This window comes from Paracoccus sanguinis (assembly GCF_900106665.1).
Taxonomy (GTDB): domain Bacteria; phylum Pseudomonadota; class Alphaproteobacteria; order Rhodobacterales; family Rhodobacteraceae; genus Paracoccus; species Paracoccus panacisoli.
The window spans coordinates 56,347-285,485 of record NZ_FNNA01000003.1; the positions used below are offsets into that span (position 1 = coordinate 56,347).

General features: G+C 72.2%; 190 protein-coding genes, 3 tRNA genes, 1 other RNA gene, 1 pseudogene and 1 riboswitch (2 of these 196 only partly in view). Of the genes and pseudogenes, 107 read left to right on the plus strand and 88 right to left on the minus strand.

What is annotated here, in order from left to right; genetic code table 11:
- Together BLW17_RS11540 and mepK are read right to left on the minus strand one after the other, a co-directional pair.
- On the minus strand, positions 1–708 hold the start of the coding sequence (locus BLW17_RS11540; protein WP_036733566.1) for a mannose-1-phosphate guanylyltransferase/mannose-6-phosphate isomerase. Its footprint begins 723 nt before the window's first position; 708 of the gene's 1,431 nt are visible here — the first part of the coding sequence; its start codon is at positions 706–708; the stop codon falls past the left edge of the window.
- 332 nt (positions 709–1,040) lie between these two features.
- Positions 1,041–1,598, minus strand: a complete 558-nt coding sequence (gene mepK / locus BLW17_RS11545) for a peptidoglycan L,D-endopeptidase MepK (protein ID WP_036733569.1) — start codon at positions 1,596–1,598, stop codon at positions 1,041–1,043.
- A 392-nt stretch (positions 1,599–1,990) separates the two neighbouring features.
- On the opposite strand from mepK, the gene BLW17_RS11550 reads away from it, so the two are divergent.
- From BLW17_RS11550 to purU, 6 genes are all read left to right on the plus strand, one after another.
- Entirely contained in the window at positions 1,991–3,556 is a 1,566-nt protein-coding gene (locus tag BLW17_RS11550; RefSeq protein WP_052176380.1) for a L,D-transpeptidase family protein, read from the plus strand.
- A gap of 32 nt (positions 3,557–3,588) precedes the next feature.
- On the plus strand, positions 3,589–4,689 hold the full coding sequence (lpxD, locus tag BLW17_RS11555; RefSeq protein WP_036733572.1) for a UDP-3-O-(3-hydroxymyristoyl)glucosamine N-acyltransferase: 1,101 nt from the start codon (positions 3,589–3,591) through the stop codon (positions 4,687–4,689).
- A gap of 12 nt (positions 4,690–4,701) precedes the next feature.
- Entirely contained in the window at positions 4,702–4,968 is a 267-nt protein-coding gene (locus tag BLW17_RS11560) for an acyl carrier protein (protein ID WP_036703809.1), read from the plus strand.
- A complete protein-coding gene (locus BLW17_RS11565) occupies positions 4,965–6,311 on the plus strand; it encodes a beta-ketoacyl-[acyl-carrier-protein] synthase family protein (RefSeq protein WP_081969130.1) in 1,347 nt (448 codons plus the stop codon). Before BLW17_RS11560 ends, BLW17_RS11565 begins: the two co-directional genes overlap by 4 nt.
- A gap of 271 nt (positions 6,312–6,582) precedes the next feature.
- Entirely contained in the window at positions 6,583–6,906 is a 324-nt protein-coding gene (locus BLW17_RS11570; RefSeq protein WP_036707208.1) for a 2Fe-2S iron-sulfur cluster-binding protein, read from the plus strand.
- A gap of 4 nt (positions 6,907–6,910) precedes the next feature.
- Positions 6,911–7,810: a formyltetrahydrofolate deformylase gene (gene purU, locus BLW17_RS11575; RefSeq protein WP_036733574.1), complete on the plus strand. Its 900-nt coding sequence runs from the start codon at positions 6,911–6,913 to the stop codon at positions 7,808–7,810.
- A gap of 54 nt (positions 7,811–7,864) precedes the next feature.
- Here purU and BLW17_RS11580 read toward each other — a convergent pair whose 3' ends face one another.
- The 5 genes from BLW17_RS11580 to BLW17_RS11600 all read right to left on the minus strand — a co-directional run bounded on the left by BLW17_RS11580 (position 7,865) and on the right by BLW17_RS11600 (position 13,960).
- Positions 7,865–8,458 carry a TetR-like C-terminal domain-containing protein gene (locus BLW17_RS11580; protein ID WP_036733577.1) on the minus strand — a complete coding sequence of 198 codons (594 nt, stop codon included), beginning with the start codon at positions 8,456–8,458 and terminating at the stop codon, positions 7,865–7,867.
- 186 nt (positions 8,459–8,644) lie between these two features.
- Positions 8,645–10,462, minus strand: coding sequence for a translational GTPase TypA (gene typA, locus BLW17_RS11585; protein WP_036733580.1), 1,818 nt, complete (start codon positions 10,460–10,462; stop codon positions 8,645–8,647).
- A 171-nt stretch (positions 10,463–10,633) separates the two neighbouring features.
- Positions 10,634–11,683, minus strand: coding sequence for a hypothetical protein (locus BLW17_RS11590; RefSeq protein WP_052176381.1), 1,050 nt, complete (start codon positions 11,681–11,683; stop codon positions 10,634–10,636).
- A 900-nt stretch (positions 11,684–12,583) separates the two neighbouring features.
- Positions 12,584–13,348 carry a hydroxypyruvate isomerase family protein gene (locus BLW17_RS11595; RefSeq protein WP_036733582.1) on the minus strand — a complete coding sequence of 255 codons (765 nt, stop codon included), beginning with the start codon at positions 13,346–13,348 and terminating at the stop codon, positions 12,584–12,586.
- Positions 13,349–13,960 carry a DUF1285 domain-containing protein gene (locus BLW17_RS11600; protein WP_081969131.1) on the minus strand — a complete coding sequence of 204 codons (612 nt, stop codon included), beginning with the start codon at positions 13,958–13,960 and terminating at the stop codon, positions 13,349–13,351.
- A 63-nt stretch (positions 13,961–14,023) separates the two neighbouring features.
- Between BLW17_RS11600 and BLW17_RS11605 the strand changes: the two genes are divergently transcribed.
- The 6 genes from BLW17_RS11605 (at position 14,024) to BLW17_RS11630 (ending at position 23,226) form a co-directional block, all read left to right on the plus strand.
- The gene (locus tag BLW17_RS11605) at positions 14,024–15,025 is read left to right on the plus strand and encodes an AAA family ATPase (RefSeq protein WP_036708504.1); all 1,002 of its coding nucleotides are present in this window, start codon (positions 14,024–14,026) and stop codon (positions 15,023–15,025) included.
- Positions 15,025–15,924 (plus strand): DUF58 domain-containing protein, encoded by a 900-nt coding sequence (locus tag BLW17_RS11610; RefSeq protein ID WP_036733585.1) that lies wholly within the window; start codon positions 15,025–15,027, stop codon positions 15,922–15,924. The genes BLW17_RS11605 and BLW17_RS11610 overlap by 1 nt, the downstream gene beginning before the upstream one ends.
- A complete protein-coding gene (locus tag BLW17_RS11615) occupies positions 15,921–18,146 on the plus strand; it encodes a BatA domain-containing protein (protein WP_074826672.1) in 2,226 nt (741 codons plus the stop codon). The genes BLW17_RS11610 and BLW17_RS11615 overlap by 4 nt, the downstream gene beginning before the upstream one ends.
- A gap of 269 nt (positions 18,147–18,415) precedes the next feature.
- Positions 18,416–19,441: a DUF4159 domain-containing protein gene (locus BLW17_RS11620; RefSeq protein ID WP_074826674.1), complete on the plus strand. Its 1,026-nt coding sequence runs from the start codon at positions 18,416–18,418 to the stop codon at positions 19,439–19,441.
- On the plus strand, positions 19,438–21,588 hold the full coding sequence (locus BLW17_RS11625; protein WP_036731322.1) for a membrane protein: 2,151 nt from the start codon (positions 19,438–19,440) through the stop codon (positions 21,586–21,588). Before BLW17_RS11620 ends, BLW17_RS11625 begins: the two co-directional genes overlap by 4 nt.
- A 135-nt stretch (positions 21,589–21,723) precedes the next feature.
- A complete protein-coding gene (locus tag BLW17_RS11630; protein ID WP_052176192.1) occupies positions 21,724–23,226 on the plus strand; it encodes a D-alanyl-D-alanine carboxypeptidase in 1,503 nt (500 codons plus the stop codon).
- 164 nt (positions 23,227–23,390) lie between these two features.
- On the opposite strand, the gene BLW17_RS11635 is transcribed toward BLW17_RS11630, so the two are convergent.
- Entirely contained in the window at positions 23,391–23,813 is a 423-nt protein-coding gene (locus tag BLW17_RS11635) for a tellurite resistance TerB family protein (protein ID WP_036701964.1), read from the minus strand.
- A 90-nt stretch (positions 23,814–23,903) separates the two neighbouring features.
- Here BLW17_RS11635 and BLW17_RS11640 point away from each other — a divergent pair, with 90 nt between their 5' ends.
- Positions 23,904–25,487: a lysine--tRNA ligase gene (locus tag BLW17_RS11640; protein WP_036731319.1), complete on the plus strand. Its 1,584-nt coding sequence runs from the start codon at positions 23,904–23,906 to the stop codon at positions 25,485–25,487.
- A 164-nt stretch (positions 25,488–25,651) separates the two neighbouring features.
- On the plus strand, positions 25,652–27,943 hold the full coding sequence (locus tag BLW17_RS11645) for a glycosyl hydrolase family 28-related protein (RefSeq protein WP_036731317.1): 2,292 nt from the start codon (positions 25,652–25,654) through the stop codon (positions 27,941–27,943).
- Between the two features lie 58 nt (positions 27,944–28,001).
- Here BLW17_RS11645 and BLW17_RS11650 read toward each other — a convergent pair whose 3' ends face one another.
- The gene (locus BLW17_RS11650) at positions 28,002–28,511 is read right to left on the minus strand and encodes a HugZ family pyridoxamine 5'-phosphate oxidase (protein WP_036731314.1); all 510 of its coding nucleotides are present in this window, start codon (positions 28,509–28,511) and stop codon (positions 28,002–28,004) included.
- A gap of 198 nt (positions 28,512–28,709) precedes the next feature.
- On the opposite strand from BLW17_RS11650, the gene acs reads away from it, so the two are divergent.
- From acs to BLW17_RS18830, 8 genes are all read left to right on the plus strand, one after another.
- Positions 28,710–30,662 carry an acetate--CoA ligase gene (acs, locus tag BLW17_RS11655; RefSeq protein WP_052176190.1) on the plus strand — a complete coding sequence of 651 codons (1,953 nt, stop codon included), beginning with the start codon at positions 28,710–28,712 and terminating at the stop codon, positions 30,660–30,662.
- Positions 30,663–31,033: 371 nt separating this feature from the next.
- Positions 31,034–31,342, plus strand: coding sequence for a DUF485 domain-containing protein (locus BLW17_RS11660; RefSeq protein WP_036701957.1), 309 nt, complete (start codon positions 31,034–31,036; stop codon positions 31,340–31,342).
- A gap of 8 nt (positions 31,343–31,350) precedes the next feature.
- Positions 31,351–33,090, plus strand: coding sequence for a cation acetate symporter (locus BLW17_RS11665; protein ID WP_036701976.1), 1,740 nt, complete (start codon positions 31,351–31,353; stop codon positions 33,088–33,090).
- A 68-nt stretch (positions 33,091–33,158) separates the two neighbouring features.
- Positions 33,159–34,643 (plus strand): DUF294 nucleotidyltransferase-like domain-containing protein, encoded by a 1,485-nt coding sequence (locus BLW17_RS11670; RefSeq protein ID WP_231572717.1) that lies wholly within the window; start codon positions 33,159–33,161, stop codon positions 34,641–34,643.
- The gene (locus BLW17_RS11675) at positions 34,640–35,008 is read left to right on the plus strand and encodes a hypothetical protein (RefSeq protein WP_036731312.1); all 369 of its coding nucleotides are present in this window, start codon (positions 34,640–34,642) and stop codon (positions 35,006–35,008) included. Before BLW17_RS11670 ends, BLW17_RS11675 begins: the two co-directional genes overlap by 4 nt.
- Complete coding sequence (locus tag BLW17_RS11680) at positions 35,005–37,707, plus strand: ATP-binding protein (RefSeq protein ID WP_036731308.1); 2,703 nt, start codon at positions 35,005–35,007, stop codon at positions 37,705–37,707. Before BLW17_RS11675 ends, BLW17_RS11680 begins: the two co-directional genes overlap by 4 nt.
- Positions 37,704–38,069: a response regulator transcription factor gene (locus BLW17_RS11685; protein ID WP_036701953.1), complete on the plus strand. Its 366-nt coding sequence runs from the start codon at positions 37,704–37,706 to the stop codon at positions 38,067–38,069. Before BLW17_RS11680 ends, BLW17_RS11685 begins: the two co-directional genes overlap by 4 nt.
- Complete coding sequence (locus tag BLW17_RS18830; protein ID WP_036731307.1) at positions 38,066–40,267, plus strand: 3'-5' exonuclease; 2,202 nt, start codon at positions 38,066–38,068, stop codon at positions 40,265–40,267. Before BLW17_RS11685 ends, BLW17_RS18830 begins: the two co-directional genes overlap by 4 nt.
- A 3-nt stretch (positions 40,268–40,270) precedes the next feature.
- On the opposite strand, the gene BLW17_RS18645 is transcribed toward BLW17_RS18830, so the two are convergent.
- From BLW17_RS18645 to BLW17_RS11720, 6 genes are all read right to left on the minus strand, one after another.
- The gene (locus tag BLW17_RS18645) at positions 40,271–40,855 is read right to left on the minus strand and encodes a hypothetical protein (RefSeq protein ID WP_052176189.1); all 585 of its coding nucleotides are present in this window, start codon (positions 40,853–40,855) and stop codon (positions 40,271–40,273) included.
- A gap of 43 nt (positions 40,856–40,898) precedes the next feature.
- Complete coding sequence (locus tag BLW17_RS11700; RefSeq protein WP_081969057.1) at positions 40,899–41,687, minus strand: TerB family tellurite resistance protein; 789 nt, start codon at positions 41,685–41,687, stop codon at positions 40,899–40,901.
- A 71-nt stretch (positions 41,688–41,758) separates the two neighbouring features.
- Positions 41,759–42,862 carry a non-hydrolyzing UDP-N-acetylglucosamine 2-epimerase gene (gene wecB, locus BLW17_RS11705; RefSeq protein ID WP_036731305.1) on the minus strand — a complete coding sequence of 368 codons (1,104 nt, stop codon included), beginning with the start codon at positions 42,860–42,862 and terminating at the stop codon, positions 41,759–41,761.
- Entirely contained in the window at positions 42,859–43,740 is an 882-nt protein-coding gene (locus BLW17_RS11710) for a sulfotransferase family 2 domain-containing protein (RefSeq protein ID WP_036731302.1), read from the minus strand. The genes wecB and BLW17_RS11710 overlap by 4 nt, the downstream gene beginning before the upstream one ends.
- A gap of 3 nt (positions 43,741–43,743) precedes the next feature.
- Complete coding sequence (locus BLW17_RS11715; RefSeq protein WP_052176187.1) at positions 43,744–47,280, minus strand: glycosyltransferase; 3,537 nt, start codon at positions 47,278–47,280, stop codon at positions 43,744–43,746.
- A 213-nt stretch (positions 47,281–47,493) separates the two neighbouring features.
- Positions 47,494–48,870: an aminotransferase gene (locus tag BLW17_RS11720; RefSeq protein ID WP_036731300.1), complete on the minus strand. Its 1,377-nt coding sequence runs from the start codon at positions 48,868–48,870 to the stop codon at positions 47,494–47,496.
- A gap of 254 nt (positions 48,871–49,124) precedes the next feature.
- On the opposite strand from BLW17_RS11720, the gene miaB reads away from it, so the two are divergent.
- On the plus strand, positions 49,125–50,432 hold the full coding sequence (gene miaB / locus BLW17_RS11725) for a tRNA (N6-isopentenyl adenosine(37)-C2)-methylthiotransferase MiaB (RefSeq protein ID WP_036731298.1): 1,308 nt from the start codon (positions 49,125–49,127) through the stop codon (positions 50,430–50,432).
- On the opposite strand, the gene BLW17_RS18345 is transcribed toward miaB, so the two are convergent.
- A complete protein-coding gene (locus BLW17_RS18345; protein WP_156116107.1) occupies positions 50,429–50,584 on the minus strand; it encodes a hypothetical protein in 156 nt (51 codons plus the stop codon). The two genes, miaB and BLW17_RS18345, sit on opposite strands and share 4 nt — an antisense overlap.
- A gap of 244 nt (positions 50,585–50,828) precedes the next feature.
- A complete protein-coding gene (gene proS / locus BLW17_RS11730; protein WP_036731296.1) occupies positions 50,829–52,187 on the minus strand; it encodes a proline--tRNA ligase in 1,359 nt (452 codons plus the stop codon).
- Between the two features lie 190 nt (positions 52,188–52,377).
- On the opposite strand from proS, the gene BLW17_RS11735 reads away from it, so the two are divergent.
- The 5 genes from BLW17_RS11735 to BLW17_RS11760 all read left to right on the plus strand — a co-directional run bounded on the left by BLW17_RS11735 (position 52,378) and on the right by BLW17_RS11760 (position 59,989).
- A complete protein-coding gene (locus tag BLW17_RS11735; protein ID WP_074826681.1) occupies positions 52,378–53,958 on the plus strand; it encodes an AI-2E family transporter in 1,581 nt (526 codons plus the stop codon).
- 3 nt (positions 53,959–53,961) lie between these two features.
- Positions 53,962–54,648 (plus strand): P-loop NTPase family protein, encoded by a 687-nt coding sequence (locus BLW17_RS11740; RefSeq protein WP_036731293.1) that lies wholly within the window; start codon positions 53,962–53,964, stop codon positions 54,646–54,648.
- A gap of 170 nt (positions 54,649–54,818) precedes the next feature.
- Complete coding sequence (locus tag BLW17_RS11745; RefSeq protein ID WP_081969056.1) at positions 54,819–57,110, plus strand: RNA degradosome polyphosphate kinase; 2,292 nt, start codon at positions 54,819–54,821, stop codon at positions 57,108–57,110.
- A gap of 41 nt (positions 57,111–57,151) precedes the next feature.
- Entirely contained in the window at positions 57,152–58,678 is a 1,527-nt protein-coding gene (locus BLW17_RS11750; protein ID WP_036731290.1) for a Ppx/GppA family phosphatase, read from the plus strand.
- A 75-nt stretch (positions 58,679–58,753) separates the two neighbouring features.
- Positions 58,754–59,989, plus strand: coding sequence for a calcium-binding protein (locus tag BLW17_RS11760; protein ID WP_036731288.1), 1,236 nt, complete (start codon positions 58,754–58,756; stop codon positions 59,987–59,989).
- A gap of 174 nt (positions 59,990–60,163) precedes the next feature.
- On the opposite strand, the gene groL is transcribed toward BLW17_RS11760, so the two are convergent.
- Positions 60,164–61,810, minus strand: coding sequence for a chaperonin GroEL (gene groL, locus BLW17_RS11765; protein ID WP_036731286.1), 1,647 nt, complete (start codon positions 61,808–61,810; stop codon positions 60,164–60,166).
- Positions 61,811–61,855: 45 nt separating this feature from the next.
- The gene (locus BLW17_RS11770; RefSeq protein WP_036702044.1) at positions 61,856–62,143 is read right to left on the minus strand and encodes a co-chaperone GroES; all 288 of its coding nucleotides are present in this window, start codon (positions 62,141–62,143) and stop codon (positions 61,856–61,858) included.
- A gap of 236 nt (positions 62,144–62,379) precedes the next feature.
- Here BLW17_RS11770 and BLW17_RS11775 point away from each other — a divergent pair, with 236 nt between their 5' ends.
- The 10 genes from BLW17_RS11775 (at position 62,380) to BLW17_RS11820 (ending at position 70,138) form a co-directional block, all read left to right on the plus strand.
- Positions 62,380–63,477, plus strand: a complete 1,098-nt coding sequence (locus tag BLW17_RS11775; protein WP_231572716.1) for a TraB/GumN family protein — start codon at positions 62,380–62,382, stop codon at positions 63,475–63,477.
- Positions 63,474–63,815: a DUF4440 domain-containing protein gene (locus tag BLW17_RS11780; protein WP_036731284.1), complete on the plus strand. Its 342-nt coding sequence runs from the start codon at positions 63,474–63,476 to the stop codon at positions 63,813–63,815. Before BLW17_RS11775 ends, BLW17_RS11780 begins: the two co-directional genes overlap by 4 nt.
- 3 nt (positions 63,816–63,818) lie before the next feature.
- The gene (locus tag BLW17_RS11785; RefSeq protein WP_036731281.1) at positions 63,819–64,508 is read left to right on the plus strand and encodes a DUF1345 domain-containing protein; all 690 of its coding nucleotides are present in this window, start codon (positions 63,819–63,821) and stop codon (positions 64,506–64,508) included.
- 169 nt (positions 64,509–64,677) lie between these two features.
- The gene (locus BLW17_RS11790; protein ID WP_036731278.1) at positions 64,678–65,595 is read left to right on the plus strand and encodes a manganese-dependent inorganic pyrophosphatase; all 918 of its coding nucleotides are present in this window, start codon (positions 64,678–64,680) and stop codon (positions 65,593–65,595) included.
- Positions 65,596–65,683: 88 nt separating this feature from the next.
- Entirely contained in the window at positions 65,684–66,544 is an 861-nt protein-coding gene (locus BLW17_RS11795; RefSeq protein ID WP_036731276.1) for a TIGR01459 family HAD-type hydrolase, read from the plus strand.
- Entirely contained in the window at positions 66,541–67,074 is a 534-nt protein-coding gene (locus BLW17_RS11800) for a VOC family protein (protein WP_231572715.1), read from the plus strand. The genes BLW17_RS11795 and BLW17_RS11800 overlap by 4 nt, the downstream gene beginning before the upstream one ends.
- A gap of 142 nt (positions 67,075–67,216) precedes the next feature.
- Positions 67,217–67,675: a MaoC family dehydratase gene (locus BLW17_RS11805; RefSeq protein WP_036702086.1), complete on the plus strand. Its 459-nt coding sequence runs from the start codon at positions 67,217–67,219 to the stop codon at positions 67,673–67,675.
- 53 nt (positions 67,676–67,728) lie between these two features.
- Complete coding sequence (locus tag BLW17_RS11810; protein WP_036709037.1) at positions 67,729–68,670, plus strand: bifunctional riboflavin kinase/FAD synthetase; 942 nt, start codon at positions 67,729–67,731, stop codon at positions 68,668–68,670.
- Entirely contained in the window at positions 68,670–69,110 is a 441-nt protein-coding gene (locus BLW17_RS11815; protein ID WP_036731274.1) for a YcgN family cysteine cluster protein, read from the plus strand. Before BLW17_RS11810 ends, BLW17_RS11815 begins: the two co-directional genes overlap by 1 nt.
- Positions 69,107–70,138: a threonine aldolase family protein gene (locus BLW17_RS11820; protein ID WP_036731272.1), complete on the plus strand. Its 1,032-nt coding sequence runs from the start codon at positions 69,107–69,109 to the stop codon at positions 70,136–70,138. The genes BLW17_RS11815 and BLW17_RS11820 overlap by 4 nt, the downstream gene beginning before the upstream one ends.
- Here BLW17_RS11820 and BLW17_RS11825 read toward each other — a convergent pair.
- From BLW17_RS11825 to BLW17_RS11835, 3 genes are read right to left on the minus strand one after another with little or no spacing between them, the layout of a single operon-like run.
- A complete protein-coding gene (locus BLW17_RS11825) occupies positions 70,135–70,608 on the minus strand; it encodes a CinA family protein (protein WP_036731270.1) in 474 nt (157 codons plus the stop codon). The two genes, BLW17_RS11820 and BLW17_RS11825, sit on opposite strands and share 4 nt — an antisense overlap.
- Positions 70,608–71,096 carry a phosphatidylglycerophosphatase A family protein gene (locus BLW17_RS11830; RefSeq protein ID WP_036731267.1) on the minus strand — a complete coding sequence of 163 codons (489 nt, stop codon included), beginning with the start codon at positions 71,094–71,096 and terminating at the stop codon, positions 70,608–70,610. Before BLW17_RS11830 ends, BLW17_RS11825 begins: the two co-directional genes overlap by 1 nt.
- Complete coding sequence (locus BLW17_RS11835; protein ID WP_052176186.1) at positions 71,096–72,268, minus strand: bifunctional 2-C-methyl-D-erythritol 4-phosphate cytidylyltransferase/2-C-methyl-D-erythritol 2,4-cyclodiphosphate synthase; 1,173 nt, start codon at positions 72,266–72,268, stop codon at positions 71,096–71,098. The genes BLW17_RS11830 and BLW17_RS11835 overlap by 1 nt, the downstream gene beginning before the upstream one ends.
- 138 nt (positions 72,269–72,406) lie before the next feature.
- Between BLW17_RS11835 and rpiA the strand changes: the two genes are divergently transcribed.
- From rpiA to BLW17_RS11860, 5 genes are all read left to right on the plus strand, one after another.
- The gene (gene rpiA, locus BLW17_RS11840; protein ID WP_036702066.1) at positions 72,407–73,135 is read left to right on the plus strand and encodes a ribose-5-phosphate isomerase RpiA; all 729 of its coding nucleotides are present in this window, start codon (positions 72,407–72,409) and stop codon (positions 73,133–73,135) included.
- A complete protein-coding gene (gene gorA / locus BLW17_RS11845) occupies positions 73,132–74,511 on the plus strand; it encodes a glutathione-disulfide reductase (RefSeq protein WP_036731265.1) in 1,380 nt (459 codons plus the stop codon). The genes rpiA and gorA overlap by 4 nt, the downstream gene beginning before the upstream one ends.
- A 128-nt stretch (positions 74,512–74,639) precedes the next feature.
- Positions 74,640–76,010, plus strand: coding sequence for an FtsH protease activity modulator HflK (gene hflK / locus BLW17_RS11850; protein ID WP_081969053.1), 1,371 nt, complete (start codon positions 74,640–74,642; stop codon positions 76,008–76,010).
- A 61-nt stretch (positions 76,011–76,071) separates the two neighbouring features.
- The gene (gene hflC, locus BLW17_RS11855; RefSeq protein ID WP_425287089.1) at positions 76,072–77,253 is read left to right on the plus strand and encodes a protease modulator HflC; all 1,182 of its coding nucleotides are present in this window, start codon (positions 76,072–76,074) and stop codon (positions 77,251–77,253) included.
- Between the two features lie 510 nt (positions 77,254–77,763).
- Complete coding sequence (locus BLW17_RS11860) at positions 77,764–79,161, plus strand: Do family serine endopeptidase (RefSeq protein WP_231572855.1); 1,398 nt, start codon at positions 77,764–77,766, stop codon at positions 79,159–79,161.
- Positions 79,162–79,261: 100 nt separating this feature from the next.
- Here the strand turns inward: BLW17_RS11860 and BLW17_RS17415 are convergent, their stop codons facing one another.
- Positions 79,262–80,182 carry an invasion associated locus B family protein gene (locus tag BLW17_RS17415; RefSeq protein WP_052176663.1) on the minus strand — a complete coding sequence of 307 codons (921 nt, stop codon included), beginning with the start codon at positions 80,180–80,182 and terminating at the stop codon, positions 79,262–79,264.
- 747 nt (positions 80,183–80,929) lie between these two features.
- On the opposite strand from BLW17_RS17415, the gene BLW17_RS11870 reads away from it, so the two are divergent.
- Positions 80,930–82,513: a helicase HerA-like domain-containing protein gene (locus BLW17_RS11870; RefSeq protein ID WP_036736699.1), complete on the plus strand. Its 1,584-nt coding sequence runs from the start codon at positions 80,930–80,932 to the stop codon at positions 82,511–82,513.
- Between the two features lie 22 nt (positions 82,514–82,535).
- Here BLW17_RS11870 and BLW17_RS11875 read toward each other — a convergent pair whose 3' ends face one another.
- A complete protein-coding gene (locus BLW17_RS11875) occupies positions 82,536–82,853 on the minus strand; it encodes a DUF6477 family protein (RefSeq protein ID WP_231565752.1) in 318 nt (105 codons plus the stop codon).
- A gap of 215 nt (positions 82,854–83,068) precedes the next feature.
- On the opposite strand from BLW17_RS11875, the gene BLW17_RS11880 reads away from it, so the two are divergent.
- Positions 83,069–84,241 (plus strand): DUF6456 domain-containing protein, encoded by a 1,173-nt coding sequence (locus BLW17_RS11880; RefSeq protein ID WP_139306003.1) that lies wholly within the window; start codon positions 83,069–83,071, stop codon positions 84,239–84,241.
- A gap of 174 nt (positions 84,242–84,415) precedes the next feature.
- Here BLW17_RS11880 and BLW17_RS11885 read toward each other — a convergent pair whose 3' ends face one another.
- On the minus strand, positions 84,416–84,964 hold the full coding sequence (locus BLW17_RS11885) for a peroxiredoxin (protein ID WP_036704323.1): 549 nt from the start codon (positions 84,962–84,964) through the stop codon (positions 84,416–84,418).
- 162 nt (positions 84,965–85,126) lie between these two features.
- On the opposite strand from BLW17_RS11885, the gene lipA reads away from it, so the two are divergent.
- Together lipA and BLW17_RS11895 are read left to right on the plus strand one after the other, a co-directional pair.
- Positions 85,127–86,119, plus strand: a complete 993-nt coding sequence (gene lipA, locus BLW17_RS11890) for a lipoyl synthase (protein WP_231555390.1) — start codon at positions 85,127–85,129, stop codon at positions 86,117–86,119.
- Between the two features lie 57 nt (positions 86,120–86,176).
- Positions 86,177–86,262, plus strand: a tRNA-Leu gene (locus BLW17_RS11895).
- 78 nt (positions 86,263–86,340) lie between these two features.
- On the opposite strand, the gene preA is transcribed toward BLW17_RS11895, so the two are convergent.
- The 5 genes from preA to BLW17_RS11920 form a co-directional block, all read right to left on the minus strand.
- A complete protein-coding gene (preA, locus tag BLW17_RS11900) occupies positions 86,341–87,639 on the minus strand; it encodes an NAD-dependent dihydropyrimidine dehydrogenase subunit PreA (RefSeq protein ID WP_036704321.1) in 1,299 nt (432 codons plus the stop codon).
- 4 nt (positions 87,640–87,643) lie between these two features.
- Positions 87,644–89,005, minus strand: a complete 1,362-nt coding sequence (locus tag BLW17_RS11905) for an NAD(P)-dependent oxidoreductase (RefSeq protein WP_052176455.1) — start codon at positions 89,003–89,005, stop codon at positions 87,644–87,646.
- A gap of 275 nt (positions 89,006–89,280) precedes the next feature.
- On the minus strand, positions 89,281–90,627 hold the full coding sequence (locus BLW17_RS11910) for an ATP-binding protein (protein ID WP_036734325.1): 1,347 nt from the start codon (positions 90,625–90,627) through the stop codon (positions 89,281–89,283).
- Positions 90,624–91,292: a response regulator transcription factor gene (locus tag BLW17_RS11915; RefSeq protein WP_036711822.1), complete on the minus strand. Its 669-nt coding sequence runs from the start codon at positions 91,290–91,292 to the stop codon at positions 90,624–90,626. Before BLW17_RS11915 ends, BLW17_RS11910 begins: the two co-directional genes overlap by 4 nt.
- Positions 91,292–91,714, minus strand: a complete 423-nt coding sequence (locus BLW17_RS11920; RefSeq protein ID WP_036734323.1) for a PepSY domain-containing protein — start codon at positions 91,712–91,714, stop codon at positions 91,292–91,294. The genes BLW17_RS11915 and BLW17_RS11920 overlap by 1 nt, the downstream gene beginning before the upstream one ends.
- Positions 91,715–91,849: 135 nt before the next feature.
- Between BLW17_RS11920 and BLW17_RS17835 the strand changes: the two genes are divergently transcribed.
- Positions 91,850–92,776, plus strand: coding sequence for a hypothetical protein (locus BLW17_RS17835; RefSeq protein ID WP_052176454.1), 927 nt, complete (start codon positions 91,850–91,852; stop codon positions 92,774–92,776).
- 59 nt (positions 92,777–92,835) lie between these two features.
- On the opposite strand, the gene BLW17_RS11930 is transcribed toward BLW17_RS17835, so the two are convergent.
- Positions 92,836–93,264 (minus strand): protein tyrosine phosphatase family protein, encoded by a 429-nt coding sequence (locus BLW17_RS11930; protein ID WP_036734321.1) that lies wholly within the window; start codon positions 93,262–93,264, stop codon positions 92,836–92,838.
- 177 nt (positions 93,265–93,441) lie between these two features.
- The gene (locus BLW17_RS11935) at positions 93,442–94,311 is read right to left on the minus strand and encodes a 3-hydroxyacyl-CoA dehydrogenase (RefSeq protein ID WP_036734319.1); all 870 of its coding nucleotides are present in this window, start codon (positions 94,309–94,311) and stop codon (positions 93,442–93,444) included.
- 183 nt (positions 94,312–94,494) lie between these two features.
- On the opposite strand from BLW17_RS11935, the gene BLW17_RS11940 reads away from it, so the two are divergent.
- Both BLW17_RS11940 and grxD read left to right on the plus strand, forming a co-directional pair.
- Positions 94,495–94,737 carry a BolA family protein gene (locus BLW17_RS11940; RefSeq protein ID WP_036704664.1) on the plus strand — a complete coding sequence of 81 codons (243 nt, stop codon included), beginning with the start codon at positions 94,495–94,497 and terminating at the stop codon, positions 94,735–94,737.
- Positions 94,738–94,810: 73 nt separating this feature from the next.
- Positions 94,811–95,173: a Grx4 family monothiol glutaredoxin gene (gene grxD / locus BLW17_RS11945; RefSeq protein WP_036704661.1), complete on the plus strand. Its 363-nt coding sequence runs from the start codon at positions 94,811–94,813 to the stop codon at positions 95,171–95,173.
- 70 nt (positions 95,174–95,243) lie between these two features.
- Here the strand turns inward: grxD and BLW17_RS11950 are convergent, their stop codons facing one another.
- Together BLW17_RS11950 and BLW17_RS11955 are read right to left on the minus strand one after the other, a co-directional pair.
- A complete protein-coding gene (locus tag BLW17_RS11950; RefSeq protein WP_036734317.1) occupies positions 95,244–95,972 on the minus strand; it encodes a phage holin family protein in 729 nt (242 codons plus the stop codon).
- 4 nt (positions 95,973–95,976) lie between these two features.
- Positions 95,977–96,429 (minus strand): ElaB/YgaM/YqjD family protein, encoded by a 453-nt coding sequence (locus tag BLW17_RS11955; protein WP_036734316.1) that lies wholly within the window; start codon positions 96,427–96,429, stop codon positions 95,977–95,979.
- A gap of 141 nt (positions 96,430–96,570) precedes the next feature.
- Here BLW17_RS11955 and arsC point away from each other — a divergent pair, with 141 nt between their 5' ends.
- The 4 genes from arsC to BLW17_RS11975 all read left to right on the plus strand — a co-directional run bounded on the left by arsC (position 96,571) and on the right by BLW17_RS11975 (position 100,900).
- Positions 96,571–96,948: an arsenate reductase (glutaredoxin) gene (arsC, locus tag BLW17_RS11960; protein ID WP_036734315.1), complete on the plus strand. Its 378-nt coding sequence runs from the start codon at positions 96,571–96,573 to the stop codon at positions 96,946–96,948.
- A gap of 81 nt (positions 96,949–97,029) precedes the next feature.
- On the plus strand, positions 97,030–97,722 hold the full coding sequence (locus BLW17_RS11965) for a 4'-phosphopantetheinyl transferase family protein (RefSeq protein WP_036734313.1): 693 nt from the start codon (positions 97,030–97,032) through the stop codon (positions 97,720–97,722).
- Positions 97,723–97,856: 134 nt separating this feature from the next.
- On the plus strand, positions 97,857–99,659 hold the full coding sequence (locus BLW17_RS11970) for a Hint domain-containing protein (RefSeq protein ID WP_036734311.1): 1,803 nt from the start codon (positions 97,857–97,859) through the stop codon (positions 99,657–99,659).
- Positions 99,660–99,673: 14 nt separating this feature from the next.
- Positions 99,674–100,900, plus strand: a complete 1,227-nt coding sequence (locus BLW17_RS11975; RefSeq protein WP_036734309.1) for a glycosyltransferase — start codon at positions 99,674–99,676, stop codon at positions 100,898–100,900.
- Here the strand turns inward: BLW17_RS11975 and BLW17_RS11980 are convergent.
- A complete protein-coding gene (locus tag BLW17_RS11980) occupies positions 100,839–101,603 on the minus strand; it encodes a WecB/TagA/CpsF family glycosyltransferase (protein WP_074826689.1) in 765 nt (254 codons plus the stop codon). The genes BLW17_RS11975 and BLW17_RS11980 overlap by 62 nt on opposite strands.
- Before the next feature lie 184 nt (positions 101,604–101,787).
- Between BLW17_RS11980 and BLW17_RS11985 the strand changes: the two genes are divergently transcribed.
- From BLW17_RS11985 to BLW17_RS11995, 3 genes are read left to right on the plus strand one after another with little or no spacing between them, the layout of a single operon-like run.
- Entirely contained in the window at positions 101,788–108,150 is a 6,363-nt protein-coding gene (locus tag BLW17_RS11985; RefSeq protein ID WP_244507330.1) for a type I polyketide synthase, read from the plus strand.
- Entirely contained in the window at positions 108,147–109,124 is a 978-nt protein-coding gene (locus tag BLW17_RS11990) for a glycosyltransferase (RefSeq protein ID WP_036733956.1), read from the plus strand. The genes BLW17_RS11985 and BLW17_RS11990 overlap by 4 nt, the downstream gene beginning before the upstream one ends.
- Positions 109,121–113,737: a MupA/Atu3671 family FMN-dependent luciferase-like monooxygenase gene (locus BLW17_RS11995; protein ID WP_074826694.1), complete on the plus strand. Its 4,617-nt coding sequence runs from the start codon at positions 109,121–109,123 to the stop codon at positions 113,735–113,737. The genes BLW17_RS11990 and BLW17_RS11995 overlap by 4 nt, the downstream gene beginning before the upstream one ends.
- On the opposite strand, the gene BLW17_RS12000 is transcribed toward BLW17_RS11995, so the two are convergent.
- Positions 113,734–114,969, minus strand: a complete 1,236-nt coding sequence (locus BLW17_RS12000) for a glycosyltransferase (protein WP_036733954.1) — start codon at positions 114,967–114,969, stop codon at positions 113,734–113,736. The genes BLW17_RS11995 and BLW17_RS12000 overlap by 4 nt on opposite strands.
- Before the next feature lie 116 nt (positions 114,970–115,085).
- Between BLW17_RS12000 and BLW17_RS12005 the strand changes: the two genes are divergently transcribed.
- Positions 115,086–115,382, plus strand: a complete 297-nt coding sequence (locus BLW17_RS12005; protein ID WP_211656938.1) for a hypothetical protein — start codon at positions 115,086–115,088, stop codon at positions 115,380–115,382.
- Between the two features lie 84 nt (positions 115,383–115,466).
- On the opposite strand, the gene BLW17_RS12010 is transcribed toward BLW17_RS12005, so the two are convergent.
- Positions 115,467–116,144 (minus strand): sugar transferase, encoded by a 678-nt coding sequence (locus BLW17_RS12010; RefSeq protein WP_036733950.1) that lies wholly within the window; start codon positions 116,142–116,144, stop codon positions 115,467–115,469.
- Between the two features lie 258 nt (positions 116,145–116,402).
- On the opposite strand from BLW17_RS12010, the gene BLW17_RS12015 reads away from it, so the two are divergent.
- Complete coding sequence (locus BLW17_RS12015; protein ID WP_244507331.1) at positions 116,403–117,206, plus strand: hypothetical protein; 804 nt, start codon at positions 116,403–116,405, stop codon at positions 117,204–117,206.
- On the opposite strand, the gene BLW17_RS12020 is transcribed toward BLW17_RS12015, so the two are convergent.
- The 4 genes from BLW17_RS12020 to BLW17_RS12035 are packed head-to-tail and all read right to left on the minus strand — an operon-like array spanning position 117,203 to position 121,256.
- The gene (locus tag BLW17_RS12020; protein WP_036733946.1) at positions 117,203–118,039 is read right to left on the minus strand and encodes a glycosyltransferase family 2 protein; all 837 of its coding nucleotides are present in this window, start codon (positions 118,037–118,039) and stop codon (positions 117,203–117,205) included. The two genes, BLW17_RS12015 and BLW17_RS12020, sit on opposite strands and share 4 nt — an antisense overlap.
- Positions 118,036–119,043: a glycosyltransferase family 2 protein gene (locus tag BLW17_RS12025; protein WP_052176412.1), complete on the minus strand. Its 1,008-nt coding sequence runs from the start codon at positions 119,041–119,043 to the stop codon at positions 118,036–118,038. The genes BLW17_RS12020 and BLW17_RS12025 overlap by 4 nt, the downstream gene beginning before the upstream one ends.
- Positions 119,044–119,050: 7 nt before the next feature.
- Positions 119,051–120,523, minus strand: a complete 1,473-nt coding sequence (locus BLW17_RS12030; protein ID WP_036733944.1) for a GumC family protein — start codon at positions 120,521–120,523, stop codon at positions 119,051–119,053.
- A gap of 1 nt (position 120,524) precedes the next feature.
- The gene (locus tag BLW17_RS12035) at positions 120,525–121,256 is read right to left on the minus strand and encodes a P-loop NTPase family protein (protein WP_036733942.1); all 732 of its coding nucleotides are present in this window, start codon (positions 121,254–121,256) and stop codon (positions 120,525–120,527) included.
- Positions 121,257–121,718: 462 nt separating this feature from the next.
- Here BLW17_RS12035 and BLW17_RS12040 point away from each other — a divergent pair, with 462 nt between their 5' ends.
- From BLW17_RS12040 to BLW17_RS12080, 9 genes are read left to right on the plus strand one after another with little or no spacing between them, the layout of a single operon-like run.
- On the plus strand, positions 121,719–123,131 hold the full coding sequence (locus BLW17_RS12040) for a hypothetical protein (protein WP_052176411.1): 1,413 nt from the start codon (positions 121,719–121,721) through the stop codon (positions 123,129–123,131).
- Complete coding sequence (locus tag BLW17_RS12045) at positions 123,128–124,822, plus strand: GMC oxidoreductase (RefSeq protein WP_074826697.1); 1,695 nt, start codon at positions 123,128–123,130, stop codon at positions 124,820–124,822. The genes BLW17_RS12040 and BLW17_RS12045 overlap by 4 nt, the downstream gene beginning before the upstream one ends.
- 2 nt (positions 124,823–124,824) lie before the next feature.
- Positions 124,825–126,189: an oligosaccharide flippase family protein gene (locus BLW17_RS12050; protein WP_036702534.1), complete on the plus strand. Its 1,365-nt coding sequence runs from the start codon at positions 124,825–124,827 to the stop codon at positions 126,187–126,189.
- Positions 126,190–126,240: 51 nt separating this feature from the next.
- On the plus strand, positions 126,241–126,789 hold the full coding sequence (locus BLW17_RS12055; protein ID WP_231572788.1) for a hypothetical protein: 549 nt from the start codon (positions 126,241–126,243) through the stop codon (positions 126,787–126,789).
- Between the two features lie 48 nt (positions 126,790–126,837).
- Positions 126,838–127,887, plus strand: coding sequence for a glycosyltransferase family 61 protein (locus BLW17_RS12060; protein ID WP_052176410.1), 1,050 nt, complete (start codon positions 126,838–126,840; stop codon positions 127,885–127,887).
- Positions 127,884–128,441, plus strand: coding sequence for a serine O-acetyltransferase (locus BLW17_RS12065; RefSeq protein ID WP_052176409.1), 558 nt, complete (start codon positions 127,884–127,886; stop codon positions 128,439–128,441). Before BLW17_RS12060 ends, BLW17_RS12065 begins: the two co-directional genes overlap by 4 nt.
- Complete coding sequence (locus BLW17_RS12070; RefSeq protein WP_074826700.1) at positions 128,438–129,973, plus strand: AMP-binding protein; 1,536 nt, start codon at positions 128,438–128,440, stop codon at positions 129,971–129,973. Before BLW17_RS12065 ends, BLW17_RS12070 begins: the two co-directional genes overlap by 4 nt.
- Positions 129,970–130,209 carry an acyl carrier protein gene (locus tag BLW17_RS12075; RefSeq protein ID WP_036736802.1) on the plus strand — a complete coding sequence of 80 codons (240 nt, stop codon included), beginning with the start codon at positions 129,970–129,972 and terminating at the stop codon, positions 130,207–130,209. The genes BLW17_RS12070 and BLW17_RS12075 overlap by 4 nt, the downstream gene beginning before the upstream one ends.
- Positions 130,196–131,404, plus strand: a complete 1,209-nt coding sequence (locus BLW17_RS12080; RefSeq protein WP_052176666.1) for a type III PLP-dependent enzyme domain-containing protein — start codon at positions 130,196–130,198, stop codon at positions 131,402–131,404. Before BLW17_RS12075 ends, BLW17_RS12080 begins: the two co-directional genes overlap by 14 nt.
- Here the strand turns inward: BLW17_RS12080 and BLW17_RS12085 are convergent.
- The gene (locus BLW17_RS12085) at positions 131,397–132,536 is read right to left on the minus strand and encodes a GDSL-type esterase/lipase family protein (RefSeq protein WP_052176667.1); all 1,140 of its coding nucleotides are present in this window, start codon (positions 132,534–132,536) and stop codon (positions 131,397–131,399) included. The genes BLW17_RS12080 and BLW17_RS12085 overlap by 8 nt on opposite strands.
- 49 nt (positions 132,537–132,585) lie before the next feature.
- Positions 132,586–133,533: an NAD(+) diphosphatase gene (gene nudC / locus BLW17_RS12090; RefSeq protein WP_074826703.1), complete on the minus strand. Its 948-nt coding sequence runs from the start codon at positions 133,531–133,533 to the stop codon at positions 132,586–132,588.
- A gap of 84 nt (positions 133,534–133,617) precedes the next feature.
- On the opposite strand from nudC, the gene BLW17_RS12095 reads away from it, so the two are divergent.
- The 4 genes from BLW17_RS12095 to BLW17_RS12110 are packed head-to-tail and all read left to right on the plus strand — an operon-like array spanning position 133,618 to position 136,925.
- Positions 133,618–135,435 carry a DNA polymerase III subunit gamma/tau gene (locus BLW17_RS12095; protein ID WP_074826706.1) on the plus strand — a complete coding sequence of 606 codons (1,818 nt, stop codon included), beginning with the start codon at positions 133,618–133,620 and terminating at the stop codon, positions 135,433–135,435.
- 4 nt (positions 135,436–135,439) lie between these two features.
- The gene (locus BLW17_RS12100) at positions 135,440–135,802 is read left to right on the plus strand and encodes a YbaB/EbfC family nucleoid-associated protein (RefSeq protein ID WP_231572790.1); all 363 of its coding nucleotides are present in this window, start codon (positions 135,440–135,442) and stop codon (positions 135,800–135,802) included.
- A 17-nt stretch (positions 135,803–135,819) separates the two neighbouring features.
- The gene (recR, locus tag BLW17_RS12105) at positions 135,820–136,419 is read left to right on the plus strand and encodes a recombination mediator RecR (protein ID WP_036734054.1); all 600 of its coding nucleotides are present in this window, start codon (positions 135,820–135,822) and stop codon (positions 136,417–136,419) included.
- The gene (locus BLW17_RS12110; RefSeq protein ID WP_036734052.1) at positions 136,416–136,925 is read left to right on the plus strand and encodes a thioesterase family protein; all 510 of its coding nucleotides are present in this window, start codon (positions 136,416–136,418) and stop codon (positions 136,923–136,925) included. Before recR ends, BLW17_RS12110 begins: the two co-directional genes overlap by 4 nt.
- A 116-nt stretch (positions 136,926–137,041) precedes the next feature.
- Here the strand turns inward: BLW17_RS12110 and BLW17_RS12115 are convergent, their stop codons facing one another.
- From BLW17_RS12115 to BLW17_RS12140, 6 genes are all read right to left on the minus strand, one after another.
- Complete coding sequence (locus BLW17_RS12115; RefSeq protein ID WP_036710158.1) at positions 137,042–137,527, minus strand: Hsp20 family protein; 486 nt, start codon at positions 137,525–137,527, stop codon at positions 137,042–137,044.
- Between the two features lie 156 nt (positions 137,528–137,683).
- Positions 137,684–138,118 carry a VOC family protein gene (locus tag BLW17_RS12120; protein ID WP_036734050.1) on the minus strand — a complete coding sequence of 145 codons (435 nt, stop codon included), beginning with the start codon at positions 138,116–138,118 and terminating at the stop codon, positions 137,684–137,686.
- Entirely contained in the window at positions 138,115–139,422 is a 1,308-nt protein-coding gene (glcF, locus tag BLW17_RS12125) for a glycolate oxidase subunit GlcF (protein ID WP_036734047.1), read from the minus strand. The genes BLW17_RS12120 and glcF overlap by 4 nt, the downstream gene beginning before the upstream one ends.
- The gene (locus tag BLW17_RS12130) at positions 139,422–140,585 is read right to left on the minus strand and encodes an FAD-binding protein (RefSeq protein ID WP_036734058.1); all 1,164 of its coding nucleotides are present in this window, start codon (positions 140,583–140,585) and stop codon (positions 139,422–139,424) included. Before BLW17_RS12130 ends, glcF begins: the two co-directional genes overlap by 1 nt.
- Before the next feature lie 4 nt (positions 140,586–140,589).
- A complete protein-coding gene (locus BLW17_RS12135; RefSeq protein ID WP_036734045.1) occupies positions 140,590–142,038 on the minus strand; it encodes an FAD-linked oxidase C-terminal domain-containing protein in 1,449 nt (482 codons plus the stop codon).
- Between the two features lie 167 nt (positions 142,039–142,205).
- Positions 142,206–142,451 carry an HP1242/YdcH family protein gene (locus BLW17_RS12140; protein WP_036702688.1) on the minus strand — a complete coding sequence of 82 codons (246 nt, stop codon included), beginning with the start codon at positions 142,449–142,451 and terminating at the stop codon, positions 142,206–142,208.
- Between the two features lie 95 nt (positions 142,452–142,546).
- Here BLW17_RS12140 and BLW17_RS12145 point away from each other — a divergent pair, with 95 nt between their 5' ends.
- Positions 142,547–143,263: a DUF599 domain-containing protein gene (locus BLW17_RS12145; protein WP_231555325.1), complete on the plus strand. Its 717-nt coding sequence runs from the start codon at positions 142,547–142,549 to the stop codon at positions 143,261–143,263.
- 3 nt (positions 143,264–143,266) lie between these two features.
- Here the strand turns inward: BLW17_RS12145 and BLW17_RS12150 are convergent, their stop codons facing one another.
- The 6 genes from BLW17_RS12150 to BLW17_RS12175 form a co-directional block, all read right to left on the minus strand.
- Positions 143,267–144,052, minus strand: coding sequence for a crotonase/enoyl-CoA hydratase family protein (locus tag BLW17_RS12150; protein ID WP_036734042.1), 786 nt, complete (start codon positions 144,050–144,052; stop codon positions 143,267–143,269).
- Positions 144,049–144,909: a hydroxymethylglutaryl-CoA lyase gene (locus tag BLW17_RS12155; RefSeq protein ID WP_036734040.1), complete on the minus strand. Its 861-nt coding sequence runs from the start codon at positions 144,907–144,909 to the stop codon at positions 144,049–144,051. Before BLW17_RS12155 ends, BLW17_RS12150 begins: the two co-directional genes overlap by 4 nt.
- A complete protein-coding gene (locus tag BLW17_RS12160) occupies positions 144,902–145,552 on the minus strand; it encodes a glutathione S-transferase family protein (protein ID WP_036734038.1) in 651 nt (216 codons plus the stop codon). The genes BLW17_RS12155 and BLW17_RS12160 overlap by 8 nt, the downstream gene beginning before the upstream one ends.
- A gap of 82 nt (positions 145,553–145,634) precedes the next feature.
- Positions 145,635–147,566 carry an acetyl-CoA carboxylase biotin carboxylase subunit gene (locus BLW17_RS12165; protein WP_036734036.1) on the minus strand — a complete coding sequence of 644 codons (1,932 nt, stop codon included), beginning with the start codon at positions 147,564–147,566 and terminating at the stop codon, positions 145,635–145,637.
- 82 nt (positions 147,567–147,648) lie between these two features.
- The gene (locus BLW17_RS12170) at positions 147,649–147,936 is read right to left on the minus strand and encodes a hypothetical protein (protein WP_036734033.1); all 288 of its coding nucleotides are present in this window, start codon (positions 147,934–147,936) and stop codon (positions 147,649–147,651) included.
- A 6-nt stretch (positions 147,937–147,942) separates the two neighbouring features.
- Positions 147,943–149,547, minus strand: coding sequence for a carboxyl transferase domain-containing protein (locus tag BLW17_RS12175; RefSeq protein ID WP_036734032.1), 1,605 nt, complete (start codon positions 149,545–149,547; stop codon positions 147,943–147,945).
- Between the two features lie 236 nt (positions 149,548–149,783).
- Between BLW17_RS12175 and BLW17_RS12180 the strand changes: the two genes are divergently transcribed.
- The gene (locus BLW17_RS12180; RefSeq protein ID WP_036702674.1) at positions 149,784–150,407 is read left to right on the plus strand and encodes an OmpW/AlkL family protein; all 624 of its coding nucleotides are present in this window, start codon (positions 149,784–149,786) and stop codon (positions 150,405–150,407) included.
- Positions 150,408–150,484: 77 nt separating this feature from the next.
- On the opposite strand, the gene BLW17_RS12185 is transcribed toward BLW17_RS12180, so the two are convergent.
- Genes BLW17_RS12185 through BLW17_RS12195 form a run of 3 tightly spaced genes read right to left on the minus strand, consistent with a single transcriptional unit; the run spans position 150,485 to position 153,807 of the window.
- On the minus strand, positions 150,485–152,044 hold the full coding sequence (locus BLW17_RS12185) for an AMP-binding protein (protein ID WP_036734030.1): 1,560 nt from the start codon (positions 152,042–152,044) through the stop codon (positions 150,485–150,487).
- Positions 152,041–152,592, minus strand: a complete 552-nt coding sequence (locus tag BLW17_RS12190) for a lysozyme inhibitor LprI family protein (protein ID WP_052176428.1) — start codon at positions 152,590–152,592, stop codon at positions 152,041–152,043. Before BLW17_RS12190 ends, BLW17_RS12185 begins: the two co-directional genes overlap by 4 nt.
- A 54-nt stretch (positions 152,593–152,646) precedes the next feature.
- A complete protein-coding gene (locus BLW17_RS12195; RefSeq protein WP_036734028.1) occupies positions 152,647–153,807 on the minus strand; it encodes an isovaleryl-CoA dehydrogenase in 1,161 nt (386 codons plus the stop codon).
- A gap of 411 nt (positions 153,808–154,218) precedes the next feature.
- On the opposite strand from BLW17_RS12195, the gene urtA reads away from it, so the two are divergent.
- The 5 genes from urtA (at position 154,219) to urtE (ending at position 160,936) form a co-directional block, all read left to right on the plus strand.
- Positions 154,219–155,502, plus strand: coding sequence for an urea ABC transporter substrate-binding protein (gene urtA / locus BLW17_RS12200; protein WP_036707392.1), 1,284 nt, complete (start codon positions 154,219–154,221; stop codon positions 155,500–155,502).
- A gap of 534 nt (positions 155,503–156,036) precedes the next feature.
- Positions 156,037–158,244: an urea ABC transporter permease subunit UrtB gene (gene urtB, locus BLW17_RS12205; RefSeq protein WP_244507332.1), complete on the plus strand. Its 2,208-nt coding sequence runs from the start codon at positions 156,037–156,039 to the stop codon at positions 158,242–158,244.
- Between the two features lie 15 nt (positions 158,245–158,259).
- Positions 158,260–159,483 carry an urea ABC transporter permease subunit UrtC gene (gene urtC / locus BLW17_RS12210; protein WP_036712653.1) on the plus strand — a complete coding sequence of 408 codons (1,224 nt, stop codon included), beginning with the start codon at positions 158,260–158,262 and terminating at the stop codon, positions 159,481–159,483.
- A complete protein-coding gene (gene urtD / locus BLW17_RS12215; protein ID WP_036734377.1) occupies positions 159,480–160,220 on the plus strand; it encodes an urea ABC transporter ATP-binding protein UrtD in 741 nt (246 codons plus the stop codon). Before urtC ends, urtD begins: the two co-directional genes overlap by 4 nt.
- 14 nt (positions 160,221–160,234) lie before the next feature.
- On the plus strand, positions 160,235–160,936 hold the full coding sequence (urtE, locus tag BLW17_RS12220; RefSeq protein WP_036734375.1) for an urea ABC transporter ATP-binding subunit UrtE: 702 nt from the start codon (positions 160,235–160,237) through the stop codon (positions 160,934–160,936).
- 830 nt (positions 160,937–161,766) lie between these two features.
- Here urtE and BLW17_RS12225 read toward each other — a convergent pair.
- The 3 genes from BLW17_RS12225 to glmU all read right to left on the minus strand — a co-directional run bounded on the left by BLW17_RS12225 (position 161,767) and on the right by glmU (position 165,703).
- Positions 161,767–162,297, minus strand: a complete 531-nt coding sequence (locus tag BLW17_RS12225; protein WP_052176458.1) for a phosphatase PAP2 family protein — start codon at positions 162,295–162,297, stop codon at positions 161,767–161,769.
- Between the two features lie 170 nt (positions 162,298–162,467).
- Entirely contained in the window at positions 162,468–164,285 is a 1,818-nt protein-coding gene (gene glmS / locus BLW17_RS12230) for a glutamine--fructose-6-phosphate transaminase (isomerizing) (RefSeq protein WP_036734372.1), read from the minus strand.
- A 2-nt stretch (positions 164,286–164,287) separates the two neighbouring features.
- The gene (gene glmU / locus BLW17_RS12235; protein WP_269429086.1) at positions 164,288–165,703 is read right to left on the minus strand and encodes a bifunctional UDP-N-acetylglucosamine diphosphorylase/glucosamine-1-phosphate N-acetyltransferase GlmU; all 1,416 of its coding nucleotides are present in this window, start codon (positions 165,701–165,703) and stop codon (positions 164,288–164,290) included.
- Between the two features lie 96 nt (positions 165,704–165,799).
- Between glmU and BLW17_RS12240 the strand changes: the two genes are divergently transcribed.
- Complete coding sequence (locus tag BLW17_RS12240; protein WP_036734370.1) at positions 165,800–166,492, plus strand: HAD-IA family hydrolase; 693 nt, start codon at positions 165,800–165,802, stop codon at positions 166,490–166,492.
- 3 nt (positions 166,493–166,495) lie between these two features.
- Here BLW17_RS12240 and nagZ read toward each other — a convergent pair whose 3' ends face one another.
- The 4 genes from nagZ to BLW17_RS12260 form a co-directional block, all read right to left on the minus strand.
- A complete protein-coding gene (gene nagZ, locus BLW17_RS12245; protein WP_036734382.1) occupies positions 166,496–167,461 on the minus strand; it encodes a beta-N-acetylhexosaminidase in 966 nt (321 codons plus the stop codon).
- A 77-nt stretch (positions 167,462–167,538) separates the two neighbouring features.
- Positions 167,539–168,735 carry an SPOR domain-containing protein gene (locus tag BLW17_RS12250; protein WP_036734368.1) on the minus strand — a complete coding sequence of 399 codons (1,197 nt, stop codon included), beginning with the start codon at positions 168,733–168,735 and terminating at the stop codon, positions 167,539–167,541.
- 105 nt (positions 168,736–168,840) lie between these two features.
- A complete protein-coding gene (gene argS / locus BLW17_RS12255; RefSeq protein ID WP_036734365.1) occupies positions 168,841–170,586 on the minus strand; it encodes an arginine--tRNA ligase in 1,746 nt (581 codons plus the stop codon).
- A gap of 111 nt (positions 170,587–170,697) precedes the next feature.
- Positions 170,698–172,578, minus strand: coding sequence for a cation:proton antiporter (locus BLW17_RS12260; protein ID WP_081969162.1), 1,881 nt, complete (start codon positions 172,576–172,578; stop codon positions 170,698–170,700).
- A 178-nt stretch (positions 172,579–172,756) separates the two neighbouring features.
- Here BLW17_RS12260 and BLW17_RS18650 point away from each other — a divergent pair.
- The 12 genes and pseudogenes from BLW17_RS18650 to BLW17_RS12325 all read left to right on the plus strand — a co-directional run.
- Positions 172,757–174,424 (plus strand): annotated as a pseudogene (locus tag BLW17_RS18650) (DEAD/DEAH box helicase); the annotation flags it as partial.
- Between the two features lie 742 nt (positions 174,425–175,166).
- The gene (gene lnt, locus BLW17_RS12270; protein WP_083388370.1) at positions 175,167–176,780 is read left to right on the plus strand and encodes an apolipoprotein N-acyltransferase; all 1,614 of its coding nucleotides are present in this window, start codon (positions 175,167–175,169) and stop codon (positions 176,778–176,780) included.
- 32 nt (positions 176,781–176,812) lie between these two features.
- Positions 176,813–176,863: riboswitch (SAM-SAH riboswitch) on the plus strand.
- 3 nt (positions 176,864–176,866) lie between these two features.
- Positions 176,867–178,033: a methionine adenosyltransferase gene (gene metK / locus BLW17_RS12275; RefSeq protein ID WP_036736412.1), complete on the plus strand. Its 1,167-nt coding sequence runs from the start codon at positions 176,867–176,869 to the stop codon at positions 178,031–178,033.
- A gap of 139 nt (positions 178,034–178,172) precedes the next feature.
- Positions 178,173–179,555, plus strand: a complete 1,383-nt coding sequence (gene ehuR / locus BLW17_RS12280; protein ID WP_036703566.1) for a MocR-like ectoine utilization transcription factor EhuR — start codon at positions 178,173–178,175, stop codon at positions 179,553–179,555.
- 90 nt (positions 179,556–179,645) lie between these two features.
- Positions 179,646–180,431 carry an ectoine/hydroxyectoine ABC transporter ATP-binding protein EhuA gene (gene ehuA / locus BLW17_RS12285; protein WP_036703565.1) on the plus strand — a complete coding sequence of 262 codons (786 nt, stop codon included), beginning with the start codon at positions 179,646–179,648 and terminating at the stop codon, positions 180,429–180,431.
- A gap of 28 nt (positions 180,432–180,459) precedes the next feature.
- Positions 180,460–181,299, plus strand: a complete 840-nt coding sequence (gene ehuB, locus BLW17_RS12290) for an ectoine/hydroxyectoine ABC transporter substrate-binding protein EhuB (RefSeq protein ID WP_052176636.1) — start codon at positions 180,460–180,462, stop codon at positions 181,297–181,299.
- A 167-nt stretch (positions 181,300–181,466) separates the two neighbouring features.
- On the plus strand, positions 181,467–182,777 hold the full coding sequence (ehuD, locus tag BLW17_RS18655; RefSeq protein WP_231572829.1) for an ectoine/hydroxyectoine ABC transporter permease subunit EhuD: 1,311 nt from the start codon (positions 181,467–181,469) through the stop codon (positions 182,775–182,777).
- A complete protein-coding gene (locus BLW17_RS12305; protein WP_052176557.1) occupies positions 182,774–183,553 on the plus strand; it encodes an aspartate racemase/maleate isomerase family protein in 780 nt (259 codons plus the stop codon). The genes ehuD and BLW17_RS12305 overlap by 4 nt, the downstream gene beginning before the upstream one ends.
- Positions 183,554–183,577: 24 nt before the next feature.
- The gene (gene doeA / locus BLW17_RS12310) at positions 183,578–184,759 is read left to right on the plus strand and encodes an ectoine hydrolase DoeA (protein ID WP_036735592.1); all 1,182 of its coding nucleotides are present in this window, start codon (positions 183,578–183,580) and stop codon (positions 184,757–184,759) included.
- Positions 184,760–184,763: 4 nt separating this feature from the next.
- Positions 184,764–185,852, plus strand: a complete 1,089-nt coding sequence (doeB, locus tag BLW17_RS12315) for a N(2)-acetyl-L-2,4-diaminobutanoate deacetylase DoeB (RefSeq protein WP_052176558.1) — start codon at positions 184,764–184,766, stop codon at positions 185,850–185,852.
- Positions 185,849–187,306, plus strand: coding sequence for an NAD-dependent succinate-semialdehyde dehydrogenase (locus BLW17_RS12320; RefSeq protein ID WP_036735595.1), 1,458 nt, complete (start codon positions 185,849–185,851; stop codon positions 187,304–187,306). The genes doeB and BLW17_RS12320 overlap by 4 nt, the downstream gene beginning before the upstream one ends.
- Positions 187,307–187,315: 9 nt before the next feature.
- Entirely contained in the window at positions 187,316–188,689 is a 1,374-nt protein-coding gene (locus BLW17_RS12325; RefSeq protein WP_036735598.1) for an aminotransferase, read from the plus strand.
- Between the two features lie 117 nt (positions 188,690–188,806).
- Here the strand turns inward: BLW17_RS12325 and BLW17_RS12330 are convergent, their stop codons facing one another.
- Positions 188,807–191,563, minus strand: coding sequence for a penicillin acylase family protein (locus tag BLW17_RS12330; RefSeq protein ID WP_036735600.1), 2,757 nt, complete (start codon positions 191,561–191,563; stop codon positions 188,807–188,809).
- A gap of 148 nt (positions 191,564–191,711) precedes the next feature.
- Here BLW17_RS12330 and BLW17_RS12335 point away from each other — a divergent pair, with 148 nt between their 5' ends.
- A complete protein-coding gene (locus tag BLW17_RS12335) occupies positions 191,712–192,578 on the plus strand; it encodes an NAD(P)-dependent oxidoreductase (protein ID WP_074826711.1) in 867 nt (288 codons plus the stop codon).
- Positions 192,575–193,021: a cupin domain-containing protein gene (locus tag BLW17_RS12340; RefSeq protein WP_052176688.1), complete on the plus strand. Its 447-nt coding sequence runs from the start codon at positions 192,575–192,577 to the stop codon at positions 193,019–193,021. The genes BLW17_RS12335 and BLW17_RS12340 overlap by 4 nt, the downstream gene beginning before the upstream one ends.
- Positions 193,022–193,036: 15 nt before the next feature.
- Here the strand turns inward: BLW17_RS12340 and BLW17_RS12345 are convergent.
- From BLW17_RS12345 to BLW17_RS12355, 3 genes are all read right to left on the minus strand, one after another.
- Positions 193,037–193,113 (minus strand) — tRNA-Arg (locus BLW17_RS12345).
- 80 nt (positions 193,114–193,193) lie between these two features.
- Complete coding sequence (locus BLW17_RS12350; protein ID WP_231572862.1) at positions 193,194–193,685, minus strand: GNAT family N-acetyltransferase; 492 nt, start codon at positions 193,683–193,685, stop codon at positions 193,194–193,196.
- Positions 193,673–193,984 carry an ETC complex I subunit gene (locus BLW17_RS12355; RefSeq protein WP_036705758.1) on the minus strand — a complete coding sequence of 104 codons (312 nt, stop codon included), beginning with the start codon at positions 193,982–193,984 and terminating at the stop codon, positions 193,673–193,675. Before BLW17_RS12355 ends, BLW17_RS12350 begins: the two co-directional genes overlap by 13 nt.
- Before the next feature lie 155 nt (positions 193,985–194,139).
- Here BLW17_RS12355 and BLW17_RS12360 point away from each other — a divergent pair, with 155 nt between their 5' ends.
- Positions 194,140–194,748 (plus strand): superoxide dismutase family protein, encoded by a 609-nt coding sequence (locus tag BLW17_RS12360; protein ID WP_083388371.1) that lies wholly within the window; start codon positions 194,140–194,142, stop codon positions 194,746–194,748.
- Positions 194,749–194,857: 109 nt separating this feature from the next.
- Entirely contained in the window at positions 194,858–197,050 is a 2,193-nt protein-coding gene (uvrB, locus tag BLW17_RS12365; protein ID WP_052176602.1) for an excinuclease ABC subunit UvrB, read from the plus strand.
- A gap of 18 nt (positions 197,051–197,068) precedes the next feature.
- Here uvrB and BLW17_RS12370 read toward each other — a convergent pair whose 3' ends face one another.
- The 3 genes from BLW17_RS12370 to BLW17_RS12380 form a co-directional block, all read right to left on the minus strand.
- Entirely contained in the window at positions 197,069–197,851 is a 783-nt protein-coding gene (locus BLW17_RS12370; RefSeq protein ID WP_052176603.1) for a methyltransferase domain-containing protein, read from the minus strand.
- A gap of 131 nt (positions 197,852–197,982) precedes the next feature.
- Positions 197,983–198,645, minus strand: a complete 663-nt coding sequence (gene parA, locus BLW17_RS12375; RefSeq protein ID WP_052176604.1) for a ParA family partition ATPase — start codon at positions 198,643–198,645, stop codon at positions 197,983–197,985.
- Positions 198,646–198,775: 130 nt separating this feature from the next.
- On the minus strand, positions 198,776–199,093 hold the full coding sequence (locus BLW17_RS12380; protein WP_036712503.1) for an antibiotic biosynthesis monooxygenase family protein: 318 nt from the start codon (positions 199,091–199,093) through the stop codon (positions 198,776–198,778).
- A gap of 183 nt (positions 199,094–199,276) precedes the next feature.
- Between BLW17_RS12380 and BLW17_RS12385 the strand changes: the two genes are divergently transcribed.
- Positions 199,277–200,326, plus strand: a complete 1,050-nt coding sequence (locus BLW17_RS12385) for a dipeptidase (protein ID WP_036736078.1) — start codon at positions 199,277–199,279, stop codon at positions 200,324–200,326.
- A gap of 222 nt (positions 200,327–200,548) precedes the next feature.
- On the opposite strand, the gene BLW17_RS12390 is transcribed toward BLW17_RS12385, so the two are convergent.
- A tRNA-Thr gene (locus BLW17_RS12390) sits at positions 200,549–200,623 on the minus strand.
- Between the two features lie 43 nt (positions 200,624–200,666).
- Entirely contained in the window at positions 200,667–202,403 is a 1,737-nt protein-coding gene (locus BLW17_RS12395) for an ABC transporter permease (protein WP_083388372.1), read from the minus strand.
- 232 nt (positions 202,404–202,635) lie between these two features.
- Here BLW17_RS12395 and BLW17_RS12400 point away from each other — a divergent pair, with 232 nt between their 5' ends.
- A complete protein-coding gene (locus BLW17_RS12400) occupies positions 202,636–203,508 on the plus strand; it encodes a hypothetical protein (RefSeq protein WP_036735515.1) in 873 nt (290 codons plus the stop codon).
- A 133-nt stretch (positions 203,509–203,641) separates the two neighbouring features.
- Here BLW17_RS12400 and BLW17_RS12405 read toward each other — a convergent pair whose 3' ends face one another.
- The gene (locus tag BLW17_RS12405) at positions 203,642–203,890 is read right to left on the minus strand and encodes a DUF2312 domain-containing protein (RefSeq protein WP_036704162.1); all 249 of its coding nucleotides are present in this window, start codon (positions 203,888–203,890) and stop codon (positions 203,642–203,644) included.
- A 115-nt stretch (positions 203,891–204,005) separates the two neighbouring features.
- On the opposite strand from BLW17_RS12405, the gene BLW17_RS12410 reads away from it, so the two are divergent.
- Genes BLW17_RS12410 through dtd form a run of 4 tightly spaced genes read left to right on the plus strand, consistent with a single transcriptional unit; the run spans position 204,006 to position 205,608 of the window.
- Complete coding sequence (locus tag BLW17_RS12410; RefSeq protein WP_036704164.1) at positions 204,006–204,233, plus strand: hypothetical protein; 228 nt, start codon at positions 204,006–204,008, stop codon at positions 204,231–204,233.
- 24 nt (positions 204,234–204,257) lie between these two features.
- Positions 204,258–204,746 (plus strand): YeeE/YedE family protein, encoded by a 489-nt coding sequence (locus BLW17_RS12415; protein WP_414811505.1) that lies wholly within the window; start codon positions 204,258–204,260, stop codon positions 204,744–204,746.
- Positions 204,743–205,156: a DUF6691 family protein gene (locus tag BLW17_RS12420; RefSeq protein WP_036735511.1), complete on the plus strand. Its 414-nt coding sequence runs from the start codon at positions 204,743–204,745 to the stop codon at positions 205,154–205,156. Before BLW17_RS12415 ends, BLW17_RS12420 begins: the two co-directional genes overlap by 4 nt.
- Positions 205,153–205,608 (plus strand): D-aminoacyl-tRNA deacylase, encoded by a 456-nt coding sequence (gene dtd / locus BLW17_RS12425; protein WP_036735509.1) that lies wholly within the window; start codon positions 205,153–205,155, stop codon positions 205,606–205,608. Before BLW17_RS12420 ends, dtd begins: the two co-directional genes overlap by 4 nt.
- On the opposite strand, the gene ligD is transcribed toward dtd, so the two are convergent.
- From ligD to ileS, 6 genes are all read right to left on the minus strand, one after another.
- Positions 205,605–208,022 carry a DNA ligase D gene (gene ligD / locus BLW17_RS12430; RefSeq protein ID WP_036735507.1) on the minus strand — a complete coding sequence of 806 codons (2,418 nt, stop codon included), beginning with the start codon at positions 208,020–208,022 and terminating at the stop codon, positions 205,605–205,607. The two genes, dtd and ligD, sit on opposite strands and share 4 nt — an antisense overlap.
- 6 nt (positions 208,023–208,028) lie before the next feature.
- A complete protein-coding gene (gene ku / locus BLW17_RS12435) occupies positions 208,029–208,940 on the minus strand; it encodes a non-homologous end joining protein Ku (protein ID WP_052176553.1) in 912 nt (303 codons plus the stop codon).
- Between the two features lie 84 nt (positions 208,941–209,024).
- On the minus strand, positions 209,025–209,387 hold the full coding sequence (locus tag BLW17_RS12440) for a cell division protein ZapA (protein WP_036704172.1): 363 nt from the start codon (positions 209,385–209,387) through the stop codon (positions 209,025–209,027).
- Positions 209,387–210,202 carry a hypothetical protein gene (locus tag BLW17_RS18350; protein ID WP_074826714.1) on the minus strand — a complete coding sequence of 272 codons (816 nt, stop codon included), beginning with the start codon at positions 210,200–210,202 and terminating at the stop codon, positions 209,387–209,389. The genes BLW17_RS12440 and BLW17_RS18350 overlap by 1 nt, the downstream gene beginning before the upstream one ends.
- Positions 210,203–210,292: 90 nt before the next feature.
- Positions 210,293–210,655, minus strand: a complete 363-nt coding sequence (locus BLW17_RS12450; protein WP_036735505.1) for a hypothetical protein — start codon at positions 210,653–210,655, stop codon at positions 210,293–210,295.
- A gap of 3 nt (positions 210,656–210,658) precedes the next feature.
- Entirely contained in the window at positions 210,659–213,625 is a 2,967-nt protein-coding gene (ileS, locus tag BLW17_RS12455; protein WP_036735503.1) for an isoleucine--tRNA ligase, read from the minus strand.
- Positions 213,626–214,234: 609 nt separating this feature from the next.
- Between ileS and BLW17_RS12460 the strand changes: the two genes are divergently transcribed.
- Entirely contained in the window at positions 214,235–215,653 is a 1,419-nt protein-coding gene (locus BLW17_RS12460) for a hypothetical protein (RefSeq protein WP_074826718.1), read from the plus strand.
- Between the two features lie 8 nt (positions 215,654–215,661).
- On the opposite strand, the gene folE2 is transcribed toward BLW17_RS12460, so the two are convergent.
- The gene (gene folE2, locus BLW17_RS12465; protein ID WP_036736878.1) at positions 215,662–216,627 is read right to left on the minus strand and encodes a GTP cyclohydrolase FolE2; all 966 of its coding nucleotides are present in this window, start codon (positions 216,625–216,627) and stop codon (positions 215,662–215,664) included.
- 106 nt (positions 216,628–216,733) lie between these two features.
- Entirely contained in the window at positions 216,734–217,927 is a 1,194-nt protein-coding gene (locus BLW17_RS12470; protein WP_074826721.1) for an aminotransferase class I/II-fold pyridoxal phosphate-dependent enzyme, read from the minus strand.
- A 178-nt stretch (positions 217,928–218,105) separates the two neighbouring features.
- Here BLW17_RS12470 and BLW17_RS12475 point away from each other — a divergent pair, with 178 nt between their 5' ends.
- The 3 genes from BLW17_RS12475 to BLW17_RS12485 all read left to right on the plus strand — a co-directional run bounded on the left by BLW17_RS12475 (position 218,106) and on the right by BLW17_RS12485 (position 222,506).
- The gene (locus BLW17_RS12475; protein ID WP_036736636.1) at positions 218,106–219,113 is read left to right on the plus strand and encodes a TerC family protein; all 1,008 of its coding nucleotides are present in this window, start codon (positions 218,106–218,108) and stop codon (positions 219,111–219,113) included.
- A gap of 44 nt (positions 219,114–219,157) precedes the next feature.
- Positions 219,158–221,596, plus strand: a complete 2,439-nt coding sequence (locus BLW17_RS12480; protein ID WP_036736638.1) for a UvrD-helicase domain-containing protein — start codon at positions 219,158–219,160, stop codon at positions 221,594–221,596.
- Between the two features lie 259 nt (positions 221,597–221,855).
- On the plus strand, positions 221,856–222,506 hold the full coding sequence (locus BLW17_RS12485; RefSeq protein WP_036732939.1) for an inner membrane-spanning protein YciB: 651 nt from the start codon (positions 221,856–221,858) through the stop codon (positions 222,504–222,506).
- Here the strand turns inward: BLW17_RS12485 and BLW17_RS12490 are convergent.
- From BLW17_RS12490 to BLW17_RS17440, 5 genes are all read right to left on the minus strand, one after another.
- Positions 222,455–223,369 carry an alpha/beta fold hydrolase gene (locus BLW17_RS12490; RefSeq protein ID WP_036732941.1) on the minus strand — a complete coding sequence of 305 codons (915 nt, stop codon included), beginning with the start codon at positions 223,367–223,369 and terminating at the stop codon, positions 222,455–222,457. The genes BLW17_RS12485 and BLW17_RS12490 overlap by 52 nt on opposite strands.
- A gap of 246 nt (positions 223,370–223,615) precedes the next feature.
- Positions 223,616–223,783, minus strand: a complete 168-nt coding sequence (gene rpmG, locus BLW17_RS12495) for a 50S ribosomal protein L33 (RefSeq protein ID WP_036700690.1) — start codon at positions 223,781–223,783, stop codon at positions 223,616–223,618.
- A 135-nt stretch (positions 223,784–223,918) separates the two neighbouring features.
- The gene (locus tag BLW17_RS12500; protein ID WP_036700691.1) at positions 223,919–224,350 is read right to left on the minus strand and encodes a PAS domain-containing protein; all 432 of its coding nucleotides are present in this window, start codon (positions 224,348–224,350) and stop codon (positions 223,919–223,921) included.
- A gap of 142 nt (positions 224,351–224,492) precedes the next feature.
- Positions 224,493–224,909, minus strand: an RNA gene (rnpB, locus tag BLW17_RS12505) — RNase P RNA component class A.
- 111 nt (positions 224,910–225,020) lie between these two features.
- Entirely contained in the window at positions 225,021–226,016 is a 996-nt protein-coding gene (locus BLW17_RS17440) for a DUF1223 domain-containing protein (RefSeq protein WP_052176332.1), read from the minus strand.
- 428 nt (positions 226,017–226,444) lie between these two features.
- Here BLW17_RS17440 and acnA point away from each other — a divergent pair, with 428 nt between their 5' ends.
- Positions 226,445–229,139, plus strand: the 5' portion of a protein-coding gene (acnA, locus tag BLW17_RS12515) for an aconitate hydratase AcnA (protein ID WP_036732946.1). It continues 92 nt past the right edge of the window; only the first 2,695 of its 2,787 coding nucleotides appear in the window; it begins with the start codon at positions 226,445–226,447; its stop codon lies off the right edge, out of view.

Consider the following 229,139-nt stretch of genomic DNA (forward strand, 5'->3'; position numbering starts at 1 on the left):
CCGCAGGAACCCGAGGTCGGGCGTAGCCTCCGCCAGCGCCGCCTCGACCGGGGCGACGAACTCGGGGGCATGGGCGCGGAACGCCGCGATCATCGTCCGGGCGGTGAAGAGGAAGATGCCGGCGTTCCACAGGAAGTCGCCGTCGGCGAGCATCGTCGCGGCCGTCGCGGCATCGGGCTTTTCGACGAAGCGGCGCAGCGGCGCGGTGTCGGGGTCGGCGCTCTCGTCGAGCTCCAGCCAGCCGTAGCCGGTCTCGGCGCGGGTCGGCTGGATGCCGAAGGTGACGATCCGTCCCGCCTGTGCCAGCGGCACGGCCCGGTCCACGGCCCGGCCGAAGGCCTCGGCATCGGGGACGACATGATCCGAGGGCGCGACGAGGATCAGCCCGTCGGGGTCCTGAGCCGCCACATGCAGCGCAGCGGCCAGCACCGCGGGGGCGGTGTTCCGCCCCGACGGCTCGATCAGCACCCCCTGCGGCGCGACGCCAATCTCGGCCAGCTGCTCGGTGACGATGAAGCGGAAATCGGCTCCCGTCAGCACCAGCGGCGCGGCATAGCGCGGCCCGGCCAGCCGCAGCGCCGAGGCCTGAAACAGCGACTGCGCGCCGATCAGCGGGGCGAACTGCTTGGGGAACGATTTTCGCGAGACCGGCCACAGCCGGGTGCCCGAGCCGCCGGCCAGAAGGACGGGGACGACGCCGTGGGTCATGCATTTCTCCTTGACCGCGATCTCGCGGTTCGTGTCCGGCGCGGAGCCCCGCGCGGTTGGTCTGACTCTGCCTTGGCACCGAGGGGCATGGCAAGTCGGGGACGCGGGGGGAGCGTTGCCGATTGGGCGGCGGTGAAACTGGGGTGGAGTCGCCCCAGTCAGACGGACTGGCCCGACGAATCGACGTCGCATGGGGGCGTCAGGCTTTGACCGGCCAGCCGATGAACTCCGTGCCAGCGTCCGAGCGCATTCTCCCGAAAATCAAAAAGCCCGCACATCGGCGGGCTTTCCTCTCAACTCACACGGACGCTGTGCCGGACGGCGCGAACCCCTCAGCCGCCCCAGGTGCGCAGCGGGCCGCAGTCCATGTGCACGAAGTTCGAGCGCGAGTACTTGCCGACGCCCCCGGCGCGGCACGAGGTCACGGCCTTGTACATCTCCGCGACCGAGCGCGACTTGAGCCGCATGTCGGCGGCCTTGCCCGACATGTGCAGCGAGTTGCGCGCCACCGCGCCGCTGCGCGAGCGCAGCATGGCGTTGGTCTTGGGCGAGCGGTAGCCCGACAGCATCATATAGGGTTCGTTGGTCTGCAGCAGCCGGTGGCTGGCCGCGGCGATGTCGACGGTGCGCGGGTCGATGCCGATCACCTGCCCGGTGCGCCAGTCGCGCATGAAGATGTTGATCTCGTTCAGGGCGTCGCGGATGTACTTGCCCTCGACCCAGTAGACGGTGTCGATGCTTTCCCCGGTGCGACCCGAATACATCCGGATGCGGCGATAGTCACCGGCGCCGCGGATGATGCCGAAGGCATTTGCCATCACAGGGGCGGCGGCCACGGTCGTGGCTGCGAAGACGCCGAGAATGCCGCGACGCGAGAATTCGAAGGTCATGTTCAGATCCGCCTGTCCTGCGTTCGTTTTCTGTGCCAGCGATTGGCTTGTCCGGTGTACCCCGGAATGATTGACAATATGTCACCAGCGCCCCGGTTGCGGAACTGTGAGTTCCATCGTGCAGCAAGATCGTGCCAATGTCGGCGGAAACTTGCCGATGACTTCGGGGCCGTTGCGCAAAAGCCGCGCCAAACCCGGGTTTCGCAATCGTGACCTGCCCGCTTGACGGGCACGGCGTTACCCTCGGAACCGCCTTCAACCGCCGAAAGAGACCCAGCGTGACCTACCCGCCACTCAACCGCAGCGCGAATCGATCCCCCCGTCGGCACGGCAACCGGGGGGCCGAGTCGCGGCGCCGACTGCGCTGCGGACGGCGGCTCGCCCTCGCGCTGATGCTGGCGCTTCCGAGCGTGGCGGCGGCCCAGGCGCCGGCGCCGCGGCTCGACTTTTCCCCCGACGAGATGGCGCTGGCCCGGGGCGTCGCGCGCGACGCGGGGCTGGCGGCGTGGTACGGCCGCACCGGCCTCGCGCCGGTCTTCACCGTCCCCGAGGCCGCCCCGCGCCGTGCCGCGCTCATCGCCGCGGTCGCCGGTGCCGCGAGCCACGGTCTGCCCGACGTCTATGATGCCCGCGGCCTCGCCGCCCTCGACGGCCAGACCGGTCCGCGGGCCGAGGCCGCCTTTGCCCGCGCCTTCGCCCGCTGGACCCACGACGTGGGCGGCGGCATCCTGACCCCGCGCCGGGTCGAACCCGGCATCCGCCGCGACGTCCCGCGGGTGGCGACCGAGACCCTGCTCGCCCGCTTCGTCGAGGCCCCCGATCCCGCGGCGATGCTCGAGACCGTGCCGCCGCAGTCGCGCGACTACCGGGCGCTGCGGGCCGCACTCGCCGCGGCGGTCGGCCCGACGGTCGGCGCCAACGTGCCGCCCGCGCCCGAAGGCACCTGGCGCGAGGGGATGAACGACCCGGCCATCGTCGCGCTGCGCGCCCGCCTCGCCGCGCTCGGCTTTGACGCGGGCGCCCCCGGCTCGCCCGCCTTCGATGCGCCGCTCGCCGCCCAGATGGCTGCCTATCAGGCCCGCGTCGGCCTCGCCCCCGACGGGGTCGCCGGTCCACGCACCATCGCCCGGATGAACCGCAGCGGCGGGCAGGCGCCGCGCGGCCTCCTCATCGCGCTTGAGCGGATGCGCTGGATGGGCACGCATGACCTCGACGGCCGGATGGTCTGGGTGAACCTTCCCGAGTTCGTGGCCCGGGTGCGCGACGGCGGCGAGACGGTGTTCCAGACCAAGGTGGTGATCGGCAAGTCCGACCCGGCCGACCAGCGCACGCCCGAGTTCTCGGACGAGATGGAGTATGTCGTCGTCAACCCGCGCTGGAACGTGCCGCGCTCGATCACGGTCAAGGAATACCTGCCGCGGCTGCAGAAGAACCCGAACGCCGTCTCGCATCTCGACATCGTGGACAGCCGCGGCCGCGTCGTGCCGCGCGGCAACATCGACTTCGGCCGCTACACGCCCGCCAACTTCCCCTATCGGATGCGGCAGAAGCCGAGCGACGACAATGCCTTGGGCGAGGTGAAGTTCATTTTCCCGAACAGCATGAACATCTATCTGCACGACACGCCCTCGAAGGGGCTGTTCGGCGAATCGCGGCGCGCGTTCTCGCACGGCTGCATCCGGGTGGCCCGGCCGGTGGACCTCGCCCACGAACTGCTCAAGGGCTCGGCCGCCGATCCCGCCGCGCGCTATTCGCGGGCGCGGGCGTCGGGCAACGAGAGCTTCCTCGAGCTGACCCCGCATCTGCCGGTGCATCTGGTCTATTTCACCACCACCGTGGCCGAGGACGGCTCGCCGCGGCAGTTCCCGGACGTGTATGGCCGTGACGCTGCGGTGTGGGCGGCGTTGCAGCGGGCGGGTGCGGCGCCCGGACTGGAAACCGCGGCGCTGACCGATTAGCTCTCGCGGGCGAGGGCGGAACGGAGGCGCCGATGACGATCACCCTGGCCGATCTGGCCCGTGCGCTCGACGCGACGCTGTGGGGCGACGGCAGCCTGCGGGTGACCGGCGCGGCCGAGCCGGCGGAGGCCGGGGCGGCCCGTGACGGCGCCGCCCGCGTCGCGCTGGCGATGAGCCCCGCCTATGCCGCCCATCTCGTCCCCGGCGCCGCCGCGCTCATTGGCGCCGGCATGGACCCCGAGGCCTACGGTCTGGCGGGCGCGGTGATCGTGGCCCGGCCGCGGCTGGCGATGGCGGGGGTGACCCGCGCGCTGGACGCCGGCCCGGGCTTCGCCCCCGGCATCCACCCCAGCGCCGTCATCGACCCCTCCGCCGAGATCGGGGACGACCCCGCCATCGGCCCCTTCGTCTTGATCGGCCCCGGTGTGCGGCTCGGCCCCCGGGCGCGGATCGGCGCCCATGTCAGCATCGGCGCGGGCACGGTGGTCGGCGCCGAGGCGCTGGTCCACGCCGGCGCCCGGCTCGCCCACGGCGTCACTGCCGGGGACCGGCTCATCGTTCAGCCCGGCGCGGTGATCGGCTCGGACGGGTTCTCGTTCGTCACCCCCGAACCCTCGGGGGTCGAGGAGGTGCGCGGCACCCTCGGCCACCGCGGCGAGCTGCGCGACCAGCACTGGGTCCGCATCCACTCGCTCGGCGGGGTCACGCTTGGCGACGACGTCGAGGTCGGTGCCAACGCCACCATCGACCGCGGCACGATCCGTGCGACATCAATCGGTTCCGGGACCAAGCTCGACAACATGGTCCATGTCGGGCACAACGTGCAGGTCGGCCGCGACACGCTGCTCTGCGGGCAGGTCGGGATCGCCGGCTCGGCGCGCATCGGCGACCGGGTGGTGCTCGGCGGCCAGTGCGGGGTCAGCGACAACATCTTCGTCGGCGACGACGTGGTGGCCGGCGGGGCCTCGAAGATCTTCACCAACGTGCCTGCGGGCCGGGTGATCCTCGGGTCGCCGGCGGTGAAGATGGACACCCAGATCGAGATCAACAGGGCGGTGCGCCGGCTGCCGCGGATGGCCGCGCAACTGGCCGAGCTTCAGAAAACCGTTACACGCCTGATGCAGAAGGACTGACCAGAGGTAGCCATGACCCAAGACACCGTCCGCGACCGCATCATCGCCATCATCGCCGAGCAGGCGATGCTCGACCCGTCCGAGATCACCCTCGAGGCGACCCCGGCCGACCTCGGGATCGACAGCCTCGGGCTGGTCGAGTCGATCTTCGCCATCGAAGAGGCGTTCGACATCTCGATCCCCTTCAACGCCAACGAGCCCGAGAAGTCCGAGTTCGACATCTCGAACATGGGCGCGATCATCGCCGCGGTCGAGGCGCTCGTCGCCGCCAAGGCATGAGCGCGCGCAAGGTCAAGCGCGGGGCAGGGGCGAAGGGCGGCGACGGCCCGGCGGCCGCGGCCCCATCCACACCACCCGTCGCGCCCCCGGCCGCGCCTCATGTCGCGCCCGCGGCGGCGCAGGGCAGGGGCGGGCTCAGGCGGGTGGCGATCACCGGCATGGGGACGGTGAACGCGCTCGGCCGCAACGTGCCCGACACGCTGACCGCCATGCGCGAGGCGCGCTGCGGGATCGGCGAGCTCGAGTTCCAGGACGTGGACCGCCTCTCGGTCCGCATCGGCGCGCAGGTCCGCGACTGGGACCCCGAGGCCTATTTCAACCGCCAGCAGATCTCGCTTTACGACAAGTTTACCCAGTTCACCATGATCGCCGCCAAGGAGGCCGTGGCCCAGTCCGGCCTCAGCTTCCACGGTGAGCTCGGGCTCTGCTCGGGCGTGATCCTCGGCACTGCCGGCGGCGGGCTGAACACCTGGGACGAGAACTATCGCATCGTCTACGAAGAGGGGAAGAACCGCGTTCACCCCTTCGTCGTCCCGAAGCTCATGAACAACGCCGCCGCGAGCCATGTCAGCATGGAGTTCGGGCTGCGCGGCCCGGCCTTCACCGTGGCCACCGCCTGCGCGTCCTCGAACCACGCCATGGGCCTTGCCTTCCAGATGGTGCGCTCGGGGGCGGCGCGGGTGATGCTCGCCGGCGGGTCCGAGGCGATGCTCTGCTTCGGCGGCGTCAAGGCGTGGGAGGGGCTGCGCGTCATGTCCCGCGACGCCTGCCGGCCGTTCTCGGCCAACCGCAACGGCATGGTGCAGGGCGAGGGGGCCGGCGTCTTCGTCTTCGAGGACTGGGACCACGCCACCGCCCGCGGCGCCGAGATCTTCGCCGAGGTGGTGGGCTTCGCCATGTCGGCGGACGCGCAGGACATCGTCATGCCCTCGGCCATCGGCGCCGAGCGGGCCATCGCCGGGGCGATGGTGGACGCGGGGCTGAACCCCTCGGACATCGGCTACATCAACGCCCACGGCACCGGCACCGCCGCCAACGACAAGACCGAATGCGCCGCGGTCGCCCATGCCTTCGGCCATCACGCCGACCGGCTGATGCTGTCGTCCACCAAGTCGATGCACGGGCATCTGATCGGCGGCACCGGCGCGGTCGAGCTGCTGGCCTGCGTCATGGCGCTGAGGGACGGGATCATCGCGCCCACCATCGGCTATGAGGAACCCGACCCGGAATGCGCGCTCGACGTGGTGCCGAATGTCGCCCGCGAGGCGCGGGTCGAGGCGGTGCTGTCCAACGCCTTCGCCTTCGGCGGGTTGAACGCGGTGATCGCGCTGCGCCGGGTCTGATCCCCGTCGCCCGCGCTCCCGCCGCTCTCCGCGGTGTCCAGCCGCGCGGGCGGCCAGCCCTGCCGCCGCCGCGCCTGCTGGCGCTGCCTCATGCGCCGGTGTCCCTGCCGCGTCATGTGACCCCTCCGTCCGCTCACCCGGACTCATGCCACGGACCCCTTGCCATCCGGTTAACGCGGCCGATCTTTCCATCCCCCCGCCGATACAATATCCCCTCGCTCGACCAGAACGACCGACCCGGCCCCCGCCGGGCAGACGCAGGACAGGACAGATGGCCCGGATCACCTACATCGAATGGAACGGCACCCGGCACGAGGTCGACGTGCGCCCCGGCATGACCGTGATGGAGGGCGCCCGCGACAACGGCATCCCGGGAATCGAGGCCGATTGCGGCGGCGCCTGCGCCTGCTCGACCTGCCACGTCTACGTCGCGCCCGAGTGGGTGGACCGGCTGCCGCCCAAGGACCCGATGGAGGCCGACATGCTCGACTTCGCCTACCATCCCGACGCCGAGCGCTCGCGCCTGACCTGCCAGCTCAAGGTCACCGAGGCGCTCGACGGGCTGGTCGTGCAGATGCCCGAAAAGCAGATCTGAGCCGATGGCCGACCCCGCCACCAAGGACCTCGTCCTGACCGTCGCCTGCGCCTCGCGCCGCGGCATCGTCGCCGCCGTCGCCGGGTTCCTCGCCGAGCACGGCTGCAACATCACCGACTCGGCGCAGTTCGACGACCTCGCCAACGGCCGCTTCTTCATGCGCGTAAGTTTCCGCAGCGAGACGGGCGCCGCGGCCGACGCACTGCGCGAGGCCTTCGTGCCGGTGGCCGAGGGCTTCGGCATGGACTGGGCGATCCACGACCCCGCCCGGCGGATGCGGGTGCTGCTGATGGTCTCGGGCTTCGGCCACTGCCTGAACGACATCCTCTATCGCTGGCGGATCGGGGCGCTGCCGATCGACATCGTCGGCGTCGTCTCGAACCACCTGACCTACGAGAAGCTGGTGGTGAACCACGACCTGCCGTTCCACCACATCCCCGTCACCAAGGCCCGCAAGGCCGAGGCCGAGGCCCGGCTGATGGAGGTGGTCGAGGAGACCGGCACCGAACTCGTGGTCCTCGCCCGCTACATGCAGGTGCTGTCGGACGCGATCTGCGCGCGGATGTCGGGCCGGATCATCAACATCCACCACTCGTTCCTGCCGAGCTTCAAGGGCGCCAATCCCTACCGGCAGGCCTATGACCGGGGGGTGAAGCTGATCGGGGCGACGGCGCATTACGTCACCGCCGATCTCGACGAAGGCCCGATCATCGAGCAGGACACGGTCCGCGTCACCCACGCCCAGTCGCCCGAAGACTACGTGAGCCTCGGCCGCGACGTCGAGGCGGTGGTGCTGTCGCGCGCGATCCACGCCCACATCAACCATCGGGTGTTCCTGAACGACGCCCGCACGGTGGTGTTCCCGGCCAGCCCGGGGGGCTACGCCTCCGAGCGGATGGGCTGAGGCAAGCCGGCAGTTTATCTGCGGATCAGCCCCTCCGGCGGTGCCGGGTGGGGCTCACGCCGTCGCTCGCGGCGGGCTCATCAGCAGGTCCACCATCTCTTCGACCGCCTGCCGGATCGCGGTGTCGTCGTCCATCCCGGTCGGCTTCCAGATGGCGAAGTGGTCGTCGAGCACGATGTCCGCGAGCCCGAAGACGAACGCCCGGCCCAGCAGCGGCCGCAGGCTGCCGGTGTCGCGGCTGACGCCCAGATGGCGTTCGACCAGCACCCGGAACCCGGCGTCGTAGCCGGCGTAGTTGACCCCCTCGCGGTGAAAGATCTGGTGGCCGACGACACGGTAAAGCTCGGGGTTCGCCCGCGCCCAGTCGACGTAGGACACCCCCAGCGCCACCAGCCCCGCCCGTGCGTCCCCGGGCGGGGCGTCGATCAGCGCCCGCGAGATGTGGTCGGTGAGCCGCAGGATGCCGAAGCTGCCCACCGCATCATGCAGCGCGTCGTCGGTCGGAAAGATGGTCCGGGCAATGGCGATATCGATGCCGGCGCGGCCAGCCGCGTCGTCGAGGCCGGGCATGGTCGGCGTCTCGCCGAGCATGGCGCAGACGACCTCCTGAATCAGACGGTCGGTCAGTGTCTCGCCGGGCTTGGCCATCGCCGCATTCTCCGCTTGTCACGGCGCCACAGTCGCGCCGAACCGGACGGGTGGCAAGACCGTGCGGCGGTCCGGCACGGCCCTCGCCGCGACGTCCCGCCCCGGCATGGCGCCGCGGCCACAGGCTCTTGGGGCAACCGGCAGGCGAAACGCGGGGCGAGACCGCCCCGCGCCGACTCGTCAGCCTTACTCCGCCCGCGCCTGCCGCTTGCGCTCGTGCGGGTCGAGGTAGCGCTTGCGCAGCCGGACGATCTTGGGCGTCACCTCGACCAGCTCGTCGTCGTCGATATAGGCGATCGCCTCTTCCAGCGACATCCGCACCGGAGGCGTCAGCCGCACCGCCTCGTCGGTGCCCGAGGCGCGCACGTTGGTCAGCTTCTTGCCCTTGAGCGGGTTCACCTCGAGGTCGTTGTCGCGCGAGTGCTCGCCGATGATCATCCCCTCGTAGACCTGCTCCTGCGCGCCGATGAACAGCTTGCCGCGCTCTTCGAGGTTCCACAGCGCATAGGCCACCGAGACGCCGTTCTCCATCGAGATCAGCACCCCCTGCCGGCGGCCGGCGATCGGGCCCTTGTAGGGCGCCCAGGCGTGGAAGATGCGGTTCAGCACCCCGTTGCCGCGGGTGTCGGTCATGAACTCGCCCTGATAGCCGATCAGCCCGCGCGAGGGGACGTGGGCCACGATGCGGGTCTTGCCATGCCCGGCGGGGCGCATCTCGACCAAGTCGCCCTTGCGCGCGCCGGTCAGCTTGTCGATCACCGCGCCGGTGTATTCGTCATCGACGTCGATGATGACTTCCTCGATCGGCTCCATCCGCTCGCCGTCCTCGTCGCGGAAGATGACGCGAGGCCGCGAGATCGACAGCTCGAAGCCCTCGCGGCGCATGTTCTCGATCAGCACGCCCATCTGCAGTTCGCCGCGGCCCGAGACCACGAAGGCGTCGCCGCCCGGCGTGTCCTCGACCTTGATGGCGACGTTGGTCTCGGCCTCCTTCATGAGCCGCTCGCGGATCACCCGCGACTGGACCTTGGTGCCGTCGCGGCCGGCCAGCGGGCTGTCGTTGATCCCGAAGGTGACGCTGATGGTCGGCGGGTCGATGGGCTGGGCGGGCAGGGCGGTCTCGACCTCGGGGGCGCAGATCGTGTCGGCGACGGTGGCCTTGGCCATGCCCGCCAGGGTCACAATGTCACCGGCCTCGGCCACGTCGATCGGGGTCTGGGTCAGGCCCCGGAACGCGAGCACCTTCGAGATGCGGAACTGCTCGACCCGCTCACCGTCGCGGCTCAGCGTCTTGACCGTGTCGCCGGCCTTGGCGCGCCCGGCCTCGACCCGGCCGGTCAGCAGCCGGCCGAGGAACGGGTCCGCCCCCAGCGTCACGGCGAGCATCTGGAACGGCTCGGCCTCGCGGGCGATCTGCTTGGGGGGCTCGACATGGCGCAGGATCAGGTCGAAGAGCGCGCTCATGTCCTGCTTCGGACCGTCCATCGTCTCGTCGGCCCAGCCGTTCACGCCCGAGGCGTAGACGTGCGGAAAGTCGAGCTGCTCGTCGCTGGCGCCCAGGTTGGCGAAGAGGTCGAAGACCTCGTTCAGCGTCTGGTCCGGCTCGGCCGCGGGCTTGTCGACCTTGTTCAGCACCACGATCGGCCTGAGGCCGAGCGCCAGCGCCTTCGAGGTCACGAACTTCGTCTGCGGCATCGGCCCCTCGGCCGCGTCCACCAGCAGGCAGACCCCGTCCACCATCGACAGGATGCGCTCGACCTCGCCGCCGAAATCGGCGTGGCCGGGGGTGTCGACGATGTTGATGCGCGTCCCCTTCCACTCGACCGAGGTCGCCTTGGCGAGGATGGTGATGCCGCGCTCGCGCTCGATGTCGTTGGAATCCATCGCCCGCTCGGCGACGGCCTGGTTCTCGCGGAACGACCCGGACTGCTTGAGCAGCTGATCGACCAGCGTGGTCTTGCCGTGATCGACGTGGGCGATGATGGCGATGTTGCGGATGTCCATGCGGCGGGCGGTCCTGATCGGAAAGGTTGCGGCCCCCTAGCGCAGACCGGGCCGGCGCGCCACCCCCGGAGTGGGCGGGGCGTGTCGGCAAATGAGCGCGACCTAAGCCTCATGCGCCATGAAAAAAGGGCCGCATCGGTTGATGCGGCCCTTTCGATCGGTACAGGTGCCTCAGCGGCGACGCAGCGGCTTGTGCGTGAACCCGGCCCAGACGCGGCCCTCGTCACGATGCAGGCCACCCTTCTGGCCACCGACGAACGCGGCGACCGCGGCGACCAGCGCCGACGCGGCCAGCGCGAAGGCCGACAGCACGCCCGCGAGGCGGGCATCCTCGGCGGTCTCGACGGCCTGAACGCGCAGCTCCTCGACCCGGGCCGCGGCGTCGTCACGCAGCTTCTGCGCCTCGGCGCGCAGCTCTTGCGCACGGGCCACGCCCTGGTCGATGCGCGCGCTCACCTCCTGCTGCGACAGCTGGGTGCGGGCGGCGACGGCGCGCTCGAGATAGGCGCGGTCCTCGGGGTTGATCTCGCCGGTGCGGATCACGTCGGCGAAGATCGTGGCGACCTCGCTGCGGATCGCCTCGTTCGAGAACTCGGCCGGGGCCTGCGCCTCGCTGCGCAGCAGCCGGTCGGTGATCCCGCTGAGCGGGTTCGGCAGGTCGATCCCGCCGTTCTGCGCCGCATCGGCCGCGCCCTGCGCCGCCTGGCCTGCGCCCTGAGCCACGCCGCCGACCAGCTGGCCCGCGCCCTGCGCAATACCGCCGGCGACCGAGCCCGCCGCCTCGACGGCCGTGCCCGCCGCCGAACCGGCCGCCTTGACGGTGCCCGAGACGACGTTGCCCAGCACCATCGCCGAGAGCAGCATCCCCAGACCCCAGACGACGAGGCCGTGCATCCCGTCGCGGGTTGCGCTTTCCTCGGCATTGGCGCCATCGACCCGACGCCGCATCCGGCCGGCGACATAACCGCCCGCCATGTACGAGGCGACGATTGTGATGACCATGAAGAGGCCGGTCAGGATCACCGAGCCGAAGCCCAGCCCCTGACCCTCACGGGCCGAGATCGAACCGAGCCCGACGCCCGCGCCGAACGCGGTGAACACCGCGGAAAGCCCCGCCGCGATGACGGCACCCGCGAGGATGCTACCCCAGTCCACGTAGCCGCGGTCCGTCTGCTGCGCGGGCGCCGCGCTGTCGCGGATGCGCGCTTCCGAGCGCTCCATCAGCGCAGACCCAGCATCGACAGGATGAACAGGACGACGACGACCAGGCCGACGATGTAGATGATCGAATTCATGATTGGTTTCCTCTCGTGTCAGGGGCGCAGAGTTTGCCTTGAACGCCTGCCACCAAACCTGTCTCATTCCCGTCCAGTTCCTTGGAGAGGCTGATTTTCTTCGGTGGTTGGGGCCCGGCGGGCGGGACCGGCGCGGGTCAACCGAGGTGAGGCGGGTGGTCTGAGCGGGGTGCGGAATACCGGGGTCAGGGGTGCGATGCGCGATCAACCGCTCGCGGTGGGACGGCGCTTTGCAATCCCGGCACGGTTGTGACGCGGGCAATAGCCGGCCCCTCGCTGCGTTGGCGTATGCCTCGGACCGTGCGGCGAAGGCCGTGCAGGTTCACAGTGCTGCGCTGGCGACTGGCACCTCCAACGCCATATATCCGGGCCGATTAACGGGGGGGTGACAATATCGCCTGCCCGCAAAAGCTTGCGGGTGGGGGCGGGAGGAAGGGCCCGAGTGTGGCTCATCTCGCCGAAGCAACGCCGGACGGCATCCCCCTTGACCGTCCACCGTCTGATTGCGCGGAGATATCCAACCGCGAGCTCAGCGTGCCCGTCCGCTTACGATCGTAACTAAGCCGGCTCACGGCACCTGACGCTCCCCCGACACCGGCGCCGCTCTGGTGGGGCTGGCCCCTTCAAAAGACGCCGCGTCACGCGGGCACGCGCCTGCGTCGGACTTTGCAAAGGAGTTTCCCGGCTCCACTCAAACCCGACAACCAAGCGCCGCCCTCAGCGCCCGCCACCCCCGCCTGAGGCCGCAGTTCCGCCAATCAGCCAGCGCAGAGGCTCGGCTCACACCCACCAACCAAGCACCGCCCTCAGTGCCTTCCCGCCCCAATCACGCCGCCGCACCACCGCGCAGCCATCGAAGCCCGGCCTCGGTCGTGGTCAGCGGCACGTATTCCGCGCTCACCCAGCCGCGATAGCCGGCGGCGTCCACGCGTCGGAAGAACTCGCCATAGTCGATCTCGCCCACCCGCGGCTCGTGCCGGCCCGGGCAGCCGGCGATCTGGATGTGGCGGACGAGCGGCAGATGCGCCTCCCACGCCGCGGTCAGGTCGCCGCTGATCAGATGGGCGTGGTAGGCATCGAAGAGCAGCCCCAGGTTCGGCGCGCCGACCTCGGCGATCACCTCGGCGGCCAGATCGAGGCTCGACAGGAAATACCCGGGCAGGTCGGCGGCGTGGACCGGCTCGATCACGAGGCTCGCGTGCGGGGCGCGGGCGCAGGCCCAGCGCAGGTTCTCGATCAGGCAGCGGCGCGCGGCCGGGCCCTCGGCCTTGCCGGCCATGACGTGCAGGTGGCGCGACCGCAGCGCCTGGGCGAAGCGCAGCGAGCGGTCGAAGTCGCGGCGAAACCGCTCTTCGCTGCCCGGCACGGCGGCGAAACCGCGCGGCCCCCCGGCCCAGTTGGGGGGAGGGGTGTTCAGCAGCACGAACTCCAGCCCCGCGCCGTGGCAGGCCGTCGACAGCTCGCGCGCGGCGAGGTCATAGGGGAACAGCACCTCGGCCCCGTCGAAGCCCGCCGCCTTCGCCGCGGCAAAGCGGTCGAGCATCGGCTGCTCGGTGAACAGGAACGTCAGGTTGGCGGCGAAGCGGGCCATTCACCCCTCCAGCGCGAAGACCGCGCCCTGCGAGCGCAGGACCAGCCGGCCGTCGGCGTCCGGCTCGGCCGCGGCGACCAGCCGGTAGAAGCTCTTGCGGTCGATCAGCGCCTCGAGCCCGCGGCGGACATGGACATAGGGCCGTGGGACGCCGTCGCGATCCTCGACCCGGATCGGGTGCTCGGGTCCGGCCACCACCTCGTCGCCGACGTTGGTGGTGAAGGCGATGCGGTCCGGCCCGATCTCGGCATCGATGGCCAGGAACGGCGCGTCCACCACGCGGATGCCCAGCTTCTCCACCGGGGTGACGAGGAAGAAGCGGTCCCCCTCGCGCTTCAGAACCGACGCGAACAGCCGCACCATCGCCGGGCGCCCGATCGGGCTGCCCTCGTGGATCCACGCCCCGTTGGGCCGGATCTCGAGGTCCATCTCGCCGCAATAGGGCGGGTCCCACAGATGCACCGGCGCCGGCCCGCGCCGGCCCTTCGACGCCGCCGCCACCGCCGCGGCGATCCCGCCGGCCGCTCCGGCCCCGGCCCCGCCCGCAGCACCGGCCGCGACCGCCGCCGCATCCGCCGCCTCTCGCGGCGATTTGTCGCCCGCTTGCGTCATTGCCGGTGGAGCCTCCTGCCGTCCCCTCATATGCTGTCCATAGGACAGTCCGGGGACGAAGTCATGGCCGCAGAAGATAAACTCGTCGCGGATATCGCGGCGCTCTCGGACCGGCTGGCCGAGGCCCGCGCCAGCATCGAGCGCCGCTTCGTCGGCCAGCACGCGGTGGTCGAGCAGGTGCTGGCCGCGATCCTTGCCGGCGGGCATGCGCTGCTGGTGGGCCAGCCGGGCCTCGGCAAGACGATGCTGGTCGATACGCTCTCGACCGTGCTCGGGCTCGACAGCGGCCGCATCCAGTTCACCCCCGACCTCATGCCCGCCGACATCCTCGGGGCCGAGGTGCTCGACATCCTGCCCGACGGCACCCGCGCCTTCCGCTTCATCGAGGGGCCGGTCTTCACCCAGCTTCTCATGGCCGACGAGATCAACCGCGCCAGCCCCCGCACCCAGTCGGCGCTGTTGCAGGCGATGGCCGAGGGCGAGGTCACCATCTCGGGCGCCCACCGCCCGCTCGGCCGGCCCTTCCACGTCCTCGCCACCCAGAACCCGATCGAGCAGGAGGGGACCTATCCGCTGCCCGAGGCGCAGCTCGACCGCTTCCTCGTGCAGGTCGAGATCGGCTACCCCGACCGTGCCACCGAACGGGCGATCCTGCTCGCCACCACCGGCAGCGTGCAGGACCGCCCGCACCGGGTGCTCGACGCCGCGGCGCTGATCGAGGCGCAGGCGCTGGTCCGGGCGATGCCGGTGGGCGAGGCGGTGACGGCCGCGATCCTCGACCTCGTCCGCGCCGCCCGGCCGGGTGAGCCCGACGCCCCCGGCTGGCTCGCGGACACGCTCGTCTGGGGCCCCGGGCCGCGGGCGGCGCAGGCGCTGATGCTGCTGACCCGCGCCCGCGCGGTGCTGCACGGCCGGCTGGCGCCCTCGCTCGACGACGTGGCGGCGATGGCCGCGCCGGTGCTGCGGCACCGCATGGCGCTGTCCTTCGCCGCCCGCGCCCGCGGCGACGGGATCGAGGCGGTGATCGCCCGTCTGGTGGAGCCTGCGCTCGGCGCGGCCGCCTGATGGCGCAGGCGCCCGACCCCCGGCCCGCGGTGGGCCTGCGGCTGGACGCCGAGGCCGCCGCCGCCGCCGTCCCGGCGTTGCTCATCGCCGCCGAGCGGCTGGCCGCCAGCGTCGATCCCGGCGCCCACGGGCTGCGCCGGGCTGGCACGGGCGAGGAGTTCTGGCAGTACCGTCCCGCCGCCCCCGGCGATCCGGCGGGGCTGATCGACTGGCGTCGCTCGGCCCGTTCGGACGCGGCCTTCGTGCGCGAGCGCGAGCGGCAGAGCCCGCAGGCCGCGGCGCTGTGGGTCGCGGGCGACCCGGGCATGGCATGGACCGGCGACCCCGCCCGGCCGCTCAAGCGCGACCGCGCGCGGCTGCTGGCGCTGGCGCTGGCGCTGGTGCTGCTGCGGGGGGGAGAGCGCGTCGCCGTCGGCGCCGACGACGCCCGCGCCGGGCGACTGCGCGCCGAGGCGCTGGCGCGCGACCTGCTGACCGCCGCACCCGACCCGCTGCCGCCCCCCGGCACGCTGCGCCCGCAGCGCCGGGTGGTGCTGCTCGGCGATTTCCTTGGCGATCCCGCGCCGCTGGCGCGGTTCCTCGCCGAGGCCGCCGCCACCGGCTGCCGCGGGGTGCTGATGCAGGTGCTCGACCCCACCGAAGAGAGCTTTCCCTTCGCCGGCGCGCTGCGCTTCCACGCCCCCGGGGCCGGCGCTCCCCGCCACGAAACGCGTCCCGAAACCCGGCACGAGACGCGCAACGCCACCGCCCTGCGCCCGGCCTATCTCGCCCGGCTGGCCGAGCGGCGGGCGCTGCTCGCGCGGCTCGCGGGCGAGGCGGGGTGGCAGTTCGGCACCCACGACACCGCCGCCCCGCCCGCCGCGGCGGTGCTCTGGGTGGCCGAGGCGCTGTCGGCATGATGATGCTCGGACCGCTCGGGTTCGCGGCCCCGTGGCTGCTCGCCGCCGGGCTGGCGCTGCCGGTGCTGTGGTGGATGCTGCGCGCCGTGCCGCCCCGCCCGCGCGAGGTGAGCTTTCCCGGCACCGCGCTGCTGGCGGGGCTCGCCGATCCGGCCCCGGTCGCGCGCCGCACCCCGTGGTGGCTGCTGGCCCTGCGGCTCGCGGCGGTGGCGACGGTGATCCTCGCGCTCGCCGGCCCGGTCTGGCGCCCCGCCGCGCCGGTCGCGGGCGAGGGGCCGCTGCTGATCCTCGTCGATGCCGGCTGGGGCGCAGCCCCCGGGTGGGAGGGCGCCCAGTCCCGCGCCCGCACCGCGCTCGATCAGGCGCAGGCCAAGGGCCGGCCGGTGGCGCTGTGGCTCGCGGACGGGCAGGGCGGGCGCGGGGATGGCCCGGTGTTCGCTCCGGCGGGTGACGCCGCCGCCGCCCTGCGCGCCGCCGCCCCGCAGCCGTGGGCGACGCGCTACCCGGCCGATCCGGCCGCCTTCCTCGCCGCAGCACCCGCGGGGTTCGACACGCTCTGGATCGCCGACGGCGCCGCCCACCCCGGCCAGACCCCGCTGCTGGCGGCGCTGGCTGCCCGCGGCGCGGTCACCGTCGTGCCGCCCGCCCGGCCGCTGCGGGCGCTGGCGACCGACCCCGGCCCCCGCCCGGCCCTGCGCGTCACCGCGACCGCGCCGGGACCGCTGCCGGCGGTGCTCGCCATCGGTCCCGACCCGCAGGGCACGCCGCGCCCGCTCGCCCGCCTCACCCCGCCCGACGCCACGGCCGAGGGTGACGGTTTCGCCGCCACGCTGCCCCTCGACCTGCCGCCGGAACTGCGCAACCGCGTCATCCGCTTCGCGCTCGAGGGCGAGGCCTCCGCCGGGGCGGTGGTGCTGGCCGACGACGCGCTCCGGCGGCGCAAGGTGGCGCTGGTGGGCGACGCCCGCGCGACCGAGGGCCAGGCCCTGCTCGCGCCGCTGCACTACCTGCGCGAGGCGCTGGCCCCAGCGACCGACCTGATCGAGGGCGGGCTCTCCGAGGTGCTGCCCGCTCATCCCGACGTGCTGGTGCTGGTCGACGCGCCGATCGGCGCGCAGGCCGAGGCGCTCTCGGACTGGGTCGCGGGCGGCGGGATGCTGGTCCGCTTCGCGGGGCCGCGGCTGGCCGCGATGCCCGACCTCGCCGCCGAGCCGCTGATGCCGGTGCGGCTGCGTCCCGGCGGTCGGGCGGCCGGCGGGGCGCTGAGCTGGGGCGAGCCGCGCGAGATCGCCCCCTTCGCGGCCGACGGCCTCTTTGCCGGGCTGACGATCCCGGCCGAGGTCCGGGTGCGCGCCCAGCTTCTGCCCGAGCCCGACCCCGAGCTGCCGGGGAAGGTGCTCGCCGCGCTGTCGGACGGCACGCCGCTGGTGACGCGGGCGCGGCTGGGTGAGGGGCAGGTGCTGCTGGTCCACAGCTCGGCCAATGCCGAGTGGAGCAATCTGGCGCTGTCGGGCCTCTTCGTCGGGATGCTCGAACGGCTGGTGCAGTCGGCGCGGGCGGGCGGCGCGGGGGATGCGGGGGAGGGGGGCGACGCCGGGGCGCGGGACGCGGCCGGGTTCGCCGGCACGTCGGGCTCTACGGGCCGCGAGACGGGGCCCGAACCGGGTGCCAAGACAGACGCGGCCCCGTCCACCGCGACAGGCGACGATGCGGACACCGCCGCGCCCCCCGGTCCGCTCTCCGGGCGAGGCGCCGAACCGGGCGCTGAGCCAGGCTCTGACACCACCGCGTCTGGCGACCCCGCAGGCGCGCCCCGGCCGTCCGGCACGGCCGCGCCGACTGCCGCCCCCGCGGCCCCCGGCCGCCGTCCCGAGGCCCCGCACTGGCGCCCCGAGCTGGTGCTCGACGGCTTCGGCCGCCCGCAGCCGCCCGGTCCCGGCGCGGCGCCCGTCGCCGCGGCCGACTTTGCCGCCGGCCCCGCCCCCGGCGCCCCGGCCGGGCTCTATGCCGCGCGCGAGCGCCGCGCCGCGCTCAACGCCGGCGGACCGCTCGCGCCTGTCCGCTGGCCCGGCGCAACGGTCGAATCCGCCGCCACCCGGCCCGGCGAACCGCTGGGCGGCTGGCTGCTCGCCTTGGGTGCGCTGCTGCTCGGCGCCGACGCCCTCGGCAGCGCGGCGCTCGCCGGCACACGCCGCCGTCGTCGGGCAGGGGTGGTGGCATGATGCGGGTGACCTCTTCTGTAGCGCCGCCTTGGGCTGCTGGCGCGGAGACTCAGCGCTCCCGAGGTTCGGGGGCCGCGTCCTTGCCCGCCACCCTGCGGCCAGTGCCGTCCGGTCTCCCGCTGGTTATCGCTGGATGGTGGTCGCCCTCTACCGTTCTGCAGTCGGGTTGGCCGCACTCAGCACCCCCACCAAAGATGGCAGCGCACCCTCGCGCCATCGCCGAGCCTGACCGTGCCTCCCGTTCGCGCCGTGGACCCTTCACGCGGCCGATGTCTTATGCCGTTCTCAAGGCGCTCCTCCTGATACACCGCACCCCCTCCGCGGCATCTGCGCCGTTCCAGCACCCTGCCGCACACCGCACCCCCCGCGCGTCACTCACACCGCGCCTACGCCCCACGGCGCTGCTCCTCCCACTCCTCGCCCTCCTCGCCGCTCCTGCGCTGGCCCAGGACGCCCCACCCCCGGCACCGGGGCCATCCGCCGCGCTCACCCCCGCCGATCCCGACCCCCGCCTCGCCGAGGCCGCGGGCACCGGGGCGCTTGCCTATGTCGTCACCGGCGACCCGCGCGTCGACACCGCGTCCGAGGCGGGGCTCACCGGGCTCTCCCAAGCCCTGACCGAGCGCACCACCGTCGAGCCCGGGCCCCCGGTCGGCGTCGATCTCGACACCGACGACCTGTCGCTGCTGACCTTCCTCTACTGGCCGGTGACCGAGGACCAGCCGCTGCCCGGGCCGCCCGCCTACGCCGCGCTCAACCGCTTTCTGCGCACCGGCGGGATGATCGTCTTCGACACCCGCGACGGCGACCTCGCCGGGACCGGGGCGCCTGACGCGAGCGCCGCGCTCCAGCGGCTGGCCGCGCCGCTCGACATCCCGCCGCTCGCGCCGCTGCCGCCGGACCACGTGCTGACCCGCGCCTTCTACCTGCTCGACAGCTTCCCCGGCCGCTGGACCGCCGCCCCGCTCTGGGTCGAGGCGCCGCAGTCGCCCGAGGCGACCGGCGCGGGCTTCGCGCCCTCGAACGACGGCGTCTCGCCGGTCATCATCGGCGGCAACGCCTATGCCGAGGCCTGGGCCACGACGCCCGAGGGCCTGCCCGCCTACGCCATCGGCGCGGGCTACGACGGCGAGCGGCAGCGCGAGCTGGCGCTGCGCTTCGGCATCAACCTCGTGATGTATGCGCTGAGCGGGAACTACAAATCCGACCAGGTCCACGTCCCCGAACTGCTCGAGCGGCTGGGGCGCGAGGCGCCGCGCGGGTCGGGGGTGATCGGGCCGGAGGCGATCCGGTGACGCGGCTGACCTTCGACCCGGCGCTGCCCTGGGCGGCGGTCGCGGCCCTCGCCGCGCTGGCGCTGGCCGCCGCAGCGCTGGCCTGGGCGCGGGGGTTGCCCGGCTGGCCGTGGCGCGGGCTCGCCGGGCTGGCGCTCGCCGCAGCGCTCGCCGGGCCGGGGGTCGAGACTGGCGTGCGCCGCGCGCTCTCGGACATCGTGCTGATGATCGAGGACCAGAGCGCGAGCCAGTCGCTGCCCGGCCGCCCCGCCCAGACCGCGGCCGCGGCCGAGCGCCTCGCCGCCGCCGTCGCGGCGCTGCCGGGGACCGAGCTGCGCCGCATCCCGCTGGGCGACGACCCGGACGGGACGCGGCTGGGCGCGGCGTTGACCCGGGCGCTCGCGGCCGAGCCGGCGGCGCGGCTGGCCGGGGTGCTGGTCCTGACCGACGGGCTCGCCCACGACCCCGCGGCAATCCCCGCCGCGCTGCCCGACGGCGCGCCCGCCCCGGTCCATGTCCTTTTGACCGGCGCCCCCACCGACTGGGACCGCCGGCTGATGATCGAGGAAGCCCCGGCCTTCGGCCTCATCGGCCAGCCCGTGACCCTGCGCGTCCGGGTCGAGGACCAGGGCACCCCGCCCGATGCCGTGGCCGGGCGCGCGGCGACGCTCGGCGTCTCGATCGACGGCGCACCCGCCGCGCAGGTGGCGATCCCGCCGGGCGTCCCGCTCGAGATCCCGGTCACCCCCGCCCACGCCGGCCAGAACGTCGTGGCGCTGTCGCTCGACGACCCCGGCGGGGCGCCCGCGCAGCTCACCGACCTGAACGACCGCGCCGCCGTCACCATCGCCGGCGTGCGCGACCGGCTGCGGGTGCTGCTCGTCTCGGGCGAGCCGCACCCGGGCGAACGCGCCTGGCGCAACCTGTTGAAATCCGACCCGAACGTGGACCTCGTCCACTTCACCATCCTGCGCCCGCCGGACAAGATGGACGGCGTGCCGGTCGACGAGCTGGCGCTGATCGCCTTTCCGACCGAGGCGCTGTTCCAGGATCGGATCGGGGATTTCGACCTCATCATCCTCGACCGCTACCGGGTCCGCGGCATCCTGCCGCCGGCCTATTTCGACAACATCCGCCGCTATGTGGAAGAGGGCGGGGCGCTGCTCGTCGCCTCCGGCCCCGAGATGGCGGGGGTCGAGAGCCTGCACCTGTCGCCGCTCGCCCCGATCCTGCCCGGCCGGCCCACGGGTCGGCTGATCGAGGTGCCCTTCACCCCCTGGCCCACCCCCGCCGGCCAGCGCCACCCGGTCACCGCGGGCCTGCCGGGGACGCCCGAGGGCGCGGAGGGCGGCGCCACCCACCCGTGGGGCCGCTGGCTGCGGATGGCCGAGGTGATCCCCGACCCGCGGGCCGAGGTGCTGCTGACCGCGCGGCCCTCGGCTGTGACCGGCAGCGTGCTGGAATCCGACTCGCCGCTGCTCATCGTCAACCGCGTCGGCCGCGGGCGGGTGGCGCTGCTCGCCTCGGATCAGGTCTGGCTCTGGGGGCGCGGCTTCGAGGGGGGCGGGCCGCAGGCCGAACTCTTGCGCCGCATCGCCCACTGGTCGCTCAAGGAACCCGAGCTCGAGGAAGAGGCGCTGGACGTCGCCACCGCGCCGGGGATGCGCCTCGTCGTGACGCGCCGCACGATGGGCGACAGCGTCGGGGCGGTGACGATCACCCGGCCCGACGGCGGTAACGAGGCGCTGACCCTCGCCCCCGCCGGGGCCGGGCGGTTCGAGGCGGTTTATCAGGCCCCCGCGCCGGGGCTCTATCGCCTGGCCGAGGGCGCGCTCAGCCGCGTCGCCGCGCTCGGCCCCCCGGCCCCGCGCGAGTTCGAGGAGACGGTGGCCCGCCCCGACGCGCTCGCCCCGCTGGTCGCGGCCAGCGGCGGATCGGTGCAGCGCCTGTCGGACGGGGTGCCCGATCTGCGCGTGGTGCGCCCCGGTCGCCCAGCGCAGGGCGAGGGCGTGGCCCGTCCGTGGATCGGCATCACCCCCCGCGAAGCGGCGGCGGTGGACGGGCTGGCGGTGCGGCCGCTGCTGCCGCCATGGGGCTGGCTCGCGCTGATCGCGGGGCTGGCGCTGGCGGCGTGGCTGGCCGAGGGCGGGGGGCCGCGGCGGCGGTGACGGGCGGCCAACGCGGTGGCGGGCGGCGATATCTGCCAGTGGTCACCCGATCCCCCGCCGGGGCCCACCGGTTTCCCCCTGGGGCGCTTTCGGCTATCCCCGTCCGCACCCGACCCGCAGGCCACGAGGACCGCCATGCCCCACACGTCGATCTCGCGGCGCGCCGTTCTGGCCGCAGGGCTGGTGCCGTTCGTCGCCGGGGGGCTGGGCGGGCCTGCGCTGGCCGAGGCGCTGGTGCCCGTCGCGCGGCGGCCCCGACCCCGGCCCGCGCTTGGGCCCGAGGCGCTGCTGGCGCGGGCGCGGCTGGGTGCGGCGCGGCTCGGCGCGCTGGCGGTCGATCTGGGAACCGGGGCGCAGGTGCTGGCCCATGACCCGCAGCTGGCGCTGCCGCCGGCCTCGACGCTCAAGACCGTGACGGCGCTCTATGCGCTCGACCGGCTGGGCGAGGGGCACCGCTTCGCCACCCGCATCCTGCGGGCGGGCGACACGCTGATCCTCGCGGGCGGCGGCGACCCGGAACTGGACAGCGACGCGCTCGCCACGCTGGCGGCCGACACGGCGCGGGCCGTGGGCGACTGGCGCCCGGCCCGCTTCGCGGTGTGGGAGGGGGCGCTGCCGCGGCTGGCCGAGATCGCGCCGGGGCAGGCGGCGCAGCTCGCCTATAACCCCGCCGTCTCGGGGATCATCCTCAACTTCAACCGCGTCCACCTCGGCTGGCGCTGTGAGAGCGCCTGCACCCTCTCGCTCACCGCCCGCGCCGAGCGCGCGGCGCCCCGCGCCTACGGCATCACCGCCGCGACCCGGCCCGGCGGGGGCGCGTGGCGGGTCGCGGCCGAAGACGGCACCCCGGCCGAGCGGTGGGAGGTGCCGCGCGCGGCACTCGGCGCCTCGGGCAGCCGCTGGCTGCCGGTGCGGCGACCGGGGCTTTACGCGGGCGACGTGTTCCAGACGCTGGCCCGCGCTGCGGGGCTGCCGCTACCCGCGCCCGAGATGCTGGACGCGCTGCCGGCGGATGCGGCCGAGATCGCCCGCCGCGACAGCCGCCCGCTCGCGGCGATCCTGCGCGGGATGCTCGAGTTCTCGACCAACCTCACCGCCGAGGTGGTGGGGCTGGCGGCGAGCGGCGCGCCGGACCTGAGGGCGTCGGCCCGCGCGATGGGCGACTGGGCGATGCGCGCGCTGCCGGATGCGCCGGCGGATGCGGGCGGGGTGGTGTTCGAGGATCACTCGGGCCTCGGCGCTGGCAGCCGGATCAGCCCGGCGGCGCTGGTGGCGCTGCTCGCCCGGCCCGACAGCGCCGCGCGGCTGCGGCCGCTTCTGAACCGCGACCCGCTGGCCGAGGCGCTGGGGCGCGAGGGGGGCGGCGACGGGGCGCCCGGGCGCCCGCTGGTCGAGGCCAAGACCGGGACTCTCAACTTCGTCTCGAACCTCGCCGGCTACGCGCGGGGGCCGGACGGGGCCGAGCGCGCCTTTGCGGTGATGGTCGCGGACCTGCCCCGCCGCGCCGCGACCGAGGGGCAGGAGCTGCCCGAGGGCGTGCTTGGCTGGACCGCGCGCGCCAAGCGGCTGCAACGTGACGTCGTGGCCGCGGCGTGCGCCGGGACCGAGCAGGCGGGGGTGCTGCCGACCGAGATCTGACGCGGGTGTGCGCGGGCGTTCGCATGAACTGTGCATGAACATCGCACGAACGATGCAGGAACGGTGCATCGTCTGTGCATGGATGTTTTTCGTTTGCGGTCAAAGGGTCGCGGGCGGTTCCTCACCCTTTGCCGCACGTTGCGGGCCGCCCTTACGCAACGCCCTCAGAGACGCCGGTGCCGCGCCTTCGCCGCCAGCTCGATCGCCGCGGCGTGGAGCCGGTCGAGCTCGAGCACCTCGCGGATCTCGCCCAGCATCCGCAGCTCGTCCTCGGTCAGCCGCCCGTCCGCCGAGGCCACGTCGCAGGCCAGCACATAGGCGGTCTCGAACAGCCGCCCCGGCAGCGCCGAGCCGATCAGCCCGAACAGCGCGTCAAGCCCGTCCTCTTCCTCGAAAAGCGTGATAACCGTCTGGGAAACCGCGCGAATCCGGTCGATGTCGTAGTCCGCGAAGACCGGGGTGTGGTTCACGATCCGCTCGATCGCCACGAGTTCCGCGGTGCGCAGGTTCTGGTCCGAGGCCGACACCGCCACCATCACCGCAACGAGCGCGTCGCAGGGCGAGAACGAGGGCAGGTCGGTGGTCATGGGCTTTCTCTCGGATGCAAGCGGGGCTGGACAGATTGACGCGGGCCGACCCCGCGGCTACGGCAGGGGCCGATGTGACGGAGACGGACGATGACCACCCTGCGCGATGCGGCGATGAATTCCAAGGCCTGGCCTTTCGAAGAGGCCCGCCGGGTGCTGAAACGCTATGAAAAGCGCGACCCCGAAAAGGGTTACGTGCTGTTCGAGACGGGCTACGGCCCCTCGGGCCTGCCCCATATCGGCACCTTCGGCGAGGTCGCGCGGACCACGATGATCCGCCGCGCCTTCGAGATGATCTCGGACATCCCCACGCGGCTGTTCTGTTTTTCCGACGACATGGACGGGATGCGCAAGGTCCCCGACAACGTCCCGCAGACCGAGATGCTGCGCGAGCATCTGCAGAAGCCGCTGACCTCGGTGCCCGATCCGTTCGGCGAATACCCGAGCTTCGGCGACCACAACAACGCCATGCTGCGCCGGTTTCTCGACACCTTCGGCTTCGCCTACGAGTTCATCAGCGCCACGGATTTCTATAAATCCGGGCAGTTCGACCCGACCCTGCGGCTCGCCGCCGAGCGCTATGACGCGATCATGGAGATCATGCTGGCGTCGCTGCGCGAAGAGCGGCAGCAGACCTATTCCTGCTTCCTGCCGATCCACCCCGAGACGGGGCGCGTGCTCTATGTCCCGATCAAGCACGTCGACGCGGCGCGCGGCGAGATCACCTTCGACGACGAGACCGGGCGCGAGTGGACTTTGCCGGTCACGGGTGGGCAGGTGAAGCTGCAGTGGAAGCCGGATTTCGGCGCCCGCTGGGCGGCGCTCGACGTCGATTTCGAGATGTACGGCAAGGACCACTCGACCAACACGCCGATCTATGACGGCATCTGCGAGGTGCTGGGGGGCCGTGCGCCCGAGCATTTCACCTATGAGCTGTTCCTCGACGACAAGGGCCAGAAGATCAGCAAATCCAAGGGCAACGGGCTGTCGATCGACGAGTGGCTGACCTATGCGGCCACCGAGAGCCTGTCCTACTTCATGTACCAGAAGCCCAAGACCGCGAAGCGGATGCACTTCGACGTCATCCCCAAGGCGGTGGACGAATACCACCAGCAGCTGCGTGCCTATCCGGGGCAGACGCCCGAGCAGCAGCTCGCCAATCCGGTGTGGCACATCCACGGCGGCGAGGTGCCCGCCTCGGACATGGTGGTGCCGTTCGGGATGCTTCTGAACCTCGCCTCGGTGGCGGGGGCCAAGGACAAGGACGGGCTCTGGGGCTTCATCCGCCGCTACGCGCCCGAGGCCTCGCCCGAGACCAACCCGCAGATGGACGAGGCGGCGGGCTTTGCGGTGCGGTATTTCAACGACTTCGTGGCGCCGGCGCGGGTGTTCCGGGCGCCGGATGCGCGCGAGGCGGGGGCGCTGGCCGACCTCGTCCAGCGGCTGGCGGCGTGGGATGCGCCCGCCGACCCGGAGAAGCTGCAGGAGATGGTCTATGCCGTCGGCCGTGACCACGGGTTCGAGCCGATGAAGGACTGGTTCGCGGCGCTCTATCAGGTGCTGCTCGGCGCCGACCAGGGGCCGCGCTTCGGCGGCTTCATCGCCCTCTACGGCGTGGCCGAGACGCAAGCGCTGATCGCGCGGGCGCTGGCGGGCGAGCTGACCGCGGGCTGACTCGCGGGCTTTTCTGAATTGACGGGCGGGGGCCGATTTCGCCCCTGCCGTTGCGCGGGGCGGTGTTGCGGCGGGCGGCGGGTTAACCGCGCGTCAACCGCGGCCCGGCAGGGTCCGGCCTGATCGCGGGGCGCTGTCGTCCTCGCCACGTCAGGAGGACGCCCATGAACATCGCCGTCACCGCCGGACTGCAACTGATGCCGCCGGGCTTCTCGGCCGGGCTCTACAACTGGTCGCGCGCCAATGGCGTGGCCAACGACCCCACCTGGTCGGGGGCGACGAACGCGGCCATCGTGCCGGCGGATCAGGATTTCGGGCCCTGCCTCGAGATCCAGAAGCTCGAGACCGTCACCCGCATCCGCTATATGGGCGAGACGCCGATCATCCCCGGCACGTTCCTGCGCGTCTCGGCGCGGGTGAAGGGCATCGCCGGCAACCTGCCGCAGGTGCGGGTCGCGGGCTGGCCGGGGACGGCGCAGCGGGTGGTCGTCTCTGGCGTCCCGCAATCGAGCGACGCGGTGAGCCTGCCCGGCTACGGGCGGGTGGTCGAGGTCTCGGCCATCATCGCCACGGCGACCCGGCAGGGCGTGGACATGAGCTGGGGGCCGACGGCGACCATCGGCCATCTCGGGCTGGACCTGATCGGGCCGAACGGCGGCGCGGTGCGGATCGAGAACCTGCGGATCGAGGATGTCACCGCCGAGTTCGTGCCGGCGATGATCGACTGGGTGGACGTGCGCGATTATGGCGCGGTGGGCGACGGGGTGGCCGACGACCGCGCGGCCTTCCTGCGCGCTGATGCGGCGGCGGCGGGGGGCCAGGTGCTGGTCCCGGCCGGCACCTACCGCATCAACGGCGACCTGACGATGAACGAGCCGGTGCGCTTCGTCGGCACGCTGCGGATGCCGCGGACGGCGCGGCTGTCGCTCAGGCGCAACTTCGATTTCCCGAGCTATGCCGACGCCTTCGGCGACGAGACCGAGGGCATGAAGAAGGCGCTGCAGGCGCTGCTGGACTATTGCGACCACAACATCCTCGACCTCTGCGGGCGCAAGGTAGACCTGACCGAGCCGCTGGTGATCGGCGACCTCGCCCCCGGCGTCACGGCGTTCTCGAGCCGCCGGGTGGTGGCGAACGGGCAGATCGCCATCGTGCCCGGCCCGGCGTGGAACAGCCGCACGGTGACGGCGGCCGCGACCTATGACCCGAACGACGGCTACAGGCTGAAGAACGTGGGCCAACTCTCGGCGATCGAGGTCGGATCGCGGGTGACCGGTCCCGGCGTCGGGCGCGAGGTCTACGTCACCGCCCGCAACCTGTCGGACGGGACGATCACGCTCTCGAACCCGCTGTTCGGCGGGGCGGGGACGCGCAACTACACCTTCATCCGGCGGCGCTATGCGTTCGATTTCTCGACCATCCCGCAGGTGGACCGCTTCTACTTCATGAACGTCGAGTTCGGGCTCGAGGGCAACGCCAACGGGGTGATGCTGCCGCCCTCGGGGGGGCTCTGGTCGTTCCGCGACTGCTTCTTCACCCGGCCGCAGGACCGCTGCATCACCTCGATCGGCGAGGCCTGCCAGGGGATGCTGATCGACCGCTGCGAGTTCATGTCCGACGACCTCGACCTGCCGGCCGGCAATCGCACCAGCATCGCGCTCAACATCAACGCCAACGACACCAAGATCCGCGACAACCGCTTCGTCCGCTTCGGGCATTTCTGCGTGGCCTCGGGGACCGGGCACCTGATCACCGGCAACCACTGGTTCCAGGGCGACGGCTCGACCGGGGTGCGGGTCGCGGGGCTGGTGCTGACCGGCCGGGTCGCGCAGGTGACGGTGACCGGCAACTACATCGACAACGCCAGCATCGAGTGGACCAACGAGCACCACCCGACCCCGAACGCCCTGACCCCGCAGGCGTCCTTCGGCGGGCTGACGATCACCGGCAACACGTTCCTGTGCTCGAACACCGTCTCGAACTTCTCGTGGATCGTGATCAAGCCCTACGGGTCCGGGCACACGCTGTCGGGGCTGACGGTGATGGGCAACGTGTTCAAGTCGCTCTACGCCAACATCGACCGGGTCGAGCGGGTGGACACGAGCTACGCGAACCTGCGGATGGACAAGATGCAGGGGGTGCGGTTCGAGGGGAACACCTTCTACGGCATCCGCACCCCGACGACGAACCCGCTGTACGTCACCCACACCCAGAACACCGCGGCGAGCCGCTGGCTGGTCGGGACGGACGCGGCGCTGCCCTTCAACGGGCAGTCACTCAAGGTCGAGGCGGTGGTGCCCGAGGGCACGATCACCGACGCCTCGGGGGGGCGCAACAACGACCTGCCCTCGGTGCAGCTTGCGCAAGGATCGGGGCGCAACCAGGTGGCGCTGGATTTCTCGGCCCCGGTGAAGGGCACGGTGAGCCTGCGGGTGCGGATGGACACGCCCGAATAGGGCCTTAGGTCCAACCCTGACACGGGGCGTCCGCGGAGCGATCCGCGGGCGCCCTTTGTCATTCCGCGGGGGGCGCGGCGAGGTCGGCGGCGGTGAGGCGGAAGGCCGCGCCGAAGCCCGCGTTGAGGAGGCCGGCGCGGGGCGTGAACCGCCAGAAGCGGAAGTCGGGCAGGCCGAGATAGACCGCCGCCTTGGGATCGCGGGCGCGCCAGAGGGTGCGCAGCGCGGCCTCGTCGGCGGGGGGCACCAGCGCTGCCTCGACCTGCAGCGAGAGGCGCGGGCGCGTGAGGGCGCTGCCCTTGGTCGGCGCGTCGTCGGTCAGCAGAAGTGCGGCGCGGGGGTCACGGGACAGCGCCGCGCTGTGCAGCGCCAGCCCCGAGAGCAGCGCGAGTGGCGTCCCCGCCGCATCGGTCTGCAGCGCGATCCGCGAGGTCATCGGCCAGCCCTCCGCGTCGAGCACGGCCAGCACCGCGTCGCGCGCCGCCCCGAGCAGCGCCCGGGCCGCGGCACGCGCCTCGGCGTCCGCCGCGCGGTGCGGATCGGGGCGGTGGCCGGGCCCCTCGGTCACGGCCGCACCGGGGTCGGCTGAGGTTTACAGGTCACGCAGAGGCCCCCGAACTGTTTGCAATATTTGCATATGACAAGCTTCCGGCGATCTTCTACGGTCAGCCCAGCCGGTCCCGCAACTCTGCGTGAACGGCGCCCGCGGGAGGAGCGCGCGGGTCGGACTCGCGACGACGCGTTACGGAAGTCACTGGGAGGATTCATGTCTGACGCCATTGCCAAGCACCCCATCCCCGAGGGCTTTACCAAGGCCCATGTCACGCCCGAGGACTACAGGGCGCGCTATGCCGAGTCGATCAGCGACCCGGACGGTTTCTGGGGCCGCGAGGGCAAGCGGCTGGACTGGATCGAGCCCTACACCAAGGTCAAGAACACCGACTTCACGCTGGGCAACGTCTCGATCAAGTGGTTCGAGGACGGGGTGCTCAACGCCTGCGTGAACTGCGTGGACCGGCACCTGCCGCAGCGCGCCCGGCAGACCGCGATCATCTTTGAACCCGACGACCCGGCCCAGCCCGCGCAGCACATCACCTATGCCGAGCTGTCGGAAAAGGTCCAGCGGATGGCCAACGTCCTGCTGAGCCAGGGCGTGATGCGCGGCGACCGGGTGGTGATCTACCTGCCGATGATCCCCGAGGCGGCCTATGCGATGTTGGCCTGCGCCCGGATCGGCGCCATCCATTCCATCGTCTTCGCCGGCTTCTCGCCCGACGCGCTGGCCAACCGCATCAACGACTGCGGCGCCAAGCTGGTGATCACCGCCGACACCGCCCCGCGCGGTGGCCGGCGCACCGCGCTCAAGTCCAACACCGATGCGGCGCTGCTGCACTGCTCGGACCGGGTGCGCTGCCTCGTCGTCAAGCACACCGGCGACCAGACCACCTGGGTCGACGGCCGCGACGTCGACGTGAAATACCTGATGGAGCACGCGAGCCCCGAGTGCCCGCCGCGCCCGATGGGGGCCGAGGACCCGCTGTTCATCCTCTACACCTCCGGCTCGACCGGGCGGCCGAAGGGGGTGGTGCACACCACCGGGGGCTACCTGACCTATGCGTCGATGACGCATCAGTACACCTTCGACTATCAGGACGGCGACGTGTTCTGGTGCACCGCCGACGTGGGCTGGGTCACCGGCCACAGCTACATCGTCTACGGCCCGCTCTCGAACGGGGCGACCACGCTGATGTTCGAGGGGGTGCCGACCTATCCCGACGCCGGCCGCTTCTGGGAGGTCTGCGCCAAGCACAAGGTCACCCAGTTCTACACCGCGCCGACCGCGATCCGCAGCCTCATGGGGCAGGGGCCCGAGTGGGTCGAGAAGCACGACCTGTCGAGCCTGCGCATCCTCGGTTCGGTCGGCGAGCCGATCAACCCCGAGGCGTGGGTCTGGTACGACAAGCACGTCGGCAAGGGCCGCTGCCCGATCGTCGACACTTTCTGGCAGACCGAGACCGGCGGCCACATGATCACCTCGATCCCCTATGCGATCGAGACGAAGCCGGGGGCGGCGACGCTGCCGTTCTTCGGGGTCAAGCCGGCGGTGCTGGACGCCGCCTCCGGCGCGCTGATCGAGGGCAACGGGGTCGAGGGGGTGATGGCCATCGCCGACAGCTGGCCGGGCCAGATGCGCACCCTCTGGGGCGACCACCAGCGCTTTGAAGAGGCGTATTTCCAGCAGTATCCGGGCTATTACTTCACCGGCGACGGCTGCCGCCGGGACGAGGACGGGTATTACTGGATCACCGGCCGGGTCGATGACGTGATCAACGTCTCAGGCCACCGGATGGGCACGGCCGAGGTGGAATCGGCGCTCGTCGCCCACCCCAAGGTCGCCGAGGCGGCGGTCGTGGGCTATCCGCACGACCTCAAGGGGCAAGGCATCTACGCCTATGTCACGCTGATGAACGGGATCGAGCCCTCGTCCGAGCTGCGCAAGGAGCTGGAGGGCTGGGTCCGCACCGAGATCGGGCCGATCGCCAAGCCGGACCTGATCCAGTGGGCGCCCGGGCTGCCCAAGACCCGCTCGGGCAAGATCATGCGCCGCATCCTGCGCAAGATCGCCGAGAACGACTATGGCGCACTGGGCGACACCTCGACGCTGGCCGATCCGTCGGTCGTGGACGAGCTGATCGAGAACCGGATGAACCGCGCCTGAGGGGATGGGGCGGCGGGTCCGGGCGGCACGCGCCGCCTGCCCGCCGCGCTTGAGGACCCGGCCGCGGCGCGGCGGCGTGACCCGCCGACCGCCCCCGACCGGGAGAGAGGACGGGCCGGAGGAGGGCCGCACGGCGCCCCGACGCGGGGCAGCCACGGGATGACGCCAGACGCGGCGGAGGGGCGGACCTGCGGGGCAGGGACGGCTCGCCGCAGGTGCCCGGCCGAAGTCCCGTGACCTGCCCGAGGCAGAGGGGCCAGGCGTCGCCGCCGCACGGGCGGGGCGCACGGACGGCACCGAGGACGGACCGAAGGGACTGCCAAACCAACCGGCCGCACGAGCTGGAAACTCCCGGAGGAGGGACAACGACAATGCAGGATACGATGCTCGAACGCATCGCGTCCGACCCGAACTACCAGAAGCTGCGTTCTCGGCGGCTGAGTTTCGGTTGGACGCTGACCATCGCCATGCTGGTGGTCTATTACGGGTTCATCGCCATCATCGCCTTTGACAAGGCGCTGCTTGCCAAGCGGATCGGCAGCGGGGTCACGACCTGGGGCATCCCGGTCGGGTTCGGCGTCATCCTGTTCACCATCGTGATCACGGCCATCTACGTCATGCGCGCCAACAGCGAATATGACGAGCTGGCCGAGCGCGTGCGCCGCGAGGCCCTGAAATGAAGTTTCCGATGACCACGGGCCGCTTTCTCGGCCTTTCCGCGCTGCTCGTCGCGCCCTCGGCGGTGATGGCCGCAGGCGCCCTCGAGGGCGAGGTCGTCCAGCAGGCGACCAACTGGACCGCGATCACCATGTTCGGGGTGTTCGTCGTCCTGACGCTGTTCATCACCAAGTGGGCCGCCGGCCGCACCAAGTCGGCCGCCGACTTCTACACCGCCGGCGGCGGCATCTCGGGCTTCCAGAACGGCCTTGCCATCGCCGGGGACTACATGTCCGCGGCCTCGTTCCTCGGCATCTCGGCCGCGGTGATGGCCAACGGCTTCGACGGGCTGATCTACTCGATCGGCTTCCTCGTCGGCTGGCCGATCCTGACCTTCCTGATGGCCGAGAAGCTGCGCAACCTCGGCAAGTTCACCTTCGCCGACGTGGCCTCGTTCCGCTTCGAGCAGACGCCGGTGCGGCTGTTCGCGGCGATCTCGACGCTCGTCGTCGTGGCGTTCTACCTGATCGCGCAGATGGTCGGCGCGGGGCAGCTCATCAAGCTGCTGTTCGGGCTGGAATACTGGATGGCGGTGATCATCGTCGGCGCGCTGATGATGGTCTACGTGCTCTTCGGCGGGATGACCGCGACCACCTGGGTGCAGATCATCAAGGCCTGCCTGCTCTTGGGCGGCGCCTCGTTCATGGCCTTCATGGTCATGCAGCACTTCGGCTTCAGCTTCGAGCGGCTGTTCGCCGAGTCGGTGCGGATCAAGACCGATCTCGCCGCGACCACGCCGGTGCCCGACAAGCCCCTGCCCACGCCCGAGGAGGCCGCCGCGGCCGGCCAGGCGATCATGGGCCCGGGCACCTTCGTGAAAGACCCGATCTCGGCGATCAGCTTCGGCATGGCGCTGATGTTCGGGACCGCCGGCCTGCCGCACATCCTGATGCGCTTCTTCACCGTGCCCTCGGCCAAGGAAGCCCGGAAATCGGTGATGTGGGCGACGATCTGGATCGGCTACTTCTACCTGCTGACTTTCATCATCGGCTTCGGCGCCATCGCCTTCGTGCTGACCAACCCCAGCTTCATCGAGATCAAGGACGGGGTCCGCGGCCTCATCGGCGGCAACAACATGGCGGCCGTGCATCTGGCCAACGCGGTCGGCGGCAACGTCTTCCTGGGCTTCATCTCGGCGGTGGCGTTTGCGACCATTCTCGCGGTGGTGGCGGGTCTGACGCTGTCGGGCGCCTCGGCGGTGTCGCACGACATCTACTCGAGCGTCGTGAAGAAGGGCCACGCCGACAGCGCCGCCGAACTGCGCGTCTCGCGCATCACCACCATCTGCCTCGGCATCGTGGCGGTGATCCTCGGGATCGCGTTCGAGAAGCAGAACATCGCCTTCATGGTGTCGCTCGCCTTCGCCATCGCGGCGTCCGCAAACTTCCCGGTGCTGTTCCTGTCGATCCTGTGGAAGGGCATGACCACCCGCGGCGCCGTCATCGGCGGCTTCATGGGGCTGATCTCGTCGGTGGCGCTGACCGTCGTCTCGCCCTCGGTGTGGGAAGCGACGCTGGGCAATCCCAAGGGCTCGGCGCTGTTCCCCTATACCTCGCCCGCGCTCTTCTCGATGACGCTCGCGTTCCTCGGGATCTGGTTCTTCTCGGTCACCGACAAGAGCCGCCGCGCCGCGATCGACAAGGCCGGCTACCTGGCGCAGGAGGTCCGGTCCGAGACCGGGATCGGCGCCTCGACGGCCTCCTCGCATTGAGCACGCCGCGCGCCCCTTCGGCGCCGGAGACGGCGGCGGCCGGACCCTCGGGTCCGGCCGCTTCCACCTTGGCCGGCGCGGGCGGCGCGCCGGACCAGCCCGGCCTCACCGCCGCCGGCAGCGACCACGGGCGGCGCGAGACGCTGTCGCTCATGGCCTCGCGCGTGGGCGAGGCGTATCTGCGCCAGCCCCTGATCGTGCCGGGCGACACCGACGTGCTGTCGCTCTGCCAGCAGATGGCCGCCCAGGACGCGAGCGAGGCGCTGGTGCGCGACGGCGACCGGCTGGGCGTCTTTACCACCACCAACCTGCGCGACGTGGTGCTGATGGACCGCGCGCCCGCCAGCCTGCGCGTGGCCGAGGTCGCGAGCTTCCCGACCGTCGAGGTCGCCATCGACGACGACCTGTTCACCGCGATGATCCTGATGCTGCGCCACCGCGTCCACCGCGTCGTGGTGCGCGGGACGGACGGCGGCATCGCCGGCGTGCTGAGCCAGCTCGACCTGATGAGCTTCGTTGCCAACCACTCGCATCTGATTGCCATGCAGGCCGCCGACGCCACCGACGTCGCGGCGCTGCGCCGGGCCGCCGACCAGATCGAGCCGCTGATCCGGGTGCTGGCCTCGGACGGCGTCCGGGTCGAGGTCATCGCCGGGCTGGTGGGCGAGCTGAACCGCGCTGTCTTCCGCCGCCTGTGGGAACTCGTCGCGCCCGAGACGCTGCGCGCCCGGTCCTGCCTCATCGTCATGGGCAGCGAGGGGCGGGGCGAGCAGATCATCCGCACCGATCAGGACAACGGCCTGATCCTCGCCGACGACGCCGACCCGGCCGAGGCCGCCGCGGCGACCGAGGCCTTCACCGCGGCCCTCGTCGGCTTCGGCTATCCGCCCTGTCCGGGCGGGATCATGGCCAACCAGCCGCTCTGGCGGCAGACCGTCACCGGCTTCCGCCAGACCTTCGGGCGCTGGATCTATGACGAGCCGACCGAGGGGATGGGCGAGGGGCCGATGAACCTCGCCATCTTCATGGACGCGCTGGCGGTCGCGGGCGACGCGCGGCTTCTGGACGAGGCCAAGGCGGCGCTGGTGGCGCTGATGACGGACTCGGACGCCTATCTGGCGCGCTTCGCGGCCGCGGTGTACAGCTTTTCCGAGGATCGCAGCTGGTGGTCGCGGCTGCCCGGCGTGCGCGGCCGGGCGAGTGCCGAGATCGACCTCAAGAAGCTGGGCCTGTTCCCGATCGTGCAGGGGGTGCGGGCGCTGGCGCTGAAATACCGCGTCCCGGCGCTGGCCACGACCGAACGTCTCGCGGCGCTGGTCGCGGCCGGACGGGTGCCCGAGGGGATGGCGCGCGACCTGACCGACGCGCTACATTTCCTCATGGGTGCCAAGCTCGAAACCAACCTGCGCCAGATCGCGGCCGGACGCCCGCCGGGCAACCTCGTCAGCCTCGACGAGCTGGGCACGCTGGACCGGCAGGCGCTGAAGGATTCGCTCGCCATCGTGCGCGGCTTCCGCGACTGGGTGAGCCAGCAGTTCCGGCTGCCGGGATGAGGCGCGGCGGGACGGGGTCGGCGGGCGGACGGTCCGCGGGCGAAAGAACTGGCGGCGGACGATCCGGGGGCGGCGGGCCGGACAGCGCGCGGCTGGTGGCGCTGGCGGCGCTGGCCGTGGTGGCGCTGAACTTTCCGCTGCTGCTGGTCTGGGACCGCCCGGCGAGCGTGCTGGGCCTGCCGCTGCTCGGGGTGGCGGTGTTCGTGATCTGGGCCGGGCTGATCGCGGCGCTGGTCTGGGTGACCGAGCGGGCGCCATCCCCGCCGCGCGCTCGAACCGGCGTCACGGATGCCTCCCTGATGCCCGAGGCGCCCGCCCCGGCCGCACCCGGCACCCCCACCACTCCGCCCGAGGCCCGCCGATGATCTCCGGCAGCCTCGTCCTCGCCGTCTCGCTCGGCTATCTCGCGCTGCTCTTTGCGGTCGCGGCGCTGGCGGACCGGCGGGCGGCGGCGGGGCGGTCGGTGATCGCGAGTCCCTGGATCTATGCGCTCTCGTGGGGCGTCTACTGCACCGCCTGGACCTATTTCGGCAGCGTCGGGCGCGCCGCGGCGGGGGGGATCTGGTTCCTGCCGATCTACCTCGGCCCGACCGTCGCCATGCTGATGGCGTGGATCGTGCTGCGCAAGATGGTGCGGATCGCGCAGAGCTACCGCATCACCTCGATCGCCGACTTCATCGCCAGCCGCTACGGCAAGAGCCCCGGCCTCGCCGCCGCCGTCACGCTGATCACCGTGGTCGGCATCGTCCCCTACATCGCGCTGCAGGTGAAGGGCGTCTCGGCCGCCTATCAGCTTCTCTTGGGCGAGCATCGGGTGGCCGGCGGCTGGTGGCAGGACGGCACGCTGTGGGTGACGCTCGCGCTCGCGTTCTTCACCATCCTGTTCGGCACCCGCCACCTCGACCTCTCCGAGCGGCACGAGGGGATGGTCGCGGCCATCGCGCTCGAGTCGCTGGTGAAGCTGGGCGCGTTCCTGGCCGTCGGCATCTACGTCACCTGGGGGCTGTTCGACGGCCCCGCCGACATCTGGGCGCGGGCGAGCGCGGTGCCGGACCTCGCCCGGCTGATGCGGTTGGGCGGCGGCGAGGAGTTTGCCTATCCCCAGTGGTTGGCCATGAGCCTGCTCGCCATGCTCTCGGTGCTGCTGCTGCCGCGGCAGTTCCAGATGATGGTGGTCGAGTGCGGCGACGAGCGGATGATCCCCCGCGCGGCCTGGGTGTTCGCGGCCTATCTCTTCGCCATCAACCTGTTCGTGCTGCCGCTCGCCATCGGCGGGATGCTGATCCTCGGCCCCGGCGCGGATGCCGAGACCTTCGTGATCTCGCTGCCGCTGTCGCAGGGCGCGGTGGGGCTGGCGCTGCTCGCCGGTCTCGGGGGCATGTCGGCCGCGACGGGGATGCTGATCGTCGAGACGGTCGCCGTCTCGACCATGGTCTGCAACGACCTGGTGATGCCCGCGCTGCTCAGGGCTGGCCTTGTCGGGGGACGCGCAGGCGGCGACGTGACGCGGCTGCTGCTCGCCATCCGGCGGGTGGCGATCGTCGGGCTGCTGCTGCTCGGCTACGTCTATTTCCGCGTCGCGGGCGACGTCTATGCGCTGGTCTCGATCGGCCTGATCAGCTTCGCCGCGGTGGCGCAGTTCGCGCCGGCGCTGTTCGGGGGCATGTGGTGGAAGGGCGGCACCGCGCGGGGGGCGATGGCCGGGCTGCTCGCCGGGTTCGCGGTCTGGGGCTATACGCTGATGCTGCCCGCGATCGCCAAATCCGGCTGGCTGCCGGACGGCTTCCTTGACCACGGCCCGCTGGGCATGGCCGCGCTCAGGCCCGAGGCGCTGTTCGGGCTGACCGGCCTCGACAACATCACCCATGCGCTCTTCTGGTCGATGCTGGTCAACGTCGGGCTTTACGTCGCCGTCTCGCTCGCCCGCCCGCCCGGCGCGCGCGAGGCCGCGCAGGCGGTGCTGTTCGTCGATGTCTATGACCGCGACGAGGGGGCCGCGCGGCCGGTGTTCTGGCGCGGCCGGGCGCGGGTCGCCGACCTCGACGCGCTGGCCCGGCGGCTGCTCGGGCCTGAGCGCGCGGCCCGCGCCATGGCGGGCGCGGACGGTGCGGCGCCGGCCAGCATCGCGGACGCGGCGCTGGTCGAGCGGGTCGAGCAGCAGATTGCCGGCGCCATCGGCGCGGCCTCGGCCCGCGTCATGGTCGCCTCGGTCGCGCAGGAAGAGCCGCTGACCCCCGGCGACGTGCTGGAAATCCTCGACGAGGCCTCGCAGATCCGCGCCTATGCCCGCGCGCTCGAGCAGAAGTCGGTGACGCTCGAGGCCGCGACCGCCGAGCTGCGGGCGGCGAACGAGGCGCTGACGAGCCTCGACCGGATGAAGGACGACTTCATGTCCTCGGTCACCCATGAGTTGCGCACGCCGCTCACCTCGATCCGCGCGCTGGCCGAGCTGATGCTGGACGCCCCCGACATGGAGGACGCGCAGCGCGAGGAGTTCCTGCGCATCGTGGTCGGCGAATCGCAGCGGCTGAGCCGGCTGGTCAACCAGGTGCTGGACATGGCGAAGCTCGATTCGGGGCAGGCCGACTGGACCAGCGCCGACGTCGATCTGCCCGGGCTGGTCGCCGACGCGGTGCGGGCCACGGCCGAGCTGTTCCGCGCCCGCGGCATCGTCGTGGACCTCGAGCTGCCGCCGTCGATGCCCACGGTGCGCGCCGACCCGGACCGGCTGATGCAGGTGGTGATGAACCTGCTGTCGAACGCCGCCAAGTTCGCCCGCAGCCGGGTCACCGTGGCGGTCCGCCCCGGCCCCGACACGGTGTTGCTTCGCGTCACCGACGACGGCGAGGGGATCGCCGCCGAGGACCACGAGGCGGTGTTCGAGCGCTTCCGCCAGGTCGGCCCCGGCCAGGATCACCCCGGCGGGACCGGGCTCGGCCTGCCGATCAGCCGCCGCATCGTCGAGCATCTGGGCGGGGCGATGTATGTCGATTCGGCGCGGGGGCAGGGGGCGACATTCCTGACCCGCCTGCCCTATGATGGCAAAAGGGGGGATGCGGGATGAGCCACAAGGTGCTGATCGCGGATGACGAACCGAACATCGTCATCTCGCTTGAATTCATGATGAAGCGCGAGGGCTATCAGGTCTCGGTTGCCCGCGACGGGGCCGAGGCGCTGGCCGCCATCCGCCGCGACCGCCCGGCGCTGGTGCTGCTGGACGGGATGATGCCGGCGCTCTCGGGCTTCGAGGTCTGCGAGGCGGTGCGCGCCGACCCCGAGATCGCCGCGACGCGCATCCTGATGCTGACCGCGAAGGGGCGCGAGACCGACATGGCGCGCGGCCTCGGCGCCGGGGCGGACGCCTATATGGTCAAGCCGTTCTCGACCCGCGAGCTGGTCGAGCGGGTCCGCGAGCTGATCGGATGAGGCCGACGCGGGGGCTGATCCTCACGCTGCTCGCGCCGGGGCTGGCGCTGGCCGCGTGGCTGGCGGTGGCGCTGCTGGCGGTGCGGCTCGTGACCGGCGGCAGCGGGATCGCGGTTGCGCCGGCGCTCGCGGGGCCGGTCGGCGCGGTGCTGCTGGCGCTGTGGCTCGCGGCGCTGGCCGGGGGCGCGTGGGTGATGCGGCGGCTCTGGCAGGCCCATGTCCTCGACGCCGCGCGGCTCTTGAACGCGACCCGGATCGTCACCGCCGACCTCAGCGCGACCGAGCTGCGCTTCGTCCCCGCCGCCGCCCCGGTGCTGCGCGCGTTGGGAGAGGAGATCGGCCAGCTCGCCCGGCAGCGCGACGAGCTGCGGATGGACATGGCGCGGCTGGTGGACGAGGCGAGCCGCTCGGTCTCGGACCAGCGCGACCAGCTTGCGGCGCTGATGGCCGAGCTGGACCACGCGGTCGTCGTCTGCACCCGCGAGGGCCGGGTGCTGCTCTACAACGCCCGCGCCCGGGCGCTCGCGGCGCGGCTCGCGCCCCGCGCGGTGGGGGCCGAGCCCGCGGCGCCGGGCGGCGTGCTGCTGGGACTGGGGCGCAACATCCACGATTTCCTTGACCCCGCGGCGGTGGCGCACGCGCTCGAGACGGTCGAGGGGCGGATGGCGCGCGGGGTGGCCGCCGCCGCCGCCGGCGCGCAGTTCGTCACCGCCTCGGAAACCGGGCAGCTGCTGCGGGTGAGCCTCTCGCCCGTGCGGCCCACCGGGGCGGATGCGGCGGATGCGGCGCTGTCGGGCTATGTGCTGCTCATCGACGACATCACGCTGGACCAGCAGCAGCAGTCGCGGCGCGATGCGGCGCTCTTGAGCCTGACCGAGACGAGCCGGGCGGGGCTCGCCAACATGCAGGCCGCGCTCGAGATGCTCGACTATCCCGACCTCGAGCCCGAGGACCGGGCCCGGTTCCTCGCCGTGGTGCGCGACGAGGTGGGGGCGATGGGCGGCCGGGTCGCGGCGCTGGCCGAAGGCGGCATGGCCGACCTCGCCACCCGCTGGCCGCTGAGCGATATGCTGGGCGCCGACCTCGTCGCCGCGGCGGTGCGGCAGCTGGGCGAGGCGACGGGCACGCCGATCACCACGACGCCGGTCGAGGACGACCTGTGGCTCAGGATCGACAGCTTCGGCCTGATCCGGGCGCTGGCGCATCTGGCCGCCGAGATCCGCGAGATGGTCGCGGACCCTGTGCTGTGGCTGCGGCTGACTCGCACCGGGCCGCGGGCGCACCTCGACCTCGGCTGGGTCGCCCGCCCCGGCGCGCCCGCCGCGGACGCCGCGCGCCTGACCGCGCTGCCGACGCAGGAGATGCGGGCCGGCGGGCAGGGCACCGGCGTCTCGGTCCGCGAGGTCGTGGATCGGCACGGCGGCGAGGTCTGGCTCGACCGCGGGCGGGGCATCGACGGGGAAAGCGGGCAGCCGTTCTTCCGGTTGCTTTTGCCGCTCGCCGCGGTGGACGTGGCCGCGCCCGAGGCGCAGATCGGCAGCCGGCCCGAGTTCTACGACTTCGACCTGTTCACCGCGGGCGCGGGCACGGCGGCCGACGAACAGCCGCTCTCCGCCCTCAGCTTCACCGTCTTCGACTGCGAGACGACCGGCCTCGATCCCGCGGGCGGCGACGAGATCATCCAGATCGGCGCGGTCCGCATCCTCAACTCGCGCATCCTCAAGGGCGAGACGATCGACCAGCTCGTGGACCCGCAGCGCTCGATCCCCGAGGCGGGCATCCCGATCCACCACATCCACCCGCACATGGTCCGCGGGATGCCGACCATCGGGCAGGTGCTGCCGGTGTTTCACCGCTTCGCTGCGGGCAGCGTGCTGGTCGGCCACAACGTCGCCTTCGACATGAGGTTTTTGAAACTCAAGGAAACCGCGACCGGCTGCGTCTTCGATCACCCGGTGCTCGACACGCTGCTGCTGTCGTCCATCGTACACCCGGCGGGCGAGAGCCACAGCCTCGAAGCGATTGCCGACCGGTTGGGCATCACCATCGGCGGCCGGCACACGGCGCTGGGGGATGCGCTGGCGACGGCCGAGGTCTTTGCCCGGCTGATCCCGCTGCTTTCACGGCAGGGAATCGAGACGCTGGGGCAGGCGCGCGAGGCGGCGAGCAAGTCGCAGTTCGCGCGGCTGAAGTACTAGCGCTCAGAGATCGACGGTCGAGCCAGCCGGCGGAGTCATGAGCGGGGTGCCATCGCCGGGCGCGGGCGAGGCTGCGCCACCCTGCTCGGGCGTCTGACCGCGCTCGAGCAGTTGCGGCAGCTCGGTCAGCGGCGGGGGCGGCGGCGCGTCGGCCTTGCGGCGGATCAGGATGTCGCCGTTCGGCTGGCGCTCGGGCGGCATCTCGTAATTCTGGATGTCGTCGATCAGCCCGCCCAGCTCCTCGAACATCGGCGAATATTCCTCGACCAGCCCGCCCATGTCGCGGGCCAGCCCCTCGAGATGCGGCTGGGCGCGGCTGAAGATGTTCTCCATCAGCTCATCGAGCGGCGAGGGCGCAGGTGCCGCCCCGCCGGGGGCGGCGTCGTCGGCGCGCGGCATCTCGAACGGGGTGGAAGGCGTCGGCGCGGGTGTCACCTGAGGGGTCTGCGGGGTCGCCGGCGCCGGGGTCTGGGCGGGCGCCGGGGCGGCGGCGAGCGTGGCCGCCAGCAGGGCGGCGAAACCGAGCGAGGCTGACGCGAGACGCGCGGCAGATGGGAGGGTCACGGCCCGGGTCTGGAAACGAAGCATCGGTGAGCCTTTCCTAGCGCTGCGGCGCGGACGCCGCCTTGCGTCAGAAACCGGCCCCGCCCCCCGCGGGTTCCCCGCCGCGCTGCGGGGGCGCGAAGCGGGCGCGGTAGCTGGCCCAGGCCGCGTTGATCGCGCGGGTGCGCGTCTCGGCCAGCCGCACCGCCTCGGGCGGCAGGCCGTGGGCCAGCGCCCGGTCGGGATGATTCTCGCGGATCAGCGCGCGGTAGCGGGCCCGCGCCTCGTCCAGCGGCGTGCCGTTGGGGATGCCCAGCACCTCGCAGGGCGGGCAGCCGCGCTGCGGCAGGCGGCTGGCGCGGATCGCCTCGACCACCGGCTCGGGGATGGCGAAGATGCCCGCCACGGTGTCGAGGAACCGTTCCTCGCCCGGGTGCAGGTTGGGGTGGTCGGCGGTGGCGATGACGTAGAGCCCGTCAAGCACATCGACCAGCACCGGGTCGCCGGGTGGAAACATCCCCGCGATCCGCGCGGCCCAGAGGTCGAAGCCCGCCACGTCCCGGCGCGCGAGGTCGAAGACGTGGGCGGCGTGGCGTTCCTCGGTCCGCGGGATCTTGAAGATGCGGCGGAAGGCCGCGACCTCCTCGCGCGCGACGCGGCCGTCGGCCTTGGCGAGCTTGGCGCCGAGCGCGATCACCGCGATGGTGAAGGCGACCGAGCGCTCGGGCGGGACGGCGGCGCGCGGGCGGCCGATCATCGCCGCCAGCCGGTCGCCGATGCGCTGCCAGAACCCCCGCGGCGCAGGCAGATGCGGCGCGCCGTCGGCGCGCCGGCCGGGGTCGCCGGCGGGGTGGGGGGTGTGGGTCAGCTCGTCCATCGGTGGCGAGGCTAGCCAAACCCTCGGCCCGGCGAAAGCGAAACCGGGAGGGCCCCGGCGGCACGTCTTCGTCAGATGAGGTCGCGCCGCAGGACCTCGACGATCCGCCCCGCGGCCTTGCCGTCGCCATAGGGCGAGATCCGCTGCGCCATCGCCGCATAGGCGGCGGGGTCGTCGAGCAGTTCCTGCGCCGCGGCCCGGATCGCGTCCGTCTGCGTGCCGACCAGCCGTGCGGCGCCCGCGGCCACCGCCTCGGGACGCTCGGTCGTCTCGCGCAGCACCAGCACCGGCTTGCCGAGGGCCGGCGCCTCTTCCTGCACCCCGCCCGAGTCCGACAGGATCAGCGTCGCGCGGTCCATCACCGCGACGAAGGCGGCGTAGTCCAGCGGCTCGCACAGGATCACCCGGTCCATGCCGCCGAAGCGGTCCTGCACCACGCCGCGGACGTTCGGGTTGTGGTGGACCGGCAGCACCATCTGCAGGTCGGGGTTCGCCGCCATCAGCCCGGCCATCGCGTCGCAGATCCGCCCGAGTGGGGCGCCGAAGTTCTCGCGCCGGTGCAACGTCACGAGCAGAAGCCGCTTCGCCGGGTCCAGCGCCAGCCCGCTGTCGGGCGCCAGCGCGACGGTGTGGTGCAGCGCGTCGATCACGGTGTTGCCGGTGACGTGGATCGCCTCGGGCCGGTAGCCCTCGGCCGCCAGCCGGTCGGCGGCGGTCCGGGTGGGCGCGAAGTGCCAGCGCGTCAGGTGGCTGGCGACGACCCGATTCATCTCTTCGGGGAAGGGGTTGAGGATGTCGCCGGTCCGCAGCCCCGCCTCGACATGGCCGACCGGGATGCGATCGTAGAACGCCGCGAGCGCGGTGGCGAGCACGGTCGTCGTGTCGCCCTGCACCAGCACCGCGTCCGGGCGCTCGGCAGTAAGCACCCGCTCGAGCGCGATGAGCAGCCGCCCGGTCAGCCCGGTGAGGGTCTGGCCGGGCTGCATGATGTCGAGGTCGATGTCGGGCACGATCCCGAAGAGCCCCAGCACCTGGTCGAGCATCTGCCGGTGCTGCGCGGTGGCGAGCACCCGGCAGTCGAGGTCGGGGTCAGACTTCAGCGCCTGGATCACCGGCGCCATCTTGATCGCCTCGGGGCGGGTGCCGACGGTCACCAGCACGGTCTTGCGGGTCAAGGCCGGTGGTCCTTCTCGATCAGCGCCACGGCGCGGTCATAGAGCATCATGTCCTGGGCGTTCGCCGCCTCGATCCGGCGGCGCAGCGCCGGGGGCAGCGCGCCGAGCAGCGCCTCGACCCGCGCATCCGTCGTCTGGCCGTGGTTGTCGGTGACGTTCTTGCGGGTGTCGTCGGGCAGGGCGAGGGGCAGGCCGAACCCCGCGAGAATGTCGGCGAAGCGCGCCACGTCAGCCTCGAACGCCTCGGTGCGGCCGAGCAGCTCGACCCCGGCGAGGGTCCGCAGCGCGGTCGACAGGTCGTAATTCAGCCCCGACGGCCCACGCCGCAGCAACGGGCGCGAGCGCGGCACGCCCGAGAAGAAGCGGGTCTGCGCGTTCGACACGTGGACGATCTCGGACGGCGTCGACAGGCAATGGTCAAGCCAGCCTGCGAAGTCGTGCTGGCGCGCCGCCTCGGCGGTGCTGGTGGTGTCGAGACTGTCGGCCAGCTCGACATACTCCCCCCGCGCCTCGAGGACGCGCACCCGCTCCTCGCGCGGCAGATGCGCGAGCGGGGTGCCGTCGTCGGCGTCGGGACCGCGCTTGAAGCGGTAGATCGAGGCAATGCGCAGGAAGGGGTTGCGCACGAAGATGGCGCTGAGGGGGCGGTAGTCGAGCGAACTCGGCGGCGGCAGGGTGATCTGGTGGGACGAGAACGCCACAGCCGCCGGACGCCGCAGGATGATCCGGTCGAGCTGCTCCTGGTCGATCGAGAAGAACGGGTAGGGGCCGTCGAAGCTTTCGTGCCGGTCGCCGAAGTTGTGGCTGAGCACGTGGTCGAAGGACGTGCCCGCGTTCTTGTAGATGTGGTAGTGCAGGATGATCGTGCGCTGGCTCATCGCCTATCCCCTGTCGAGCGTCGAGGCCGGCCGCCCCTCGCGGTAGCGGTGCGGCACCCAGGCCCCCCAGCGCGCCTCGTAAAGCGCCTTGTTGCGCTGGAACAGCGCCTGTTTCTCGCCCGAGGGCAGGGCGTCGAAGGTCGCCGACAGGTGGTGGTGGCAGAACGCATCCTCGGCCAGCCCGGTGGCGAGCCCGGCCTCATGGAAGGTCGCGCAGTGGTCGTCGTCCTCGAACATCCCGCGGCCGTAGATCTCGGGCAGCAGCCCCAGCCGGTCGAGATCGGCGCGGCGGAACATGGCGCAGAAATAGGCGCAGACGGCGATCGGCGTCCACTGGCCGCGATGCCCGGTGGCGAGGTCGCGGGCGGCGCGGGCCATCTGGTCCATGTCGGCGTAGGCGATCTCGATCCGCGCCTCGTTGCCGATGTTGTTGGTCATCGGCCCGACGATGCCCAGCTCGGGGTTGCGCTGCAGATGCCGGACCATCGCCAGCAGCGCGCCGGGGGCGAGGAAGGTGTCGTTGTTCAGAAGCAGCACGAATTCGCCGGTGGCGGCGCGGATGCCGGCGTTGTTACCGCGCGCAAAGCCCAGGTTCTCGCCGTTCTCGACCAGCCGGATGCGGTCGTCGGCGGCGGCGCGGTCGCGCAGGACGGCCAGAACCTCGGGCGTCGAGCCGTTGTCGACCAGCACCACCTCGAGGTTCGGATAGACCTCGCCGGTGCCGAGCATGGCGTGCAGCGCGGCCAGCGTCATGTCGGTGTCGGCGCCGTAATGCAGGACCACGACCGACAGCTTCGGCTCGCGCCCCATCTCGGCCAGCATGTCGGCGGCGCGGAAGCGCCAGTCGTTGTCGAGCGCGTATTGCCGCAGCCGGGCGCCGAAGTCCGGGTCGCGGGCGAGCGGCGCGGCGCGGCGGATCTGCTCGGCGAAGCCCTTCGCGTCCGAGGCGCGGAACACCAGATCGCCCGCCCGCGCCAGCTCGGGCAGCGGGGTCGAGACGGTCGGGCGCTTCACGGCCGAGTATTCGTAGAACTTGACCGGGTCGCAGGCCTTGATGATCGGCAGAAGCTGGAACGGGATGATCAGCACGTCCATCTGCCGGTGGAACGCGGGAACGTCGGCGTAGGGGATCTCGCCGTGCAGCGTCACGTTGGCCAGCGCGTCGAGCCGCATCGGCGCCTCGGCGGTGACCGCCCCGCAGAGGTGGATGTCGAAGTCGGGATTGTCCCGCGCCACCCGCTCGAGCAGGTCGGTGTCGAACCACTCGGCGATGGCGCCGACGTAGCCCACCCGGATCGTCCCCCGCCCCAGCCGGCCCTCGAGCCAGCGCGGCGCGGGCACCTCGTCGGGGTCGCGGGTGAAGTGGCTCACGTCGGTGCCGTTGCGCACCATCGCCACCCGGCGCGCGGCCCCGAACTTGTCGAAGAGATACTGCGAGCTGACGATCATCTTGTCGGCCCGCGCGATCGTGTCGAGCTCGGCCTCGAGGACATGGGCTTCGGTGTTCGAGAAGCCGCCGATGTCGTCCATGCAGTCGAAGGTGATCTGGTACTCGGGCGAGAGGTGCTTGGCGAGGTGCCACCAGTAGGGATGCTCGACCACCACATGGGCCACGGGCGTGCTGCCGACGGCATCGGCGAAGGCGTGGAAATGCCCGACCCAGGCCCGCGCCGCGTCGGGCGAGGGCACGCCGGTATAGGCGGCAAGGCCGCGCATCCCGCGATTGGGCAGCCTGACCACATGGACCCCGGGCGCGACCGCGCGCACCGTGCCCTCGCGCGGGTTCGTCTCCATCTCGAGGAAGAAGACGCGGTGCCCGGCGGCCGCCATCTCGGTCGCCAGATGCTGCGGGCGCTGGGTGCGGAAGTCCCAGTTGATGATCGACAGGATGAAGATGTCGGGCTTGCCCGGCGCGCCCGGGGGGACGGCCGCATAGGCCTGGGCCGGGGCGGCCTCGGACGGCAGGGGCACGAAGGCGAGCCCGCGGGGGATCCCGCCCGGCACCGGCAGGCGGCGCTTCAGCCGCTCGACCAGCGCTCCGGGCATCGCCCGGCGCAGCGCCCGCCCGCCCACCGAATAGGCCCGGCGGTAAAGCGGCTTGAGGATGGTGCGGCGCTCGAGTTCCAGAAACGCGCGGGTCTCGTTCAGAAGCTGGTCCGAGGCGGCGATATGGGCGCTGGCATGGGCGAGGCGGTCCTGAAGGTCCTCGATGACGGCCCAGCGGTCGTCGGCGAGCGCGGTCATCTCGTCGCGCTGCGCCTCGGTCGCGGTCAGAAGCGCCTGGTGGGCGTCGCGCATCTGCTCGGCCTCGGCGAGGCTCAGCCGCAGACTGTCGGCGCTTGCGGCGGCGGCGTCGCGCTGCGCCTCGGTCGCCGCGAGGCGCTGGGTGACCGCGGCCACGGCCCCGTCGCGCTGCGCCTCGGCAGCGGCGAGCTGCCGCTCCATCTCGGCGGACAGCTCGTCGCGCTGCGCCTCGGTGGCGGTCAGCCGCTCGGTGAGGGCGGCGGCGATCTGCTCGCGCTGGCGCTCGGTCGCGGCCAGCCGCTCGGTCAGGGACGCGACCGCCGCCTCGCGCTGCGCCTCGGTGGCGGCGATGTGGCGCTGGAGGTCGGCGGCATCGGCCAGTCGCGCCTCGACGTCCTGGCCCAGCTGCGCAATGCGGGCGTCGCGCGCCGCCAGCGTTTCAGCATCGGCGACGAGGCGCTGCCCGTGGATCGCCTCGACCCCGCGGGCGGCGGCCGAAAGGGTGTCGAACCGCGCGCGGAAGGGGGCGAGGGCGGGGGCGTCGGGGACGGTGCCGGCCTCGGCGGCTTTGCGCAGTAGGGCAAAGACCTCGGCCGCGAGCGTCGCGATGGCGCCCTCGGCGGCGTCGGTGTCGCCGCGCCCGTGGACGGCGTCGGGCTGGAACGCCTCGCCCACCATCGCGCGGGCGGCGGCGGGCACCGGCGTCCCGATCAGCCCGGCGATGCGGTCGAGCGTCGCGTCCGGCGCGGCGGTCCAGTCGGGGAACACCACAAGGGCGCGGGGCAGGCCCGTGCTCGCCTCGAGCGCGCCGAGCGTATGGGCGAGCCACGAGAGGATGGCGGCGTCGGGGTCCATCCCGTCGCGGCGGGCCAGCGAATGGGCGGCCTCGCGCGGGTCGCGCAGGGCGATCAGCACCGCCGCGCGGGTGCCGCGCGCCTCGGCCCACGCGCGCCACAGCGGCAGGGTCAGCGACAGCCGCGGGTCCTTGACCATGATCCGGTGCGCGTCGCCGAAGCTGGAGGCGATGGCGGCGTCGATCTGTGCGAACAGCGCGGCGTCGGCCGGCGGCAGCGCGGGCGTCCCGATCCGCTGCCAGAGCGCCCCGGCCCGGGCGAGAATCGCATCGTTCAGCGCGACGACCGCCAGCGGCTCGAAATGCCCGCGCGGGTTGTCCGAGGCGGGACCGCCCCGGTCCTGCGGCAGCGTGAGCCCGAGGGCGCCGCAGCATTCGCCCAGAAACGAGGTGCCGCTGCGATGCATCCCGGCGACGAAGAAAGCGAACTCGGGGCTGTGCAAGATGGTGTGATCCGCGTGAGATGCTGAGGCGTCGGCTTATCCATGGTTGCGCAAACTAGCAACATGTCGCCTCTGGCGCGCGCGCATTCCCGCCGAGCAAAGTCGCGTGATCTTCGGGTCTTGGCGCCCCACCCGGGGGCGCAGCGGGGGCGGCGCCGCGCCGCCCCCGTGAGTGGAGATTCCCCGGCAGGCGTCCCGGGGTGCCGCTTTGGCTCAGGCCTCGCCTTCGGCCCTGAGCCCGTCGAACACCCGCGTCAGCGCCGCGTCCAGCTTTTCGAACATCTCGTCCATCTGCGCGTCGGTCAGGATAAACGGCGGGCAGAGCACGATCGACTGCCCGAGCGGCCGGCAGATCAGCCCGAGGTCGGTGCAGGTGTTGGCGATCCGCTCGCTCACCGACAGCTTGCCGGGGAAGGGCTCCTTCGTCTCGGCGTTCTTGACCGCCTCGAGCGCCCACATGTAGCCGATCCCGCGCAGCTCGCCGATGTTGGCGTGCTTCTGCATGATCCGGCGCAGCCCCGCCTCCATCCGCGGGGCGCCCTTGACCACGTTCTCGGCCAGCCCCTCGTTCATCACCACGTCGATGGCCTTGAGCGCGATGGCGCAGCCGACCGGGTGGCCTGAGGCGGTGAAGCCGTGCGGGAACTCCTCGATCGCCTCGATGGCGGTGTCGAGCCGGTCCGACAGCTCCGGCCCGAGGATCACCGCGCCCATCGGGAAGAGCCCGGCGGTCAGGTTCTTCGAGCTGATGATCGCGTCGGGCGTGAAGCCGTAGGTCTCGCAGCCCCAGGTCGAGCCGGTGCGGCCGAAGCCACAGATGACCTCGTCCGAGATCAGCGGGATGCCGTGCTTCTTCAGGATCGGCTGGATGGCCTGGAAATAGCCCTCGGCCGGCGGGATCACCCCGCCCGCGCCCTGCACCGGCTCGGCGAAGAAGCCGGCGATGGTGTCGGCGCCCTCACGGGCGATGGTGTCCTCGAGCTCGGCCGCGAGGCGGGCGACGAACTCGGCCTCGCTTTCGCCCGGGTTGCCGTAGCGCCAGAAATGCGGGCAGGTGAGGTGGATGAAGCCCTCGAGCGGCAGGCCGAAGACCTCGTTGTAGGGCTTGCCGGTCATCGACGCGCTGACCGCGGTGACGCCGTGATAGGCGTTCCAGCGGGTCAGGATCTTGCGCCGCTGCGGCTGGCCTTCACTGCGGCCGAGGAACCACAGCATCTTGACCATGGTGTCGTTCGCCTCGGACCCCGAGTTGGTGTAGAACACCTTGCCGCGGGCGAAGGGCGAGACCTCGACCAGCTTTTCCGACAGCATCACCGTTTGGTCGGACATCCGGCCGAAGAAGGCGTGGTAGCCGGGGAAGCGGTCGTACTGCGCCTTGGCGGCCTCGATCAGGCCCTTGTGGTCGAAGCCCGCGACCATGTTCCAGAGGCCCGAGTTGGCGTCCAGCCACTTGCGGCCCTCGGTGTCGAAGACGTAGGGGCCTTCGCCGTGGGTGAGCACGATCGTGCCGCGGTCGTGCACGCTCGGCAGGTCGGTGAAGCCGTAAAGCGAATATTCCTCGGCCCGTGCGGCCCAGCTCTTGTCGTTCATGAGTGCCTCCAATGCGTTGGGCGCAGGGTAGCCGGGCGGCCGGGCGGGGGCAACGTGGGCCGCGGCGGCGGAATGGCCGGTCGGGCGGGCAGGGTGCCGGTGCGCGGGGTGGCACGGCCGGACCGGGGGTTTTCCACCCCCGGACCCCCGGAGGATATTTGGGTCCAGCCCGAGGGGCGCGGGCGAGGGTTCCGTTCGGGGGCTGTGGGTGCTATCAGCGCCCATCCCGCGACATCGAGAGCCCGCCCCCGGCCATGACCGACCAGAGCCCCAAACGCCTGTTCATCAAGACCTACGGGTGCCAAATGAACGTCTATGACAGCCAGCGCATGGCCGAGGCGCTGGGGGCCGAGGGCTATGTCGAGACCGACCGCGCCGACGACGCCGACATGGTGCTGCTCAACACCTGCCACATCCGCGAGAAGGCGGCCGAGAAGCTTTATTCCGACCTCGGGCGCCTGAAGCCGCTCAAGGCCGAGCGGCCGGACCTCAAGATCGGCGTGGCGGGCTGCGTGGCGCAGGCCGAGGGCGACGAGATCATCCGCCGGATGCCGCTGGTCGATCTGGTCGTGGGTCCGCAGGCCTATCACCGCCTGCCGGCGATGGCGCGGGGCGAGGCGCCCGCGGTGGACACCGAGTTCCCGGCCGAGGACAAGTTCGACCACCTGCCCGAACGCCGCGCCACCCGCCGCCATCCGGCCGCCTTCCTGACCGTGCAGGAGGGCTGCGACAAGTTCTGCGCCTTCTGCGTCGTCCCCTACACCCGCGGGGCCGAGGTCAGCCGTCCGGCCGCGCGCATCCTGTCCGAGGCGCGCGACCTGGTGGCCCGCGGGGTGCGCGAGATCACCCTCTTGGGCCAGAACGTCAACGGCTGGCATGGTGAGGGCGCCGCGGGTCTGGGCGAGCTGATCCGGCAGCTCGCTGGGATCGAGGGGCTGGACCGCATCCGCTATACCACCAGCCATCCCAACGACATGGCCGATGACCTGATCGCCGCGCACCGGGACCTGCCGCAGCTCATGCCCTATCTGCATCTGCCGGTGCAGTCGGGGTCGGACCGGGTGCTCAAGGCGATGAACCGCAAGCACACGCGCGACGACTATCTGCGGCTCGTCGACCGCATCCGGGCGGCGCGGCCGGACATCCTGCTGACCTCGGATTTCATCGCGGGCTTCCCGGGCGAGACGGACGCCGATCACGCCGACACGCTGCGGCTGATCGAGGAGGTCGGGTTCGGCACCGCGTTCTCCTTCAAGTACTCGCCGCGCCCGGGCACGCCTGCGGCGGGGCGGGCGCTGGTGCCTGAGGCGGTGGCGGATGCGCGGCTGCACGAGATGCAGGCGCTGCTCGCCCGCCAGCAGAAGGCGGTGCAGGAGGGGATGGTCGGGCGCACCCTCGGGGTGCTGTTCGAGAAGCCGGGGCGGCTGCCCGGGCAGATGGTCGGCAAGTCGGATTATCTGCATTCGGTCTTCGTCCAGGCGCCCGAGGCGGCGGTGGGCGATCTGGTGCAGGTGCGGATCGTCGCCAGCGCCCCGAACTCGCTGGAAGGGGTGCTGGCCTAGAAGCCGTGGGTCGGCAGGAAGATGGAACAGCGCGTCGCAGCGGCTGATCCCACCGCCTGACCCAACCAGCTGTACGGCACACCGGCAATCTGCTGCAGGATCGCCAGCCAAGCGCGGTCGTCGTGGTCAATCCGCAGTGTCAGCAGCGACACGTTGAGCCGGGCGAGAGGCGCATAATCGGCGCGAAAATCCGGCTCTCGTGACCGTCAAGCAGTCAGTCTGCAGGTCGCCAGATGCTGGCCGTCCCGCAGCCGGCTGGCCGCGCGTTGAGAGCCGGGGTTTGTGTTAAGAACGCGCATGGCGCCGCAGTGCATCAACCCGGCGCGTCGGCCGGGTCGGTCGACCCGGCCCCTCAGCTTCCGCCGAAAGGCCGGCCCCCACACGGCCTCCGCCGCCTCAGCCCCGATACGCCGCCGCGAACACCGGCGCGTAGATGTCGGCGAGACGGGCCACGGCCTCGCTGGCCGAGACCTCGACCGACTCGCCGGTCTTGCGGCTGGTCAGCTCGACCACGTTCGCGGCCAGGCCGCGCGGGCCGACGGTGATCCGCCACGGCAGGCCGATCAGGTCCATCGTGGCGAACTTGGCGCCCGCGCGCTCGTCGCGGTCGTCGTAGAGCACCTCGAGCCCGCGCGCGGTCAGCTCGCGCTCCAGCGCCTCGCAGGCGTTGTCGGTCGAGGCGTCGCCCTGCTTGAGGTTCACCAGCCCGACGTGGAACGGCGTGACGCCCTCGGGCCAGATGATGCCGCGGTCGTCGTGGCTCGCCTCGATGATCGCGCCCAGCAGGCGGCTGACGCCGATCCCGTGGCTGCCCATGTGGACCGGCACCCGCGCCCCGTCGGGGCCGACGACGGTCGCGCCCATCGGCTCGGAATACTTGGTGCCGAAATAGAAGATCTGCCCCACCTCGATCCCGCGGGCCGAGCGGCGGCGGTCCTCGGGGATGGTCTCGAACACCGCCGGATCGTGGGTCTCGTCGGTGCGGGCGTAGCGCGAGGTGAACTCGTCCAGCACCGCGCGGCAGGCGGCGGCGTCATCATAGTCGATGGCACGGTCGCCGAAGCGCAGATCGGTGATCTCGCTGTCGTAGAAGACCTCGGATTCGCCGGTCTCGGCCAGCACGAGGAACTCGTGCGTGTCCTCGCCGCCGATGGGGCCCGAGTCGGCGCGCATCGGGATCGCCTGCAGGCCCATCCGCTCGTAGGTGCGCAGATAGGTGACCAGGTGGCGGTTATAGGCGTGCAGCGCGTCCTCTTTCGTCAGGTCGAAGTTGTAGCCGTCCTTCATCAGGAACTCGCGCCCGCGCATGACCCCGAAGCGGGGGCGCACCTCGTCGCGGAACTTCCATTGGATCTGGTAGAGCGTCAGCGGCAGGTCCTTGTAGCTGTTCACGTGGGCGCGGAAGATGTCGGTGATCATCTCTTCGTTGGTCGGCCCGAACAGCATGTCGCGGTCGTGGCGGTCCTTGATGCGCAGCATCTCCTGCCCGTAGTCGTCGTAGCGGCCGCTTTCGCGCCACAGGTCGGCCGACTGCATGGTGGGCATCAGGACCGGGATGTGCCCGGCGCGGCCCTGTTCCTCGTGCACGATCTGCTCGATCCGGCGCAGCACCTTGAGGCCGAGCGGCAGCCAGGAATAGATGCCCGCCGCCTGCTGCTTGATCATCCCCGCCCTGAGCATCAGCCGGTGGCTGACGATCTGCGCCTCGGAGGGGTTCTCTTTCAGGACAGGCAGGAAATAGCGCGTGAGACGCATGGGGCAGCACCTTGGATGATTGCCCGCCTGCGTTAGCGGATCGGGGCCGCCCCGGCAACGGCAAGGGACGGGCCGGGGTCGGGATGCGCGGGGGCGTTGCCCAAGACCCTTGCGCGCGAGGGGCGGGGACTGCATCACCGCACGCATCGGGGCGAGGGCCCCCGGGACGGGATCGAGGGCGGGGACGCAGATGCAGATGTCGGCGACGAAACAGGCGCTCTGGTGGGGCGGCGCGGCGGCGGTGCTGCTGTTGGCGCTGTGGCTGCTGGGCGGGGCGATCCTGCCCTTCGTGCTCGGCATGGGGATCGCCTACATGCTCGACCCGGTGGCCGACCGGCTCGAGCGGGCGGGGCTCTCGCGCACGTTGGCGGTGGTGTTCATCACGCTGATCGTAGTGCTGGCGCTGGCGGCCCTGCTCTTGTGGCTCGGCCCGCTGCTGGTGCGGCAGGCGGGGCAGCTGGTCGAGTCGACCCCCGACCTGCTCAACAGCGTCCAGTCGATCGTGCGCAACCGCTTTCCCGAGTTCATGCCCGACGGCGGCATGATCGACACCGCGGTCGAGCAGATCCGCACCACGCTGACCAACTCGCTGGGCGGGCTGATGGGCACGCTCATGGGCTCGCTGCGCAGCGTGGTCGGCGTGTTCATGGTGCTGATCATCGCCCCGGTCGTGGCCTTCTACATGCTGCTCGATTGGGACCGTATGATCGAGCGCATCGACAACCTGCTGCCGCGCCAGCACGCGCCGACGATCCGCCGCATCTTCGCCCAGATCGACGACAGCGTGGCGGGCTTCGTGCGCGGCGAGGCGCTGGTGATCCTGATCCTCGCCACGCTCTATTCGACCGGGCTGATGCTGATCGGGCTGCCCTTCGGGATCGTCATCGGGGTGGCGGCGGCGCTGCTGTCCTTCATCCCCTATGTCGGCACGCTGGTCGGCGGCGTGCTGTCGATCGGGGTGGCGGTGGCGACCTTCTGGGGCGACTGGCCGCGGATCGGCGGGGTGGCGGCGATCTTTGCCGCCGGCCAGATGCTGGAAAGCAACGTGCTGCAACCCAAGATCGTCGGCGGCCATGTCGGGCTGCACCCGGTCTGGCTGATGCTGTCGCTGTCGGTGTTCGGGGTGATGTTCGGGTTTCTCGGCCTGCTCATCGCGGTGCCGGTGGGGGCCGCGGTGGGCGTCATCGTCCGCTTCATGGCCGAGCAGTACAAGGAAAGCGCGCTCTACACCGGGCGCGAGGTGATGCCCGCGCCCGCGCCGCCGATGCTGGTCGAGATGGTCCCCCCGGGGACCACGGCCGAGGCGCGGCGCCGGTCCGAGGTCGCCCACCGCGCCGCCGCCGCCGAGGCGCGGGTGGACGAGGCCCGGTTCGAGGCCCGCGTCGCCGCCCGCGACGCGGCCCGCGCCGACGGCGCCCGCGTGGCCGAGGCGCGGATGGTCGTCCGCGGCGAGGGGGCCGAGGCCGCCGCCGCCGCCGAGGCCGAGGCGCCCGAGGTCCGCACCTGGGGCGGCAAGACCCCCGACGGCACCGACCCCGCCGACCCCGAGGGCAAGGAGGCCCGCAAGGACGCCGCGGAGGACCGCGAGGAGGCCGCCGACGCCCGGCGCGTGGCCGAAGCGTTCCGCGACGGGCCGGTCCGCCCGGTGGCGGACGGCGTCGTCGCGGTGCCGGTCGCGGACGTCCCGGCTGACCCGCGCGCCGCGGCCCGCCCGATCGCGGCGCCGCAGGAGGCGCCCGGCGCGCGCCCCGGCGACGCGCCGCGCGGCTGACGCGTGGCCCGCCAGCTCGCCCTCGATCTCGGCAGCGCGCCGGCCCTCGGCCGGGGCGACTTCCTGCCCGCGCCCGCGAACGCCGCGGCGCTCTCGCTGGTGGACCGGCCGCAGGACTGGCCGCAGGGGCGGCTGCTGCTGGTCGGGCCCGAGGCCTCTGGCAAGTCCCACATCGCCGCCTTCTGGGCCGCCGAGCAGGGCGCCCAGCGGGTCCGCGCCGGCGCCCTGCGGGTCGAGGCGGTGGACATGCTTGCGACCGAACAGGGGGCGCTGGTGGTCGAGGACGCGCAGCGCGTCGCCACGGCGGCGGGGGCCGAGCAGGCGCTGTTCCACCTGTGGAACCTCGCCGCGGCGCGGGGGACGTGGCTTCTGCTCACCGCCCGTACCCCGCCGCGCGACTGGGGGCTGACGCTGCCCGACCTCGCCTCGCGGGTGCAGGCGATGGCCGCGGTGACGCTCGGCGCCCCGGACGAGGCGCTGCTGGGGGCGGTGCTGGTCAAGCTGCTGGGCGACCGGCAGCTCACCCCCGGCCCGGGGGTGATCGAGGCGCTAGTGCGCCGCATGGACCGCGACCTCGGCCTCGCCCGCCGGCTGGTGGCCGAGATCGACCGCGCCGCGCTGGCCGAAGGGCGGGCGGTGACCCGGCCGCTGGCGCTCGAGACGCTGGGGCGGTTGCAGGGGGCGGGCTGAGGGGCGCGGGCCTTGAAACGCTGGCGCGCGCGGTCTCCTCGCGCCGTTTCGCGACCGCTCGCAGCCAGCGCGGCACCACGGGCAGCCCGGCCCAACGGTTTGACAGCCCCGGCCCGGCGGGCCACACGGGTTGGTGCGACCCCCCTCTTGGCAAGCCGCCCGCAGAATCGATGACCCAGGCCGATTTCCTCACCTCGGACTTTCCCGCGCCGCGCAGCCTGCCCGACGGGCCGCCGGTCGGACCGGCCCGGTTCTTCAACCGCGAACTCTCGTGGCTCAGCTTCAACTGGCGGGTGCTGGACGAGGCGCGCAACCCGCGCGTGCCGCTGCTCGAGCGGCTGCGGTTCCTGTCGATCTCGGCCACCAACCTCGACGAATTCTACACCGTCCGCGTCGCCGGCCTGCGCGAGCTGGTGCGCGAGGGGAACACCTCGCCCTCGGACGACGGGCTGACCCCGGCCGACCAGCTCACCCTCATCAACGCCGATGCGCGGCGTCTGATGGACGCCCAGCAGACCGTCTGGAACCGCCTGCGCCGCGAGATGGAGGGCGAGGGGATCGTGATCCTGTCGCGCTCGCGCGTGACCCGGGCCGAGGCCGCGTTCCTGCGCGAGCATTTCATGACGCAGGTGTTTCCGGTGCTGACGCCGCTCGCCATCGACCCGGCGCATCCGTTCCCGTTCATCCCCAACACCGGCTTCTCGCTGGCGCTGGAACTCGCGCGCGAGTCGGACGGGCGGCAGATGCAGGCGCTGCTGCCGATCCCGGCCCAGCTCAAGCGCTTCATCCCGCTGCCGGGCGGGCAGCGCTTCCTGCGGCTCGAGGATCTGCTGCTGATGCATCTGTCGCGGCTCTTCCCCGGCTACCGCGACATCGGCCACTGCGCCTTCCGGGTGCTGCGCGACAGCGACCTCGAGGTCGAGGAAGAGGCCGAGGACCTGGTGCGCGAGTTCGAGACGGCGCTGAAGCGGCGCAGGCGGGGCGACGTGATCCGCTGCAAGATCACCGAGGGCGCCCCCGACAGGCTGCGCCGCGCCATCATGCAGGAACTCGCCGTCGGCCCCGACGAGGTGGTCGAGGTCGAGGGGCTTCTGGGCATGGCCGACGTGCGCGAGCTGGTGCTCGACAGCCGCCGTGACCTGCAATGGCCGTCCTTCACCCCGCGGGTGCCCGAGCGGGTGCAGGACCACGACGGGGACATGTTCGCGGCGATCCGGCAAAAGGACATGCTGCTGCATCACCCCTACGAGACCTTCGACATGGTCATCCGCTTCCTGAGCCAGGCGGCGCGCGACCCGGACGTGGTGGCGATCAAGCAGACGCTCTACCGCACGAGCTGGGACAGCCCGGTCGTCTCGGCGCTGTGCGAGGCCGCCGAGGCGGGCAAGTCGGTGGTGGCGCTGGTGGAACTCAAGGCGCGCTTCGACGAGGCCGCCAACATCCGCCAGTCGCGGCGGCTTGAACGCTCGGGCGCGCATGTCGTCTATGGGTTCGTGAACTACAAGACCCACGCCAAGATCTCGACCGTAGTCCGGCGCGAGGGCGACCGGCTGGTGACCTATACCCATTACGGGACCGGCAACTATCACCCGATCACCGCCCGCATCTACACCGACCTGTCGCTCTTCACCTGCGACCCGGCGCTGGGGCGCGATGCGACCAAGGTCTTCAACTTCCTGTCCGGCTACGTCCAGCCCGAGGGGCTCGAGAACCTCGCCATCTCGCCCATCGACCTCAAGTCGCGGCTGCTTGAGCTGATCGGGCGCGAGGCGGACTTCGCCCGCCGCGGCCGCCCCGCGGCGATCTGGGCCAAGATGAACAGCCTGATCGAGCGCGACGTGATCGAGGCGCTCTATGCCGCCTCGGCCGCCGGGGTGAAGATCAACCTCGTCGTGCGCGGCATCTGCGGGCTGCGGCCGGGGATCGCGGGGTTGAGCGAGAACATCCGGGTCAAGTCGATCGTCGGGCGGTTCCTCGAACATTCGCGCATCGTCTGCTTCGGCAACGGCCACGGCCTGCCGTCCCGCAAGGCGCGGGTATTCATCAGCTCGGCCGACTGGATGGACCGCAACCTCTCGCGCCGGGTCGAGACGCTGGTCGAGTGCCTGAACGACACCGTAAAGGCCCAGATCACCAGCCAGATCATGGCCGCCAACATGGCCGACGAGGCGCAGAGCTGGATCCTTCAGCCCGACGGGCGCTACCTGCGCTATCTGCCCGAGGGCCGCGACGATCTGTTCAACTGCCACCGCTTCTTCATGGACCACCCGTCGCTGTCGGGGCGCGGCAGCGCGGGCGCGGGGGACGTGCCGGCGCTGACCCACGGCACCGAAGGCAGCGGCGAGCCCTCGGGCGAGACGCCGGCCGAAGCGGCGGTCGAGGCTGCCGCCGAGCGCGCGGCCGCCCCCGCCGCGACGGTCGCCCCCGCCGCCGCCAAGACATCCGACCCGGACCGGGACTGAGGCCCGGGCCGCCCACCACGCCACACGCGAGGACCACCAGGATGAACGTGACCACGACCTCGGGGCAGAAGGTCTCGCCCTTCGGCAAGGGCGGACTGCCGGTGCGCCCGGCGCGCGAGCTGAAACGGGTGGGCGTGGTCGATGTCGGCTCGAACTCGATCCGCATGGTGGTGTTCGACGGCGCCGCCCGCAGCCCGGCCTATTTCTACAACGAGAAGGTCATGGCCGGGCTGGGGCAGGGGCTTGCCACCACCGGCCGGCTGAACCCCGAGGGCGTCGTCCGCGGCATGGCCGCGCTGCGGCGCTTCGCGGCGCTCGCCAAGGGGATGGGGATCGAGGCGCTGACCTGCGTCGCCACCGCTGCCGTGCGCGAGGCCGAGGACGGGCCCGCCTTCCACCAGGCCGTGGCGAAGGAGACCGGCCTCAAGCTGATCGTCATCGACGGCGAGGAAGAGGCGCGGCTGTCGGCGCAGGGGGTGCTGCTCGGCTGGCCCGACGCGCGCGGGCTCGTCTGCGACATCGGCGGCAACTCGATGGAGCTGGCCGAGGTCGGCGACGGCGCCATCGGCCGGCGCGCAACCTCTCCACTCGGGCCGTTCCGCCTGCAGCAGGTCGAGGCGAAGGACCTCAAGAAGCACATCTCGCGGATCGTCGGCGGGCTGGCCGAAAGCTTCGGCACCGATCACGAGCGGCTCTATCTCGTCGGCGGCTCGTGGCGCGCCATTGCCCGGCTTGATATGGAGCGGCGGGCCTATCCGATGACCGTCCTGCACGAATACCGCATGACGCCCGAGGACGTGCTGGCGACCGTCAAGTGGATCGGCGAGCAGAGCCTCGCCGACCTCAAGTCGCGCACCGGCATCGGCTCGGGCCGGATCGAGCTGGTGCCGCTGGCGATGCAGGTGCTGCGCGAGCTGGTCTCGACCCTCGCGCCGCCCGAGATCGCCATCAGCTCCTACGGGATCCGCGAGGGGCTGCTTTACGAGCAGATGTCCGACAGCATCCGCAAGCGCGATCCGCTGATCGAGGCGGCGCGGTTCACCGAGCGGCAGATGGCGCGCATCCCCGGCTCGGGCAAGAAGCTCTACCAGTTCCTGTCGCCGCTGTTTGTGGATGCGCCGCCCTCGCACGAGCGGCTGATCCGGGCCGCCTGCCTCCTGCACGACACGAGCTGGCGGGCGCACCCGGACTATCGGGCCGAGGCCTGCTTCGACAACGTGACGCGCGCCAACCTCGCCGCGCTGAGCCACCCCGAGCGGGTGTTCCTGGGGCTCGCGCTTCTGCACCGCTACAAGAACAGCCGGGCGGGGTCGGCGATGGCGCCGCTCTTCACGCTGCTCGACGAGGCGCAGATCCGCGACGCCGAGACGCTGGGCAAGGCCATGCGGTTCGGGGCGATGTTCTCGGTCGGCGACCCGTCCGAGGCGGGAGAGCTGATCCTCGACCGCGAGGCCAAGCGCCTGACCCTCAAGCTGACCCGCACCGGCCGGGCGCTGATGGGCGAAGTCGCGGCGGCGCGGTTCCAGTCGCTTTGCAGCGCGATGGGGGTCGAGTGCGTGGTGGGCTAGGTGCGAAACGGGCAACTGGACAGCCCGGAAGACCCCGCCTAACTGCGCCTGTATTTCGAGCCTGGGGAGTTGACGATGGACAACCTGATCCTGTTTTTGCCGATGCTGCTGGGCGTCGGTCTTGCCGCATTGGCAGGGACATTCGACGGCGACGACACCGCGTCGGCTGAGCCGGAGCCACAACCCGAGCCGGAACCCGAACCCGAGCCTGAGCCCGAGCCGGAGCCGGAACCCGAACCCGAGCAGGTCCAGGATGGCAGCGGGTTCGTGCTCGACGGCACCTCGGGCGATGACCTGCTGGTGCTGACCGATCCCGATGGCGGCGTTGTCGATGGCGGCGGCGGCCGTGACGACATCCTCGTCGATACGGGCGCGCCGCCGGACGGGCTGGAACTGGGCTGGAATTACGACGATCCCATGCCCGTTCGCGTCGTCTTCCCCGATCCGCAGGCGGGGACATGGACGGCACCTGGCGGCGATCAGGTCGCGGTCGGGGCGAGCCATGTCGATCTGGACGGCGATGACACGCTGACGGTCGGGTCGGGCTTTGTCGTGGTAGATGCGCAAGGCGCAAACCTGATCGACCTGTCCGGCGCGACGCAGGGCTGGGTCCGGGACTCGGACGGCGACACCATCCTGGGCGCTGGCGCCGGCCATGCGGTGGTCGCCGATATCGGGGAAGGCACCGAGTATCGGGGCGGCGCGGGCCAGGACGTCGTCGAAGCCTTTGAAACGGTTGCGCCGGTCGAAGGCGGGGCAGGCGACGACGTGCTGGTCTCGGTCGGCGGGGCGGGGCACCTGCGCGGGGGTGAGGGCGACGATCATCTCGTCGGCTCCCCCAACCGGCCGGAACATGCGCCGACGGAAAACGACCGGCACGAATGGCGCATCGACGATGCGGTGGACACACTCGACGGCGGGGCCGGGAATGACGGGATCGTCTTTGCCGACGGTGACATCGTCACCACGGGAACCGGCGCCGACGATCTCGAGGGCTGGGTGACGGGCGACGGACCGGATTCGGTCGTGACCGACTTTGACCCAGCGCAGGACAGCATGCGGCTGATCGTCAGCCACGGGTTCCAGGGCGATACGCCCGACGTCGCGGCCTTCGCAGAGCGCATCGAGGTGGTCGAGGCCGACGGCGACACCAGCGTCCTGGTCGACGGCCAGCTTGCCGTGCGGCTGACCGGCGTCACCGGCGCATCGGTCAACCTCGAATTCGAAGACCAGAGCTTTGACCTGACCGGCACCCCGACGGCCGACGCGGCCAGCGTCACGCTGGTCCTGTGGCAGCCGATGTATACCTGACCCGACGCCGGCGCGCGGATCGAGGCTGCGCGCCCATACGGACCGATCCGCCGGATCGTGGCGCGCGACAGCCCGCCGCAGGCGTCATCGTTGCGCTGACGTGTGACGCCACAGCCGAAATGAAAAAGGCCGCCCCAAAGGGCGGCCTTTCCTGTCAGCCACAGGGGCAGGACATTACATCATGTCCATGCCGCCCATGCCGCCCATGCCGCCGCCCATGCCGCCGGCCGCGCCCTTGGGCTCGGGCTTCTCGGCGATCATCGCCTCGGTGGTGATCAGCAGGCCAGCCACCGACGCGGCGTCTTCCAGCGCCGTGCGCACGACCTTGGCCGGGTCGATCACGCCGAACTTGAACATGTCGCCATATTCCTCGGTCTGGGCGTTGAAGCCGAAGGTCTTGTCCTGGCTCTCGCGGACCTTGCCCGCGACCACCGCGCCGTCGACGCCGGCGTTCTCGGCGATCTGGCGCATCGGGGCCTCCAGCGCGCGGCGGACCAGCGCGATGCCGGCGTTCTGGTCGGCGTTCTCGCCCTCCAGACCTTCCAGCGCCTTGCCGGCCTGCACCAGCGCGACGCCGCCACCGACCACGACACCTTCCTGCACCGCGGCGCGGGTCGCGTTCAGGGCGTCATCGACGCGGTCCTTGCGCTCTTTCACCTCGACCTCGGTCATGCCGCCGACGCGGATCACGGCCACGCCGCCGGCGAGCTTCGCCACGCGCTCCTGCAGCTTTTCCTTGTCGTAGTCCGAGGTGGTTTCCTCGATCTGCTGGCGGATCTGCGCCACGCGGGCCTCGATCTCGGCCTTCTCACCAGCGCCATCGACGATGGTCGTGTTGTCCTTGTTGATCGAGACCTTCTTGGCGCGGCCCAGCATGTCGATGCCGACATTCTCGAGCTTCATGCCCAGGTCTTCCGAGATCACCTGGCCGCCGGTCAGGATCGCGATGTCCTGCAGCATGGCCTTGCGGCGGTCACCGAAGCCCGGCGCCTTGACGGCCGCGACCTTCAGCCCGCCGCGAAGGCGGTTGACGACCAGCGTGGCCAGCGCCTCGCCCTCGACGTCCTCGGCCACGATCAGCAGCGGCTTCTGGGTCTGGATGACGGCTTCCAGCAGCGGGACCATCGGCTGCAGCGACGAGAGCTTCTTCTCGTGCAGCAGGATGTAGGCGTCCTCGAGCTCGGCCACCATCTTGTCGGGGTTGGTCACGAAGTAGGGCGAGAGATAGCCGCGGTCGAACTGCATCCCCTCGACGACTTCGACCTCGGTCTCCATCCCCTTGTTCTCTTCGACGGTGATGACACCCTCGTTGCCGACCTTCTGCATCGCCTCGGCGATCTGCTCGCCGATGAACTTCTCGCCGTTGGCCGAGATGGTGCCGACCTGGGCCACTTCGGCCGAGTCCGAGACCGGGCGGGCGGCCGACTTGATCGACTCGACGACGCGCTGGGTTGCCAGATCGACGCCGCGCTTGAGGTCCATCGGGTTCATCCCGGCGGCGACGGCCTTGAGGCCTTCCTTGATGATCGCCTGGGCGAGCACGGTGGCGGTGGTGGTGCCGTCCCCGGCCTCGTCATTGGTGCGCGAGGCGACTTCGCGGACCATCTGCGCGCCCATGTTCTCGAACTTGTCCGAAAGCTCGATTTCCTTGGCGACCGAGACGCCGTCCTTGGTGATGCGCGGGGCGCCGAACGACTTGTCGATCACCACGTTGCGGCCTTTCGGGCCGAGCGTGACCTTGACCGCATCCGCGAGGATGTTGACGCCCTTGAGCATCCGGTCGCGGGCGTCGGTGTTGAACTTGACTTCCTTGCCAGCCATTTATCTATTCCTTGTCAGAGGGTTGTAAGCGCTACCTGCGAGGGATCAGCCGATGATCCCGAGGATGTCGCTTTCCTTCATGATGAGCAGCTCTTCGCCGTCCAGCGTCACTTCGGTGCCCGACCACTTGCCGAACAGGATGCGGTCGCCGGCCTTGACCGAGGGGGCGATCAGCTCGCCCGAGTCCTTGCGGGCGCCTTCGCCCACCGAGACGATCTCGCCTTCCGAGGGCTTTTCCTTGGCGCTGTCGGGGATGATCAGCCCGCCCTTGGTCTTTTCGTCCGACTGGACGCGGCGGACCAGGACGCGGTCGTGAAGCGGCTTGAAGGCCATCGTGAACACTCCGGTTATTCAGGTTGCAGTGTTGCGTGCTGTTGGCACTCGATTGGGGTGAGTGCCAATGGCCGCGATGTAGGGGCCGGGTCCGGGCCTGTCAACGGGGCGTGATCGCGGCGAGCGGGTGGAACGGCGCGGGTCGGGCCCGTCGCGAGGGCGCCCGGACGGGGTGGACCTCGGGGCGGCGCGGCGCCATGCTGCGGCGAAAGCCAGGGCGCGAGCGGGGTGCGAAGATGGGTTGGCACGAGCGGATGCGGGGGGCGGTGCTCGGGGCGCTTGCGGCCTGTGCGGTCGCCTCGGCCGGGGCGGCGGCCACCGCCGATCCGCCGCCCGGGGTGGCGCAGGCCGTGCCGGCCGCGGACGCGCCGCCGGCCGTCTGCGCCGGCGCCGATCTGATGCAGAGCCTGCCGGCCGAGACCCGCGCCCGCATCGACGCTGCGGTCGCCGCCACGCCCTATGCGCAGGGCACCCGCTTCACCGCCCGCAAGGGCGACGCGCGGATCGAGATCATCGGCACCTATCACTTCGACGACCCCCGCCACGACCCGATGGTCGCGGCCCTGACGCCGGTCATCGCCTCGGCCGACGCGATGCTGGTCGAGGCCGGACCCGACGAGGAGAAGCGCCTGACCGCCGCACTCGCCCGCGACCCGTCGCTGATGGTCGACACCGAGGGGCCGACGCTGCCCGAACGGCTCGGGGACGCGGCCTGGCGCGAGCTGGGCGAGGCCATGTCTGCGCGCGGGATGCCGCCCGTCATGGTCAGCCGGCTGCGGCCCTGGTACGTCTCGATGATGCTCGGGATCTCGCCCTGCATGATGGGCCAGATCAAGGCGCGGGGCGACACCGCGGGCCTCGACCACCGGCTGATGCAGGTCGCCGCCGACGCGGGGGTGCCGGTCCGCGCGCTCGAGCCGTGGGACACCGTGCTGACCCTCTTCGACGGCATGAGCGACGCCGAAGAGCTGGACATGATCCGCGCCGCGCTGCCCGCCGCGCGGCTGGCCGACGACTATGCCACGACGACGATCGAGGCCTATTTCCGCGGCGACATCTGGGCGATCTGGGAATTCGGGCGGCTGGACGCCTATGACCACGCCGGGATGGACCGCGCGAGCGTCGACCGGCAGGTGCAGCTGGCCGAGGACCGGCTGATGACCGGCCGCAACCGGGGCTGGATCGCGCCGCTGACCGAGGCCGCGACGGCCGCCGCGGCGCGCGGCAAGCCGGTGGTCGCGGCCTTCGGGGCGCTGCACCTGCCGGGCGAGGACGGGGTGCTGCGGCTTCTCGAACGGGACGGGTGGACGATCACGGCAGGGGGCGCGTCATGAGCCGCAGCGAGAACCGATGGGCCGACGAGACGGCGTGGTGGACGATGGGCGCGGCCGAGGCGCGGCGCCGGATGCACCCGGCCTGCGTGATGGTCCTGCCCCGCGGCATCCTGCAGGGCCGCGACATCCTGTCCGCGCTCGACGGCCCGCGGTGGGAGGGCGTGACGCTCGGCGAGCGCCGCTTCGTCGAGACCGAGGACTGCATCGTGCTGGCCTATCGCGTCTCGGCCAGTCGCGGCGGGCGCGCCTATCGCGCTTTCTGCAGCTCGACCTGGGTGCGCCAGCACGAGGACTGGCAGATGATCGAGCACCAGCAGACGCCGTTGGCCGAGGACTGAGGGTTGCGCGGCTCGCTGCGCCGCCACGCGCGGTTTCACGGCGCCTTCGCCGCGGGGCTGGCGGCGGCGCTGCTGGGCGGCGCGCTGACGCCGACCGACCGCATCCTGATCGGGGCGGACCTCTTCTTCGTCGTCTATCTGGTGGCCACCGCCATCTGGATGCGGGGCCGCAGCGGCGACGACCTGCGGGCGCATTTCGCCGACGCCGACGAGGGCGGGGCGCTGATCGTGCTGATGGCGACGGGCGCGGTCGGGGTCAGCCTCTATGCCATCGCCCAGACGGTGCTCGCCTCGGCCGATCCGGGGGCGCTGCGGCTGCGCCCGGTGCTGGCGCTCGGGGCGGTGCCGCTGGGCTGGGCGACGGTCCACGCGGTCATGGCCTTTCACTATGCGCGGATGTTCTACACCCCCGACCGGGACGCGGGCAGGGCAGCGGGCGGGACGGCAACCCAAACGGGCGCGCGCGACAGCGGCGGGCTCGACTTTCCCGGCGGCCCCGCGGCGCCGGGCCCGTGGGAGTTCCTCTATTACAGTTTCACCCTCGGGATGACGGCGCAGACCTCGGACGTGGGCCTGACCTCGACGCCCTTCCGGCGGGTGACGCTGGCGCACTCGGTGCTCACCTTCTTCTATAATGCGGTGATCGTGGCGCTGGCCGTCAACGCCGGCCTTGCGCTGGGGCAGGGGGGCTAGGCGCCCGGACGCGCCCGGCGCCGCCTGAGGGGACGGAACGGCGCCCCATGCCTCAAGGGCTCCCCGGTCCTCCGCCGCAGGCTCTCGCTCACACCCCTCTGCCGCTTGAGCCGCACGCGGCCCGCGCCTATAACCCGCGCCGACCCGTTTTGCGCAAAGGCTGTCTCACATGATCCAGGTTCTCGGCCACAAGGCCCCCGACACCGACTCGACCGGCTCGCCGCTGATCTGGGCGTGGTACCTGTCCGAAGTCCGCAAGACCCCGGCCAAGGCCGTGCTGCAGGGGACGCCGAACACCGAGGCCGTGTGGATGCTGGGCCGCTGGGGGCTGGACCTGCCCGAGGTGATCGCCGACCTCGCGCCCGGCGACCAGTGCGTGATCGTCGACACCAACAACCCGGCCGAGCTGCCCGCTGGCATCAACGACGCCGAGGTGATCGAGATCATCGACCACCACCTGCTCGCCGGCGGGATCAAGACCCGGCTGCCGATCAACATCACCATCCGCCCGCTGGCCTGCACGGCGACGATCATGCACGACCTGATCGGCGGCGACCTCGACCGCGCGCCGGCCTGGGTCAAGGGCGTGATGCTGACCTGCATCCTGTCGGACACGCTCGAGTTCCGCTCGCCCACCACCACGCCGCATGACCGCTGGGTGGCCGAGAAGCTGGCCGGCGAGCTCGGCCTCTCGATCCCCGAATACGCCACCGAGATGTTCTCCGCGAAATCGGACGTCTCGTCCTTCTCGGACGCGGCGCTGCTGAAGATGGACAGCAAGGAATACGAGCTCGGCGGCAAGCAGATGCGGATCTCGGTGCTGGAAACCACCGCGCCGCAGGTGCTGCTCGATCGCAAGGCGGCGCTGCTGGCCGCCATGCCGGGCGTCGCGGCAGAGGACGGCGCCGACGAGGTGATGCTGTTCATCGTCGACATCCTGAACGAGCGCTCGACCCTGCTTGTCCCGAACGACTTCGTGCGCGCCGTCGCCGCCGCGTCCTTCGGCGTCCCGGTCGAGGGCGACAGCGTGATCCTTCCCGGGATCGTCAGCCGCAAGAAGCAGATCATCCCGGCGCTGAAGCTCTGAGGACGACCGCCGGCGTGGGGGTGTCCGACCCCCACACCCCGCAAGACATCCGCCGCGCCTCGACGGTGCGGCCAGCAAAGGGGTGGACATGACCCGGATCATCGACAGCCTGGCCGAGATCGCGGACGGCTATGACGTGCTCGTCTGCGACCTCTGGGGCTGCGTGCACAACGGCAAGGTGGCCTATCCGGCCGCCATCGCCGCGCTGCAGGCGTTCCGGCAGGGCGGCGGCAAGGTCGCGCTGATGACCAACGCGCCCCGCCCGCGCCGCTTCGTGGCCGAGCAGATCGACCGCCTCGGCGTGCCGCAGGACGCCTGGGACGACATCGTGACCTCGGGCGATGCGGCGCAGGACGCGATGTTCGCGGGCCGGGTCGGGCAGAACGTCTGGCACGTCGGGCCCGAGCGCGACCTCGGGTTCTTCACCGAGACGACCGACCCGCGCGCCCCCGGCATCCGCCGCGTGCCGCTCGAGGATGCCGAGGGGATCGTCGTCACCGGCCCCTACGACGACATGACCGAGACGCCCGAGGACTACCGCGCCCGGCTGGAGACTGCGCAGGCCCGCGGGCTGCCGCTTCTCTGCGCCAACCCCGACATCGTGGTGGATTACGGCGAACAGCGGCTCTACTGCGCGGGCGCGCTGGCCGGGCTCTACGAGGAAATGGGGGGCGAGGCGCTTTATTTCGGCAAGCCGCACGCGCCGATCTATGACCTCGCCCGGCGCCGGCTGGGCGTCAGCGGCGGGCGCGAGCTTGCCATCGGGGACGGGATCGGCACCGATGTTGCAGGAGCCGTCGCGCAGGGGATCGATTCGATCTTCGTCACCGGCGGGCTGGCGGCCGAGCACATGGGGGGCGACGTGGAACGACCCGAGGACAGCCTGCTGCGCGCCTGGCTCAAGGCCGAGGGCATCGCCCCGACCTACGCCATCGGGCGGCTGCGGTGAGCGCCCGCCCGATCGCCTCGCCGCCCGATCCCGCGCCCGCCGCGACGCGGGTGGGGCACGTCCACCTCAAGGTGGCCGACCTCGACCGGGCCATCGCCTTCTATTCGGGCGTGCTGGGGTTCGAGGTGATGCAGCATTATGGCACCCGCGCGGCCTTTCTCGGCGCCGGCGGCTATCACCACCACATCGGCCTGAACACGTGGGAATCCGCCGGGGCCACGCCCCCGCCGCCGGGTCACACCGGGCTCTATCACAGCGCCTTCCTGTATCCCGACCGCGCTTCGCTTGGGCGGGTGCTGGCGCGGGTGCTGGCCGCGGGCATCCCGCTCGACGGCGCGGCCGACCATGGGGTGAGCGAGGCGCTCTATCTGCGCGACCCGGACGGCAACGGGGTCGAGCTCTACCGCGACCGCCCGCCCGCGGAATGGCCGCTGGACGCCGAGGGCCGGGTGCAGATGGGCAACGCGCCTCTCGACCTCGCCGCGCTGCTGGCCGAGGGCGGCGCGCCGCCCGACGCCGACGCCCCGTGACCTGACGTCGCAACATTATTATCCCCTGCGCCGCGACCACGGTATATTCTTGCCCGATGGTCATCGACCTGTTACGCCGCAATGCAGCGAACGGGCCTTTTGACGGGCCAGTGAACGGGCCAGCGAACCGGGGATACCCATGATGCTCGACAATCCGCCGCGGGATAACCAGTTTCGGGGCACCATCGTCATCGAGGACCTCGAGGTCGGCATGATCCGCACCCTGCAGAAGCAGGTGACGGACGCCGACATCGAGATGTTCGCCACCATCTCGACCGACCGCAACCCGGTGCACCTGGACGAGGAGTACGCCCGCGACACCATCTTCGAGGGGCGGATCGCGCACGGAATGCTGACGGCGGGCCTCATCTCGGCGGTGATCGGCGAGCAGTTGCCCGGCCACGGCACGGTCTATCTGGGCCAGACGCTCAAGTTCATGGCCCCCGTGCGCCCCGGCGATGTGGTCCGCGCCGAGGTTCAGGTGGATGCCATCGACCACGCCCGCCGGCGGGTCACCCTTGCCACCCGCTGCCTCGTCGGCGATACCGTCGTGCTGAAAGGCGAGGCGGTGGTTCTGGCGCCGTCCCGCAAGTTCGACTGAGGGCCGCGTTCCGGCCCGCTCTCCCGCGCGTGAGGCCGATGCAGAACCCCCCCATGCATATCCACCGCGACTGGCGCGGCCTGCCGGCGTCGGCGCGCGGCGCCAGCGTGGCGATGGGCAATTTCGACGGCGTCCACCTGGGCCACCGCGCGGTCATCGACGCGGCCCGCGCCGCCCGTCCCGAGGCGCCGCTGGGGGCGGTCACGTTCGAGCCGCATCCGCGTGAGTATTTCGCCCGCGCCGCCGGGCGCAGCGAGCCGCCGTTCCGGCTGATGAACCCCGAGGCGCGGGCCAACCGGCTGGCCCGGCACGGGGTGGCGCAACTCTACGAACTGCCCTTCGGCCCGACGCTCGCGGGGCTCACCCCCGAAGAGTTCGCGCGCGAGGTGCTGGCCGAGGGGCTGGGCGTCGTCCACGTCGCCGTCGGCGCCGATTTCCGCTTCGGCCGCGGCCGGGCGGGGGACAGCGCCGCGCTGGCCGAACTGGGGCAGGCGATGGGCTTCGGGGTCACCATCGTGCCGCTCGTCGGTGGCGACGAGCCCGCCAGCTCGACCGCGATCCGCGCCGCGCTCTCCGAAGGGCGGCCGCGCGATGCCGAGGCGATGCTCGGCCACTGGCATCGGATCGAGGGCGAGGTGCTGCACGGCGCGCAGCGCGGCCGCGAGCTGGGCTATCCGACCGCCAACATGGCGCTGGACGGGCTGCACCTGCCGAAGCTTGGCGTCTATGCGGTTCTGGTCGAGGTGCTGACCGGCCCGCACCGCGGCCATTACCGCGGCGTCGCCAGCCTCGGCGTGCGGCCGATGTTCGGCGAGAACACCCCGAACCTCGAGACCTATCTTTTCGATTTCTCCGGCGATCTCTACGGCGCGCATCTGTCGGTGGCGCTGGTCGACTACCTTCGCCCCGAGGCGAAGTTCGACAGCCTCAAGGCGCTGGTGGCGCAGATGGACGACGACGCCGCCCGCGCCCGCGCCATCCTGGCGGCCGGCTGATGCGTCCGCGCTTCTGGGAACTGCCGCTGGCCGAGCTCAGCGCCGCCGAGTGGGAGGCGCTCTGCGACGGCTGCGGCAAGTGCTGCCTGAACAAGATCGAATACGAGGACGACGGCAGCGTGGATTTCACCCGCGTCGCCTGCCGCCTGCTCGACGGGCAGAGCTGCCGCTGCTCGTCCTATCCCAACCGCCACGACTTCGTGCCCGACTGCGTGGTGCTGACTCCCCAGAAGCTGCGCGACATCGCCTGGTGGCTGCCCGCGACCTGCGCCTATCGGCTGCGCGCCGAGGGCAAGCCGCTCTACGACTGGCACCACCTGATCTCGGGCGACCCCGAGGCGATCCACCGCGCCGGCGCCTCGGTCCGCGGCTGGACGGTCAGCGAGCTGTCGGTCACCGAGGACGAGTGGGACCAGTATGTGATCGAGGATCTGTCATGAACTTCGGCTCGGACAACGCCTCGGGCGTCCACCCCCGGATCATGGCCGCGCTGGCGGCGGCGAACGACGGGGCGGCCGCCTCGTATGGCCGCGACGCACTGACCGCGCAGGCGGTCGAGGCGGTGCGCGAGATGCTGGCCGCGCCCGACGCGGCGGTGTTCCTGCTCGGCACCGGGACCGGGGCGAATGCGCTGGCCTTGGCGCAGCTTTGCCCGCCCTGGGGGCGGATCTTCTGCCACCGCACGGCGCATATCGAGACCTCGGAAAGCGGCGCCCCGGCCTGGATGGCGGGCGGCGCGCAGCTGGCGCTGGTCGAGGGCGACGCGGGTCGGATGACCGCCGCGACGCTCGCCCAGCGGATCGCGGACTACCCGCAGGTCGATGAGCATGACGGGCGGAACGCGGTCGTCTCGATCACCAACGCGACCGAGTGGGGGACGGTGCACGACCCGGCCTCGGTCGCGGCGCTGGCCGGGGTGGCGCGCGACGGCGGCATGGCCGTCCACATCGACGGCGCCCGTTTTGCCAATGCGGTGGCGGCGACCGGGGCGGCGCCCGCCGATCTGACGCAGGCCGCCGGCGTCGATGCGCTGTCGCTGGGCGGGACGAAGAACGGCTGCCTCGCGCTTGAGGCGGTGGTGTTTTTCCACCCCGACCGGGCCCGCGACTTCGCCTTCCGCCGGATGCGGGCCGGGCATCTGTGGTCCAAGCACCGCTTCCTCGCCGCGCAGATGCTGGCCTGGCTCGACGGCGGGCTGTGGCTCGACCTCGCCCGCCACGCCAACGCCGCCGCCGGCGAAATTGCGGCGACGCTTACCGCGGCAGGCCACACCCCGCTGGTCCCGGTCGAGGCGAACGAGGTCTTCGTGCGGCTCCCCGTGCCCGAGATCGCCCGCCTGCGCGCCGCGGGGCTGCGCGCGGCCGACTGGCCGGCCGAGGGCGACGACGCCGGGTCCGCGACGATCCGGCTGGTGACGAGCTGGGCCACCACCGACGCCGAGATCGCGGCGCTGGGGGCGGCGCTCTAAGCCAGCGCCCCCAGCACCATCCGCAGCGCGTGCTCGACCGTTGCGGCGCGCACGGCGCGGCGGCCGCGGGAGCCGAACTCGACCGTCTCGGTCCGCACGCCCTCGGGTGTGGCGAGGCCGAAGCAGACCCGGCCCTCGGGCTTGAATTCGGACCCGCCGGGCCCGGCGATCCCCGTCACCGCGACGGCCATCCCGGCGCCTGACCGCGCCTGCGCGCCGGCGGCCATCTCGGCCGCGACCGCCTCGCTCACCGCGCCGTGGGCGGCGAGCGTCGCCTCGGACACCCCGAGCATCCGGGTCTTGGCCGCGTTCGAGTAGGTGACGAAGCCGCAGTCCACCACATCCGACGACCCCGGCACCTCGGTCAGCGCCGCGGCGATCAGCCCGCCGGTGCAGCTTTCCGCCGTGGCGAGCGTCACGCCCCGGGCGCGCGCGGCGGCGAGCACCTCGGCCGCGAGCCCCGCGGCCATCACATCAGCCCGTGCGAGATGCCTGCCGCGACGATGGTGGCGAGCGCTGCGAAAAGCCCGGCCCAGAGGTCGTCGAGCATCACCCCGTCGGCGTCCGCGCGGGCATCGGCGCGGCCCACGAGCCACGGCTTCCAGATGTCGAAGAGGCGAAAGAACAGGAACGGCGCCACCAGCCCCGGCCAGGGGATGACCGAGGCCGGCAGCCCGGCGAACCAGAACCCCGCCGAGGCGGCGCAGAAGGCGATGAGCTGGCCCGCGACCTCGTCGATGACGATCTCGCTGCGGTCCTTGTCGGCCATCCCCGCCGTGAACCGCCGCACCGACCAGAAGCCGAGCGCGATGGCCGCCAGCGTCGCCGCCGCCACCAGCGGGAAATGCCCCAGCCGGTGCAGGGCGTAGCCGAGGCCGATCGTGACCGCCGAGGCCCAAGAGCCGGGCGCGGGGCGCAGGTGGCCGATGCCGAAGAGGGTGGCGATGGCGCGGTCCATCAGGCGCCTCCGATCAGCGTGGCGGTGGCGAGGGCGGCGATGCCCTCCTCACGCCCGGTGAAGCCGAGCCGTTCCGAGGTGGTCGCCTTGACGCTGACCCGGCCCGGCTCGACCCCCATGATGTCGGCCAGTCGCGCCTGCATGGCCGCGGCGTGGGGGCCGATCTTCGGCCGCTCGCAGACCAGCGTCACGTCGGCGTTGCCGAGCCGGAAGCCGCGCGCGCGGGCCAGCTCGGCCGCGTGGCGCAGGAAGATGTCCGAGGCCGCGCCCTTCCACTGCGGGTCCGAGGGCGGGAAGTGCCGGCCGATGTCGCCCTCGGCGAGCGCGCCGTAGATCGCGTCGGTCAGCGCGTGCATCCCCACGTCGGCGTCGGAATGGCCGACCAGCCCGCGCTCATGCGGCACGAGCACCCCGCAGAGCCAGACCCCCTCGCCGGGGCCGAAGGCGTGCACGTCGTAGCCGTTCCCGAGCCGCACATCCATGCCGGCCTCCATCATCCGTCCGGCGCGTTCGAGATCGCCGGGATAGGTCAGTTTCAGATTGTCCTCGTCGCCCGCGACGATGGTGACCTCGATCCCGGCGCGGCGGGCGAGTTCGACGTCGTCCGCCGCCCCCTCGGTCGCGGCGCGATGGGCGGCGAGGATGGGGCCGAGCGCGAAGCCCTGCGGGGTCTGGGCGCGGAACAGCCCGTCGCGGGCGGCAAAGCCCGTCACCCGGTCCTCGGCGCCGCGCCACAGCGCATCGGTGACGGGCAGGGCCGGGGCGGCGGCGGGCGCCCCCTCGGCCAGCGCCGTCAGAACCCGGGCGATCACCGCCTGCGAGACCAGCGGGCGGGCCGCGTCGTGGATCAGCACATGGGTCACGCCCGCGCCCTCGAGCGTCTCGAGCCCGGCGCGCACGCTCTCGGACCGCGTGGCGCCGCCCGCGACCAGCACCACGGGGCCGGCGAGTTCCTCGACCGCGCGGTCCATGTCCTCGGGGGCGACGATGACGACCACCCGGGCGAAGCCGCGAAAGGCCGCGATGCTGCGGGCGATGACGCTTTGCCCGGCGAGGGACTGCCATTGCTTCGGCGCCGCGCCGCCCATCCGCGTGCCGCGCCCGGCGCCGGTGACGAGCACCGCCGTGGTGGCCGCAAGGGGCGGCAGGGGGGAAGGGGGACCGTTGCGCATCGCCCTGCGGATACGCCAAGCCCGCTCGGGTCGCAACCGCGCCCCGCGGGCAGGCTCCCATCGCCCCCCCCTCGCACCCGGGCCGGATCGCCGCTATATCCCCTTCGCATCACCCGCCGCCGCGACAAGGAGCCCGCCATGGCCGACCCCACCCCCTCGGATGCCGCCAAGGACGCCGCCGCCCGCGCCGCGGTGGCGCTGGTCGAGGACGGGATGCGCCTCGGGCTCGGCACCGGCTCGACCGCGGTGTTCATGGTCCATCGCCTGGCCGAGCGCATCCGCGCCGAGGGGCTGCGCCTGCGCTGCGCCGCGACCAGCCGGGCGACCTGCGAACTCGCCGGCCAGCTCGGCATCCAGATCGAGGAGCTGGACGCGATCGGCTGGCTCGACCTGACGCTCGACGGCGCGGACGAGATCGACCCCGACCTCAATCTCATCAAGGGCGGCGGCGGCGCGCATTTGCGCGAAAAGATCATCGCCGCGGCCTCGGACCGGATGGTGGTCATCGCCGACCCGACCAAGGTGGTCGAGCAGCTCGGCGCCTTCCACCTGCCCGTCGAGGTGCTGGGCTTCGGGGTCGAGGCGACGCGCATCCACATCCAGCGCCTGCTTGACGCGATGGATCTGAGCCAGCGCCCGATGCTGGTGCGCCAGCGCGACGGCGCGGCGTTCCGCACCGACGAGGGCAACCTGATCCTCGACCTGTCGCTCGAGTGCATCCCCGACCCCGCGGCGCTGGCGCGCGGGCTGAACGCGGTGCCGGGCGTGGTCGAGCACGGGCTTTTCCTGAACATGTGCCAGCTGGCGCTGATCGGCAGCCCGGACGGCTCGGTAATCGAGCTGACCCGGACCGAGGATTTGACATGAGCTTCGACTACGACCTCTTCGTGATCGGCGGCGGATCGGGGGGCGTGCGCGCCGCCCGCATCGCGGCCTCGCAGCACGGCGCCCGCGTGGGGCTGGCCGAGGAAAGCCGCATGGGCGGCACCTGCGTGATCCGCGGCTGCGTGCCGAAGAAGCTGATGATCTTCGCCTCGGGCGCCCCCGCCGCCGCCGCCGAGGCGCGCGGCTACGGCTGGACCGGCGCGACCGAGGGGCGCTTCGACTGGCCGCTCTTCCGCGGCAAGCTGCACGAGGAGCTCTCGCGGCTCGAGGGGCTCTATGCCGGCGGGCTGCGCGCCGCGGGCGTGGACATCCACCCCCAGCGCGCCAAGCTCGCCGATCCGCATACGGTCGAACTGGCCGACGGGACGCGCCTGACCGCCAAGCACATCCTGATCGCGGTCGGCGGGCGCCCGAGCCTGCCCGGCATCCCCGGCGAGGAACTGGGGCTGATCTCGGACCACCTGTTCGACCTCGACACGCTGCCCGCGCGGGTGCTGATCGTTGGCGGCGGCTTCATCGCCTGCGAATACGCGACGATCCTGAACGGGCTCGGCTGCGACACCACCATCGCCTATCGCGGCGACAAGCTGCTGCGCGGCTTCGATGGCGAGTGCCGGACGCTCGCCACCCACCAGATCGAGAACCTGGGCGTCACCCTGCGGCTGAACGACAGTCCGACGCGGCTGGACCGTGACGGCGCGGGCATCCGCGCCAGCTTCTCGGGCGGCGCGGCCGAGACCTATGACGCGGTGATGTTCGCCACCGGCCGGGCGCCCTACACCGGCGGCCTGGGGCTGGAAAACACCGGCGTCATCGTGGGCGCGCGCGGCCAGATCGAGGTCGACCAGTGGTCGCAGACCGCGGTGCCCTCGATCTACGCGGTGGGCGACGTGACCGACCGGGTGAACCTGACCCCGGTCGCGATCCGCGAGGGGCACAGCTTCGCCGACACGGTGTTCGGCGCCCAGCCGCGCTGCGTCGATCACAGCCTGATCGCCAGCGCCGTCTATCTGCGCCCGCACGAGCTCGGCACCATCGGCCTGACCGAGGAAGAGGCCGCCGAACAGGGCCCGATCGAGGTCTATGCCGCGAGCTTCCGCCCGATGCGGTCGCTGTTCGCGGGGTCCGAGGCGCGGGCGCTGATGAAGCTGATCGTCTGCGACCGAACGCGGCGGGTGCTCGGCTGCCACATCTTCGCGCCCGAGGCGGGCGAGATGATCCAGCTCGTCGCCGTGGCGATGGGGATGGGGGCGACCAAGGAACAGTTCGACGCGGCGATGGCGGTCCACCCGACCTTGGCCGAAGAGCTGGTGACGATGCGCGCGCCGGTCCGCCGGGCCGGGGGCGCCACGGTCTGAGAGGGCGGCCCCGGGTGACCGGCGGCGCGGCGGGCGGGGTGCCCGCGGCCGCGCTTCGGGGCGGTTGGCACTTGTCCTCACGGGGTTTCCCCCTAGTTAGGACCAGAGTTTGGACGAAAGGCGTGACGATGGCACAAGGACCTTGGGGCGGCGGCAGCGGCGGCAACGACGACGAGCGTCCGCCGCGCCCGCAACCTCCGCGCCCCGAGGGCGGGCGTGACGGTGGGCGCGACGGGGGGCGCCCCGACCGGGGCGAGACGCCGCGGCCCTGGGGCCAGCCGGGTGGACAGCAGCAGCCGCCGCAGGGCGGCCGCCGGCCCGAGACGCAGGTGCCCGAGATCGAAGAGCTGATGCGCAAGGGCCAGGACCGCCTGCGCGTCCTGATGGGCGGGCGCGACGGCGCGCCACGTCCGGGCGGGCCGCGCGGCCCGATGGGCACCGGCCCGACCCTGCCGCGGATGGACCGCGGCAAATGGGGGATCGCGGCGCTGGTCGCCGTCGGCCTCTGGGCCGCCTCGAGCTTCTACACCGTCGACACCGGCGAAAAATCGGTCGAGCTTATGTTCGGCCGTCCCTACGCCGTCCGCGACGAGGGCCTGAACTTCGCGCCCTGGCCCTTCGTCACCCGCCAGCTCGTCGCCGTCACCGGCGAGCGCACGATCGAGATCGGCACCGGGCGCGACGCGCTTGACAGCGGGCTGATGCTGACCCGCGACCAGAACATCGTCGACATGAGCTATCAGGTGGTCTGGAACGTCTCGAACCCCGAGCAATTCCTGTTCAACCTCGCCGACCCCGAGGGCACCATCCGCGCCGTCGCCGAAAGCGCCATGCGCGACATCGTGGCGCGCTCGGAACTCGCCCCGATCCTCAACCGCGACCGCGGCCAGATCGCCCGCGACGCCGAGATGGCGATCCAGGCGACGCTCGACAGCTATCAGTCGGGGATCAACGTGGTCCGCGTGAACCTCGGCCGCGCCGACCCCCCGCAGGAGGTCATCAACAGCTTCCGCGAGGTGCAGGCCGCCCAGCAGGAACGCGACCGGCTTGAGAAAGAGGCCGACGCCTACGCCAACCGCGTGCTCGCCAACGCCCGCGGTGAGGCCGCGGCGATGGTCGAGCAGGCCGAGGCCTATCGCGCCCAGGCCGTCAACGACGCCCAGGGTGAGGCCGCGCGCTTCAACTCGGTGCGCGAGGAATACGTCAAGGCCCCGGACGTCACCCGGCGGCGGATGTATCTCGAGACGATGGAGCGGGTGCTCGGCAGCGTGAACAAGGTCATCATCGAAAGCGGCGCCCAGGGCGGGCAGGGCGTCGTGCCCTATCTGCCGCTCGACCAGCTGCGCCCGCAGGGCGGGCAGATGGGCCAGCAGCAGATGGGCCAGCAGCAGATGGGCCAGCAGACGGGGCAGGTGGCCCCGCAGATGGGCCAGACCGGACCCGTCGACCAGTCCGCAACCCCGGCGCTGCCGGGCCAGACCGTGATGGGGGGCAACTGACATGCGCCGCGCGCTTTCCTTCTTTGCCCTGCCGGTCGTGGTCGTCGTCGGCCTTCTGGTGATGGCCTCGATCTACATCGTCGACGTGCGCGAAAAGGTGCTCGTCCTGCGCTTCGGCGAGGTCGTGGCGGTCCGCGAGGAACCTGGCCTCGGCTTCAAGATGCCGGTCATCGACCGGGTGGTGCGCTATGACGCGCGCATCCTCGGCCTGCCGACCGACCCGATGGAGGTCACGCCGCTCGATGACCGCCGCCTCGTGGTAGACGCCTTTGCGCGCTGGCAGGTGAACGACGCCGTGACCTTCCGCCGCGCGACCGGCGAGGGCGGCATCGACTTCGCCCAGAACCGGCTCGCCGGCATCCTCAACAACGCCATCCGTCAGGTGCTGGGCTCGGTGCCCTCGACCGCGGTGCTGTCGCAGGACCGCACCAACCTGATGGGCCAGATCCGCGACGCCGCCCGCGGCGAGGCCGAGGCGCTGGGGGTGCAGATCATCGACGTGCGCCTGACCCGCACCGACCTGCCCGAGCAGAACCTGACCGCAACCTACGCCCGGATGCGGGCCGAGCGCGAGCGCGAGGCCGCCGACGAGATCGCCCGCGGCGGCGAGGCCGCGCAGCGGGTCCGCGCCACCGCCGACCGGACGGTGGTCGAGCTGACCTCGGACGCCCGCCGCCGGTCCGAGATCGTCCGCGGTGAGGCCGACGCGCAGCGCAACGCCATCTACGCCCAGGCCTTCGGGCAGGACCCCGAGTTCTTCGCCTTCACCCGCTCGATGACCGCCTATGAGCGGGCGCTGCGGGGGCAGAACAGCTCGCTCGTGATCAACCCCGAGGGCGAGTTCTTCAGCTACCTCGGCGCGGGCGGCAATCCGAACGGGGTGAGCCCGGTCGCGGTCCCTCCCGAGGTCGCAGCGGCGGTCCCCGCCGACGCGCCTTCGACGGCCGAGGTCGCGGCCGAAGCCGCCGCCCAGGCCGCTGCGGCGGCCGAGGCAGCCGCGGCGACCGCCGCCCGCGCCGAGGGCGGCGCGGAAAGCGAGCCGGGCGAGGCGACCATCGCGGTCCCCGATGCGGTGGGCACCGTGCCGGGCCTCGAAGGTGAGCCTGCGGCCGGCACCGCCACCGACGCGGCCACTACGGCCCCGGTCGACGCGCCGGCCCCCGCGCCCGCCGCTACGCCGCCTGCCGCGGACCCGGCGGCGACCCCCGCCGCCCCCGCCGATTCGGTGCCGCCGGCCAACTGACGCGTCCCGCTACCGCAAAGATCAAGGCGCAGCCCCCCGGGGCTGCGCCTTTTTTGCGTCGCCCCGTCCGCTCGGCGCTTGCGTCAACCGCCCGCGCCCCTCACGATGAAATGACGATCCGCACTGTTGCCTTGTCGCCACGAGCGACCACATTGGCCGCACCCGACCCGCCGCCGGACGGGCTCACGATCCGGTCACCTGACGGAGATCAAACGCATGACATTCCACGGACTTACCCGGCGCACGGGGCTCGCCGCCTCGACCCTCGCGCTGACGCTCGCGCTGGCCGCGCCGGGCCTGGCCCAGCAGGCCCAGCCGACGCCCCCCGCGCCGCCGCCGGGCGTCGAGCAGCAGGTCCTGCCGCCCGCGGGCAGCGCCATGGCGCCGCAGGACATGCCGCAGACGACCACCACCCCCGACCAGCCGATGAACGGCAAGGTCCCCGAGGCCGCCAACGCCAACGCCCCGATCGACGTGCAGAAGGCACCTGTCGCCAGCGGCCAGTCGGTCATGCCCGACAGCTTCGCCGACATCGTGGCCCAGGTCAGCCCGGCGGTCGTGAACATCACCACCACCGCGGTCGTCTCGCGCCCCGTGGCGCAGGGGCCGATGTTCCCCGAGGGCAGCCCGTTCTCGGACCTGTTCCGCGACTTCGGCATCCCCGGCGTGCCCGGCATCCCCGGCGGGCCGGACCAGGGGTCGCCCTTCGGCAACCGCGGGCCGATGCAGCAGGAACGCTCGAACGCGCTCGGCTCGGGCTTCGTGGTCTCGGCGGACGGGTTCATCGTCACCAACAACCACGTCATCGACGGCGCCGACGAGATCGAGATCGAGTTCTACTCGGGCGCCAAGCTGCCCGCGAAGCTGGTCGGGACCGACCCCACCACCGACATCGCCGTGCTGAAGGTCGAGGCGGAGAAGCCGCTGCCCTTCGTCAAGTTCGGCAACTCGGACAGCGCCCGGGTGGGCGACTGGGTGCTGGCGCTCGGCAACCCGCTGGGGCAGGGGCTGTCGGCCTCGTCCGGGATCATCTCGGCCAAAAGCCGGGCGCTGACCGGCACCTATGACGACTTCATCCAGACCGACGCCGCGATCAACCGCGGCAACTCGGGCGGGCCGCTGTTCAACATGGCGGGCGAGGTCGTGGGCGTGAACACCGCGATCCTGTCGCCCAACGGCGGCTCGATCGGGATCGGCTTCTCGATGGCCTCGAACGTGGTGAGCAAGGTCGTCGACCAGCTGCGCGAGTTCGGAGAGACGCGCCGCGGCTGGCTGGGGGTCAAGATCCAGGACGTGACGCCCGACATCGCCGCCTCGCTCGGCCTCGCCTCGGAGACCGGGGCGATGGTGACGGACGTCCCCGCGGGGCCCGCGGCCGACGCGGGGGTCAAGGCGGGCGACATCATCACCCGCTTTGCCGGCGGCGACGTGGCCGACACGCGCGACCTCGTGCGCCGGGTGGCGGACGCGCCGGTGGGCGAGGCCGTGGACGTGACCGTGCAGCGCGCCGGCCAGCCGGTCGAGCTGAAGATCACCCTCGGGCGGCGCGAGCTGGCCGACGCCGACGGCAGCGGCGAGGGCAACGACGGCGCCCAGCCGCAGAGCGGGGACGGTCGCACCGTCCTCGGCATGACGCTGGTGCCGATCACGCCCGAGCTGGCCGCCCGGCTGCGCCTGCCCGAGGGGGCCAAGGGCCTTGTCGTGCAGGACATCGATGCGACCAGCGACGCCTCGGCCAAGGGGCTGCAGACCGGCGACGTGATCGTCGAGGCGGGCCAGCAGCCGGTGACGACGCTGGCCGACCTGAACGCCCGCATCGCCGAGGCGAAGGACGCGGGCCGCAAGTCGGTGCTGCTCTTGATCCGCCGCGAGGGTGAGCCGCGCTTCATGGCGCTGTCGATCGAATAAGGCCGCGCGCCACACCGGCACGCAAAAGGGGCGCCCGCGGGCGCCCCTTTCATCATCCGGGCCGCGGCGCGCGTCGGGCGCGCACCGCGGGGGGCAGGGCTTACTGGTTCGTCGCGACCGTGGCTTCCAGCGCGGTGAAGCCAGCGGTGAAGCCCTTGAGCGACATCGTCAGGTTCACGAGGTCCTTGGCCGGGTCGGCGCCGAAGGGCAGCAGCGTCACCTTGCCCGAGCTGCCGCGCTTCATCGCGCCCAGCTCGTCGGCGGTCATGCCGATGCGCGAGACGCAGCCGATCGGGGCGCAGACGAGGAACGGGTAGCGGTGCTCCTTGCCGGTGTCGATCTGCAGCCCGAGCGCGGCCTGCAGGTCGGTCTCGAGCGGGGCGACGAAGTTCAGGATCGCGGCGGCCTTGCCCGAGAACGGGATGATCGAGACTTCCGCGACCGGCTTCTGCCCCTCGTCCTTGAGCAGCTGGTAGAGCTCGCACGGGTCCTTGCCGTCGGCGGTCTTGAGGCAGCGCAGCAGCCAGTCGTCGTGGGTCGACTTGGTGTAGTAGCTGCCGACCGCATCCGCGGCGGGCGCAGCCGGGGCGGCGCCGGCCGCCGGGGCCTCTGCTGCCGGGGCCGCGGGGGCGGCTGCGGCGTCAGCCGCGGGGGCCGCGCCGGCCTCGGGGGTCGCCGCGCGCGCGGTCGCAGCCGGGGTGGCCTCGGCGGCCGCGGCAGCATCGCTCGCGGCTTCGGCGGCCGAGTCGGCGGCGGCTTCGGCGGCCTTGGCCGCGTCGGTCGCGGTCGCCGCGGCATCCTTGGCGGCCTCGGTCGCGGTCGCGGTGGCGTCCTTGGCGGCTTCGGTCGCGGCTTCGGTTGCTGCGGCGGTGGCGGCGTCGGTCACGGCATCGGCCGCGGCGGGTGCGGGCGGCACCACGACCGGGGCGGTCGTCGTCGCATCGGTCGCGGTCTGCGCCAGTGCGGCGAGCGGCGCGACGGCCAGCAGTGCGGCCAGGACGGCGGTTGAGGTTCGAGCCATGTCTGTTCCTTTCAGGGCAGGGCGCTGTCAGCGCGAAAGACGCTGGCCGCGCTGGTAACACGCCGGATCGGGACTGTCAGGGGTGGGGCAGTCACCTTTGTGTAGGGCCGGCGGCGACCCGCGCGGGGCAGGGGCGTGCTGCGTCGGATGGGCATCCCATGGCGCCGTTGACCCCGGCCAGACCGGGCCACCGCCGCCCCGCAACCCCTTGTCACGGAAAGGGGGATGCGGCGCGAGCGCTGCATCCCCCTCGTCCCCTGTAGGACTTGGCCGTTTCTGCGCGTGACGTTAGTCGCAAGCCACTCGCCCGTCAATGCGCCCGAGGGCCGCGCGAACGGCCGGTTTCGCCCCGCGACAACGTGCCGCCGGAGGGGACGATCAGCGGCTCCGCGACCCTCCCTTCCCCGCACCGCGCGGCACGGAAAAAAGCCGCGCCCGAAGGCGCGGCCAGTGGGTACGGAGGAAGCATCGGACCCTCGCCCGTCAACGATCCGACAGGGACACTCTGGCACCAAGTCGTTAATTTTGTATTGTTGTCCCGCGCGCCCCGTTGCGGCGCACCCGACCCGCTGCACGAAGGCCGCCCCCGTGACCCACCCGACGCCCCAAGACCCGACCGCCCGTCCGGACACGCCCGATGCCGCGGCAGACGCCGCCCCCGAGGCCGCGCCCCAGACCCCGCCGCCGCTGCCGGGGCGCGCGCCCGATACCCCCCCGCCGCTTCGCCCGGCCGCCGACCCGGCGCCCGTGCCGCCGTCCGCCCCCCACCCGGTCGTCGATTTCGATGCCGGCCTCGTCTTCGTCGGCGGCGGCGGCCCGGACTACGCCACGCCGCAGTCGCTGATCCTGAAATACGCCAACCGCCACGGCCTCATCGCGGGCGCCACCGGCACCGGCAAGACCGTCACCCTCCAGACGCTCGCCGAGGCGATGTCGCTCGCCGGCGTCCCGGTGGTGCTGGCCGACGTCAAGGGCGACCTCGCCGGCATGGCGGCGCCGGGCGGCACCGACCCCAAGCTGCTCGCCCCCTTCGCCGAGCGCGCCGCCCGAATCGGCGCGCCGCTCGACTATCGCGCCTTCCCCGTCACCTTCTGGGACGTGTGGGGCGAAAAGGGCCACCCGGTCCGCACCACGCCGGCCGAGATGGGGCCGCTGCTGCTCGCCCGCCTCATGGGCCTGACCGACGTGCAGGAGGGGGTGCTGAACATCGCCTTCCGCGTCGCCGACGAAGAGGGGCTGGCGCTCGCCGACCTCAAGGACCTGCAGTCGATGCTGGTCTGGGTCGGCGAGAACGCCAAGGAGCTGAGCCTGCGCTACGGCAATGTCGCCACCGCCTCGGTCGGCGCGATCCAGCGCGCGCTCTTGGTGCTGGAACAGCAGGGCGGTGACCGGCTCTTCGGGGAACCGGCGCTGGAACTCTCGGACCTCATGCGCACCGACGCCTCGGGCAAGGGGATGGTCAACATCCTCGCCGCCGAGCGGCTGATGAACGCCCCGCAGCTCTACGCGACCTTCCTGCTGTGGCTGCTGTCCGAGCTCTTCGAGCAGCTGCCCGAGGTGGGCGACCCCGACCGCCCGCGCCTCGCCTTCTTCTTCGACGAGGCGCATCTGCTGTTCGACGGCGCCCCCCCGGCGCTGGTCGCCAAGGTCGAGCAGGTGGCGCGGCTCATCCGCTCGAAGGGCGTGAGCGTCTGGTTCATCACCCAGAACCCCGCCGACCTGCCCGATTCGGTGCTGGGCCAGCTCGGCAACCGCGTCCAGCACGCGCTGCGCGCCTTCACCGCCAAGGACCAGAAGGCGCTGCGCCAGGCGGCCGAGAACTATCGCGCCAACCCCGCCTTCGACACCGCCGACGCGATCCAGCACGTCGGCACGGGCGAGGCGGTGACCTCGTTCCTCGGCGCCAAGGGCGCGCCAGGGGTGGTCGAGCGCACGCTGGTCCGCCCGCCGCTGTCGCAGCTCGGGCCGATCCCAGACGCCGACCGGGACCGGATCATCCAGCTGTCGCCGCTGGGGCTGAAATACGCCACCCCAGTGGACCGCGAGAGCGCGTTCGAACTGCTCGCCCAGCGCACCGCCGCCGCGGCCGAGGAAGCCGCAGTCGCCCAGCGGCGCGCGGCCGACGCGAGCCTCTTCGAGATGCGCAAGACCGACGGCTACCGCCCCGGCCGGGCCAGCACCGGCATCCAGATCGGGCCGCCCGCCACCCCGGCGCGGCGGGGCGATTCGATCGCCGAGGCCTTCGGCAAGAGCGTGGTCCGCACCATCGGCACCCAGGCCGGGCGCGAGATCGTGCGGGGCGTGCTCGGGACGCTGTTCCGGGGCCGCTGACCGGGGGCTGACCGGCCGGGCCTCAGGGCAGGGCGCGCAACGGCGCGGCGGCGGGCAGCAGCCGCGATTCCGCCAGCACCGCAATCATCAGCAGCACGTGCTGGTGCAGGTCGTACTCGGCCGCGCCCTCCTGCCGGGCGGCGTTCATCCGGTCCTCCTCCGCACGCAGCCGGGGCAGGGCGTGGCCCGGCGCGGGCAGCGTCTCGCTGCGCAAGAGCCGGCGCAGGTCGCGCTCGCGCCGCCAGCGGGCCTGCCCGGCGACCGCCGCCCGCACCAGCGCGGCGGGACGGCGCAGCGGCTGGCGGACCGGCTGGGCGGGAAAGGTCAGTATGTTCGACATCAGGCTCATTGGAACTCTCCAGTCCGAGGGCTGTTGTGTCCTTTGTGCTCTCCCTGGGGTTGTTGTTGCGCAACCAGCGCACGCAGCGCGCGACGTGGTTAACTCTCTTTAGGGAATCTTAGCGCTTCATGACCGAACTGTTCGGGGACCTGTCTTTTTCGACAGGGCGGACACCCAGGGCCGGCTGGCCCAAGGACATGAGGGGAAGCTTTGAGATGATGATTCTGACGGGCGATCTTTCCGCAGCCGCTGCCGTGACGCCCGAGGGTGAACCGGCCGCGGTCGCACAGCCCGCCGCGGCTGCGGCCGTCTCGGCCGATGACCTGCCCGAGGACGCCCGGCTCTACCTGCGCCACGTCGAGGGGGGTGAGACGATCCGGGCGCTGGCGCGCGAGGCGGGGTGCCACGCCTCGACCATCCTGCGCCGCATCCGCCGGTTCGAGACGCGCCGCGACGATCCGCTGATCGACCGGGCAGTGGATCCCGGCGCCCGCGCGACCGCCGGCAGCGCCGAGCCGGCCGAGCTGCGCCGGGTGCTGCGCCGGCTGGCCGAGCCGGGGGCGGTGCTGGCGGTGGCCGAGGGGATGGACAAGGCGATCGTCACCCGCTCGGACATCCGCACGGCGGTGCTCGACCGCAGGCTGGCCGAATATCTCGCGCTGCGCGGCTGGGTGGCGCTGGTGGGGCAGGGGCGGATCACCCGCCACGCGCTGACCCCCGCGGGCCGCGCGGCGCTCAAGGCGCTGGTCGCCGGGCGGTTCCCCGGCCTGCCGCAGGCGGGGGTGCTGACCCCGGCCGATGCCGAGGCGGTCGGCGCCCCCGACCGGCCGGGCCTGGCCGAGGCCGCCGCCCCCTTCGACATGGGTCCCGCGGCGGCGCAGCGGCACCGGATCTATGAGGACCGGACCCTCGACGATCCCGAGACGGGTGGCCCCCGCCGGATGCGCGTCAATATCGCGGAAAGCCCCCTGCTGGTGCTCGCCCGCCGCCGCGACGCCAACGGCCAGCCGTTCCTCGACCCCGGCATGGTCCGCGCGGGCGAGCGGCTGCGCGAGGATTTCGAGCTGGCGCAGATGGGGCCGCGGGTGACCCAGAACTGGGACGGGTTCCTGACCGCCGGCTGTGCCGCCGCGGTTCCGGCCGGCGGCAACCTCGGCGGCGGGTCCGAGACCGCCCGCAGCCGCGTGGCCGAGGCGCTGCGCGACCTCGGGCCCGGCATGGGCGACCTGGTCCTGCGGGTCTGCTGCTTTCTCGAAGGGATCGAGCTGACCGAGCGGCGGCTCGGCTGGTCGGCGCGCTCGGGCAAGGTGGTGCTCCGCCTCGCGCTGATGCGCCTTGAGCGGCACTACCGCGAGCGCTACGGCGCCGGCAGCCCGCTGATCGGGTGAGGCGCGGCGGTCGCGCAGAGGCGCTGACATCCCGCCGGGTCGGCGACGGCCGTGGCCTCACCCAAGCCCGAGCGCAGGCTCCTCACCCGCCCCGGCAACGAAAAGGGCCCGGCCGATCCTCCGGCCGGGCCCTTTCCTGTCATGCGCAGCATGGCGCGGTCAGCGCTCTGCCGATCAGGCCGCCTGCTGCTGCTTGTGGGTGCGCAGATAGGCCAGCACCGTCTCGGGCGACGATTCGCCATAGGGGTCTTCGGCGTGGTTGTCGCAGCGCCCCGGCTCTTCGAACAGCTTCTCGACCACGCCGTCGGCGATCACCGCCGCATAGCGCCACGAGCGGCAGCCGAACCCGAGGTTGTCCTTGCGCACCAGCATCCCGACCCGCTCGGTGAACTCGCCCGAGCCGTCCGGGATCACCTGGACGTTCTTCAGCCCCTGGGCCTTCGCCCACTGGTTCATCACGAAGCTGTCGTTGACCGACAGGCAGTAGATCGCGTCGATCCCCAGCTCGGCCATCTCGGCCGCCGCCGCCTCGAACCCCGGCAGCTGGTAGGTCGAGCAGGTCGGCGTGAACGCGCCCGGCAGCGAGAACAGCACCACGCGCTTGCCCTTGAAGTAGTCGTCGGTCGTCACCGCTTCCCAACGGAACGGGTTCGGCCCGCCGACCGCCTCGTCGCGCACGCGGGTCTGGAACGTCACCTGGGGCAGTTTGTCGCCGGCTTTCATCGCATCGTCCTTTCCATCGTCTGCCGCATTCGCAGCACCAGATGCTGCGACGCAGAAATCCAGTCCCGTATCTGGCAAGCCGTTGCCGGTTGATCAACCCCTTGCGAGGGTTTACCTCGGGTCAGACCCGCTTCCGCAGCGCCCGTCCCGAGGGGGCCCCTCATGCCGACCGTTCCGCCCGTCCTGCCCGCCGCCGGCGTCCCCGACGCCCCCGCCGCGCCGCCCGTCCTGCGCCACCCCGAAAAGGCCCACCGCCCCGACCAGGCACAGCCCAAGAAGCCCGCCTGGATCCGCGTCAAGGCGCCGACCTCGCAGGGCTACAAGGACACCCGCGACATCCTGCGAGAGAACCGCCTCTCGACCGTCTGCGAGGAGGCCGGCTGCCCCAACGTCGGCGAATGCTGGTCGCAGGGCCACGCCACCATGATGATCATGGGCGAGATCTGCACCCGCGGCTGCTCTTTCTGCAACGTCATCACCGGCAAGCCCCAGGCGCTCGACGTGTTCGAGCCGGGACGCGTCGCCCACGCCGTCGCCAAGCTCGGCCTCAACCACGTCGTGCTGACCTCGGTCGACCGCGATGACCTCGACGACGGCGGGGCCGAGCATTTCGCCCAGACCATCCGCGCCATCCGCCACCGCTCGCCCGAGGCGACGATCGAGGTGCTGACGCCCGACTTCCTGAAATGCGGCCCCGCCGCGCTGGAAACCGTGGTCGCGGCTCGCCCCGACGTCTTCAACCACAACCTCGAGACGGTGCCCGGCCTCTATCCCACCGTCCGGCCGGGGGCGCGCTACTTCCACTCGCTGCGGCTGTTGCAGCGGGTGAAGGAGCTTGACCCCGCCATGTTCACCAAGTCCGGCATCATGGTGGGCCTGGGCGAGGACCGGCAGGGGGTGCTGCAGGTCATGGACGACATGCGCGCCGCCGACATCGACTTCCTCACCATCGGCCAGTACCTGCAGCCGACCCCCAAGCACCACCGCGTGGACCGCTTCGTCACGCCCGAGGAGTTCGCGGGCTACGAGAAAGCCGCCTACGGCAAGGGGTTCCTGATGGTGTCGGCCACCCCGCTCACCCGGTCGTCCTATCACGCCGGCGACGATTTCGCCCGGCTCCGCGCCGCCCGGCACGCGCGCCTCGCCGGCGGCTGAGCCGCACGCCGGCGCGCTTGCGCGCCGCGCCCCGCGCGGCTATCTGGAACCGGCGTTGCCCGAGTGGCGGAATGGTAGACGCAGCGGATTCAAAATCCGCCATCCGCAAGGATATGTCGGTTCGAGTCCGACCTCGGGTACCACGAGAAAAGCCCCCGCCGGACCTCGGCGGGGGCTTCTTTTTGGCCCGGATACCCATCGACCGCGCCACCCCGCAGGGGTCACTCCGCCGCGGTCACCATCGGGTTGTTCGGATGCTGCGTCCAGTTCCGCTGCCCGCCCGCGACCTGGCCGGTGCGCGCGTCGACCTCGCCCGGCGCCAGCTCGCGCATGGTGATGCAGTCCTCGACCGGGCACACGTCCACGCAAAGGTTGCAGGCCACGCACTCCTCCTCCTTCACCCGGAAAACCCGGCCCGGGTCGATGGCGATCGCCTGGTGGCTGGTGTCCTCGCAGGCCGCATAGCAGCGCCCGCACGAGATGCACTTGTCCTGATCGATGACCGCCTTGGTGATGTAGTCGAGGTTCAGGTACTGCCAGTCGGTGACGTTCGGCACCGCCCGCCCGATCAGGTCCGACAGCGCCATCTCGCGCGCGTCGAGGTAGTCGCGCAGCCCCGAGATCATCTCCTGCACGACCTTGAAGCCATAGGTCATGGCGGCGGTGCAGACCTGCACGTTGCCCGCGCCGAGGGCGAGGAACTCGGCGGCGTCACGCCAGGTCGTGACGCCGCCGATCCCCGAGATCGGCAGACCGCGCGTCTCGGGGTTCCGGGCGATCTCCGCCACCATGTTCAGCGCAATGGGCTTCACCGCCGGGCCGCAATAGCCGCCATGCGACCCCTTGCCGTCGATGGTGGGCTGAGGCGCGAACAGGTCCAGATCGACCGAGGTGATCGAGTTGACCGTGTTGATCAGGCTCACCGCATCCGCCCCGCCGCGCTTCGCGGCCTCGGCGGGCTTCCGCACATCGGTGATGTTCGGCGTCAGCTTGACGATGCAGGGCATCCGCGAGTGCTGCTTGACCCAGCGCGTCACCATCTCGATGTATTCCGGCACCTGGCCCACGGCCGAGCCCATGCCGCGCTCGGCCATGCCGTGCGGGCAGCCGAAGTTCAGCTCGACCCCGTCCGCGCCGGTATCTTCGATCCGCGCCAGGATCGACTTCCACGACTCCTCGTCGCAGGGCACCATGAGCGAGATCACCAGCGCCCGGTCGGGATAGTCCCGCTTGACCGACTTGATCTCGTCGAGGTTCACCTGCAACGGCCGGTCGGTGATCAGCTCGATGTTGTTGAGCCCCAGCACCCGCCGGTCGGCGCCGTGGATGACGCCGTAGCGCGGCCCGTTGACGTTGACGACGGGCGGCCCGTCGAGGCCCAGCGTCTTCCACACCACCCCGCCCCAGCCGGCCTGAAAGGCGCGGCGGACGTTGTATTCCTTGTCGGTGGGCGGCGCCGAGGCGAGCCAGAACGGGTTGGGCGAACGGATGCCCACGAAGTCGCTGCGAAGGTCAGCCATCGCCTCAGCCCCTCATGTCGGGCGCATCGACCGGGGCAGGGGGCGTGGCCCCGCCGGTCAGATGCGCGTGGATGTCCTCGGCCGCGTCGCGCCCCTGCGCGACGGCCGTCACGGTCAGGTCCTCACCCCCCGCGGCGCAGTCGCCGCCCGCCCAGACCCCGGCGCGGCTGGTCCGGCCCGGCCCGGTCACGGCGATCTTGCCGCCGTCCAGCGCCAGCCCCTCGGGGACACCCGCGAGTTTCTGGCCGATCGCCGTCAGCACCATGTCGGCGGGGACCGACACCGTCTCGCCGGTGTTCAGCATCCCGCCATCGGGCAGGTCCTCGGTCCGCCCCAGCACCACGCCGCCATCCCCGGCCCGCGCCGCGACCACATTGGTCATCAGCCGCACGCCCGAGGTCACCGCGTGGTCCTGTTCGTGCCCCGAGGCCCCCATCCGGTCCTGCCCGCGCCGATAGGCGATGGTCACCGTCTCGGCGCCGAGCAGCTTCGCCTGCACCGCCGCATCGACCGCCGTCATGCCGCCGCCGATCACCAGCACGTCGCGCCCGACCGGCAGGGTGGCAAGGTCCGCCGCCTGCCGCAGCTCGGCGATGAACTCGACCGCGTCACGCTGGCCGGGGGCCTCGATCCCCAGCGCGTTGACGCCCCCGAGCCCCATCCCGAGGAACACCGCGTCATATTCGGCCGCGAGCGTCTCAAGCGTCACCGCCTCGCCCAGCACCGCGCCGGTGCGCAGCTCGATCCCGCCGATCCGCAGCAGCCACTCGACCTCGGCGGCGGCGAACCCGTCCACCGCCTTGTAGCTGGCGATGCCGTATTCGTTCAGCCCGCCGGGCTTGGGCCGGGCCTCGAACACCACCACCTCGTGCCCCTTGGCGGCGAGCCGGTGCGCGCAGGACAGCCCCGCCGGCCCCGCGCCCACGACCGCGATGCGCTTGCCCGTGGGGGCGCCGCGGCGGAACGGGTGGCCCTCGCCCAGCACGATCCCGTCGGTCGCATAGCGCTGCAAGGCGCCGATCTCGACCGGGCGGCCCTCGGCCTCCATCCGCACGCAGGCGCCCTCGCACAGAGTCTCGGTCGGGCAGACCCGGGCGCACATCCCGCCGAAGATGTTGTCGTGCAGGATGGTCATCCCCGCCGCATCCGGCGTGCCGGTGGCGATCTGGCGGATGAACAGCGGGATGTCGATGCCGGTGGGGCAGGCGGTGATGCAGGGCGCATCGTGGCAGAAATAGCAGCGATCGGCGGCGACGCGCGCCTCGTGATCGTCGAGCGGCGGGGCGACATCGGCAAAGTTGGCCGCGTAATCCCCGGGCGCGAGACGCCCCGGCACGATGCCCGGCGTCATCCTGGTCGTGGTCATGAGACCTCCCTGAAGCTGGCCGTTGTGCTGGCTCTTGTCCGTCAAGGCTGACACAGGTCGGAATTTTATCAAGAGGTAAAATTATGGCGGCCGCGTGTGGGGCCGGTGGGCGAGTTGGCGACTGGAAGTGACGCGAGTCGAACGCTGCGTTGCGCGCCGAACGTTCGCATGAACTGTGCATGAACATCGCACGAACGTCGCATGAACCCTGCATGGGTTGTGCATGATGTCGGATTGCGCCAGTCATGAAAAATCAATGCGTTGACCACGCAACATCAAGCAGCATGTGAGTTTCCGCCACCGCCCGCCGCCGGCAGAGCCAGCCGCGCCGCCAGCCCGCCCTCCGTGGCGCGCGAGAGCGTCAGCCGTCCGCCGTGCAGCGCCGCGAGATCGGCGACGATGGCTAGTCCCAGCCCGGCCCCCGGAGGTCCCGCCTCATCCAGCCGCCCCCCGCGGCTGAGCGCCGCGGCGTGATCCGTTTCGGCCATCCCCGGCCCGTCATCACTGACCGCGAGAACCAGCTCCAGCCCGTCGACAGTCGCCTCGACGCGGACTGAGGAGCGGGCGTATTTCACAGCGTTTTCAATCAGGTTGCCGGCCATTTCCTCGAGGTCCTGCCGCTCGCCCGCGAACCGCACACCGGGCGCACAATCCACCGTCACGCGCAGCCCGCGCGCCTCGGCCGGGCGTCGCAGGACCAGCAGGATGTCCTCGATCACACCTGCCACCGGCGTCGCTTGCCCCAGCAGCCGCGGCACCCCCGCGCTGCGCGCCCGCCGCAGGTGCCAGCCGATCTGCCGGTCCATCCGCGCGATCAGGGCCTGCCCCGGATGGTCGGGCGCAACGCTGTTCGCCAGCGCCGCCATCGGCGTCCTGAGCGAGTGCGCGAGGTTGCCCAGATGATCCCGCGCCCGCCCGATGACCGAGCGGTTCGCGTCCAGAAGCGCGTTGATTTCCAAGGCGATAGGACGCAGTTCTTTGACCGGGGGCAGGGGCAGCGCCTCGGCGCTCCCGGCCCGGATCGCCCGGATGTCGCGCCCCATCGCGTCCAGCGCCCGCAACCCCAGCGTCACCTGCGCCACGCTCGCCGCCGCCAGCCCCAGCCCGAGCACCGCCAGCGCCAGTGCCAGCGGCCGCAGCACCCGCGCCAGCGCCGCGTCGATCTCGTCCTGCGGCGCGGTGACCGTCACCGAAAGCGGCCCGTCGAGCCCCGGCAGCGTGAACGCCCGGCGCATCACCCTGAGCCGCTCACCCTCCGGCCCCAGCCCCGCGCCGCCGCTGAAAAATCCTTGCGGCGGTTGAAGATAGAGGTCGAGCAGCGACCCGGCCCGGGCGATCACCGCGCCGTCCGGCCCCTGCAGCTGCCAGGCCCAGAGCGACAGCGGCATCTCGAGCCGGGGGTCGGTCGGAGGCCGGGCGAGAGTCACGCGGCCCGCCGCGTCGACCTCGGTCCCGGCGATCACCGTCTCGGCGATGGCGGCGGCCTCGGCGTCGAAGCGGTCGGTGACGAAGCCCGTCAGCACCCCGCCGATCACCCACCACGCGCCCAGCAGCGCCAGCGTCAACCACAGCGCGGCCGCCGCCAGCAGCCGGGCGCGGATGGAATCATTGATCCATCTCATGGGGTTGCGCCGGAAACCAGGACGTAGCCCTCGCCGCGCCGGGTCTCGATCAGCCCGTCGCCGATTTTGCGGCGCAGGCGGCCGATGACCACCTCGATCGACTTGAAGTCCCGGTCGCTGCCCGCGTCATAGAGATGCTCTGAAAGCTCGGTCCGGCTGACCACGCGCCCCGGGTGGTGCATCAGATAGCCGAGGATGCGCGTCTCGAAGGCGGTCAGCCGCAGCGCCACCCCGTCGCGAGTGATCAGTCCGAGCTGGGTGTCGAAGCTCAGCGGCCCCGCGGTCAGCACCGCCCGCGCGTGCCCCGCGGCGCGCCGCACCAGCGTCTGGGCGCGCAGCACCACCTCGTCGAGGCGGAAGGGCTTCACCGCATAGTCGTCGGCCCCAGCGCGGAAGCCCGCGACCTTGTCGGTCCAGTCACCGCGCGCGGTCAGGATCAGCACCGGCATCGCCACCCCCGCCGCCCGCCAGCGCGTGAGCACCTCGATCCCCGGCAGGCCCGGCAGCCCGAGATCGAGGATGGCGACGTCGTAAGCCTCGGTCGCGCCGAGGAATTCCCCCTCGGCGCCGTCGTGGGCGAGGTCGGCGACGAAGCCCCCCTCGCGCATCGCGGCAGCGATCTGGTCAGCCAGCAGCGGGTCATCCTCGACGATCAGGCAGCGCATCAGTCGTCCTTCTTGCGGGAGGGTTTGGGCTTTTGGCGCGCGGCGGTCAGGTCGGCGCCCGCGACCTCGACGAAGCGGCCGCTCACCGCGTCCATGCGGATGTCGAGCACCGCCCGCGCGGGCGTCAGCAGACGCAGCCGGTAGATCAGGTTCGTGCCCTGCGCCCGCTCGGCCGGTCGCGCGGGCACGAGGTCGATCGCCAGCACCCGGCCGTCGAACCGCGCCTGCGCCCGCCGCACCGCCTTGTGGCGCGGCAGCAGGTCGTCCATCGCCACCGCGAACTCGTCGGGCAGGGGGGGCAGGGGGCGCGCTGAGGCATGGGCCGGAGGGCGCGGGGCGTCCGGGGCGCGCAGCCGCTCCAGGGCGCCGAGCCCGAAGAGGACCGCCCCGAGGATGAGGCCAATGACGATCAGCCGCCGCATGGGATCCTGTAGTAGGGCGAACCCAAACGAAAGGGAAACGGTCCGTTGGCGGTTCGTTCGGCCAGCGTGGGGTAAAGAGGCGACATCCGGGGTGGCGACAGCCGCCTCGCGACGAACCTATGAAAGGGAATTGAGATGATTCGGATGCTTCGGACCTCGGCTGCGACGGTGGCCGCGACGTCGATCCTCGCGCTGCCGCTGATGGCGCAGACCGCGCCGGTGGTGACCGCGCCTGTCGCGCCGCCGCCGGCGGTGACCGCGCCCGCAACCCCGGCGGGTCCCCCGGCGGTCACGGCCCCTGCCACCCCGGCCGCGCCTGCCGTGACGGCACCAGCGCAGGGCGGGCTGCCGGCCGCGCTGACGGCGCTCGGCATCACCGACGCCACCGCGACCGCGGGCCGCAAGGGCGGGCAGCGCGTCGAGGGCACGCTGCCAGGCGGCGGCGCGTTCCAGGCGATGGTCGATCCCGCAGGGGCGCTGCGGATGATCCGCACGACCGACAACGCGGCGCTGCCGGCCCCCGTCGCCCAGGCGCTGATCCCCGAGGCGGTGCGCAACGCGCCGATCTTCGCCGAGTTTGCTCGCGTCGAGGGCATGGCGCAGGGCGACGAGGGGGTGATGGTGTTCGGAGCCGACACGGCGGGCGAGCCGCTCCGCGCCGGGTTTGCCGCCGACGGGACGCTGCAGCGCTTCGGTCGGGGCGAGATGGAGGGTCATAAGCACGGCAAGGGCGACCACGGCCGCAAGGATGGCGACCGGAAAGACCGCGGCAAGGGCCACGGGAAAGAGATGCACGGCAAGGAGATGCGCGGTGACAGAACCGGCCCGCGCGGTACGCGTCCCTCTGGGATGGACGGGATGGGTCAGCAAGGCGCGGGCCAGCCGGCGCCGCTGGACGATGCGGCGGTCAACCGGGTGCTGACCGAGGGCGGCTATACCGCCGTCGGCGCCATCACCCGCAACGGCCCGCGCGTCGAGGCCAAGGCGACCAACCCCGAGGGCGAGGCCGTGACGGTCACCATCAACCCGCGCGGCGTCGTGGTACGCGAACTCGCCCGCTGAGCCGCACGTCAGACGATCGAGGGCCGTCCCGTCCGGGGCGGCCCTTTTTCATCATGATTTCAAGAGAGATAGCCGGCAAGGCCCGAAAGATCGTAGCCGGCGCGGGCCGCCGTCTCGAGAATCTCGGCTCGCGGTCGCCGGCCCGACTGGCTCAGCGCCCAGGCGCTGGCCGACCGGGTGCCGGAGCGACAATAGGCGAGGATCTTGTCGCCGGGTTCGGCGCCTTGCGCGGCCTCGTCGATCAGGCTGCCCAGCCGGTCCGCGAGCGCCGGGGTCAGCCCGCCGGGCTCGATGGGCAGGTAATGGAACGCCAGCCCGGCGGCCTGAGCAGCCTCGGCCATCCGGGCGCTCTGCAGCGCCGCCTCGATCTCGCCGTCGGGCCGGTTGTCGATCAGCGTCGTGAAGCCGGCGTCCGCCAGCCGCGGCAGGTCGGCGATGTCGATCTGGGGGGCGACGAAGATCGTGTCGGTCAGGCGGCGCAGATCCACGGTGGGCCTTTCTTTGTCGTCCTCGCTTATGGCGAGGTTGGCGCTACAGCGAGGTCACTGTGGCAAACCGTGCAAGGGTTTGGCAACCTTGGTCTGCGGAGCGTAGCATCTCGGTCGAAGGGCGAGACGCGACGCTGTCCGCCGATCGCGGCACATCCATATCTTACATAATACGGATTATCGAGTATTCGGTTCGGTCCTGCCGTAGCGATAGAACCCCTCGCCGGAACTCATCCCGAGCTTGCCCTTGTCCAGAAACTCGCTCTTCAGCCGCTGGGCGAAGGCCTGCGCCTTGGCGTCGCCGACCGCCGAGATGTGCCACGCGGTGTTCAGCCCCACCACGTCATAGATATGGAACGGACCCATCGGCGCGCCGGTTGCGATGCGCCACACCTTGTCGATGTCTGCGGGCTGGGCCACGCCGTCCACCCACAGCGCCGAGGCCGACTGCAGGAACGGCACCAGCATCGAGTTCAGCACATAGCCGGGCTGTTCCTTCTCGAGCACGATCGGCTCCATCCCGATGGCGCGGGCAAAGGCCGTCACCTCGTCGCGGACCGCCGGATCGGTGCCCTGATGGCCCATGATCTCGGCGACATTGTGCAGCCAGATGCGGTTGGCGAAATGCAGCGCGAGGAACTGCGTAGGACGACCCGTGGCCTCGGCCAGCGCCGAGGGCAGCAGCGTCGAGGAGTTGGTGGCGAAGATGGTGCCGTCCGGCGCCAGCCGGGCCAGTTTGGCGTAGAGGTCGCGCTTGATCTGCGGGTCTTCGGGGACCGCCTCGATGATCAGGTCGGCGGCCTCGACCGCCATAGCCAGGTCCGAGGTCAGCGTCAGCCGCGCGCGGGCAGCGGTCATCTCGTCGGCCGGCAGGTCCAGATCGGCCTGCATCTGGGCGGCGATCTGGGCGACCGCGCCCTCGGCCCGCGCCACCGCCTCGTCCGAGACGTCCTGCGCGATCACGTCGAACCCGTGGCGCGCGGCCTGCAGGGCGATCTGCACGCCCAGCACACCGGCGCCGATCACGGTCACGTTGCGGATGGTCATGGCCTTGCCTCCGTTGAATATCATATGATATTCATATATCATATGAACTGTCAGATTTCAAGGGTGGCGAGCGGAAGTCCGGCCCTGCCCCGCGCCGCGCGACCCCGTTCGCCCCTGCCCTTGCAGCGCCCCGGTCACCCGCTTAAGTCAGTCGGGATGTCTGCCGACCCGGAGGGATTGCCGATGGCCATGGAAGCCTATGAGATCGAAGCGCTGATCCGTCAGGCCTTTCCTGACGCTGCGGTCACGATCACGGACCTTGCCGGCGACGGGAACCACTACGCCGCCGAAGTGGTGGACGAATCCTTCCGGGGCCTCAACCGCGTCCAGCAGCAGCGGCTCGTCTATGCGGCGCTGCAGGGCAAGATGGACGGCCCGAGCGGCGCGCTGCACGCGCTTGCGCTGACCACCAAGGCGCCGGACTGACGCGGGCGCGCCGCGTCCAATTTCACCCGCCGTGCCGACGTGCGGCCCTACCACATCACGGGACACCCCTGCCATGACCGACATCCGCTCGCAGATCCAGGAAACCATCGACGGCAACGACGTCGTGCTGTTCATGAAGGGCACGCGCGAGGTTCCCCAGTGCGGGTTCTCGAGCCGCGTGGCCGGCGTGCTGAACTACATGGGCGTGGCCTTCCGCGACGTGAACGTGCTGTCGAGCGACGAGATGCGCCAGGGCATCAAGGATTTCTCGGACTGGCCGACGGTGCCGCAGCTCTACGTCAAGGGCGAGTTTGTCGGCGGCTGCGACATCGTCACCGAGATGACCCTCTCGGGCGAACTCGACCAGCTATTCGATCGGGCCGGCGTCGCCTATGACAAGGCCGCCGCCGAGAAGATCCGCGAAGCGAACAGCTGATCGCGCAGCGCCGAGCATGCGAAAAGGGCCGCCCGGTGGGGCGGCCCTTTTCCATTTGGTGGCTCGACGCTCAGCGATAGAAGCCGTCTGCGTCGTAACGATCGTCGTCGTCGTAATCCGCTTCGACGAAATCATACTCATCGTCGTCGCGGTGGCGCCAGCTTTGCAGCTTCGAGGCCAGCGCCACGCCCACGGCAAAGGCGCCCATCAGCGGCGGGATGGTGGCCGCGTTCGACTCCTTCACGCGCGACAGGGTGTCCCGCGTGTCGGCCAGGAACTGCGGCGTCAGCCCGACCCGGTTCGCCGCTTCGCCCGCGACGTTGCGGGTGAAGCCCTGCACCTTCGCCTCGGCGTCACGGGCGAACCCGTGCACCTTGGCCTCGGCATCGTCGGCAAACTTCGCGGCCCGATAGGACACGACGTCAACCAGCGATGCGACCCGACCCTCGACGTTGTCCACGACCTCGGTCGCCTTCAGCCGCGCCTTTTCCAGCGCCGCATCGGTGGCGAGGCTCACCCGCGCCTCGACCTCGGCGCGAAGCTCGTCGGTCGACGGCACCGGGTGCTTCACCGTCTTCGACATCGAGATGAGCACGACGCCGATGATGACAAACAGCAGGCCAATGGCGAGGGACGCCCCCAGCGAACCCCAGTGAAGGTGGTAGGCCAGGAACGTCCAGAGGGCGGCGACCAGAAACCCGGCGCCGATCAGCCCGACGACTCCGGCAGCGGCCTTCATCCCGGCGCGGCGACCCGCGTCGGAAAGGGCCAGCTGCATATTGCGCGCGTAATCGAACATCGGATCAGCGGCGGGCGAGGATCAGGCCGACCAGGAAGCCGACGCCGGCCGCGATGCCGAGCGCCTGGGCGGGCTTGCGGCGGACCATGTCGGACATCTCGTCGTAGTAGTCGCCGGCATACTGCGCGACTTCGGTCGCCTTGCGCTCACCCGCGCGGTACAGGCGATCGGCCTCTTCACGAGCGCGCTCGGCGTACTCGGCGCCCTTCTCCTTGGCGGCCTCGACGAACTCGGCGCCCTTGTCCTTGGCGGCGTTCGCCATGTCGGCGGCGGCATGCTTGACGTCGTCGGCGGCGCGGCGCGCCTTGTCGGCGGCGGTATTGTCGGTCGCCTCGTTCCAGGCGTCCTTGGCGTCGCGGGCCAGCTTGTCCACGCCCGACTTGACGTCGTCGGCGGTTTCGCGGGCGGCGTCCTTGACGTCTTTCTTCAGATCCGAGGCGGTGTAATTGTTGGCCATGGTGCGGCTTCCTTTCCCGATAGAGGGTTCGTTTCGTTGCGGTTCTTGAACGGCCGACTCTGGCGTTTCGTTCCATCGGCGTGACAAGTAATCTCCCTGTCGACGGCCCGACGCTGGGTCACGATCTGAAGGGACCTGACCATGACCGTGACGATCTATCACAACCCCCGCTGCTCGACCTCGCGCCGGGTGCTGGCCACGCTGCGCGCGGGCGGCGAAGAGCCGGAGGTGATCGACTACCAGCGCACCCCCCCGGACCGGGCGACGATCCGGCGCCTGATCGCGGACGCCGGGCTGACGGTGCGCGCCGCGCTGCGGCAGTCGGGAACGCCGTATGACGAACTGGGCTTGAGCGACCCGAGCCTCGACGACGAGGCGCTGCTCGATGCGATCGAGGCGCATCCGATCCTGCTCAACCGCCCGTTCGTGGTGACCTCGCGCGGCACGGTGCTGGCGCGGCCGCCCGAGCGGGTGCTCGAGATCATGGAGAACCCGCCCGCCCACGTCGCCGAGGCGTGAGTCTGCGCGCCCGCAGCGCCCCCCTGCCCGGTCCTCTGTCCGCACGGCCCGCGGGGCGGCGTGACGATGCCGCATCCCGGCATGGGTGACCCCGGCGCACCCTTCGACAGCGCCGCGCTCGCGCGGCTGATCGCGGCGCAGGATCACCCGTGGCTGGCGAAGCTGGCCGTTGCCACCGCCGACGTCGGGTCCACGCCTGCCCCGCTCTGGCCCGGCGAGGACGCCGCCGTCGTCCGCGCCGTCCCCCACCGCCGGGCCGAGTTCGCCGCCGGGCGGTCCGCCGCGCGCGCGGCCCTTGCCCAACTGGGCGAGCCGCCCGCGGCGATCCCTGCCGGGCCCGACCGCGCTCCGATCTGGCCGCGCGGTGTCGTGGGCAGCATCAGCCATGCCGGCGCGGTCGCCATCGCCGTCGCCGCGCGCATCGCGGACAGCGGCATCGCCGCCCTCGGCGTCGATGTCGAGCCGGACCGCCCGCTCTCTCCCGACCTGATCGGCGATATCGCGGACGACGCGGAAATCGCCCGTCTCGCCCCCCTGCCCCCGCCGGTCGCTGCGCTGCGGATCTTTTCGCTCAAGGAGGCCGCCTACAAGGCGCAGTATCCGCTGACCCGGCAGCTGCTCGGCTTCCACGACCTGCGGCTGACGCCCGACGGGCTGGTCTTCGCGCACGCGGTCCCGCCCTTTACCGCGGGGGCGCTGCTGCCGGCGCAGCAATGGGTCGGGGGCGGGCTCTGCCTCTCGCTCTGCCTGCTCGAGGTCGCGGACACTCCCTGACCGGTCGGCCCGAACCTGTCCAAAGTGATCCTGTCCAAAAGGTCAGGTGACTGGGGGGGCGGCCGCGTGATGTAGTCTTTCCGACTCCGCGTGTTTCCATTTTTTACCAGTTGGCCCCTCGAAAGGCAGTTTTCATGGCGCATCTTGTCGGAACCGTCGGCGACGACACGCTTGTCGGGACGCCCGATGACGACCTGATCGAGGGTCTGGCCGGCAACGACCGGATCGTCATCGGCGATGCCCCCGGCAACGACACGATCCTGGGCGGGGACGGCGGCGACACGCTCGACGCCAGCGGGCAGACCGCGGGCACCACCGTGACCTATTCCGGCGCGGGCGAAGGCACGGTCGTGCAGGGGGCGGACAGCGTCAGCTTCGCGGGGATCGAGCGGCTCAATCTCGGGTGGGGCAACGATGCCGTCACGGCGGCCGGCACCTCGGCCGGGATCGACGTGAACACCGGCGCCGGGGATGACACCATCATCGGCAGCGACGCCCGCGACACCATCGACGGCGGCGCGGGGAATGACCTGATCGACAGCGGCGACGGCGACGACCTGATCGAGAGTTCGACCGGCAACGACACCGTCCATGCCGGAGGCGGCGACGACGGGGTGCGGTGGGGCAAGGACGTCGACAACCAGACCGGTCACGACGTCCTTTACGGCGGCGAGACGGGTGAGACGAGCGGCGACGCGCTGAACGCGTGGACCTATGACGGGGTCGCCGTCGAGTTCACCGGCGCCGAGTCGGGCACGCTGGCCGACAACCACGGCAACACCGCCGAGTTTCACCAGTTCGAGCGCATCCTGACCGGCGAGGGCGACGACAGCATCGACGCCTCGGGCGCGGTGCTGACCGGCACGACCGGCGTGAACGTCCTGTCGCGTGAGGGCGACGACACGCTGATCGGCAGCGCCGGCGACGACACGCTGAACGGCGGCCACGGCGCAGATGTCGTCAACGGCGGCGCCGGCGACGACATCATCTCGCTCAACGGCAATCTCTACGGCGACCCGACGCAGCCCGACAACTCCGCCGATGTGCTGGTGCTGCAGGACGGGTCGGGCGACGACCGGGTGCTGGACTTCCGAGTTCCGGTCCGGCAGCCGGACGGCAGCATCGTCTCGACCGACCGGCTGGACGTCGGCGCGCTGCACGACGCCTCCGGCAACCCCGTCGATCTGGACGACGTGACGATCAGCGCGGACGGCGACGGCAACGCCGTCCTGACCTTTCCGAACGGCGAAAGCATCACCCTCGTCGGCGTCACCCCGGCGCAGCTCGGCAGTCGGCGGCTGCTCAATGCGATGGGCATTCCCTGCTTCACCGCCGGGACGCGCATCGCCACACCGCGCGGCGCGGTCCCGATCGAGGCGCTGCGCGCCGGCGACGCGGTGCTGACCCGCGACCACGGGGCGCGACCGCTGCGCTGGGTCGGGCGCCGGAGGCTGGGCGCCGCGGCGCTCGCCTCGGCCCCGCATCTGCGCCCGGTGCGCATCCGCGCCGGGGCGCTGGGGCCGGGGTGCCCGGCCGCCGACCTGACCGTGTCGCCGCAGCACCGGATGCTGGTGACCTCGCGCATCGCCCAGCGGATGTTCGGCACCGCCGAGGTGCTCGTCGCGGCCAAGCAGCTGACCTCGCTGCCCGGCATCTCGATCGACACCGAGGCGACCGAGGTCGAGTACATCCACCTGCTCTTCGACGACCATGAAGTCGTCACCGCCAACGGCGCCGCAAGCGAGTCGCTCTACACCGGGGCCGAGGCGCTGCGGGCCGTGGGCCGGGCCGCGCGCGCCGAGATCCTCGAACTGTTCCCCGCGCTCAGGCACGGCGTGCCCGGCGCGCCGGCACGACCGCTGGTCCGCGGCCGACAAGCCCGCAGCCTGGCTGCGCGTCATCTGCGCAACCTGCGGCCGCTCGTCGGGATGCACTGACGGGCGGGTCCGACATGGCCCGCCCCCTGCTGGTCATCTTCGTGACGGCCGAAGCCGCGCGTGAGGGCCGGCTGGTCCACCTCGACGACAAGTTCGTCGAGGGCATGGCGCTCTATTGCCGCGAATGGGACGGCCCGGTGCGGGTCGTCATGCCCGAGGCCCCTGCCCCGCCCCCGTTCAGTCACGCCCGCGATCCGACCGCGCTGGGGTTCGATCTGGTGCTGATGCCGCCCGCCACCCCGCCCGGGGCGCTGCTGCCGCCCGAGGCGGGGATGGTCCTCGGCTCGGCCGATTCCGCGGCGCAGCTTGGGTTGGCCGATCTCTGCCGGGCGCGCGGCGTGCCGCTGGTGTTCGGGATCGAATACACGCTCGGGACGCGGCTCAGGATCGCGCGGATGGACCCGGCGCGCAACGCAGCCCGGCGGCTCTGGTCGGCGGGCTGGAACCTGCGGCAAGAGCCGCGCCGCCGGGCCGCGCTCGCCCGTGCCGACGGGGTGCAGATGAACGGCTTTCCCGCGGCCGCCGCCTATGCGGGGCTGAACCGGCGGAGCCTGCTCTACCTCGACAACCGGATGACGGCGGCGATGATGGCCACGCCGGCCGAGATGGCGGCGCGGGCCGCCCGCCACGCCAGGCGGGCGCCGCTGCGGTTGATCCACTCCGGCCGGCTCGAACCGATGAAGGGGGCGCACCTCATCGCGCCGCTGGTGGCCGCGCTGGATGCGGCTGGAATGACCTACAGCCTCGACATCTACGGCGAGGGCAGCGTGCTGCCGGCCCTTAAGGCCGCGCTGGCGGCGCTGGGGCACCGCGCGGGCGGCAAGGAGCATGTGCGCCTCCACCGCCCCCTGCCCTTCGCCGACGGGCTGGTGCCGGTCTCGCGGCGCGAGGCGGACTTGTTCGTCAGCCTGCACACCCAGTCCGACCCGTCGTGCAGCTACATCGAGGCGATGGGCTGCGGCCTGCCGGTGGCGGGCTTCGACAACCGGATGCTGACCCCGCTGGTGGCGCGGTCAGGCGGCGGCTGGACGGTGCCGATGGGCGACGTGCGCGCGCTCGCCGCCCGGATCAGGGCGCTGGATGCCGACCGCGCGGCGCTCATGCGGGCGGCCGAGGCCGGGCTGGCCTTTGCCGCCCGCCATGATTTCGAGCGTGAGTTCACCGCCCGCACGGACCAGCTCAAGGCGATCTGCGATGCCGCGACCGCCAGGCGCGGCGGGCGTGGCCCGGCAGGATCATGAAGCCCCTCGCATAGCGCCCGGCGAGCCGGCGCGGATCACTCAGCATCCGCCACAGCCACTCCATCCGCGCTCGGCGCACGAGCCGGGGGGCGCGGCGCTGGTCCCCGGCGAGGAAGTCGAGCCCCGCCCCGATCGACGCAAACCCGACCCCCGGCAGGCGGCGGCGGGCGAAGGCGGCGAAGATCTCCTGCCGCGGCGCGCCGAGGGCGAGCAGGCACAGCCCCGCGCCCGACCGCGAGATGCGGTCGGCGACCGCCTCGGCCTCGGCGCCGGTCGGATCGAAGGGGAACCCCGGGGCATGGGTCAGGACGATGCGCGCCCCCGGCACCTCGCGCCCCAGCCGCGCGGCGGCGCGCACGAGGCTCTCGCCCCGCCCGCCGATCAGCGCCACGCCCACCCCCGCCGCCGTGGCGGCCCGGACCAGCGGCACCACGAGGTCCGAGCCGGGCACCAGCCCCACCGGCCGGCCGGAAAGGCGGGACAGCCACACCACAGGGTTCCCGTCCGCCACCACCAGATCATGCGCCGCATAGGCTGCGCGGAACCCCGCCTCCCGCCCCAGTTTCTCGAGGTGATCGACGTTCAGCGTCGCCAGCGCGAACCCCTGCCCCGCCTCAAGCCGCGCGGCGACCTCGGCCAGCAGGCTCGGGGCGTCGGCGTGGGTCAGCCGGACGCGCGCCCCGTCGGGATATGCAAACTCCACCTGCCCCTCCTCTCGCCCGGCGCCCCGGACCTGCATGAAAAGATAAGCCCGCGCGTCTATACTTGGCTCTGTCCTGCGGCCTATACTCGGGGCGTTGTAGTTGTTTGTTTGAATGAGTTTGGCCGTGAACGAGGGGTCGTCAAGCGTATCCCGCCCCGGGCACGATCAGTTTGCGATCGTCGGCATGGCAGCCCAGCTTCCGGGCGCCGAGACTGTCGGAGCCTACTGGCGCAACCTGTGCGAGGGGGTCGAGTCGATCTCGCGCCGGTCGGCCGACGAGCTGGCGGCGGCGGGCGAATCCGCGCTGCATCTGCGCGATCCGCATTACGTTCCGGCCGCCGCGGTCCTCGACCAGTTCGACGGCTTCGACGCCGAGTTCTTCGGGCTCTCGCCGAAGGACGCGGCGATCATGGACCCCCAGCACCGCAAGTTCCTGGAAAGCTGCTGGAACGCGCTCGAGGATGCGGGCCATGTCCCCGAGAGCTTCCCCGGGCCCATCGGCGTCTTTGCCGGCTGCGGGATGGGCAGCTATTTCTACTTCAACCTCTGCTCGAACCGCGAGCTGGTGGACGGCGTGGGGATGTTCCTGTTGCGCCACACCGGCAACGACAAGGATTTCCTCGCCACCCGCGCCAGCCATCTGTTCGACCTGACCGGGCCCAGCGTGAACGTGCAGACGGCCTGCTCGACCTCGCTGGTCGCGGTGCATCTGGCCTGCCAGTCGCTCGCGTCGGGCGAGTGCGACATGGCGCTGGCCGGCGGGGTGACGATCGAGCTGCCGCACGGGCGCGGCTATCTCTACAAGGAAAACGAGATCCTGTCGCCGGACGGGCATTGCCGGGCCTTCGATCACCGCGCGCAGGGCACCGTGTTCGGCAGCGGCACCGCGGTGGTGGTGCTGCGCCGGCTGGCCGATGCGCTGGCCGACGGCGACCACATCTGGGCGGTGGTGCGGGGCAGCGCGATCAACAACGATGGTGCTGCCAAGGCCGGCTATCTCGCCCCCAGCGTCGAGGGCCAGGCCGCGGCGGTGGCCGAGGCGCTGGTGATGTCGGGGACGCCCCCCGAAAGCGTCGGCTATGTCGAGTGCCACGGCACCGGCACGCCGCTCGGCGACCCGATCGAGATCGCCGCGCTGAACCAGGCCTTCGCCCGCGTCCCCGCGGCGGCGGCGCGGGCGGGGCCGTGCCTCGTCGGCTCGGTCAAGACCAACATCGGCCACCTCGACACCGCGGCGGGGACAGCCGGGCTGGTCAAGGCGGCGCTGGCCGTCCACCACGGGCGCATCCCGCCCACGCTGGGGTTCTCGGCCCCGAACCCCGCGATCGACTTTGCCGGCGGACCCTTCCGGGTCGCGGACCGGCTGGCCGACTGGCCCGAGGCGATGCGGCCGCGCCGCGCAGGTGTCAACTCGCTCGGCGTCGGCGGCACCAACGCCCATGTCGTCCTCGAGGAACCCCCGCCCCCCGCCGCGGCCGAGGATTCCGACTGGCCTTTCCACATCTTCGCCGTCTCGGGCCGCAGCCGCGCGGCGCTCGACGCAAATGCGGCGGCGCTCGCGGGCTGGCTCGAGGCCCATCCCGACGCCGATCCCGCCGACATCTCGCACACGCTGGTCCGTGGCCGCCGCCGGTTCGAGCGGCGCCGGGTGCTTGTCGCCCATGACGCCGCCGAGGCGGCGGCGGCGCTGTTGCGCGGCGGCGCCGACAACCGGCGGGTGTTCGACGCACAGAAGGCCGGCGACGACCCGCGCGTCGTCTTCATGTTCCCCGGCGGCGGGGCCCAATACGCCGGCATGGCGCGCGGGCTTTACGAGACCGAGCCGGTGTTCCGCGACTGGATGGACCGCGGGCTGGCGCATCTGGCCACCCTCGGCCCCAACCTGCGCCCGCTCTGGCTGCCCGAGCCGGACGCCACCGCCGCGGCCGATGCCGCGCTGATGCGCCCCTCGGCGCAACTGCCGCTGCTGATGATCGTGGAATACGCGCTGGCGCGGCTGTGGATGGCATGGGGCGTCACCCCCGCGGCGCTGATCGGCCACAGCATGGGCGAGAACGCCGCCGCCTGCCTCGCCGGGGTGATGAGCTTCGAGGACTGCATCGGCCTCGTCCATCTGCGCGGGACGCTGTTCGACGGGGTGCCGCCGGGCGGGATGCTGTCGGTGCCGCTCGCGCCCGAAGGCTTTGCGGCCGAGCTGGACGATCTGGACCTTGCCGCGGTCAATGCGCCGTCGCTGTCGGTCGTGTCGGGGCCGCAGGCGGCGCTGGAGGATTTTGCCGCAGCGATGGCGGCGCGGGGGGTCGAGACGCAGAAGATCGCCATCTCGATCGCCGCCCACTCGCGGATGCTCAAGGACATCCTGCCTCGCTTCCGCGCCTATCTGGCGGGCATCCGACTTGCGCCGCCGCAGATCCCGATCATCTCGAACCGCACCGGGCGGCCCCTCACCGATGCCGAGGCAACCGACCCCGACTATTGGACCGCGCATCTGCGCGGCACCGTCCATTTCGCCGAGGGCATCGCCCATCTCGCCGCCGACCCCGCGACGCTGTTCGTCGAGATCGGGCCGGGGCGGGCGATGTCGTCGATGGCCGGGGCCAATCCGGGGGTGCGGCCCTATCAGGTGATCTCGACCCTGCGGCACCGCGACCAGGCGGTGGGCGACGACCTCTATTTCATCAGCGCGCTGGCCCGGCTGTGGGCGGCGGGGGGCGATTTCGACTGGGCGCAAATCTGGGGTGACGCCCCGCGGCGGCGGCTGCCGCTGCCCGGCTACCAGTTCCAGCGCAAGCGCTATTTCATCGAGCGCAGCGCGGCCTCGGCGGCGGTCAAGGACGACGCGCCGGCGCGGATCGAGGACCCGGCCGGCTGGGGCTGGCGCCCGGTCTGGCGCCTCTCGGCCCCGGCGGTGGAACTCGACGCGTCAGGGGCGCCGCTGCACCCGCCGCTGCGCTGGCTGGTGCTGGCCGATGAGATGGGGGTCGCCGACCGGGTGGCGGATCGGCTGCGCGCGGGCGGGCACGAGGTCACGATGCTGCGCGCCGGCGACCGGGTGGCGCAGACGCCCGAGGGGCTGACGTTGCCGCCCGAGGCCGGGCGCGACGGCTATGCGCAGATGCTGGGGCTGCTCGACGCGCCGGTGGACCGGATCGCGCATTTCTGGGGCATCACCTCGGGGCAGAGCTGCCGCCCGGGGTCGAGCGTGCCGATGGCCCATCTCGAGCGCGGGTTCTTCAGCCTGCTGCATCTGGCGCAGGCGCTGGGGTCCGAATGGCCCGACGCGAACCCGGCGCTGATCGCGGTTTGCAACGACGCGCTAAGCGTGGCAGGCGAGCCGGCCCCGCATCCCGAAAAGATGACGGCGACCGGCCCGGTGCGGATGCTGCCGCGCGAGGGCGGGGGCCCGGCGCGGTTGGTCGATGTCCGCCTGCCGCCACCGCGCCGCGGGTTGATCGGGCGCACCCAGCCCGACGAGGCGGGATTGGACCGGCTGGCCGACGCGCTGCTCGAGGAACTGCTCGCCCCGGTCAGCGGGGACGAGCCGCTGGTCGCCTGGCGCGGCGGGCGACGGCTCGTCCAGCAGCTCGCCCCCCTGCCCCTCGTGCCCCATCCGCCAGCGGCCATCCCGCCGGGCGCGGTGACGCTGATCACCGGCGGCTTCGGCGGGATCGGGCAGGCGCTCGCGCAGGACCTCGCCCGGCGCGGCGGGGCGCGGCTGGTGCTGACGACGCGCGAGCCTCTGGACGGGCTGAGCGCCCGGAGCCGCGCGGTGCTGGGGGCGGTCGCGGGCTTGCGGGCCGCGGGGGCCGAGGTGCTCGCCCTGACGGCCGACCCGACCAGCGCCGAGGACATGACCGCGGCGGTGGATGCGGCGGTCGCGCGGTTCGGCCCCGTCGACAGCGTCCTGCACGCCGCGGGCCTGACCCGCGACGGGCTGATGGCGGGCAAGAGCGACGACGAGGCGTGGGACGTGCTTGCCCCCAAGATGCACGGCACCGACGCGCTGATCGCGGCGCTGCGCGGCCGCCCGCCGCGGCTGACGGTGCTCTTCGCCTCGACCAGCACGGCGATCGCGCCTGCCGGGCAGGCCGACTACGTCGCCGCGAACGAGTATCTGAACGCCATAGCCCGGCAGGCCCCGCCCGAGCTGGGCCGGGTGGTGGCGCTGAACTGGGGCGTCTGGGCCGACACCGGCATGGCCGCCCGCGCGACGGGCGCGGTGCCGGCCATGCCTGCCGAGCCGGTGGCGCACGCCGCTGGCGCCACGCCCGAGCCCGGACCGACGCGCCACGAGCCCGAGACCGGCACCCCCGCCGCCGGCCCGCTGCTCGGGCTGCGCCTGCCGGGAGATGACGCGCTGCGCTTCGTCCGCCGCCTCAGCGCCGCGGACTGGGTCATCGACGAGCACCGGACCGAGTCGGGGCAGGCGCTGCTGCCCGGCACCGGCAGCCTCGAGATCCTCGCCGAGGCGGCGCGCGAGGCGGGCCTCGCCCTTCCGCTGACCCTGCGCGGCGTCGAGTTCCTGCGCCCCGTTCTGGTCCCCGACGGGGCCGAAACGCGGCTCTCAGTCGAGGTCGCGCGGGTCGAGGATGCCGCCCGCATCACCCTCTCTGACGCGGCCGGCGACGGGCCGAACGTCACCGCGCTGGTGGTGCCGCTGGCCGATCCCGCCGCGCCGCCCGCGGGACCGCCCCCGCCGCCGGGGGGGTGGGACGAGGACGCCGGCGGCCGGCCCCTCGCCTCGGCGCAGGCGCCGCGGATGCGGTTCGGCCCGCGCTGGCAGGTCCTGCGCCGCAGCCGGATCGCAGGCGACGCCGGCGTGGCCGAGCTGGCGCTCGACCCGGCCTATGCCGGCGATCTCGCGCAGGGCTATCTGCTGCACCCGGCGCTGATGGACATCGCCACCGGCTGGGCGATGGCGCTGATCCCGGGCTGGTCGGCGAGCCATCTCTGGGTGCCTCTGGGCTACGACCGGCTCGACCTCTGGCGCCCGTTGCCGGCGCGGGTCACGAGCCACGTCCGCCTGGCCGCCGCAACGGGCGGCATGGCGCGCTTCGACGTGACGCTGACCGATCCCGAGGGCGCCGTCTGCTGCCGCATCACCGGCTTCGCCCTGCGCCGCCTCGACACCGCCGCGGCGGGGTTCACCGCAGGCCCCGAGGCCGCCCCGGCGCACAGCGCCCCCCCCGTCCACCACGACCCCGGCGAGCGGCGCCTCGCCCATCTCGTCGCGCAGGGCATCCCCGCCGCCGAGGGGCCACGGGCGCTCGCCCGCGCGGTGGCGAGCGGGCTGCCGCAGCTCTACATTTCGTCGATGGACCTGCCGGCGCTGGTCGCCGACGCCGCCCGCCCGCCCGAGGCCGACCGCGGCGGCCAGAGCTTCGAGCGCCCCGAGATTGACGCCGACTACGTCCCCCCCGCCCCCGGCACCCAGTCCGAGCTGGCGACGATCTGGGCCGAGCTGCTGGGCGTGGCGCAGATCGGGGCCGAGGACAGTTTCTTCGACCTCGGCGGGCACTCGCTGATCGCGGTGCGGATGTTCAACCAGCTGCGCAAGGTGTTCGGGGTCGACCTGCCGATCTCTACGCTGTTCGAGACCCCGACCATCGCGGGCCTCGCCCGGCTGGTCGAAGAGCGCGCCGGACCCCGCGCCACCCCCGATACCGCCCCCGGCGCAGAGCCCGCGCCTGCGCCCCACGCCCCCACCCGCCGCCACCTCGTCCCCATGGGCGGCCAGGGCGGCGCCACGGGGGGCACGCCGTTCTTCCTCGTCGCCGGGATGTTCGGCAACGTGATGAACCTGCGCCACCTCGCCCAGCGGGTCGGGACCGACCGGCCGTTCTACGGGCTGCAGGCGCGCGGGCTTTTCGGCGAGGACCGCCCGCACGAGGATTTCGCCGAGGCCGCCCGCGACTATCTGGCCGAGGTGCGGCAGGTGCAGCAGCGCGGTCCCTATCTGCTCGGCGGCTTCTCGGGCGGCGGGCTGATCGCGCTCGAGATGGCCCGCGCGCTCAAGGCCGAGGGCGAGGCGGTCGCGCAGCTCGTCCTGCTCGACACCCCGCTGCCGCAGCGCCCGGTGCTGAGCCGCCGCGACAAGCTGATGATCCGCACCCAGCAGCTGAAGGCCGAGGGACCGGCGTTCCTCGCCGCCTGGGCGCGCGACAAGCTGAGCTACGAACTCGCCCGGCGCCGCCAGGCGGGGGCCGCGAACGAGCCCGAGGCGTTCCACGACCGCGCCATCGAGGCGGCCTTCCGCGCCGCCCTGCCCCGCGTCGCGCTGGCCCCGTGGGAGGGGCCGGTGACGCTGTTCCGCCCGCCGCTCGACCGGCGCTGGAAGGTCTCGGGCGACCGCTGGGTCACCACCGGGCGCGAGTATCTCTACGGCGACAACGGCTGGGGCGAATGGATGCCCGCGCTGCGGGTGGTCGAGGTGCCGGGCGACCACGACTCGATGGTGCTCGAGCCGAACGTCCGCCGCCTCGGGACGGTGCTGCGCGACATCCTGCGCGCCGCCGACCGGGCCGCACCGCGGGTGGCCGCCGAATGACCGCCCCGCACGTCCTGCACACGATCATCCTGAACTGGCGCACGCCCGCGCTGACGCTTGCCGCCGCCGAGGCCGCGCTGAGGGCGATGGAGGGGATCGCGGGCGGCATCACCATCGTCGATAACGACTCGGGCGACGGTTCGGAGGCGCAGCTCGCCGCCGAGGCCGCGGCCCGTGGCTGGACCGCGGGCGGGCGGCTGGCCGTGGTCGGCTCGGGGCACAACGGCGGGTTCGGCGCGGGCAACAACTTCGCCATCCGCCGCGGCCTGCCGGACGGCCGGCGGGCCGATCTCGTCTATCTGCTGAACTCGGACGCGATGCCGGCGCCGGACGCGATCCGCGCCCTCATCGCCCACCTCGACGCCCACCCCGAGGCGGGGATCGCCTGCTCGCGCCTGCACGGGCCTGCGGGCGACCACCACGACACCGCCTTCCGCTTTCCCTCGGTCGCCGGCGAGTTCGAGGCGACCGCCCGCACCGGCCCGGTCACGCGCTGGCTGGCGCGCCATGTCGTGGCGCTGCCGCGGCCGCAGGTGTCGGGGCGGGTGGACTGGTCGGCGGGGGCCTCGATGATGATCCGCCAGACGGTGATCGACGAGATCGGCGACTTCGACGAGGGGTTCTTCCTCTATTTCGAGGAGACCGACCTCTGCCGCCGCGCCGCCGCCCGCGGCTGGCAGACCCATTACGTCGTCGAAAGCGAGGTCGTCCATGTCGGCTCGGCCAGCACAGGGATGAAGACCTGGGCGCGCGTCCCCGACTATTGGTACGCCTCGCACGACCGCTATTTCCGCAAGCACCACGGCCGCCGCGGCGCGCTGGCGGCCGCGATGGCCCATGTCGCGGGCGGCGGGCTGTGGCGGCTGCGCTGCCTGATCGAACGCCGCGCGCCGGGCGTGCCGCCCGGCCACCTGACCCGCATGGCCCGGGGCGCCGTCGCCCGTGCCGTCCGGCCTGAAAGGAATACGCCATGACCTGGTTCTCTGCGATCCTCGTTGGCAACGAGCTGCTGCTGCGCCACGCCGCCGACCTGATGCGCGCGCGCGGCCACGAGGTGCGGGCGATCATCACCCGCAACCCCGACCTGCGCGCCTATGCCACGAGCCACGGGATCCCGGTCGAGGATCAGGACGCTGCCCCCCTGACCGCGCCCGATGCCGACTGGCTGTTCAGCATCGCCAATCTCTCGATCCTGCCGCCCGAGACGCTGGCCCGCGGCCGGCTGGGGGCGATCAACTTCCATGACGGCCCCCTGCCGCGGATGGCGGGGCTGAACGCGCCGGTCTGGGCGATCATCGGCGGGCACGAGCGGCACGGCATCTGCTGGCACCTGATCGAGGGCGGCATCGACGAGGGCGACGTGCTGGTGCGCCGCGACTTTCCGATCCGGGCCGACGACACCGCGCTGACGCTGAACGCGCGCTGCTTCGCCCAAGCCGCCGACAGCCTGCCCGAACTGGTCGAGATGCTGGAAACCGGCGATCTGCGCCGCGAGCGGCAGGATCTGGGCCAGCGCAGCTACCTGCCCAAGGCCAAGCGGCCCGAGGCGGGCGGGATGGTGGACCTTTCCGGCCCGGCGCAGCGGGTGGTCGATCTGGTCCGGGGGCTCGACCACGGCGCCTACTGGAACCCGCTGGCCGAGCCGCGGCTGGCCTTGCCGGGCGGCCGGGTGGCGACGGTGACGCATGCCGATCTGGTGGACGGCGGCGGGGCGCCGGGCACGGTGCTCGCGGCCGGCGACCGCAGCCTGACGGTCGCCTGCGCCGACCGCGCCGTGCGGCTGGCGCTGCGCGAGCCGCTGGACCTGCCGCCGCCCGGCGCGGTGCTCGGGACCGATGCCGCGCTGCGCGCGCAGCTGGGCGCGCTCGCCGCCGCGGCGGCGACCCACGACGGCTATTGGCGCAAGCGGCTGGCGCGGATGGACGCGCTGCACCTCGCGGACCTGCAGCCGCAGGCCAAGGCCGCTGCCGCCCCGCGCAGCCGGATCGCCATTCCCGCGCAGGGGAGCGACGCCCGCGCCACACTGGCCGCCGTGGCCGCGGTGATGGCCCAGATCGCGGGACGCACCGGCGCCACGGTCGCGCTGCGGCCCGAGGGCCACCCCGACGACCCCACCGGCATGGTCAGCGACTGGGTGCCGCTGGCGCTGCCCGACGCGCCCGACCTCGCTGGCATGGCCGCGGCGCTCGAAACGGCGCTGGCGGCTCAGGCCGGTCGCGGGGCCTTCATGGCTGACCTGCGGCACCGCGCGCCTGAGCTGCGGGCGGCGGCGATCCCGGACGTGGCCCTCGACCTCACCGGTCGCGGCCCGGTGGCCGAGAGCGCCGCGACACTGATCCTGACGGGGACCGGCGTGACACTCGACCACGACCCGGCGCGGCTTTCGCCCGCCGCGGCGCAGCGGCTCGCGGCGCGGATCGGCTGGGCGCTCGAGGCGGCACCCGCGACCGCGGTCCGCGACCTGCCGGTGATGGACCCCGCCGCGCGCGAGGCGCTGCTGGTCGGGCGCAACGACACCGCGCGTGACATCCCGGCCGCCTGTATCCACGACCTCATCGCCGCGACCGCCGCCGCCGACCCCGAGGCCGTGGCGCTGGTGTTCGAGGACCAGAGCCTCAGCCGCCGCGCGCTCGACCGGGCCGCCAACGCGCTCGCCCACCGCCTGATTGCGGCGGGCGTCGGCCCCGACCAGCCGGTGGGGCTGATGGCAAGGCGCGGGCCCGAGCTGGTCATCGGCGCGCTGGCGATCTGGAAGGCGGGCGGCGCGTACCTCCCGCTCGACCCCGACTATCCGGCCGACCGGCTCGCCTATTACCTCGCCGACAGCGGCGCCTGCGTGGCCCTGATCCAGCCGGGGCTGACGTTGCCGACGGGGGCCGACGGGGTCGAAGCGCTGCCCATCGCCACCGGCGACGCCGAGCCGCCGCAGGTCGCGGTAACGCCTGCGAACCTCGCCTATCTCATCTACACCTCCGGCTCGACCGGGCGCCCCAAGGGCGTGATGGTCGAGCACCGGCAGGTGGCCAACTTCTTCGGCGGCATGGACGCCGAGATCCCCGTCGCGCCCGGCGACGCCTGGCTGGCGGTGACGAGCCTCTCGTTCGACATCTCGGTGCTGGAAATCTTCTGGTCGCTCGCCCGCGGTCTCAAGCTGGTCATCGCCGGAGAGGAGAGCCGCCTGGCCGTCTCGGCTGCCGCCAGCGGACGCGCGGCCGGCCCGGCGTCCAGCGGCCCGGGAATGCAGTTCAGCCTCTACTACTGGGGCAACGACGACGGGCCGGGGGCGCTGAAATACCGCCTGCTGCTGGAAGGGGCGCGCTTCGCCGACGACAACGGCTTCGTGGCGCTCTGGACGCCCGAGCGGCATTTCCACGCCTTCGGCGGCCCCTACCCCAACCCCGCCGTGACCGGCGCGGCGGTGGCGGCGGTCACCAGCCGCATCTCGGTCCGCGCGGGCAGCTGCGTCGTGCCGCTGCACCACCCGGCGCGGGTGGCCGAGGAATGGGCGGTGATCGACAACCTGACCGGCGGGCGGGCGGCGATCGCCGTCGCCTCGGGCTGGCAGCCCGACGATTTCATCCTGCGCCCCGAGAACGCGCCCCCGAATAACAAGACCGCGATGATCGAAAGCGTGGACACGCTCCGCCGGCTGTGGCGGGGCGAGGCGGTGGCCTTTCCGCGCGCCGACGGCTCGATGCACGCGGTGGTGACCCAGCCGCGGCCCGTGCAGCGCGAGCTGCCGATCTGGGTGACGGTCGCCGGCAACCCCGAGACCTGGGCCGAGGCCGGGCGGCTGGGCGCCAACGTGCTGACGCACCTCCTGGGCCAGAGCATCGACACCGTGGCCCAGCGGATCGGCGAATACCACGCCGCCCTGCGTGCGGCGGGCCACGATCCGGCCGACTTCACCGTGACGCTGATGCTGCACAGCTTCCTCGCCGAGGACCGCGAGACCGCGCGCGAGATCGCGCGGGGGCCGATGAAGGACTACCTCCGCGCCGCCGCCGCGCTGGTCAAGCAATATGCGTGGGAGTTTCCGGCCTTCCGCCGACCGGCGGGGATGACCAACCCCATGGCCATCGACCTCGGCACGCTGACCGAGGACGAACTCGACGGTATCCTCGAGTTCGCCTTCCTGCGCTATTTTGAGGACTCGGGGCTGTTCGGCTCGCTCGACGATGCCATCGCCCGGGTCGAGCAGCTCAAGGCCATCGGGGTGGGCGAGGTCGCCTGCCTCATCGACTACGGCATCGCCCCCGATGTGGTGGCTGGGTCGTTCCCGCTGCTGGCCCGGCTGCGGGCGGCGACCGGGGGCGATGTCGGCGAGGCCGATCCCGGCGATTACTCCATCGCCGCGATGATGCGCCGGCACGGGGTCACCCATCTGCAATGCACCCCGAGCATGGCGCGCATCCTCGTCGCCGACCCGGCGGTGGCCGGGGCGCTGGGCGGGCTCAAGGTGCTGATGCTGGGCGGCGAGGCGCTGCCGCCGCCGCTGCTGGGCGAGCTGCGCGGCCTGACCGGCGCGCGGATCATGAACATGTACGGCCCGACCGAGACGACGATCTGGTCGACCACGGCGGTGCTCTCCCCCGAGGTCACGGGCGCGCCGATCGGAAGGCCCATCGCCAACACCACGGTCTACGTGCTCGACGCCGACGGCCGCCCGGTCCCCGAGGGGGCCGAGGGCGAGCTGTGGATCGGCGGCGACGGGGTCACGCGCGGCTACTGGAACCGTCCCGACCTCACCGAGGCGGCGTTCCGCCCCGACCCGTTCCGCAGCGCGCCTCAAGGCGGGCGGATGTATCGCACAGGCGACCGGGTGCGCTGGCGGCCGGACGGCGGGCTCGACTACCTCGGCCGGATCGACCAGCAGGTGAAGCTGCGTGGCTTCCGCATCGAGCCGGGCGAGATCGAGGCCGCGCTCGCCCGCCAGCCGGGCGTGCGCGAGGCGGTGGTGATCGTGCGCGAGGACACTCCGGGCGACGCCCGGCTGGTCGGCTATGTCACCGGCACGCCGGGCGACGAGGCCGGCTTGCGCGCGGCGCTCGAGCGCGACCTGCCAGCGCATATGGTGCCGGGGCGGATCGTCCGGCTCGAGCAGCTGCCGCTGACGCCGAACCGCAAGATCGACCGCAAGGCCCTGCCCCCGCCGGGCACGGTCACCCCCGCCCGCGTGGCCGCCGTGCCGACCGCCGCTGCCTCGGCGCCCGCCGAAAGCACGGTGCCCCCGGCGCAGACGGGCGACCGCGCGGCCGCGATCCGGGGGATCTGGTGTGAGGTGCTGGGCGTGTCCGAACTTGGCGCGCGGGACAATTTCTTTGCCGCCGGCGGGCACTCTCTGCTGGCGATCCAGATGCACCGGACGCTGCGCGACCGGCTGGGGCTCGCGCATCTGGGGGTGACGGACGTGTTCCGCTTTCCGGTGCTGGGGGATTTCATCCGCCACGCCGAGGGCGGCCCGGCCGCCGCCCCGCCGCCGCGGGCCCCGGCCCCCGCCCCGGCGGATGCCCCGGACGCGGCGGTGGACAGCATGGCCGCCCGCCGCGCCCTGCGGGCCCATATGCGCCAGCAGCCCCGGCCCTAGCGCGCGGGCAGCCCGCCCCGGCGGGCAGCCTCGCCCGCCTGCTGGAACAGCGCGGCGAGTTGGGCCGCCGACTGGCGGACGTCGTGGCGCGCCACGACCCGCGCGCGCGCGCTGTGCCCCATGGCCGCGAGCGTCTCGCGCGGGCTGTCGGCGACCGCGACCATTGCGGCGGCAAGCGCCGCCTCGTCCCCCGCCGGGACCAGCCAGCCGTCGTGGCCGGGTCGCGCCAGTTCGGGGATGCCCGCGATCATTGTGGCGACCACGGGGCGCCCCAGCGCCATCGCCTCCATCATCACCACCGGCAAACCCTCGGCGAAGCTCGGGACGACCAGCGCATCGGCCGCGGCGAGCGCGCGGCGGACGCCCGCCCGGTCCTGCCAGCCGGCCAGCTCGACCGCTTCGCCCAACCCGGCGGCAGCCAGCAGCGCCTCGATCTGCGGGCGCAGGGGCCCGTCGCCGACCAGCGTGAGCCGCAACTGCGGGCGCTCGGCGCGCGCCCGGGCGAAGGCGCGGACGAGCAGGCCGAAGCCCTTCTGCTCGGCGAAGCGCCCGACCGCCACCAGCCGGCCCGGATCGGCCGGCAGCGGCAGGGGGGCTGGAAACTCGTCCAGGTCAATGCCGCAATGGACGACATGCACCCGGTCCCAGTCCTGCAGCGCCGCCCACCGCCAGAGTTGCGAGCGGCCGAAGCTGCTGACCGCGACGGCAAAGGCCGCGGCCGCGATCTTGCCGCCGAGGTCGAGCTGGAGGGGGGCGTCGAACTCCTCGGGCCCGTGGACGGTGAAGCTGAAGGGCGGGCCGCCGAGGCGGCGCGCATACCCCGCGATCCGGGTCGAGTTGGTGCCGAAATGGGCGTGCAGATGGTCGAGCCCCAGCTCGCGCGCCCGCCGGGCGATGACGGCGCCCTCGGCGAGATAGGCGAACTGCCGCGCGAGGCTCGACTCACCGGCCGCCGCTCGCGTTCGCGCGAGCCGCAAGGCGCCGGCCACCGCCGAGGGGGCGGCCCCGCTTTCCCGCAGCAGCGCGCCTAGCAACCCGCGGGGGCCACGGTCATGCAGATGCTCGGTGCGGTCGTGCTCGGCTCGGTCGAGCGGGTCAGCGAGGGCCGAGCGGTCACCGCGCATGGCGAATCTGTGGACATCGTGCCCGAGCGATTCCAGCGCCGCGATTTCACACCGGATGAAGCTGTGGGACGGCAGCGGATAGCTGTTGACAACATAACCGAGGTGCATGAAGCGTCACCGTTAGCCGCAATATTTCGTGGCAGTATCGATGTTTCCCGTCAGCTTTTCCACCTCCCGGCGGAATCTCGCCGGGGTTAACGGATTTTTAGGCAATTTTACGGACGATGAACCAACGCACCGAATCGATCGTTCCGGATAAGCGCCGGGGCGCGCATACTCAGAGGGTGGCGGGTGATTTGAGACACGGGAGGGGCAAGGGCATGGTTGGCACGCTCCTGCTGGGCATGGCTCTGGCGGTGGCGAGTGCGGCTGGCAGCATCCTTATGCTCGGCGTCCGCCCGCTCGTGGGCCTGCTGGTCTATTCGGTCGTCGGCGTGATCGCGGTACTGGTCATCGCGATACGCACCGCCGCCTGTTCCGACGCCATCGAGGCCGCCGAGACGGTTAAACCGAAGCCCTGAATCGGCGCAGCGCAGGGGAATCACGTCGATCCGGCCGGCCGTCGCCTACCAGTCGCGGCTAAAACGTCCGGCGCCCCTCTGCGCTTAGTATCCTGTGCAGCGGAGCACGGCGCTGACCGTGCGCTTCAGGATCGCCAGATCGCTGGCGAGCGACAGGTTGCGCGCGTACTCCGCGTCGAACGTCGCCCGCTGGGCGAAGCTGCTGTCGTTGCGATCCGAGATCTGCCACAGGCCGGTCACGCCCGGGCGCATGTCGTAATAGTCCGACCCCGGGTACAGAACGGCCTGGTTCAGCATCATGGGCCGCGGGCCGACGATGCTCATGTCGCCGATCAGCACGTTCCAGAGCTGCGGCAATTCGTCCAGCGACGACTTGCGCAGGAAACGTCCGAACGGGGTGATGCGCGGATCGCGCTTGAGCTTCTGGGTCGTCTCCCACTCGGCGCGGGCGTCGGGATCGCGGGCCAGATGCGCCGCGAGCCGGGCGTCGGCATCGGCGACCATCGTGCGCAGCTTCCACATCCGGAACGGGCGGCCGGACCGGCCGACGCGCATCTGGGTGTAGAACGGCCGCCCGCCCCGCAGCATGATGCAGACGACCAGGATCAGGACCAGCGGAACGACGATCGGCGCCGACAGCAGCACACTCGTCACGTCGAGCGGGCGCTTCGCAATCCGGGCATAGGGCTCATCGAGCGCCTTGGACCGGGGGCCGTGAACGATCTTGGAAACAGGGTACTGGATACGCGGTTGCGACAACATAAGGGTCTTCCATCGCTAACTGCTGGTATCATACGTCATACGGTCACCCACGGTATAAAAATCTGTCCCATTGTCCATAAAGGCAGGTATTCATTGGCTTCTCTGGTGGAAAAAATTCCCAGAAGATCGTAATATCAACTGGTTGGTAAAATTTTAACGATTGGGTGAAGGCCTGCCCCGCGGGCCGCCCGCTGCAAATCGCATTTCAATTGAATTGCGAAATACAGCCGTCAGTTGAAACGAGGAACCATGGATCAGATGTTGCGCGAAATCGCCTCGGTGCTGTTCGTCGGCCACAGCCTTATCAGCCCAACTCTGCCGACCATGATGGACGATCTGCTCGAGGCCGAGGTCCATTATCAGATCATCAACGGCGCCCCGCTCGAATCGGCGTGGAAGGACTCGCGCAAGGCCGAGGGCGAGGATGGGCGCGCGCTGTTGCGCAAGGCGCCGGTCGATGTGCTGGTGCTGACTGAGCGCGTACCGCTTGACCCGACGCTGCGCTGGCACGATCCGGCGCGCTATGCCGGCCGCTGGGTCGATCTGGCGGTCAAGGCGAACCCGCAGACCCAGACCTATCTCTACGAGACGTGGCACAACATCGACAGCGGCACCGGCCGCGAGATTCCCTGGGACGACAAGGGGCACCTGCCCTGGCGCGAGCGCCTCGACCTCGACCTGCCGGTGTGGGAGGCGATCGTGGACGACGTCAACCGCCCGCGGGCCGGCAAGGCGCCGCCGATGCGGCTCATCCCGGCCGGGCAGGGCATGGCGCGGCTCTACGATGCGCTGGCCGATGGGAAGGTTCCGGGCGCGACGCGGATCCAGGACTTCTTTTCGGATGACATCCACCCGAACGACCTCGGGATGTATTACGTCGCGCTGATCCATTACGCGACCATCACCGGACAGCCGGCCGAGGGCCTGCCGCGGCGGCTGACTGATGCCCACGGCGGGACGTTCCAGACCCCCTCGCCCGAACTCGCCGCGACGCTGCAACGGCTCGCCGACGAGACGGTCGCCGCCTATCGCACCCACGCCGAGACGCGCGGCACGGACTAGCGCCCGCGCGCCCACCCGGCGGCGCCACCGCGCGCGGCGCCCAGCCGCACCGCGAGCGCCACGGCGGAGTAAGCGGCGAAGCCCACCGGGTCGGCCGCCGCCAGCCGTGCGAGCTGCGCCCGACCCGGACGGACCGGGCCGCTCTGCGCCATCAGCTCGGGGAAGCGCGCGGCGATCTCGGCCACCCCCGCATCCTGGCGCCGGCGGACCCGGACCAGCCGCGCGAAGCCCTCGCTGAGCGGCCAGGCGTAGGGGATGTTGACCCGCAGCCGCTCGTCCGGCGCGAACTGCAACCGCACGAAGCTGTCGTCCGAGATCACCTCGGGGAAAGCGCCCCAGCGCGCCCGGCCCGGGCCGTTCACCGCAAACAGCCCCGCCGCGGTCACGCCCTCGGTCATGAACGGCAACCGCGACCAGAAGCGGCCATAGGCCCGGCTGAGGCGGCTCGTGGCCGGCGCCACGACCAGCCGACCGCCGGCGAGCCGCGGGCGCGGGTCGTCGAGCGCCCGGGCGAGACCGGCCAGCAGCCCCTGCCCCATGCGGATGTCGGCGTCGAGATAGAGCCGCGCCGGGTGCTGCGCGCAGCCGTCGCCGTGGTTCAGCGCCCCGATCTTCCCGCCCGCCGCGCGCTCCTCGACCCGGAAGCCCCAGCCCCGTGCGGCGAAGCGCGGCGCGTGGGCACGGGCCCGTGCCGCAGTGGCGTCGGTGCAGCCGTTCGCCACCACGATCACCTGAACCGCGCCGGCGTCGTCCTGCGCGGCCAGCGCGCCGAGGCAGGCGTCGATATAGGCGGCTTCGTTGCTGGCCGGGATGATGATGCTGAGCGGGATCATTTGTATTCGATCAGCCGGGCGCGACCCCGGCCCCCCAGCCGGCGCAGGTGGAACTCGGCCACGCCCACCGCCTCGGGCAGCTTGCCCGCCACGGTGAGGACCGCGCGCCCCCAGCGGCGGTGCGGGCGTGGGTCACGCCGGGCGATGCGGACGACCTGCGCGGGCAGCGCCGCCAGCGCCAGCCAGGCCCAGGGCGTCACCACCCCCGCGCCTGCGGCGACCACCGGGAGCGCGGCCCAGCCGACCGCCCGGCGCGTCTCGCGCTGCCAGATCCGCTCGGGGCCGGCGCGGTGCAGCCACGACACCTCGGCAAAGGCGTGACCGGCCCGCCGGCTGCGCCGCCACCACTGCCACAGACGGTGCATGTCCGCGTCGTGCCGGGTCATCTCGGCGTCGAGGCGCGCGATCCCCCAGCCGGCGCGGGCGAGGCGCAGGCACAGCTCCGGCTCCTCCCCCGCGATCAGGCTTTCGCGGAAGAACCCCGCCGCCGCGAGGGCCGGCCAGCGCACCAGCATGTCACCGCCGACCGCGCGGGTGGGGCCGACGGGGGTGTCCCATTCGGCGTCGCAGGCGGCGTTGTAGAGCGTCGCGTCAGGCGCCCGCTCGCGCCGCCGGCCGGCCACCACGCCGAGGCGCGGGTCGGCGTCGAGGGCGGCGAGGCCCTGCGCGATCCACCCCGGCGCGACCTCGCAATCGCCATCGACGAACTGAACGAAGGCGGGCGCCCCCTCCCGCGCGGCGGCCGCGGCGCCGGCGTTGCGCGCCCTTGCGGCGGTGAAGGGCCGGCTCAGGTCCAGCGCCACCACCTCGGCCCCCATCCCGGCGGCGCGGGCGGCGCTGCCGTCGGTCGAGCCGGAATCGACGTAGATCACCCGCGCAAGGTCTGGTTGCGCCTTGAGCGAGGCGATGCAGCGGACCAGCCGCTCGCCCTCGTTGCGGCCGATGGCCACGGCCACCACGCGCCCGCCACCGGCGCGCGGCGCGGGCCCGGGCGACGCGACCAACGGCGGCTCAGGCCGCCGCCGGCGCAAGGGCCGGGGCGACCAGCGTCCAGGAGTACCACGCGCCCGCTGCGAGGATGAGGAGCGTCAGCGCCAGCCGCACGCTGCCCGCCATCCGGTCGGCGGGCATCTGCACCCGCCCCGCCGCCGCGATGGCGCTGACGCCGAGCGCGTGGCGCAGCTGCCGGGGCGTGCGCAGGACAGGGCGCGCCAGTTCCAGCAGGAACCCCGCCAGCAGCGCCGCGCCGATGCTTGCCGCAAGGCCCAACACGGCCACCCGGCGGCGGCTCGAGGACAGGGGGTTGTCGGGCACCTCGGCGTTCTCGAGCACCACCATCCGCTCGCCGTGCTCACCCGCGACCAGCTCGCGGTCGAGCCGCGCGGCGGCGACCCGTGCGGCCACCGCATCGCGCTGGATCTCGATCTCGCGCATCTGCCGGGTGAGCGCGTCAAGCCGCTCGGCCACCTCGGGGATATGGGCGATGGCGGTGTCGATCGCCTCGAGCCGGGCGTCGAGGACGCTGCGCTCATCCTCCATCGAGCCGAGCTGCTCGTCGATCAGCGCGATCTGCTGGCGCACCGCCGGGTCGAGGTTCTGCACCCCGCCGCCTTGCAGCTCACCGATGGCGGTCTCGAGGCGGCGCACCTCGGGGTGGCTCTCGCCCAGCCGCCGGCGGGCCTGCGCCAGCTCGACCCGCAACCGGCCGATCTGGTCGGCGACGGTCACCGTGCCGCTGCCCGAGCCGCTGCCTTCGCTGACCTGCAACGTCAGCCGCTCGCGCTCGAGCGTCTGGATGCTGCGCGTGGTGGCGACGCGCTGGCCGCGCAGCGTCGTCATCTCGGCCTGCAGCACCTCGAGGTTCTCGGGCAGGGCGTCGGTTTCGCGCCGGCGGATGTCGTCGATCTTGGCCTGCACCTGCGCAGCCTCGGCCTCGACCCGGCGGCTTTCGACGTCGAGGGCCGAGACGAGGTTGGCGAGGCGGCGAGAGACGACCTCGCTGTTGCCGGTCACGATCTGGTTGGCGATGTCGTTGGCCAGCGCCGCGGCCACCGCCGGATCGCCGGCGTTGGCGGTCAGCATCAGCGCCGAGACCCCGGCATCGGGCGACTGTGCGCCGCCGGCCGAGGGGATCAGGTCGATCCGCACGTCCTGGCGGAAGCGCCACAGCTGCTCGCTGCTGGTGAGTTCCGGGCGGTCCTCGAAGAGGTGGAAGCGCGCGATCATGTCGGTGACGTTCTGGCGTGACATCACCTGCTGCTCGATGAGCCGCAGCCGCGCCGGCGCCTCGGACACCTGCGCCTCGGTCCCGCCGCCGATCACCGAGGGCAGGATCTGGATCACGGTGCTGGCCTGATAGGTCCGCGGCATGGCGGTGACATAGCTCAGCGTCCCGACGATGCCCGCGACCAGCACCGCGGCCATCACCGGCGCGCGGCGGGTCAGCATCGACAGGAACTCGGCCAGGCCGGTGATCGGGCCCATGTCAGACCTCGCCGTCGTAGAGGAAAAGCCCGAGCAGCGGGCGGCGGGCCACCACGAACCCCTCGGCCGCGCGGATGCGCGCGGCGGTGTCGCTGGTGCCATCGACGGCAAGCAGCACCGTCTCGGCGAGGTCGAGCGCCGCCATCCCGGCGTCGGCCATCAGGATCGGCGGCAGGTGCAGGATGGTGAGGTCGGGGGCAAGACTTTCGACCATCTCGGCCAGGCGGGCCTGGAACTGGGCCGACAGCAGCGTCTCGGCGCTGCGCCCTGGCGGGGCGGTGAAGCTGGCGAGGGCGAGGTTCTCGCCCAGGCGCGCGCGGCTCCAGTGCAGGACGCCGTTGGGGGGCGGCAGGGCGTGGCCAAGCAACCCCAGCACCGGCTGGCGGTCGAGGTCGAGGTCGACGAGCGCCACCCGCTGATCGGCGCGCCGCGCGACCGACAGGGCGAGGTTCAGCGCCACCGCGGGCGCCGCGGGGCCGCGGCCGGTGCCGGTGACGCCGATCCGCGACCAGCCGGCCGCGGCCATCGCCTGGATCGAGCGGGTGCGCAGCACGTCATAGGGCGCCACGGCGGCCAGCCCGGGGTGGTCGGGGGGCCCGCCCGCCAGCCGCAGGCGCAGCAGCGTGCGGTGCGGCCATCCGAGCGCAGGCAGCGCCGCCCATGCGGCGTCGCGGGGGGGCGCGCCGTCGAGCCGTGACGGGTCGGCAAGGGGCTGACCCGCGGGGCGCGACATCTGGGGGCCGCTGAGGAAGGACGGTCGAACGGCCGAGGGCGCCGTGGCCCGTCGCGAGGGGTCTGCCGGGGCCGAAGTTTCCGCCGGTGAGGACGAGGGCGGGCTGATGGGGGACGGCGCTGCCGGCACACCGGAGGGGTTGGGCGCCCCGGTCCCGGCCGTGCTGCGGCTCTGCGCCTCTGCCTCCGGGCGCGGGGCGGTGCGAGACGCCGCGGGGCGCTGCCGCATCCCGTCGGCGGGGCGTTCCATCGTCACTTCGACACCTGCAACAATACCCGAAACCAACAAAGTGATGATGACGCGGATGGCCCCGGCGCTCAACGCCCGGACGGCCCGCGCCGCCGGCAATAACCCCCTCAGTGATGCCACGTCGCGGGCCGCGGGCACACTGTCTTTTAAGGCAGGATTGCCGGAACCCCTTGCCGCCCCTAATCTCGGCTCAGGTTTTTAATGAGGTCGCGGTTGCATTCGCCGCTTGCGTTCATCGTGCTGACACTGTGGCCGGTCGCGGCGGGGGTGATGTTCTCGCGCCTCGACCGGGTGCAGGCGGTGATCTGGACGCTGCTCGGCGGCTATCTGCTGCTGCCGCCGGTGGTGGCGATCGACCTGCCGATGCTGCCGGCGATGGACAAGAACACCATCGCCGCCGTGTCGGCGCTGGTGGGGGTGGCGGTGCTCGGGACCGGCGCGGGCGCCGAGGCCCCGCGGATGCCGCTCTGGATCAAGGCGATGCTGCTTCTGGCCGTGAGCGCGCCGATGCTGACCGCGCTCGCCAATCCCGAGCCGCTGACCGTGGGCAGCAACTTCCGCCCCGGCATGACCCCCTATGACGGGATCACCGGGGCGATGGGCGCGGTGCTCGAGCTGACGCCCTTCGTCCTCGGCTACCTCGTCCTGTCGTCGCCCGCGGCCCTCAGGTCGTGGCTCGCGGCGCTTGTCCTCGCGGGGTTCGCCTATGCCTGGCCGATGCTGCTCGAGATCCGGCTCAGCCCGCAGCTCAACGTCTGGATCTACGGGTTCTTCGCCCATGATTTCGGGCAGATGATGCGCTACGGCGGGTTCCGCCCGATGGTGTTCCTGTCGCACGGGCTGTGGGTCGCGCTGTTCGCCTGCATGGCGGTCCTTGCCGCGGCGGTGCGGCTGCGCGACCCGGCCGTGCGCCGTCCCGGTCGCGGCGCGCGGGCCGCGCTTCTCGTCTTCCTGCTGGTGGTGCTGGTGCTCTGCAAGAGCATGGCGGCGCTGATCTATGCGCTGCTGCTGGTGCCGCTGGTGCTGCTGGCGCCGGTGCGCCTGCAGTTCGCGGTGGCGGCGCTGCTGGCCGTGGTCGTGCTGTCCTACCCGCTTCTGCGGTGGGTCGAGGTGCTGCCGGTCCGCGCGATCACAGACCTCGCCCATGACATCTCGCCCGAACGCGGCCAGTCCTTCGGCTTCCGGATGACGAACGAGGACATGCTGCTCGCCCGCGCGGCGGAGAAGCCGTGGACCGGGTGGGGCGGCTGGAACCGCAACCACGTCGTCGACCCCTTCACCGGCCGCGTCGCGACCGTCACCGACGGCAAGTGGATCGTGCAGATGTCGTCGGCCGGATTGCTCGGGTTCGCGTGGATGTTCGGCCTGCTGTCGGGGTCGGTCCTGCGGGCGGCGCGGGCGGCGTGGCGGCGGCCCTCGGCCTCGGACCTGCCGGCGGCGGGGCTGGCGCTGATCCTGGCCGCGAACCTCGTCGATCTGCTGCCGAACGCCACGCTCACCTCGCTGAGCTGGGTCTGCGCCGGGTCGCTCGCCGGATGGGCGGTGCGCCGGCAGGAGGCCGCAGGCCCCGCATCCACCCCCGCCGCGACGGGGCGCGCGGCCCCTCTGCGGGTGGTGCTGTCGTGAACGCCCCGACCCTCACCCCCCCGGCCGTCCCGGTCCCGCCCGCGGGGCAGCCGGTCTGGGACGTGGCGATCATCGGCGCCGGTCTCGGCGGCGGCCTCTGCGGCCGGATGCTGGCCGAGGCCGGGCTGTCGGTGTTGTTCATCGAGCGCGGGCGCGGCCACCCTCGCCGCGCCGGTGACACGCTCGACTGCACCGACGACGACCCCGAGGTGCGCAGCGCCCACGACTGCTGGCCCGAGCGGCTGCGCGGCACCGTCGATGGCCGCAGTTGCGACGGCTATCCGTTGCAGGGAACCGGCCTCGGCGGCACCTCGGTCTATTACGCCGCAGCCCTCGAGCGGCCCGAGCGCCACGACCTCGAGCCGACCCCGACGATGCCGCATCCGACCGGCGGCTGGCCGGTGGGCTACGACGCCTTCACCCCGTGGTTCGACCGCGCGCAGGCGCTGATGGCGCTGTCGGGCACGCCCGATCCGCTGCGCCCCGAGCCGCTGCCGCCGCTGCGCGACCCGCCGGTCCTGTCGCCGGCCGAGGCCGTCCTGGTCGAGCGCATGCGCGCCGCGGGCCTGCACCCCTACCGCACCCACCTTGCCATCCGCGGCGGCGACGGCTGCCGCGAATGCGTCGGCTGCAGCTGCCCGCGCGACTGCAAGATGGACGGCCGCTCGGCCGGGATCGAGCCGGCGCTGGCCACCGGCCGGGCGGCGGTCCTCGACGGCGCCGTGGTCCGCCGCCTCGGCGCCGACCGCCACCACGTCACCCACGCCGAGGTCGAGTGCGGCGGCGAGGCGATGCGGATCGAGGCCCGCGTGTTCGTGCTTGCGGCGGGCGCCCTCGCGTCACCCATGCTGCTGCTCGCCTCGGCCTCGGATGACTGGCCCGAGGGGCTGGCCAACGACAGCGGCCTCGCCGGGCGGTTCCTCATGTTCCACGTCGGCGAGCGGATCGCGCTCTGGGCGCCGCGCGGGCTCGACCACCGCGGGCCGCGCAAGACCATCAGCCTGCGCGATTTCTACACCGGCGACGGCGCGCGGCTGGGGCTCGTGCAGTCGCTGGGCGTGGGGGCGCGCTACGGCGTCGTGGTGCACGAGCTGAAGCAGCGCTACGACCGCTCGCCGCTGCGCCGCTTTCGCGCCGGCAAGCCGTTCATCCGCATCCCCGCAGCCATCGCATCGGCGCTGCTGGGCGAGGCGAGCGTCTTCGCCACCATCGTCGAGGATCTGCCCGATCCCGAGAACCGGGTGACCCACGACCCCGCGCACCCGAACGCCCTGACCTTCACCTATCGGATCCCGGCCGAACTGCGGCAACGCTCGGCGCTTCTGCGCCGCAAGCTGCGCGCGCAGCTGCGCGGCATCCGGATGCTGTTCCTGTCGTTCCAGCCCGAGCTGAACCTCGCCCACCCCTGCGGCACGCTGCGGTTCTCGGACGATCCGGCGCAGGGCGTGCTCGACCGCGACTGCCGCGCGCACGGGATCGACAACCTCTACGTCGCGGATGCCTCGTTCATGCCCACCTCGACCGGGGTGAACCCGAGCCTCACCATCGTCGCCAACGCCCTGCGGGTGGCCGACATCATCGTGCGCCACCACCCCCCCGCTGGCGCCGCGGACGGCAGCGCCACCCCGGCGCCCGCACCCGCCGAGATGCCCGACCTGCAATCGCCCGCCGTGTCCGCGGCGCTGCACTGACGATGCGGACCCGCCTGAGAAACCTGCGCCATGGCGAGGGATTGCTGCACCGCGCGGCCCGCGGCTCGGCGTGGACGGTGATCGGGGTGTTCGGCTCGCAGGGGATCCGGCTCGCCTCGAACCTGGTGCTGACGCGCCTGCTCTTCCCCGAGATCTTCGGGGTGATGACGCTGATCATGGTGGTGATCCAGGGGCTCAACAACCTGTCGGACGTCGGCATCGGGCCAGCGGTGCTGCAAAGCCGGCGCGGCGACGACCCGAGGTTCCTCGACACCGCCTACACGCTGCAGTTCATCCGCGGCATCGGGCTGTGGCTGGGCTGCTGCGTGCTCGCCTGGCCGGCGGCGCGCTTCTACGAGGTGCCCGAGCTCGCCTGGTACCTGCCGGTCGCTGGCTTCACCTCGGTGATCTGGGGGCTGCTGCCGACCCGGATCGAGCAGGCCAACCGGCATCTCGACCTCGGCCGGCTGACCCGGCTCGAGCTCGGCTCACAGGTCGTCACGATCCTCATCACCATCGCGCTGGCGGCGGCGATGCGCTCGGCTTGGGCGCTGGTCATCGCGCTCGTCATCGGCGCGGTGGTCAAGAAGGTGATGGCCGACCGGATGCTGCCCGGCCACGTCAACCGGCTGCGCTACGACCGCTCGGCCGCGGAAGAGATCCTGGGCTTCGGCAAGTGGATCTTCCCCAGCACCATCGTCGGCTTCGCGCTGTCGCAGGGCGACAAGATGATCCTCGGCAAGTACCTGAGCCTTGCCGCGCTGGGCCTCTACAACATCGCCTTTTTCCTCGCGAGCTTCGCGCTGCAGATGGGGATCACGGTGATCTGGCGGCTGATGATCCCGGTCTACCGGGAATCGCCACCGGGCGAGAGCCGCGAGAACTTCCTGCGGGTGCGCCGCATCCGCATGGCGCTGACCGCCGGGTTCCTGCTGACGCTCGCGGTGATGGCGGCGCTGGGGCCGTGGCTGGTCGGGTTCCTCTACGACGACCGCTATGCCGAGGCGGGCGGGCTGGTGCGAATGATCGCCTGTGCCACGATCCCGCAGATCATCCTGCTCAGCTACGACCAGTCGGCGCTGGCGGCGGGCGATTCGCGCCGGTTCTTCGTGCTGACCCTGATCCGGGCGGTGCTGTTCCTCGGGCTGTTCTGGCTGGGGCTTCACACCCACGGCCTGCCCGGGGCGCTGGCCGGGCAGGCGCTGGCCACCATCCTCGCCTATCCGGCGACGGTCTGGCTGGCCCGCCGGCACGGGGCCTGGGACCCGCTGCACGACGTTCTCGCCGGGCTGGCGGGGATCGCCATCGCGCTGGTCTTTGCGGACAGTTTCGTCGCCGGCGCGGGTGCAGGCGGGGCGTTTCCATGAGAGGATCCGTGAAACCCGGGGCAAGCGGAGGGTCGGGCGATGTGGACCTGCATGACGCACGACTGGCAGCCGGGCATCGGCGACCCGACCTGGCAGGGTTGGGCCACGGTGCTGGTCTATCTCGTCGCTGCGGCACTGGCGCTGGCGGCCTCGGGCTCAGGGGCGGGGGCCGCGCGCGAGCGGTGGTTCTGGCGGCTGACCGGGGTGCTGCTGCTGCTCCTCGCGGTCAACAAGCAGCTCGACCTGCAATCGGCGCTGACGGCCTCTGGCCGCTGCCTGGCGATGGCGCAGGGGTGGTACGAGAACCGGCGCTGGGTGCAGCTTGGCTTCCTCGCCGCGCTGGCCCTGCTGGCGCTGTGGCTGCTCGTCGGGATGCTGCGGCTCCTCTCCGGGACGCTGGCGCGGACCGGGCTGGCTGCCGTCGGGGTCGCGGTGGTGGCGGGGTTCGTGATGATTCGCGCCGTCGGCTTCCACCACGTGGACGGGCTTCTGCGGCTGCCGGTTATGGGGCTGCGCGCCAACACCGTGCTCGAGTGGACCGGGCCGGTGCTCATCGCACTCGGCGCGCTCGGGGTGCTGCTCCGGCCGCGGCGGCGGTAGGCAGGATCACGAGAATATGATAAGATGTCGCAAGAAAGGGGGACGGCCATGTTGAGCTTTGCGCCTGCCGTCCAGCGCCTTCGGTCGCGGCTGGGGCGCGCGCTCCCCGACATCGCCGCCGTGGCCGAGATCGACGAGGCCGAGCCCGGCGGCCGGTTCGAGGTTCCCGCCGCCCTCGCCCTGCCCGGCATCTACGACCGCGTCCGCCGCACCGAGTTCGCCGACCGCGACAGCGCCCTGCGCCACCTGCGGGGCGGCTATGCCGTCGACGAGGCGCCCACCCGCGTCCTGCGCCTCAGGGACGTGGATCTGGTGGACGGCACGCTCTACTGCGCCGGGGCGGCCCGGCCGCTGCGCCGGATGGCGGGGCGCCGCCCGGCCTATCGCCGCCCGGTCGAGCATTCCGGCGCGGTGCTGGCGGAAAGCTGGGTCGGCAACAGCTACTTCGGCAACTGGCTCGCCGATGACTGCGTGACCGCGCTGCTGGCCGAGACCCGCGCCCTGCCCCATGTCACGACCCGCTCCCCCGCGGGCCATGTGGCGGAGTACGAGCGCCGGATGGGCCTTAACCCCGCGCGGGTGACCGAGGCGCATTTCTGCCGGCTCGAGGTGATCGACGACCTCGGCGCGAACCCCTCGCAGCGCGCCCGTGCGCGCGCGCAGCGTGCGCGCCTGCTGCGCGGCGCCGACCCCGCCCCGCACCCCGGCGTCTTCCTGCTGCGCGGCCGTTCGGGCCATGTCCGCGAGCTCGAGGGCGAGCTCGCGCTGGCCGAGATGCTGGCGGCGCGGCGAGGGATCACCGTCATCGACCCGCAGCGCGAGGATGCCGCGACGCTGATCGACGCCTGCGCCGGGGCGCGGGTGGCGGTCGGGGTCGAGGGCAGCCAGATGGTGCACGCGCTGGTGGCGATGGGGCCGGGGACCGCGTTCCTCGCCCTCCAGCCGCCGGACAGGGTGGTGGCGGGAATGAAGCTGATGACCGACCGTCGCGACCAGCACTATGCGCTGCTGGTCGGCGACGGCCCGCCCGAGGCGTTTCGCATCGACCCCGACGAGCTGCTGGCCAGTTTCGATCTTGCCGCAGAGGCCGCCGCATGACCGCCTATCGCCCCGTCCCCGACGCCCGAACCCTGCGCCAACTCGTCGCCGGCGACTACCGCCGGCACGGGTCGCGGCTCTCCAACCCGGCGTTTCAGGCGATGGCGGTGTTCCGCCTCGGCCAGTGGGCGCTCTCGCGCAAGGGGCGACTGGCGCGGCGGGTCGCGTCGAAGCTTTACGGCTTTCTCAACTACTTCGTCTCGAACTGGGCGCGGGTCTATCTGCCGGCCGAGACGCGGGTGGGCGCCGACCTGCACCTCATCCACGCCGAGGGCTCGATCTCGGTCCATCCGGCGAGCGTTCTGGGCGACCGGGTGGGGCTGATGCACAACGTCACCATCGGCACGAACATGCACGCCGGCGCGCCGGTGATCGGCGACGACGTGTTCATCGGCGTGAACTCCTGCGTGCTGGGCGGGGTGCGGATCGGCCACCGGGTCCGCATCGGCGCCAACACGGCGGTCGTCACCGACGTGCCCGACGACCACATCGCCAACGGCTCGCCCGCGCGCATCCTGCCGCGCATGGGCCCCCTGACCTCGGGGCACGGATGACGCCCGCCGCCCTCAGCCTCGACCACCTGCTCTGGGACAATGCCGCGCTGCACCCCGACCGGGTGGCGCTGATCGACGCCGACCAGCCGGTCAGCTACGGCGCGCTGGCCGACCGGGCCGGGCAGGTGGCGGCGTGGCTTGCGGCCGCAGGGGTCCGTCGCGGTGACCGGGTGGTGGTCCACCTGCGCAAGTCGGCCGACGAGATCGCCGCGATGTTCGGCGCCGCCCGCCTCGGCGCCGCGGTGGTCAACATCGCCGCGCAATGGAGCCTCGACCAGCTTGCCTACGTGCTCGACGACACCGAGGCGCGCGCGCTCGTCACCTCGGCCCCCGTCGCCGCCGCGCTCGCGGCGCGCCCCGAGGCGGAGGGGGTGGCCGTGCTGGCGCTGGGCCCCGGCGCCCCGCCCCTGCCCCCGACGACGGCCCCTGAGGCGGTGCCGGTGCTGGACAGCGACATTGCGATGATCCTCTACACCTCCGGCTCGACCGGGCGGCCCAAGGGGGTGATGCTGACCCATCGCAACGTGCTGACCGGTGCGCGGGCCGTGACGCGCTACCTCGGGCTCGGGCCCGACGACCGGCTGATGTCGGTGCTGCCGTTCTCGTTCGACTACGGGCTGAACCAGCTCACCACGATGATGCTGGTGGGCGGCACGCTGATCTGCCAGCCGGTGCCGCTGCCGGCCGAGATCGTGGCCAGCGTCAATCGCCACGCCGCCACGGGCCTCGCCTGCGTGCCGCCGCTCTGGGCGCGGCTCGCCGCCCATCTCGCCGCCGCGCCGACGCCGATGCCCTCGATCCGGCGCATCACCAACACCGGCGGCGCGATCCCCGGCGCGGTGCTCGAGGCGCTGCCACGGCTTTTCCCCGGCGCGGCGATCCACCTGATGTACGGGCTGACCGAATCCTTCCGCTCGACCCACCTCGACCCCGAGCGCTTCGCCGCCAAGCGCGGCAGCATCGGCCGCGCCATCCCGGCGGCCGAGGTCTATGTGGTCCGCGCGGGCGAAGGGTTGGCCGGCCCGGGCGAGACGGGCGAGCTGGTCCACCGCGGCCCGCTCGTCTCGGCGGGCTACTGGCGCCGCCCCGAGGCCACCGCCGAAAAGATCCGCCCCTGCCCCGAACTCGCGCCGCTGATCGGCGACGAGAAGGTGGTCCATTCGGGCGACATCGTGCGGATCGACGCCGACGGCGACCTGTGGTTCGTCGGCCGCCGCGACGCGATGATGAAGGTCATGGGCTTCCGCCTCAGCCCCGAAGAGGTCGAGGAGGTCGCCCACGCCTCGGGCCAGGTCATGGAATGCGTGGCCTTCGGCACCGACAACCCGCTGATGGGGCAGGCCGTCCACCTTGCGCTCGTGCCGCGGCCGGGGTTCGACCGCGCCGCGCTCGAGAGCCATTTCCGCCGCCACGCGCCCAGCTATATGCTGCCCCAGGCCTTGCACCTGTGGGAGGGGGAGATGCCGCGCATCTCCTCGGGCAAGATCGATCGCCAGGCCGTTGCGGCCCGCTTTTCAAAGGAGCCGACATGACCCGATCCGAACCGCTGACCGAACCCGAACTGCTGGCCGAGCTGTCCCGGCTGGCCGGGCAGGACGGGATCGCCGCCGACACGCCGCTGTTCTCGACCGGGTTGCTCGACTCGGTGACGATGATCCAGCTCATCGGCTATCTCGAGGACCGCACCGGGCAGAGCGTGGGCGCCGCCGACGTGACGCTTGAGAATTTCGACAGCGCCGGGCGGATCATGGCCTATGTCGGCGGCTGACCCGGCCGCCTGCGACGCCGCCCCCGACGCCGCCGCGCTCGCGGCGCTGGCTGAGCGGCACGGAACGCCGCTCTACGTCTACGACGTCGGCCGGGTCGCGACCCGCGCGGCGCGGCTGCGGGCCGCGTTCGGCGGGCGGGTGAGCTTGAGCTACGCGGTCAAGGCCAACCCCCACGGGGGCGTGCTGTCGGGTCTGCGCGGCCTCGTCGAGACGCTGGACGTCTCGTCGCTGGGCGAGTTCCGGCGCGCCGTCGCCGCGGGTTGGCAGCCGGGGGAGATCAGCTTCACCGGACCGGGCAAGCGGCCGCCCGAGCTGTCCGAAAGCATCGGCGCCGGCCTCGGCGAGCTGGTGATCGAGCATCCCGCCGAGGCCCGCGCCGCCGACGCCATCGCACGCGCCGCGGGCCGGGTGCAGGACGTGCTGGTGCGGATCACGCCCCCAGCCGTGCCGCGCGGGTTCGGCGACACCATGGCGGGCCGCCCGGTCCCCTTCGGCATCGACGCCGAGGACGCCGTCCCCGCCCTGCGCGAGATCGCCACCCTGCCCGGGCTGCGGCTGACGGGGCTGCATTTTTACTCGGGCACCCAGTGCCTGTCGGCCCCTGCCATCGCCGCCAACTACCGCATCTTCCACGACCTCTCCGCCCAGCTTTGCGCCGCAACCGGCCTCATCCCCGCGCGGCTGGTGTTCGGGGCCGGGATGGGCATCCCCTATCACGAGACGGACGCGCCCCTCGACCTGCCCGCGCTGGGGGCGGAGGCGTCCGCCGACCTCGACCGGATGCGCGGCGTGCCGCAGCTCGCGGGGGCGGCGGTGGCGCTGGAACTCGGGCGCTATCTCGTCGGGCCGGCCGGCTGGCTGCTGACCCGCGTGATCGCCGTCAAGCATTCGCGCGGCCACCGCATCCTGATCTGCGACGCGGGGCTGAACAACCACCTCGCCGCGGCGGGGCGGTTCGGCATGGTGCTGCACCGGAACTACCGGATGAGCGCGCCGCTGGCCGAGGGGCAGGCCGAGCCGCAGGATGTGTTCGGGCCGCTCTGCACCTCGCTCGACCGGCTCGCGTCGGGGGTGATGCTGCCGCCGCTCGAGCCGGGCGGGCTGATCGCCATCCACATGAGCGGCGCCTACGGGCTGACGGCGAGCCCCACCGGCTTCATCAGCCATCCGGTGCCGGGCGAGGTCGTCATCTGATCCCGACGGCCGCCAGATGGTCCAGCACCGCGGCGGCCGCCGCGGCGTGTTCGGCCTCGGTCGGGTGCCACAGGCAGGCCCCGAGGCTCATCCGCGGCAGGTCGATGAGGTCGAGCGCCGTCTCGCCCGCCGCCAACCGCGCCTCGCGCGCCCGGACCAGCGCGCGACGCAGCGGGCGGCCGTAGTTCGGCCAAGCCACCAGCACGATCCGCGCCCCCGGCTGGGCCGCGCGCAAATCGGCCAGCAGCCGCTCCATCGCCGCCGCGAAATCCGAAGCGAGCGCCGCGCGGTCCGGCCAGCGCTCGCCGGGCTGTGGGGCGTCGTCGCTGAAGTCGTTCGACCCGAGCGCGATCAGGATCGCCGCCGCCGCCTCGTCCCCCGGCGGGGCGGTGTCCGCGGCGAACCGGGCCGGCATCGTGGGCGCCGGATCGTTGGCGTAGTTGCGCACCAGGCCGATCCCCGACTGCGCCCTGAGCCGCAGCCCTGCTCCCAGCGCCGCCGCGACCCGCGCAGGCCAAGCGAGGGTGCTGTCGGTCGCCGCCCGCAGCTCGGCCGGGTCGCAGTCCCGGCCCTCGTGGCGGGCGCCGAAGCCGGTGCTGTCCGAATCGCCGATCACCTCGATCCAGCGCCCCGGCGCCGGGGCCACCAGCGCCGCCCCCGGGGGCACGGCGAACCGGGGCAGCGCCTCCGGCGCCAGCCCGGACTCGCCCAGCGACACGAGCCGCAGGTCGTGCGGCCCCGGCCCCAGCCCGTCGATCTGCCAGCGCCCCGGCGCGGTCGCGTCGAGCGTGGCTGTCACCGTGCCGAGGGTCAGGCGGAACACCCCCTCGCCCGCGGGCAGCGTTACCGTCACGCGGTCGCCCGCAAAGCGCCCGCGCAGGTCGAGGCCGGGCCACGGGCGCGCCCCCGCCGGGGCGGGCGGGCTGCCCCAGCGGGTCAGTGGCAGCGGCACCTCGGTCGGGTCGGGCTGGATGGGCGCCACGCGCGCCGGGCCGGTCGAGAGCGCCAGCCCCTCGGCCAGCAGGCGCGGCGCGAGTGCCCCGGCCCCGCCGATCGCCAGCAGCACGGCGATCCCTCGCCGGGTCCAGGGGACCGCGGCGCGCCGGTCGCGCGAGGGGGTCAGGACGGCCATCGGGGCCTCACTGCTCTGCCCTCAGGCTACCGCCCTGCCCGCCCGCCTGTCAAAGCGCCGCCGCCTCGCCCAGCCACCCCCGCATCAGCCACCCCGCGATCGCCCCCCGGCGCGGCGCCCGCAGCACCGGGTGCGTCCCCGCCATCACCGCCGCCAGATCGGCGCGCGACAGCCACAGCGCATCCTCGAGCTCGACCGGGTCGAGGGTGATCGCCTCGCTCTCGGCCTCGGCCACCAGCCCGATCATCAGCGAGGCCGGGAACGGCCACGGCTGGCTGCCGGCATAGCGCACCGCGCCGACGCGGATGCCGGTCTCTTCGGCGACCTCGCGGCGGACGGCAGCCTCGAGCGTCTCGCCCGGCTCGATGAAGCCGGCGAGGCAGGAATACATCCCCTCGGGCCAGCCGGGCGAGCGGCCCAGCAGCACCCGGTCGCCGCGGGTGACGAGCATGATGACGACCGGGTCGGTGCGCGGGAAATGGGTGCGCCCGCAGCCCGGGCAGCGGCGCTGCCAGCCCGATTGCGCGGCCTGCGTCTCGTGCCCGCAGGCGGGGCAGAAGCGGTGGGTGGCGTGCCAGCCGGTCAGCGCCCGGGCGGTGGCGGCGAGTTCCGCGTCGAGCGGCGACAGCCGCATCATCGCGCCGCGCAGCTCGACGAACCCGGCGCCGGGGATCGCCGGGTGGACCTGCTCGGAGGGGTCGAAGAACAGCTCGGTCTCGGGCAGGTTCGGCGGCGCCCAGGCGCTGATGTCGCAGGCGGCGACCGCCTGTCCCGCCCCGTCGCGGCCGAGCAGCACCGGCCCCGCCTCGCCCGTGTCGGCCAGCGCCGGGTGCCCGACGGGCAGCCGCACCAGCCCGCCGTCGGCATCGAGACAGACCTTGCCGCGCCATACCGGGACCATCGCCGCCCCCGCCTGCCAGTCCGCGTCGCCCCGCGCCTCGGCCGCGCGGTCCAGCCCGCCGCCGGCGAACGCCAGCCCTGCCCGATCCCCGATCATCCCCTCATCCCCTCACCCCGTCCCCTCTGCCGTTGCCCTCGGCGGGCCGTCCCCCTACATTCCCCCGGTCTGACGAGGGAACCCATGACCGACACGCCCGCCTATCGGGTGCTCGCCCGGAAATACCGGCCCGAGACCTTTGCCGATCTGGTCGGGCAGGACGCCATGGTCCGCACGCTGAAGAATGCCTTCGAGGCCGACCGCATCGCGCAGGCCTTCATCATGACCGGCATCCGCGGCACCGGAAAGACCACCACCGCGCGGATCATCGCCAAGGGGATGAACTGTATCGGCCCGGACGGCACCGGCGGCCCGACCACGCAGCCCTGCGGGGTGTGCGAGCATTGCGTGGCCATCGCCGAGGGCCGCCACGTCGACGTGCTGGAGATGGACGCGGCCTCGCGCACCGGCGTGGGCGACATCCGCGAGATCATCGAGAGCGTGCACTACGCGCCCGGCGCCGCGCGCTACAAGATCTACATCATCGACGAGGTGCATATGCTCAGCACCTCGGCCTTCAACGCGCTGCTCAAGACGCTCGAGGAGCCCCCGCCGCACGTCAAGTTCATCTTCGCCACCACCGAGATCCGCAAGGTGCCGGTCACCGTGCTCAGCCGCTGCCAGCGCTTCGACCTGCGCCGGATCGAGCCCGAGGTGATGCTGGCCCTCCTGCGCCGCATCGCGGGGGCCGAGGGCGCGGCGATCACCGACGACGCGCTGGCGCTGATCACGCGCGCGGCCGAGGGCTCGGCGCGGGACGCGACCTCGCTTTTGGACCAGGCGATCAGCCACGGCGCGGGCGAGACGACGGCCGCCGAGGTCCGCGCGATGCTGGGCCTCGCCGATCGTGGCCGGGTGCTCGACCTCTTCGACATGATCCTGCGCGGGGCGGCGGCCGAGGCGCTGGCCGAGTTGCAGGCGCAATATGCCGAGGGCGCCGATCCGCTCGCCGTGCTGCGCGATCTGGCCGAGATCACCCATTGGGTCAGCGTGGTGAAGATCACCCCCGCCGCCGCCGAGGACCCGACCGTGGGCCCGGATGAGCGCGCCCGCGGCGCCGACATGGCGAGCCGCGTCCCGATGCGGGCGCTGACGCGGCTGTGGCAGATGCTGCTCAAGGCGCTCGAGGAGGTCGCGGCGGCGCCGAACGCGATGATGGCCGCCGAGATGGCGATCATCCGCCTGACCCATGTCGCCGACCTGCCCGACCCCGAGGCGCTGATCCGCCGGGTGCAGGCGGGCCAGGCGGCGGGCGAGTTCGCCCGCGGCCCCGCGGCCGGTGCAGGCGGCGGCGCCCCGCAGGGCGCGGCCCACGCGCCGCAGGCGGTGGCGGCCCCTGCCCCCGCGCTGCGCCGCGTCGCGGGCGGCGCGGCGATTGCCGCCGCGCCCGAGCCGCAGCGCGCCGCCGACGCGGTCGCCGCCTATCCCGACTTCCAGTCGGTGGTCGATCTGATCCGCCGGATGAAGGACGGGCTGCTGCTGACACAGGTCGAGGATCACGTCCGCCTCGTCCGCTATACCCCCGGCCGGATCGAGTTCGAGCCGACGCCCGAGGCGCCCCGCGACCTCGCCCAGCGGCTCGCCGAGCGGCTGCGCGGCTGGACCGGCGGGGCGCGCTGGGGCGTCTCGGTCACCGCGCAGGGCGGCGGGCCGACGCTCTCCGAGCGCAAGGCCGAGGCGCGCGCGAAGGCCGAGGCCGAGGCGATGCAGAACCCGGTGATCGCCGCGATCTTCGCCGCCGCCCCCGGCGCGCGCTTTGCCGAGATCCGCGACGAGACCCCGCCCCCCGCCCCCGCGGGGCCCGAGGGCGAGGGCGAGACGCCGCCCGCCGACCCGCACGCCACCGCCGAGGGCGGGCTGGCCGCGGCCGAGGAATGGGACCCCTTCGAGGACGAGGAGTAAGCGCATGAAGAACCCGTTTGGCGGCATGGGGGGCCTCGGCGGCCTCGGCGACATGGCCAAGATGATGAGCGCCGCCCGCGACATGCAGGGCAAGGTCGAAGAGTTCCAGAAATCGCTCGAGGCGATCACCGTCACCGGTGAGGCCGGCGCCGGTCTGGTGCGCGTGACCGCCACCGCCAAGGGCGATCTGACCGGGCTCGAGATCGACCCGTCGATCTTCGTGCCCTCGGAAAAGCAGGTGGTCGAGGATTTGATCCTCGCCGCGATCAAGGACGTGCAGGCCCGCGCGACCGAGCGCGCCCAGTCCGAGGCCCAGCGGCTCGCGCAGGAGATGGGCCTGCCGCCGGGGATGAAGCTGCCGGTCTGATCCGGCAGCAGGCCGCGATGACCGAGGGCAGCGACGCCATCCAGACGCTGATCGCGCAGATCGCGCGGCTGCCGGGGCTCGGCCCCCGGTCGGCGCGGCGCATCGTGCTGGCGCTGATCCGGCGCCGGACCGGGCAGATGGCGCAGCTTGCCGCGCAGATGGCCGAGGTCGCCGCCCGCTCGCGCGAGTGCGCCCGCTGCGGCAACATCTGCGAGGCCGAGCTGTGCCCGATCTGCGCCGACCCGGCCAGGGCCAACGGGGCGCTCTGCGTGGTCGAGGACGTGGCCGACCTCTGGGCGCTCGAACGCGGGCGGCAGTTCCGCGGCCGCTATCACGTCCTCGGCGGCACGCTGTCGGCGCTGGACGAGATCGGCCCGGACGAACTGGGCATCCCCCGCCTCGTCGCCCGCGTGACTGACGAGGGGGTGACCGAGGTGATCCTCGCGCTCAACGCCACGGTCGAGGGGCAGACCACGGCGCATTATGTCGCCGACGCGCTCGCGCCCTCGGGCGTGACGGTGACGACGCTCGCCCAGGGGGTGCCGGTCGGCGGCGAGCTCGACTATCTCGACGACGGCACCATCGGCGCGGCGCTGCGCGCCCGGCGGCGGCTGTGAGCGCGCCGGGCGCGGTGCCCGCGCCGTTCAGCTCAGGCCCCCGCGACGTGCTGGCCGAGTGGGCGGATTACAACGGCCATCTGAACATGGCCTACTACCACGTGCTCTTCGACAACGCGATCGACGTGGTGCTCGACTGGCTGGGGCTGGGACCGGCGGTAGCGGCCGAGAAGGGGCAGTCGGTGTTCACCGCGCAGGCGCAGGTCCATTATCTGCGCGAGGTCGCGCCCGGCAGCCGCGTCATCGTCGAGACGAGGCTCATCGCCCATGACGCCAAGCGCCTGCACTATGTCCAGACGATGCGCGACGCCGCCGAAGGCTGGGTCGCGGCGATCAGCGAGAACATCGTGCTGCACGTCGATCTGCGGGTGCGGCGGGTCACGCCGTGGTCCGCGCCGGTCGCCGCGCGGCTGGCGCAGGCGGTGGCGGCACACGGCCCCCTGCCCCTGCCGCCGCAGGTCGGACGGCGGGTGGAGTTGCCGGGCCGACCCGGCTTGTCAGGCTGACAGTTACAATATAACAATCCGCTTTCGCCGGGGCTCCCTCCGGTCGCCGCCGTGCACAGGCGAAAAAGGGGCGCGAGTCCTCCGCTCGCGCCCCTCCATCCGTCGCTCGGCCGTGATCAGGCGTCGAGCTTGCGGGTCTCGGCCTCGACCGTCTCGCCCGCCTCGATGGTCGAGGGCGCGCTGCGCGAGATGGCGATGCGGCGCGGCTTGAGCGCCTCGGGGATCTCGCGCACGAGGTCGATGTGCAGCATCCCGTCCACGTGGCTCGCGCCCTCGACGCGGACGTGATCGGCCAGCGCGAACTTGCGCTCGAACGCGCGGGTGGCGATGCCGCGGTGCAGGTAGGTGCGGGCCTCGTCCTCGGCGGCCTTGCGGGCCGAGACGATCACCGCGCCGTCGCGCATTTCCACCGACAGGTCATCGGCGGCGAAGCCGGCCACGGCGATCGAGATGCGATAGGCGTTCTCGCCGGTCTTCTCGATGTTGTAGGGGGGATAGGTGGGCGCGGCGACCTCGGAGGTCAGGGCGCGGTCCATCAGGTCGGCGATGCGGTCAAAGCCCACCGAAGCGCGGTAGAGCGGGGTCAGGTCCATGTTACGCATGATCCATCCTTTGCAGCGATGATGTTGTGATGCCCCCCGAAACCGGGCGGGCGCAGTCGCCGGACGCCACGCTGGGCCGCCCGACAGGGTTGATGTGGTTGCGTCGGGCGGGGTTTCAAGACCTCGTCCCCGGTGCGCCGCACGCGGGCGCGGCGCTCAGCCCTCGGCCCAGATCGCCGGATCGGCGAGCTCGATCGAGTTGCCCGCCGGGTCGCGGAAATAGATCGACCGCCCGCCGTTCGGCCACTCGAAATCCGCCTCGATGCCGATGCCGCAGGCTTCCAGGTGCGCCCGCCAGCCGTCCAGCCGGTCCGGTGCGACCGCGAGGCACGCGTGCCCCGGCCCGCGCGCCCCGTGCGGCGGGACGGGCAGCCGTGCGCCGGGCGCGGGCGGCTCTTCGGTCGCCGCGGGGTTGAAGATCAGCAGCACCTGCGGGCGCGGCTCGGACGCGGTGCGCAGGAAGAGGTGCCGCCCCGCGACCTTGGTGATGACCGAAAGCCCCATCACTCCGGTCCAGAACGCCTCGGCCGCGTCGAGATCGTCGGCATAGAGCGCCGTCTCGAGCGTGCCGAGCACGGGCGGCGCGCTCATCGTCCCGCCTCGAGCGCGTCGGGGCGCGGCCCGCCCGTCGCCCAGTCGAGCAGCTCGACGGTGTGGACCACCGGCAGGGCGGTGCCCGAGCCGATCTGCATCAGGCAGCCGATGTTGCCCGCCGCCACCACCTGCGGCCCGAGCGCCTCGATGGTGCGCACCTTGCGGTCGCGCAGCCGGACCGAAAGCTCGGGCTGCAGCAGGTTGTAGGTGCCCGCCGAGCCGCAGCAGAGGTGGCTGTCGGCCGGGGTGACGACGCTGAACCCCGCCTCGGCCAGCAGATCCTTGGGGGCGGCGACGATCCGTTGCCCGTGCTGCAGCGAGCAGGCGGCGTGATAGGCGACCCTCAGCGGCGCGTCCCCGCCCCCGGGCCGGGTCACGGGGGGCAGGCCGTGGCTGGCAAGGAACTCGGTCACGTCGCGGGCGAGCGAGGCCACCCGCTCGGCCCCCGCCCGGTCGGGATCGCGCGCGAACATGTGGCCGTAGTCCTTCACCGTCGTCCCGCAGCCCGAGGCGTTGACGATGATCGCGTCCAGCGGCGCCTCGGCGTCCGCGGCCAGAAACGCCCCGATCGCTGCGCGGGCCTGCGCCATGGCCGTCCCCTCTTTCCCCATGTGATGGGTCAGCGCGCCGCAGCAGCCGAGGTTTCGGGGGACGACCACCTCGCACCCGGCGCGGGTGAGCAGCCGGATCGTCGCCGCGTTGATCGCGGGGTCGAGCGCCTTTTGCGCGCAGCCGGTCAGCAGCGCCACCCGCGCCCGCCGCGCCCCCTGCGCGGGGTAGGTCGCGCCGAGATCGTCGCGCGACGGCCCAGCGATCCGCGCCGGCGCCATCGCCAGCATCGCGCGCAGCCGCCGGTCGGGCATCAGCCGGGCGATGGGCCGGGCGATCTTCGCGCCGAGCAGCGCCAGCCGGAACCGGCCCGGATGCGGGATCACCGCCGCGAGCAGCGCCCTGAGCGCCCGGTCGTGCCAAGGCCGCCGATAAGTCCGCTCGACGTGCACCCGGGCGTGGTCGATCAGGTGCATGTAGTCGACGCCCGAGGGGCAGGTCGTCATGCAGGCGAGGCACGACAGGCAGCGATCGACGTGCAGCGCCGTTCTGGCATCCGCCGGGCGGCCGGATTCGAGCATGTCCTTGATCAGGTAGATGCGGCCGCGCGGGCTGTCGAGCTCGTCGCCCAGAAGCTGATAGGTCGGGCAGGTCGCGGTGCAGAAGCCGCAGTGCACGCAGGTCCGCAGGATGCGGTTGGCGGTGGCGATCTCGGGGTCGGCGAGCTGCTCGGCGGTGAAGTTCGTCTGCATCAGAAGGCCCCCGTGAAGAGGCCGCGCGGGTCGAACTTTTCCCGAAGTCCAGCCTCGAGCCGTGCCGTGACCGGATCGGGGTCAGGCAAGGTCAGGGGCCTGCCCGTCAACCGCCGGGCATGGGCGCCGGGGGGCAGCAGCGGCTCTGCCTTGAAACCGCCCAAAGTTAGGATCAGGCCGCCCCCCCAGTCCATCATCAGCGGGGAAATGCCCTGTCGATCCACGCCTTGTGCCAGCAGCGAGGCCGTCTGCGATGGGCGGCAAACGGTGCGCCAGACCGTGCCCTTTATGACGCCCTCGGCCTCCAGCCCCCAACCGGCCGCGACTGTGCCAAGCCGCAGCCATGCCGCCCGTGCGTCCTCGGGTGCCATCGGCTCTGGCGGTTCCATGTCGGGGGACATGCGAAGCGCGTCCGTCAAAGCCTCAGCCCGCAGCCTGACCGACGCCGGCAACCCTTCGAGGCGAAGGAGTGCGCCAAGATCGGGAAGCCAGCCCGCTCCGCTGACGTCGAACGGGCCACCGAGCGCAAGGGTCAGGGCTTCGACCGCCCGCCATGCCGGCACTTGAAGGCGCAGGGTCATCGAAGCGCGCGGGATCGGCGCGGTTTTCAGCGAGACCTCGGTGATGACGCCCAGCCGTCCACGGCTGCCGGCCATCAGCTTCACGAGGTCATAGCCGGTAACATTCTTCATCACCCGCCCGCCATTGGCGACGATCTCGCCGGTGCCATCGACAAAGCGCACGCCGATCAGCGCGTCCCGCGCCGCGCCGACCTGCACCCGGCGCGAGCCAGAGGCATTCGCGGCGATCACGCCGCCGATGGTTCCGTGATCGCTTGGCTCGGCCAAGCCGGTGCGATCATCCTCGTCGCGCAGCTCCAGAATGGCGCCGCCCGTGCGCGCGTGGCGACGACTGGGCGGCTCGAACGCCAGCATCTGTCCCTCGGTCGCCAAAAGGGCCTCGATCTCGGCCAGGGGCGTCCCGGCACGGGCCACCAAGGTCAGGGCCGCGGGCTCATAAAGGGTGATGCCGGTCAGTCCCGTGGTCTCGATCACCGGCCGGCTCGGGAAGCCGCGTTGGCGAGTGTTGCCGCCGCGGATGGACAGAGGTCCGGTCGCCCCCCGGATCATCGCCGCCAGCTCGGCCTCGGACTCCGGCCGCAGCACGTCAGGCGACATTGCGCAGCCCCTCGCGGCGGCTGGCCGAGACGTGCAGCGGAAACACCTTGGCCGCGTTCAGCAGCCAGTGCGGGTCGAAGACGTCCTTGACCCGCATCTGCGCCTCGAGATCGGCGTCGGTGAACTGCGCCGTCATCAGGTCGCGCTTCTCGACCCCCACCCCGTGCTCGCCGGTCAGGCAGCCGCCGACCTCGACGCAGAGGCGCAGGATGTCGGCCCCCAGCGCCTCGACCCGTTCCAGATCGCCGGGCCGGTTGGCGTCGAAGATGATCAGCGGGTGCATGTTGCCGTCGCCCGCGTGGAAGACGTTGGCGACCGGCAGGCCGGCGGCGTCGGACATCTCGGCGATGCGCCGCAGCACCTGCGGCAGCGCGCTGACCGGGATCGTCCCGTCGAGGCACATGTAGTCGCCCATCTGCCCCATCGCGCCAAAGGCCGACTTGCGGCCCAGCCAGATGCGGCGCGATTCCTCGTCAGAGCGGCTTTCGCGGAACTCGACCGGGGCGAAGTCGTCGGCGATGGCGCGGATCAGGGAGAGCTGCTCGTCGATCTCGGGGGGCGTGCCCTCGACCTCGACGATCAGCAGCGCCTCGCAGTCGGGATAGCCGGGGGCGGCGAAGTTTTCCGTGGCGGTGATGCAGGGGCGGTCCATGAACTCGATGGCGACCGGCAGGACGCCGGCACGGATTATCGCCGCCACGCAGGCGCCGGCCGTCTCGCTCGAGTCAAACCCGATCAGCACCGGCCGCGCGCCCGCGGGCTTGGGCAGGATGCGCAGCGTCGCCTCGGTCACGACGCCCAGCTGCCCCTCGGCCCCGCAGACGACGCCCAGCAGGTCCAGTCCCGGCGCCTCGCCCATCGGGCCGCCGAGCTCGACCACCGTGCCGTCCATCAGCACCATCGTGACGCCCAGCAGGTTGTTGGTCGTCACCCCGTATTTCAGGCAATGCGCCCCGCCCGAGTTCATGCCGATGTTGCCGCCGATGGCGCAGGCGAGCTGGCTCGACGGGTCGGGGGCGTAGAAGAACCCGGCCTCGTCCACCGCCCCCGAGATCGAGAGGTTCGTCCGCCCCGCCTGCACCCGGATCTGCCGGTCGGCGTAATCCACCTCGAGCACCGCGTTCATCCGGGCGAGGCCAAGGACCACCGCATCCGCCGTGGGCATCGACCCGCCCGCGAGGCTGGTCCCCGCGCCGCGCGGGACGACCGGCACGCGCTCGGCGTGGCAGACCTGCAGGATGGCGGCGACCTCCGCGGTGGTGGTCGGCAGCGCCACGGCCAGCGGCGGGCAACGATAGGCCGAGAGCGCGTCGCATTCGTAGGCGCGCGCCTCGACCGGGTCGTCGATCACGTCGCCCCCCCCGATGACGGCGCGCAGCCGCGCGACGATGGCGGCGCGGCGGGACAGGATCGCGGGGTCGGGGACGGGCATCTGCATCGGATCGGCCTTTCTCGCCCTCGGCGGGTCGGGGCCAGACTAGCAGAGCCGAGGCGGCGGGCGACACGCAAATCCGCCGCCCCGCGTTTCCCGCATGGCGAAAGGCCGCGCCCCGTCGGGCGCGGCCGTGCCGCGTGTCAATGGGACGTCACAAGCCCCGGCGCGTCTCAGCCGGCCTGCGCGGCCGACAGCATCCGGGCGATCTCGTCCTTCAGATGCGCGCGCTTCTTGCGCAGCGCCTGCTCGGCCTCGTCCGACATCGGGGTCTGGCGGGATTCCGCGCCCGCGACCTCGTCGTTGACCGAGTCGTATTCGTCGAGCAGCCGCGCGAAATGCGCGTCCGAGACCTTCAGCGCGTGGATGCGCTCGGCGTCGTTCGGGAACTCTTCGTGAATCGCGTGCGGTGCGGCCATGTCCTCGTCCTTTCCTGGTCGTCCGGTTCGCCCGAGGGGATAGCCGCCGCAGCGGGTGCTGGCAACGGGGCGCGGCCCGGCCTATCGTCGGGCCGATGCCCATGCCGCTGACCCTGCACCTGCCCCTGTCGCTGACCGCCACCGACCTCGTCGCGCTGGCGCTCTTGCTCGTCGCGTGGTTCGGCACCGGGCGGCTGATCGAAAAGCCGCCCGCGTCCCGGCCGTCGGTCTCGATGCTGATGCGCCGCTACCGCCGCGACTGGATGGTGCAGTTCGTCCACCGCGAGCCGCGGATCTTCGACGGCAACATCCTGTCGAGCCTGCGCGAGGGCACCTCGTTCTACGCCTCGGCCTGCATGATCGCGATCGGCGGGGGCCTCGCGCTGATCGGCAACACCGACCCGCTGGCCGGCATCGCCCGCGATCTCGAGGCGACCGAGGTCCCGTCCCTCGTGTGGAAGGTCAAGATCCTGCTGGTGCTCGGCTTCCTCGCCAACGCCTTCCTCAAGTTCGTCTGGTCGCACCGGCTGTTCGGCTATTGCGCGATCATGATGGCGGCGGTCCCGAACGACCCCCGCGCTGCCGAGGCCGAGACCCGCGCCCGCGCCGCGGCCGAGGTCAACATCCACGCCGCCCGCAACTTCAACATCGGCCTGCGGGCGGTCTATTTCGCGCTCGGCGCGATGTGCTGGATGGCCGGTCCCTGGGCGCTGATGACGGGGACGGCGCTCGTCACCGCACTGACGCTCCGGCGCGAGTTCGCCTCGGGCTCGCGCCGGGCGATCCTCGCCGATCTGGGCGACCGGCGCTGAGGGCTACGCCTGCCAGCGCGGCTTGCGCTTGGCGAAGAAGGCGGCGATCCCCTCGGGGGCCTCGTCATCCTCCCACACCGCCACCAGCGCGTCGATGCTGTCGGCGATCACCTCGGCGTCGATCCGCGGCCCCAGCCTGCGGGCCAGCCGCTTGGCCGCCGCCACCGCCTTGGGCGCGGTCGAGAGATAGGGCACCACCTCGTCCTCGATTGCGGCGTCGAGATCCTCGGCGTCCACGACGTAGGAGAGCAGGTTCAGCCGTTCCGCCTCGGCCGCATCGAAGAGCCGCGCCGACGTGAAGACGCGGCGCGCCCGGTCCTCGCCCATCCGCGCCAGCACATAGGGCCCGATGGTGGCGGGGATCAGCCCCAGCTTCGTCTCGGTCAGCCCGAAGTTCGCGCCGCGCGCGCCCACGGCCACGTCGCAGACCGCCATCATCCCCACGCCGCCGCCGAAGGCGTTGCCCTGCACCCGCCCGATCAGCGGCTTCGGCAGTTCGTTGAGCGCATTCAGCATCCCCGCGAGTGCCGCGGCCCCCGCCCGGCGCGTGGCGGCATCGGCGGTCATCTGCGCCTGCATCCAGCCCAGATCGCCACCGGCGCAGAAGCTCTTGCCCTCGGCCGCGAGGATCACCGCCCGCACCGCGGGGTCCGCGCCCAGCTCGCCCGCCGCGGCCGTCAGCTCGTCGATCATTTGCGCCGACAGCGCGTTGTGCTTGTCGGCGCGCGCCAGCCACAGGGTCGCCACGCCGCGGGCGTCGGTCTCGATGCGGATCGTCTCATGGGTCATGCGGGGGCTCCTGAACGCAAGCTGCGGGCGAAGGCGGCGGCGCGGGCCAGCACCGCGGGGTCGAGGCCGGTCTCGTGGCCGGCGGCGGCGAGATGCGTGGCCACTGCCTCGGTCGCCACGTTGCCGGCGGCGCCGGGGGCGTAGGGGCAGCCGCCGAGGCCCCCCACGGCGGCGTCGAACACCCGCACGCCGCGGGCGATGCTCGCGTCGATGTTGGCGAGCGCCCGGCCGGCGGTGTCGTGGTAATGCCCGGCGAGCTGTCCGGCCGGCACTGCGTCCAGCACCGCCCCCAGCATCGCGTCGATGGTCTCGGGGCGGCCCTGGCCGATGGTGTCGCCCAGGCTGATCTCATAGCAGCCCATCTCGAACAGCCTTGCCGCCACACGCGCCACGTTGGCCGGCGGGGTCGGGCCGTCGAAGGGGCAGTCGGTGACGACCGAGACATAGCCGCGCACCGGGATGCCGTCGGCCCGCGCGGCCTCCATCACCGGGGCGAAGCGGGCGAGGCTCTCGTCGATCGTGGCGTTGAGGTTGGCCTTCGAGAACCCCTCCGAGGCCGAGGCGAACACCGCGACCTCGTCGGCCCGCGCCGCCCGCGCCCCCTGGTAGCCCTTGAGGTTCGGGGTCAGCGCCGCATAGCGCACGCCCGGCGCGCGGGTGGTGCCGGCCAGCACCTCGGCCGCATCGGCCATCTGCGGCACCCATTTCGGGCTGACGAAGCTCGTCACCTCGATCCGCCGGAAGCCCGCCCCGCTCAGCAGATCCACCAGCGCGATCTTGTCGGCGGCGGGGATCAGCCGCTTTTCATTCTGCAGCCCGTCGCGCGGGCCCATCTCGAAGATCTCGATCTCAGCCATTGGGAATCTCGTAGAAGTCACGGTCGAACATCTCGCCCCCCTCGCGGTCGAGCGCGCGGGCGCAGGCCGGGCGCTCACGCATCCGGTCCCACCAGCCGAAGACGGCGGGATAGTCGGCCGGTGGCAGAAAATACCCCAGCGATCGGACGTTGAAGCCGAACATGCAGTCGGCGGCCGAGAACCCCGAATCGAGCAGATGCGCCCGCCCGGTCAGCCGCGCCTCGAGCGCGCGGGCGGTGACCGCCAGCCGCCGGGTTTCCAGCTTGATCGTGGGGATCGAGCGCGCCTCGGCCGGGCGGATGAAGTTGTGCTGGATGTTGAGGTTCTGCAGGCAGATCGCCTGGGTCTCGGCGAAATGCAGCCATTGCAGGAAATCGGCCCGCTCGGCCTCGCCGGGCTTCGGCGCCAGCCGCCCGGCCTGCTCGGTGAGAAGCTGGACGATGGCGCCCGATTCAAACAGCGCCGCCCCGTCGATCTCGAGCGCCGGCACCTTGCCCGCGGGCGAGCGCGCCAGATGCTCGGGCGCCCGCAGGCTGCCGTCGGCAAAGTCATACTCGGTCAGCCCGTAGTCGAGCCCCAGCTCCTCGAGCAGCCACAGCACCCGGAAGCTGCGCGACCCCCGCGCATGATGCAGATGGATCATCGCGCCCCCTTCTTTCTTGCCCAAATATCCCGGGGTCCGGGGCAGCGCCCCGGTCCGGCGCGGCCACGCGCGCGGCGGCGGCTCATGCCGCGGCCTCCTCGTCCGCCAGCCGGATCAGCGGCGCGCCGGCCTCGACCTGGTCGCCCGCCGCCGCCAGCACCTCGGCCACCACCCCGTCGCGGGCGGCGGTCAGCGTGTGCTCCATCTTCATCGCCTCGAGGATGGCGAGCCGGTCGCCCGCCGCCACCGCCTGCCCGGTCGCGACGAACACCGCCTTGACCAGCCCCGGCATGGGAGAGAGCGTCAGCCCGCCCCCCGCCGCCTCGGCCTGCCGGTCGAGCGGGTCCTGCGGCACCAGCGTCAGCGAGCGCCCGCCGAAGACGCTGACCCCCGCCGGGTGGGTCACGATGCGAGAGCGACGCGGCGCGCCGTTCACCCACCAGCGCCCGCCCTCGTGCGCGACCTCATGCACCGCACCGTCCAGCGTCACCCGCGCCGCGCCGGGGCCCAGCACCTCGACGACGCCCTCGCCCCCGTCCCACGTCACCGTGCGGCGCAAGGGGGCCCAGAGCGTCACGCCACCGCGCACCGCCGGGTCGTGCAGCCCGGCGACGCCGAGCGCGGCGAGCGCGCGGGTCTCGGGCGAGGGCTCGGCCTGGTCCAGCAGCGCGTCGAGATCGCGGGCGATCAGCCCGGTGTCGACCTCGCCGGCGCGGAACCCCTCGTGGCGGGTCAGCGCGATCAGGAAATCGAGGTTCGTCACCGTCCCCGCCACCTCGGTATCGACCAGCGCCTGCTCCAGCGCCCGCAGCGCGATGGCGCGCGTCGGCCCGTGGGTCACGATCTTGGCGATCATCGGGTCATACCAGGGCGAGATCGCATCCCCCTGCCGCACCCCGGTCTCGTTGCGCGCGCCGTCCGCGAAGCGCAGATGCGCGAGCCGCCCGGTGGCGGGCAGGAACCCCGCCGGCACGTCCTCGGCGTAAAGCCGCGCCTCGAAGGCGTGGCCCCGGATCGTCAGGTCCTGCTGGCGGGCGGGCAGCGGCTCGCCGCTCGCCACGCGCAACTGCCACTCCACGAGGTCGATGCCGGTGATCGCCTCTGTCACCGGGTGCTCGACCTGCAGCCGGGTGTTCATCTCCATGAACCAGAACCCGTCCGGGCGCAGGCCGTGGCTGCCGTCGACGATGAACTCGATGGTGCCGGCGCCGGCGTAGCCGATGGCCTCGGCCGCGCGCACCGCGGCGGCGCCCATCGCGGCGCGGACCTCGGGCGTCATGCCGGGGGCCGGGGCTTCCTCGATCACCTTCTGGTGGCGGCGCTGCAGCGAGCAGTCGCGCTCGAACAGATGCACGGCCCGCTGGCCGTCGCCGAACACCTGCACCTCGATATGGCGGGGGGCAGTGACGTATTTCTCGATCAGCACGGCGGGGTTGCCGAAGGCCGTCTGCGCCTCGCCCTGGGCGCTGGAAAGCGCCTCGGCGAAGCCCTGGGGCGCGTCGACCCGGCGCATCCCCTTGCCGCCGCCGCCCGCCACGGCCTTGATCAGCACCGGATAGCCGATCCGGTCCGCCTCGGCGGCCAGATGTGCGGCGTCCTGGTTCTCGCCGTGATAGCCGGGGACGACCGGGACGCCCGCCTCCTCCATCAGCGCCTTGGCGGCGTCCTTGAGGCCCATGGCGCGGATCGCCCTGGCCGAGGGGCCGATGAAGACCAGCCCCGCCGCCTCGACCGCGTCCACGAACTCGGGGTTCTCGGACAGGAAGCCATAGCCCGGGTGGATCGCCTCGGCGCCGGTCGCCAGCGCCGCCTCGATGATCGCGTCGCCGCGCAGGTAGCTGTCCTTGGGCGCCGGGCCGCCGATGTGAACCGCCTCGTCGGCCAGCGCCACGTGGCGCGCGCCGCGGTCGGCGTCGGAATAGACGGCCACGGTCGCCACCCCCATCCGGCGGCAGCTGTCCATGACGCGGCAGGCGATCTCGCCGCGGTTGGCGATCAGGATCTTGCTGAACATGGCGTTCCTCTCGTGACGGCGCAGGACCCGGGGCGCCGCCCCGGCCCCCGGAGAATGTGGATCGAGACGCGGCCGGCGCGCCTCACGTCGGCGACCCGAGGCTGAGCGTCGTGCCGGTCAGCCCGGCGGGGTCGTCGAACAGCCGCGCGTCGGGCGTCACGATCAGCGTGACCACCCGCCCCGCGGGCAGCGGAAAATCCGGCGCCTCGGGGCGATGCTCGATCATCGCCTCGACCTCGTACTCGGCCCCGCCGGCGTGGAAGCGCTGGCCGGGACGGGCCGTGCCCTCGGCGTCCGCGACCGCGAGACCGGCACGCGCGGCGCCCCTGTGAACGACCGGGTAGGCCCCGGCTATCTTGCCCTTGAACATGATCCCTCACATCCTGAAGACGCCGAAGCGCGTGGGTTCGATCGGCGCATTGAGCGACGCCCTGAGCGACAACGCCAGCACGTCGCGGGTCTTGCGGGGGTCCACAACCCCGTCGTCCCAGAGCCGGGCCGAGGCATAGAGCGGGTGCGACTGGCGGTCGAACATCTCGATCGTCGGGCGCTTGAACTCGGCCTCGTCCTCGGCCGACCAGGTCCCGCCCTTGCGCTCGATCCCCTCGCGCCGGACGGTGGCGAGCACGCCCGCCGCCTGCTCGCCGCCCATGACCGAGATGCGGCTGTTGGGCCAGGTCCACAGGAACCGCGGCGAATAGGCGCGGCCCGCCATGCCGTAGTTGCCGGCCCCGAAGCTGCCGCCGACCAGCATGGTGATCTTGGGCACCGCGGTCGTCGCCACCGCCGTCACCATCTTGGCGCCGTGCCGGGCGATCCCCTCGTTCTCGTATTTCCGCCCGACCATGAAGCCGGTGATGTTCTGCAGGAAGACCAGCGGGATGCCGCGCTGCGAGCAGAGTTCGATGAAATGCGCGCCCTTGATCGCGGCCTCGGAGAACAGCACCCCGTTGTTGGCGACGATCCCCACCGGGCAGCCCTCGAGATGGGCGAAGCCCGTCACCAGCGTCTCGCCGAAGCGCGGCTTGAACTCGTCGAAGCGCGAGCCGTCGACCACCCGGGCGATGACCTCGCGGATGTCATAGGGGGTGCGCAGGTCGGCGGGCACTACGCCCAGGATCTCGTCGGGGTCGTAGGCGGGCGGCTCGGGTGCCTGCCACACCACCGTCTCGGGCAGGCGGCGGTTGAGGTGGCTGACCGCGCGCCGCGCCAGCGCCAGCGCATGGGTGTCGTCCTCGGCGAGGTAATCCGCGACGCCCGACAGCCGCGTGTGCACGTCGCCGCCGCCGAGGTCTTCTGCGCTGACGACCTCGCCCGTCGCGGCCTTCACCAGCGGCGGCCCGGCGAGGAAGATCGTCCCCTGGTTCCGCACGATGATCGACACGTCGCACATCGCCGGCACATAAGCGCCGCCTGCGGTCGACGAGCCCATGACCACGGCGATCTGCGCGATCCCCTTGGCCGAGAGATTGGCCTGATTGTAGAAGATGCGCCCGAAATGCTCGCGGTCGGGGAACACCTCGTCCTGGTTCGGCAGGTTCGCCCCGCCCGAATCGACGAGGTAGATGCAGGGCAACCGGCACTCGCCCGCGATCTCCTGCGCGCGCAGGTGCTTCTTGACCGTCATCGGGTAGTAGGTGCCGCCCTTCACCGTGGCGTCGTTGGCGACCACCATCACGTCCTGCCCGTGGACCCGCCCCACCCCGGCGATCACGCCCGCGCCGGGCGCGGCCCCGTCATACATCCCGTGCGCCGCCGTCGCCCCGATCTCGAGGAACGGCGAGCCGGGGTCGAGCAGGTTCGCCACCCGCTCGCGCGGGGGCATCTTGCCGCGGCTGGTGTGGCGGGCGAGCGCCTCGGCCCCGCCCCCACCGGCCGCCGCCTCGGCCGCGGCCCGGATCGTGGCCAGCATCTCGAGATGGGCGGCGCGGTTGGCGCGGAACGCCTCCGACGACGGCAGGGCTGAGGTCTTGAGTTTCATGCGGCGGACTCCTCGGAAGGCAAACGGACGGGCAAGGGCGGGGGCAAGGGCGGGGGCGGGACCGCGCACCTGCCAAGGGCGCGGCGCACTGTCGCAGGGGCCGGGTTCGCGGCCCCGGATTGATCCAGATCATGCAGCAAGGCCGCGGAATCGTTCACGTCCGCAGCATCAGGCACGGGCGACGCCCGGCCCGCCACCCTACCGAACGCCACTTCACTGAACGACGGAGAACGACGATGACCACCCCTCGCGCAACCTTGATCCCCGTGGCCCTGGCGGCCGCGCTGCTGGCCGGGCCGGCGCTGGCGCAGTCGGCGGGCGAATGGACGGTCGGCATCGGCGCGGCCAGCGTGCAGCCCAAGGGCGACAACGGCCGGCTCGCGGGGACCTATGACACCGAGGTCGGCAACGACGTGCGCCCCTCGCTGACGCTGGAATACTTCGTGCGTGACAACGTCGGCGTCGAGCTGCTGGCCGCGACCCCCTTCGAGCACGAGGTCAAGTTCGACGGCGTGGGCAAGGTCGGCACCGTCAAGCACCTGCCCCCGACGCTGAGCCTCAACTACCACTTCGAGACGAACACCCCGTTCAAGCCCTACATCGGTGCCGGTCTGAACTGGACCAGCTTCTGGGGCGAGAAGACCAGCGGCCCGCTGGCCGGGGCCGACCTCGACCTCAAGCACAGCTTCGGCGTCGCGCTGCAGGCCGGGGCGGACTACTGGGTGAACGACAAGTCGGCGATCCGCGGCACGCTGCGCTGGATCGACATCGACAGCGACGTCTATCTGAACGGCGCCAAGGTCGGCACGGTCGAGATCGACCCGCTGGTCGTGCAGGCGGCCTATGTGATGAAATTCTGACCCGCCAGCTTCCCGGCGGTCTCCCGGACGGCGCGCCCCCGTGGCGCGTCGTCTCGTTTCAAGGGAGCGAGGGGCGCTCATGACGCCTCCGCCAGCCGGCGCAGCTCGCGCCGCATCACCTTGCCGGTGACGGTAGTCGGCAGGGCGTCGAGAAACCGCACCTCGCGCGGATAGGAATGCGCCGCGCAATGGACGCGGGCGTGGTCCTGCAGTTCCGCGGCGAGCGCGTCCGAGGGCGCCTGCCCCGCGCGCAGCACGACATAGGCCACCACGATCTCGGTCCGCAGCGGATCGGGGCGCCCGATCACCCCCGCGGCGGCGACGGCGGGGTGCTTGAGCAGCACATCCTCGATCTCGGACGGGCCGATGCGATAGCCGGCCGAGGTGATCACGTCGTCGTCGCGCCCGACGAAGCGCAGATAGCCGTCCTCGATCACCCCGCGGTCGCCGGTCAGCATCCACTCGCCGCGGAACTTCCCGTCCGTCGCCGCGGGGTTCTGCCAGTAGCCGAGGAACATCGAGCCCGCCCCGCGGCGGATGGCGATGTCGCCCTCGCCCGTCGTGGGCGTTCCGCCCGCGTCGATCACCTGCACGTCGAAACCCGGCACCGGCTTGCCGATGCTCCCCGGCCGGGGCGGAAACAGCGAGGCCGCGGACGAGGCGACCATGTTGCACTCGGTCTGGCCGTAGAACTCGTTGATCGTCAGCCCCAGCGCCTCGCGGCCCCAGTCGAGCATCTCGGCGCCCAGCGTCTCGCCGCCCGAGGCGACCGAGCGCAGGCCGCCGATCCGCGCCCCTGCTGCCCGCAGCATCCTGAGCGCGGTCGGCGGCAGGAAGGCCGCAGTCACGCCGCAATCCGCGATCACCCGGGCGGCGGCGTCCGCGTCGAACCGCGGCAGCCGGGCGGCCACGACCGGGATGCCGAGCGCCAGCGCCGGCATCGCCACGTCGAAGAGCCCGCCGATCCAGGCCCAGTCGGCCGGGGTCCACAGCACGTCCGCGCCGGGGCACAGGCGGTCGTGGCTCATCTCGACGCCCGGCAGATGGCCGACGAGCATCCGGTGCCCGTGCAGCGCCCCCTTGGGCGCGCCGGTGGTGCCCGAGGTGTAGATCATCACCGCCGGGTCCTCGGGACAGGTCGCGGCGGCGGCCAAGGGGCCGGCGTCGGGCAGCACGTCCTCCTCGGGGACGATCACCCTGAGGCCGAAGGGCGCGAGCATCGCCCGCCCCTCGGGGTCGGTGATCACCGTCTCGATCCCCGCATCGCCCAGCCGCAGCCGCAGCGCCTCATCCCCGAAGAGCTTGAAGAGCGGCACGGAGATCGCGCCGGATTTCCAGATCGCCGCATGGGCGGCCGTGGTCCAGGCCGACTGGGTGCGCAGCACCCCGATCCGCGCCCCCGGCGCGGCGGCGAGCGCGTGCGCCAGCCGGTCGGTCATGCCGCGCAGCGCGGCCCGCGTCGTGACCGCCACCCGGCCCTCGGCCCAGTCCAGCACCGCCGGCGCTTCGGGGTCGGCTGCGGCGGGGGCATCGACCACCTGCGCGCCCATGTTCATCCGCGCCGGCAGGGCCCAGCGGAACGCCGCGCGGGCGGTGTCGTAATCGCCGTCCGGCAGGGTCGGGCGCAGCATGGTCATGGCCCCGTCACCGCCTGCCCCTGCGGCTCGAGCGAGAGCACCCGCTGCGCCACCCCGCGCATCCGGCACTCGGCGGTGGCGACGGTGGCGGCCTCGGGGTCGAAACCCTGCGCATACCACGCACATTCCGCCGCCCGCCACGCCGCCCAGGCGTCCTGCGCCCGGGTCAGCGCCGAAAGCCGCGGCCCCGGCGGGGCGGCGGGGGCCGCGGTCGGCACTGTCCCGGCCATCCCGGGCTCGGGCGCCGCGCCCACCGCATCCGCCGCGGCGGCATCGCCCCGCAGGCTCACCAGCGCCGCGTCGAGCCGACCCTGCCACGCCGCCCGCTCGCGGTCATAGCAGGCTGCCACCGTCTCGACCGTCCCGGCCTGATCCCCTAGACAGCCGCTCGACAGAACCCCGATGCAAGCATGGGCGTCCTCGGCCTCGCTCACGCAGGCCTCCAGCGCCGCCGCATCCTCGGCCGGCGTGCCCTCGGGTGCCGGCGCTTGCGCCAGCGCCGGGGCGCCGCCCAGCAGCGCCAGCAGGGCGAGACTACCGCCCCGCATCGCACCGGGTCCGCGGCGCACGCGCGTGCCTCGCAGGGGCCGGGCCCGCCCGCATCACTCCAGCGCCATCAGCTCGCGGCCGATCAGCATCCGCCGGATCTCGCTGGTCCCGGCGCCGATCTCCATCAGCTTGGCGTCGCGGAAGAGCCGGCTCACGGTCGAATCGTTCAGGAACCCCGCCCCGCCAAGCGCCTGCACCGCCTGGTGGGCCTGCACCATCGCCTGTTCCGAGGCATAGAGCACCGCCCCCGCCGCGTCCTGCCGCGTGACCTTGCCCGCGTCGCAGGCCTTGGCGACCTCGTAGACATAGGCCTTGGCGGTGTTCATCGCGACATACATGTCGGCGATCTTGCCCTGCATGAGCTGGAAGTTCCCGATCGGCTGGCCGAACTGCCGCCGCTCGCGCGCATAGGGCAGCACCGCGTCGAGGCAGGCCGCCATGATGCCCGTGCCGATTCCCGACAGCACGAGGCGCTCGTAGTCGAGGCCCGACATCAGCACCCGCACGCCCTTGCCCTCGGCGCCGAGGACGTTCTCGAACGGCACCTCTGCGTTGTCGAAGATCAGCTCGCCCGTGTTCGACCCGCGCATCCCAAGCTTGTCGAAATGCGGCCCCTGGGTGAACCCCTTGATCCCCTTCTCGACGATGAAGGCGGTGATGCCCTTGCTGCCCGCCTCGGGGTCGGTCTTGGCATAGACGACCAGCGTGTCGGCGTCCGGTCCGTTGGTGATCCAGTATTTCGAGCCGTTGAGGACGTAATAGCCGTTCCGCTTCTCGGCCCGAAGCTTCATCCCGACCACGTCCGAGCCCGCGCCTTCCTCGGACATGGCGAGCGCACCGACGTGCTCGCCCGAGCAGAGCTTGGGCAGGTATTTCCGCTTCTGCTCGTCGGTCCCGTTCAGCTTCAGCTGGTTGACGCACAGGTTCGAGTGCGCCCCGTAGCTGAGGCTGATCGACGGCGAGACGCGGGCGATCTCCTCGACCGCGACGGTGTGGGCGAGATAGCCCATGCCGGTGCCGCCGTATTCCTCGGGGACGGTGATCCCGAGCAGGCCCAGCTCGCCCATCTCGCGCCACAGCTCGGCCGGATAGACGTTGTCGCGGTCCACGCGACCGGCGATCGGGCCCAGCCGGTCCTGCGCCCAGCGGTGCACCATCTCGCGCAGCGCGCCCACATCCTCGCCCAGATCGAATTCCATCCCGCGCGTGAACATCGGCGCAACCCCTCCCCGGTTATTGAACGGCCGTTCATATACCGGCGTTATGACGCACCCCGCCCCCACCGGTCAAGAGAGTTTAGCGGCCGGACCGCCCCGCCCGGCAAGCGGTTTCGCAGCGCCGCGCGCACGCCGCGCGAAACGCCGCCTGCCCGTTTTGGCGGCAACCCCCGCAGCAGCGCGACCGGAAAAGCGCCACAGGCGGAATCCGCGCCGCGATAGCGTCGTGCCGCGTTGCCGCATGCCGCGGGGCCGGGCTTTCTGCAGGTGCAAAGGGCGCCGCCCGAGCCTGCCGGGACGGACCGCCCGCCCGCTGCCAAAAAGACCGAATCGACCGTGCACTCACCCTGCACCGCCCCGCCTGCCGCGGGCGGACGGGGGGGGCGCGGCCCGCGAACAGGGGACAGGATGAACCGCTACACTCACCTCATGGCCGGCGCCGCGCTGGCGCTGGCGCTCGCCGGACCGGCCGCGGCGGCCGACGACACGATCAAGATCGGCGTGCTGCACTCGCTCTCCGGCACCATGGCGATCTCGGAAACCACGCTCAAGGACACGGTTCTGATGATGGTCGATCAGCAGAACGCCAAGGGCGGGCTGCTGGGCAAGAAGATCGAGGCCGTGGTCGTCGACCCCGCCTCGGACTGGCCGCTCTTTGCCGAAAAGGCGCGCGAGCTAATCTCGGTGCAGGGCGTGGACGCGATCTTCGGCTGCTGGACCAGCGTCAGCCGCAAGTCGGTGCTGCCGGTCGTCGAGGAACTGAACGGCCTGCTCTTCTACCCTGTGCAGTACGAGGGCGAGGAATCCTCGAAGAACGTCATCTACACGGGCGCCGCCCCGAACCAGCAGGCGATCCCGGCCGTGGACTACATGGCCGACGAGCTGGGGGTCGAGAAATGGGCGCTGCTCGGGACCGACTACGTCTATCCGCGCACCACCAACACGATCCTTGAAAGCTACCTCAAGTCGAAGGGCGTGGCGCAGGGCGACATCTTCGTGAACTACACCCCCTTCGGCCACTCGGACTGGTCCAAGATCGTCGCCGACGTGGTGGCGCTCGGCAAGGACGGCAAGAAGGTCGGCGTCGTCTCGACCATCAACGGCGACGCCAACGTGGGCTTTTACAAGGAGCTCGCCGCCGCCGGCGTCTCGGCCGAGGACATCCCGGTCATGGCCTTCTCGGTGGGTGAGGAGGAGCTGTCTGGCCTCGACACCAAGAACCTTGCCGGTCACCTCGCGGCCTGGAACTACTTCCAGTCGGCCGACACGCCCGAGAACAAGGCCTTCATCGAGGGCTGGCACAAGTTCACCGGCAACGAGAAGCGCGTGACCAACGACCCGATGGAGGCGACGAAGCTCGGCTTCGAGGCCTGGGTCAAGGCGGTCGAGAAGGCCGGGTCGACGGACACCGACAAGGTGCTGGACGCGATCGTCGGGGTCGAGGTGCCGAACCTGACCGGCAGCGTGGCCAAGGTGCTGCCCAACCACCACCTGACCAAACCGGTGCTGATCGGAGAGATCCGCGACGACGGCCAGTTCGACATCGTGAGCCAGACCGAGCCGGTCGCCGGCGACGCCTGGACCGACTTCCTGCCCGAGAGCGCCAAGCTCGACGCCGACTGGCCGGGCAAGAAATGCGGGATGTGGAACACCGAGACGCAAAGCTGCGTGCAGGTGAAGTCGAACTACTGACGGGAACGGGGCGGCGTCCCGCGCGCCGCCCCTGCTTCCGGGTTGCCGGTGCCGCCGGTGGGTCGGATGGGTCGGGTCACTTTGGAGTTGCGGGGGTGATCCGGGTTTCTCGCGCGGTCCCCCGGCATCTGCGGAGCGGCTGGCCCAACGTCCGCACGATCCCCGCGGAGCGTCCGGTCCAAGGTCCGCTCGGTTGGACGTCCAAGGTGGCGCGACAGGGAACCCGCCGGTCAGCGTCCAAGAGTGGCGACAGACAGTCGGTTGAACGCAGCCCTCGCCACCCTCGGCCAGATCGCCGCACGGGCGGCGCCCGGTCCGCCTGACCAGCGCCTCGGCCTCGCGATCCGGCAACCCGGCACGCCCGGCCTCGCCCGCCCCCGGCGCGGTTCGCTCAGACCGCCCTGCGCCCTGATCGCCTCGCGCCCCGATCCCGGCTCGGGCCACCCTCGTGGCCCGCGCCTTACCGCCGCCCCGCCCCGCAGCGCCTCACGGTAGCGCGGGGCGAGGCCCCCCTTCCTGAACCTCGGCAGGTCCATGCGTCCCCTGATCCACGCCCTTCTCGTGCTGCTCGCGCTCCCCGTCCTTCCCGCGATGGCTCAGGTCACCTCGGAGACGCCGGTCGAAGCGCCGTTGGCCACGCCCGCGCCGTCCCCGACTGCCGCCGAGCCCGCACCCGCGACCACGGCTGACCTCCCACCGGCCCTTGCCGCCGCGCCGCCCGCTTCCCCAGTCGGCGACGCCACCCCATCCCCGGCGACCCCGGCCGCATCGGCCCCCGCCGCCGCGCCGGCCGCCTCCCCGGCGACCCCGGCCGACCCCGCACCGGCCGCCGCCGCAGCGCCCTCCGCTGGCCCTGCCCCCGACCCTGCGCCTTTCCCGGCAGCCACGTCCGCCCCCCTCGCCGAGGCGCTCGCCACGCACGCCGACCAGATCGCCCGCCCCTCGCGCCAGACCGTCGCCCCCGCCATCGCCGCCCTCGCCGCCGCCGGCGGGGCCGAGGTGCTCTCCGCCTGGCAGGACCGCCGCCTCGGCCGCACCCCAGACGGCCGCTTCGTCATCGTCGCGGCCGACACGCCCGACACCGCCACCGATGCCCTCACCGGCGCCCCGGTCACCGCCGAGTGGGAGGTGCTGAAACCCAACTCGGGCGTCCGGGCGCTGATCGCCGCGGCACTGGTGCCCGCGCAGCTCTCGGACCCCGACCCGGCCCGGCGCGCCGCGGCGCTCGACGCCATCGCGCGGGCGCCCGAGGCCGCGCATCTCGCCGCCATCCGCTCGGCCGCGCCCGAGCGTGACCCGGCCCTCGCCCAGCGCCGCGACCGGCTGGGGCGACTGCTCACGGTCCGCTTCGACACCCAGCAGACCGCCCGCCTCGCCGCCATCGACAGCTTCGGCCGCGACACCGGCGCGGATTTCCAGGCGGTCCTGAACCCGCTGCTCGCCACGACCCGCATCGCCGCCCCCGCCCTGCCCGAGGGCGCCAACGTCGCCGCCACCCTGACGCCGGGCGAGGACATCGGGCGCGAGGCCGCCTATGCGCTGCTCGTGGACCAGGGCCTCGCCCCCGCGCCCCTCGACCCCGCCGCGCAGAAGGCCGCGCTCGCCGCCCATCTCGCCGACGGCGCCGTGGGCGGGGTGCCCGTCGCGGACCTCTCGGACCCCGCCCGCCGCGATGCCGCCTACGAGGCGCTCGCCGCCGCAGGCCGTGTCCCCGACGCCGCCACCACCGCCGAGATCGACGCGGCGCTGGCCGCCCACCGCTTCGCCGATGTCTATGTCGAGCCGGACCCCGCCGTCACCGACGCCGCCCGCGCCGCCCTGCGCGGCATGGCGGTCCGGCAGGGCGCGGCGCAGGCCGCCGACCTCGCGCTCGACGCGCTGTCGCTGGCCTCGATCTACTTCCTCGCCGCCATCGGCCTCGCCATCACCTTCGGCGTCATGGGCGTCATCAACATGGCGCATGGCGAGTTCATCATGATGGGCGCCTATACCGGCTACGTCGTCCAGACGCTGATCGCCAACCGCACGCTGTCCCTGATCGTGGCGCTGCCGGCGGCGTTCCTCGTCACCGCGCTGGCCGGGGTGGTGCTCTACCGCGTCGTCATCCGCCGCCTCGCCCGCCGCCCGCTCGAGACGCTGCTGGCGACCTTCGGGGTGTCCATCGCGCTGCAGCAGATCGCCAAGAACGTGTTCGGCACCCAGGCCCGGCCGCTGACCGCGCCCGCCTGGCTCGAGGGGTCGGTCGGCTGGGGCGAGACGATCCAGATCTCGTCGATCCGGGTGGCGATCTTCGTCCTGGCGCTCATGTTCCTCGCCCTGTTCGTGGTCATCATGAACCGCACCCGCCTGGGGCTGCAGGTCCGCGCCGTGACCCAGAATCCCGGCATGGCGGCCAGCATGGGGATCGACCCCGACCGCATCGCCATGCTGACCTTCGGCCTGGGCTCCGGCATCGCCGGCATCGCGGGCGTCGCCATCGGCCTCTTCGCCAAGGTCACCTCGGAACTCGGCAGCGACTACATCGTGCAGAGCTTCATGACGGTCGTCGTGGGCGGGGTCGGCAACATCTGGGGGACGCTCGCCGGGGCCGCGCTGATCGGCGGGCTGCAGAAGGGGATCGAGGTCATGAACCCCGGCAACACGCTCGCCGCCCAGACCTTCATGATCCTCTTCATCATCGTCTTCATCCAGTTCCGGCCGCGCGGGATCATGCCGCAGCGGGGCCGGGCCGCCGCGGCCTGAGGGAGGGGCCCACCCATGCTGATCCGCCGCCACCCCGCGCTGCTCACCGCGCTCTTGCTGCTGGCGCTCGCCACGCTCGCCATCACGCTGGGGTCCGAGGCCTACGGCTCGGGCACCCTCGCCACCTCGACCGTCAAGCTTCTGGGCAAGACCCTCTGCCTCGCGCTCGCCGCCGTGGCGATGGACCTCGTCTGGGGCTACGCGGGGATCCTGTCGCTCGGCCACATGGCCTTCTTCGCGCTCGGCGGCTACATGATCGGCCAGTGGCTGATGTATGCCCGCACCGCCGAGGGCGTCGCCGCCACCCTCGCCACCGCCCCCATCCCGCCGACCCCCGCCGAACTGGCGCAGGGCACCGCGGCGCAGATCTTCGGCGTCGTCGGCTCGACCGACCTGCCGTGGAGCTGGACGTTCGCCCACTCCCTGCCCGCGCAACTCGTGCTGGTCCTCGCCGTGCCGGGACTGCTCGCCGCGCTCTTCGGCTGGCTCGCCTTCCGGGCGCGGGTGAACGGGGTCTATCTCTCGATCCTCACCCAGGCGATGACGCTGGCGCTGGCGCTGTGGCTCTTCCAGAACGACGCGGGCTTTCGCGGCAACAACGGGCTGTCGGGCTTGCAGAACATCCCCGGCGCGGCCGACGTGCCGCAATCGGTGATCTCGATCCGCTTCCTCTGGGCGTCCGCCTTCGCGCTCGCCTGCGGGATGGTGCTCGCGACCTGGATCACCGGCGGCAAGTTCGGCAGCGTGATCCGCGCCATCCGCGACGACGAGGCGCGGGTGCGCTTCCTCGGCTACCCGGTCGAGACCTTCAAGCTGACCGTCTTCACGCTCTCGGCGATGATCTGCGGGGTGGCCGGCGCGCTCTACTACCCGCAGGCGGGGATCATCAACCCGGCCGAGCTGATGCCCATCGCCTCGATCTACCTCGCCGTCTGGGTGGCGATCGGCGGGCGCGGGCGCATCTACGGCGCCATCGTCGGCGCCATCGCCGTGTCGCTGCTGTCGAGCTGGTTCACCGGCGGCCGCGCCCCCGACCTCACCCTCGGGCCGCTGACCATCCGCTGGGTGGACTGGTGGCAGGTGCTGCTCGGCTTCGGCTTCGTCGCCGTGACCCTGCTGGCGCCGCGCGGGCTCTCGTCGCTCTGGGATGCGCTCATGCGCCTGCGCCCCCCACGCCGGCACGGCGCCGACCTCGGCCCCGACCTCGGCGCGCTGCGCGAACGCGAGGCCCAGGCATGAGCGCGCTTCTTGAAGTTTCCGGCGTCAGCAAGACCTTCGACGGGTTCCGCGCCATCAACGGCCTGTCCTTCGCCATCGGCCCGGCCGAGCTGCGCGCCATCATCGGCCCGAACGGCGCCGGCAAGACCACCTTCATGGACATCGTGACCGGCAAGACCCGCCCCGACACGGGCGACGTGCTGTGGGGCGAACGCTCGGTCTCGCTCGTCGGGATGTCCGAGGCGCGGATCGCCCGCGCCGGCATCGGCCGCAAGTTCCAGCGCCCCACGGTGTTCGAGGATCAGTGCGTGGCCGAGAACCTGACCCTCGCGCTCAAGGCCGCGCGGGGGCCGCTGGCGGTGCTGCGCTGGCGCCCGACGCCCGCCAGCCGCGCCCGCGTGGCGGCGCTTGCGGCCGAGGTCGGGCTGGGGGACCAGCTTCACCGCAAGGCGGGCGAGCTGTCCCACGGGCAGAAGCAATGGCTCGAGATCGGAATGCTGCTCGCGTCCGAGCCGCGGCTGCTGCTGGTGGACGAGCCCGCCGCCGGCATGACGCTCGCCGAGCGCGAGGCGACCACGGCGCTCTTGCGCCGCCTGGCCGAGACCCGCGCCGTGGTGGTGGTCGAGCATGACATGGAGTTCGTGCGCCGCCTCGACTGCAAGGTCACCGTGCTGCACCAGGGCGCGGTGCTGGCCGAGGGGTCGCTCGACCACGTCTCGGCCAATGCGCAGGTGATCGACGTCTATCTGGGGCGCTAGGGAAGGGAACCACCATGATCGAGGCCGAGAACGTGACGCTGCACTATGGCGGCAGCCAGATCCTGCACGGCGTGTCGCTGAGCGCCGCCCCGGGCGAGGTCGCCTGCGTGATGGGCAACAACGGCGTGGGCAAGACCTCGCTGATGAACCTGCTGGCCGGGCGCCACCCCCGCTCGGGCGGCGAGCTGCGGCTGATGGGCGAGCGGCTGGGGCGGGTGACGGCGCAGGGCATGGCGCGGCGGGGCGTGGCCTATGTGCCGCAGGGGCGGGCGATCTTTCCGATGCTGACGGTGCGCGAGAACCTCGAGACCGGGCTCGGCTGCCTGCCCCGCGGCGCGCGGCGGGTGCCGGATGCGATCTATGACAGCTTCCCGGTGCTGGCCGAGATGGCCCACCGCCGCGGCGGCGACCTGTCGGGCGGCCAGCAGCAGCAGCTCGCCATCGCCCGGGCGCTGGTGATCCGGCCGAAGGTGCTGTTGATGGACGAGCCGACCGAGGGCATCCAGCCCAACATCATCGCCCAGATCGGCCGGGTCATCACCGCGCTGCGCGACGCGGGCGAGATGGCGATCGTGCTGGTCGAGCAGTATTTCGACTTCGCCTGGTCACTCGGCGACCGCATCACGGTGATGGACCGCGGGCGCGCGGTGCTCGCAGGCCCACGGGGCGAGGTGGAGCGCGAGGCGGTGCGGCAGCGCCTGTCGGCGATGGGGTGAGGTGGCTGGGGGAGGAGGGGTGAGGGCGGTGCATGGTGCCTGCGCCGGGCGAGGTCGGCTTGGCGTGCGATGGCGTGCGGGTCATAGACGATCTGCCTTATTCCTAAGGTCTGCTTGCTTGCCCGCACCGATTTTCGCACACCTTAGTTTGCAATGGCGCAGATCGGAGGCGATCCCACGAGGCAGCCATGCGTTTTGAGGAACCGGCCGCACGTCAAAGCGATAGCATCGTTCGGCACACCGCCAAAGGCCTCTGAGCGCGGGACTACCGGCAGCGCAGGGTGCTCGGCGTGATAGCGCCCCCTACCCGTCAACAAGCTGGGCGCGGAGTGATGGTCCCGTCTCTCTCGCCGGATCGCGGCCGCCACGCGTGTCATGCGCACCAACGCGCCCTCTCGGACAACACGCCCAGCACCGACCGTTCCCACCATCCCTCTCGTCCGATTGCGGGAGCGGCGCGCGTCCGGCACCATTGCACCCCTGCGCGTCCAACCCGCTAGGCGAATAATGTGCGCCCCCGCTTTCTTGCCGGATCTCGGCACAGAAGGCAGCAACAATTACCCTGATCGAGACGTCCCCGTCCCGCCTGCGTGCTTCCGATGGACGCCCTCCACCGGCCCATTCTTCCTTGCCCAAATATCCCGGGGGGTCGGCCCGCAGGGCCGACGGGCCAAGCCGCCTAAAAGGACCGCCACCCCGGCACGCGCCAACTGAATCCACGCCCCAACCCGGGGGATGGCGCGCCGCGAAAGCGCTGCTACAGACTGGAGGCCGCATGGCACGCCCGGCATCTCTCAACGTCACGCGGTGACACCGCCCTCCCTCACCGCTCACCCCCGACCCGTCCGCTTCTCACCACGCCCCGCGCCTGGCAGCCACGCCCGCCGCGCCACGCCCATCCGAACCCGACGCATCTGCTCGGGCGGGATCACCCCCATCGCGGCCGCGACGGCGGCCTCGGCGGCGACGCCGACCGCCGCGCCTGCCACCACATCCGCGAGGTGATGCGTCGCGCGCGGCACCTGGACCAGCCCGATCAGCGCCGCGAGCCCCAGCGCCGGACCGCGCAGCCCCGGCGCTACCCGCCCGATCGCCTGCGCCGCGGCAAAGGCATCCGCGGTGTGGCCCGAGGGAAACGAGTTGTAGGGATGCTCATCCGGCCCGCCGACGCCAGTCTCGTAATGCCCCTCGTCCAGCAGCTTGTAGGGCCGGGTGCGCACCACCGCCTTCTTGATCGCAGCCTTGGTCTGGATTGCCACGGTCAGGGCGAGGAACGCCCGCACCCCGCCCTCGGCCAGCCGCGGCCGCCCGGCGAGCACTCCCTTCGGCGCGCCCGTGTCGCGGGTTGTGCGGTCGTTCATGGCCTGATCCCCTTGCGATGCCGCCACCGAACCCGCGACGCGCCGCTCGGGTTGCACCGCGGCCTGTCACGCCGCGTGGCATTCGCATGAACTGTGCATGAACATCGCATGAACGATGCACGAACCCTGCAGGGATCGTGCATCGCCGTGTCCCGGGTCGCGGGGCGGCGTTACTCGACCGTCACCGACTTGGCGAGGTTGCGCGGCTGGTCCACGTCGGTCCCCTTGGCGACCGCCGTGTGATAGGCCAGCAGCTGCATCGGCACCGCATGCACGATCGGCGCGAACGCCCCGCCCCCGGCCGGCATCGTGAGCGCCGCGTGCACCCCCTCGCCCGCCGCGGCGATCCCCTCGGCGTCCGAGACGAGCAGCACCGGCCCCTGCCGCGCCATCACCTCCTGCATGTTTGAGACGGTCTTCTCGAACAGCGGGTCGGACGGCGCCACGACCACCACCGGTACCATCCGGTCCACCAGCGCGATGGGCCCGTGCTTGAGTTCGCCCGACGCGTAACCTTCGGCGTGGATGTAGCTGATTTCCTTGAGCTTCAGCGCTCCCTCGAGGGCGATGGGATACAGCGCCCCGCGGCCGAGGAACAGCACGTCCTGCGCCTCGGACAGCCAGCCCGCCAGCCGCTTGCAGTCGTCGCTCGTCCCCACCGCCTGGCTGACCAGCGCCGGGATCGACAGCAGGTCATCCAGATGCGCCGAGAGCGACGCCGGGTCCAGCACGCCGCGATCCTGCGCCGCCTTGAGCGCCAGCACCGCCAGCACCGCGAGCTGGCAGGTGAAGGCCTTGGTCGAGGCCACGCCGACCTCGACCCCCGCCATGATCGGCAGCGCCACATCGGCCTCGCGCGCGATGGCCGAGGTGCCCACGTTCACCACGCCGAGCGTCCGCGCCACCTTGTCCTTGCAGTAGTGCAGCGCCGCGAGCGTGTCCGCCGTCTCGCCCGACTGGCTGACGAAGATCGCCCACGAGCGCGGCGACAGCGGCGGCTCGCGGTAGCGGAACTCCGAGGCGACATCGACCTCGGCCGGGAGGCCCGCGATCCGCTCGAACCAGTATTTCGCCACCCAGGCGGCGTAATAGGCGGTGCCGCAGCCGACCAGCGTGACGCGCTCGACGCCGGTGAAATCGACGGTCTCCGGGAGGACGATCCGCCCGTCCTTGATGTAATGCGACAGCGCGTCGGCCAGCACGCCGGGCTGCTGGGCGATCTCCTTGGCCATGAAATGCCGGTAGCCGCCCTTGTCGATGGCGGTCGTGCCCACGTCGATGCGCGCGGCCTCGCGGTTCACCAGCCGCCCCTCGGCATCATAGACCTGCGCGCCGCCGCGGGTCAGGACCACGTGATCGCCGTCCTCGAGATAGGTCACGAGGTCGGTGAAGGGCGCGAGCGCGATGGCGTCCGAGCCGAGGAACATCTCGCCCTCGCCATGCCCAAGCGCCAGCGGGCTGCCCTTGCGGGCGCCGATCATCAGGTCCCCCTCGCCCTCGAAGAGGAACGCGAGCGCGAAGGCCCCGCGCAGCCGCGAAAGCGTCGCCCGCACCGCCTCGAGCGGCGCCATGCCCTGGGCCATGTGGTGCCCGGTCAACAGCGCCACGGTCTCGGTGTCGGTCTCGCTTTCGGGGACGATCCCCTCGGCCGCAAGCTCGGCGCGCAGCTCGCGGAAGTTCTCGATGATGCCGTTGTGGACGACCGCGACCGGGCCGTGGCGGTGCGGGTGGGCATTGCCCTCGGTCGCAGCGCCGTGGGTGGCCCAGCGGGTGTGGCCGATCCCGCTGCGCCCCTCGAGCGGGTCGAGCACCAGCCGGTCCGACAGGTTGACGAGCTTGCCCACCGCGCGGCGGCGGTCGAGGCGGCCGGCGTCGTCCACCGTCGCCACCCCGGCGCTGTCATAGCCGCGATATTCGAGCCGCTGCAGCGCCTCGACCAGTTGCGGCCCGACCTGATGGTTGCCTAGGATGCCGATGATTCCACACATGATTATCGTCCCTTTGCGGCGCGCAGCGCCTGCATGATGCGGGCCGCGAGGCCGGGTTTCGTCACCTGCCGGGCGCGGCCGAGCCCCAGCGCGTCGTCGGGGATGTCGGCCGTGATCACCGAGCCCGAACCGGTCATCGCCCGCGCCCCCACACGCACCGGCGCCACCAGCATCGTGTCCGATCCGATGAAGGCGTCCGCGCCGATCTCGGTCCGGTGCTTGCCGACGCCGTCATAGTTGCAGGTCACCGTGCCCGCGCCGATGTTGGCGCGCTCGCCCACATGGGCGTCGCCGAGATAGGTCAGGTGGCCGACCTTCACGCCGGCGTCGAGCACGCTGTTCTTGATCTCGACGAAGTTCCCGACATGGACGTCGCCGCCGAGTTCCGCGCCCGGGCGCAGCCGGGCGAACGGGCCGACCGTGGCGCCGGCGCTGACGTGGCAGCCCTCGAGATGGCAGAAGGGCAGGATCTCGGCCCCGCTCTCGACCGTCACGCCGGGGCCGAACACCACGTTCTGCCCGATCACCGCATCGCGGCCGATGGCGGTGTCGGGGGCGAACCAGACCGTCGCGGGGTCGGCCAGCGCCACGCCCGCCTCGACGGCCTCGGCGCGCTTGCGGGCCTGGAACGCGGCCTCGGCGGCGGCGAGTTCGGCGCGGGTGTTGATCCCCAGCGTCTCGGCCTCGTCGCAGGTCACCACGGCCGCCGTGCGTCCCTCGGCGCGGGCAAGGCCCACGATGTCGGTGAGGTAGTATTCGCCGGCCGCGTTGTCGTTGCCGAGCCGGCCGACGAGCTCGGCCAGCAGCGCCGCCTCGACCGCCATGACGCCCGAATTGCAGAGCGCGACCTGCCGGGTCGCCTCGTCGGCATCCTTGAACTCGACGATCCGGTCGAGCGTGTCGCCCTTGACGATCAGCCGCCCGTAGCGGCCGGGATCGGCGGCCTCGAACCCCAGCACGACCACGTCGGCGGGGTGCGCGGCCAGCGCCGCCAGCGTCTCGGCCGAGATGAAGGGCGTGTCGCCGTAAAGCACCACGACCCGGCCCGCGAACCCCTCGAGCAGCGGCAGCGCCTGCGCGACCGCGTGGCCGGTGCCGAGCTGCTCGGCCTGCAGCGCCACCTGCGCCTCGGGGTCGAGCTTGCCGACCGCCTTCGTCACCGCCTCGGCGCCGTGCCCCGCGACCACGACGACCCGCGCGGGGTCGAGGCTGCGCCCGGCGGCGAGGGCATGGCCGACCAGCGGCACGCCGCCCAGCCGGTGCAGCACCTTGGGCAGGTCCGACAGCATCCGGCTGCCCTGCCCCGCCGCCAGCACCACCAGCGCCACCGGCTGCGTCGCAGCGGACGCGACGTGCGAGTCCCCGGGGGCCACATGTTCCGAATGGCCCTGCCCGGCCGCGCGCTCGTCCGCCATCATCCTGCCGTCCCGTCGTTTGTCCGGGGACTTCTAGCCACGCCGGGCGCGGTGTGAAAGGGTGCGGCCGCTCACAAGGTTTGACGAAAGGTTACGGGCGTGACGCAGAACGGCAGGGATCGCGGGACGGTGGTGTTCGACCTCGACGGAACGCTGGCCGACACGGCGGGCGACCTCATCGCCGCGGCCAACGCCTGTCTGGCCGCGCGCGGGCTGGGGCGGCCGCTCGACCCGGTGGCGGATGCGGGCATCGCCTTTCACGGCGGCCGGGCGATGCTGCGCGCGGGCTATGCGCGGGCGCCCGCCGAGATGCTGCTGCCGCCCGGCGCCGAGGACGAGGATTTCCCGCTGCTGCTCGACCACTACGGCAACTGCCTTGCCGACACGACGCGGCTTTATCCCGGCACCGAGGCCGCACTCGAGGCGCTGGCGGCGGCGGGCTACGCGCTCGCCGTCTGCACCAACAAGCCCGAGGCGCTGGCCGAGCGGCTGCTCGCCGCGCTGGGGGTGCGGGAGCGGTTCACCGCGCTCGTAGGGGCCGATACGCTGCCGGTGCGCAAGCCGGACCCGCGCCCCTACGCCGAAAGCGTGGCGCGGGCCGGGGGCACGGTGGCGCGGTCGTTTCTGGTCGGCGACACCGAGACGGATCTCAGGACCGCGCGCGCCGCGGGCGTGCGGGTGGCGCTGGTCGGGTTCGGACCCGAGGGCGAGGGGATCGCGCGGCTCGGGCCGGACGCGATGCTGGAGGAGTTTGCGGCCCTGCCGGGGCTGGCGCGCGACTGGCTCGGCTGAGGCTCAGGCGCGGCGGGTCAGCGCGTCGAGCTCGGCCCTGAGCGCGGCGGGGTCGGCGTCGTCCGGCGGGCCGCGGCGGGCCAGAGCGGCCGTCGCGCGGGCGGCGGCGGCTTCGGACATCGGGCCTGCGGCCTCGGCCACGGCGGCGAACTCGGCCCGCGTCAGGTTGCAGACCAGCACGAGGTCGCAACCCGCGGCGATGGCGGCGGCGGCGCGCTCGGCCGGGGTGCCGGACAGCGCGTTCATCCCGATGTCGTCGCTCATCAGAAGCCCGCCAAACCCGATCCGCTCGCGGATCAGCGCTATGGCGGCCGGCGAGGCCGTCGCCGGGCGGTCATCGAGCGCCGTCAACCGGATATGCGCGGTCATCCCCAGCGGCAGATCGGCGAGCGCCCGGAACGGCGCGAAGTCGCGGGCATCGAGCGCGTCGAGCGCCACGTCGAGCACCGGCAGGTCGTGGTGGCTGTCCACCCGCGCCCGCCCGTGCCCCGGCATGTGCTTGACGATCGGCAGCACGCCCGCGGCCATGAGCCCGTCGGCCGCCGCCCGGCCCATGCGGGCCACGGTGTCGGTGTCGGTGCCGAAGCAGCGGTTGCGCAGGAAGGGATGGGTCTCGGCGTCCGCCACGTCGAGGCAGGGGGCGGCGTCGGCGTCGATGCCGACCGCCCGCAGTTCCTGCCCCATCAGCCGGTGGCGCAGCGCCACCGCGCGGGCGCCGTCGGCGGCCGAATCCATCGCCGCAGGCCAGTCGGTCCAATGCGGCGCGGTCAGGCGCTGGACGCGCCCACCCTCCTGATCGACCATCACCACCGCGTCGCGGCCCACCGCCTCGCGCAGATCGGCGGTCAGGCGCGCGAGCTGCGCGGGGTCTGCGACGTTGCGGGCGAAGAGAATGAAGCCCCAGGGATCGGCGTCGCGCAGGAAGGCGCGCTCGTCCGCGCCGAGCGTCAGACCCTCGACGCCGAGGATCGTGGCGCCGTGCCGCGGACCCGGGGACGCGAACGCCCCGCCCGAGGGGGGCGGGGCGGGATTCGCAGGCGTCAGGCTCACTTCGCCGCCGCGGGGATGCAGTCGGTGCCGGCGGCGATCAGCGCGGCGCAGAACTTGCGCGCCTCGTCGCGCGTCTCGAACCCGGCCACGCGCAGGCGGTAGAACGTGCGCCCGCCGGCCTTGTGCTCCTGCACCAGCGGCGACTTGCCCGAGAACAGGTCGCCGTAGCGGCCCGACACGCGGCTCCATTCGCTTTCGGCGATGGCGCCCGAGTCGAAGGCGCCGATCTGGACCAGCGGCGCGCCGGACTTGACCACGGCCTGGGCGACGGCCGCGGCGGGCGGCTCGGCGGCGTCCGGGGTGGCCGCCTCGGCGCTCGCCGGCCCCTCGGGGGCGACGGCGGCCAGCGGCGCGGCGTCGTTGGCGACCGGCACCTGGCTCGCCGCGGCGATGCGGCGCGGGCGCGGCAGCGGCCGGGTCGGCGTGGTGACCGCCGGGGCGGCCCCGGCCTCGGCCAGCGCGGCGGTGATGGCGGTGTCCTGGGTCGGCAGCCCGGCCACGTCGGTGACGGCGGCCGAGGCGGCGACGCTGTCGGCCTCGAGTGGGGCGACCGCGGGCACGGCGGCCTGCTGTTCGGCGGCGAGGCGCGCGGCCTCGCTGTCCGTGAGGGCGATGGCGGCGGGCGCCGGGGCCTCGACCGCTTCGCTCGTCACGGTGGGGTTCTGGGCGGTGGCGCCGAGTTCGCCCATCGCCACGTCCTGCCCGTCGAGCGCGGTCGGCGCGGGGGCGATCGCCACCTTCTCGGCGGCCTTGGCGTTGCCGCCGCCGGCGACGGTGTTCACCGCCAGCCCGGTGCGGTCGGTCAGCTCGCCGCCCGGCTCGTCGGGGGCGGTGCGGGCCTCGCCCTCGACCGCGCGGATCACCGGGACGCCCGAGACGTCGCGGACGATGAGCTGGTAGCCCCAGACGGCCAGCCCGACCATCAGCCCGACCGAGACGAGCGCGCCGAGGTAATGCGTCAGCCGCGCCACCCGGCCCAGCACGCCCTCGCGGTCCGAGAGCCGCGCGGCGCTGCCGGCGGCGGCGTAGCGGGTGGCGTCCCAGTCGTCGTCGTGCCAGTCGGGGTGCCATTCGGGCGCGGGCTCGCCGTGGCGGGCGCCATGCCAGTGGGTCGCGTGGCCCGGCGCGTCATCGGACAGCTGCCCGTCACGCGCATCCGCGTATCCGCCCGAGCGGAAATCCAGCACCGTCATCGTCGTGTTCCTGCCTGTCCGCCGGGTGGTCCCGGTCGTCGTTCACTGCTCGTGCCCCGACAGGCTGCGCCGTTATCTCGTGCCCCGGTGCTCTGACCGGGGCCCTCAGCGCATTTCCGTCGCCGGAGTCACGCCCAAGATACCCAAGCCCGCCGAAATGACAACGCCGACCGCACGGGCAAGCGCAATTTTCGCGGCTGTTGCAGACGGGTCACCCTCGGTGACGAAGCGCAGCTCAACCTCGTCGTTGCCGCGGTTCCAGAAGCCGTGCAGGTCCGAGGCGAGCTCGTAGAGGAAGAAGGCCACCCGGTGCGGCTCATGCGCGCGGGCCGCGATCTCGACCGTGCGCGGCCACTCGGCGAGCTTGCGCATCAGCGCGAGCTGCGCGGGATGGGTGAGCTGCGACAGGTCCGCGGCGGCGAGCGCCGCGTCCGAGGTGTCCACGCCCATCTCGGCCGCGCGGCGCAGGACCGAGTTGATCCGGGCGCTGGCATACTGGACGTACCACACCGGGTTGTCCTTGGACTGCTCGAGCACCTTGTCGAAGTCGAAGTCGAGCGGTGCGTCGTTCTTGCGGGTCAGCATGTGGAAGCGGGTCACGTCGCGGCCCGCCTGCTCGACCACGTCGCGCAGGGTGACGAAGGTGCCGGCGCGCTTGGACATCTTGAACGGCTCGCCGTTCTTGAACAGCCGCACGAGCTGGATCAGCTTGATGTCGAGCGGCACCCGCCCGTTCGAGAGCGCGTGCACCACCGCCGTCAGCCGCTTGACGTAGCCGCCGTGGTCGGCGCCGAAGACGTTGATGAGTTGGTCGTAGCCGCGGTCGATCTTGTCCCAGTGATAGGCGATGTCGGGGGCGAAATAGGTCCAGGCGCCGTCCGATTTCTTCACCGGCCGGTCCACGTCGTCCCCGAACGCGGTCGAGCGGAACAGCGTCTGCTCGCGCGCCTCCCAGTCCTCGGGCAGCTTGCCCTTGGGGGGCTCGAGCGTGCCCTCGTAGATCAGCCCGGCGCTTTCGAGCCGGGCGATGGCCGCCTCGATCCGGCCGGTGCCGTAGAGCGCCTTTTCCGACGAGAACACGTCCATCTCGACGCCCAGCAGGGCGAGGTCGGCGCGGATCGTCTCCATCATCGCCTCGGTCGCGACCTCGCGCACCTCGGCCAGCCACTCAGCCTCGGGCTTGTCGAGCAGGCTGTCGCCGAACCGCGCCTTGAGCGCCTCGCCCACCGGGATCAGGTAGTCGCCGGGATAGAGCCCCTCGGCGATCTGCGGCTCGAGCCCGTGGGCCTCGCGGTAGCGCTCATAGGCCGAGCGGGCGAGCACGTCGACCTGCGCGCCGCCGTCGTTGACGTAGTATTCGCGCGTGACCTCGTGGCCGGCGAAGCCCAGCAGGCTGGCCAGCGCGTCGCCGAAGACCGCGCCGCGCATGTGGCCGACGTGCATCGGGCCGGTCGGGTTGGCGCTCACGAACTCGATGTTGATCCGCTCGCCCGCGCCCTGCGGCACGCGCCCGAAATCGGCCGGTGCGGCCAGCGCCGCAGCCATCACCTCGCGCCAGAGCGCGGGCGCGAGGCGCAGGTTCAGGAACCCCGGGCCGGCGACCTCGGCGGCCTCGATCCGCGGGTCGGTGCCCAGCCGGGCGGCCAGCGCCTCGGCGATCTCGCGCGGCTTCTTCGCGGCGGGCTTGGCCAGCACCATCGCGGCGTTGGTCGCCATGTCGCCATGCGCCGGATCGCGCGGCGGCTCGACCGCCACGGCGTCGAAGCTGAGCCCAGCGGGCAGCTCGCCCGCGTCGGTCATGGCGGTGAGCGCGTCGAGGACAAGGGCGCGGATGTCGGCGAAGAGGTTCATGGATCACTCGGAATGCAGCTTGACCCTGCGATAGCGAAGCCGCCCCGCCACCGCAACCGCCCGCCACCGCGGGCGGCCCCCGCCGCAGCGGGCCAGCCGCGGGCAGGGCCGTCAGACGTCCAGCGCGTCGGCGTTGTCGTCGGCGGCGCGCTGCAGCCGGGTGTCGTTGGCCGCGGCGCGGATGCGGGCGGCGAGTTCCGGCGGGATCAGCGACACGATCCGAAGCCCGGGCTGGTCGGGGATGCGTTCGGGGTCCGAGACCATCACGATCCGGTCGGCCTCGTCGTCGAGCGTCACCAGCGGGACGGCGCCCGGCCGGGCCGCGCGCCACTCCTCGACCCCGTATTCCTCGGTCAGCCGGGTGGTGCGGAACACCCAGCCCTCGGCCAGCATCTCGTTCAGCCGCGCCAGCGTCAGCCCGCCGCCGAACCCCTGCCCGCGCAGCTGGCTGGGCAGGCTGTGGCGCGGCCGGTCGTCGTTCTCGCGCGCGACCTGCCAGATCACCTCTCGGCCGAAATCGGGCGCGAGGTCGGTCGCCACCAGCGTGTTGTAGGCGTCGTTGTCCGAGGCCGCGACGACGTAAGTGTAGGCGAGGAACTCGACGTTCGTCTCGGCCGCCTCGCCCAGCACGTCGCCGTAATAGGTGGGCACCCCGGCCGTGCGGGCCGAGCGCAGGTGGTCGCGGTTGGGGTCGGTGACGAGCACCTCGACCCCCTCCTTGATCAGCGCCTGGGCGAGGCCGGTGGCGAAGGGCGAGCCGCCGACGATCATCACCCCGGGCGTGTCGCCCGAGGTCAGCCCCAGCCGCCGCGCCAGCGGCCCGAGGGTGAAGCCGTGCAGGATCACCGTGGCCAGCACGAGGCAGAAGGCCAGCGGCGCGACCATCCCGCCGTCGGGCACGCCCTCGGCCACCAGCCGCTCGGCGAAGATCCCCGAGACGGCGACCAGCACCACCCCGCGCGGGCCGGTGAAGGCGATGAGCAGCCGCTCTTTCATCGGCAGGTTGGTGCCGATCAGCGACAGCATCACGGTCGCCGGCCGCACCAGCAGGATCACCGCCGCGATCAGCAGGACCGCGCGCCACGACAGCTGGGTGAGCTGCGAGAACTGGATCCCCGCGGCCAGGATGATGAACACGCCCGAGACGAGCAGCACCGTCGCTTGTTCCTTGAAGCGGTAAAGCTCGGTGTAGGACGGCAGGTTCGCGTTCGCCACGATCAGCCCCATCAGCGTCACCGCCAGCAGCCCGGATTCGTGCAGGATCGAGTCGGCCGCCGTGAAGGCGCCGATGACGGTGACGAACAGCACCGGCACCTTCATGTATTCGGGCACGATGTGGCGGCGGAACGCCTGCACGATGGCCCAGCCGGCGGCGATGCCGATCAGGCAGGCGGCCAGCACGCCCGGCACCACGCGGGCGAGCGCCTGGCCCCAGAAGAGCCCGGCGTTGGCGACCAGCACGATCTGCATGGCCAGCGCCGCGGCGAGCGCGCCGATGGGGTCGTTGACGATCCCCTCCCACTGCAGGACCTGGGCGGGGCGGGTAACGAGCTTGGCCTGCCGCAGAAGCGGCGCGATCACGGTGGGGCCGGTGACGATCATGATCCCGCCGAAGACGAGCGACGCCTTCCAGCTCAGCCCGCCGATCCAGATCAGCGCCAGCGTGGAGAGCAGCCAGCCGAGCGGCGCGCCGACATAGACCAGCCGCCGCACCGCCGGGCGCGCATCCGCGAGGCGGTGGAAGTTGAGGGTCAGCCCGCCCTCGAACAGGATCACCGACACGGCGAGCGACACCATCGGCGCGATCAGCGGGCCGATGTCGCGGGCGGGCACGAGGATGCCCGTGACCGGCCCGAGGAGGAGCCCCGCGGTCAGCATCAGCACGATCGCGGGCATCCGCAGCCGCCACGCCAGCCATTGCGCGCCGACCCCGGCCACGCCGATCACGGCAAAGGCCTCCATCGCGCTCAGTCCCGTCGTCGGTGTCGCCATCCGGCCTGTTTCCCTCTTGCGACGACTCGGCGCCGGAATTGACCTTGTGCCGGTTTTGCGCTAGGGGCCGCAAGCCCGCGTCCGGCGGGCAAGCCGAGGGGCGCATGGATGAGCCGCGTCCCGTGACCGCGCCCGAATGGCGCGTCGGACCGCGACGATACTCAACCGAAAGACCCCGATGACCAAGTTTTCCGATCTCAAGCTCGACCCCAAGGTGCTCAAGGCTGTGGCCGAGGCGGGCTACGAGACCCCTACCCCCATCCAGCTCGGGGCGATTCCCCCGGCGCTCGAGGGGCGCGACGTGCTGGGCATCGCCCAGACCGGGACCGGCAAGACCGCGTCCTTCACCCTGCCGATGATCACCCTGCTCGGCCGTGGCCGCGCCCGCGCGCGGATGCCGCGCAGCCTGGTGCTGTGCCCGACGCGCGAACTCGCCGCCCAGGTGGCCGAGAACTTCGACACCTACGCCAGCCACACGCGGCTGACCAAGGCGCTGCTGATCGGCGGCGTCTCGTTCGGCGAGCAGGACAAGCTGATCGACCGCGGCGTGGACGTGCTGATCGCCACCCCCGGCCGCCTGCTCGACCATTTCGAGCGCGGCAAGCTGCTGCTCACCGGCGTGCAGATCATGGTCGTGGACGAGGCCGACCGGATGCTCGACATGGGGTTCATCCCTGACATCGAGCGGATCTTCCAGCTCACCCCGGCGCTGACCCGGCAGACGCTGTTCTTCTCGGCCACCATGGCGCCCGAGATCGAGCGGATCACCAACACCTTCCTGAACGCCCCGGTGCGGATCGAGGTCGCGCGCCAGGCCACCACCAGCGAGACGATCACCCAGAAGCTCGTCGAGCTGACGCCCACCCGCAAGGACCAGAGCGCCAAGCAGAAGCGCGAGCTGCTGCGGGCGCTGATCGACGCCGAGGGCGAGGGGCTGAAGAACGCGATCATCTTCTGCAACCGCAAGACCGAGGTCGACGTGGTGGCGAAGTCGCTCAAGAAGCACGGCTATGACGCGGCGCCGATCCACGGCGACCTGGACCAGCGGGTGCGGATGGCGACGCTGGACGGGTTCCGCGACGGCACGCTGCGGTTCCTCGTGGCCTCGGACGTCGCGGCGCGCGGGCTCGACATCCCGGCGGTGAGCCATGTGGTGAACTTCGACCTGCCGAGCCACGCCGAGGATTACGTCCACCGCATCGGCCGCACCGGCCGGGCCGGGCGGCTCGGGACCGCGATCTCGATCGCGACGCCGGCGGACGAGAAGTATCTGGCCGCGATCGAGAACCTGGTGAAGCAGTCCCTGCCCCGGGCCGAGAAGCCCGAGGGGTTCAGCCTGTCCGAGGCGGCGCAATCCGCCCCCCGCGAGCGGAGCGAGCGCGAGCGCGGCCCCCGCGCCGGCAGCCGGGTCCGCACCCGCGGCCGGCGCAGCGAGGCGGCCGCGAAGCCCGCGGCCGAGGTCGAGGCGCTGCCCGAGGCCATCGAGGTCGCGGCGAGCCCCGAGCCGCGCCGTGACGAACGCCGCGATGAGCGCGCCAGCGACGACCGCCGTGGCGACGACCGCCGCACGGAGGACCGCCGCACGGACGAGCGCCGTGGCGAGGATCGGGGCGAGCGCCGCTCGGGCGAGCGCGGCGAACGTAACGGCGACCGCCGCAACGACCGCGCGGCGGACCGCAACGGCGACCGCCGCGAGGATCGCAACGGCGACCGCCGCGACGAGCGTCGGGACGAGCGCAAGGATGATCGGCGCGACGACCGGCGCGAGCGTTACCGCGACCGCGACCGCGGCCCGGCGGTGCTGGGCATGGGCGATCACGTCCCCGAGTTCCTGACCACCAGCTTCGCCGAGGCCATCGCCATCACCGACGCCCGCTCGGCCGCCTCGGCGCGCGCCGAAGCCGCAGGCGCCGAGCGGACCGGCGACGACACCCGCAGCGAGGCCCAGCCCGCCGAGCGCCCGGCCCGGTCCGAGGGCGACGAGGCCGCGCCCCGCAGCCGCTCGCGCCGCGGTCGCGGACGTGGTCGGGGCAGCGACGCCGCGTCCGACTCCAACCGCGAGGCCGAGGGCGCTGCCGAGGCGCCGGTCCACGAGACCAGCCCCGAGGCGACGCCCGCTGAGGTGACCGCCGAGGCGACGGTCGAAGCCGTCACCGAAACCCCCGCGCCCGAGGCTGCCGACGCCGCGCCGGAGGCACCGGCCAAGCCGCGCCGCACCCGCACGCGCCGCAAGCCCGCCGCCGAGCTGCCGGAAGAGCGCGAGGCCCGCGAGGCCGAGGCGACCCCGGCGGAGACCGCCGAGCCTGCGCCCGTGACCGCCGACCCCGCTCCCGACGCGCTGCCCGAGGAACGCGCCGCGCAAGAGGGCGAGACCGACGGCAGCACCGAGACCGGCGCCGAAGCGGACGCCGAGGCTGACGCGAAGCCCGCGCCGAAGCCCCGCAAGCCGCGCGCCCCGCACAAGCCGCGGGCGACCAAGGCCAAGGCCGACGCTTCCGACGACGCCGCGCCCGCCGCCGCGCCGGTGGCCGAGGCCACCTCGGGGACCGTCGCCGGCGCGGAGTGATCCGCGCCGCCCGGACCCGGCCATGAGCGGCCGCCCGCACGACCCGAGGCCCCTGCCCCCCGCCCCGCGGGCGCGCGGGGTTTTGCCCTCCCGCCCCCTGCCCGCGCCCGCGCGGCTCGCGCTCGACGTCGGTCTGGGGGTGGCGGCGGCGCTGGGACAAGCGCCGTGGGGCCTGTGGCCGGTCACGCTGATCGCACTCGCCGCGCTGCTCTGGCGGATCGGCGGCGCCCCCTCGGCCCGCGCGGCGTTCCTGCGGGCGCTGGCGGGCGGCGCGGGGCATTTCGCCCTCGCGCTCTTCTGGATCACCCAGCCCTTCCTCGTCGAGGCCGAGATCTACGGCTGGATGGCGCCCTTCGCGCTGGTGCTGATGGCGCTTGGCGGCGGGCTGTTCTGGGCCATCCCGGCTGCGGCGCTGCACCCGCTCGGTCACGACCGGCGGACGCGGGCGCTGGCTCTGGCGCTGGGGCTGGTCCTCTCGGACTGGCTGCGCGGCTGGATCTTCACCGGCTTTCCCTGGGCGCTCAGCGGCCACATCTGGATCGACACCCCCGCGGGCCAGCTCGCGGCCTGGGGCGGTGCGCTGGGTCTGTCGGCGCTGACGCTCGCCGCTGCAGCGCTGCCTGCCTGGGGCTGGACGCCCGCCCGTCCCCGCTGGCGGGCCTGGGTGCGCGGTACGACGCTCGCCGCGATGCTGGTCGCCGCGGCTTGGGTTGCCGGGCTCGCGCGGCTCGCGCAGCCGCTGCCGCCCGACCACTCCGCGGTGATCCGGCTCGTCCAGCCCAACGCCGACCAGACGCTGAAATGGACCCCCGAATGGGCGCCGGTGTTCTACGCCCGGCTGCTCGAGCTCAGCGCCCTGCCCGTCGATCCGCGCCTGGGCGGCGGTCGCCCCGCGGCGGTGGTCTGGCCCGAAACCTCGGTTCCGTTCCTTCTGAACGAGGCGGACCCCTTCCTGCCCGAGATCGCCGCCGCCGCCGGCGCCCCGGTCCTCGCCGGCATCCAGCGCGGCGACGGGGCTCGCTGGTACAACAGCCTCGCCGAGTTCACCGCCGAAGGCAGCATCGGCCCGGTCTACGACAAGTTCCACCTCGTCCCCTTCGGCGAATACATCCCCTGGGGCGACGCGCTGGCGCGCTTCGGCGTCTCGGCCTTCGCCGCGCAGGCGGGCAACGGCTATGCGCGCGGAACGGGGCCGACGGTGCTGACCCTCGCCGGTCTGCCGCCGGTGCAGCCGATGATCTGCTACGAGACGATCTTCGAGCGCGACCTCGCCCGCCCGCCACGGTGGGCGGGTGAGCGGCCCGCGTGGCTCTTGCAGGTGACGAACGACGCCTGGTTCGGCAGCTGGTCGGGCCCCTACCAGCATCTCGCGCAAGCGAGGCTGCGCGCCATCCAGACCGGGCTGCCGCTGCTGCGCGCGGCCAACACCGGCGTCTCGGCGGTGATCGATGCACAGGGGCGGGTGCGCGACCGGCTGGCGCTGAACGGGGCCGGCGTGCTCGACGCGCGCCTGCCGGGGGCGCTGCCCCCGACGCTCTGGTGGCGCTGGGGCGACGCGCCGCTGCTGGCGCTGCTGGGGCTGGCGCTCGCGGGGCTCATCGCCCGCCGTCCGCGGCGGGCCCGCAGCGGCCGTTGACGCCGCCGCGCGGTTGGCGTAGCTGCGGGCTTCGGCCCCCACAACGGCTTCCTGGCGTGGCGCGGCCCTGACCCAATGGAGCAATCATGTCCCGTCAGAATTATGTCTTCACCTCGGAGTCCGTCTCCGAGGGGCACCCCGACAAATTGTGCGACCAGATCTCGGACGCCGTCCTCGACGCGCTCTTGACCGAGGAAGAGCAGGCCCGGGTGGCATGCGAGGCCTTTGCCACCTCAGGCATGGTGGTCATCGGCGGTGAAATCGGGCTGCGGGACAAGGCCCGGCTCACCTCGATGATGGGCCGCATCCCCGAAATCGCCCGCGGGGTGATCAAGGACATTGGCTACGAGCAGGAGAAGTTCCACTGGAACACCTGCCACGTCCTGAACTTCCTGCACCAGCAGTCGGCGCATATCGCACAGGGCGTGGACAAGGACGGCGCCGGCGACCAGGGGATCATGTTCGGCTATGCCGTGGACGAGACGCCCGAGTTGATGCCGGCGCCGATCCAGTATGCCCACGCGATCCTGCGCCGCCTGGCCGAGGCGCGGAAGTCGGGTGAGCAGCCGACGCTCGGTCCCGACGCCAAGTCGCAGCTGTCGGTGCGCTACGAAAACGGCAAGCCGGTGGGCGTGACCCAGATCGTCGTCAGCCACCAGCACCACGACGAGTTCCAGACCTCGGACGACATCCGCGCCATCGTCGAGCCCTATGTCCGCGAGGTCCTGCCCGAAGGCTGGCTGACCGAAGAGACGGTGTGGCACGTCAACCCGACCGGCAAGTTCGTGATCGGCGGGCCGGACGGGGACGCCGGGCTGACCGGGCGCAAGATCATCGTGGACACCTACGGCGGCGCGGCCCCGCATGGCGGCGGGGCGTTCTCGGGCAAGGACGCGACCAAGGTGGACCGCTCGGCGGCCTATGCGGCGCGCTATCTGGCCAAGAACGTGGTTGCGGCGGGGCTGGCGAAGCGCTGCGTGATCCAGCTGTCCTATGCGATCGGCGTGGCCGAGCCGCTGTCGATCTATGCCGACACCTTCGGCACCGGCGAGATCCCGAATGCCGAGATCGAGCGCGCGGTGCGGGCGGTGATGGACCTCAAGCCCACGGGCATCCGCGACCACCTGAACCTGAACCGCCCGATCTACCGCCGCACCGCCGCCTACGGCCACTTCGGCCGCGCGCCCGAGGCGGACGGCGGCTTCAGCTGGGAACGCACGGACCTGGTCGAGGCGCTGAAGGGCGCGGTCTGACCTTTCAGCGATTGGGAAATGATGCGCCCGCCGGTCCCATCCGGCGGGCGTTTTCTCTGTCACCCGCCTGTCGCAAATAGCATGACAATATCGCCGCGTCGGCTATGATTGACATGATCCTTCACGACGGCGTTCCTTCATGCAATGGCATCCCGATCCCCAGCGGCTGGCCCGTCCTGTCTACCTTTCGCTGGCAGAGCAGTTCACCCAGGCCATCCAGACGGGGCGGCTGGGTGCGGGAACACGGCTGCCGCCGCAGCGCGCGCTGGCGGACCGGCTCGGCGTTTCGCTGCAGACCGTGTCGCGCGCCTATGATGAGCTGGGCCGCCGCGGCATGATCGCGGGCGAGGTCGGGCGCGGCACCTTCGTGCTGCCGCAGTCGGCCGAGGCGCCCGCGCCCTATCTGAACCGGCGGACCGGCGGGGTGGTGGATCTGTCGATCCTCAAGCCCGTTACCGACGCGCTGCATCTTCAGAAGATGCGTGAGGGGCTGGCCTGGCTGGCCGAGAACCTGCCGCCGCAGGCGGCGCTGTCGTTCCGGCCGACCTCGGTGATGCCTGAGCATCTCAAGACCGCCGCCGCGTGGCTGGCGCGTGGCGGGATCGACGTCGCGCCCGAGCAGATCGTGATCACCGATGGCGCGACGCCGGCGATCACCACGGCGGTGATGACGGCCGTGCCGCCCGGCGGGACGCTCGCCGCGGCCGAGCTGACCCACCACCTGCTGCAACCCCTGACCCGCTATCTCGGCCTGCACCTCGAGCCACTGCCGCTGGACGACCACGGGATCGTGCCGGCCGCGCTCGAGCAGGCGGCCCGGACCAAGGGGCTGTCGGCGCTCTACCTGCAGCCCGCGGCCATCAACCCGCGGGGCGTGCTGTCGCCGGCCGACCGGCGGGCCGAGATCGTGGCCATCGCCCGGCGCCACAACCTCGCGCTGATCGAGAACGACATCCTGAACCAGCTTCTGACCGACCGCCCGACGCCCTACGCGGCGCTGGCGCCTGAGCGGGTGCTGCACATCAACGGCTTCACCAAGATCAGCCTGCCGGGGCTGCGGGTGGCCTATCTGACGCTGCCCGAGCGGCTCGCGCGCGCAGCCGCCAACCGCCACCTCGTGACGAACTGGATGGCGACGCCGATCATGGTCGAGCTACTCGGCCGCTGGATCGCCGACGGGACCATGACCGGGCTGATCGGCTGGCAGCGCCAGGCGCTGGCCGAACGGCACGCCATCGCCCGCGCGGTGCTGCCGGAGGGCCTGTGCCGGTCCCACGCCCAGGCGCTGCACCTCTGGCTCGAGCTGCCGGCCGGCATCCGGGAGGAGGAGTTCGTCGCCATGGCGCACCGGCGCGGCGTCGCGGTTGCCTCGAGCCAGTCGTTCCGCATCGGCGGGCAGCCCGGACCGGGGGCGTTGCGCATCGCACTGGGTCCGCCGAGCCGCGACGATCTGAGCCGCGGCCTCGCCACCGTGGCCGAGCTGCTCGCCGAGTCGGACGAGCCGATCCTGCCGCTGGTCTGACGACCCGGCTCATATTGTCATGCTACAATATTGTCGATTGACATGATTTGAGGTGGCGCCGATGCTGGGCCGAACTTTGGTGCGGGGGCCATGGACCAGCCAGTCATCCGGGTCGAGAATCTCAGAAAGTCGTTCGGCGCGCTGACCGTCATCGACGGCTTGTCGTTCGACGTGGCGCGCGGCGAGAAACTGGCGCTGATCGGGCCATCCGGATCTGGGAAGACGACCATCCTGCGCATCCTCATGACGCTCGAAACGATCTCGGGCGGGCGCATCGAGATCTGCGGTGAGCCGCTGTTCCACATGCGCCGGGGCGGGGCCGAGGTGCCCGCCGACGAGGCCCATCTGCACAGGATGCGCCGCCATATCGGCATGGTCTTCCAGCACTTCAACCTGTTCCCGCACAAGTCGGTGCTCGACAACATCACCCTCGCCCCGATCCTGACCAAGGGCGAGACGCGCCCGGCCGCCGAGGCGCGCGCCCGCGAGCTGCTCGAGATGGTCGGGCTGTCGGACAAGGCATCGGCGATGCCGGCGCAGCTGTCGGGCGGACAGAAGCAGCGCGTGGCGATCGCCCGTGCGCTGGCGCTCAACCCGCAGATCATGCTCTTCGACGAGGTCACCTCGGCCCTCGACCCCGAGCTGGTCGAGGAGGTGCTCGAGGTGATGAAGCGGCTCGCCGCCGAGACCGACATGACCATGCTGCTCGTGACCCACGAGATGGGCTTCGCGCGCGAGTTCGCCGACCGGGTGCTGTTCTTCGACGGCGGCCGGATCTGCGAGCAGGGCCCGCCCGAGCAGCTTTTCACCAATCCCACGCAGGAGCGCACCAGAACCTTCCTGCGCAAGATCATCGCCGCGGGTCACCGCGTGTGATGCCCCCCAACAGGAGAGAGATGCGACCATGAAAGCCAGTATCCTCGCGGCGTTCGCCATCGCCGTCCCGGTCCTTGCGGCGCCGACGCTCGCCGCGGCCGACAAGCTCGACGACCTGAAATCGGCCGGCAAGGTCACGATCGCCATCGGCAATGAGCCGCCCTTCACCGCCATCGCCCCCGATGGCGCCGTCTCGGGCGCGGCGCCTGACGTGGCCCGCGCGGTGTTCCAGAAACTCGGCGTCGATTCGCTCGGCGCGCAGGTGATCGAGTACGGCGCAATGATCCCGAGCCTGCAGGCGGGCCGCGTGGACGCCATCGCCGCCGGGCTGTTCATGAAGCCCGAGCGCTGCGCCGCGGTCGCCTATTCCGAGCCCGTGCTCTGCGACGCCGAGGCGATGCTGGTCGCCAAGGGCAACCCCAAGGGCTTCAAGTCCTACGCCGACATCGCCGCGGCCGACGGCGCCCGCATCGGCGCGCCCGGCGGCGGCACCGAGGAGAAGCTGGCGCTCGAGGCGGGCGTGCCGCGAGACCGGGTAATCGTGGTGCCGGACCCGCAGTCGGGGCTGAAGATGCTGCAGGACGGCCGGCTTGACGCCTATTCGCTGCCGGTGCTGTCGATGAGCGACCTGATGAAGAAAGGCGGCGAGGGCAGCGTCGACCTGATCGCGCCGGTCGAGGGGGCGCCGGTCTCGTGCGACGGCGTGGCGTTCAACCGCAACGACGCCGCCCTGCGCGACGCCTTCGACGTCGAGCTGGCGAAGCTGAAGGAGTCGGGCGAGTTCGCGAAGATCGTCGAGCCCTACGGCTTCTCGGCCCAGGCCGCGCTGTCGACGACCCGCGACAAGCAGTGCGCCGCGCCGCAGTGACGCGCGCGCCCGGGCCGTGGCGCTGACGGTCCGGGGCCAGCGGGGCGTCCCCGCCCCCACCGGCCACGGGGCAAGTGCGCCCCCGGCCCCGATCCCCGCCCGATGGGCCGCGGCTGACCCGTGGCCCCGGGTGACCCCTTGGCTTCCAACAGGCGGACCGTATCCCCATGGGCGACTGGGCAGGCTATCTGACGCTGATCCTCGACGGCGCCTGGGTCACGGTCAGGCTGACCGTGATGGGCGCCGCGGTGGCGCTGGTGTTCGCCTTCCTCGCCGGCCTGGGCCGCCTGTCCCGGCACGCCGCCGTCCGCTGGCTCGCCACCGCCTACATCGAGTTCTTCCGCGGCACCTCGATCTTCGTCCAGCTGTTCTGGATCTACTTCGTGCTGCCGCTGACTGGCGTCACCTTGACCCCGATGCAGGCGGGGGTGATGGCCCTCGGGCTGAACGTCGGGGCCTACGGGGCCGAGGTGGTGCGCGGCGCGATCCTGTCAGTCCCGCGCGACCAGTATGAGGCGACGACGGCCCTCAACCTCACGCGCTGGCAGCGGATGCGGCACGTCATCCTGCCCCAGGCGCTGCCGCTGATGGTGCCGACCTTCGGCAACAACGCCATCGAGCTGCTCAAGGCGACCTCGGTCGTGTCGCTCATCTCGCTCTCGGACATGACCTTCCAGGCCCAGGTCGTGCGCTCGCAGACCGGCAACACGCTGATCCCCTTCGTGACCGTGCTGGTGATCTATTTCGCGCTCTCGATGACGATCGCCGCGGCCGTGGGCGCGCTCGAGCGGCGTCACCCGCGGGCTGGACGGGGTGCGCTGATGGATTGGGACTGGTCCTTCGCATGGTCGATCATGCCCCAGCTTCTCGCCGGGGTCCGCATCACCATCCTCGCCACGATCCTCGGCGCGGCGGTGGCGGCGGTGCTGGGGCTGGTCTTCGCGATCCTGCGCCGTTCGCCGAACCGCTGGATCGCCCGGCCCACCGCCTTCGTCGTGCAGTTCATCCGGGGCACGCCGCTGCTGGTGCAGCTCTATTTCATCTTCTACGTGCTGCCCGACATCGGCATCCGCCTGCCCGCGCTGGCTGCGGGCGTGCTGGGCATGGGGCTGCACTATGCGACCTATGCGGCCGAGGTCTATCGCGGCGGCATCGAGGCCGTCCCCCGCGGCCAGTGGGAGGCCGCCCGCGCCACAAACCTGACCGCCCGCCAGACCTGGGTCCACGTCATCCTGCCGCAGGCGCTGCCGCCGATGATCCCGGCGATGGCCAACTATCTGCTGGCGATGTTCAAGGAAACGCCGCTGCTGTCGGCGATCACCGTGCTGGAACTGATGAACCAGGCGCGCTCGGCCGCCAACTTCTCGTATCGCTATGTCGAGCCGATGACGCTGGTGGGGGTGTTCTTCCTCGTCATCAGCCTGATCTCGGTGGCGATCCTGCGCTGGCTCGAGCGCCGCTATGCGAGGCGCGCATGAGCGGCGCGGGGTTGGGCGGGGGCGTGACGCTCGACGACCGGCCGATGCGGGCCCGGGTGGGGCTGGTGGTGCTGGCCACCGACCACACGACCGAGCCGGATTATGCCCGCATCGTCGCCCCGCAGGGGATCGGCGTCTATGCCACCCGCATCCCCTTTGCGAACCCCGTCACGGCAGAAAGCCTTGCCGCGATGGCCCCCGATATCACCGCCGCCGCGGCGCTGATCCTGCCGGGCGAGGCGCTTGACGCGGTGGTCTATTCCTGCACCTCGGCCTCGGTCGGGATCGGGGACGCCGCGGTGCGGGCGGCGCTTGGCGCGGGCAAGCCGGGGGCGCGGGCGATCACCCCGATTTCGGCCGCCTTTGCGGCCTTCGACGCCCTCGGCGCCCGGCGAGTGAGCCTGCTCACCCCCTATGACGACGACACGACGGCGGCGATGGCGGGCTGCCTCGAGGCCGGGGGCGTCTCTCTCGACGCCGTCACCGGCCTTGGTCTGACCGACGACCGCGACATGGCCCGGCTGAGCCGCGCGACCCTCGTCGAGGCCGCCGCCCGCGCCACCGCACCCGGGTCCGCGGCCCTGTTCGTCGCCTGCACCGCGGTCCGCGCCGCGGCGTGGGTCGAGGCGCTCGAGGCCTCTGCGGGCGTCCCGGTCGTCACCGCCAACCTCGCCACCGCCTGGGCCGCGCTGCGGCTCTGCGGCCACGCAGGCGCGGCCGCCCCGGGGCGGCTGATGACCCTGCCCCTCAACGACACCTACCCGACAACGCCCTGACCGCGCCCCAACCCCAGGTGCCCCATGCCCGACATCCCGCTGAACTTCTCCCGTGCCGAATACGCCGCCCGCCTCGACAAGACTCGCCGCGCGATGGAGTCGGCCGGGGTCGAGCTGCTGGTCGTCACCGACCCCTCGAACATGAACTGGCTGACCGGCTATGACGGCTGGTCCTTCTACGTCCCGCAATGCGTGATCGTCCCCCCGCACGGCGAGCCGCTGTTCTTCGGCCGGGGCATGGACGCGGTCGGCGCGCGCTTCACCGCCTGGATCGGTGAGGAGTCGATCATCGGCTATCCCGACGACTACGTGATGAACCCCGCCAAGCACCCGATGGAGCTCTTGGCGCAGATCCTGACCGACCGCGGCTGGGGGCGGCCCAGGGTCGGGGTCGAGATGGACAACTACTGGTACACCGCGCGCAGCCATGCGGCGCTGGCGGCCGGGCTGCCGGACGCGCGGCTGAGCGACACGACCGGCCTCGTGAACTGGCAGCGGGCGGTCAAGTCGCCCACCGAACTCGACTACATGCGCAAGGCCGGCGAGATAGTCACCGCGATGCACGCCCGCATCCTCGAGGTGGTGGCGCCGGGCATCCGCAAGAACGACCTCGTGGCCGAGATCATGGCCACCGGCGTCCGCGGCGTCCCCGGAGCGGGCGGCGACTACCCGGCCATCGTGCCGCTGCTGCCCTCGGGGCGCGAGGCGGCGGCGGCCCACCTGACCTGGGACGACCGGCCGATGCGCGCAGGCGAAGGCACCTTCTTCGAGATCGCCGGCTGCCATCACCGCTATCACTGCCCGCTGTCGCGCACCGTGTTCCTCGGCAAGCCGCCGCAGGTCTTCGTCGAGGGCGAAAAGGCCGTGCTCGAGGGGATGGAGGCCGGGCTCGAGGCCGCCCGCGCCGGCAACACCTGCGAGGAGTTCGCCGGGGCCTTCTACGCCGTCCTGAAGAAGCATGGCATCACCAAGGACGGCCGCACCGGCTATCCGATCGGGGTCAGCTATCCGCCCGACTGGGGCGAGCGCACGATGTCGCTGCGCCCCGGCGACCGGACCGTGCTGGAACCCGGCATGACCTTCCACTTCATGACCGGGCTCTGGTCGGACGACATGGGGCTTGAGATCACCGAGAGCCTGGTGATCACCGAGGGCGCGCCCGAGCTGCTGGCCAACGTCCCGCGCCAGCTCTTCGTCAAGGACTAGGGCGATGGAGGCGACGCTCCGCCCCTCTCCGGTGCTGGCCACGGTCGATTACGACCGGCCGGGCGTTCAGCACGGGTTCCTGCGCCTGCCCTATAGCCGCGACGACAGCGCCTGGGGGTCGGTCGTGATCCCGATCACCGTGATCCGCGGCGGCGAGGGGCCGACGGCGCTGTTGACCGGCGCCAACCACGGCGACGAATACGAGGGGCCGCTGGCGCTCTTCGACCTCGCGCAGACATTGCGCCCCGATGAGGTGGTGGGCCGGGTCATCATCGTCCCGGCGATGAACTATCCCGCGTTCCTGGCCGGCACCCGGACCTCACCCATCGACCGCGGCAACCTCAACCGCAGCTTTCCGGGCCGCCCGGACGGCAGCGTGACCGAAAAGATCGCGGACTACTTCCAGCGGGTGCTGCTGCCGCTGGCGGACGTGGTGCTCGACTTCCATTCAGGCGGCAAGACGCTGGATTTCCTGCCGTTCTGCGCGGCCCACATCCTGCCCGGCGAGGGGCCCGAGGTGCGCGCGCAAGAGGAACGGGCCTTCGCGCTGGTGCGCGCCTTCGCCGCGCCGTTCAGCGTGCGGATGCTCGAGATTGACGCGATCGGGATGTATGACACCGCCGCCGAAGAGATGGGCAAGGTATTCGTCACGACCGAGCTGGGGGGCGGCGGGACTGCGACGGCGCGCACGGTTCGGATCGCGCGCGAGGGTCTGCGCCGGGTGCTGGCCGCCGCCGGGGTGACCCGCGGCCCGGGCGCTCCCGCGCCCGCGCCGCTGCCGCCGACCCGCTGGCTCGACATGCCCGACGCGGACTGCTTCGTCTTCGCCGAGGACGGCGGGCTGGTCGAGTTCCTGGCCGATCTGGGCGACAGCGTGGCCGCCGGCGACCCGGTGGCGCGGCTGTGGCCGCTGGGCCGCACCGGCGTCGCCCCCTCCGAGCTGACGGCGGCGCGGGCGGGCGTGCTCTGCGCGCGCCACGTCCCCGGAATCGTCAAGCCCGGCGACTGCGTCGCGGTCCTCGCGGTCGAGGTCGCCGACGCCTCGCAGCTCGAGGGTCCGGGCCCGCGCGAGCTCGAGGGGGTGGTGCCATGACCGCGCTCGCGCTGAGTGACCCGACCCTTCTGCGGCGTGAGGGGTTGCTGGACGGACGCTGGCAGGGCGCCCCGCAGAGCTTCCCCGTCACCGACCCCGCGACCGGCTCGCGCGTGGCCGACGTCGCCCGGCTCGATGCCGACGCGGCCCGCACCGCGGTCGAGGCCGCCCATCGCGCCTTCGACGACTGGGCCTGGGCGCTGCCGCAGACCCGCGCGACCTTGCTGCGGCGCTGGTTCGACCAGATCACCGCGCACCGCGAGGACCTCGCCCTCATCATGGTGGCCGAGCAGGGCAAGCCTCTGTCAGAGGCGCGGGGCGAGATCGACTATGCCGCGAGCTTCGTCGAGTTCTACGCCGAAGAGGCGCGCCGCCCGAACATCGAAAGCGTCACCTCGCATCTTGCCACGGCCGAGATGGAGCTGTGGCGCGAGCCCGTGGGGGTGGCGGCGCTGGTCACGCCCTGGAACTTCCCCGCCGCGATGCTGACCCGCAAGGCGGCCGCGGCGCTGGCGGCGGGCTGCACGGTCGTGGCTCACCCCTCGGCCCAGACCCCGCTTTCGGCGCTGGCGCTCGCCGAACTGGCGCAGCGCGCGGGGTTTCCGCCGGGGCTCTTCAACGTCATTCCCGGAGACGCGGCCGAGATCGTCGGCGCATGGTCCGCGGCGCCGCGGGTCCGGGCGCTCAGCTTCACCGGCTCGACCGAGATCGGGCGGCTCATCTACCGCCAGTCCGCGGATACCGTGAAGCGGCTGGTGCTCGAACTCGGCGGGCACGCGCCCTTCCTTGTCTTCGCCGAGGCCGATCAGGAGCTTGCGGTGGCCGAGGCGATCAAGGCCAAGTTCGCCACCTCGGGGCAGGATTGCCTCGGCGCCAACCGCTTCCTGATCGAGCGCCCGGTCTATGACGCCTTCTGCACCGCCTTCACCGCCCGCGCCCGGGCGCTGACGCTGGGACCGGGGATGGCGGATTGCGACCTCGGGCCCTTGATGAACGAGGCCGCCGTGGCCAAGCAGGAGGCGCAGGTCGCCGACGCGCTCACCCGCGGGGCGCGGCTACTCTGCGGCGGTGCGCGGGATCCGCAGGGGCCGCTTTTCTACCCGGCGACGGTGCTGGCCGACGTGCCGCCCGACGCGCTGATCTTCCATGAGGAGACCTTCGGCCCGGTCGCGGCCCTCGCCCCCTTCGACACCGAGGACGAGGCGGTGCGGATCGCCAACGACACCGAATACGGGCTGGTGGCCTATCTGCACAGCCAGGACCCGCGCCGGATCTATCGCCTGACCCGGGCGCTCGACTTCGGCATGGTCGCGGTCAACCGCACCAAGGTCACCGGCCCGCCCATCCCCTTCGGCGGGATGAAGCAGTCCGGCCTCGGGCGCGAAGGCTCGCGCCACGGGCTCGAGGCCTTCACCGACATCAAATACGTCTGCCGCGACTGGTCGGACGGTTAGGAGGACCACATGCTGACGAATGACGAGCTGGCCCAGTGGGACCGCGAGGCGTTCATGCACCCCTCGACGCATCTGGGCCAGTTCGCCCGTGGCGAGGCGGCGCAGCGGATCATCCGCACCGGAGAGGGCAGCACCATCGTCGACCGCGACGGCAACCGGCTGCTCGACGGGTTCGCGGGGCTCTATTGCGTCAACGTGGGCTATGGCCGCCCCGAGATTGCCGAGGCGATCGCCGCGCAGGCCCGCGAGCTGGCCTATTACCACGCCTACGCCGGGCACGGGTCCGAGGCGGCGATCACGCTGGCGCGGATGGTGATGGACCGCGCGCCCGCCGGCATGGCGCGGGTCTATTTCGGCCTCTCGGGGTCGGACGCGAACGAGACCAACATCAAGCTCGTCTGGTACTACAACAACATCCTCGGCCGGCCCGAGAAGAAGAAGATCATCTCGCGCTGGCGCGGCTATCACGGCTCGGGGCTGATGACCGGCAGCCTGACGGGGCTCGAGCTGTTCCACCACAAGTTCGACCTGCCGCTCGGGCAGGTGATCCACACCGAGGCGCCCTATTACTACCGCCGTGCCGACACGGGCCTGACCGAGGCCGAGTTCACCGCCCATTGCGCCGCGGCGCTCGAGGCGCTGATCGCCCGCGAGGGGGCCGAGACCATCGCCGCCTTCATCGGCGAGCCGGTGCTCGGGACCGGGGGGATCGTGCCGCCGCCGGCGGGGTATTGGGACGCGATCCAGACGGTGCTCGCCCGCCACGACATCCTGCTGATCGCAGACGAGGTGGTGACGGGCTTCGGGCGGCTCGGGACGATGTTCGGGTCGGACCACTACGGGCTGCGCCCCGACCTGATCACCTGCGCCAAGGGGCTGACCTCGGCCTATGCGCCGCTCTCGGCCAGCATCGTGGGTCAGCGGGTCTGGGACGTGCTGATGCAGGGCACGGACGAGAACGGGGTGTTCGGCCACGGCTGGACCTACTCGGCCCACCCCATCGGCGCCGCGGCGGGCGTGGCCAACCTGCGGCTGATCGACGAGCTGGGGCTGGTCGGGAACGCCGCCCGGGTCGGCGGACATCTCACCGCCGCGATGCGCGCCGCGGTCGGCGACCACCCCCATGTCGGCGAGGTGCGGGGCGAGGGGATGCTCTGCGCGGTCGAGCTGGTCCGCGACCGCGACCCGCGCACCTTCTTCGCCGCCGACGAGGGCATCGGCGCCAAGGTCGTCGCCGCCATGCTGCGCCGCGGGGTGATCGCCCGGGCGATGCCGCAGGGCGACATCATCGGCCTCGCGCCTCCGCTGTGTCTGACCGAGGCCGAGGCCGACCGCATCGTCGCGGTGACGGCCGAGGCGATCGGCGAAATCCTCGGGGCTTAGCGTCTTTACGGCGGGACCGCGCTGCGGGGATTGGGGTCAGTTGAGAGGCGGCTCGCCAGACGAAAGCCGGTGAGCGCAGGCTTGAGAACGTACTCCGGCGCGTCGCAGGGACCGGCGCTACTGCGCCGGCCTCAGCCAAGTCACCCCCGACGCCCCCGCCCGCGCCAGCGTGGGGTCAAGCGACATGGCGATGTACTCCCCCCGCCGCCAGCGTTCGGCGAGGTCGTCGTAGTGGCGCGAGAGCGGGTGCCCGGACTGCCCGGTCGAGATCACGAAGACTGAGCTGTCCGGGTCGGCGAGGTCATAGACGCCGCGGAACCCCGCCCCGGTGACCGCCTGCCACGGGTCGGCCCCCTCGCCCAGCGTGCCGGCGCGCGCGAGGCTCGAGCCGTCGCCCGAGATCGACTGCACGAGGTTAACCACCCAGGCCACCCCCGGCATACGGCCGAGCGCCGGGTGCAGGTGGCGCGCGGCGTGGACGTCGCCCCAGCGCCAGCTCGTCACGTCGGGGCCGAAGCGGGCGGTCAGATCGACCAGCGCCGCGTCGAGCGCCCGGCGGGCGATGGTCGCGCAATCCTCGACCGGCGCCGACTGCACCACGTCGCACCACACCGCCGCGCCGCCGGTGTTGCGGAACACCCGGTCGATAAACGCCGGTCGTAGCCGCCCCGCGACCACGGGGGCGAGCGCCCCCAGCTCGTCATGCACCAGCCGGTCCTGCAGCGCAGCCATCCAGGCGGCGTAGATCAGCGGCTCGGGCAGGTGCTCGCCCATGTTGCCGTCCCACTCGGCAAGCAGGCCAAGCGCGTCCTGCCGCTGGCGTTCGGGCGTGCCGGGGGCCGCGGGCTCTCCGGTGAACCACAGGTCGGCGCCGACCAGCGGCAGCAGCGCGCGGGCCGCCGGGCTCACGGTGTCGAGCTGGGCATCGATGAAGCTGTCGCGCGAGTGGATCTCGCGCGCCGCGAGCAGGCGGCGCAGGCGCGCGAGGCGCAGCGGGTCGTCGCGGTCGAAGCCGAGCGCGAGCGGGCCGGTGGCCGGGGCCAACGCGGGAGCGGCCGCCGCCGGCGCGGCGGGTTGCGCGGGTGCAGGCTGGGCAGTGTTCGGTGTTGCGGGTGCGGGGGCGGCCCCGCCAGCCGCGGTGGCCGGTGCAGCGGCCATCGCGGCGCCGCCGGTGGCCGTGCCCGCGCCCGGTGCGCCGATTGCGCCGATGGGCACAGCCGTCGCACTCCCACCGGGCGCCGCCGCACCCGGTGCAGCCGCGCCCGCGGCCACGGCGCTGCCGGGGATTTCCCCCCCGGTCGCGGCCACAAGCCCCTGCGCGGGCTGCGTCTCGCGTCGCGGGTCACCCGGGGGCACCAGCCCCTGCCACGTCGTGCGGGGATCGCTGCCCGGGGCCGGCATCCGCCCGCCGGTCGGGTGATCGCCGCGGATCGGGATCGCCCCGGCCAGCACCTGCGCCACCCCGGCCTTGTCGGCCAGCGTGACCTCGACCGCGGGGGCCACCACCGCCTCGACCGCGCGGCGGGCGGCGGCACGGTCCGGGGCGGCCATCAGCGCCACGAGCGCGCTCATCGTCCCGTCGTCGGTGGCAAGCCCCGTCCAGCGCAGCGCCGGGACGAAGCCCGCGGGCGTGACCGAAGCGAGCCCCAGATGCGCCGGCGGGATCACTGGCCCGGCCAGCGATTCGCGCAGCGTGATGCGGCGCGGCTCGGCGTCGCGCACCCGGATGATCTCGTGCGTGGTGACGAAGTCGCGCCAGCCGCCGGGACCGAGATAGCGGTCGGGGGCGCCGGGCTGCACCTCCTCCATCACCAGGTCCTGGTCGTCGATCGCCGCCGGGGTCAGCCCCCAGGCGAGCGTCGGGTTGCGGCCCGAGAGCACCGCCGGGATGCCCGGGATGGTGCCACCGATCACGCTGCCCGCGCGCAGGTCCATCCGGGCGAGGTACCACAGCGACGGTGCCGTCAGCGCCACATGGGGGTCGTTGGCGAGGATCGGGGCGCCCGCCGCGGTGCGCTCGGCCACGGCGGCGAAGGCGTTGGCCGAGGTGCCCTCGAACAGCGGCACATAGCCCAGCAACCGCGCGGCCCAGGCGGCCGCGGCATCGCCCGGACCCGCCGGGCGCGCGGCGTCGCCCCGCGCCCCCTCGGCCCCGCCGGGGGCCAGCGGCTGGAACAGCGCGCCCTCGCCGAAGAGCGCGGCATAGGCGGGCAACGGCGGCTCACCCGCTGCGCCGACGAGGTCCGCGGCGCGCTCGGGGACGGCGAGCGACACCTGCGCCCGCTCGATTTCGGCCACCGCCTGCGTGGTGGCGCCGGCCGCGATCAGCTTGAGGATGGCGAGCGAATCCGCCGGCTGCCAATAGGTGATGTCACCGGGCAGCAGGAAGAACTCGGGCGCGCCGCGGCCGCGGGCGCCGCTGTTGACCTGCTCGACCCAGGCGTTGACCCCGTCGGCATAGGCCGCAAGCGCCGCCTGCGTCGTCTCATCCTGCGCGGCGAGCGAGGCCTGCGCCGTGCGCCACAGCCCGAGCCGGCGGGCGAGGTCGTCGCCGGCATAGGCGCGGGCGCCGAACAGCTCGGCCAGCCGCCCCTGCGCGGCGCGGCGCAGCACGACCATCTGGAACAGCCGGTCCTGCGCATGGGCGAGCCCGAGCGCGAAGAACGCGTCGTGGTCGGTCTGGGCGAGGATATGCGGCACCCCTTCGGTGGTGCGCACGATCTCGACCGGCTGCTCGATCCCGGCGAGGTCGAAGCTCTCGTCATAGCCCGGCAGCGAGCGGACGGCGAAATACCAGACCAGCGCCACGGCCGCGACAAGCCCGAGGATCAGCCCGATCGTCAGCCGGACGAGCCAGCGAAACAGCGTCAGCATGGTGGGGGGCTGGTCCTTGGAAGCGTCGGCAGGCCGGTTGACCGTCCCGCGGGGGCGATGGAATGTGGCCTTGCTGATAGGCCAGCCGGCGCGGGTTTTCAACGCGCGAGGGGCGGGCGGCGCGCAGACGGGCAATCGGGGGGACGGCATGGCACGGGTGGCATTTCTGGGGCTTGGGGTGATGGTGTTCCCGATGGCCGGGCATCTGGCGGCGGCGGGGCACGAGGTCACGGTCTACAACCGCACCCCCGCCCGCGCCGCCGACTGGGCCGCCCGCCACACCGGCCGCACCGCCCCCACCCCGCGCGCGGCGGCCGAGGGCGCCGAGGTGGTCATGGCTTGTGTCGGCAACGACGACGACCTGCGAGCGGTCTGCCTCGGCCCCGAGGGCGCCTTTGCGGGCATGGCCGCGGGGGCGCTCTTCGTCGATCACACCACCGTCTCGGCCAAGGTCACGCGCGAACTGGCCGAGGCCGCGCGCGCCGCGGGGCTGGGCTTCGTCGATGCCCCCGTCTCGGGCGGGCAGGCGGGGGCCGAGACCGGCCAGCTTTCGATCATGTGCGGCGGCACGCCCGAGCATTACGCGCGGGCCGAGCCGGTGATCGCCGCTTATGCCCGGATCTGCCGGCGGATGGGCGACAGCGGCGCGGGGCAGCTGACCAAGATGGCCAACCAGATCGCCATCGCGGGGCTGGTACAGGGCCTCGCCGAATCGCTGAACTTCGCCGAGCGAGCCGGGCTCTCGATCCCCGAGGTGGTCGAGGTGATCAGCCAGGGCGCCGCCGGCAGCTGGCAGATGGTGAACCGCCACAAGGCGATGGCCGAGGGGGCCTTTGACTTCGGCTTCGCGGTTGACTGGATGCGCAAGGACCTGGGCATCTGCCTCGACACCGCGGACGAGACCGGGGCCAGCCTGCCGGTCACGGCGCTGGTGGACCAGTTCTACAAGGAGGTGCAGGCGATGGGCGGCGGGCGCTGGGACACCTCATCGCTGATCGCGCGGCTGAGGCGGTGACGATCCCCGCCCATCAGCGACCGCTGATCCACCGCGCCGCGGGCCCGGCCGACCCCGCCTGGTTCGAGCGCCGCTTTGGCGCCAACGGCTGGACCGGCGCTTGGCGCGATGGCGTCTATGCGCGCCACCACTACCACGCGACGACGCACGAGGTGCTGGGCTGCTACGCGGGCACCGCCCGGCTGCAACTCGGCGGCCCCGCGGGCGAGGTCCACGACATCGCCGCCGGCGACGTGGTGGTGATCCCGGCCGGGCTGGCCCATTGCAACCTGCGCTCGAGCGCGGATTTCGCGGTGGTGGGCGCCTATCCGGGCGGGGTGTCGCCCGATCTGCGGGACGGCGCGGGCGATGCGGAGGTCGCGCTGCACCGGCCCGTGCGCGATCCGGTTCTGGGCGCAGGCGCCGGGTTTGCGGCGGATGCCGCACCCGTCTCGCGCGGCTGAAGGGTGGAGGGCGAATGGCGGGCCCGGAAGGGCTCGAACCCTCAACCTGCCGATTAGAAGTCGGCTGCTCTATCCAGTTGAGCTACGGGCCCGCGCTGCCGTTTTCTCTGCGGCAAATGCCGCGCGCGTGCAAGGGACAGGCCGGGGCGACCAGCGGCCCCGGGCCGCGCGGTCAGATCGCCCGCGTCATGAAGACGCTCATCGGATCGGGGCGATAATCCCCGAAGGGCGGGCACTCAGCGAACCCGGCGCGGGCGTAGAGCGCGCGGGCGGGCGCAAAGCTCGGCTGCGCGCCGGTCTCGAGCGACAGGCGCGCGAGTCCCATTTCCCGCCCGGCCTCGACCAGATGCGTGACCATCAGCGCGGCGAGGCCGCGGCCGCGCGCCTCGTCGAGGACGTGCATCGACTTGATCTCGCCGTGCCCTGCGCCGATCCGCTTGATCGCCCCCATCGCCAGCGGCTGCCCGGCGTCGCGCAGCACGAACAGCGCCACGCCCTCGGCCGCGAGCCCGGCGCGGTCCATCATGTGGATCGACTCGGGCGGCGTGTCGGCGTGGCAGAAGGCGTGATGGCGCTCGAAGAGCAGCCCGAGGTCGGGGGTCAGCGGATCCTCGCGCCCGACCGTCAGGCGGTCGTCGGCCGCGGCAGAGGTCAGTGGGTCCACGGTGCCCGCCGGTCGGTGGCGAAGTTCTCGCCGTAGCCACGCGGGCGGACGTTCGGGGCGCGCTTGTTCGGCTCGACCACCACGTAGTCCAGGTCGTTGGCCTTGGCGTAGGCCTCGGCCTCGGCGCGGGTGGCGAAGCGCAGGCGGACCTGCGACTGGGTGTCGCCGCTCGACGTCCAGCCCATCAGCGGGTCGATCGCCCGGGGGGCGTCCTGCGGAAACTCCAGCACCCAGCCGCGGGTGCGGGCGGTGCCCGACTGCATCGCGTTGCGGGCAGGCTGGAAGATGCGGACGCGCATGGGAAACGACCCTTCGGGCTACAGGCTTGCGTCCGTCTTGTGCCGCAGCCGCGCGCCGGGATCAAGCGGGCGGATCGGGGCGCGCGGTCGGGCGGCGGGAACGCGGGCGGCGTCCTCGCGTTGAGCCCTGCCACCGTCATCGAGAGGATACGCCCATGACCCGCCCCCATGCCGCGACCCGCGCCGAGACCCTCCCCGCCCCGCGGATGCTTGGCGCGCTGATGCTCGGCGCCGCGCTCGCGCTCGTCCCAGTGTTTGCCCATGCCCAAGCGCCCGCGGCCCCGGCCGCGACGACCGAAGCGGCCGCCGCGACCCAGCAGGCCGCCGCCACGCTCAAGGGCGTGGACGGGGCCGAGATGGGCAGCGTAACGCTCTCCGACACGCCCTCGGGGTCGCTGCATGTCATCCTGCACCTCGCCAAGCTGCCGGATGGCCCGCATGCGATCCACATCCATGAGACCGGCAAATGCGAAGGGCCGGACTTCAAGTCGGCCGGCGGGCACCTCGCCGGGGGCAAGCAGCACGGCGCGCTGCACCCCGAGGGGATGCACGCGGGCGACCTGCCCAACATCGATTCGGCCGGCGGCGGGCCGATCAATCAGGAGTTCTTCCTCGAAGGCGTGAAGCTCGCCGACGTGATGGACGCCGACGGCGGCAGCTTCATCGTGCACGCGGACGCCGACGACTACGTCTCGCAGCCGGCCGGCAATGCCGGCGACCGCATCGCCTGCGGCGTGTTCGAGGCGACGGCCGGCACCAACTGACCGAGGCGCCCGCGCGCCTGAGGGCCGTCCCGTCATGGGGCGGCCCTTCGGCTTGCAAACACCCGTCGCGACCCCCACCCTTCTGGGCGTTCCCCCGCAAGGTCCCGTCATGGCTCACAACAACACCAACGCCCCGATGCCGCTGCTTCTGACCCCGTCGAAGCCGCGCGAGAAGCTCGAGGGCGGGCGCCGCTTCGTCATGCACAGCGAGTTCCAGCCCGCGGGCGACCAGCCGACCGCCATCGTCGAGCTGACCGCGGGCGTGCGCGCGGGTGAGCGCGATCAGGTGCTGCTGGGCGCGACCGGCACCGGCAAGACCTTCACCATGGCCAAGGTGATCGAGGAAACCCAGCGCCCGGCGATCATCCTCGCCCCGAACAAGACATTGGCCGCCCAACTTTACGGCGAGTTCAAGGGCTTCTTCCCCGAGAACGCGGTCGAGTACTTCGTCAGCTACTACGACTACTACCAGCCCGAGGCCTACGTCCCGCGCTCGGACACCTACATCGAGAAGGAATCGCAGATCAACGAGGCCATCGACCGGATGCGCCACTCGGCCACCCGCGCGCTCTTGGAGCGGGACGACGTGATCATCGTGGCCTCGGTGAGCTGCATCTACGGCATCGGCTCGGTCGAGACCTACTCGGCCATGACCCAGGATATGGTCGTGGGGCAGAGCTACGACCAGCGCCAGTTCATCGGCGAGCTGGTGGCGCAGCAGTACAAGCGCCTCGACACCGCCTTCCAGCGCGGCGCCTTCCGCGTCCGCGGCGATCTGGTCGAGGTGTGGCCCGCCCACCTCGAGGACCGCGCCTGGCGGTTTTCCTTCTTCGGCAACGAGCTCGAGAGCATCACCGAATTCGACCCGCTGACCGGCGCGAAAGAGGCCGAGTACAAGCAGATCCGCATCTACGCCAACAGCCACTACGTCACCCCGCGGCCGACATTGCAGCAGGCGATCAAGGGGATACGCATCGAACTTGAGAACCGGCTGAAACAGCTCACCGACGAGGGCAAGCTGCTCGAGGCGCAGCGGCTGGAACAGCGCACCAACTTCGACCTCGAGATGCTCGAGGCGACGGGCGTCTGCAACGGGATCGAGAACTACTCGCGCTATCTGACCGGCCGCGCGCCGGGCGAGCCGCCGCCGACGCTGTTCGAGTTCATCCCCGACAACGCCATCGTCTTCGCCGACGAATCCCACGTCAGCGTGCCGCAGATCGGCGGCATGTATCGCGGCGACTTCCGGCGCAAGTTCACGCTGGCCGAGCACGGCTTCCGCCTGCCGTCCTGCATGGACAACCGCCCGCTCAAGTTCGAGGAATGGGACGCGATGCGGCCGCAGTCGGTATTCGTCTCGGCCACCCCCGCGGATTGGGAGCTGGACCAGACCGGCGGCGTCTTCACCGAGCAGGTGATCCGCCCGACCGGCCTGCTGGACCCGGTGATCGAGATCCGGCCGGTGGAAACCCAGGTGGACGATTTGCTGGACGAGGTGCGCAAGGTCAGCGCGCAGGGCTATCGGACCCTGGTCACGACGCTGACCAAGCGCATGGCCGAGGACCTGACCGAGTACCTGCACGAGCAGGGCATCCGCGTGCGTTACATGCACAGCGACATCGACACGATCGAGCGGATCGAGATCCTGCGCGACCTGCGCCTCGGCGCCTATGACGTGCTGGTCGGGATCAACCTGCTGCGCGAGGGGCTCGACATCCCCGAATGCGGGCTGGTGGCGATCCTCGACGCCGACAAGGAGGGGTTCCTGCGCTCGGAAACCTCGCTGATCCAGACGATCGGCCGGGCGGCGCGGAACGTGGACGGGCGGGTGATCCTCTATGCCGACCACATCACCGGCAGCATGGAACGCGCCATGGCCGAGACCGAGCGGCGGCGCGCCAAGCAGATGGCCTATAACGAGGAACACGGCATCACCCCGCAGACCGTCCGCAAGAACGTCGAGGATGTGCTCGCGGGTCTCTGGCAGGGCGACACCGATCAGGCGCGGATCACGACCAAGGTCGAGAAGCCCCTGGTCGGCGGCAACCTCGCCGCCCATCTCGACGCGCTGCGGGTGCAGATGCGCAAGGCCGCCGAGAACCTCGAGTTCGAGGAGGCCGCGCGGCTGAGGGATGAGGTCAAGCGGCTGGAAGCGGTCGAGCTGACCATCGCCGACGACCCGCTCGCCCGCCAACAGGCGGTCGAGGAGGCCGCCGAGGCGGCGGTGGCGGCGTCGGGGCGCTCGACCGCCGGCCGGGCGGGCCAGCGCGGCGGCAACAAGCGCAGCAAGCGGCGGGGCTGAGGCGCCGCGGCGGTCGCCTCAGCGCCGGGCGAGGAACGAGCCGCGCCCGGGCGTCGGGTCGGGAATGTCCTCGATGGTGGTGAACTTGCACTCGTCCAGCATGTCGCGGACGCAGGCCCGCGTCGGGAACCACTTGCGGATGTGGTGCACCCCCTCGGCCGGCGGCTTGAAGTGGATGAAGCTGCCCTCGCCGTCGTGCAGCGTCGTCTCGAGCCACAGCAGGTCCGAGGCCCTGGCGATCCGTTCCAGATCGTGGAACGGGTGGCGCAGGTGGTAGAGCAGCCCGAGGCAGAGGATCGCGTCGTAGCGCTCGCCCTCGGCGATGGCGTTGACGTCGCCCACCCGGGTCCAGATCCGGTCCTGCGTGCCCGTCGCCTGGGCGGCGAAGCGCAGGCGCTTGATCATCGCGCCCCAGAAGTCCTGGGCGAGCACATGGGCGCCGCGGCGCGCCATCTCAATGGCGAAGAACCCGTCGGCCGAGCCGAGGTCCAGCACCCGCATCCCGGTCATGTCGGCGGGCAGCACGTCCTCATAGACGTGCCAGCGGCGCAGCGGGTGATCGGCCGGCTGCGGGCCGACGCTCGGGGCGATGGCGCGGGTCTCGACACCGGGGGACAGGCGGATGTTGTGAAACCAGGGCCCGAGCGCGGTGACCTGCGCCCGCAGCGCCTCGTCGTCGAGCGGCGCGTCGAGCGACGGGATGGCGGTCGCCCCGGCGATGTCGCTGAAATCGGCCCGGTGCGGTGCGGGATCCTGTGCCGCGGCGGGCGTGGTGTCTGGGTCGATGGTGGTCTCGGTCATCTGCTGCGCTCGCGCTCATCCCCGGCCGGTGCGGCCATGAGGGATTTGTGTGGCCCGGCCCGCGGCGAGAGTCGAGAGGTCAGCGCGGCCTGTGGCACCCGACGCCAGTGCAGATTTCGCAGCCCGGCGGCTCAGCCCGCCCGCAACGTCCGCGCCCCGGCGCCGCCGGCGTGGGACATGACCTCATCGGCGAGCGCCGCGATCTCGTCGCGGGCCGGGCCCTTCGGGCCCTCGGCCACCGCGCTGCCCTGCCCCAGCGTCTCGGCATAGGCGACGCGGTTGGCCACCGTCGTCTCGGCCACATCGACGCCGAGCGCCGCGGCCCCCGCGGCGACCTCGGCCCCAAGGCGGGTGTTGGGGCGCACCCGGTTCAGCACGATCAGCACCGGCCGCTTCTCGCGTTGGGCAAGGTCCAGCACCCCTTCGGTCGCCCACAAATCCACCTGGCTCGACGCGACCGGGACCACGATCAGGTCCGCGATCCGCAGCGCCGGGCGCAGGTCGCTCTCGATCTTCGGGGGCGTGTCGATCAGCACCACGTCGAAGCGGCGCTTGAGTTTCTCGCCCTCGTAGCTCGCCCCCCAGGCCGACGAGGTCGTGAACTCGAGCCCCTCGTCCTCGCCCACCCGGTCCAGCCGCTCGATGAACCAGCGCCCGAGGCTGCCCTGCGGGTCGGTGTCGAGCACCGCCACGCGCAGACCCTGGCGGCGCAGCACGATGGCGAGGTTGACGGTGAGCGTGGTCTTGCCGGACCCGCCCTTCTGCTGGGCGACGGTGATGATGCGTCCGGTCATCTGGCTTCCCCTGGCCGTACTGCCTTGGAAAGGACGTCGCACGGGCGGCCGGGAAGGGCAAGGCTGCGCGGCCCCGCGCGCCGTCGGCCCGGGCGCTGCGGCCGCGCGCTGCCCGCCGGGTCGGCAGCGGTCAATAGACCGAGGCAACCTCGTACATCACCGGCTCGAAGCTGCGGCACATGGTGTGGATGACGCGGTTGCGCTCGCGCATCTCTGGGGTGCGCAGCATCGCTTGGTAGTCCTTGCGGTCGGACCACTGCGAATAGGTGGCGATCCGGGTCTGGGCGTCGTTCAGATGCACCGCGGCGGCGATGAACCCGGCCTGGCGCGAGATCACCGCGGCATAGGCGTCGTTCAGCGCGTCGAGCACGTCCTGCGCCGTGCCCGGGGTCACGTCGAAGGTGCAGATCACCGTCTGGCCGACGGCGTCGGTGCTGATCTGGGGCATCGCGGGCTCCTTTTTCGCCTAAGGCTGTCCTGGGCCTCAGTCTGCCACGGGTGCCGGCACCGGGCCACCCCCTCGCGCCACCCCGCGGGGCCGGGTCCCGGGCCGGTGCGCGCGGCCTTGCATCGCCCGGCGCGGGGTGAAACACCTCGACCGCCCAGCCCTGACCTGCCCGAGGAGAGGCCCATGATCCCGGTGTTCGACGGCCACAACGACTATCTGCAACGCGCCGTGGCCGCGGGGCCGGACGGCCCGGCGCTGTGGCTGAACGGCGACGGGACCGGCCACATGGACCTGCCGCGGCTCAGGCGCGGCGGCATGGCGGGCGGGTTCTTCGCCATGTGGATCCCCGACCCGGGGACCGGCGACATCGAGGCGCTGCTGAAGGCGAAGGAGAATCCGCCCTTCGACCTGCCTCTGCCCGACCCCGTCCCCGCCGCCACCGCACTGCCGCAGGCCTTCGCCCAGGCCGCAGCGCTGTTCGCGCTCGAGCGGACCGGGACGCTGTCGGTCTGCCGCAGCGCAGCCGACATCCGCGCGGCGATGGACGCCGGGCGGATCGCGGCGATCCTGCACATGGAGGGCGCCGAGGCGATCCCGAGCCTCGACGCGCTGCATCTGTGGCACGGGCTGGGGATGCGCTCGCTGGGCTTCGTCTGGTCGCGGCCGACCGATTATGCGACCGGCGTGCCCTTCGCCTTCCCCTCGTCGCCCGACCGCGGCGACGGGCTGACGGCGGCCGGCAAGGCGCTGGTGCGCGAGTGCAACGCGCTCAAGATCATGATCGACCTGTCGCATCTGAACGAGAAGGGCTGCGACGACGTGGCGGCGCTGTCGGATGCGCCGCTGGTCGCAACCCACTCGGGCGTGCACGCGATCTCGGCCAGCTCGCGCAACCTGACCGACCGCCAGCTCCGCCAGATCGCCGACAGCGGCGGGGTGGTGGGGCTGAACTACAACACCGGCTTCCTGCGCCCCGACGGCCGGCGCGAGCGCTTCGCGGGGTTCGACCTGCTGCTGCGCCACCTCGACCACCTGCTCGGGATCCTCGGCGAGGGGGGCGTGGCGCTGGGATCTGACTTCGACGGGGCGGTGATGCCCGCCGACCTCGGCGACGCGGCGGCGCTGCCCGGGCTGGTCGCGGCGATGGAGGCGCATGGCTACGGCCGCGCCCTGACCGAGCGCATCGCCTGGCGCAACTGGGTCGATGTGCTGGAGCGGACCTGGGGCGGCTGAGACCTCCCCCATCCCGCGCCGCCTCTCTTGCGGGCCCCAAGCTTGCTCGCCCCCGCGTCATTCTCCTTGATGAAAATATCCCCGCCGGAGGCATGACCCGGCGCCGCGGCGCGGCCGGTCGAGCGGGGCGGGGCTGGATGGCCAGCGCGGGATGGACGGCGCAGGACAGTACGGGCGCGGGACAGGACGGCGCAGGACAGCACAGACCGGGTGGGGCGCGCTTGGTGCCGGCTGAGGGATTTGAACCCCCGACCCCCTGATTACAAATCAGACGCTCTACCACTGAGCTAAGCCGGCGCCGCCCCGAGATAGGACCAGCGGGGCCGCGGCGCAAGCGCGGTCAGCCGCGCCCCCGGCCGAGGTTGGTGCGGGCCAGCAGCGCCACCGCCACCAGCCCCACCGCCATCACCAGAAGCGCGGCGGGGGCGGCGTTGCCCAGATCCTCGAGGCTCGCCTTTTCATGCACCCGCGTGGCGAGGGTCTCGTAGTTGAAGGGCCGCAACAGAAGCGTCGCCGGCAGCTCCTTGGTGCAGTCCACGAACACCACCAGCAGCGCCGAGGCGACCGAGCCGCGCATCAGCGGCACGTAGAGATCGCGCAGCACGCCGCCCGCGTCGCGCCCGAGGGAGCGCGCCGCCATCGGCAGCGACGGCGGCACCCGGGTGAAGGCCGCGTCGAGCGCCCCCTGCCCGAGCGCGAAGAACCGCACGACATAGGCCACGATGATGGCGAACCCGGTCCCGGTCAGCAGCAGCCCGGGGTCCCGCCCGGTCAGCGCCTCGATCGCATCGGCGACCCGGTGGTCGAGCGCTGCGAGCGGAAAGAGGATGCCCACCGCCAGCACCGCGCCGGGGGCGGCGTAGCCGATGGTCGTGACCGGCAGAAGCAGCCGCGGCAGGCGCAGCCCCGACAGCCGCACCCCGTAGACCATGAACATCGCCGCCAGCACCGTGACCACCGCCGCCCCGCCGCCCAGCGTCAGCGTGTGGCTGAGCGCCTTGGCCAGCCCCGGCCCGAACCAGCCCTGCGGATAGGCGATGGCGTAATGCCCGATCACCGCCACCGGCAGCACGAATCCGACGAGGAACGGCGCGAGGCAGGCAAGCGTCGCCGCCGCCCCCGCGAGGCCCGTGAGGCGCGTGCGGATCACCGGACGGGGATGGCGGGCGCTCTGGTGATAGCGCGCCCGCCGCCGCCCCGCCCGCTCGAGCAGCATGATCAGCGCGACGAGCCCCAGGATCACCAGCGCGATCTGCGCCGCCCCGCCGGCGTTCTGGCCCTCGAGCCAGGTGGTGAAGATGCCGGTGTTGAGCGTCTGGACGCCGAAATAGCTGACCACGCCGTAGTCCGCGACCGACTCCATCATCGCGATCGCGGCGCCCGCGACGATGGCGGGCCGCGCCAGCGGCAGGCCCACCCGGCGGAACAGCCCCCAGCCGCCGGTGCCAAGCGCGCGCGCGGCCTCGTAGGCCGAGGCGGATTGCTCGAGCCACGCGGCGCGGGCCAGCAGGTAGACATAGGGGTAGAGCGAGGCGGCCAGCACCACCATCGCCGCCTCGATCGAGCGGATGCGCGGGAACCAGTAGTCGCGGGCCGAGGCATAGCCCATCGCCTCGCGCAGCGCCGTCTGCACCGGGCCGGAATAGTCGAGGAAATCCGCGAGCGCATAGGCGCCGATATAGGCCGGCACGGCCAGCGGCATGAGCAGCATCCACTCGAGCGCGCGGCGGCCGGGGAACTGGAACATGGTGACGAGCCAGGCCGCCCCGGCCCCCGTCGCCGCCGCCATCAGCCCGGTCCCGAGCGCAAGGATCAGCGTGTTGGTCAGGTAGCGCGGCAGGGTGGTGGCGATCAGGTGCGGCCAGATGTTGTCGGTCGGGTTCAGCGCCATGACCGCGACCGCCACGACCGGCGCCAGCACGAGGGCGGCGATGGCCAGCGCTCCGAGCGACCAGCCGATCCCGGCGCCGTGCCGCAGCTCCTGCACCGCGCGGCGGGCGGCGGGTGCGGGTGCGGGGGCGGGCCCCGGCGGGGGGACGGGCGCGGGCGGACGCGGGGGGGCAGCGGCTGCGGGCATCGTGGGCTCACCCTGTCGAGGACGGCGACCGGGTCGGGCGCCTTGGGGGAACGTCGCGGGGACGTCAACGGGACCGGCCCGCGACGCCGAAGGGACGGCCCCGGCTATCGCAAAGCGGTTTGACTGTCCACGCCGCGCCGCTAAGTTGCGGCCCGCAGCGGCGCGCGAACCGCCCGCCTGCCCCATCCGCCACGCCCGTCCCGCTTGGGGCAGCCCGCCCGAGGAGCCCCAGATGCAGGTCGCCATCCACTTCGGCACCCACGGCACCGAGCCCGAGCGGATGATCCGCACGCTGATGGAGAACCGCGACTGGCTGCTCGGTGCGGGCGTCGAGGTGGTGCCGCCCGGCAGGTACAAGGGGGTGCTCGACGAATCGCTCAGCTCGCTCAAGGGCGGCGAGGCGCCGCCGGCGATGGAAGAGGTGATCTACGACGCGCTGCTCGAATCCGACCAGGTGCGGCGGATGGTGCTGAGCCAGGCCTCGCTGATCGGATCGCCCGCGCGCTGCCTCTCGGACCGCGGCTTCTTCGCCGCCGCCGGCGGTCGGATCCGGGCGGTGGCCGCGCTCTTCCCCTCGGCCGAGGTCGAGGTGTCGCTGGCGATCCGCAACCCGGCGCTGCAGATCCCGCATCTGATCGAGCGGATCGGCGAGCCCTACGACAAGGTGATGCCCGGCGTGGACCCGCGCAGCCTGCGCTGGGGCCCGGCGATGCAGGCGATCGTCGCGGCCTTCCCCGGCCGCCGGGTGATCGTCTGGTGCTACGAGGACACGCCGCTGATCTGGCCCGAGGCGGTGCGGCGCATCGCCCGGATGCCGGCCGACGTGCCGCTGAAATCGGGCCTTGCGGTGCTGGGCGAGCTCTTGCCGCCCGAGGGCATGACCGAGCTGCGCGATGCGCTGTCGGCGGCCGGCCGGCTGACGGTCGAGGCGCGGCGCAAGATCTTTGCCGAGATGCTGGGCCGGCACGCCCGCCCCGAGGCGGTGCTGGAGACGGTCACCCTGCCCGGCTGGACGCAGGACCTCGTGGACGAGATGACCGACCTCTACGAGGAAGACGTGGCGATGATCGCGGCCCTGCCGGGGGTGGAGTTCCTCGCCCCCTGAGTCTGGGGCTGATCCCGAAAACCGGCCGGGGGCGGCGGTCGGGCGTGTCCGGCGCGCGACGGAAGGCCGAGCCGTCGGACGTCGCCGGGCGTCCGTCGAGCGGCCGACAAACGGCCGCCCGCCCGGCCCGCCGTCACATCCCCAGCGCGGCCTTGTACATCTCGAGGATCGCCTCTTCCTCGGCCACGTCGTCCTTGTCGCGCTTCCGCAGCGCGATGACCTTGCGCATCACCTTGGTGTCGTAGCCGCGCGCCTTGGCCTCGGCCATCAGCTCTTTCTGCCGCTCGGCGATGTCGGCCTTTTCGGCGTCGAGCTGTTCGAACTGTTCGATGAACTGGCGCAGCTCGCCGGCTGCGATGCCGTAAGCCTGGTCGTCGCTCATGGGGCCTCCTCGGGGGCTGGCGGTTGAGGCGCCGTTCCTAGGCCGTCTTGCCGCCCCGCGCAATCGCCGCTAGGGCCGGGCGGATGAGTGGGGCCAACGGCAAGGGGGACGCGCGATGACGGTCTGGGACGTGCTGATCTGGGGCGGCGCAGGGCTGGCGGCACTAGGTCTGGCCGGGATCGTCTGGTGCATCGCCGCGGTGCTGGGCGCCCGCCGCCGGGCGCTGGACGACGCCGCCATGCGGGCCGTTATGCGCCGGGTGGTGGCGGTGAACATGGCCGCGCTGGCAGCGTCGATGCTGGGGCTGATGGCGGTGGTGCTGGGGATCATGCTCGGCCGCTGAGCCGGGCCCGCGCCGGCGCCCGCGGTGACATTCGCAACACCGAATATATCTTTGCGCAGATCCTGGAGACGATGGAGGGGCGCGATGCCGCTGGACTGGATGATGGGGCTCGCCGGCGGGCTGATGATCGGCCTGGCCGCGGCGGTGTTCCTGCTCGGCACGGGCCGGATCATGGGCGCGAGCGGGCTGATCGCGGGCGTGCTGACGCCCGGCGACGGCGCAACGCCGTGGATCGAGCGGGCGCTGTTCGTGCTGGGCCTCGTCGGCGCGCCGGCGCTGCTGGTGGCGACGGGCGCGGGCCACGGGGTCGCGCCGCTCTTGGGCCTGCCGGTGCTGGTCGTGGCAGGGCTGCTGGTCGGCTTCGGCTCGCGGCTCGCCAACGGCTGCACCTCGGGGCACGGCGTCTGCGGCGTCTCGCGGCTGGCGCCGCGGGGGCTCGCCGCGACCTTCACCTATCTCGGCTTCGGCGTCGTCGGCGTGCTGATCGGCCGGGCGCTCGGGGTCGCGCCATGATCGCGCTGCGGCTGATCCTGCCGCTTCTCTGCGGCGCGCTGTTCGGGGCCGGGCTGCTGGTCGCGGGGATGACCGACCCGGCCAAGGTGCGCGGCTTCCTCGACCCGTTCGGGGCCTGGGACCCGACGCTTGCCTTCGTCATGGGCGGTGCGGTGGCGGCGATGGCCGTGGCCTGGCGGGTGGCGGGGCGGATGACCCGTGCCGCGACCGGCGCACCGCTGCCCGGCCCCGCATCCCGGCGGCTGGACGCGCCGCTCTTCGTCGGGTCGGCGCTGTTCGGGCTCGGCTGGGGGCTGGCGGGCTACTGCCCCGGCCCCGCAGCCGCCTCGGCGCTGATCGCGCCCTGGCCGTTCCTCGCCTTCCTGGCCGCCATGCTGGCCGGCATGGCCGCCGCGCGGCTGGTCCGGTGAGGGTCCTGATCCAGCGCGTGACCGGAGCCGAGGTCACGGTCGCGGGCCGCTCGGTCGGCCGGATCGGCCCGGGGCTGCTGGTGCTGGTCTGCGCGATGGCGGGCGACGATGCGGGCACCGCCGAGCGACTGGCGGGCCGCGTGGCGCGGCTGCGGATCTTCCGCGACGCGGCCGACAAGATGAACCGCTCGGTGCAGGACGTGGGCGGGGCGGTATTGGTCGTCAGCCAGTTCACCCTGGCCGCCGACACGCGGACCGGGAACCGCCCCGGCTTCTCGACCGCCGCCCCGCCGGCCGAGGGCGAGCGGCTCTACCTCCACTTCGCCGAAGCGCTCCGCGGGCTGGGCCTGCCGGTTCAGACCGGGGAGTTCGGCGCGGACATGAAGGTTTCGCTGTTCAATGACGGGCCGGTGACGATCTGGATGGACAGCGCCGACCGCGACCGCGCCTAGTCGCCGACCAGCGCGCGGGCGACCTTCTCGATCCCGACCGGCGCCGCGCGCGCTGGCGCGATCCGCGGTGCGGCCTCAAGCGCGGTGCGGACGTCATAGGCCGCCGCGCTCGTCTCGGCCTCCAGCGCCGCCCACGACAGCGGCACCGCGACCGTGGCCCCGGCCCGCGCGCGGCAGGAAAACGGCGCGATGGCCGTGGCTTGCGTGTCGTTCCTTAGCCAGTCGATAAAGATTTTCCCCTCGCGCCTGGCCTTGGACATCACCGCCACGTAACGCTCGGGCGCCTCGGCGGCGAGCAGATACGCGAAGCTGCGGGCGAAGAGCTTGACGACCTCCCACCCCGCGGTGCGACGCAGGTCGCCGACGACGTGGATGCCCTTGCCGCCGGTGAGCATCGGCCAGGTCGGCAAACCCAGCGCAGCAAGCCGGTCGCGCAGGTCGAAGGCCGCGGCCTTCACCTCGGCGAAGCCCAGCCCCTCGTCGGGGTCGAGGTCGAAGACGATCCGGTCGGGCCGGTCCGGCCGGTCGCGCAGCACCCCGCGGATGTGGTATTCGACGACCCCCATCTGCGCCCCCGCGACCAGCCCCGCGGCCGAGGTGACATAGAGCGCCGGCTCGTCCTCGCCCGGCAGATCGGTCTGGGCGATCTGGGCGGGAAACCCCTTGCCGGCGTGCTTCTGGAAGAAGCTCTGCCCGCCCATCCCCTCGGGCAGCCGCACCAGCGACAGGGGCCGGTTGGCGCAATGCGCCAGCATCCGCGGGGCGGCGGCGGCGTAGTATTCGGCCAGCTCGCCCTTGGTGACGCCCGGCTCGGGGAAGATCACCCGGTCGGGGTTGGTGATGGTGACGCCCGCCACCTTGCGCCCGGCCGTCACCCGCTCGACCCGGACGACGGGCGGTTCAGGTGGCGCGGGGGGCGCCATCTTGTCCTCGCGCAGGCCCTGAAAGCTCGCGTGACGCAGGATGCCGCCGGTGGTCTCCTCGGCATAGCGGACCTCGGCCATCAGCGCCGGCTCGACCCAGGTCACGCCGCGGGTTTCGCTGCGCGGCACCGCGGCGGGGGCGGTCTTGCGGGTCAGTGGCGCCATGCGCGCGGCGAGGTCCGCCTGCACCTCGCCCGAGAACCCGGTGCCGACCCGGCCGCGGTAGCGCCAGCCGTCGCCCTCGGGGCTGGCCAGCAGCAGCGAGGCGAAGGGCCGCCCGGGGCTGTCGGATTTCGCCCAGCCGATGACGGCAAAGGCGGTCCGCCGGTCGCACTTGATCTTGCGCCACGAATCGCTGCGCCCGGCGCGATAGAGGCTGGCCGCGCGTTTCGAGACGATCCCCTCGCCCCCCGCCGCGCAGATCGCGCCGAGCGCCGCCGCGCCGTCGCCGGGCAGCGCCACCGACATCTGCAGGATCCCCAGCGGCGGCTGGTCGCCGAGCAGCGCCGCAAGCGCCGCGCGGCGCGCGGTCAGCGGCTCGCGGCGCAGGCTGGCACCGTCGAGTTCCAGCAGGTCGAAGGCCACGTAGCCGAACGGCCCGCCGTCGGTGATCGCCTGTTGCAGCGCGGCGAAGCCCTGCGCCCCGGCGCCCGCGACGATCTCGCCGTCGATCAGCGCCGAACGGGCGGGCAGGCTTGCCAGCACCGGCACCAGCGGCGCGAAGCGGTCGGTCCAGTCGAGCCCGTTGCGGGTGCGGATCACCGGCCCGCCGCGGCCCAGATGGACGAGCCCGCGGTAGCCGTCGATCTTCACCTCATGCAGCCAGTCGTCGCCCTCGAGCGGGTCGGTGACCAACTTGGCCAGCATCGGCTCGGCCGGTTTCGGCAGCGCCAGCGGCTCCGCCGGTCCGGGCGGCACCGCCTTCGCCCCCGAAGCGATGGCGGCGAAGTCACGGCCCGAAGAAATACTGGTGGTGTAGCGCGCCACCGGGTCGGGCTGGTGGGCGGCGGCATCCTCGGCCTTGACCATCAGCCAGTTCTCGCGGCCCTTGTCGGCCGGCTTGCCCTTGATCCGCACGAGGTCCCAGAGCCCGGTCAGCCGCCGCCCGTAAAGCTGGAAGCGCAGGTGCCCCTTGGTCAGGCCGCGGGCGGCATCCTCGACCGGGCGCCAGTGGCCGATGTCCCACAGCATCACCGTGCCGGCGCCGTACTCGCCCCTGGGGATCGTCCCCTCGAAGGTCAGGTAGGGCAGCGGATGATCCTCGGTCCGCACGGCGAGGCGCTTGTCGGCGGGATCGAGCGAGGGGCCGCGGGTCACCGCCCAGCTCAGCAGTACCCCCTCCCACTCGAGCCGCAGGTCCCAGTGCAGGCGGGTCGCGTCGTGGTTCTGCATCGAATAGCGCAGCGCCCCGCCCGAGGGGGTGCCGGGCTCGAACGGCTCGGGCGTCTTCGCGGGGTCGCGCTTGGCGGCGTAGGGCGCGAGGCGGTCCAATCCCGGTCAGCCCGCCTTGCGGGCGCGGGGCTTCGCAGCAGGCTTGGCAGGCTTCTCATCATCTTCCGCGGCGGCCTTGGCCTTGCTGGCCGCCGGTTTCTTCGCCGCCGTCTTGCCGCCCGAGGCACCCGCCCCGCCTGACGCCTTGAGGCTGTCCTTGAGCGCCTGCATCAAGTCCACGACGTTGTCGGCCGAGGGCCGCTCGCCCGAGGCGGTGACGCGCGGCGCCCGGCCCTTACGCTTGTCCTCGATCAGCGCCCGCAGCGACTTGTCGTAGTTGTCGGTGAAGGCCGCGGCGTCGAAGGGTGCGGTCTTCTTGTCGATCAGCGCGGTGGCGACCGACAGCAGGTCCGGGTCGGCCTCGTCGTCCTCGATGGTGCTGAACAGCGGGTCGGCGTCCTTGATCTCGTCGGCGTAGAACAGCGTCTCCATCAGCAGCCCGTCGCCGCAGGGGCGCACCGCGCACAGATGCTCGCGCCCGCGCAGGGTGAGCTGGCCGATCCCCGTCTTCTGCGCCTTGCGCAGCGCGTCGCGGACCACGCGATAGGCGTCCTCGGCCAGATCGTCGGCGGGGACGATGTAATAGGGCTGGTCGTAGTAGAGCGGCGAGATCTCGTTGGTGCCGACGAACTGGACCAGTTCAAAGGTCTTCTTCGTCTCGAGCTTGATCGCGTCGATCTCTTCGGGGTCGATCAGCAGGTATTCGTTGTCGCCCAGCGAATAGCCCTTGAGGATCTCGTCGGACGAGACCTTGCCGATGCCGGGCACGGTCTTTTCATAGTTCACCGGCTTGCCCGAGGGGCCGTGGATCTGCCGGAACGCGACCCGCCGGCCGGTCTTGGTCGCGGTGTGGATCTCGATCGGGATCGACACCAGCGAGAGCCTGAGCTGCCCCTTCCAGACCGCGCGCGACGCCATGACCGTTCCCCCTCGCAAGATACCTGGCGCCGAACGCCCCGGCGCCCGGCGCGGTTGCATCGGCCCCGCGCGGGCGGCGCGGGGTCAGACGTCCAGCGTTTCCTCGGCCTTCTCGGCCAGCGCCTCGGCTCGGGCGGCGAGTTCGGCCAGCGCCTCGCCGATGGCGGCGGGGACCACCGGCACCTCGATGCGCGGCGGGTTGGCCTTGAGCCTGGCCAGCTCGCGCTCGGCCGCCGCGGCCCGATCCTCGAGCGCCGCGGTGCGGTCGGCGAGCATCAGCCCGGCCAGCAGCAACAGCCGCGGCTCGGGCATCCGCCCGGCCTGGTCGAGAATCGCCCGCGCCTCGGTATCCAGCATCGCCGCCGCGCGTTTGAGCAGCCGCTCCTCACCCTCCTGGCAGGAGAGGGTGTAGTCCTTGTGGCCGATGGAGAAATCGACGGTGGGCATCAGCTGCGCCCTCCTTCCTGGTCGAGGCGATCGGCGGTCAGGTCTTCGGGAAGTTCATCGGTCGGGTCGGCATCCTCGTCGAGCCAGTCCTCGCCCACCCGCAGTGCATCGGGGTCGGGGTCCACGGTCAGGTCGCGAGGGGTGTCTGGCGGCGGAGTGCGGTCAGGCGGGGCGGGGCTGTCCGGGGCCGCGACGGCGGGGGCCTCATCGGCGGCGGTTGCGACATCCGGGGCAGCGCGATCCGCGGGCGGCTCGCCACGCACAGACGCGCGGCTGCGGTCCGTCGCGGGGCGCCCGTTCGGGCCGGGGCGGCCCCGCGCGGCCGAGGAATGGCTGCGCGGCGTCGTCGTCACGCCGAGCATCCGGTCGAGCGCGTCGAGGATCTCGCTCATCTGCGCGACCTCCGCCGCCCGCGCCGCGTGCTGGGCCTCGAGTTCCGCCTCGAGCGCCACGCGCACCGGGTCGTCGCCCGCGCCCTCGCCGTCGATCGCCGCGATCAGCGCCCGGTTGGCGCGCGCCAGTTCGTCGTTGGCGGCCGCCAGCCGCGCCGCCTGCTCGCCCGCGCCGGCCAGCCGCTCATGCGCCTCGGCCAGCCGCATCTGCATCGCCTCGAGCGTCGCCGCCTGCCGGTCGCGCAGCGCCGCGATCTCGGCCGAGGGCTCGGCGTCGTCGGGCGATGCCGGGGCGGCAGCGGCAACGGGCGCGGCAACGGCAGCCGCGGCGGGCGCGGGCCTGCGGGCGGCACGGTCGAGGCTGTGGTCAAGCCGGTCGAGCGCGGCGCTGAGGCGCCGCTCGGCGGCGGAGATGTCGGTCATGGGACGGTCGGTCCTCTGGCTAGGCAACCCGTTCTCGCAAAGCCGGGCGGTTCTGGCAAGCGCCGGGGCCCCCGCGCCGGCCCGCCTGCCTCAGCCGTCCAGCGGCGCCTGCGCCGAGAGCGCGCACCAGACCGCAGGATCGGCCTCGGGCGCCGCCGTGCAGTCGTCGATCCGGTCCAGCGGCTCGACCGACGCGCCGCCAGTCGCCGGCACCGTCACGCGGTAGGCTTGGGGGAACACGGATGCCCCGTGATCGTAGGGGGCGAAGCGGGCGTCCGTCTCAACGCAGGCCTGCGCGCCGACCCGGTAGCCCGCGCCGGTCAGGATCGCCCCCAGCCGCTCACCCTTGGCGGCGCAGTCGGCGGCATCCTCGGCGGTGCTGAACGACACATGCGGCGGCTCGCCCGCCGACAGCGTCACCAGCACCAGCACGACCGACAGCGCGCCCGCCACCCCTCAGACCCCCGCCGCGTCCAGCACCGCGTCGCAGCGGGCGCAGGTCGCGGGATGGTCGTGGGTGCCCACGTCGGGCAGGATCTGCCAGCAGCGCTGGCATTTCTCGCCTTCGGCCAGCTCGAACACCACGCCGATCCCCGGCACCTCGGGCAGGCGGAACGCCTCGGAGGGCGCCGGATCGCCCGACAGCCCCACGTCCGAGGTGATGCACACCGCGGCGAAATCGACCGAGCGCAGCGCGGCCAGCGTCGCGGCATCCTCGACATGGACCACCGGCGCCGCCTCGAGGCTCGCCCCGATGGTCTTGTCGGCGCGCCGCAGCTCCAGCGCCGCCGTCACCACCCGGCGGGCGCGGCGGATGCCGTCCCACTTGGCGGCGAGCGCGGGGTTCAGCCACTCCGCCGGCGTCTCGGGGAAGTCGTGCAGGTGCACGCTGTCCTCGTCGGACGGATGGCGCGAGAGCCACACGTCCTCGGCCGTGAAGGGCAGGATCGGCGCGAGCCACAGGGTCAGCCGCTGGAAGAGCGCGTCGAGCACCGTGCGCGCGGCACGACGCCGCGGGCTGGTCGGCGCGTCGCAATAGAGCGCGTCCTTGCGGATGTCGAAGTAGAAGGCCGAGAGATCACCGGTGGCGAAGTCGAAGAGCGCCCGGAACACCCCCTGGAAGTCATAGGCCGCGTAGCCCGCCCGCACCCGGGTGTCGAGTTCCGCCAGCCGGTGCAGCATCAGCGCGTCCAGCTCGGGCATCTCGGCCAGCGGCAGCCGCTCGGCCGCGTCGAACCCGGCCAGCGCGCCCAGCATGAAGCGCATGGTGTTCCTCAGCCGCCGATAGGCGTCCGCGGTGCCTTTCAGGATCTCCTTCCCGATCCGCAGGTCCACCGTATAGTCCGACTGCGCCACCCAGAGCCGCAGGATGTCGGCGCCGTACTGGTCGATCACCTCCTGCGGGGCGACGGTGTTGCCCAGCGACTTGGACATCTTCATGCCCTTCTCGTCGAGCGTGAAGCCGTGGGTCAGCACGCCCCGATAGGGCGCCCGGCCGCGCGTGGCGCAGGCCTGCAGAAGCGAGGACTGGAACCAGCCACGATGCTGGTCGGTGCCTTCGAGGTAGAGGTCGGCGATGCCGTCCGGCGCCCCGTCCGCGCGGTCGCGCAGCACGAAGGCGTGGGTCGAGCCCGAATCGAACCACACGTCGAGGACGTCCATGACCTGCTCGTACTCCGCGGGGTCCACGATCCCGTCGAGGATGCGCTCCTTGAAGCCGTCGCGGTACCAGACATCGGCGCCGTCGCGCTCGAACGCCTCGAGGATGCGGCCGTTCACGCGGTCGTCGCGCAGCAGGAAGTCGGCGTCGTCGGGGCGCGCACCCTTGCGGGTGAAACAGGTCAGCGGCACCCCCCAGGCGCGCTGCCGCGACAGCACCCAGTCGGGGCGGCCCTCGACCATGCTGTGGATGCGGTTGCGCCCCGAGGGCGGGGTCCACGTCACCAGCTCGTCGATCGAGGCGAGCGCCCGGGCGCGGATGGTCTCGCCATGCGCGTCCATCCCGTCCGCCAGCGGCTTGTCGATGGCCGCGAACCACTGCGGCGTGTTGCGATAGATCAGCGGCGCCTTGGACCGCCAGCTGTGCGGGTACGAATGCTTGAGCTTGCCCTTGGCCAAGAGCGCCCCCTGCCCCGCCAACGCCTTGATGTTGCTGACGTTCGCCGGGCCCTCCTTGCCGTCGGCGGTCAGGATCGCCTGCCCCCCGAAGACCGGCAGGTCGGCGCGGTAGCTGCCATCGGGCAGCACGTTGTGGGTCATCTTCAACCCGTGCTTCAGCGCCAACTGATAGTCGTCGTCGCCGTGGCTGGGCGCGGTGTGCACAAAGCCCGTCCCCGCGTCCTCGGTCACGTGGTCGCCGGGCAGCATCGGGATGTCGCCGTCCCACTCGCCCGCGCCCCCCTCGATCCCGCGATAGGGATGGGCGAGGACCAGCGAGGCCAGCTCGTCGGCCGGCACGTCGCGCAGGCGGCGATACATCCCCGGTTCAAGCTTGGCGGCGCGGAACGTCTCGTCGGCCAGCTTGTCGGCCAGCAGGTAGGTGCCGCCGATCCGCGCCATCGACGCTTCGGGCCGGCCCGTCACCTCGTAAAGCCCGTAGGCGATGCCCGGCCCGAAGGCGACCGCGCGGTTCTGCGGGATCGTCCACGGCGTCGTGGTCCAGATCACCACCCGCGCGCCCAGCAGGTCGGTGCGGAGGCAGCCGTCGAGCGGCGCAAACTCGTGCTGCGCCACCACCGGGAAGCCGACCCAGATCATGTGGCTGGTGTGGTCGTGGTATTCGACCTCGGCCTCGGCCAGCGCGGTCTGTTCGACCGGCGACCACATCACCGGCTTCGAGCCCTGATAGAGGCTGCCGTTCATCACCAGCTTCATGAACTCGCCTGCGATCACCGCCTCGGCGTGATAGTCCATGGTGAGGTAGGGGTCGTCCCACTTGCCGGTGACCCCGAGGCGGCGGAACTCATCCCGCTGCACCTCGACCCAGCCCTCGGCGAAGCGGCGGCATTCCTGCCGGAACTCGACCACGTCCACCGCGTCCTTGTCCTGGCCGCGGGCGCGATAGGCCTCCTCGATCTTCCACTCGATCGGCAGGCCGTGGCAGTCCCAGCCCGGCACATAGCGCGCGTCCCGGCCCATCATCTGCTGGCTGCGGGTGATGAAGTCCTTGAGCACCTTGTTCAGCGCATGGCCGATGTGCAGATGCCCGTTGGCATAGGGGGGGCCATCGTGCAGCACGAAGGGCTGCCGCCCCGCCGCGCGCGCGCGCAGCCGGTCATAGACGCCGAGCCGGTCCCAGCGGGCCAGCCACTCGGGCTCGCGCTGCGGCAGGCCCGCGCGCATGGGAAACTCGGTCTCGGGCAGAAAGACGGTGCTGCGATAGTCGGGGGCGGCGTGGTCTTCGGTCAGGGTGTCGGCGGGCATCGGGAATCCTCGGGGGCGGGCGCGCTAGGGCAGACGGCAACGGGCAGGCAACGACCCGGCAGGCGCGAGACGCTCACGCCGCCGGGCGGCTAATTCGGGATATCCGGGCCGCGGGAACCATGCCGGGCTTATAGGAACCGCGCCCGGCCCCTGCAAGGCGGGGCGGCGGGGGGTGGCGGGGGCGTGGGAGCGGGGGGAGTGGTTGACGCCACGCTGGCACCCACAAGGTCGAAATGCGCGCTACCTGCCCCGGGTCAAGCAACGCTGACGCGCAGGGAGACCGTCGAAAGCGGTGCCACCGCTCCCATCGCCTGTGAGACAGGGCACGGACCCTCGCCGCGTGGGGGCGAGAGGAGTGGGCATTGGAGCATTATCAGGATGCGGCTGGCCTACTCCGCCCCGCGACCCCGCAACACGCGCGCCGGGCACCGGCCGCTCGCCGCACCCTGCACCAACCCCCGCCCGACGCCCCACCCTCACCACCTAGCCATGCACCCACCGCATGGCACGGGCCACCGATGCGGCAGCCGGATTGCGCCCGTCCCGTCCCCGCCCCAACGTGGCCCGCATGACCGACTCGCGACGCCCCTGCCCCCACCCCGCCCGCCGATGATCGACGTGCCGCCCCGCTCGCGCGCCGCGCTCGTCTCGCAGGCCTGCATCTGCGCGGTGATCGCCGTGTCGCTGGCCGAGATCGTGCACCCCGCCCCCGCCCTCGGCTGGATCGCGGGCGCGGCCATCGCGGTCTATTTCGCGCTCGAGTGGCGGCGCTTCACCCTCGCCTCGTGGGTGCCGGTTGGCCTGTCGGCCGCGCTGCTCGCCCTCGCGCTGGCCCGCGGGGTCGCGCCCGCGGCGATCGAGGACGGGCTGGCGCGCATGGCCTTCCTCGCCTCGCTGCTGGCGCTGCTCGGGATCCTGCGGGTGGTCGCGGGCGACGCGCCCGCGATTGCCGAGGCGGGGCGCTATCTGACCGCCCAGCCGCCGGGGCGGCGCTACCTCGCGCTCGCCTCGGGCGGCAACATCTTCGGGCTGCTCATCAACCTCGGCGGGCTTGCCATCCTGCTCGAGATGGCGGTGCGGGCGCTCGACGCCGACACCCGCGCCTCGGCGGCGGTGCGGGCGGTGCGGCTCAGACGGATGACCGTCGCGGTGCTGCGCGGCTTCAGCCTGCTGCCGCTGTGGTCGCCCTTCGGCTTCGGGATGAACACGCTGCTGCTGGCCATGCCGGGCCTGAGCTACGCCCGGCTGGGCCCGCCGGGGATCGCGGTGGCGCTGGTGTTCCTGGCCGCGGGCTGGGTGCTCGATCGGGCCACCGCACCGGCGCGCACGCCGGGGGTGACGCCCGCCCACGCCGAGCCCGGCGACCGGGCCGGGCTGATCCGGCTGATCCTGCACGTCGCCGCCCTGGGCGCGCTGGTCTTCGCCATCGGCGAGGTCGCGCGGCAGGATTTCCAGCACGCGCTGCTGCTCGCGGTCCCGGCCTACAGCCTCGGCTGGGCGGCGGTCCTCGGCCGCCACCAGCCGGGCGGGGCGGGCGCCGCCGTCCGCCGCACCGCGGTGATGACCGTGCGCCGCTTCCCCCTCGCGGCCGGCGAGATCGCCATCTTCGCCTCGGCCGGGCTGCTCTCGGTGCTGGCGCTCGAGCTGATCCCGGTCGAGCGGGTGCAGGCGCTGGTCGCCAGCCTCCACGCCAGCGGCGGGGTGGTGATCGTGGCGCTGAACCTCACGCTCTTCGGCCTCGCCAGCCTCGGGATCAACCCGATCATCACCGCCGCGGTGGCGGGCGCGCTCGTGACCCGGCTCGACATCCCCGGCCTCACCGACCTCGCCGCCGCGCTCAGCCTCGCCGGATCGTGGAGCCTGGTGATGATCTTCTCGCCCGTCATCACCACCGTCGCCTACGCCGCGGCGCTGGTCGGCCAGACACCGATCACGGTCGGGCCGCGCTGGAACGGGGTCTATTGCCTCGCCGGGCTGGCACTCTGGACCGGGGCGATGGCCGGGCTGGTGACGCTGGGCTGGGTCTAGGCCCGGCCCTACGCCCGCAGCCCGGCGAAGGTCGCGGGGTCGAGCGAGGTCTGCGCGAAGGTCTCGCCCTCGGTCATCAGGCTCACCGCGTCATGCGAGTGCAGCGATTCCTGGTGGCTGGCGATGATGCGGAAATCCCCCACCCGCGGCTCGGCCTCGAGCTCGCGGGCAAAGGCGCGCACCGCGTCCTCGACGAAGATCGGGTTGGCCGCGTTCAGCTCGGCGAAGGCTTGCTCGTCCTCGCGCTTGACCATCACCTGCGTCTCGGTCGCAACCGCCCGGCGGCAGAGCGCGATCATGTCCTCGAACCACAGCTTCTCCTCGCCCAGCATCACCGCCGAGATCCGCGCGACCGAGCGCTGCGAGTGCGGCGTGGCAAGCTGCCCGCGCCCCGCCCGCGCGTGCTCGGACAGCTCGAGCGAACAGGGGCAGGTCGAGGAATAGACATAATCCGCGTGCAGGATGCGCAGCCGCTCGCCGCCCTGGTCCACCATCTCGAGCGCGAGGTCGTAATACTGCCACCCCTCGAGCCCCGAGCGCAGCGAGCCGACCCGCATCGGATAGGAGAGCCGCATCTGGATGCGCGCGTCGAAGGCGTCGAGGTGGTCCTTGTAGTCTGACAGCGCCGCCGCCATCACGCCGAGCGAGAACTGCTTGTCGGCGTGGGCATAGAAGGACCGCATGATGCGGCTCATGTTGATGCCCTTGCGGTCGGCCTCGAGGCTGACGGTGCCGGTGACGCTGGTTTCCAGCGTGATCTCGCCGCCGTCCTTCTGGCGGTAGCGGATCGGCAGGCGGAAGTTCGAGATGCCGACGTGCTGGATCGCCTTGCGGGCGCCGACGATCAGGCTCGCCGGGCCGTTCTGCAGGTCGGGCAGGCTGGCGCGATAGGCCTCGTCCACGCGGAAATCGGCCGGATAGTCGCGACGCAGCGCCGGATAGGCGGGGGGCGGGGTGGGCGTGGTCTGGGTCATCGGCGCCTCGGGCGGTTCGGACGGTCCCGATATGGGGCCGCCGCGGGCGAAATCAAAGCGGCAGGCGCGGGTTGGTCACGGGGTCGACGCGACGGGCGGCCCCGACTCAGCCGATCGCGCCGAGGATGTCGGCGGCCAGGTCGTCCGCGTGTTCCAGCCCGACCGACAGGCGGATCAGCCCCGGCCCGATCCCCATCGCCGCGCGGTCGTCCTCGGACAGGCGCTGGTGGGTGGTCGTCGCCGGGTGGGTGGCGATGGACTTGGCGTCGCCGAGGTTGTTCGAGATCGACACCAGCGCCATCCGGTTCAGCGCCGCGAAGGCGGCCGCCTTGGTGCCGAGGTCAAGCGCGATCATCGTCCCCCCCGACCCCATCTGCCGCATCGCCAGCGCGTGCTGGGGATGGCCGGCAAGGCCCGGATAGATCACCCGCACCCCGGCGCCCTCAAGCGCCTGCGCCAGCGTCAGCGCCGTGTCCGCCATCGCCCGCACCCGCAGCTCGAGCGTCGAAAGCCCGTTCAGCATGATCCAGGCGTTGAAGGGGCTGATCGCCCCGCCGGTGTGCTTGAGATAGGGCTCGGCCACCTCGCGCACGAACTGGCGGGTGCCGCAGATCACCCCGCCGAGCGCCCGCCCGCCCCCATCGACGTGCTTGGTCGTCGAATAGATCACCACGTCCGCGCCCTGCTCGACGGCGCGCGAGAAGACCGGCGTGGCGAACACGTTGTCCACCACCACCAGCGCGCCCGCCGCATGGGCGATGTCGGCGATGCCCGCGATGTCCATCACCTCGAGCGTCGGGTTCGAGACCGTCTCGAAGAACACCGCCCGCGTCCCCGGCGTGACCGCCGCCCGCCACTGGTCGAGGTCGGTGCCGTCCAGCAGCACCACATCGACCCCGAAGCGCTTGAGGATGTCGAGCACATAGAGGCACGACCCGAAAAGCTGCCGCGCCGCCACGATCCGCTCGCCCGGCCGGGCGATCGCCATCAGCGCGCCGTTGACCGCCGCCATCCCCGAGGCAGTGGCAAAGGCATCCTCGGTCCCCTCGAGGCTCGCCATCCGGTCCTCGAACATCCGGCTCGTCGGGTTGCCGTAGCGGGCATAAATGAACTCGTCCGGCCCCGACTTGATGAACCGCGCCTCGGCCTCCTCGGCGCTGGCGTAGGCGAAGCCCTGGGTCAGGAACAGCGCCTCGGCCATCTCGCCGTACTGGCTGCGGCGGATGCCGGCATGGACCGCCCGGGTGCGGGGGTGCCGGGCGGACGCGGGGCGCGGGGGGGAATCGGAGTTCTCGGCCATGGCCGCGGATTACTCCCGGCGCGGAAAAAGCGCAACGTGGCCGCCGCGTCGCTCTTGACGCCGGCGCGGCGTGCCCTAAGTCGCGTCGGGACCGGGCCCCTCTGGCGATCTTGGCGGATCGTGATGTCGGTCGCATCACCTCAACCGCCGCAAGGGCCGCCGCAAAGGATCGCCACCCGTGGATTTCCTGACTTCAACGATGTTTCTCGGCCAGCCCGTCTGGATGTGGGCCGTCTTCCTCACCGCCGTGGTGGTGCTGCTGGTCCTCGACCTCGGCGTCCTGAACCGCGGCAACCGCGAGATCGGGGTGCGCCGCAGCCTGATGCTGTCGGTGATGTACATCGCCCTCGGGCTCGGTTTCGGCGGCTTCGTCTGGTGGCAGATGGGCCAGCAGCCCGCGCTCGAGTACCTCACCGGCTTCGTGGTCGAGAAGTCGCTGGCGATGGACAACGTGTTCGTCATCGCCATGATCTTCGGCGCGCTGGCCATCCCGCGGCAGTACCAGCACCGGGTGCTGTTCTGGGGCATCCTCGGCGTGATCGTCCTGCGCGGCATCATGATCGGCGTCGGCGCCACGCTGGTCGCGCGCTACGAGTGGATCCTGCTGATCTTCGCCGTCTTCCTGATCGCCACCGGCATCAAGATGCTGCTGTCCTCGGGGGACGAGGATCACGACGTGGGCCAGTCGCGCATCCTGCGCTGGCTCAAGCGCAACCTGCGCGTCACCTCGCGACTGCATGGCGAGCGCTTCTTCGTCCGCCGCGCCGATCCCCGCCCCGGCCGCCGCGGCAAGACCCTGCTCTTCGCCACGCCGCTGTTCCTCGCGCTCGCGATGGTCGAGATCGCCGACGTGATCTTCGCCGTCGACAGCGTGCCCGCGATCTTCGCGATCACCACCGATCCCTACATCGTCTACACCTCGAACATCTTCGCCATCCTCGGGCTGCGCGCGCTCTACTTCGCGCTTGCGGCGATCATCCACCGCTTCGCCTATCTCAAGCAGGCGCTGGCCGTGCTGCTGGTCTTCATCGGCGGCAAGGTCATCGTGGCCGAGATGCTGGGGATCGAGAAGGTGCCGCCGTCGGTGTCACTGTCGGTGACCTTCGTGATCCTCGCCGCGGGCGTCGCCTACTCGCTGTGGCGCACCCGCGGCGCGGCCCACGCGGACCTGACGAACAAGGCGTGAACACCGCCCTTTCGTTGCGAGGCTGAACGGCCTATGTTGGGGCCATGAGCCAGTTCGACGACGCCGACGCCTTCGAGGCCGCAGCCGCCCGTGCCCCCGCCCCCCGCCCGTCGCTCAGTGCGCGGGCGATGGGGATCGGGGCGCAGGCGGCGCCCGCCTATCTCGACGGGCTGAACCCCGCGCAGCTCGCCGCGGTCGAGGCGCTGGACGGCCCCGTCCTGCTGCTCGCCGGCGCGGGCACCGGCAAGACCCGCGCGCTCACCACCCGCATCGCGCATCTTCTGACCCAGGGCCGGGCCACCCCCGGCCGCATCCTCGCCGTGACCTTCACCAACAAGGCCGCGCGCGAGATGAAGGCGCGGATCGCCAAGCTCCTGGGCGAGACGATCGAGGGGATGCCGTGGCTCGGCACCTTCCACTCGGTCAGCGTCAAGATCCTGCGCCGCCACGCCGAGCTCGTCGGCGTGGGCGACCTGCACCTGAAGTCGAGCTTCACCATCCTCGACACCGACGACCAGCTGCGGCTGCTCAAGCAGCTCATCGCCGCCGAGAACATCGACGAGAAGCGCTGGCCGGCGCGGATGCTCGCCGGTCTCATCGACGACTGGAAGAACCGCGCCCTCACCCCCGGCCGCGTGCCCGCGTCCGAGGCGCACGCCTACGACGGCAAGGGCGTCGCGCTCTACACCCAATACCAGCGCCGCCTGATCGAGCTGAACGCCACCGACTTCGGCGACCTGCTCTTGCACTGCGTGACGATCTTTCAGGCCCACCCGGACGTGCTCGCGCAGTGGCAGGACCGCTTCCGCTACATCCTCGTCGACGAGTATCAGGATACCAACGTCGCCCAGTATCTCTGGCTGCGGCTGCTCGCGGCCGGGCACCGCAACATCTGCTGCGTGGGCGACGACGACCAGTCGATCTACGGCTGGCGAGGCGCCGAGGTCGGCAACATCCTGCGGTTCGAGACGGACTTCCCCGGCGCCCAGGTGATCCGACTGGAACAGAACTACCGCTCGACACCGCAGATCCTCGCCGCCGCCTCGGGCCTCATCGCCGCCAACAAGGGTCGCCTCGGCAAGACGCTATGGACCGACGCCGAACCGGGCGAGAAGGTCCGCCTCATCGGCCACTGGGACAGCGAGGCCGAGGCCCGCTGGATCGGCGAGGAGATCGAGGCCTTCCACGGCGGCCACCGCCATTCCGTCGGCCGCCGCAGCCTCAACGACATCGCCATCCTGGTGCGCGCTGCCCACCAGATGCGGGCCTTCGAGGACCGCTTCATGACCATCGGACTGCCCTACCGCGTGATCGGCGGCCCGCGCTTCTACGAGCGGCTCGAGATCCGCGACGCGATGGCCTATTTCCGCCTCGCCGTCTCGCCCACCGACGACCTCGCCTTCGAGCGCATCGCCAACACCCCCAAGCGGGGGCTGGGCGACAAGGGCTTGCAGACCATCCAGCGCGTCGCCCGGGCCGAGGGGCTGTCGCTGCTGCAGGGGGCGGCGGCGGCGGTCGCCGCGGGCGATCTGGGCGGCAAGGCTGCGGGCCAGATGCGGCTCTTCACCGAGGCGATGGGCCGCTTTCACGCCGACGCGCTCGACAGCCGGGTGAGCCATGTCGAGCTGGCCGAGCGCATCCTTGACGAGACCGGCTACACGGCCATGTGGCAGGCCGACAAGTCGCCGGACGCGCCCGGCCGCCTCGACAACCTCAAGGAACTCGTCAAGGCGCTGGAAGAGTTCGAGAACCTGCAGGGCTTCCTCGAGCACGTGGCGCTGGTGATGGACGCGGCCGAGGGCGAGCAGGCCGAAGAGGTGTCGATCATGACGCTGCACGCGGCCAAGGGCCTCGAATACCCCATCGTGTTCCTGCCGGGGTGGGAAGACGGGCTGTTCCCCAGCCAGCGCAGCATGGACGAATCGGGCCTGAAGGGCCTCGAGGAAGAGCGGCGGCTCGCCTATGTCGGCCTGACCCGGGCCGAGGACCTCGCCACCATCAGCTTCGCCGGCAACCGGCGGATGTACGGCCAGTGGCAGTCGTCGCTGCCCTCGCGCTTCATCGACGAGCTGCCCGAGGATCAGATCGAGGTGCTGACGCCCCCCGGCCTCTACGGCGGCGGCTACGGCGCGGCGGCGCAAGGCTTCGGGCAGCCCTTCACCCCCTCGGCCATGCACGACCGCGCCAGCCGCGCCGACGTCTACAACTCGCCCGGCTGGAAGCGGATGCAGGAGCGCGCGGCGGCCCGGTCCGCGCCGACCCACCGCACCCCGATCGTCATCGACGCGACCCCGGGCGAGCGCTTCGCCGTGGGCGAGCGGGTGTTCCATCCGAAGTTCGGCACCGGCACGGTTCAGGGCATCGCCGAAGACACGCTGACGGTCGAGTTTCCCGCCGGCTTCAAGACCATCAAGGCGGCCTACGTCCAGCCCGCCGCCGAGGCCGCCCGCGACATCACCCCATCGGACGACGTGCCGTTCTGAGTCGCCGCCGCGAAGGCTGCCGCCCCGCCGCCCCGCCGAGTCGCGGCATCGCCCACCGGACGGCCCCGCTGGCTCAACCCGATCCGCTGACGGCTCTGCGGGGGTCCCACACCCCCGAATCCCCCTGCCCGCCGGTCAGCCGCCCCGCCCCCCTCGGGCTGGACCCAAATATCCCGGGGTCCGGGGCAGCGCCCCGGCCGGCGCCGCCGCTCGCCGCTTCCGCTTGCCCCTTGGCCACGCTTGCGCGAAAACCCCCGCCATGACCGATCGCACCCCCGCCTCCGCCCCGCGCGCGCCCCTTCCCCACAGCCTCAAGCTGGCGCTCGACTACGGGCCGCTCGTGGCCTTCCTCGTCGTGTTCCTGCTCTACCGTGACCGCACCGTGCACTGGGGCGGGCAGAGCTATCCCGGGCTGATCGTCGCCACGCTGGTCTTCGTGCCGCTGACCATCGCCGCCAACGCCGTGCTCTGGGCGCGCACCCGCAAGCTTTCGGTCATGCAGCTCGTCACGCTGGTGATCGTGGTGATCTTCGGCGGGCTGACGATCTGGCTCAACGACGAGCGCTTCATCAAGATGAAGCCCACCTTCATCTACCTGCTGCTGGCCGGGATGCTCGGCCTCGGCCTCGTGCTGCGTCGCAACTGGCTGGCGCTGGCGATGGGCGAGATGGTGCCGCTCGCCCCCGAGGGCTGGCGCCGGCTGACCCTCAGGATGACCGGGCTGTTCCTGACGCTTGCGGTCCTCAACGAGATCATCCGGCGCACCCAGTCCGACACCACCTGGGTGCTGTTCAAGACCGTGGGTCTGATCGCGCTGACCTTCGTCTTCCTGATGGCCAACGTCCCGCTGATCCAGCGTTACGCGCTGATCCCCGAGGAGAACGCGGGCGAGGACGGCACCCCGCGCTGAGGCGCCACCAACCGCGACCAGCGCCGCGCCGGCCGTGCCGGCCCCGCCGCCGCCAGCAGCGGCAGCGGCAGCGCCGCGGGTGTGCAGAGCACGCAGCGCCACAGGTCGAAGAGCCCGGCGCGCAGATAGGGCGACCAGTGGCAGGCGCGGCTCGCCCGCGGGTCGATCGCGAAGCCCAGCCGCCCGAGGCTCTCAAGCGTCGCCGCATCGTCGATCTGCAGGTCCACCCAGTTCCGCCGCGGCTGCCCGAGCCCGAACCCCAGCGCCCGATGCCGCCCGGCCGACAGGATCAGCTCGAGCGCGAGGTCGAACGGGTCGTTCTCGCGCGACGTGACGTTGACGACCTCGGCCAGCATCCCCGCGGGGCTGGCGATGGCCGCCTCGGCCCGCGGGCGCAGCTCGGCCGCGGCGAGCAGCACGACCCGCCCCACCGCCCCCGGCGCGGCGCGCCCCAGCGCCGCCAGCGCCACCCGGGCGCCGAGCGAATGGCCGATCAGCGCCACCGGCCGCCGCGCCGCGAGCGCGAGCCGGTCGATCAGCGCGGCGAGCTCCGCCCCGACCTCGGCCGCCCGCCCATGCACCGCCCTCAGCCCGCCGCAGCTGTCCCAGCCAAGCGCCACCCCCAGCCCCTCGCTCCCCTCGGCGCTGAACCCGAGCGCCGCGGGCCAGGACAGCGCCCGGCGCGCGCCCGGATTGGGGGTGAGCGACAGGATGTGGTGATGGGGCGAGCGGCCGGGGACGGACGGGGTGAAGCGGTAGCCGTGGATCATCACCACCACGGGCCGGTCCGGGGGCAGCGCCTCGGCGCGGCGCCACAACTCGGCCGGGACCGGAGCCCCGCTGTCGATCCTGACCAGCGCCATGGCGCACCTCGTCGATCTCCTGCGCCGAAGATGCGCGGATTTCGCAACCGCAGCATGACGCGCGGGTGACGGTCGGGTGACGGAGGGGGGGTGATGCCTGCCATGCGCCGGGTCGTTCGCATGAACCGTGCATGAACATCGCACGAACATTGCACGAACCGCGCAGGGATGGTGCATGGCCCACAAACGGAAAACCGCGCCGCGGCAGGGCCGGGCGCGGTCGGGTCGTCTCGAAAGGGGGCGATCTTACTTGATCTTGCCTTCCTTGTACTCGACGTGCTTGCGGAGGACGGGGTCGTACTTGTTGACCGTCATCTTCTCGGTCATCGTGCGGGCGTTCTTCTTGGTGACGTAGAAGTGCCCGGTTCCCGCCGTCGAGTTCAGACGGATCTTGATCGTCGTCGGCTTCGCCATTGGTCCTGCTCCTGCTGCGGGGCGGGCCTCTGGGCCGCTGTCCGATTACCCCGTCCTAATCTTTGAAGCCCGCCTTTTAAGCGTGCCCACCCGGGTGTCAACCGGATTCGGCTCGAAATGCCGCCGAAAACGCCCTCAGCGCGCCCTGAGCAGGCACATGACCTTGGCGACGCCCCCGCCCGCATCCTCGATCGGCACCAGCACCGCGGTCGAGGCGACCGCACGGCGGCAGTCGAGCGTGACGCGCACCGTCTCGCCGCCCGCCGCCTCGGCCAGCGCGCCGCGCAGGGCGAGCCCATCGGCGTGGGGCCAGAGCTGCCACCAGAAGCGGCCGCCGGGGCCGAACCGCCCCGGCTCACCCGGCATCAGCAGCGACTGCGCAGCGGGGTTGAGCTGGGTCACGCGGCCATCTGGGTCCATCAGGATCACCGGCTGGACCATGTGGCGCATGAGCGCGAGCGCCAGCCGCGTGCCGCGGTCGGCGCCGGGGGTGGAGGACAGCGCGAGGCCGGCGGCCAGGTCGACCGGGATGGCATCGCGCAGGACGGATTCGGGGTGCGGCAGCATGGAATCCCTCGCGAAACTGAAAATGGGTACGACAATCCCTGCAACTTTAGCATGAGTTGCGGAACCGACAGACACAATTTTCATCAGTCGGTCTGCCGCCGCGACTCGGGCGGTCGCGTGCGGGGCCGGGCAGGAGTGGGAAACGCGCGGACGGCCTGTAAGCCGGGTTCTGTCCAAGGGGCTTGCACCCCTCTGGATGACCATTCCTCTCGGCCCGCCATTGCTGACGGGCTCAAGCTGCCAACCCGGATCTGCTGGGGCGCAGGCGGCCCTGCGGGGTTGCCCCCGCGCGCGATCCCTATTCGGCATTGCTCCCGGTGGGGCTTGCCGTGCCGGTCCGGTTGCCCGTCCCGCGGTGGGCTTTTACCCCACCGTTTCACCCTTGCCTGCGGCTGGTACCCCGAAGGGGCCTGGCCGCGGGCGGTCTCTTCTCTGTGGCGCTTTCCCTGGGGTTGCCCCCGCCGGGCGTTACCCGGCACCGTGCCTGCATGGAGCCCGGACTTTCCTCGCGCGGCCCCGTCCCGAAGGTCGGCCCGCCCGCGGTCATCCAGCCATCCGCGCAGGCGCCGAGATAGGGGGGGCGGCGGGTCTGGTCAAGCGCGGCCTCACCGCCCGGGCGGTCGAAAGATCCATCAGCACGGACGACGGGGGCGGACAGCCCCCTGCCCTTTCAGTCCAGCCGCAGCGCCGCGAGGATCGGCCCGGGGCGCCCGCCCCGCAGCGGCTGCTGGACGAGGATCGCGTGGCGGGTGTCGGCGGGGTAGCCGCGGCTTGCCATGGTGCCCGGCCGCACGGTCAGGCGCAGCGGGGTGCGGGCCGGCCAGGCGCTGAGCTTTTCGACCCCCACCACGATGTTGCGGTAGAGGATCGAGTGGCCGCGGTTCTCGCCCCCGTCGATCCGCACCTTGCGCTCGGGCAGGTAGCGGACCAGCAGCACGTCGACGCCGCCGGGGATCGCCGCCCGGGGGGTGAGGTCGATCACCGGGTTGCCGCCGTCCTCGGCCGCGGTGACCATGACGGCGGGTGGGCGGCTCGAATGTTCGTCGATGAGGGCCAGCAGCCCCATCCGGCCGACGCCGATCAGCGTGTCCTGCCCGTCCACGATGATCTGCGGCGTATAGACCCCGCGTTCGCCGGCGGCGGCAGCGTAGCCCTCTTGCCGGGTGGTGTGGCGGGGGTCGGCGAAATTGTCGGTCCAGCCGAGATAGTCCCAATAATCGACGTGCCAGCTGAGCGGCAGCACGCCGGGCAGGTCGGCGAGCCCGGCCAGCAGCGCATCCGCCGCAGGGCAGGTCGAGCAGCCCTGCGCGGTGAAGAGCTCAACCACCACCGGCGCCGCGATGCTGCGCGCCATCGCGGCGCGGGGCGCCGGGGCGGCCTGCCCGCGCATCGGGTCGGCGCGCTCGGGGACGAGGGCGAAGCCTTCTCCGCCCATCGGCATGTCCTCGACGAACCCCTCGCCGGGGCCGGTGTAGCCGTTGTCGTCGGGGGCCTCGATCACCGCGATGTCGCCGGGATCGGCGGCGTCACCCGTGTCGCCCGGGTCGAAGCCGGGATCGACGTCGCCGGTGTCGGGCGCGTCGCCCACCTGCTCCTGCCCCGGCGCGCCGTCGAAGGGGTCGGCGGAGAGCGGGTGCGGCGCGGCGGTCAGCGAGACGAGCAGCACGGAAAGCGCGAGTGCCAGCGCCTTGAGTGGCGTCCGGCCCGGCCCGGCGGAGGGCCCCGATGACAGGGCGCAGGCCAGCCGCGAAGTCGGGACAGGGTGGCGGAATGGGGTCGGAGCGGCGCAGGACATGGCCTGTCTTTAGGGCCAATTCGTCGGAGCGGCCAAATCAACGCTTCGTTAGACCTGCGCGCTGTGGCGTGACCGCCGCACCCGGCCCGGCGCGGCGTTCCGCCCGCACCCCGCCGCCACGGTTCGGCCCCACGCAATGCCGCACTTGCAGCGCCCGCGCGAAATGTATACTATGGCATACAAAGACGCACCCCGGGGACCGCCGACCCGCCATGCGGCGCTTGCGCTGCGCGGCGGATCGGGGCAATCGGGGCGCAGACCCGCCCTCCCGCCAGCTCTCCACCGTTGAAAGGACAGCCATGCCGATCGTCACCGGAACCGACACCGCCAAGACCCGCCGCGAGCTTTCCGCGGGCGGTGCGACCTACGCCTATTACTCGATCCCGGCCGCGACCGAGGCGGGGCTGGGCGATTTCTCGCGCCTGCCCGCGGCCCTCAAGGTCGTGCTCGAGAACATGCTGCGCTTCGAGGATGGCGGCTTCACCGTCAGCGTGGACGACATCAAGGCCTTCGCCCAGTGGGCGCAGGACGGCGGCAAGTCGGACCGCGAGATCGCCTATCGCCCGGCCCGCGTGCTGATGCAGGACTTCACCGGCGTTCCGGCGGTCGTGGACCTCGCCGCGATGCGCGACGGGATCAAGGCGCTTGGCGGCGACGCGCAGAAGATCAACCCGCTGAACCCGGTCGATCTGGTCATCGACCACTCGGTGATGGTGGACGAGTTCGGCACCCCGCGCGCCTTCCAGCGCAACGTCGATCTGGAATACGACCGCAACATGGAACGCTATCAGTTCCTGAAATGGGGTCAGGGCGCGTTCAACAACTTCCGCGTGGTGCCGCCCGGGACCGGCATCTGCCACCAGGTGAACCTCGAGTATCTGGCCCAGACCGTCTGGACCGACACCGATCAGGATGGCCAGACCGTGGCCTATCCCGACACGCTGGTCGGCACCGACAGCCACACCACGATGGTCAACGGGCTTGCGGTGCTCGGCTGGGGTGTCGGCGGGATCGAGGCCGAGGCGGCGATGCTGGGCCAGCCCGTCTCGATGCTGATCCCCGAGGTCGTGGGCTTCAAGATCACCGGCGCGCTCAAGGAAGGCGTGACCGCGACCGACCTCGTGCTCAAGGTCGTCAAGATGCTGCGCGACCACAAGGTGGTCGGCAAGTTCGTCGAGTTCTACGGCGCCGGCCTTGACAACATGCCGCTCGCCGACCGCGCGACCATCGCCAACATGGCCCCCGAATACGGCGCCACCTGCGGCTTCTTCCCCGTCGATGACGAGACGCTGCGCTACCTGCGCCAGACCGGCCGCGACGAGGACCGCATCGCGCTGGTCGAGGCCTATGCCAAGGCCAACGGCCTGTGGCGCGACGCGGCCTATGAGCCGGTCTATACCTCGACCCTCTCGCTCGACCTGTGCGACGTGGTGCCCGCCATCTCGGGTCCGAAGCGGCCGCAGGACCACGTCGCGCTCGACGCCGCGGCGCAGACCTTCAAGGCCTATATCGAGGGGCTGAAGCCCGCCCCGTCGGTCCCGAAGGAGCAGAAGTTCGAGATGACCGAGGAAGGCGGCGCGCCGTCGCCCTCGTCGGACCAGATCCCGGGCGGCAACCGCGGCGGGGCCGAGCTGTTCGGGGCCCCGGTCGAGGGCCGCGACTTCACGCTCAACGACGGCTCGGTGGTGATCGCGGCGATCACGTCGTGCACCAACACCTCGAACCCCTATGTGCTGATGGCCGCGGGGCTCGTCGCGCGCAAGGCGCGGGCGCTGGGGCTGACCCGCAAGCCGTGGGTCAAGACCTCGCTCGCCCCCGGGTCGCAGGTGGTGGCGGAATATCTCGACGCCGCCGGGCTGCAGGACGATCTGGACGCGCTGGGGTTCAACCTCGTGGGCTTCGGCTGCACGACCTGCATCGGCAACTCGGGCCCGCTCGAGCCCGAGATCAGCAAGGCGATCGCCGAGAACGACCTCGTCGCCGTGTCGGTGCTGTCGGGCAACCGCAACTTCGAGGGGCGGATCTCGCCGGACGTGCGCGCCAACTACCTCGCCAGCCCGCCGCTGGTCGTGGCCTATGCCATCGCGGGCGACATGAACATCGACATCACCCGTGAGCCGATCGGCCAGGACAAGGACGGCCGCGACGTGTTCCTCAAGGACATCTGGCCGACCTCGGCCGAGGTCTCGGACCTCGTCCACAAGGTCGTCACCCGCGAGATGTTCCAGTCGAAATATGCCGACCTGTTCAAGGGCGACGAGCGCTGGCAGGCGGTCGAGACCACCGACAGCGAGACCTATGACTGGCCGGCAACCTCGACCTACATCCAGAACCCGCCCTACTTCCAGGGCATGAACCGCGAGCCGGGCGTCATCACCGACATCGAGGGCGCGCGGGTGCTGGCGGTGCTGGGCGACATGATCACCACCGACCACATCTCGCCCGCGGGCTCGTTCAAGCCGACCACCCCGGCCGGGAAATACCTGACCGAGCGCCAGGTCGCGCCCGCCGACTTCAACAGCTACGGCTCGCGCCGAGGCAACCACGAGATCATGATGCGCGGCACCTTCGCCAACATCCGCATCAAGAACGAGATGCTCGAGGGGGTCGAGGGCGGCTACACCAAGGGGCCGGACGGGGACGAGACCTCGATCTACGACGCGGCGATGGCCTATCAGCAGGCCGGCACCCCGCTGGTCGTGGTGGGCGGCGTCGAATATGGCGCCGGCTCGAGCCGTGACTGGGCGGCCAAGGGCACCAACCTTCTGGGCGTCAAGGCGGTCATCGCCGAAAGCTTCGAGCGCATCCACCGCTCGAACCTCGTCGGCATGGGGGTGATCCCGTTCGAGTTCACCGGCGGCGACACCCGCAAGACCCTGGGGCTGACCGGCGCCGAGGTGATCTCGATCCACGGGCTCGCGGACGACTTCAAGCCGCTCAAGATCGTGCAGGCGACGATCCGCTATGCCGACGGGACCGAGAAGACCGTGGACC

Coding starts and splice junctions, on each gene's coding strand:
- mepK (WP_036733569.1), bottom strand. CDS start 1,598: ATGACCTTCGAATTCTCGCGTCGCGGCATTCTCGGCGTCTTCGCAGCC.
- BLW17_RS11550 (WP_052176380.1), top strand. CDS start 1,991: ATGCTGGCGCTTCCGAGCGTGGCGGCGGCCCAGGCGCCGGCGCCGCGG.
- lpxD (WP_036733572.1), top strand. CDS start 3,589: ATGACGATCACCCTGGCCGATCTGGCCCGTGCGCTCGACGCGACGCTG.
- BLW17_RS11560 (WP_036703809.1), top strand. CDS start 4,702: ATGACCCAAGACACCGTCCGCGACCGCATCATCGCCATCATCGCCGAG.
- BLW17_RS11565 (WP_081969130.1), top strand. CDS start 4,965: ATGAGCGCGCGCAAGGTCAAGCGCGGGGCAGGGGCGAAGGGCGGCGAC.
- BLW17_RS11570 (WP_036707208.1), top strand. CDS start 6,583: ATGGCCCGGATCACCTACATCGAATGGAACGGCACCCGGCACGAGGTC.
- purU (WP_036733574.1), top strand. CDS start 6,911: ATGGCCGACCCCGCCACCAAGGACCTCGTCCTGACCGTCGCCTGCGCC.
- BLW17_RS11580 (WP_036733577.1), bottom strand. CDS start 8,458: ATGGCCAAGCCCGGCGAGACACTGACCGACCGTCTGATTCAGGAGGTC.
- typA (WP_036733580.1), bottom strand. CDS start 10,462: ATGGACATCCGCAACATCGCCATCATCGCCCACGTCGATCACGGCAAG.
- BLW17_RS11590 (WP_052176381.1), bottom strand. CDS start 11,683: ATGGAGCGCTCGGAAGCGCGCATCCGCGACAGCGCGGCGCCCGCGCAG.
- BLW17_RS11595 (WP_036733582.1), bottom strand. CDS start 13,348: ATGGCCCGCTTCGCCGCCAACCTGACGTTCCTGTTCACCGAGCAGCCG.
- BLW17_RS11600 (WP_081969131.1), bottom strand. CDS start 13,960: ATGACGCAAGCGGGCGACAAATCGCCGCGAGAGGCGGCGGATGCGGCG.
- BLW17_RS11605 (WP_036708504.1), top strand. CDS start 14,024: ATGGCCGCAGAAGATAAACTCGTCGCGGATATCGCGGCGCTCTCGGAC.
- BLW17_RS11610 (WP_036733585.1), top strand. CDS start 15,025: ATGGCGCAGGCGCCCGACCCCCGGCCCGCGGTGGGCCTGCGGCTGGAC.
- BLW17_RS11615 (WP_074826672.1), top strand. CDS start 15,921: ATGATGATGCTCGGACCGCTCGGGTTCGCGGCCCCGTGGCTGCTCGCC.
- BLW17_RS11620 (WP_074826674.1), top strand. CDS start 18,416: ATGTCTTATGCCGTTCTCAAGGCGCTCCTCCTGATACACCGCACCCCC.
- BLW17_RS11630 (WP_052176192.1), top strand. CDS start 21,724: ATGCCCCACACGTCGATCTCGCGGCGCGCCGTTCTGGCCGCAGGGCTG.
- BLW17_RS11635 (WP_036701964.1), bottom strand. CDS start 23,813: ATGACCACCGACCTGCCCTCGTTCTCGCCCTGCGACGCGCTCGTTGCG.
- BLW17_RS11640 (WP_036731319.1), top strand. CDS start 23,904: ATGACCACCCTGCGCGATGCGGCGATGAATTCCAAGGCCTGGCCTTTC.
- BLW17_RS11645 (WP_036731317.1), top strand. CDS start 25,652: ATGAACATCGCCGTCACCGCCGGACTGCAACTGATGCCGCCGGGCTTC.
- acs (WP_052176190.1), top strand. CDS start 28,710: ATGTCTGACGCCATTGCCAAGCACCCCATCCCCGAGGGCTTTACCAAG.
- BLW17_RS11660 (WP_036701957.1), top strand. CDS start 31,034: ATGCAGGATACGATGCTCGAACGCATCGCGTCCGACCCGAACTACCAG.
- BLW17_RS11665 (WP_036701976.1), top strand. CDS start 31,351: ATGACCACGGGCCGCTTTCTCGGCCTTTCCGCGCTGCTCGTCGCGCCC.
- BLW17_RS11675 (WP_036731312.1), top strand. CDS start 34,640: ATGAGGCGCGGCGGGACGGGGTCGGCGGGCGGACGGTCCGCGGGCGAA.
- BLW17_RS11680 (WP_036731308.1), top strand. CDS start 35,005: ATGATCTCCGGCAGCCTCGTCCTCGCCGTCTCGCTCGGCTATCTCGCG.
- BLW17_RS11685 (WP_036701953.1), top strand. CDS start 37,704: ATGAGCCACAAGGTGCTGATCGCGGATGACGAACCGAACATCGTCATC.
- BLW17_RS18830 (WP_036731307.1), top strand. CDS start 38,066: ATGAGGCCGACGCGGGGGCTGATCCTCACGCTGCTCGCGCCGGGGCTG.
- BLW17_RS18645 (WP_052176189.1), bottom strand. CDS start 40,855: ATGCTTCGTTTCCAGACCCGGGCCGTGACCCTCCCATCTGCCGCGCGT.
- BLW17_RS11700 (WP_081969057.1), bottom strand. CDS start 41,687: ATGGACGAGCTGACCCACACCCCCCACCCCGCCGGCGACCCCGGCCGG.
- BLW17_RS11710 (WP_036731302.1), bottom strand. CDS start 43,740: ATGAGCCAGCGCACGATCATCCTGCACTACCACATCTACAAGAACGCG.
- BLW17_RS11720 (WP_036731300.1), bottom strand. CDS start 48,870: ATGAACGACAAGAGCTGGGCCGCACGGGCCGAGGAATATTCGCTTTAC.
- miaB (WP_036731298.1), top strand. CDS start 49,125: ATGACCGACCAGAGCCCCAAACGCCTGTTCATCAAGACCTACGGGTGC.
- proS (WP_036731296.1), bottom strand. CDS start 52,187: ATGCGTCTCACGCGCTATTTCCTGCCTGTCCTGAAAGAGAACCCCTCC.
- BLW17_RS11735 (WP_074826681.1), top strand. CDS start 52,378: ATGCAGATGTCGGCGACGAAACAGGCGCTCTGGTGGGGCGGCGCGGCG.
- BLW17_RS11745 (WP_081969056.1), top strand. CDS start 54,819: ATGACCCAGGCCGATTTCCTCACCTCGGACTTTCCCGCGCCGCGCAGC.
- BLW17_RS11750 (WP_036731290.1), top strand. CDS start 57,152: ATGAACGTGACCACGACCTCGGGGCAGAAGGTCTCGCCCTTCGGCAAG.
- BLW17_RS11760 (WP_036731288.1), top strand. CDS start 58,754: ATGGACAACCTGATCCTGTTTTTGCCGATGCTGCTGGGCGTCGGTCTT.
- groL (WP_036731286.1), bottom strand. CDS start 61,810: ATGGCTGGCAAGGAAGTCAAGTTCAACACCGACGCCCGCGACCGGATG.
- BLW17_RS11770 (WP_036702044.1), bottom strand. CDS start 62,143: ATGGCCTTCAAGCCGCTTCACGACCGCGTCCTGGTCCGCCGCGTCCAG.
- BLW17_RS11775 (WP_231572716.1), top strand. CDS start 62,380: ATGGGTTGGCACGAGCGGATGCGGGGGGCGGTGCTCGGGGCGCTTGCG.
- BLW17_RS11780 (WP_036731284.1), top strand. CDS start 63,474: ATGAGCCGCAGCGAGAACCGATGGGCCGACGAGACGGCGTGGTGGACG.
- BLW17_RS11790 (WP_036731278.1), top strand. CDS start 64,678: ATGATCCAGGTTCTCGGCCACAAGGCCCCCGACACCGACTCGACCGGC.
- BLW17_RS11795 (WP_036731276.1), top strand. CDS start 65,684: ATGACCCGGATCATCGACAGCCTGGCCGAGATCGCGGACGGCTATGAC.
- BLW17_RS11805 (WP_036702086.1), top strand. CDS start 67,217: ATGCTCGACAATCCGCCGCGGGATAACCAGTTTCGGGGCACCATCGTC.
- BLW17_RS11810 (WP_036709037.1), top strand. CDS start 67,729: ATGCATATCCACCGCGACTGGCGCGGCCTGCCGGCGTCGGCGCGCGGC.
- BLW17_RS11815 (WP_036731274.1), top strand. CDS start 68,670: ATGCGTCCGCGCTTCTGGGAACTGCCGCTGGCCGAGCTCAGCGCCGCC.
- BLW17_RS11820 (WP_036731272.1), top strand. CDS start 69,107: ATGAACTTCGGCTCGGACAACGCCTCGGGCGTCCACCCCCGGATCATG.
- BLW17_RS11825 (WP_036731270.1), bottom strand. CDS start 70,608: ATGGCCGCGGGGCTCGCGGCCGAGGTGCTCGCCGCCGCGCGCGCCCGG.
- BLW17_RS11830 (WP_036731267.1), bottom strand. CDS start 71,096: ATGGACCGCGCCATCGCCACCCTCTTCGGCATCGGCCACCTGCGCCCC.
- BLW17_RS11835 (WP_052176186.1), bottom strand. CDS start 72,268: ATGCGCAACGGTCCCCCTTCCCCCCTGCCGCCCCTTGCGGCCACCACG.
- rpiA (WP_036702066.1), top strand. CDS start 72,407: ATGGCCGACCCCACCCCCTCGGATGCCGCCAAGGACGCCGCCGCCCGC.
- gorA (WP_036731265.1), top strand. CDS start 73,132: ATGAGCTTCGACTACGACCTCTTCGTGATCGGCGGCGGATCGGGGGGC.
- hflK (WP_081969053.1), top strand. CDS start 74,640: ATGGCACAAGGACCTTGGGGCGGCGGCAGCGGCGGCAACGACGACGAG.
- hflC (WP_425287089.1), top strand. CDS start 76,072: ATGGCCTCGATCTACATCGTCGACGTGCGCGAAAAGGTGCTCGTCCTG.
- BLW17_RS11860 (WP_231572855.1), top strand. CDS start 77,764: ATGCCCGACAGCTTCGCCGACATCGTGGCCCAGGTCAGCCCGGCGGTC.
- BLW17_RS17415 (WP_052176663.1), bottom strand. CDS start 80,182: ATGGCTCGAACCTCAACCGCCGTCCTGGCCGCACTGCTGGCCGTCGCG.
- BLW17_RS11875 (WP_231565752.1), bottom strand. CDS start 82,853: ATGTCGAACATACTGACCTTTCCCGCCCAGCCGGTCCGCCAGCCGCTG.
- BLW17_RS11880 (WP_139306003.1), top strand. CDS start 83,069: ATGATGATTCTGACGGGCGATCTTTCCGCAGCCGCTGCCGTGACGCCC.
- BLW17_RS11885 (WP_036704323.1), bottom strand. CDS start 84,964: ATGAAAGCCGGCGACAAACTGCCCCAGGTGACGTTCCAGACCCGCGTG.
- lipA (WP_231555390.1), top strand. CDS start 85,127: ATGCCGACCGTTCCGCCCGTCCTGCCCGCCGCCGGCGTCCCCGACGCC.
- preA (WP_036704321.1), bottom strand. CDS start 87,639: ATGGCTGACCTTCGCAGCGACTTCGTGGGCATCCGTTCGCCCAACCCG.
- BLW17_RS11905 (WP_052176455.1), bottom strand. CDS start 89,005: ATGACCACGACCAGGATGACGCCGGGCATCGTGCCGGGGCGTCTCGCG.
- BLW17_RS11910 (WP_036734325.1), bottom strand. CDS start 90,627: ATGAGATGGATCAATGATTCCATCCGCGCCCGGCTGCTGGCGGCGGCC.
- BLW17_RS11915 (WP_036711822.1), bottom strand. CDS start 91,292: ATGCGCTGCCTGATCGTCGAGGATGACCCGCTGCTGGCTGACCAGATC.
- BLW17_RS11920 (WP_036734323.1), bottom strand. CDS start 91,714: ATGCGGCGGCTGATCGTCATTGGCCTCATCCTCGGGGCGGTCCTCTTC.
- BLW17_RS17835 (WP_052176454.1), top strand. CDS start 91,850: ATGATTCGGATGCTTCGGACCTCGGCTGCGACGGTGGCCGCGACGTCG.
- BLW17_RS11935 (WP_036734319.1), bottom strand. CDS start 94,311: ATGACCATCCGCAACGTGACCGTGATCGGCGCCGGTGTGCTGGGCGTG.
- BLW17_RS11940 (WP_036704664.1), top strand. CDS start 94,495: ATGGCCATGGAAGCCTATGAGATCGAAGCGCTGATCCGTCAGGCCTTT.
- grxD (WP_036704661.1), top strand. CDS start 94,811: ATGACCGACATCCGCTCGCAGATCCAGGAAACCATCGACGGCAACGAC.
- BLW17_RS11950 (WP_036734317.1), bottom strand. CDS start 95,972: ATGTTCGATTACGCGCGCAATATGCAGCTGGCCCTTTCCGACGCGGGT.
- BLW17_RS11955 (WP_036734316.1), bottom strand. CDS start 96,429: ATGGCCAACAATTACACCGCCTCGGATCTGAAGAAAGACGTCAAGGAC.
- arsC (WP_036734315.1), top strand. CDS start 96,571: ATGACCGTGACGATCTATCACAACCCCCGCTGCTCGACCTCGCGCCGG.
- BLW17_RS11965 (WP_036734313.1), top strand. CDS start 97,030: ATGGGTGACCCCGGCGCACCCTTCGACAGCGCCGCGCTCGCGCGGCTG.
- BLW17_RS11970 (WP_036734311.1), top strand. CDS start 97,857: ATGGCGCATCTTGTCGGAACCGTCGGCGACGACACGCTTGTCGGGACG.
- BLW17_RS11975 (WP_036734309.1), top strand. CDS start 99,674: ATGGCCCGCCCCCTGCTGGTCATCTTCGTGACGGCCGAAGCCGCGCGT.
- BLW17_RS11985 (WP_244507330.1), top strand. CDS start 101,788: ATGGCAGCCCAGCTTCCGGGCGCCGAGACTGTCGGAGCCTACTGGCGC.
- BLW17_RS11990 (WP_036733956.1), top strand. CDS start 108,147: ATGACCGCCCCGCACGTCCTGCACACGATCATCCTGAACTGGCGCACG.
- BLW17_RS11995 (WP_074826694.1), top strand. CDS start 109,121: ATGACCTGGTTCTCTGCGATCCTCGTTGGCAACGAGCTGCTGCTGCGC.
- BLW17_RS12000 (WP_036733954.1), bottom strand. CDS start 114,969: ATGCACCTCGGTTATGTTGTCAACAGCTATCCGCTGCCGTCCCACAGC.
- BLW17_RS12005 (WP_211656938.1), top strand. CDS start 115,086: ATGAACCAACGCACCGAATCGATCGTTCCGGATAAGCGCCGGGGCGCG.
- BLW17_RS12010 (WP_036733950.1), bottom strand. CDS start 116,144: ATGTTGTCGCAACCGCGTATCCAGTACCCTGTTTCCAAGATCGTTCAC.
- BLW17_RS12015 (WP_244507331.1), top strand. CDS start 116,403: ATGTTGCGCGAAATCGCCTCGGTGCTGTTCGTCGGCCACAGCCTTATC.
- BLW17_RS12020 (WP_036733946.1), bottom strand. CDS start 118,039: ATGATCCCGCTCAGCATCATCATCCCGGCCAGCAACGAAGCCGCCTAT.
- BLW17_RS12030 (WP_036733944.1), bottom strand. CDS start 120,523: ATGGGCCCGATCACCGGCCTGGCCGAGTTCCTGTCGATGCTGACCCGC.
- BLW17_RS12035 (WP_036733942.1), bottom strand. CDS start 121,256: ATGTCGCGCCCCGCGGGTCAGCCCCTTGCCGACCCGTCACGGCTCGAC.
- BLW17_RS12050 (WP_036702534.1), top strand. CDS start 124,825: ATGCGGACCCGCCTGAGAAACCTGCGCCATGGCGAGGGATTGCTGCAC.
- BLW17_RS12055 (WP_231572788.1), top strand. CDS start 126,241: ATGACGCACGACTGGCAGCCGGGCATCGGCGACCCGACCTGGCAGGGT.
- BLW17_RS12060 (WP_052176410.1), top strand. CDS start 126,838: ATGTTGAGCTTTGCGCCTGCCGTCCAGCGCCTTCGGTCGCGGCTGGGG.
- BLW17_RS12065 (WP_052176409.1), top strand. CDS start 127,884: ATGACCGCCTATCGCCCCGTCCCCGACGCCCGAACCCTGCGCCAACTC.
- BLW17_RS12070 (WP_074826700.1), top strand. CDS start 128,438: ATGACGCCCGCCGCCCTCAGCCTCGACCACCTGCTCTGGGACAATGCC.
- BLW17_RS12075 (WP_036736802.1), top strand. CDS start 129,970: ATGACCCGATCCGAACCGCTGACCGAACCCGAACTGCTGGCCGAGCTG.
- BLW17_RS12080 (WP_052176666.1), top strand. CDS start 130,196: ATGTCGGCGGCTGACCCGGCCGCCTGCGACGCCGCCCCCGACGCCGCC.
- BLW17_RS12085 (WP_052176667.1), bottom strand. CDS start 132,536: ATGGCCGTCCTGACCCCCTCGCGCGACCGGCGCGCCGCGGTCCCCTGG.
- nudC (WP_074826703.1), bottom strand. CDS start 133,533: ATGATCGGGGATCGGGCAGGGCTGGCGTTCGCCGGCGGCGGGCTGGAC.
- BLW17_RS12095 (WP_074826706.1), top strand. CDS start 133,618: ATGACCGACACGCCCGCCTATCGGGTGCTCGCCCGGAAATACCGGCCC.
- BLW17_RS12100 (WP_231572790.1), top strand. CDS start 135,440: ATGAAGAACCCGTTTGGCGGCATGGGGGGCCTCGGCGGCCTCGGCGAC.
- recR (WP_036734054.1), top strand. CDS start 135,820: ATGACCGAGGGCAGCGACGCCATCCAGACGCTGATCGCGCAGATCGCG.
- BLW17_RS12115 (WP_036710158.1), bottom strand. CDS start 137,527: ATGCGTAACATGGACCTGACCCCGCTCTACCGCGCTTCGGTGGGCTTT.
- BLW17_RS12120 (WP_036734050.1), bottom strand. CDS start 138,118: ATGAGCGCGCCGCCCGTGCTCGGCACGCTCGAGACGGCGCTCTATGCC.
- glcF (WP_036734047.1), bottom strand. CDS start 139,422: ATGCAGACGAACTTCACCGCCGAGCAGCTCGCCGACCCCGAGATCGCC.
- BLW17_RS12135 (WP_036734045.1), bottom strand. CDS start 142,038: ATGCAGATGCCCGTCCCCGACCCCGCGATCCTGTCCCGCCGCGCCGCC.
- BLW17_RS12140 (WP_036702688.1), bottom strand. CDS start 142,451: ATGGCCGCACCGCACGCGATTCACGAAGAGTTCCCGAACGACGCCGAG.
- BLW17_RS12145 (WP_231555325.1), top strand. CDS start 142,547: ATGCCCATGCCGCTGACCCTGCACCTGCCCCTGTCGCTGACCGCCACC.
- BLW17_RS12150 (WP_036734042.1), bottom strand. CDS start 144,052: ATGACCCATGAGACGATCCGCATCGAGACCGACGCCCGCGGCGTGGCG.
- BLW17_RS12155 (WP_036734040.1), bottom strand. CDS start 144,909: ATGGCTGAGATCGAGATCTTCGAGATGGGCCCGCGCGACGGGCTGCAG.
- BLW17_RS12160 (WP_036734038.1), bottom strand. CDS start 145,552: ATGATCCATCTGCATCATGCGCGGGGGTCGCGCAGCTTCCGGGTGCTG.
- BLW17_RS12165 (WP_036734036.1), bottom strand. CDS start 147,566: ATGTTCAGCAAGATCCTGATCGCCAACCGCGGCGAGATCGCCTGCCGC.
- BLW17_RS12170 (WP_036734033.1), bottom strand. CDS start 147,936: ATGTTCAAGGGCAAGATAGCCGGGGCCTACCCGGTCGTTCACAGGGGC.
- BLW17_RS12175 (WP_036734032.1), bottom strand. CDS start 149,547: ATGAAACTCAAGACCTCAGCCCTGCCGTCGTCGGAGGCGTTCCGCGCC.
- BLW17_RS12180 (WP_036702674.1), top strand. CDS start 149,784: ATGACCACCCCTCGCGCAACCTTGATCCCCGTGGCCCTGGCGGCCGCG.
- BLW17_RS12185 (WP_036734030.1), bottom strand. CDS start 152,044: ATGACCATGCTGCGCCCGACCCTGCCGGACGGCGATTACGACACCGCC.
- BLW17_RS12190 (WP_052176428.1), bottom strand. CDS start 152,592: ATGCGGGGCGGTAGTCTCGCCCTGCTGGCGCTGCTGGGCGGCGCCCCG.
- BLW17_RS12195 (WP_036734028.1), bottom strand. CDS start 153,807: ATGTTCACGCGCGGGATGGAATTCGATCTGGGCGAGGATGTGGGCGCG.
- urtA (WP_036707392.1), top strand. CDS start 154,219: ATGAACCGCTACACTCACCTCATGGCCGGCGCCGCGCTGGCGCTGGCG.
- urtB (WP_244507332.1), top strand. CDS start 156,037: ATGCGTCCCCTGATCCACGCCCTTCTCGTGCTGCTCGCGCTCCCCGTC.
- urtC (WP_036712653.1), top strand. CDS start 158,260: ATGCTGATCCGCCGCCACCCCGCGCTGCTCACCGCGCTCTTGCTGCTG.
- urtD (WP_036734377.1), top strand. CDS start 159,480: ATGAGCGCGCTTCTTGAAGTTTCCGGCGTCAGCAAGACCTTCGACGGG.
- urtE (WP_036734375.1), top strand. CDS start 160,235: ATGATCGAGGCCGAGAACGTGACGCTGCACTATGGCGGCAGCCAGATC.
- BLW17_RS12225 (WP_052176458.1), bottom strand. CDS start 162,297: ATGAACGACCGCACAACCCGCGACACGGGCGCGCCGAAGGGAGTGCTC.
- glmS (WP_036734372.1), bottom strand. CDS start 164,285: ATGTGTGGAATCATCGGCATCCTAGGCAACCATCAGGTCGGGCCGCAA.
- glmU (WP_269429086.1), bottom strand. CDS start 165,703: ATGATGGCGGACGAGCGCGCGGCCGGGCAGGGCCATTCGGAACATGTG.
- BLW17_RS12250 (WP_036734368.1), bottom strand. CDS start 168,735: ATGACGGTGCTGGATTTCCGCTCGGGCGGATACGCGGATGCGCGTGAC.
- argS (WP_036734365.1), bottom strand. CDS start 170,586: ATGAACCTCTTCGCCGACATCCGCGCCCTTGTCCTCGACGCGCTCACC.
- BLW17_RS12260 (WP_081969162.1), bottom strand. CDS start 172,578: ATGGCGACACCGACGACGGGACTGAGCGCGATGGAGGCCTTTGCCGTG.
- lnt (WP_083388370.1), top strand. CDS start 175,167: ATGAGCGGCCGCCCGCACGACCCGAGGCCCCTGCCCCCCGCCCCGCGG.
- metK (WP_036736412.1), top strand. CDS start 176,867: ATGTCCCGTCAGAATTATGTCTTCACCTCGGAGTCCGTCTCCGAGGGG.
- ehuR (WP_036703566.1), top strand. CDS start 178,173: ATGCAATGGCATCCCGATCCCCAGCGGCTGGCCCGTCCTGTCTACCTT.
- ehuA (WP_036703565.1), top strand. CDS start 179,646: ATGGACCAGCCAGTCATCCGGGTCGAGAATCTCAGAAAGTCGTTCGGC.
- ehuB (WP_052176636.1), top strand. CDS start 180,460: ATGAAAGCCAGTATCCTCGCGGCGTTCGCCATCGCCGTCCCGGTCCTT.
- ehuD (WP_231572829.1), top strand. CDS start 181,467: ATGGGCGACTGGGCAGGCTATCTGACGCTGATCCTCGACGGCGCCTGG.
- BLW17_RS12305 (WP_052176557.1), top strand. CDS start 182,774: ATGAGCGGCGCGGGGTTGGGCGGGGGCGTGACGCTCGACGACCGGCCG.
- doeA (WP_036735592.1), top strand. CDS start 183,578: ATGCCCGACATCCCGCTGAACTTCTCCCGTGCCGAATACGCCGCCCGC.
- doeB (WP_052176558.1), top strand. CDS start 184,764: ATGGAGGCGACGCTCCGCCCCTCTCCGGTGCTGGCCACGGTCGATTAC.
- BLW17_RS12320 (WP_036735595.1), top strand. CDS start 185,849: ATGACCGCGCTCGCGCTGAGTGACCCGACCCTTCTGCGGCGTGAGGGG.
- BLW17_RS12325 (WP_036735598.1), top strand. CDS start 187,316: ATGCTGACGAATGACGAGCTGGCCCAGTGGGACCGCGAGGCGTTCATG.
- BLW17_RS12330 (WP_036735600.1), bottom strand. CDS start 191,563: ATGCTGACGCTGTTTCGCTGGCTCGTCCGGCTGACGATCGGGCTGATC.
- BLW17_RS12335 (WP_074826711.1), top strand. CDS start 191,712: ATGGCACGGGTGGCATTTCTGGGGCTTGGGGTGATGGTGTTCCCGATG.
- BLW17_RS12355 (WP_036705758.1), bottom strand. CDS start 193,984: ATGCGCGTCCGCATCTTCCAGCCTGCCCGCAACGCGATGCAGTCGGGC.
- BLW17_RS12360 (WP_083388371.1), top strand. CDS start 194,140: ATGACCCGCCCCCATGCCGCGACCCGCGCCGAGACCCTCCCCGCCCCG.
- uvrB (WP_052176602.1), top strand. CDS start 194,858: ATGGCTCACAACAACACCAACGCCCCGATGCCGCTGCTTCTGACCCCG.
- BLW17_RS12370 (WP_052176603.1), bottom strand. CDS start 197,851: ATGACCGAGACCACCATCGACCCAGACACCACGCCCGCCGCGGCACAG.
- parA (WP_052176604.1), bottom strand. CDS start 198,645: ATGACCGGACGCATCATCACCGTCGCCCAGCAGAAGGGCGGGTCCGGC.
- BLW17_RS12380 (WP_036712503.1), bottom strand. CDS start 199,093: ATGCCCCAGATCAGCACCGACGCCGTCGGCCAGACGGTGATCTGCACC.
- BLW17_RS12385 (WP_036736078.1), top strand. CDS start 199,277: ATGATCCCGGTGTTCGACGGCCACAACGACTATCTGCAACGCGCCGTG.
- BLW17_RS12395 (WP_083388372.1), bottom strand. CDS start 202,403: ATGCCCGCAGCCGCTGCCCCCCCGCGTCCGCCCGCGCCCGTCCCCCCG.
- BLW17_RS12400 (WP_036735515.1), top strand. CDS start 202,636: ATGCAGGTCGCCATCCACTTCGGCACCCACGGCACCGAGCCCGAGCGG.
- BLW17_RS12405 (WP_036704162.1), bottom strand. CDS start 203,890: ATGAGCGACGACCAGGCTTACGGCATCGCAGCCGGCGAGCTGCGCCAG.
- BLW17_RS12410 (WP_036704164.1), top strand. CDS start 204,006: ATGACGGTCTGGGACGTGCTGATCTGGGGCGGCGCAGGGCTGGCGGCA.
- BLW17_RS12420 (WP_036735511.1), top strand. CDS start 204,743: ATGATCGCGCTGCGGCTGATCCTGCCGCTTCTCTGCGGCGCGCTGTTC.
- ku (WP_052176553.1), bottom strand. CDS start 208,940: ATGGCGTCGCGCGCGGTCTGGAAGGGGCAGCTCAGGCTCTCGCTGGTG.
- BLW17_RS12440 (WP_036704172.1), bottom strand. CDS start 209,387: ATGCCCACCGTCGATTTCTCCATCGGCCACAAGGACTACACCCTCTCC.
- BLW17_RS18350 (WP_074826714.1), bottom strand. CDS start 210,202: ATGACCGACATCTCCGCCGCCGAGCGGCGCCTCAGCGCCGCGCTCGAC.
- ileS (WP_036735503.1), bottom strand. CDS start 213,625: ATGCCCGCCGACACCCTGACCGAAGACCACGCCGCCCCCGACTATCGC.
- BLW17_RS12460 (WP_074826718.1), top strand. CDS start 214,235: ATGATCGACGTGCCGCCCCGCTCGCGCGCCGCGCTCGTCTCGCAGGCC.
- folE2 (WP_036736878.1), bottom strand. CDS start 216,627: ATGACCCAGACCACGCCCACCCCGCCCCCCGCCTATCCGGCGCTGCGT.
- BLW17_RS12470 (WP_074826721.1), bottom strand. CDS start 217,927: ATGGCCGAGAACTCCGATTCCCCCCCGCGCCCCGCGTCCGCCCGGCAC.
- BLW17_RS12480 (WP_036736638.1), top strand. CDS start 219,158: ATGAGCCAGTTCGACGACGCCGACGCCTTCGAGGCCGCAGCCGCCCGT.
- BLW17_RS12485 (WP_036732939.1), top strand. CDS start 221,856: ATGACCGATCGCACCCCCGCCTCCGCCCCGCGCGCGCCCCTTCCCCAC.
- BLW17_RS12490 (WP_036732941.1), bottom strand. CDS start 223,369: ATGGCGCTGGTCAGGATCGACAGCGGGGCTCCGGTCCCGGCCGAGTTG.
- rpmG (WP_036700690.1), bottom strand. CDS start 223,783: ATGGCGAAGCCGACGACGATCAAGATCCGTCTGAACTCGACGGCGGGA.
- BLW17_RS12500 (WP_036700691.1), bottom strand. CDS start 224,350: ATGCTGCCGCACCCCGAATCCGTCCTGCGCGATGCCATCCCGGTCGAC.